Here is a 219,808-nt window from a genome sequence, read left to right on the forward strand (position 1 = left end):
CTGCAGTGGTTTCCAAAGCAGTGTAGGTACCTGTTACCGTTTTGCCATCTTTACCGATTGTTTCAGCAGAGACATCTCCTATAGTTAATGAGATAGTCTCATTAGCATTCGCCCCCACTTGGAACGATTGGGTACCATAATTTCCATTAAGCAGCTTCTGACCACCAAAAGAGGTCGTATCAGCGATCCGGGTCAGCTCTGTTTGCAATGCTGATAGTTCTTTCTGCATTGCCAAGCGATCTTCAATAGAGTTTGAACCGTTGGCCGATTGCAGCGATAGGTCTCGCATACGCTGTAAAATATTAGTCGATTCCTGCATCGCTCCCTCGGCGGTCTGTGCAATCGAAATACCATCGTTAGCATTACGCGCGGCAACGCCCAATCCATTTATTTGACTTGACAAACGATTAGCAATTTGCAAGCCTGCGGCGTCATCTTTTGCACTATTAATACGCATCCCTGATGACAAACGCTCCATGGATGTTTGCAGGTTACTATTAGCACTATTTAACTTATTTTGTGCCTTCATTGACGTAACGTTAGTGTTAACTGTAATAGCCATATTGCTTTCCTCTTAGTAGTAGCATTGCCAAGACTAGGAGCTTGGCTAAACGTGTTAATCAGGTTAATCAACCAAACTGCTCATTTACTCTCTAGATCTCTAGAACAGTAACTTCAGGTCGATAACCCTTGAACATTGCTGATATAAAATATCGTGGTAATCGATGCATCCAATCTGCTTGCTAATTAGTCGCCTTGCAGATCATTCGATTCAAATTTTTCTATATATAGTCAAACAAGGTTGTTGATCCGACTTTAGTAAATACGCTAGACACCGCATTTAGTGCCACCTGCTGCTTTTCAAGCTCAGTAATGGCTTCGGCAAAATCGAGATCTTCTAACAGCGACAGTGCAGAGGTATTCACCAGTTTTTCCTCAGTGTGGGTTGATAGATAACTTTCAGCCCTTTTAAGGTCATTACCCGCTATGCCTCTGTCAAAATCTATCTGTTGCATACCGCCACTCATTTGATTCAATAACTGTGCCAATTCGGAATCACCTTGCGGGGTATTGGCTTTTGATGGGTCTTCAAGAAGCGCTATCGCTTGGTTAATGGTATCGAAAATACTGACTTCGGTTTGCGGTGACAGCGTAAAGGAATCTCCCGCAGCGGGCGCCCCGTCAATTGTCACTTCTATACCGTTAAAGCTAACTGGGTTACTGGCATCAAAATTAGCAAACGTCCAGGTGGTCGCAGGCGTAGCAGAGTCTGTTACCGTTAAATCAAGACCACCCGCGCCATTATCGGCAAAGTCAAAGGTGTACTGCTCGGGAGCTACAGGCACGTGACCTGCTGGATCGACTATTTTTGCACTTTCAATATAGATATCGCCTGTTTGCCCCGGCAAATAATTGACACTAAAGTCACCCAATGGATTGGCTGCTTTCATAAAGGCACTATCACCCGGCAAATTGGTGCCTATGGTAACGCCCGATGCCACGATTGCTTGCCGTATGCCGCTATCGCCGCTGTAAACAACTTGCCCAGTAGCATCGAACGAAAACGGTTTAGTCGACGTCTTGTTGCCCGAAAAAAGATAATTGCCTGATTCATCTTTACTATTGGCGATACTGAGTAGCTCTTCGAGGCTCGATTTCATCTCATTGGCAATAGTTTGCCGGTCTGTTCCGCTAAGGGCACCATTGATCGTCCTTAATATTTGATCCTTTACTGAGCTAGCCAGCGTCTCGGCACTGCCTAGCTTGCTCTCGGTCAAGGCCAGTCGATTGGTGGCATAGTCGATATTCTTCATAAACTGATCGACCAAGGCATTTTGCTGATTGAGGTTATCGATACCAATCGCCGCCACAGGATCGTCCCCCGCGGTATTGACTCGCTTGCCGCTGGCGATCTGATCGATGATCTTGCTGGTTGCCGATTGCTTGTTAAGCACGCTATTAATGTTTTGATTAAACATCTGCGCCGTTGAGATCCGCATAATAAAAGCTCCTATCTCACCGAACTAAATAAGGTGTCGAAAATTTCAGTGGCCGTGGTCATGATACGAGCCGATGCCTGATATGACTGTTGAAAACGCATCAAGTTGGCAGCTTCTTCATCCAGGTTGACCCCTGATTCACTCTGCACTCGGGTATAAGCTTGGGAGTAAACCGCTTCGGCTGACCCCAGAGCGACCTCGGCAGCTTTTGCCTTGCCGCCAACTTGCAACTTGGTGCCTTCATAAACATCGGCAAGGGTCGAACCGCCATTGTTCATCAGCTTGGTTTCCGCAAGCTTAGCCATGGCGACCACATTGGTGTTATCCCCTTCGGCAAAGCTGAGATCGAAGGTAAATCTATCTGTGGCTGGCGCACTGGCATCCACCTCAAAGGTGAAGCCATAAGCGCTGATAGACGGCGGAGTAAATGCTGCTGGCGCACCAAGAGAATTTCCCGCTGCATCAAACACTTCAAAGGTATTTGCCGTAGTATCTATCGCAAAGGTCAGCTCACTGCCGGTTAACGGAAAATTAGCCGCATTGCGATTATCGATACTCACCAGTTTCACCTGAGTATTACCAGAGTTACTGGTATCTTCTGTTATCTTGGGTGCGGCAGCGGCGATCCCCTTAGGATCTGTCATCACCACCTTGATACCGGCTGCGGCTCCTGATGTTGGACGTATCTCAAATCTATCGCCCGACGCCATGACACCAGAATCGATATTAATGCTAAAGCCATCGCCGCCGGTCAACTGAGTGCCATTTAAGGTCAATGGCGTCACAGTGCCGGTTTCTTGATCCCTGAGTTCATAGGTAGCTGGCGCAGTAAAGCTCAGCTCATAGCTGCCGCCAGACAGGGCATTGACATCATCAATGTTGACCCTAAGTGCTGCATTGCCTGTGTTATTCTCATAAGCCCCGACACGGCCAACGGACATGGCGGGATCATTGATATCCAAGAAGAGATCGCTACCCACCTCACCATTAAGATCGAAGCCTTGAGACTGGGCTTGATTAAAACTGTCGGCGATCCCTAAGGCTAACTGACCCATCTCCAGCTGAGACGGAATTAAAGTGTCATCACGAAATTGAAACAAGGCCCCCAGGCTGCCACCCATCTTGCTGGGGTCGACAACTAACGTCTGGCTGCCTGCGGTGCTGGTGATGCGCAACTCGCCAGGATAAGGATCGCCAGTGGTTGAGCCCATCTGCATCGAAACCTCACCAGACACCAGCATCACAGCGCCACCCAGCATGATGCTCTTAGCGCCAGATTCGAGTGGGATCACGTTAACCTGAGCGTATTCGCTGAGCTCCTGGATCAAGGAATCTTGCTTGTCGAGCAACTGCATATCAGCACCCTGGGACTTCATCAACTCTTGGTTGATATGACCAAGCTCAGTGCTGATCTCGTTAATCCTATCTGTCATCGCCGAGATCTGGTCGTTGGTCTGTTTCATCTGACCATCGAGATGCGACTGCATCTGGTTTAGCGCCTTGGCGATCTGATCGGCATTGCCCAGCAAACTGCCACGAATACCCATGTCGTCAGGTAAATCCGCCAAACTATTCAGCCCGGCAAAGAGATCGTTAAGGCTCTGAGGCACAGCCTTGCCTATCTGAGAAAACAGCTGGTCAAGCTCGCTCATCTTGGTCTGTGTCGTCTGCGCCTGACTCATCGCCGTCTGACCGATGCGCAGCTCACGCGCAGCATATTCGTTATAGATACGTTTCACGTCGGTAATATAGGTACCGGCACCATAAAAACTATTGCCCAGACGTTGAGATTCCAGGCTAGATTGCTCTGCCACCTGACGATGATAACCATGCGTATTGGCGTTAGTGATATTGTTACTGGTCACCGCCAGCTGTGACTGTGAGGCAAGCACGCCGGTACGGGCGATATTAAGCAGATCCATCGACATTATGCTTTACCCCTTGTTTCACCTGTTGTTAATTGAGAATTCATCACCTATCACTCTCCGCTCATTACTCGCCAAGCATGGCTGCACCGAGTTCTTTGGTTACGGCCTGCATCACCTTGATCACCTTATCGGCGTAATCTGGATCTGTGGCATAACCGGCGTCTTGCAGGCCACGGATAAAGGCAGCGGGATTAGCGGCCTGCTCCATCGCCTCTTGATAACGAGCGCCCTCGGAAATGAATGAGACGAAATCGTCAAAACTTTGTTTAATATCCTGGTACACCCTAAAGTCGGCGCGCTGTTTCACCGCAACCCCATGTTCAAACTCCAGGGTACTCACGCCGGCGCGTTCGCCATCCCAGCGGCGATCGGCCTTAATATTGAATAGATTATTGCTGGGCTGACCATCGGCGCGGCGCACCATTTTCTGTCCCCAACCGGTTTCGAGTGCCGACTGGGCAATCAATACCTCAGGGCTGGTACCCAGCGCTTTCGCAGCCTGCTCGGCATGGGGATAAATCGCCTTCACAAACGCCTCGCGGCTCTCAAATCCCTTATTTGCCAAAGCAGTCGATGCCTGCGACGGCAATACTTTGCCGCTCACCAGTTCATCAAATATGTGAGGCAGAGGCTTGTCGGCGCTCGATTCCTTACTTTGAAGCTCAGTCTGAGGCACTGCTTGTTGAGTACTATTGGCAATCGGACTCACCATGCCACCACGCAGCACAGAAGCAGGCGTCAGCTGACTGGTCTGCGGCGAAAGTTGCTGCACCATTAGATCAGCAAGGCCCAGCATCCCCTTGTCCGACAGATTGACCGACATCTGCTGGTCGTGCATCTGCTCGTAAAACTTGGTGTATTGGCTATTCATGGGGCTGTCGGACTCAAACACGGCATTGGCGTCACGCATGCTTTTCATCAGCATCTGCACAAAGATACCTTCGAACTGCTGCGCCACCTCTTTAAGCGCTGCCTTGTCATCTTTTTGCGCCTTGGCACGTAGGGAGTCCAGGCCCCCTATGTCCAAGAAATGCGATGAGTTTGACAGCTTATCCATGTTGAGTCCCGATGCCTTTGCGACGACTAAATCGTCTGTGACAAAATTTAGATGATGATAAGTTCACCATGCAAAGCACCTGCCACCTTTAACGCCTCAAGTATCGCCAACACATCTGAAGGCGCGGCGCCAACCAGATTCACCGCACGAACCAACTCATCCAGCGTAGTGCCGGGATTGAACAGGAACATACGGTTATCCTCTTGAGAGACATCTATGGTGCTGTCAGTGGTCACGACTGTATTGCCGCCCGCCAGCGGATTAGGCTGAGATACCTGAGTCGCCTCAGCAATGGTTACGGTCAGGCCGCCATGGGTCACAGCCGCTGGGAGTAGACGTACATCTTTACCCACCACTATGGTGCCGGTGCGGGAATTCACAATCACCTTGGCCGACTCAGAGGCAGGCTCTACTTCGATATTTTCCAGTGTCGCCAAAAATGCCACACGCTGAGAGACATCACGCGGTGCGCTCACCTGCACAGAGGCGGCATCTAACGGACGGGCCATGCCTGGACCTAACAGCTCGTTGATAGAGTCGGCCAGACGTTTTGCGGTCGAAAAATCGGCGCGGCGTAGGTTAAAGGTCAGATGATCCCCGGTCGAAAATGGGGTCGCAACAGTGCGCTCTACAATGGCGCCATTAGGAATTCGGCCGACAGTGGGGGTATTTTGAATCACCTTTGAGCCATCGAGCCCTTCGGCGCTAAAGCCACTAACCACCATACTGCCCTGTGCTATGGCATAGACATTACCATCGACCCCTTTTAAGAAAGTCTGCAGCAAGGTGCCACCGCGCAGGCTCTTGGCTTCACCAAGACTTGAGACGGTCACATCCAAGGTCTGACCCGGCTTGATAAACGCCGGCATATTAGCGTGCACCGCGACAACGGCGACGTTTTTAATCTTAGGGCGGAAGTTATCGGGCAAATTGATGCCGAAGTTCTTCAGCATAGTCTTAAAGGTCTGCTCGGTATAACGCGTCTTCTCACCCGTACCAGGCAAACCCACCACTAAGCCGTAGCCAATCAGCTGATTGCTACGCACCCCTTGTACATTAGCAATATCTTTAATGCGCTGGGCCGAACTGACGCTTGAAAACACCATCAGGGCACAGGCCAAAATTATTTTGATCTTCATGGCATCGCTCCTTAGAAGGGCCACCAGTCACTCATAAAGAACTGGCTTAGCCAGCCCACTTTCTGAGCATCGGCAAAGGTGCCTGTACCACTGTATTGAATACGGGCATTGGCCACGCGTTGAGAATCAATAGTGTTATCGGGGCGAATATCTTGTGAGCGCACTATCCCGGTTACCCTGACAAACTCATCGCCATTATTGATGGTGATCCACTTTTCGCCGCGGATCACTAAGTTACCGTTGTTAAGCACCTGCATCACATTGGCGGAGATACTGCCAGACAGGCTGTTGCTCTGATCCGCATCTGACTCACGCTTGGTATTCATGCTGTCTTTGTAGCGCAGATCGATAGGCGTACCGCCTATGGTCACATTGCCGCCACCGGCATAGATGGGATCTAAACTCAGATCCGAGCCCTTCTTGATCTCATTATTGGCGCTCTTTTTCGCCTGAGTCGACTCTTGCAATATCACGGTAATGATATCGCCAACCTTAAGCGCCTTGATGTCTGAATAGAGGCTAGATGCTTGGCTGTCTTGATACATGGAGCCAGTTGCCGCAATTTTTGTCGGCGGCGCCTCGGGATACACTGGCGCATAATAAGGGTCATCGGCAATCGGCTTCTGAATGGTTGAGCTACAACCCACCAACGCCATGGCGACCACTAAAATAAGCGACTTAGTCATCTCAAACCTCTACAAATTCTGATTGACGTAAGAGAGCATCTGGTCGACGGCCGAGATCACCTTAGAGTTCATCTCATAGATTCGCTGACTCTCAATCAGATTGACCAGCTCTTCGGTCACGTTAACGTTAGAGGTTTCCAGCGCCCCCTGACGTATTGCGCCCATACCATCCAGTGATGCTGTCCCCTGAATAGGTGTGCCACTGGCGCCCGTTTCTAAGTAGAGGTTCTGCCCCATAGGATCCAGGCCACTCGGATTGATGAAATCAGACATACTCAGTTGACCCACCACTTGGTTTTCAGCCGCGCCGGGTGTCTTCACCGAGACTTCCCCTTCGGCGGACACCGTAATGCTCGTCGCATCATCGGGAATAGTGATAGCCGGTTGCAGTACATAGCCTGACCCTGGAGTCACGATTTGCCCGGTATCATCTAAGGTAAACTGACCATTTCGGGTATAGGCCGTAGTGCCGTCTGGCAACTGCACCTCGAAGAAGCCTGGGCCCTCAATCATCAGATCCAGTGAGTTATCTGTGGTCAGCATATTACCCTGGGTAAACATCTTCTGAGTCGCGACCACCTTAGTACCTGCGCCTATGTTTAAACCATTGGGCAACTTGGTATTGGAGGCACTGATCCCGCCCGCCTGATTCACAGTTTGATAGAGCAGGTCTTCGAAAACGGCTCGGCTTTTTTTGTAACCAACAGTGCTGGCATTGGCAACATTGTTGGAGATCACCGAGATATCTGTTTGCTGGGCATCTAAGCCAGTCTTACTAATCCATAACGCCGGATGCATAATCTATCTCCTAACTAATGCGCATTAATGACGAAGAGGCACGATCCATCTCTTCGGCGGTTTTCATCATCTTGACCTGCATCTCAAACTGTCGTTGCAGATCGATTAAAGAGACCATCTCATCGACGGCATTAACATTACTGCCTTCGATAGCGCCGCTCTCCACACTGACATTGGGATCGGCTGCGGCGACAACGCCAGACATTTGACGGAACAAGCCATCCTCGCCGCGCATCAGGTTTTGATTACCAGGGTTAACTAATTTGATACGACCGACCTCTTCGATCACCTCGGCCGTTGAGCCAAGCGGTCTCACCGAAATAGTGCCGTCTTGGGCAATCTCGATTTTTTCGATAGGAAGCGGTAATACGATAGGACCTGCGTCACCCATAATAGGGTTGCCTCTGTCATTACGCAGCAGGCCTGTTGTATCGAAACTCAAGCTACCTGAACGGGTATAGGCCTCGCTGCCATCGACAGCCTGCACGGCTATCCAGCCATCACCTTTTACCGCGATATCCAAGTCACGCCCCGTGGTCTTTATCGGTCCGGCGGCATAGTTGGCCGACGGATTCTCTGTCATGGAAAACACCCGCGTTGGCAACCCTTCACCAAAGGCCTGCATGGATCTGGCTTGCTCCATATCTGACTTAAAGCCATCTGTGTTGGCGTTAGCAAGGTTGTTGGCACGCACCGCCAGCGAATGCATATTCTGCTTGGCACCACTCATGGCGACGTAGAGTAATTTATCCACTTGCTGCTCCGTCAATGTTTCAACTAAAACTGTCTAATAACAGAACAAAGCAAACATCATGCCAAGCAATAGGATTCGTTGTAGGGGGAAGATCAAGCAGTTAAAAGCAAAGAAAGGACAAATAAGAGAAAGCGGCAAAAGAGGCGGAAATGTGTTGCCGCTTGGCAACACATCTCTCGGGGTAAGATTAACGGATTTGCAGTACCGTCTGCTGTAGCGTGTTGTTTACTTCCAGCGTCCGTGAGTTCGCCTGGAAATTACGCTGAGCCGAAATAAGGTCCACCAGCTCTGTCGTCAGATCGACGTTTGACTGCTCTAGCGCCGATGAGCGTATGCTACCAAAGGTACCGCTGTTGGCTTCACCCGCCAGTGCTGGGCCAGAGTCCAGACTCTCCTTCCAAGAAGTATTGCCGACTTGGGTCAGTCCCTGCTCATTTGAGAATCTTGCTAATGCAACGCGTGCTAAAGGAACAGTAGAACCATTGCTATAGCTGGCGTTGATCAAACCATCCGCGCCGACTTCCACGTTAGTCAAACGACCTACTGTGGTGCCGTCTTGGCTCAACTCAGTGACCTCAAATGGCGAGGCGTACTGAGTCGGGCTGTTAAAGTTCAGAGTGAGTGTCTGGGTGCCGTCAGTGCCTGGACCCAAGACGTTGGCGCCGCTCACGCCCAGCTGCTCAGTGGTAATGACGGCCGGATCGCTACCTGTATAGGCGCCCGTATCATTGAACGAGAGCACAGAGCCTTTCCAACCACCGGCATTAACGGCTGTACCACTTGAATCAGCTACGCCGTCACCTGTGGTATCACGACCATATGTACCCGCAGCGCCTGCCAAGTCAACCTGCTTGCCGTCTACCGCGTAGAAGGCCACCCAGTTACTGGTGCCGGTATAAGCGGCTTGCGGTGGACGTACGAAATAAGTCGTCAGAATATGTGGCTCACCCAATGAGTCATACATGGTCACCGAAGTCGAGTTATTGTAGGTGTCGGGATCGTTTGGATCAAAGGCCGCAGGATCTAAGGTTGACTCACCCGCATTAAGGTTCATCTGAATGCCAATGTTGTCAGTTTTCTGCGGACTGCCGGCAGTGTCGGGGATCTTAACCGGCTGAGTGGTGGTTAAACTCACCGACGTCGAGTTACCATCTTTATCCACCGGGAAGGTTTGCAGATAATTACCGGCCGAGTTAACCAGATAGCTGTCTGCATCGACCTTAAAGGCCCCTGCACGTGTGTATGAGAGATCTTGTGAACCCACTTCAGAGGAGGTCACAAAAAAACCGCCGCCATTGATCGCCATATCCAGCGCGTTACTGGTAAATTGCAGACTCCCCTGCTGGAATTGCTGCGCCACCTGCGCCGTAGTAACACCGCCACCGACTGTCGTTTTGCTGTTGGCAAAAATTGAGCTGGCATAGACGTCGGCAAACTCTGCGCGCGACTCTTTAAAACCTGTGGTGTTGACGTTGGCTATGTTATTCGCCGTGGTATTGAGATCTTTTTGCGCCGCCGCGATACCACTCAATGCAATGTTAAATGACATAAATCACCTCACTAAAAATTTGTAATCTGTTCTGGACCGAATGCCCTAACGCTCTGCTTTGTCTAGGTTTCAGACACGGCCAGAACATCACCGAGTTTGATACCGCCTATGCCTCTGAGATTCAGAATCGCCCCGGTACTTGCCGTTCCTAGGGAAACACTCGTCACGTGAGCGTAAGTCGATACGGCTAAATCTTCACTCTTACCATCTACCTTGCCCGATGCCTTGATGGCGTAATTGCCGCTAGCAACAGGTTCGCCATTCTTATCAAGACCATCCCAGGCCACATCGATATTGCCGCCATCACTTCCATCGACGGTAAAGGTCTTAATCAGTTGCCCCTTTTCATCTTCGATGCGTACCGTGATTGACTCGATCGGCTCTGGGGTACTGATCACCCCTTTCAATACCGGGTCTTCGGCTGAGATATGCCCGGTATCAGAGGGGATCAACACCTTCTGCCCGACCAACCCAGATGCCTGCAGTGCCTGACTCGAGGTCATCACAGTATTGAGGTTAACAATCTCTTCATTAAGCTTGCTGATGCCATCTACGGTCGAGAACGAGGCCATCTGCGCGATCATCTGGTCGTTATCCACCGGCTTGAAAGGATCTTGCATCGATAGCTGCTGACTGAGTAAGGAGAAGAAATCCTCTTGAGTCAGCTCCTGGCTCTTAGCTTCAGGAATTGATGACTTCTCTTGCAGACGCATACTGTCAAGAAACGGATTACCCGTGGTCTGAGTAGCCTGTTGACTACTCGACGCCTGGGGCGACACAGATTTACTGCTCTGCGTAGCTGAGCTCTGAGAAACCTGGCTATTTAATGGATTAACTAGGCTCACAACCTACCCCCTAGGATTTGCCAATGCGTAAGGTCTGTTGCAGCATAGATTTTGCCGCTTCAGCCACCTGTACGTTCATCTGATAGGAACGTGAGGCTGAGATCATGTTGGCCATCTCCTCCATCACATTGACGTTAGGCTTATAAATAAAACCGTCAGCATCGGCTAATGGATGATCGGGTGAATACTCTTTCTGTAACGGTTTATCGCTCTCCACTATGCCGGCGACTTTAACGGACTGACTGGTTTGCTGCTCATGACTTGCCTTGGCCAACTCAGCCTCAAACACAGGGTGACGAGCACGATAGGTCTTATCTATGCTACTGGAGACTGAATCGGCGTTGGCAATGTTGCTGGCAGTGGTATTTAGTCTTACCGACTGCGCTGACATGCCTGAGCCCGCCACATTGAATATATTAAAGAGGCTCATGATTAGGTTCCTTTAAGTGCTTTTTTCAAGCCGGAAAACTTACCGTCAAGAAAACCCAACGACATTTGATACTCGAGGGCATTCTGCATAAACTCAGACTGCTCCTGCTGGATATCAACGGTATTGCCGTCGCCTGTGTCGGGTTGGTTAGGCACCCGATAACTAATGTGTTGCTTTGATAAGGCCGCCAAGTCGAAATGCTTTACGTCGCTGCGACTCATCTCCAGCCCACCTTGAGCCGTGCGAGCCGCTTGAAGTGCCTTATCAAAATCCAGATCTTTAGCTTTGTAATGAGGGGTATCGGCATTTGCTATGTTAGATGAGATCACCTCGGCACGCGCCGAGCGTATACCCAGCGTATACTGATGTACCCCCAATGCCTTATCGAAACTAATCGCCATAAAATTGCCTCCTCACACGAATGCCATAAACAAAGCAATACTTGTGCCAATAAAAACCATTCAAACGAAAAGCAGAGATAAAGGCGAAGCATAAAAAATGCCAGCAGAGGCTGGCATTAGAGAGGTTTATTGCTAACTCAGGTAATTAGCGTCTTAAGTACGCTTTTGATAGTAGATCCCGGGATTACATCGCACCATATCAAATTCATCGGTCAAACCGGCAATCGACTCAGATGCCCCCAAAAACAGTATCCCTTTAGGATTAAGGGCGGCAGCAAATTGCCGCAATATCTTGGCCTTTGCCTCTGGGGCAAAATAGATAAGCACATTACGGCAAAAAATAATGTCGAACTTACCGAGCAGAGTGTAGCTTTCCAGCAGGTTGTGAGCTCTAAAATTCACCAAACGCTTAACATTAGCCTTCACCACCATAGAGCCGTTGGCTCCTGGTTCAAAAAACTGACGCTTGCGCTCATCAGATAATCCTCGTCCCAAGGCCAGGTTATCGTATTCCGCGGCTTTACAACGCTCTAGCATGGAGGGGGACAAGTCTGTCGCTAATATGGTCGCACTGCCAGGTAAGGCTCCTGGCTTACGCTGCTGATATTCCAAGATAGTCATCGCCAATGAATAAGGCTCTTGTCCAGATGAACAGGCGGCAGACCAGATCTTAAGCGGCCGCCCTAAACGGGCATATTCAGGGAGTAAACTATTGCCTAACAGCTCAAAAGGATAACGATCGCGAAACCACAAGGTTTCGTTGGTGGTCATAGCATCGATCACTTCAGCCCTAAGCTGACGCTCGGTGGGCTTCATGGAATGCTTAACCACCTCAGACAAGGAAGGAAGGTTGTACTTACCCATCAAAGGTGCGAGTCGGCTACGAACCAAATATTGCTTATTGTCACCCAACACGATGCCGCTGTGTTGCTCCAGAAACAATTTAAATTGGTTGTACTCAGCTTCGGCAAGTGATTTATTCGGCACCTTGATATCCCAATATCAAAAAATAAAACAGGCTACAACATACACTATAGCAAGCATGACAGAGCTCAGCGTTATACATTAGCTAAGTCACTGATACAAGTTTAAACTTATCAAACTTAGGCTTAGGACCGACTTAGGTCAAATTACAAACTAAGATGCTTGTTAACCGCAGCCGCTAACTCATCAGGATTAAATTTCGCAATAAAATCATTAGCGCCCACCTTCTCCACCATCGCCTGATTGAATACACCGCTGAGCGAGGTGTGCAGTACAACCTTAATATCTTTCAATTTAGGGTTATCACGAATCTCCGCCGTCAGGGTATAACCATCCATCTCTGGCATCTCAATATCTGAGATGATTAGCGGAATTTCGGTTGCGACATTGTCCATCTCCGCCGCGACACTCACCAATTTTTCTAAAGCCTCACGCCCATCTTTTGCGGTATCTATCTGCAGGCTCAAGGACTCGAGGGCGCGAATAATCTGCTTACGCGCTACCGCCGAATCATCAATCACCATGATGTGATAATGGCGATCTCTGTCGATAGTAAGCTGCGCATCCACTTCCTGACTGATCTGGGTTTTCACTGGCGAAATCTCATCAAGGATCTTCTCGACATCTAAAATTTCCACCAGCTCACCTTCTATCTCGGTAACCGCCGTGAGATAAGAATAACGCCCCGCACCTTGTGGCGGCGGCATGATAGCTTCCCAGTTCATATTAATGATACGCTCGACCGACTTGACCAAGAATCCCTGCACGCTACGGTTGTACTCAGAGATAATAATGAAACAACCTTCGGTATTCTCTAGCGGCTTGCCGCCTGTTGCCGCGCTAAGATCAATCACAGAAATGGTTTGCCCACGTATATGGGCCACGCCTCTCACAAAAGGATTCAACTTAGGTAGTGCGGTTAACGGCGGGCACTGCAGTACTTCTTTCACCTTAAATACGTTAATGCCAAACCTTTGCCGCCCATTTAACTTAAACAGCAGCAGCTCTAAGCGATTTTGTCCTACAAGTTGGGTGCGTTTATTAACTGATTCAAGAATACTCGACATAATGCCTTTGCCCTGTTGTCGGGTGAATGCGAAGCCGTTCCCATGATAAGTATGAGTATAGGCATAGTAATTGCTTTATCTAGTTATATGACAACCAGACCTCTACTTTGTCAAATTTATGACTCTAATTTCTCACAAAAAATGGCAAAGTCTGAGCCTTCAAACGAAGTATAGGTGTAATCTGGCTAATCAAGCTAGTCAATTCAATATGAAAGTAAATTTTGCATATTTTCTGTTTTTGTTACTCACCTCTCTGCCGACAATGGCAGCGGAGCCAGCCAGCGTACCCTCCGTCTCGACCATAGCAAGATTAGCAACAGAAGTGGTGCAAGAAAAAATCACCTTACCCAAGGATGCCAAGCTGATCATCACGCCACAAAGCTTGGACACCAGGCTATCACCGCCAGCCTGCCTGGGTATGCCTAAGGCCGAGATTGCCAGCGATCGCGCCATCAGTAAAAACAACACTGTCAAGATCAGTTGCAGCAGCCCGGAGCTCGATTATCCCTGGCAGATATTCATTTCGGTTCGGGTCGAAATTCTTTTTCCCGTGGTTGTCGCCAACCAGACATTGGGACCGGGCGAGCTCATCGAAGCCGATCAGATCCGCCTCGACTATGTTGAGCAGAGCCAACTCAGAGGCCAACAATTTGATGATCCAGCAAGCGTTGCCGGGACCCGAGTTAAACGCAGAATCCCCATCAACCAGCCTCTTTTTAGCAGTAATCTCTGTTTCGTCTGCAAAGGCGATAGCGTGGCAATTTTTGCGCGTTCAGAAAATTTCGAGATAAAAACCAACGGCGAAGCGCTAAATGATGGTAACCTTGGTGACAGGATTCAAGTACGCAACAGCCGCTCACACAAGAGCGTTGATGCACACGTTATAGGCATTGGTGAAGTGGAAGTCAGGATGTGATCTTGATGACCTTTAACACGCAAAAATTTATACTGTTTTTTGAAACTTATTGCTAAAGCTTTGACCATGAGTGCCGATAGACAAGTATGTTGATCTCATTTATGTAAGTTGGACCCCAAAATGCCTATAGATATAAAACACGTAAATACAAATACTAACAGTCGAATTGGCAGCGCCAATTCAAGCAAAGCGTCACTGGGCAAAGACTCAGCAACGACTGCTAGCACTCAATCAAATACAATAAAGGGTGACTCTGTCTCTATCACCTCTCAGGCGCAGCAGCTCCAGAGTGCACAGGCCAAATTAAACGATATTCCTGAAATCGATATCAAAAAGGTTGAGCAGATCAAAGCCGCCATCGCTGAGGGGCGCTATAAAATAGATGCCGATAAACTGGCCAGCAATATTGCCCAGTTTGAAAAGGAACTCCAGGATCTTAACTAAGACGTTATGACGCAGATAACCGATATCATCGCCAATCAACACAAATTGCTAGACAACTTGAAGCAAACCATTGAGTCAGAGAAAGCTGCCTTGATCGCGCAAGATGCCGATCAACTGTTGCGTCTGGCTAATGAAAAAGCCGAGTTGTTAAATGAGATCAAACTAGGTGATATCGAATTAGCTGCGCATCCTGAACTAGGCAGGCTCACTCAAGAGCCTGCGCTTATTGCGTTAGTTGACGACGCCAAGCAGGCATTGGCCGAATGTAAACAGCTTAATGAGCAAAATGCCGCGCTTATCGAACACAGCATGGCCAGTGTCAACCGATTCTCACAGGCCCTACAGGCAAGTCGCAACGCCAACAGCCTGACCTATGATGGTAAGGGAAAGACCTCGACCATCTCGACGCTTGGCAATAACCTGAAAGCCTAGTTATTGCTCTGAAGCCAGGTTTCCAAAAAGTCACGGCTCATAGTAAATCTGAAGACATAAAAAAGCCTCTTTAAAGAGGCTTTTTTATTTGGCTGATGTAGTTGACTAATTCAGTTCCCTATCGCACTTAAAAATAGGTCACTTCCTTCACTGTTTGCGGCCGATTCTGCTGTTGGTATAAGGCCCAAACCTGCTGAAAATCAAGCTCAAGCTCAGTGACATAATGATCGCCGGCCGGATAACTCTTCACTACCTTCGCGCCGCGAATGACGCCGCTCACCGAGGCCTGAATATTGTCATCGGATAACATCCAATCTTTTACATTGCTCGAGGCTGACAACTGCTGGCCATACACCTGCTCGGCCAGCTCTCGGTAGGCAGCTATCTTAGACGCCTGCATTGCCATCAATACCCGTTGAGAGGCCTCTTTTGCTGGCTGGGTCGCCAGCGGCGCATAACCAATAGCGGTTAATTTAGGAAAACTCTCCGGCGCCTGGGTTTCCCATTGGATATATCTATCTTGAGAGGCACATCCACCTAGCATAAGCAGCAATGCCACTATCATGATTCTCATTGGTTAACCCCCTTAATCTGCACATCAGCCTGCCCTTCGGCGCTGTAACGAAAAAGCACACCACCTTGGGAAGTCACCTTTTCTGACAGGCTAAGATAATCTGCCAGCTCTGACTGACCCACACTCGCCCCTGCCACAGAAACAACGCGATTATTGGTCACATTCACTATGCGACTATTAATCACCACCCCATTGGGGTTAAGGCTCATGGTCGAGGCCAATACATGCTCTACGGGCAGATCCGTCGGCAGCTGACGCCAATCACGGGTCAAGATAAGCTCTCCCTGCTCAGTCACCCGCAGGTTCTCACCTACGTTAATATCCACCAGATTAAACTGATGGTCGTGCATGGCCGCAATCAATCCCTGCTGTATCTGTAACCCCAGTGCATTGGTTGTCTTGAGGTTGTCCAATAATACAGGTGTCGCAACCAACAGGGGCTGCTTAGGCGTCAGCTGATCGTTTTGACGCACTAGCTCATTAGCCAGCTGCTGGGTCAAATGAATCACTGCCGAACTGGCAGGCAAACTATTGCCGCTCTGCAAAGTCGGCGTATCACTCTCATTTGCCGCACAGGCTGCTACCAGCATGAGGGAAGATATTATCAAAGCGTTTCGCATCTTGATGTCCCATGGTTTCTCGATATTGGCGTGAACCAATATACCAACTTGGCGGCGTCATATATTCGGCCAGCCAAACCTATTGGCAATTATGCAGCAATATATATGCCATAACCTATGGATGTTCTCCTTACGCGCAAAGACTTGCTCGACTTTGGCTCATTACAGGATTAACCCATAATGAAGTAGTCATAAGCCTAGGTACTATCGAATGCCATAGCCTCTCCGACAGAGAGGTTAAACTCAGGCACGGATATTGCTTTGAGCTTATTCAATCAATCAGGAACATGAAAAAGGGTGCGAAACTGTCAGCATTTTGGCACCCCGTACTGGATTAATCTGCTCAATTGAGACGATACAATGAAACGACTCCACTTAATATTGCTGTTACTTGCCAGCTTTCACACTCATGTGATGGCGCAATGGCTAGAGGCTGAGGGCGAAGCCAAAATCATCAACGGCAATATTACCAAGGCCCGCGAAGATGCCATTGCACAGGCTCTAAGCTATGTCACATTACGCTCTGGCGGCCAGTTTACCAGCGTGCAGCGCACCCAAAATGGTCAACTCACTCAAGCCGAGCTTTCCCTGAGCCAACAGGGTCAGGTCGAACTGATCAGCGAGCAGATCCAAGGCGACAAACTGACCCTGAAGCTGCGCGTCGACGTGATGCAAAACAATGACCTCCCCAGCTGTCAACCACAGCTTAAAGCCGCCATTTTAGTGCCTCAGGCACAAATCGCCGATCGAACCCAATTAAGGTATGGCAATTTGGGAAACTTTGAAAAGGCGCTGTCTGAAAAACTTGGCACCATTATAGATCGTCAAGGTAAAGCAAGCTTTGCCCATGTTCATGCCAATGAGCGACTCGATATTGAGCAGTCTTTGATCGACATTCGTGGCTACCGACTCCCCAGCTGGCTCAGCGAGATCACCGACAGCCAATATATATTGCTACCCGAAATTCTTGATATATCAACAGAGCCTGAAGAAAGCGGTCTTTTTGGAATGTGGAACAACTACCCTCAGCGTCAATTTCAGCTAAGGCTATCTCTTTACCATGGTATCAGCGGCGAACAAATCTGGAGTGAGTACTATGACGCTCCAGCGCCATGGGAATTTGAGCGCCAGGCCACAGTACCGGCCCAAAGCAATCGTTTCTGGGCCTCTAGCTATGGCAAGAATATCGAAACCCTATTGAGCCAAGCCGGTGAGGATATCGACAAGGTGCTCAACTGCCGTCCCTTATTGGGTCAAGTGGTCTCACGCGTCGATAACCGGGTGATCATCAATCTGGGCCGTAACCATGGCGTTAAAGTCGGTGATCAGTTCCAATTGGTACTTCAGCAAAATCTACCAGACCGCCTGGATAATATGCGCGCCGTTGCCAGCGAATCTCGCGCAAAAATAACCATAGAACAGGTCACCCAAGAAAGCGCTACCGCATTGTTGCAAGGTGCCAATGGGGCCATCAACATACAAATTAACGACATCGCGATTAAAATCTAGCTTGGTTTAGCGCACTAATTAAGCAACTAAATCTAAAGCCTTTTCATCGTGATGAAAAACAGTATAATCACTTGCGTCTCCCTATAGCTCAACAGGATAGAGCAGTCGCCTCCTAAGCGATCGATCGGGGTTCGAGTCCCTGTGGGGAGACCATTAGGTGTGATTTATCATTTTATAACAATAGCTTACACGAACATTGATCATCAAAAACCACCTATAAACCACCCGTGAAACATAAGTTTTATTCGTGTGAAAAGTAAGCCCAGTCTTAGCTCTGGGCTTTTTTGTGTCTGATTGCGGATAAGTTAGTAAATAGCTATTGGGTGAACGGGTTCCTGATATTGACTGCAAAATCTGGCTTTAACCCAATGTCTGACTTATGGGCTTTAACCTTGCTCTGCATTTCGCGCAAAACCTCTTTGTAATCGCTATAAAGGTGGGCGTGTTGTGCTGGTAAATAACCACAATGCAATAGTCCGCCGTATTTAGCCAGCCACCACCTAGGGCGTATGTAATAGCTGTCAGCAATCGCGCGAGCCAGAAAATCAATCACGCAATCAAGTTCCTCACTTTGTTGTTGTCGCCTGATCTCACATGTTTTCATAAGCTCCCCTACTCGTAAAAACTATCTAACGGTCGATAATGCTCGCGCCAATCTAAATTGGGGTTGTGAGAGTCCATAAACGCTATGTAATCGGCCTCGTCAGTGAACTGGCATTGATACGGATAAACCAATTTACTCTCGCCCTGAATGGCTTCTAATCGCTTAACTAGACTGGCTTTCATGCTTCACCATCCGTTTTCTAACAAGTCTTTGCGGTAATCTGCATAGGTTTCAAACTCGGTATGTAATCCGTGTTTTTTGCCAAGCTCCCAGTATTCTTGCCAGCTCATTTGCCCAGTGTGCACCAGATGATAAAACTTCTCGTTAAACTCATCTTCTGGTGTCCGTGGGAACTCCCAATCATCAGTCATACCGATAACTAGCGAGCCGATACGATTCTCCAGGCTCTCTATTCGATGGATTAGGTTATTTCTTGGCATCTTCCAAAGCCCTCAGACGTTCCTCAAACTCCGCCGTCTCCTTGATCCGCGCCTCGATTAATTTGTGGTCGATACTGTCATCTGGTGTTATTGGTTTCAGCGCCGGATAAACCCGATCAAGCACAAACTTAATAGCTACCATGTCACCTTCTAAAACGCGGCTTTTAAGCTGTTTGATAGCCTCCTTGCTCAGTGCCTTGGGTAACAGTGAACGCTTGTTTAAAGCGCCCTTGGGGCGACCTCGCCGCCCTTTCTGATTGCCTTCTTGAAACTCAGCCATAGAATAAAACCCCCGTTAAATTATTCGGCTTGCTCTGCTGCTTCTGCTGGCTCTTCTCCTTCCTGCTCTGGCTCATCATCAAGAATGCCTGCCAGCTTGCGATCATTGTCGCTAACTGAAAACGCCATTTCATTGGCAAGGTGAGCGCCGTCAAGTGTCTCTTTCAAACGAATCAAGGTATTAATCGACTCTTCAGTAGCTTGGATTTCTGCAAAGTCATCAGGGGCTGCATGCTTCGCCAATGTTTGAATTTGCTCTTTACTCAAGCCGCCAAACACACCCGCATCAGTTCCAAACAGTAACCGCGCCGCGCTTCGTGAACTGCACCCTATCTCAAACAGTTCATTTGGTGCTTTACCTGCCAGCATGCCTGCAAGTGCTAAATCGCTGTGTGTCGGCTTGGCATTCTGCTCGAATTTGTCTTGCTGGTTGGCAAGCTTGCTGAGTAGCTTATTGCTCGCAGACTTCATTTCACGCAAAACATTTTCATTGGCGTTTTGAATCTTCTTCTGAACAGCTTTTTTGTCCTGCACGGAAGCTTTTGCCCAGTCGACAGTTCCAACTCGACTCATCACGCTTTCATAGTTCGATGCCGCTAGCTCGATGTTTTTAAATGCCAGTGTGTTGTTTAATCGCTGAGCGATTTTTACCTGACCAACTAAATCAGAAATGCTTTTCATAAAAATAACCCCATTGATAATGAATATTCACTCATTAAATTATAGCATTTCTGGGTATTTATTCACTTTATTTGTGTAATTTATACATATGTATGCAAGTAACCCAATGACATGACTCTGGCAATTTTGCTTAATGCGTCCGAAAAGTGTTTGCGGTTTCTTAATGCGTTATGTGACACACAGGCGCTTCTATACTCGCGCCTTTATGCTTGGCGGATGTTAATGCTGATTGGGAAAATCTTAGTGATTTCTTAGTGTAGGCTTGGGGTAGGCTTGGGGTAGGCTTCGCCCATTTCTGGGCATTTAAAGAGGGCGTTTCTGTGCATTTAAGCCTTACAAAATCGCCCTGAGGTGGTCTACGGGTGGTCTATAAATTCAACTAAAACATAAATCAAATAAAAACAGACTGTTAAAACGCTGGTTTTATCCCTGAGTCGACTAAAACCTAGAATCGTTAGCAGCCTTCATCTTAAACCTACTTGTTCCATAATCTTTGGTTTGGTCAGGTCTGTAACCTTTCCCCCTAGACTTTGCCAAGTAGCTAATGCGCCCCGCCGCCTCTATAAAGCTCTGCTCATCTCCCCTCTTAACAATGTAATACGGGTGCTTAGGTACGTGTGGGTGAATACCTGTCAGCCTTTCCCATGCCTTTATCGCTGCATCAAGTACCACACTTGCAGAAGGAACCCTTTCAGCGTCGACAATGAATGCAAAATGGTAATGCTGCTGCTTGGCTTTTTCCTGCTCTCTTACCCAGATGTAACCGAAAAGCAAATCAGGATAACGCCTTCTCAAAGACTTTATTAACCTCCTTCTGAATATTGAGATCTGCGCGTTGTCTTGCGAGTAACCAGATACATGACTATCGAATCGAATTATGAACACTCGACTTGTAACCGATAGCAACGCCTCAATTTGATTAAGCGCCGAAAACATAATATCCCTACACCAACCTAATGAGCCATTTGGGATCTCAATAATGCAATCGCCATATTTAAATGATGATTTCTTACAAACATACTTCATTGATGCCCCATAGATAATATTTAAACGGGTCACAAACCAGTGATTTGATAATCGCCAGATACCAGCCACTTTGAACCTTCTTATTTTTCGAGGGGTCACAAACCAGTGAATTTCTAAACGCCGCATTTACGCTTGAATGATTGAGCATGTCTAGGCTATCCTTGAGGCATGGCTAGCGGTCGCTCCGCCAAGATTGATCCGCTAACCATTATCTTATGAAAGGGGTTTAAGCTTACAGCTTAGGCTCCTTTTGCTTTTCTGGGTCATAGACTGGATCATTTGCCGCTTGCTCATTGATTCGCTTGATTAGCCAATTAGCGCCGCGCCACTGGATAGCTTCCCTCAATATCCGATCAAGCCTTAGTGTTTTCTTGGCGTAATAATGCGACCTCTCGTCTGCTATCTGCTCATCTCTGCAATTGTGATAACGCTCAATTTCAGAAGGTGGAATAAACCACACCGTATCGTTTGCCGATTGGTCACACTCCCATGGGATAAACGCTTTTCTTAGCTCATCCATCACCCTGCTTTGTTGCTCCCCGTTAGTTAAAAAAGTGATTTGCGCTGCTGTTAGTCGTTCCCCGTTAAGAAGGCGATCTAACACCATCGATGCACCATAAGATCGTTTACTCATCGTCATTCCTCTTTGGTTTATTTGCCGTCAAAAGGTGGTCGACAGGTGGTGTTTTTTAGAACCAACCAAACTAACCACTTTTAAATCAGGCGGTTAATCACCTAGTTTTCTCCCTGCAAGGGATAAACCTAAGCGGTTTTGGTTTGGGTTCTGGATTCAATAAAGGCGTCTAAATCAGACTTGCGATAAAAAACTTTTCTACCGATTTTGCAAAATGGAATCGAGTAACGTGAGGTTGAGCGCCAAACATCCATAGTTTCAGGCTTTACACCTAAATAATTGGCGGCTTCTTTGTTTGATAGTCGATCATTCAGAAATGAAATTAATTGCGTCATGTATAGCTCCACTTAGTTATTTACCCAACTTGATAGAGCTAATAATACCTACTTTGTAAAAACTAAAAACTGCAACAAAACTATTACTAATTATGTTGCATGCAATAAAAATTAACTAACTTAAAATGCCTTCTTTCCTTTAAAATAAAGCATATTACAAGTAACTGTTATGTCTTGTTCTTTGAGCTCTGTGTAAGTTACCCCTAACGTCTCAGCAAACCGCTTAAGACGGCTCTGTACCACTTGGCGACCAATGCCATGCTTTCTTGCTACTTCTGAAACGCTCGTTTCTTTTACTTGCTTTAGCAAAGTTAAATTCTCAGTATTATTTATTACTGTTGGTCTATGGTTGGCTTTATGATTTCTTAAGCTTGGGAATGCATTTCCTTCAAGAAAAGCCCCTTTTAGCAATACTGCTATGAACTCGTTACCATCAAGATCATCTGGATATTTGTAGTTTTTAGGTTGATTGCTATCTATCCAACTTTTTATTTTGAGAAACGCAGGGGAAGGGTCTATTCCCATCATTACGATATGGCGGTTGCAGAACTTTAATTCGTCATCAGTGCAATTTTCAAGAAGATCAATTTCAGCATTTAATTGTGCCTTACCCGCATCTGAAGCTTGGTACTCAGCAAGCCTTTCTTCTTCGGTGATTTCTTTTGTGTTGCAAATACCCTCTTTAATAAGTTTGATGATTTTATTAAGCTCACTCATCCCGTCTACATTTTCCATCCTAAAGCCCTCCTAGCAGTTCTTTTCGTTGTTCTGGTGTTAGTGCCTTCAACTGCTCTTTAAGTGCGTCTAAGGCTGATTGTGGCTCATTCCTGATATGCTCAAGACCTGCTCGAACCTGACTTAAATCATGGTGTGCGTAGGTGCGCTGTGTTATCGCTATTGAAGAATGACCAAGGGCTTTCTGAATGATTGCCAATTCAATGCCCGCCCTAGCCATTCTGGTGGCTGTAGAACGCCTTAAATCATGAAAGGTTAGTCTTTGCGCTTTGTCGTCTGAATAAAGACCTGCACGCTTTGTTACGCGCCTCCAGAATGAACCTTGCCCCGTTTTCTCGACCACATGACCTAGTTTGCTGCGCTTGTTAGGGAAAACAAAAACCTCGCCTTGCTCAGCCTCTTGGCTTCTTCGATTTAAGATTTCCATTGCTGAGGGAATAAGTGGCACAACTAAGCCTTTTTTAGATTTAGCCTTGCTTGCTGGTATCGTCCAAATTCTTTGCTGCGGGTCTATTTCTTCCCACCGCAAAGATAATACGCAGCTTTTACGCTGCCCTGTCATCAGAGCGATTAATACAATGTCTTTATAGATCTGCGGTTCTTCATCAAGCGCCGACAACAATCTACCTTCCTCTTCTTCGGTTAATACTCGCTCTCGCGGCTGCTCTGCAAACTTCTTAGCAACTGCAAAATGATTATCAGAAATTAGACCTTCTCTTTTTGCGTAGCTAAAAACTGATTTGATTTGAGTAAGGCACTTATTGCTAACTGCTGCACTCTTGGCTGTTTTAAGGTCAGCAATAATTTTCCGAGCATCATCATTAGTGAGATCGCGAACGTCTTTGCTTTTGAATAATGGCTGCGCGTGAAGCTTAAACATTGATTCAGCATCTTCTAGTGATTTAGGTCTGCGCTCGCCAGCCTTGATCCTGATTTGAAAGTCAGCCTTATAGACGGCAAACAGATCTGCATAAGTGAAGCTGTTCAACCTGCGGGCTTTCTTCGCTGCCTTTTCTGCGTTGGGGTTTATGCCTTGCCTTAATTGCTCAAGGTTATCTAATGCGGCTTTACGGGCTTGCTCAATGGTCATCGAGTTGAAATTGCCAAGGCTGATAGTAAGTTTCTTTCCCTCAAACTTCTTAATCAACTTGAAAAATAAACCACCTTTTGAAGTCGTTTGAAAGCATAATCCTTTAACCTCTGAATCGGCATACCAAGCCGAAATCCCTTTTCCAGCAAGGGTTTGAAGCTTTGACTTCGTAAATTTAAACCGTTCCATTTAAGCCACCCATAAACCACCTATAAACCACCAGAGAGGTAAATTTATAGCTATATTCGTATAGATTTGTTAAGGTCAGCTTATCATCAAAACCCGCTTAAAGTCTTGCTGTATATGGGTTTATTAAGATTCGTTAAGGTAGGTCTATTAGATTGGCTTATCCCCTGTGGGGAGACCAGTTAGTGAACTTACCTATAATATGAAGCATGACTTCAAGGGACAGTGTCAATGACTGAGCTTTTTAATGCCAATCTCAACATCATCAGCCAGCGTTGGCCCGACATCAAAAGCCTCCAACAAGTTTCTATAACAGCTCTCGATGCCGCTTTCGTAGCCGGCCAAAATCAAACTATTAGCGTTAATAGCACTTACCTCGGTTGTCGTCTTAATCGAATGTATCCTTCCCCAACGAGTATCTGTATATCAATTGGATGCCTTGCCTAGCCTTTGAGCGAGAATCACAATCGGTTTCAATCTTGATTCGCCCATTAGAAACGTACTGATGTTGGATGAGAATAATCAAGCAGCGCTCAATTATCTCAAACAAATAAAGCCCTAAGGAATATTTAGGCGCCTCGGGTAAATTTATCCTAGGCGCCGTTTCCCTTGTCCCCGGCAAACCGTATAATAGCGCCCGTTAACCAATTTTATTGCCGATAGCGAGGTCCTGTGGCGCACACCTATATCCCACTCGAACAATACAAACGTAAATGGATCTTTAACCATAAAGATCTGCCTGTCACTGATGAAGATAAGGCGCATATCAAGCCACTTGATCAAAAATCATCGATGACGGTCTGGAATCAGTGGGTGAGCAATAAGAGCAGCCGAAGCGATCAATTTACCAAAGGCGAGTGGCCCGCAAAAGGCGATGCTTGGCTAGAAACCGACCACTGGCAAAGCGCCTGGGACAGCGAATCTCCGGCATTACCTGAACTGTTTCAAGGCCATTTCGATTGGAGTGATGATACTCAGGTTTATTTCTGCTACGACAAATATCAGATAATAGAAACTCGCTGGGACGTGTTCGTACGCAACTGGAAATGTTTTCTCTTCTTCGATGACGGCCCACTGCTGATCTCCCCTAAGAAAAAACAAGCGGCTTTCTTTCATCAAAGTGGTCAATATCAAGTCGGCCAACGCGGCTAATCATCTTTTTCAAAATTTCGAGGTTTTATGAAGTCACTCATCCGCAGTCTGCTATTCGTTTCACTTTGCTTTAGCATGCCGCTGGCCGCCAAGACGGTCGCCGATGTCTCACTTGACGAGCAGCTCACCCTCAGCGACCAGAGTCTGCAACTAAATGGCGCAGGGGTTCGTAGCAAGTTTTTTATGGATCTCTATGTCGGGAGCCTCTACACCCCGAGTCCTAGCACCTCGCTGCAAAGTGTCCTAGAAGCTCCTAAGGTGGCCATTCGCTTAAACATCATCTCAGGCATGATCACTTCAGAGAAGATGCAAGATGCCATTATCGAGGGATTCGATGATGCTACAAATGGTAATCCCCAAGGCATTCAAGCTGAGATCGATGCCTTTATGGCCCTCTTTTCGGCGCCTATCGTAAAAGGCGATCAATTTACTCTGGAAGCAAACAAAGATCTTGGTGTCACCGCCTACAAGAATGGCGTAAAACAAGCCACGGTTGAAGGCGAAGCCTTTCGCCAAGCACTGCTGAAGATCTGGCTGGGCGACAAGCCGGCCCAAAAAAGCCTAAAGAAAGCTATGCTAGGTAAGTAAAAAGTTAAGTAAAAAAGTTTGAGATACCAAAATGGCCTGCAACGACTGTTCAGGCCATTTTTATATTAAATATCAGCATACTAGAATCGGTACTGGGCAGAAAAAGCCAGTGCAACTTGGTTATCAAGCGACTCTTGGGTCTGGGGCGCCGAGAGCTCTATCTCGCTGTTAAAGTAATAACCTAAGTAGGCATTAAAACTCAGCGGCTTACTGGCTTGCCAACCGGCCCTGACAAAACCAACCCACTCGTCAATCTCTATAGTGACATCGTCATCTTCTACCAAAAAGCGCTGAGTGCGCTTCGAACTGCCAATACCGATATCGATAGACTCATACCACTGATAACTTAACTCCAAGCCCGCTGGGCCGCTAAAGCCAGCAGAGAAAGGGTTAGCCAATTTCAGTTTGTCGGTTATCTGCCAATTCACCGCCAGGTAAGGAATGGTTCTCACCTCTGAGATATCGTTTAGATAGGCAACCCCTAACCCCAACATGCTACCGCCGTCAAAGCGGTACATACCCGAAGCAACCAGACCATAGCTCTGGGCATTAGAGCCTGACGCACCATCGGCGTAGGCATATTGAAGCTTAGGGGCAAAGAGTAACAGCCAACGATCGGTAGGACGGTAGCTAAGCCCTATTCCGACGCCATATCTGTCCACACTTGACCAAGGCTGGAAACCATCGAGTAGGGTCGCGCCCCGTCCGCCCCAGTCAAAGTCTAACCTGTCGTAATTCAGACTGGCACTGACAGACAACTTACGGCTCAAGGGGTAACTTGTCTGCGCGCTGAACAGCCAGGTATCACGCTGCAGATCCAGTCCGCTATCACCCACATCGGCCGCACCGACCCCAATCCCCGATACCGACAGAGTCAGCGGCGAATAGCGGCGCTCTGCCGCCTCGGCAGATACACTCGCCATCAGGGCAAAACTGACTAACAAGGTGTTAATCTTAATGATAGAGCTAATACTATGCTTCATACCCTCTCCCTGGGGATACTTAGATGGGATTAAATTTTGGCTAACATCTATTTGATATCGTTACGCCAATTTACTCTCTATAGCTTAGTACGAACAAAGCGTTTAAAAGATCACTTAGTCTGCCATTTATAACTGAGCATCAGACTTGGCAACTATCGTTTGTCTGCAAAAGGTTGGCAGCGATAGGCACGCAAAAACATAGTCACAGTCTCTTGAATATAGCTGGACCGATTCGCAATTAAATCATCCACAGGTAAGCCTAACTCAAGCTTAAGACGCATCTCGCCAAACAACATCATACACAGCCTTACCGCAGCACTGCGCAGATCGCCAAAATGATATTGACCTAGCTTCTCAACCTGTTCGAAATACGCTTCGAGCAGTTTCAATAAAAATTCGGGACCGGCATTAAAAAACAGCTCCGAAATTTCCGGGTGGGTGTCGGCCTGAGCCACGCAGGTCTTAAATACTTCAATCGCCTCGGGTGAAACAATCATCTCGCCAAAGTAGTTGCCGAAATTCAACAGCGCCTGCTCGGGCTGTTCTGGGCTGGTAAACAACTCTGCCGTTACCTGATGTACAACACACTTAGATTCGATTGAGGCGACGAACAGATCATCCTTGCTACCAAAATGTGAATAGACGGTCTGCTTAGAGACGCCCGCCAGTTTTGCGACCTCATCCATGCTGGTATTGGGAAAACCTTGCCCACAGAAGAGATCTATCGCGGCGTTTAAGATCTGCGCCTTCTTTTGTTCGCTGCGGCTAAGGGGGGCTTGTGCCATTGAAACTCCGTATAAGGTTTCTTTTTTATTACAAGATAATTTATACACAAACTAGACTAGACAGTCCAGTTTTATCAAATTAGACTAACAAGTCTAGTTTAACGTTTTATTCACTAACTGTTAACCACGGAAGCGTATCAGTATGACTTTGTTTTCTGCTAAATCCCTCACGGGCATCTTGCTATGGAGCAGCCTCACCGCCATCATCACAGGTTGTCAGCAGGCGCCGACGCCTGACAGTGACCCCAGTGCCAGCAGCGAACATTTTCCCAAAGTCTCCAGCCAGCGCCTGATCCCCTCCGATGGATACGACACCACTCAGGTCTTTACCGGTAGCATACGCGCGGGCAACACGACCGCCATCGGCTTCGAGCTGGCGGGCAAGATCAAACAACTGGCGGTCGACAGTGGTAACCATGTTAAGCAGGGAGAGCTGCTGGCCAAACTCGACACCTCACTACTTGAGGCCGAAAAGCGTGAGTTAATGGCGAACCTGGCCCAAAACAAGGCCGATAGAGAACTGGCACAGAGTACACTTAAGCGGACTCAAGCCCTGAAGCAACAAGGCTACGCCTCGGATCAACAAATTGACGAGCTCAAAGGACAGCTAAGCAGCCTGCAAGCCGCCGAGCAGCGGCTAAGAGCGGCTATCGAGGCCAACGCGCTGCGCATCGAAAAATCGACATTGGTGGCGCCCTTCGATGGCGTTATCGCTAAACGCAACAACAATTTAGGCGAAGTGGTTGCCTTAGGCGCGCCGCTGTTTACCCTGATCCAGCATAACAATCCTCAAGCGATTGTCGGCGTGCCTGTGAGTCTTGCACAAAGCCTGCAAGATCGGCAGGAGCTGCAGCTTACGGTCAATGACAGCCCATATCTCGCCACCGTTGCCGGTATCGGCGCCGAGGTTAACCCTATAACCCGCACCGTGCCTGTGCGCCTCACCCTGCCCCCCGATGCCAAGGTGATCAATGGTGAGCTGGCCTATCTGCACCACAACAAAACCGTTACCGCCCAAGGCTTTTGGGTACCCATCTCGTCACTCACCGACGGACTGCGCGGCCTATGGAACCTCTATGTGCTGGTCGAGCAAGGCCCAAATCAATACCTTATCGAGCGGCGCGACATAGAGATCCTCTACGCCCATGGTGACCAAGCCTATATCAGGGGCGCACTTAACGCCCAGGAGCGCTTTGTCACCCAAGGCTTGCACAAGGTAGTGGTCGGCGAGCTGGTCACCCTCAACACGCAAGTCGCGACGAGGTAAGTGATGATTAAAGCTCTAGTGGAAAATGGCCGCCTGGCTAGCCTAGTCATCGCCCTACTGATTGTCGCTGGCCTTGGCGCCATTAATAATTTGCCACGTATGGAAGACCCCAGCATCACCAACCGATTCGCCTCTGTGGTTACCCATTACCCTGGCGCTTCGGCAGAGCGGGTCGAGGCCTTGGTTACCGAGGTACTGGAAAATCAGCTCAGACGCCTAGAAGAACTTAAACTGGTGCAATCCACCTCGCGCCCCGGGATCTCAGTCATCCAGCTTGAGCTAAAAGATAGGATAACCGACACAGACCCCGTCTGGTCTCGGGCCAGGGATCTGATTAACGATGCCAAAAATATGCTTCCCCCCGGCGCCCAAGATGCCCTCCTTGATGATCAGCTCGGCTACGCCAATACCGCCATCTTAGGCTTAGTCTGGCAAGGCCCGGGCGAGCCGCGCCAGGATATCCTCAACCGCTATGCTAAAGAGCTTCAAAGCCAGCTCAGGCTGATCCCTGGCACAGACTTTGTGAAACTCTACGGCGCGCCCACCGAAGAGATCTTGGTGCAGATAGATAGCATGAAGGTCAATCGCATTGGCCTGAGCGCTGCGGCCATCGCCCAGATCTTGGCCAGTGCCGACACTAAAGTCTCTGCGGGCGAGATCACCAACGACAGCTTTCGCGCCCTGGTCGAAGTGTCCGGCGAGTTAGACTCGGTCACCCGTATCAAACAGGTGCCGCTCAAGGTCGACGCCAATGGCCAAATTATTCGCCTTAGCGAGGTAGCCAGTGTACTCAGGCAGCCCAAGACACCGGCGACCAGCATTGCCCTTATTGAGCAGGCGCAAGGGATCATGGTGGCAGCGCGCATGCTCAATAACACTAGGGTCGATCTCTGGCTGCAAAAAGTCCATCAGGTGGTCGAGCAGGTACAGGGAGAGCTTTCGGCAAATGTGGAGATCCAGTGGCTGTTCGATCAAGAAGGCTACACCACCACCCGCCTTAGCGATCTTATCGCCAGCCTGTTAATGGGCTTTGTGATCATTCTCGTCGTACTTATGCTAACCCTGGGACTGCGCAACGCGGTGATCGTCTCGTTATCACTGCCACTGACCGCCCTCTTTACCTTAGCCTGCATGAAATATGTCGGGCTGCCGATACATCAGATGTCGGTGACAGGCTTAGTGGTGGCTCTTGGGATCATGGTCGATAACGCCATCGTCATCGTCGACGCCATCGCCCAGCGCCGTCGCCAAGGACTCGATCGCCTCAGCGCCGTTGGTGAAACCCTTAAACATCTCTGGCTGCCGCTGGCAGGCTCAACTATCACCACCATGCTAGCCTTTACCCCCATCATCCTTATGCCCGGAGCCGCCGGGGAGTTTGTCAGTGGCATCGCCATTTCGGTGATCTTCGCCCTGCTGGGTTCTTATCTCATCTCCCATACGCTGATCGCCGGATTTGCCGGCCGCTTTGGCGCCAAAGGAGATGCCAGCCATTGGTATCAGCGCGGGATCAATTTTCCCATTATCGCCAGCGCGTTTAGCAAGACCCTGGATATCGCCCTAAAGCGCCCTCTGCTGGCCGGTGTGATTATCGGCATCCTACCGGTAAGCGGGTTTATCGCCTCGGGGCAGATGACTGAGCAGTTTTTTCCGCCTTCCGACAGAGATATGTTTCAGATAGAGGTGCATCTAGCGCCGCACTCCAGCATAGACAATACCCGCGCCCTGGTGGAGCGTATCGATGCCAAACTCAGAGCCACAGGGCAGATGCAAAGGCTTGACTGGGTGATAGGCGGTAATGCGCCCTCTTTTTACTATAACTTGCTACAGCGTCAACAAGGCGCTGCTAATTACGCCCAGGCCATGATTAAAGTGGCCAATTTTGAGCGCGCCAACCAGCTGATCCCCAGGCTTCAGATTGAGCTCGATGCCGAGTTTCCCGAGGCGCAGATCCTGGTACGTAAACTCGAGCAAGGGCCTCCCTTTAATGCCCCCGTTGAGCTGCGCATCTATGGCCACAACTTAGATACCTTGAGAGAAATTGGCGATGAAGTGAGGCGCATACTGATCACCACAGAACATGTGATCCACACCCGCGCCACCCTGAGCGCCGGCGCCCCTAAGGTATGGTTTCAAATCGACGAAGACGCCAGCAAGATGAGTGGTCTGAGCCTCACCGATATCGCCAGCCAGATCCAGATGGCCACCACAGGGATCAATGGCGGCAGCATCTTGGAGCAAACCGAATCACTGCCGATACGGGTGCGCACCCAAGATCTGATGCGCGAGCAGCAAACCCAGCTATCGCAGCTCAATCTGCTGTCCACCAGTGGTGTCGGTATTCCACTATCGGCGCTGTCCACCAGCCGCATCGATGTTAGCCTGGGCGCTATTCCGAGGCGTGACGGTCAGCGTGTTAACACAGTAGAAGCTTACCTTGAAAGTGATGTATTGCCGCAGCAAGTGCTGGATCAGGCCAAGACTAGAATCGATGCCCTATCGCTTCCACCGGGCTATCGTATCGAAGTGGGCGGCGAGAGCGCCAAACGCAACGAGGCCGTGGGCAACCTGCTATCAAACATTGTCTTGGTGATCACCTTGCTACTTGCCACCGTGGTGCTATCGTTTAACTCCTTCCGTCTCACCGGCATCATACTGCTTAGCGCGGTGCAGTCGGCAGGCCTCGGGCTGCTGGCCGTCTACCTGTTTAACTATCCTTTTGGCTTTACCGTGATCATCGGTCTATTAGGCCTTATGGGACTGGCGATTAATGCCGCCATCGTTATCTTGGCCGAACTGGAAGATATGCCCAATAAACGTGAGGCGCCTATCGATGCCATAGTAACAGTCGTGAGCAGCTGCGGCCGACATATAGGTTCCACCACCATCACGACCATAGGCGGCTTCCTGCCACTGATCATCGCAGGCGGCGGATTTTGGCCACCATTTGCCATCGCCATCGCAGGCGGCACCGCACTAACTACCCTGCTCTCGTTGGTCTGGGTACCTACTATGTATCAGCTGCTGATGACCAAACGCCATACCACGCCAGCCGCCGCTTTTCAGCCAAGCTAAGCCGTGAACACTAAGATGCGCAGGCTCGCCCAGCTATGGGTGATCCAGCGCATATTTAGACTAATTGCTGACATCGACCTCATATTTTCCTTTACTTAAATAGACCTACGTCAAAACAATCTTACATCGCCTTGGTTACATTTAGCGACAGTATAACCACAAGGTGGATTAACAAGATGAATTATAAAAATTGGCCTATAGCCAAGCAGATAGGCACCCTCGCCCTGATCCTAACCATAATCGTATTCGCCATCATCAGCAGCGTATCCTACTTCACTGCGGCCAAGGTGTTGGAAGAAAAAGCCATGACCGCCGTTAAGGCGCAGATGCACAGTACAGCCGACCTCATTGAGCTGGAATATAACAGCCTGTTATCTCTAGCCAGACGCAACGCTGACGTACTTAGAGCCATGTATCCAGGGCAGTTTTTTAAGCCCGATAAAACCGTGATGGTATTGGGTAATCCAACACCCGCTCTGGCTCATGAACGCGAGCAGATCAACGCTTCCAAGAGTAAAGTCGATCGCTACTCTAACCTCACCGGCGGCAATGCCACCGTCTTCGTCCGTGATGGCGATGACTTTATCCGTATCTCTACTTCTCTAAAAAAAGCCGATGGTAAGCGAGCCCTGGGCACCTACCTGGGCAAGAAACACCCTGGCTATGCCGCGTTAATTGCAGGCAAAGAATATGAAGGATATGCCAGATTATTTGGCAAAGACTATATGACAGTCTACCGCCCCATTACCGGACCTCAGGGCGATATCATAGGCATACTCTATATCGGCTTCGATATCTCTGAAGCCTTAACCGAGCTGCAAAGCTCGATGAACCAACTGCAACTGGAAGAAACCGGTTTCTTTACCCTTATCCACACTGCCTCCAACTCAATCATCGCACGCCCTAATCAAGCGTCAGGCACCCAACTGACCGAGGCTCTACTCGATGGTTTACCTTTAGAGCAAGCCAAGCGCAACGACCAGGAAAGCGAATACTTAAACAGTAACAACGAACCCATGTATAGCTACGCCGTCAGCATCCCGGGTTGGCAATGGACCTTGCTTGGCCAAGTGAAAAAGAGCGAACTTAACGAAGAGAGCCTGAAACTCTTGACCATCAACGTGGGTGTCGCGGCCATGGGAGTGTTACTCATTACCACACTCCTCTCTATGGTGCTGATCAAAACCCTGCGACCGCTGCGTCAGCTACAGCATCAGCTCACCGAGCTGGGCCAAGGCAACCTGACCCAAGAATTTGACGAAGTCAGCGTCGACTCCAACAATGAAGTCGATAAGATCACCCTAGGTGCCCGCCAGATGGCCATCAGCCTAAGAGAGCTGGTCAATGCGCTGCGCACCTCGGTAGATACCCTGGAAGAGCAAGCCCAAAATGCCCAGGAAGTGGCGCGCCTCAACGGCGAAGAGGCTCAATCGCTGATGGCACAAACAGATCAAATCGCCACCGCCATCGAAGAGATGTCTGCCTCGGTGCGTGATGTGGCCAACCATGCCAGCGAAGGTGCGACCCAGAGCCAACAGGTCGACAATGCCTCCCGCGAAGGTCATCAACAACTGGATCAACTGGTCCAGGGACTTGGCAGACTTAGCGAGCAACTCGATGCCAGCCACCTGAGTGTTGAAAACGTCAGCAAAGAGAGCGAGGCGATCAGCCAGGTTACCGAAGTGATCAACAGCATTGCCGAGCAGACCAACCTGCTAGCGCTCAACGCCGCCATCGAAGCCGCCCGCGCCGGCGAACAAGGCCGCGGCTTCGCCGTGGTTGCCGACGAGGTGAGAACCCTGGCCCAGCGTACCCAAACCTCGATTGCAGAGATCAGCCAGACCATCACTCAGCTGCAGCAGCAGATCAAGGTCACCGCCGAGCAGATGGGGCAAAGTCATCAGCTAGGTACAGCCTCGGCCACCCAAGGCCAGGAGGCTGCAACCAAGCTCAACCAGATCACCATCAGCATAGGTGAACTGGCTGTCGCCTCAACCAGCATCGCCAGTGCCACCGAGCAACAGAGCGCCGTGGCCGATGAGATCACCCGCAACCTTCACGAGATAACAGAGCTCGCCCGCGAGGGTGATCAGCGCGCCAGCGACACCGTCGACGCCGCCCAGAGCCTCTCGCTCATCGCCTCCGACATCAAACAGAAGATCAGCGTGTTTAAGTCATAGCTTTTGGCTAACGCTCATCTCAACGAAAAAAGCCGCTTCAAAGCGGCTTTTTTATGTCTGGCTGACATAGCAGTAGCTGAGTTTGCGTAGCGAGGTGTCGACTCTTGGAAGTTTAATGCCTAGGTAGTTTAACGATTGAAGCGCTGTGGCTTAGAATGGATGTTTAACGTTTGCCGGCATAGCCATCGGCAAGGAAGCCTTAACCATGGCTTCATGGTGTATCAATTGCCTGCCGCAGGCCTTATGTGCAAACACATTTGTGACACGCTACGAGCACCTCCCTGTGAGCTCTACCTCGGCATCCATGCCTCGGAAGGTCACAAATGTGTTTACACCAGTATCTATCGTCTCTTCGATTTGGCGCCTTTTGGTACCCTAAGACTGCCCAAGCATACAATCTAATGCGTTTGTTAGCCGTATTGCAGCTTACTCGAATTATCGAAGTAAGACAGTTTGTTAGAAGATTCGGTCAAACTCTTGATTTCACTTAAAGGGACGTCGGTAACATAATGCGCGCGAGTGCTCATGATTTGAGCTTGCCAAATTTGTTTGGCGCTTCGTAGCTCCCATTCCAGCTTAAAATGGTCATTTTCAAAGACAACATCAAGGTATTTAAGGCGTTCAACGCCGTGACTAACACCATCAATCTCAACGCTATTCGCATCAAGCTTCAAAACGACAAGGCTTGGATCGCTATAGATCCTGTAAATTCTGTAACATAGCCAAATAAACATAATCGGAAGCCAGAGAGTGATAACAATAACTTTACCTATGAGATTCGGTGGAATGTTTTCATGAAAAAAATAAAAAGGTAAGCAACACAATAAACACAGCAAAAATACAATATATTGACCCACTGAATTTACTTTTTTGAACGAGACATCAGTCAAAATTCGACCTCATAAAAGAGCATAGGTATACAACACCTTTGTTTAGGGTGATCGAAAAAGAACGGAGCAGCGTGTAAGTTGCCACAGCTGCGCGCATTATGCGCGGCGAACGGCTCAACCCTATAATGTGAAATGCAAGTTATTGGCACTTAAACTCAATCTCTGCTTGCGCATCCGACCTGAAAGGAACCATATCTTTAGGAACAGCTTTAATGAATTGAAGTTCTTTCCCTTGAGCTTGGCAATAGGAATTTGCTTCTTTTAAAGCATCAGCTTTAACCGTAGAACCAGTGACATCGAATCCCTTTTCAGATCTAGAGATCATATAGCTATCACCGCCTAATGGGACGACTCCAGATGATTGCGCGCAGGCGGTTAATATTAAAATAAAGCCAATTACTATAACTCGATTAATTTTCATTTTTCTCTCGATACATATAACCCCACATTTGCAGCTAGTTTGGATCGCAGCTGAAAACCAGTCCCGCAGCATACGCTTGTTAGGTGTTTTCTTCACTAGGAATATGCGCTTTCCACTGATCTTTTACGTAGTCATAAAAACCATCAACTCCAGGAACTCGCACGACCTGTGCTAGCTCTCGCCCTGCTTGCGAAAGCAGTACTTGGCCTATGGACAGCTGATTTTGCCCATTTTTCATTTCTAAAGTTAACAAACGGCCACAATAAGTTAACGTGAATTTTTCTGGCAATCCTTGTCTGGTAAACCCTGAAAGTGAATTAAATTGAATTAGCCCTAAGCTATCTAAATGAGACAAGGTGCTGAAATTAATCCCCAGGTCATTGTAAATCGGTGCTTGGCTATTAAAGACTAATGGAGTGAAGTTTCCTATATTCCACCCAAACTTGCATAAAGTCTGGAATAGCTCCGCATCTCTTTTATCAAGATCGCTCAGCAAGTTCACTGTACGCCTGGAAAATGAGCCAGGTGTATTTGCCTCGCCAGCAAGAACGTTAGCCCATATAGTTTGCATTTCTTCATCTGAAACAATCCGCGACTTATCGAAGAAATTTGTAAGCCAATCATCTTCCATATCTTCAGGATTAGATGTGTCGTCAAGATGGGGAATAGACTTTTTGGTAATCTCCTCCATGTTTTCTTGACGATTAGCTTCTTCTTCGACAAAACGGTGCATTGCTCTGCGATGTAAGTCAGTAATTTTTATCTCTGACTCTGCTTTAATCAAACTTGCTTCAGCTTCAGCTTCCGCTTTTGCAACACGCTTTATTTGCCATGGTTCAAATACCCCACCGATTGCAGATGAAACCTTTTCGATTAGCGTATTAGCGGGCTTAGAAAGCTCACCGAGATTAACTAGTGATGTTGAATTATCGTCTGACATTATTTATACCTAACGCTTTTAGCGAGAATGCCGCCTAAAATAAATGGGATCAGAGTTAACTTTTTGAGGGAGTTGATTGGTGCGTTTTGATTGGCTTTTCATTCCCTGAATGGCGTCGTCGATGTTTGATTCGAGTTGGCCTAACTATGTCCTTGATTGGTGATACTTTAATCTATCTTATGGTTGGCATTCAACATGTCACTTCACATTTTAATGCGCTTTTTTCTCTAAAAATAATAACTTGTATCAGTAAGCAACAAATGCCGCCAAATCGAAGAGACGTTTAGACACCAGTGTAAACAGGTTTTTGGCCCTCGGCGGCATGGACGCCGCCGTGGAGCGTATAGGGATATATTCACAGCGTGCCAAAAACGTGTTTACACATTCCCCCGCCGGGGAGGCGATAAATAACAGTGAAGGTACGACCTTCAATCCCCTACTAAATCCCCATGCAGCCAAAAGCTCAACGCCTATTCCCCAACCGCTTGCCCGTGCGCCCCAAACACGGGCAATAAAAAACCCCGTATTCTCATACGGGGTTTTTCCACTGCGAATTCAAAGCTTAATCTTTATGCTCTGGATCCCTATCCATGTTCTCAGTATTCTCTAACCACAAGGCGTTAATAATACCGAAAGAACACGCCAGCAAAATGCCTAATATCCAAGCAAAATACCACATAATGTCGGCTCCTATTAGTAAAGTGACGTCTTGTTGTCTTCGATGTAGCTACGGCTTAAGCGACCAAACATCTTGAAGTAAGTCCAGATGGTGTAGCTTAGCACGATAGGTACGAAAATAGCGGCCGCCCAAGTCATGACCGTTAGGGTCATGTGACTGGCTGTCGCATCCCACATAGTCAGGCTCACGTTAGGCTCAAGTGAAGATGGCATCACGAATGGGAACATTGCTGCACCACAAGTTAGAATCACCATAGCCACTGCCAGCGAGCTGAACAGGAAGGCAAAGCCAGAGCGGTTAAAGCGGCTCGCCAGTAGCGCCAGTATCGGCATAGCAACACCCAAGATAGGGAACAGCATAGTCACTGGATACTTGTCGTAGTTAGCCAGCCATGCGCCCGCCTCTACGGCAACCGTCTTAAGAGCTGGGTTAGATGCACCGTGGGTGTCGATAGTCGAGGTAATCACATAACCGTCGATACCATTGGCTAACCAAACGCCCGCCAGGGTAAAGAGCACAGCGACTAAAGCCGCAGCCACTTGGGTAGCTGTCGCCGCACGAACGCGCAGCTCGCCTTCTGTCTTCATCTGTAACCAAGAGGCGCCTTGCATGATGATCATAGATACGCTCACCAGGCCGGCCAGCAGACCGAATGGATTGAGCAGACCAAGCAGACCACCGTGGTAAGTTGCACGCAGGTACTCGTCAAAGTTAAACGGTACACCTTGTAGCAGGTTACCAAAGGCAACACCTATGATGAGTGGGGGTACGAAGCCACCCACAAACAGCGCCCAATCCCAGGTCTTACGCCATCTTGGATCCTCGATTTTAGAACGGTAGTCGAAACCCACAGGACGCAGGAACAAGGCAAACAGCACCAACATCATGGCGACATAGAAGCCAGAGAAGGATACCGCATACACCATAGGCCAGGCAGCGAACAGGGCGCCACCTGCGGTGATCAACCATACTTGGTTGCCATCCCAATGGGGGGCAATAGAGTTAATCATAATACGGCGTTCGGTATCGTCCTTACCTATGATAGGTAGCAAGGCACCTACGCCCATGTCAAAACCGTCGGTAACGGCGAATCCGATGAACAGCACACCAATCAGCGCCCACCAGATAAATCTTAATATTTCATAATCAAACATAATGAGATCTCCGGCTTAAGCTTCTAGATTTTCAAAGTGATAGCGGCCCGTCTTAAGACTACTCGGTCCCTTACGTGCAAACTTGATCATCAGGTAAAGCTCAATCACCAACAGGACTGTGTAGAACAGCGTGATAGAGATGATACTGAACCATAGATCCGCCACCGTTAGGCTAGAAGCTGACATGAAGGTTGGCAGCACCTCAGAGATGGTCCAAGGCTGACGACCGTATTCGGCGACGAACCAACCACACTCGATGGCAATCCAAGGCAGTGGTAGGCTGTATAGCGCGGCCTTAAGTACCCATGGCTTCTCTTCGATCTGATGACGTGTACTCTGCCAGAAGGCAGCAGCAAACACGAACAGCATGACAACCCCCAGGCCAACCATCACACGGAAGCTCCAGAACATAGGCGCAACCGATGGAATAGAATCTTTAGCCGCGGCCTTGATCTGCTCTTCGGTAGCATCAACTACATTGTCTGTGTAACGCTTAAGCAGCAAACCATAACCCAGGTCGACTTTCGCCTCTTCAAACGCTGCACGAAGCTCTGGCGTTTCGTTGCCGGCACGTAGCTCGGTCAACATGGCGTACGCCTTCATGCCTTTACGGATACGCTCTTCGTGTTCAACGATTAGGTCACGAATACCGGTAACCTCTTCATCGAGAGAACGAGTCGCGATGATACCCATAGCATATGGGATCTTAATGGCATAATCTGTGTGCATGGTTTCCTGATTTGGGAAACCAACGGCAGTAAAGGCCGCAGGAGCAGGTTCAGTGTGCCATTCGGCTTCGATAGCCGCGAGCTTAACGCGCTGCGCCTCACCCACCTTATAGCCAGACTCATCACCCAGTACGATAACCGACAGGATAGACGCCATACCGAAACTTGCTGCGATAGCAAAAGAGCGACGGGCAAATGGCAGGTCACGCTTTTTGAGGATGTAGTATGAGCTGATGGCCAGTACAAACATGGCGCCAGCCACATAACCAGAAGCCACAGTGTGAACAAACTTCACCTGAGCAACAGGGTTAAACAAGACTTCTGCGAAGCTTGTCATCTCCATACGCATGGTTTCGTAATTGAACACGCTACCCACAGGGTGTTGCATCCAACCGTTAGCGACCAGGATCCACAGCGCAGACATGTTAGAGCCCAGCGCCACCAGCCAGGTAACCGCCAAGTGTTGACGCTTACTGAATCTGTCCCAACCGAAGAAGAACATACCCACTAGGGTCGATTCCAGGAAGAAGGCCATCAAACCTTCAATAGCCAGCGGTGCTCCGAAGATGTCACCAACATAGTGCGAATAGTATGACCAGTTAGTACCAAACTGGAACTCCATCGCCAAACCTGTGGTAACACCCAGGGCAAAGTTAATACCAAATAGCTTACCCCAGAACTTGGTCATATCTTTGTAGATCTGCTTATTGGTCATCACATAGAGTGATTCCATAATGGCCAGCAAGAACGCCAGCCCCAAGGTCAAAGGTACAAACAAGAAGTGATACATAGCCGTCAGCGCAAACTGCAAGCGCGAGAGCTCTACAACCTCTTCAACAATCATCAGTGACTCCTTAGGTGGTGCGATCATTCTTCAAGGTAAGATCCCCATCAACCCTGAAAAATGCCTAATTAGGAATTTTATCATTCAAGTAATTTGTCAGACCTGAATCTCACAAACCGCCAAAATTAAACTTTTTGCCTTTCTCAAACGTCTCTGACGCTCAAAAAAGCACGCTTACCAACAATTTCGAGACAGGGCTCACAAAACCCAACACTTTTTGAACACGCATCTCAAAAATCAGCCAGCACAATCAATTTAAATTATTTTTTTCAGAAACTTACATTAAGGCGTACCAAACGTACCCTGGCCATTTTATACCATTCAAATTTGATTCAAATCAATCAATCCCGGCGGGGATAGTGGGTTTTGCGGACAGCGCCACACTTCACCCCGCAACACGCTTGCCTAAATACCAAAAACGTGATAGGGGAAAATATAACCAAGATAAAACCAATAGTTTCTACACATTTAAACCAAATTCACATCAAACCCAACATTTAACAAGTTTTAACAAATCCTGAGTTAATATATCTCAACACAAAAAGAAGGAAAGCAAAATAAAATAACATTAAAAACATATAGTTAAAAAATCAAAGCAGCTAAAACCACAACCAAACCAAGCTTTATTAATTAGAATAACTAATGATTAGCTCTAATTTTAATCGTTTGTCGACAAGAGCACATTTGCTTACTATATCCCTGTGTTAAGGAGACGCCTCAATCAACCCGGTGACGTAGCCCGGTAGGCCAAGACTCCGCTCACATCATTAATCACTGTGTGGAGAATCCAATATGAAAAACCTATTTGAACGTCTAGTTAACTGCTACAAGCGCACTTTTGTTGAACTCTATACTGCAAGAGAGTTGTAAATAGCGCTTCTGCCCTAATTACTTGAAGTTTTGTTAGCGCAAAACGGCCACCGTTTTCTCCTCGAAAGCGGTGGCTTTTTACTATCTAACGCATCATTACTGTTGGTTTGAATTTAGTTTAGCAGAAGCTAAATAAATGAAGAGCTAAATTCCTCCTTTTCACCTTTAGTTAGCTAATGCCCTACTTTGCTGGCACTTAAGGTAAAAACTCTAATAAAGTCGTTTTTATTGCTATTTAGTAGTTCAAGATGTAGTGATATACAAATAAGTGCATGTATATAAGACGGTTTAATCTACCACTTTATGGCTATAAAAAAAGGGCCTCGAAATTTCGAGGCCCTTTTTGTGTCACTATACTGAGCTGACTTAGGTTAGCCTAATTTAGCTCTGACGTTTCTGAACATTCTCATCCATGGGCTATCTTCGCCCCACTCGTCAGGATGCCATGAGTTAGCAACGGTTCTAAATACGCGCTCTGGGTGTGGCATCATAATAGTCACACGACCATCAGTGCTACAGATCCCTGTCAGTGCATTCGGTGAACCGTTAGGGTTCTCTGGGTACTGAGTCGCTATTTGGCCATGGCCATCGACGAAACGCAGTGCGATAGTACCAGAGGCTTCTGCGGCGGCTAGCGCCTCAGGCGATGCGAACTCGGCGCGACCTTCACCGTGAGACACAGCGATCGGCATACGTGAGCCTTCCATGCCTTCAAAGAAAAGTGACGGACTCTTCTGCACTTCAACCAGGCTGAAACGTGCCTCGAAGCGCTCAGAGCGATTACGCACGAAGTGTGGCCAATGCTCAGTACCTGGAATGATATCTTTCAGGTTAGAGAGCATCTGACAACCGTTACACACACCAAGGGCAAAACTGTCGCTGCGCTCAAAGAACTGACTAAACTGTTCACGGGCACGGGCATTAAACAGAATCGACTTAGCCCAACCTTCACCGGCGCCTAGTACGTCACCGTAAGAGAAGCCACCACAGGCCGCCAGGCCCTGGAACTCTTCTAGGCTGATACGGCCAGAGAGGATATCAGACATGTGAACGTCGCGGCTCTCGAAACCTGCGCGATCGAAGGCCGCAGCCATCTCAAGGTGTGAGTTAACCCCTTGCTCGCGCAGAATCGCCACCTTAGGTGCAGCACCCTTGAGAATGTAAGGCGCGGCAATGTCTTCACTTGGATCGAACTTGAGATCCACCGTCAGACCTGGCGCGTCGGCCACCTGCTTAAGCTTAAACTCTTCCTCTGCACACTCTGGGTTATCACGCATCGCCTGCATGCGGTAAGTGGTTTCGGCCCAGATGGTACGCAGCTCGGTACGAGACTCGGCCAATACCTCATTCGATGCGTCGCGAATGATAATGCTGTCACCGGCTACCGGCTTAGCAACGACGTGACAAGTCACACCGGCCGCTTGATATTGCGCCTTGATCGCTTCGCTATCGGCGGCACGTACCTGAATGACGGCGCCCAGCTCTTCGTTAAACAGACGCTCTAGGTGAGTGCCCGTAAGCGCGCTGAGATCCACATCTAAACCTGTGTTGCCGGCAAAGGCCATCTCAACCAGAGTCGTGAACAAACCACCGTCACTACGGTCGTGATAAGCCAGTAGCGCCTTATCGGCCACCAGCGACTGAGTCACCTCGAAGAAGCCACGCAGCAGCGCCGCATCGGCTAAATCTGGCGCCTTGTCGCCGAGCTGACCATAAACCTGCGCCAGACATGAGCCACCCAGACGCTGTTCACCCTGACTTAAGTCAACCAGTAACAGCTCGGTGTCACCCTTATCGCTTCTCAGCTCAGGGGTTACCGTCTTACGAATATCTTGCACCGCACCAAAGGCTGTGATCACCAGCGACATTGGCGAGGTTACCGCCTTCTCTTCGCTACCATCTTGCCAGGCGGTCTTCATCGACATCGAGTCTTTACCCACTGGGATGGTGAGATCCAGCTCAGGACATAACTCTTCACCCACGGCCTTGACCGCTTCATACAGACCGGCATCTTCACCAGGGTGACCTGCCGCTGACATCCAGTTGGCCGACAGCTTGATGCGCTTAAGCGAACCAATATCACTGCCCGCGATGTTCATAATAGACTCGGCCACCGCCATGCGCGCCGAGGCGCCAAAGTCTAGCAGTGCCAATGGCGTACGCTCACCCATAGACATAGCTTCACCCGTGTATGAGTCAAAGCTTGATGCGGTCACGGCGCAATCGGCGACTGGCACCTGCCAAGGGCCGACCATCTGGTCGCGATTCACCAAACCGGTAACCGTGCGGTCACCGATAGTGATCAGGAAGGTCTTCTCGGCGACAGTTGGCAGACGCAGTACGCGGCGCACCGCTTCTTTTAGCTCAATGGTCTCTTGTGCCAGGGCTGGCGAATCAGCCTTTTGTGACACGACGTCACGGCTCATCTTAGGCGCCTTGCCTAATAGCACTTCCAGCGGCAGGTCGATCGGCTTGTTGTCGAAGTGCTCGTCTGACAGAGTCAGATGACGCTCTTCGGTCGCCTCACCAACAACGGCAAATGGCGCGCGCTCACGCTCACAGATGGCAGTAAATAACTCAAGATTTTCCGGCGCAACAGACAAGACATAACGCTCTTGCGACTCGTTACACCAGATCTCCAGCGGGCTCATGCCTGGCTCGTCTGACGGTACGTTACGCAGCTCGAAACGGCCACCACGTCCACCATCGTCAACCAGTTCAGGGAAGGCGTTCGACAGACCACCTGCGCCCACATCGTGAATAAATTGGATCGGGTTATCTTCACCCATCTGCCAGCAGCGATCGATCACTTCCTGACAGCGACGCTCCATCTCTGGGTTGTCACGTTGTACCGAGGCAAAGTCGAGATCTTCACTTGATTGGCCTGAAGCCATTGAAGATGCCGCGCCGCCGCCCAGGCCGATATTCATCGCAGGGCCACCAAGTACGATAAGCTTGGCACCAACGGTGATCTCACCTTTTTGGACATGCTCTTCGCGGATATTCCCCAGGCCACCAGCCAGCATAATGGGCTTATGGTAACCACGTACTTCGACACCGTTGTGGCTCGACACTTCCTGCTCGTAGGTACGGAAGTAACCCAAAAGAGCCGGACGACCAAATTCGTTGTTAAATGCCGCGCCGCCCAGTGGGCCTTCGGTCATGATGTCCAGCGCTGTAACGATACGATCTGGCTTACCGTAATCTCCTTCCCATGGCTGAACAAAACCAGGGATCTTAAGGTTAGATACGCTAAAGCCTGTCAGACCCGCCTTTGGCTTAGAACCACGACCGGTTGCGCCTTCATCACGGATCTCACCACCTGAACCTGTGGCCGCACCTGGGTATGGGCTAATCGCTGTCGGGTGGTTGTGTGTCTCCACCTTCATCAGGATATGCATCGGCTCGGTGTGATAAGCATAAACACCATTTGGCTCTGGGAAGAAACGACCGGCAACAGAACCTTCCATTACGGCAGCGTTATCTTTATAGGCAGATAGCACGTGGTCCGGGGTCTTTTCAAAGGTGTTTTTAATCATCTTGAACAATGATTTAGGCTGCACTTCGCCATCGATGGTCCAGTCGGCATTGAAGATTTTGTGACGACAGTGCTCTGAGTTTGCCTGGGCAAACATCATCAATTCAACATCGTTAGGGTTACGGCCCAAACGAGTAAAGTTTTCAACCAGATAGTCAATTTCATCCGGCGCCAGGGCTAAGCCTAACTTTAGGTTAGCGGCCTCGAGCGCTGCCTTGCCTTCACCCAGCACATCGACGCTGGTGAAGACCGCAGGCTCGGTGCGGGCAAACAGACTGGCAGCCTGTTCGAAATCAGACAGGATCACTTCGACCATACGGTCGTGTAGTAAACCGACTAACTGTTTTTGTTGAGACTCATCCAGATTATCGGCCTGAACATAGTAGGCAATGCCGCGCTCCAGGCGCTTAACCTTATTCAAACCACAGTTATGTGCGATATCGGTCGCTTTCGACGACCATGGAGAGATGGTGCCCGGACGTGGCGTCACGAAATACAAAGTGCCTTGAGGCGCATGTGCTTCGATTGCAGGTCCATAGGTTAACAACTTGGCTAGCTGCTGGGTTTCACCAGCATCCAACGCCTCTGTCAAATCGGCTAAATGAATGAACTCAGCATAGATGTCCTGTACAGGAAGCGCCGCACTCTTACAGGCTTCCATTAACTTTTGAACTCTAAACGCTGATAATGCAGGGGCTCCGCGGATGATCTCCATCACGTCTATTCACCTTATTAATTATAATTGCAGGGTCAGATCTGGCGCTATTATAGGGAAATGTGGGGCACAAATCATCCGTAGAGTCGCTTCAAAACCGAGTTTCCCTCGATTTATTATCACCATAGCGCGAAAACAGCTTTACGTAACAAAGAAACTGGCGCGGCCCTAATTTCATGCCCCATAATTAAGCTGCCAGAAAGCAAAAATCATCCAACAAATATAAGCCATTCACGGCCGAAAAAATCGTCATTATTGCGTTTGTTCACCTTGTGATATAATCGTCGGCCGCGTTTTATAAAACGGATTAAAAAATAGTAACTTAATGAGAGTTTTCCTGCTGATTCTATTCTGTGTTTCGCTACTGACTGGCTGTCAGGGCGAGCGCGTGGACGCAGCAAAAGTCTCTACGCCTGCACCGAAAACGCAACTTAATGTCGGCACCCTCTATGGCGCGCAGATCTATGTCACCACGGGTCAGGGCGTAGCCGGCTTCGACTATGAGATGGCTGAGCGATTTGCCAACCATCAGGGGCTAGAGCTCAATATGCAGCCCTACTCCACCATAGGCGAGCTCTACCGCGCCATGCAAGCAGGTGAGATAGATCTTATCGCCGCGGGGCTGGGCGATACCCAAAGCCGACGCGAACAGTTTAGACTCGGCCCACCGCTCTATTATGTTAATCAGGTATTGGTCTACAAGCAGGGGGTAAAATACCCTACAGATATCAGCCAGCTTGATGACAACATTACGGTGATCTCTGACTCCTCCTTTATCGAGACGCTGGCGGATCTGCAAAAGCTCTACCCTGAGCTGGTGTGGGATCAGCATGGCGACAAAGACAGCGAAGAGCTGCTGGCGATGATCGCCCGTGATGAGATCAGCTATACCATCGCCGACTCAACCACCTTTGAGATCAATCGCCGCTACATGCCTGAGCTTAGAGCCGGCCCTGTGCTAAGAGAGGAACAAGCGGTAGTCTGGCTGTTACCGCCCACAGGTAGCGATCAACTGATGAGCGATCTGCTGAGCTTCTGGCATCAAGAAAAACGCGCCGGCACTCTGGCTCACCTCAATGAGAAATATTTCGCCCATGTGAAGCGCTTCGATTATGTCGATACCCGCGCCTTCCTGCGCGCCATAGATACTAAGCTGCCCAAATATCGCGACGACTTTGTCCATTATGCTGGCGATCTCGACTGGCGCAAGCTGGCAGCGACCGCCTATCAGGAATCCCACTGGAATCCCAATGCCCGCTCGCCGACCGGGGTACGCGGCCTGATGATGCTCACCCTGCCGACAGCAAAACAGATGGGGATCGATAACCGTCTCGACCCTGAGCAGAGCATACGCGGCGGCGCTAAATACTTAAGCGACATCCTCAATCGCCTGCCGGAATCAATCCCGGAAAATCAGCGGATGTGGTTTGCCCTGGCGTCATATAACATAGGCTATGGTCATGTGGAAGATGCCCGCAAGCTGGCACAGTCTATGGGACTTAACCCCAGTGCCTGGCGGGACCTAAAAAAAGTTCTGCCCCTGCTACAGAAGCGTAAATATTACAAACATACCCGCTATGGCTATGCCAGAGGTAGCGAGGCAGTGCATTATGTGGATAACATCAGACGTTATTACGACACCCTAGTGTGGATTGACAACCAGCATCAGGAATTACAAGATGACATAATGGAAGCGCAACAACAAACGGCCGAAAAGCAATCACAAAGCGAGATTTCCGGAGCACAGCCCGAGTAAAAGTCACAGGCTTGTGGTATAGAAGAGTGATAGGCCTAGAGGAGGTTCAAAATGAGAAAAAAATCCTTAAACAATCTGTCTTCACGGCGACGCACGCTACTTAAGATACGCCATCAACACACGATAAACCGACAGAAGCAGTTCTTCACCTTTATCAAGCAGCCCAGCAGCGATAATTCACTGGACTAGGCTAATTTAAGCAAACGTTAGCTAAACAACAAAAACAAGGGCTTATTGCCCTTGTTGCTTTTCTGCCTGCTTCAAGGCCTTCTTCTCTTTACGTCGGCGGCGAAAAAAAGCACTAAGCTGCTCACCGCACTCTGTTGCGAGTACCCCTGAGGTGACACTCAGCTGATGATTAAAGGCGCTGTTTCGCACCAGATCCAACACACTTCCGGCAGCGCCAGTTTTAAGATCATCGGCGCCATACACCAGACGGCCGATTCTGGCGTGCACCATAGCGCCGGCGCACATGGCGCAAGGCTCTAGGGTGACATACAAGGTGGTATCGAGCAGACGATAATTCTCCACCATCTGCCCCGCGGCGCGAATACACTCCATCTCGGCGTGAGCACTGGCATCATGACGACAGATGCTGAGGTTATAGCCAGTTGCTATCACCTTATCATCCTTAACCAGCAGGGCGCCGACCGGCACCTCGCCTTGCAGCTCAGCCTCGGCCGCCAGCGCCATGGCTTGACGCATATAGTCTTCATCTTTTAGCGCCTGTTCATCCAGGCTGACTGGGGTTTCCAATGGGTTACTCATCTTTGTCGATCTTTGGTCACTGACGCTATTAGGATAATGGCCTGTGTCAGAAATGTCTCTTAGATAAAAAAGGGGCATATCACTATGCCCCTTCCATTATTGCTTACAAGCTATCGCAGGATTATTCCCACTCGATAGTTGCCGGTGGCTTACCTGAGATATCGTAAACCACACGAGAGATACCGTCGATCTCATTGATGATGCGGTTTGACACTCTGCCAAGGAAATCATATGGCAGGTGCGCCCAATGCGCCGTCATAAAGTCGATGGTCTCTACCGCACGTAGCGATACAACCCAGTCGTACTTACGGCCATCACCCATTACACCTACGCTGCGCACAGGCAAGAAGACGGTAAAGGCTTGACTCACCTTGTTGTACAGATCGGCTTTATGCAGCTCTTCGATGAAGATGGCATCGGCACGGCGCAGTAGATCGCAGTACTCTTTCTTCACTTCACCCAGTACACGTACCCCCAGACCTGGTCCAGGGAATGGGTGACGGTAAAGCATGTTATAAGGCAGGCCAAGTTCCAGACCTATCTTACGTACTTCATCTTTAAACAGCTCACGCAGCGGCTCAACCAGACCCAGCTCCATATCATCTGGCAAACCGCCGACGTTATGGTGTGACTTGATCACATGGGCCTTACCTGTGGCACTGCCTGCCGATTCGATAACATCTGGGTAGATGGTGCCTTGGGCCAGCCACTTGGCGTTCACACACTTACGTGACTCTTCATCGAAGATATCGACAAATACCTTGCCGATGATCTTACGCTTGGCTTCTGGCTCGGCTTCACCGGCCAGGGCGTCGAGGAAACGGTTCTCGGCGTCCACATGAACGATGTTGAGACCGAAATGGTCGCCAAACATCTCAAGTACCTGGTCGGCTTCGTTTAGGCGCAGCAGACCGTTATCAACAAACACACAGGTCAGTTTGCTGCCAATAGCACGGTGCAGCAGCATGGCCACCACCGATGAGTCAACACCACCAGATAGACCTAGGATAACCTCGTCATCCCCAACCTGCTCCTTGATACGGGCAACCGCGTCTTCGATGATAGAAGAAGGTTTCCAGTTGGCTTCACATTGGCAGATATCCAGGGCGAAATGCTCAAGCATACGCTTACCCTGACGGGTGTGAGTCACTTCTGGGTGGAACTGAACACCGTAGAAACGCTTCTCTTCGTTGGCCATTGCCGCGTAAGGACAAGTATCTGTCTTAGCCACAGTCACGAAACCTTCAGGGATCTCAGAAACCTTATCGCCATGACTCATCCAGACGTCAAGCAGCGCCTTGCCGCTATCGCTGACCGCATCTTCGATGCTCTTGAACAGCTCTGAAGGAGACTGTATTTCAATCTGGGCATAACCGAATTCGCCTTCGCCAATCCCCTGGATCACCTTGCCGCCCAGCTGCTCTGACATGGTCTGCATACCGTAGCAGATCCCCAGTACAGGCACGCCTGCATTAAAGACATATTCAGGAGCACGAGGTGAGTTGTCGGCAGTGACACTCTCTGGGCCACCGGCCAGAATAATACCGTTAGGCGCAAAGCCCTTGATCTGCTCTTCAGACACATCCCAGGCCCAAAGCTCACAGTAAACACCGATCTCACGGATACGGCGGGCAATCAATTGCGTGTACTGAGATCCAAAATCGAGAATGAGGATCTTATGATCATGAATGTTGCTCATGCTTTACCTTTTATCTTTCAGATTTTTCGCCAATGTTCGACATTTATCGATACCTGGCTTAAGAAAAGGCAGTGTATTTTTCAATGACACTGCCTGATTTCAATAATTAAGAACGGCTACGATAGTTAGGCGCTTCTTTGCTGATGGTCACATCATGGACGTGGGATTCACCCATACCCGCCGAGGTCACCTTCACAAACTCCGCCTTCTCGTTAAGATCTTTAATAGTAGGACAACCTGTGAGGCCCATGCATGAACGCAGGCCACCCATGTACTGGTGGATGATCTCTTTTAGCTTACCCTTGTATGGTACGCGACCTTCAATACCCTCAGGTACCAGTTTGTCGGCGGCGTTATCGCTTTGGAAGTAACGGTCAGAAGAACCTTGCGTCATGGCGCCCAGTGAGCCCATGCCACGATAAGACTTATAAGCACGACCATTGTATAGCTCAGTTTCACCTGGCGCCTCGTCGGTACCGGCAAACATTGAACCTGCCATGATGCATGATGCTCCTGCGGCCAGCGCTTTAGCTAAGTCGCCTGAGAAGCGGATACCGCCATCGGCGATAACAGGAATATCCAGATGCTTAACCGCTGCGGCGGCATCTGATACTGCGGTGATTTGCGGCACGCCCACACCAGTGACGATACGAGTGGTACAGATAGAGCCTGGGCCAATACCCACCTTAACGGCGTTCACACCGGCTTCAACCAGTGCCAGCGCACCTTCCGCTGTCGCCACGTTACCGCCAACAATCTGTAGTTCTGGGTACTTAGCGCGGGTGTCACGAATACGCTGCAGTACACCTTCAGAGTGGCCGTGAGAAGAATCGATAAGCAACACGTCGATACCGGCTTTTACCAGTGCATCGACACGCGCTTCGTTACCGGCACCAGCACCGACAGCGGCACCAACACGCAAGCGACCAAACTCGTCTTTACAAGCGTTTGGCTTCTCTTCTGCTTTTTGGAAATCTTTTACGGTAATAAGACCTTTGAGTCTAAAGTCAGCGTCAACCACCAGGACTTTCTCGACGCGGTGAGCATGCATCAACTTCTGCACTTCATCCAGCGGAGTGCCTTCTGGTACGGTTACTAGGCGCTCTTTAGGCGTCATCACCTGGTCAACGGTACGAGACCAATCGGTAATGAAGCGCACATCACGACCTGTGATGATACCCACCAACTCATTGGCTTCATCGACTACAGGATAACCGGCAAAGCCGTTTTTCTCCGTCAACACTTTCAGTTGCTCAAGTGTGGTATTTGGCGTGACCGTTACAGGTTGCTGAACGATACCGGCTTCATAGATCTTCACTTGGCGAACTTGCTCGGCCTGCTGCTCTATGCTCATATTTTTATGGATAAAACCAATACCACCTTCCTGTGCCATCGCAATGGCAAGGCGCGCTTCAGTCACGGTATCCATGGCTGCAGACACAATTGGCATATTGAGTTCTATCTTTTGGGTTAAACGAGTCTTGAGAACGGCAGTGTTAGGGAGTACGGTCGAGTGTGCAGGAACAAGCAACACATCATCAAAGGTTAGTGCTTCTTTTTTTAAACGTAGCATGGCAACATCTCCCCATGTAGGTGATATAAGAGGTAAAATATTGCGGCGGGATTATACCTTGCATATTGGGCTTGGTAAATGGAAAATAGTAAAAAAGTCGCTTTAGTTGCAAAATATCTATGAAAATGCCGAAAAATAATGTTTACACCGTCTCGCGCCTCAATGGCGAAGTCAGGCAATTGCTCGAAGGTGAACTGGGTAAAGTCTGGCTTGAAGCAGAAATATCCAATTTTTCGGCCCCTAGTTCAGGCCATTGGTATCTCACCTTAAAAGATAATTATGCCCAAATCCGCGCCGCCATGTTTAAGGGACGCAACCGCGCTGTCACCTTTCGTCCGGCCAATGGTCAACAGGTATTAGTTAAGGGCGCCATCAGCGTCTACGAGCCCAGAGGCGATTATCAACTGATTATCGACTCCATGTTACCCGCAGGTGATGGCCTACTCGCCCAGCAATATGAAGCCCTTAAACTGAAGCTGGCCGCTGAAGGACTTTTTTCTGCCGACACTAAGCGACCATTACCAAGCAATATTCAGCGTATCGGCGTGGTTACCTCGGCTACAGGTGCCGCCATCAGAGATGTTCTCCATGTGCTTAAACGGCGTGATCCCTCCATTGAGGTGATTATCTATCCAAGCCAGGTACAGGGGGAACATGCCGACAAATCGTTATGTCACGCCATCATGCAGGCTAACGACAGGATGGAAGTCGATGTATTGCTGCTCACCCGAGGGGGCGGATCCCTGGAAGATCTCTGGAGCTTTAACAGCGAGGCCTTGGCTCATACCATCTACAACAGCGCACTACCTGTGGTCTCGGCGGTGGGTCATGAAGTGGATACCACCATCAGCGATTATGTGGCCGACCTACGTGCCCCAACCCCTTCGGCGGCGGCTGAGCTGCTGTCCCAAGATGCCTTAAGTAAGGCTGATAAGCTCAAGATGGCCATGACCCGCCTCAGGCAGGGCTGGCAGCATTACGGCCTCAAAAAGGCGCAGCGCTTTTCGCAACTCGAACATAGACTACAACGACAAGATCCCAAGCGCCGCTTACAAGTGTATGAGCAACGCTTCGATGAGATGCAGCTTAAGCTTTGCGCCGCGCTAAATTCAAAATTACATAAACTAGAGCGTAACCAACAACAGCTACACGCTAGATTACATCGGGTCTCACCCAGCCATCAGCTCGCCTTGGCCAGCAACCGCCTAACCAACCAGGAGCAAAGACTGCATAGCGCCATGCAAGCAAGGCTTAACGATGCCCAGCGCTCCCTAGAATATGCTTCCCATCAGCTAGAAACCGTCAGCCCCTTAGCGACCCTAAGCCGTGGCTACAGCATCACCTTAGATGCCAAGGGCAAGGTACTACAGCGCTGCTCAGATGTTAGAGCGGGCGATCGCCTCACCACTAAGCTGCTCGATGGCGAAGTGTACTCTACGGTCAATTGAGTCAGGTTAAGATCAAAAAACGCCCTTGCGGGCGTTTGAGTCAGACAGTGAAACTTTTACTTTCTCGGGCCAACCGGCACCATGATATGAGCATAGGGCGTGCCCTTCCACATCACATAGGGACCTCCCGCATAGGGATCGGTTGGAAGACTGTCGAGTAATGCCTGATCAGGCATGATGATCATCAGGTGCGGGCCTTCAACAATCCATTGATTATCTTGGGTTTCGCCTTCGGCGTAGGGATCTGTGTTGCTCGCTCCACCATCACCAGCCAGCATGTAGGAGATACCTACCGCCTTGGCTTGAAACGGCTTCTTGTTACTCCAGGCATCGGCCCACTCCATCCAGGGGCCATCCATACACATAGGCGCCGTACCTTTTAAGCTTGGTGGCGTTGGAAAGCAGGTATAGTTGCTGCTGCCTTGTTGCAGGACATTCTTGTCCCAATCCATCACTGTGACCTTATCCCTCAGGGTCGGCGGAGCGGCGCTGAGAGCATCCGCCAATAAGGCCTGTTTATCTGCTGCTTGAGCGGCGCTAGCCAAAAATGCCAGAAAAATAGCAAGCAACAGGGGTTGTTGGTGTTTCATAACATATCCTTAGGTGAGTTTAACTACCTTAAATACTGCACTTTAAGTATAGTCGCCATCAACACAAAGACTCACCAAAACCAACTATTACAGCATGTAAAACCAGGAATCAATCGCAAAGTAGCAAAATGCACCAAAAAACTCTACCAACGATTTTAAACAATCAGGCATGACCAATAAAAAAGGCCAGCACAATGGCTGACCTTAGATAACGACAAGGAAGATTACTTCTTCTTGTCTTTGATGTGGCTCATCATACGCTTACGACGACGCTCCTGACTCACAGTCAACTTCTTAGTGTTGAGGCCATCGAACGGGTTGCCCCCTTCCTGGAAGCGCACCTGAATTGGCGTCCCCATCACCTTGAGCGAGCGGCGATAGTAGTTCATCATGAAGCGCTTGTAAGAGTCCGGCAGCTTCTTCACCTGATTACCATGGATCACCACGATAGGCGGGTTATATCCGCCAGCATGAGCGTACTTAAGCTTCACTCGGCGACCGTTAACCAATGGCGGCTGATGATCTTCCTGCGCCATCTGCATGATGCGGGTCAGCATTGAAGTGCTGACGCGGCGAGTCGCACTCTCGTACGCTTCCTGCACAGATTCAAACAGATGCCCCACCCCAGTGCCATGTAACGCCGAGATGAAGTGAATACGGGCAAAATCGATAAAGCCCAAACGACGGTCGAGCTCGCTCTTCACCCGCTCTTTAATTTCTTGATCGATACCGTCCCACTTGTTGACGGCGATCACCAGCGCGCGACCTGCGTTCAGGGCAAAGCCCAGCAGGCCAAGATCTTGCTCGGCGATCCCTTCACGGGCATCGACCACCAAGAGCACCACGTTGGCATCTTCCACCGCTTTAAGGGTCTTGATCACCGAAAACTTCTCAACGGTTTCATGTACCTTGCTACGACGACGCACACCGGCAGTGTCGATAATCACATATTCCTGGCCATCGCGTTCCAGTGGAATATAGATGCTGTCACGCGTCGTACCTGGCTCGTCATACACGACAACGCGCTCTTCGCCCAGGATACGGTTAGTCAGCGTCGACTTACCTACGTTTGGCTTACCGATAATCGCCAGTTTGATCGGCAGATCCTGCAGACGCTTCTGTTCGGCTTCGGCTTCTTCCTCTGTGTACTCACGCTCGTCGCTTTCCTCATCGCCCTCATCGTCGCGGGTGAGTCCTAAAGCTTCGGCATAAGGGGTCAGAGCATATTCGATCATATTAGTCACGCCGCGCCCTTGGGCGGCGGCCATCTGGTAGACCTCACCCAATCCCAGCGCCCAAAACTCGGCGCAAGACGAATCGGCGTCGATACCATCGACCTTGTTAGCGACGACGAAGGTGGTTTTTTCACGGCGGCGCAGATGCTCGGCAATCGCCTCATCGGCAGCGGTCAAACCGGCGCGGGCGTCGGTTAAAAACAGCACCACATCGGCCTCTTCGATCGCCGCCAGCGACTGCTCAGCCATGCGGGTTTCGATACCCTCTTCGGTGCCATCGATACCACCGGTATCTACTACGATGAATTCATAACCAGATAGATGTGCACGACCATACTTACGATCCCGAGTCAGACCTGGGTAGTCAGCTACCAAGGCGTCTCTGGTGCGCGTAAGACGATTAAACAGGGTCGACTTACCTACGTTTGGTCGGCCAACCAAGGCCACAACTGGAATCATTTTCTTGCCTCTAATTTACAAATCTATCTGAATATCTTAAATAAAAAGCCCCCAGCACAAGGTCCAGGGGCTTTAAAAACTGTTAAAGCTCGCCTTAGGGAAGCGTAATTCTTGCTACCTTGCCATCGCGACTCTGGACGTAGATCTTATCATCTATTACCAGTGGCTGGCTAAACAAACCTGAATTATCCACTTCAACCCGCCCCACAAGCTTACCTGAGGCGCGATCGATGAAATGCAGATAACCTTCAAAATCTCCCACAACTAAATAGTCTTTATAGACCATAGGTGAGGTCAATTCACGGTTAGTCAGCTCGCTGTTGCTCCAGCTTTCCAGACCGTTGCGCTTGTCAACCGCGTAGATACGGCTGTGATCATCCACCAGATAAAGGTTCAGACCAGCAGAGTCCAACTCGTTGAAGCTTGAATACTTACGGCTCCAGACAATACGTCCGGTGCGTAGTTCCATCGACACCAGGTTACCATTGTAACTCACGGCATAGATGTTATCGCCCACGATCAGCGGCTTCATATCCACATCAGCCATGCGAGTAAACTCGTTACCGCCTTTGGGCGTATAGATAGGCTGTTCCCATGCGGCCTGACCATTGGCTTTCACTATCACAGCAACTTTGCCATCGGCAGTACCAACGAAGAAACCACCAGCTTCATAAGCCGCGGCGCCAGTGCCTCTAAGGGTCAGTGTCGGTAGCTTATTCTCATAGACCCAGAGCTTCTCGCCATTGTCGACATTGTAGGCTTCTAGGCTACCTGTACTGGTGTGAACCACGACCACATCTTCACCGACGGTCGGTGCCGATAACAGCTCACCGCCAGCAATAACATGCCAAATCATCTCGCCAGTTTCAGCATCGGCAGCAGCGAGCAAACCACTCTCACCGCCAAAAAACACCTTGTTACGAGCGGCGGTGATGCCAGAAGAGAGACGTGCGCCTTTATTTTTGGCCAGCGCCCGCTCTTTAAACCAGGAGCTGATATCAATAGACCACACCTGCTCGCCAGAGGCCTCATCATAGGCGGCCACTTCACCATGACGATCCATCACGAACAGCTTGTCGTATCGCACCGCCGGACGGATATTGGAGTAGTAATCTCCCACTCCCTTACCGACAGAGGTACTCCAGCTTACCTCAGGAAAGACACTTGCTTCGATCTCCGGCAGCGGACTGACCGGCTCTTCTTCGACATCATTGGAAGAACAGGCCGACAGCAAACCCAGGCTCAGGCTACACGCCAGTAATGTTTTGCACCAAGACTTCATGGGCAGCTTCCTTATGCCTTGTTCAGGTTATCTAGCTTCATCTGTAATGCTGGGCTTGAAGTCGCACCGCCATTATCTAGGGCTGATTGATAAGCGCTCTTGGCCTTGTCGGCTTCGCCTTGACGTACCAGGAAATCACCTTTTAACTCGTCGCGTTGTACGCTAAAGGCTGGGGTATTGATCTGCTCAAGGGTTGCCAGCGCAGTGGCCAACTGACCTTGCTCAGCTTGTACACGAGCAAGACGCAAAGCCGCCAGTGCCACAAGCCCCTCTTCTGGCTTGTCGGCCAGGATCTGCTTAAGCGCCTGCTCAGCCTTCTCCAGCTCACCGGCTTCTACAGCCGCTTTCGCTACGATCAGTTGTAACAAAGCTTGATAGCCTTGCTGGCTACCATGATCTTTAGCAAAGCTCTCGGCCGCAGCCAACATGCTTGAATCGGCCTTCACCGAATTGCTAATAGTTTGGAAAGCTTCAGAGGCTTGTTCCGCCTGAGCCATTTTATAATCTGAATAGTAGTTCCAGCTATACAGGCCACCCAGGCCCACTACTGCACCTATGACAATCGAGCTGCCATAGTCTTTCCAGAACTGTTTGATAGCATCGACTTGTTGTTCTTCTGTGCTATAAATTTCCACGTTTCTCTTCCTCTTTAAATCAGTTCTGCAACGTAAGCTGCTAACGAATCCTGTGCAACTAATTCTTGTTCTTTATCTTCGCGCAGATATTTCAGCGCCACCTGGCCATTAGCCAGTTCGGTTTCACCGATCACTATCGCGAGCTTAGCGCCACTCTTGTCGGCACGCTTCATCTGCTTCTTAAAGTTTCCGCCGCCACAATGGCTCATCACCTTGAGGCCGTCAACTTCTCTTAACTGCTGCGCCACCTTAATGGCAGCAACGCGGCAATCATCACCCATGGCGGTAACATAAACGTCAACCGGTCCAGATACGTCATCGGTCAGGCTGAGTGTTTCCAGCATCAGCACGATGCGCTCAAGTCCCATGGCAAACCCCACAGCTGGGGTATCTTTGCCACCAAGTTGACCAACCAGGCCGTCATAACGACCACCCGCCAAAACGGTCCCCTGAGCCCCTAAGCTATCGGTGACCCACTCGAATACTGTGCGGTTATAGTAATCTAAACCGCGCACCAGGCGAGGGTTAATTTCGTATTTGATGCCAACGGCATCAAGTAGTTCACATAAATGTGAAAAATGGCCGCGACTTTCTTCGCCCAGATAGTCCATCAGCGCTGGAGCATCTCCCAGAAGCGCCTGCACATCCGGGTTCTTGCTATCTAATACGCGCAGCGGATTAGAGTACATACGGCGCTGGCTGTCTTCATCAAGCTTCTCTTTATGCTGCTCGAGGAAAGCGACCAGGGCATCTCGGTAGGCGGCCCGCTCATCGGCATCACCTAAGGTATTCAGCTCGAGTTTGACATGCTCGCTGATCCCCAGTTTCTGCCACAGGCGAGCTGACATCATCAAGACTTCGGCATCGATATCGGCCGAGGCGATACCATAAACCTCAACACCAAACTGGTTAAATTGGCGGTAACGGCCCTTCTGAGGACGCTCATGACGGAACATAGGGCCCATATACCAGAGGCGCTGCTCTTGGTTGTACAGTAAACCATGCTCGTTACCCGCGCGTACGGTCGAGGCGGTGCCTTCAGGACGCAGAGTTAAGAGGTCGCCATTGCGGTCGGCAAAGGTATACATCTCTTTCTCGACAATGTCTGTCACTTCACCGATAGAACGTTTGAACAGGTCGGTACTCTCGACGATGGGGGTACGGATCTCGCTGTAACCATAGGCGGCTACGGTATCACGCAGCACGGCTTCTAATTTTTGCCATAGAGGGCTCTGGGTCGGCAGAATATCGTTCATTCCGCGAATCGCTTGAATCTGTTTTGCCACTGTATCAACTCGTCCGAATTTAGCTGTAAAAAATAAAAAAGCGCCTCGCATTATAGGCGCATCATCAATAAACGCAAAACCGGCGCTATGCGCCAGTGAGCTGCGCCACAAATGAAGTTATTCACCTCATCTTGTGCGCAGCAACTTACCCTTTATTCAGTGATATCTTTGGCGGCAATACGTGCGTCAACACTGGCCACCTTGGCGCGGATCTTTGCCTCAAGCTGATCGACAATATGTTCGTTGTCGAAACGCTCTTTTTGACGAACGCCATCGTCGTAGTAGCCACTCTTACGGTTGCCACCTGTCAGACCGATATCTGACACTAAGGCTTCGCCGGGACCATTGACCACACAGCCAATGATAGAGACGTCCATAGGGGTCACGACATCTTCTAAACGACGCTCTAGCTCGTTGACCGTGGCAATCACATCAAACTCCTGACGAGAACATGATGGACAGGCGATGAAGTTGATACCGCGTGAGCGAATTCGCAGCGATTTTAGGATATCGAAGCCAACTTTGATCTCCTCGACCGGGTCAGCCGCCAACGAGACTCGCAGGGTATCGCCTATCCCTTCGGCCAGCAACATGCCTAAGCCAACCGCGGATTTCACCGCGCCCGCGCGGGCACCACCAGCCTCAGTGATCCCAAGGTGCAGTGGCTGTTTAATCTGTTTGGCCAGCAAACGATAAGACTCTACCGCCAGGAAAACATCTGACGCCTTCACACTCACCTTAAACTGGTCGAAATTGAGTCTGTCGAGAATATCCACGTGACGCATAGCGGACTCTAGCAGCGCTTCGGGGGTTGGCTCCTTATACTTGTCCATCAGATCTTTCTCTAATGAACCACCGTTCACCCCGATGCGGATAGGAATATTCTTATCACGGGCGCATTCCACCACGTTGCGGATGCGCTCTTCGTTGCCTATGTTACCTGGGTTGATACGCAAGCAATCCACGCCATATTCAGCCACCTTTAATGCAATACGGTAATCGAAGTGAATATCGGCGATCAGCGGGATCTTAGTCTGTTGCTTGATGAGCTTAAACGCCTCGGCGGCGTCCATGGTAGGCACAGAGACACGTACAATATCGGCGCCAACATTTTCCAGCGCGCGGATCTGCGCGACTGTCGCCTCCACATCCGTGGTGCGAGTATTGGTCATAGATTGCACAGCGATGGGGGCACCATCACCAATAGGAACATCACCCACATAGATACGTGTCGAAGGGCGGCGGATGATTGGAGACTCGTTGTACATCTTTAATTCACTCTTTTACTTCAAAGATTGGCGGAACTTACCGTCAGCCTGGCAACACGGCCACTGGGGTACTTGGCCAGATCGATATCTTCACCGTTAAGTCGCATGGTCAGCGACTGGGGAGCGCCCAATATAACCTTAAACGGCTCCTGACCAAAGAGATTCATCTCCTTGCCAGCCTGCTTAAGTCCGTTAACCAATACTTTGCCCTCGGCATCGGTAATTTTTATCCAGCAATCACCGCTGAGGCTCAAGGCTAACTCAGCCTCTGCGCTTACCTGCTCGGTCTGCACCGCTTGGGCAGGTTTAACTTGTTCGTCAGATACTTGCGGCAATGACTCGCTCACCGTTGGCTCTGAAGTCATAGCGCTCTGTGTCGATACTTGTGACGCCAGAGCTATATCACCTTGTGGCTCTCGGACTATCGGCTCGCGATCTTCTTCTATGCCTGTCATGGCTTGAGGATCCTCACCCAAAGGCAAATCACTGCTCAGCATCGATAACTCGGCAGCCTCTTCAACCGATGGCTGAGAGAGATCCACATCGGCCACCAAGGCCGATTTCTGCACCCACCAAAGTACGAGCAGGGCAAGCAACACAAAGACGATTAGATAGGTCACTAACATCAGGCGACCATCTCTGGCCTGACGAGTGGTCTTACGCGAGAAGCTCTGCATGGTCGGCGCGGCGACCACAGGAAAGCTCTCTGCAAGATAGGTATCGACCTTGGCCTTATCCAAGCCAAGAATACGGGCGTAATTTTTCACATAGCCTTTGACATAGGTGACAGAGGCGATGTTGTCATAATTATCAGCTTCGATATCGCTGACAATGGAGGGACGTAGATTTAACTGCTCAGCAACGCTGGTCAGCGTCATCTGACGCGCTTCGCGCTCAGCCTTTAGCCACTGGCCCAATGTTTCACTGGTTTCCTTTGGTTTTTCTGCATCATCCTTGAGCATATCAATTTGATTTTCAGTCATTAGTGCAAACTTGCTCTATACTGCTTAGCCTCATTGGAAGCGGGAAACTTAGCCAGGAGAAGAATACCAAACTTTCTCACCGCTTCTGGGTCATTTAGGCCTTGCTCAATTTTAATTCCCAACGCCAGACTCTGAGCCGATTCGGGCACCACTCTATGGTAACGCGCCAAGCCTTTCTTAGCGGCGGAGTAGTTCCCCAGATCCAGTTCGATCTCAGACAGTTCTATTAGGGAGTTGGCACGACGGGGGTCATAATTAAGTGCCATCTCGAAGTAGCGTTGTGCTTTTTGAAGATCACCCGACTTGCGGCTACAGATCCCTAGGTTCTCGTAGCTAGAGGCAGAGCGGGTATATTTGGGCATCTTTACTGCCCGAAGAAACATCTTTTCGGACTCATCGTATTTCCCCTGCTGGCAGAGAAACACACCGAAATTGTTCATTGAATCACCGGTGGCGTCGTTGACACTAATGGCATTACGATATGCCTTTTCTGTCAATTCGAACTCACCAACCGATTGATAATAATAGGCTAATGCCACATGTACATCTTCGATGTTGGGCGCAAACTCAAGCGCCTTATCCAGATTGTATTTGGCTTGTTCACTATTGCCTTTTTGCAGATAGGTCAAGCCGAGCTGCACCCGTTGACGCGCAGCGGCCACGTTATCAAAAGTGCGCTCGGTAACAGGCACATCTGTGCCGCTATAGGTTCTTTCGGTTACACATCCCGACATCAGCGCAGAAGTCAGAATGACTAACAGGGTCAATGTGGGCTTTTTGCTTAACATACGCAAGCCTATCTAGTAGCAGATACAATAAGTTAGTTTATTGTGACTGAAATCTGACTATCTTGCATGCGTTTTTTCGCTAAACGTTTGGTTCTGTCGCGAATATCTCCGGCTAACTGGCCACAGGCCGCGTCAATATCGTCTCCGCGGGTCTTACGCACTATCACGGTCAAGCCATATTCCATCAAGACTTTAGAGAATCTGTCGATACGAGAGTTCGACGAGCGCCCATAGGGAGAACCCGGATAGGGGTTGAAAGGAATCAAGTTGATCTTACAAGGAGTATCCTTCATCAACTTTGCCAGCTCGTGGGCCTGATCTGTGCTGTCGTTAATATGATCTAACATCACATACTCCAGCGTCACACGGCCGCGGTTAGCATTAGACTTAGCTAAGTAACGACGAATCGCCGCCAGGAAATCCTGCAGCGGATACTTCTTGTTCACCGGCACCAGCACATCACGTAGCTCATCATTAGGCGCGTGAATACTCACAGCCAAGGCCACATCCAAGTTATCACCCAAGATATCCAAGGCAGGCACAACACCCGAAGTCGATACCGTCACGCGGCGCTTAGAGAGGCTAAAGCCAAAATCGTCCAGCATGATATCGATAGCAGGCATGACGTTTTTGAGGTTAAGCAGCGGCTCACCCATGCCCATCATCACGACATTAGAGATAGGTCGCTCACCGGTTTCTTTCTGAAAACCGAGAAAATGCGACACGCGCCAGATTTGACCGACAATTTCAGACACTGTGAGGTTACGGTTAAAGCCCTGCTGGGCGGTGGAGCAGAAAGTACATTCCAGCGCACAGCCCACCTGAGATGACACACACAAGGTGGCGCGGTCTTCTTCTGGAATATAAACCGTTTCAACTTCCTGACCATTGCCTACGTTGATAGCAAACTTAATGGTACCGTCGGCAGACTTCTGATAGCTAGAGATCTCAGGCGCCACCACCTCACAACGCGCGGCCAACTTTGCCCGCAGCACTTTATTGATGTTGGTCATCTGTTCGAAGTCGCTTACGCCAAAATGATATAGCCACTTCATCAATTGATCGGCACGAAATGGCTTTTCACCCATCTCGGTAAACAATGCTCTCAATCCTTTACGATCGAGATCCAATAAATTGATCTTTTTTTCACTCATTTTGACTAACCTCAACACCAAAACCTGCCACAGGGCGGCGAATTATACAGATATCAATAAATTTTAGCCAGTAACGAAATAGACTATGCTAGAATCGCCCTCAAGCTAATATTGGCTTGCTACTCGGAGTTGTTTTACCTCCCTCATGATAACCCTTATTGTTATTGTCTTTGTCGCTATTGGGATCTCTTTCCTATGTAGTGTGTTTGAAGCTGTGCTTCTGTCTGTTACACCTAGCTTTATTGCGAACCTAAAAGAATCTCACCCCGTTGCGGCCGAGCGTTTAAGCCGTCAAAAAGAGAATGTGGAATCGCCACTGGTCTCTATTTTGACCCTAAACACGATTGCTCATACCGTCGGCGCCGCCGTTGCCGGTGCGCAAGCTGCGAAAGTATTCGGTGATGAGATGCTAGGTGTTTTCTCGGGTGTGCTCACCTTCTTGATTCTCTTCTTCTCAGAGATCATCCCTAAGACCCTAGGCGCTAACTATTGGCGTAGCCTGGCACCAAGCGTGTCCTTAGCACTGCTATGGATGGAGCGCATCACTAGGCCGCTAATTTGGATGTCTCAGCAGGTCACCCATAAATTGGGTAAAGGCGATGAGGGACAATATATTCGTCAAGAGATGAGCGCCATGGCAAAGATTGGCCATGAATCAGGCGAGCTGGACGAGCAGGAATCTATGATTCTGACCCAGATGTTGTCGGTAAAAGAGATGCCGGTAACTGCCATCATGACCCCAAGAACCGTGATGTTTAGCGTACCGGCAAGCATGACCCAGTCGGCATTTGCCAAAGCGCACAAGAAGAGCCCCTTCACCCGCATTCCAGTTTTCGATGGTGATCGCGACAATATAGTCGGTTATGTCAACCGTAATACTATCTTGTTATCTGAGCGTGAAACGCCCCAGGCACCTATCTCGGCGGTGAAACGCAATCTGGTCATAGTGCCAGAAACAGCCAAAATCTTACCCCTATTTCAGCTGATGATTAAGCGCAATACTAAGATTGCCATGGTGGTAGATGAATACGGTAGTGGTCTGGGCATAGTCACTCTAGAAGACATTATTGAGTCACTATTGGGACTTGAAATTGTCGACAGCAACGATCCTGTGACTGACATGCAGCAGTTAGCTCGACGTTTGTGGAAGCGCCGCATGACCCATAAGGGTATACGCATCTCTGATGAGGGCTCGGCAGAAGAGGATGATCTCCCAAGAAGTGACCCACAGGAAAGCAGCATCACAGAGGCTCAACCTCTGGGTAAAATAAGTAAATAACTTAAGATGAGTTTATAAAGGGAAGCAAATGCTTCCCTTTTTCATTTAGTGCCGCTGAGGTATACTAGCCCGCTTCACAATATGAGGCCTACATGACCAACAGATACTCGCTCAAGCTTGCACATATCAACGACACCCACTCCCACTTCGATCCCTCACGCGTTCAATTTCTGCTGACTCACCAGCATCAAAGCTATGAGGTCTACAGCCATAGTGGTGGCTATGCCAGGATCGGCTATCAGGTGGCCAAGGCGCGTCAGCAAGCGGCAGATGCCGAGCAAGATTTTCTGTTTCTGCATGGCGGCGACAGCTTTCAAGGCACCCTCTACTTTAACCAGTTTAAAGGCGTGGCCAACGCCGATCTGCTCAACCGCCTCGCGCCAGATGCCATGGTGCTCGGTAACCATGAGATAGATGCGGGCAATCAACCAGTTAAGCAGTTTCTCGATAACATCAATTTCCCTCTGCTGGCGGGTAACATGGATCTCAGCCAGGAAGATCTTCATAAACAAGCCAGACTTGCGGGGCACCCGAGGCTCTTAGACTACTGCTCCCAAAGCCAGACGGCCAAAGTGCTGTTTAAACCCCTTGGCGACAAACAATTGGCTATCGTAGGCATCACCTTAGATCAGATGAAGGAGATTGCACGGCCCGATGAAGATACCCACTTTGTCAACGCAATAGAAACCACGGCCAATACTGTGGCTAAGCTCAAAGCTGAGGGGATAGATCATATCCTGGTGTTGAGTCACCTAGGTTGGGATAAAGATAAGGTGTTAGCCCGTGAGGTCTCAGGGATCAGCCTTATCGTCGGCGGTCACTCTCACACCTTGCAGGGAGAATTTAGCCAGCTTGGCCACAGCGCCCTGCCCTATGGTGAAAGCGTCAATCACACGCCCATACTGCATGCGGGAAAATATGCCGAAACCTTAGGCTTGTGCGATATCGAATTTGACCAGCAAGGCCGAGTCACTCACTTAGCCGGACACAACTACTTCATGCTCGATAAGCATCTAATTATCGAAGGCGAGCAACAGATCTCCAGCGCGACCTACGCAGCACTAAAGCAGCAACTAAGTGAACACCCTGGGGTCTTGTGGGACGAAGAGCTGACAGAGATCAACCAAGTGATCAGAGAGCAATACCAGCCCGCTATCAGTGCGCTGGTACACCAGGTACTGGGCTTTGTCCCAAGAAACCTGATTCATACACGTCTGCCCAGCAAGGCACTTCCCCATGGCAGTGAAATTGCGCCCTGGGTGTGTAAGAGCATCTACCACGAGACGCGCCAGCTGGATCTTCAGGTCGATTTTGCCCTGCACAATGCCGGCGGCGTGAGACAATCACTGAATAAAGGCGCGGTCACCATGGCCGACGTGCTTGGCCGTCTGCTTCCTTTTGCCCTGCCTTTGGTCAGATATAAGATTTTAGGTCGTTTCCTCTATCAAACCCTGGAGTCGGCCATTAACTCTGCCACCAACAACAGCATCACAGGGACTGGCGCAGGCAGTTTTCCCTATACTTATGGTCTTAAATATTGCTATGACGGCAGGCAACCTCAGGGCTCAAGGATCCTACAGCTGGAGGTATTGACCGAAATCGCCGGTGAGATGCAATGGCACAGCGTAGTGCCCAGCAGACTGTACTGCGGCGTCTCATCGGCCTACACGGCATCTGGCAAGGAAGGTTATCAAGATCTGCTTAGCGCCGAAGAGCAGCAGTCGATAGCCTCGCTGACCCTACCAGAGGCTTTTATTCGCTTCATGCAGCGAGAACAGGGATTGCACGGCGCCATGCCGCCCCATATCCAATACACGAGTCACCTAGAGTTCTTATAATACCTAAACTCCATGACTCATGGATTTCACCAGGTAATAGGCCATAAACACCTGGCCCAATTTCTCCTGATAACATTTATGGCGCAGGGTAAAACCTCGGGCGATAAATAGCGGGCGTGACAGGCAGGAAGCGTCCACACTCAAGGTTTCTATCGCCTGCGAGCTGGCCCAGTCTTCAAGATGACGCACTAACTCGGTGCCCACTCCCAGTCCCTGATAGTCAGGATGCACATAAAGACTGTCGATATAACCTCGTGAGCGATAGTGAGTCTCAACATTCACAAAACCCACACAGAGCGGCAGCCCTCCCAGCAATCGCTGTGTATCCACAGCCAGCCAGGCTTGCGAACGCGTCAGGCGTTTATGCCAATGATAGCCAGAGCGCGGGGCCTGTGACCAAGCATGTTTCTGCGCCTTTGAATAATGGGTCTCATCTATAGCCTGTACCGCCTGATGGTACAGGTGACTCACTGCAGTCGCATAACCCTTGTAATAGGGAATTATTTTAATCATCGCTAAATGCATGAAAATGTTATGAGCCAGCGTAAAAATGCGGCCCGCCAATAGCTGCTTATATTAGTGGCTGATTAGGCAAAAAAATAGTGCCGATAATTACTTAGCGGCACTATATCTTTATTCGTCAACTAGGCTGAACGATCAGCACTATGTTTATTTCTTGTCGATGCGACCCACAAACAACAGCTCATCGAAGGTACGATTAAGCGTCTTGCTGGTAAAATCATTCATCCACATCTGCTCTTGTACCACAACAACGTCGCCTTTTTTGACCTCAACCTGAGGACCAGCAGCCCAGAAAGTCTTATCGGCCTCTTTGATCTGAACATAGGTATAACCGCCACCGTTCATGGTATCGACCACAGTGCCCTGATGCACAACACCAGCAGCCCAGGCACTTGAAATTCCCAGTGCCAATGTAGCCGCAGCGGCTAAACGAACTAATTTAGTTATCATTGTCATTCCTTAAGTGTTTGCCTTTAACCCCTGCATTAAAACATGGCGTTAACCATAAATCTCTACCAAGACCCTCTAAAACAGCAATCAATGAATCAGTTTTAGATCAAGCTCTCATTACCGACTTTTATCCCTGAGTCCGCGGAACTAATAACGGCTTTAACATGCCTTCTAATCCATTAAGCTTCACTTCATAGATCAGCGCCAGTTGTTGGCCCAACTTACCTTCGGGAAATCCCTTCCCATGAAACCAGACTAAATAGGGCTCAGGCAGCTCTAATAGTCGCAATCCGGCATATTTACCAAATGGCATTTTTTGATTAATTGCCTCAATTAAGGCCTGTTGATCCATCTGCTCATCCTAAATGGCTGCGAGTTACTCTGTTAGCCCAAGCTTACGTGACAGCGTCCACCAGGCCAAGCCCTGACAGCGGACATTGCCTAATACTTGTTATTTTTTAATAAGCGCCTTTGAAACATAAGACAATTTTCTGTTGCGGTAGGCCAACCAAGTTCAAAGTTTTAGTTATTACACATATAACATTTTTAACTATACAACATGATTTTAATCAATAAATGAAATAACGATAAGATAAAAGTCTTACGCTTTTAAGGTCATGGAACGTAAAACCCCTCCAAAAAACTCACAAAGCAACAATAAATAATTGTTTTTATTAAACTTAAAATCTTTTTGTCTAATTAAAAGCCAACAGCGTCAAATATCTGCCAAAACACCAAAAACGTCAAGTTAATGACAAGCGCCATAATCAAAAAAAACGTCAAATTTCATGTAGTTGACCAACAATTAATTAACACCTAAATTGAACACATACCCAGACAGGTGAAGTCACAAGACTGAAGTACATCACTTGGGAACCTAATAACAAACATCGGCAATCATTGGCAGTCGAGAGGAAATAGAATGATCATTTTAGTTGGCGGTGAAAAAGGCGGCAGCGGTAAAAGCTGTCTAGCCCAAAACATAGCGGTATTTCTCACAGTAGAATGCGGCGCCTCAGTCATCATGGTCGATTGCGATCCCCAGCGGACCACCTCAGATTGGATTCAAGCCCGCAACAACAACGGCACCCTGGCCAGCATCAACTGTGTTCAGCTTTACGGTAAGATCCGCAACGATCTACTCAGCCTAGAGCAACACTATGACTATGTACTGGTCGATTGTGGTGGTCAGGATAACCTGGCACTACGTGCAACCATGTCTGTTGCCTCTCACGTCTTGATGCCACTGCGTCCTAAGCGCAGAGATTTAAAGACTGTTAGCCACATGGATGACATCGTCGCCACCTGTATGATGATTAACCCTAAGATGCGCGCCTCTTTCGTTATCACTCAATGCCCAAGCTTGCCAAACCAGGCCAACCGCATTTTCGAAGCGAAAGAAGTCTGTAAAACTTATGATATCAACGTACTCGACGCTATCACCTATAGCCGTAACATTTATGACGACAGCGAAGAGTCGGGTTTATCTGTGATGGAAACTCAGCCTAAAGGAAAGGCGGCCGATGAAATCCGAGCAATCGCCTGCGAAATGCTTCAGGCAGCCAATGCCACTGAGATTCGTAATCGTCTCGCTGAAAAACAGATGGATAAGTTAAGGGGTAATTATGGGTCTGGCCGATCTCAAGAAAAACTCTACGCAGTCTAGCGCAGCAAGGCAGAATCGAAAGCTGCTGAACATTTCGCTCGACACCTTAATCGATGACTTCATCGACGATGCGACCCACTATGCGGCCGGGCAACCTGCGCAAGTTCAGCAGATGGCCGAGATTATTGCTCTAGAAACCGGATTTGATGGCGAGTTTAAAGCTCGTCATCAAATAAAGGCGGCTCCTAAGGTAGTGCCAAAAGGTACTGGGCCCTATCGCAAGGCCACTTTTACCTTGAGCGAGTCAGCCATTGCGCACCTCGCTGAGTTGGCAAGTGGCTGTGATGTGGCCAAATCTAAGCTGATCAGGTTTCTGATTGAGCACCATTATTCCTTGTCGGAAGGTGAGCGACAACAGAAGGAGCAATCCATCATAGTCGACTGATCTCGCTTCCCCCTCGCACTGGGCTACGCATCACCCAGTGCGACCTAAGTTTCATTCCAATCTCCCAACCCTTTTCTGGCAGCGACAGATTTCATTTGTCCAAATTTACTGGCTGCCAGCTTTTTTTCTTACGGCTTTACGATTGAATTCCTGCCACACGGCCACATATCTTGCTATATCATTAGGAGATTTTTATGTTGGCGCTCTTTATTATTGCCTTGGTGAGTTGTGCGGCCATCGGCTACATACTGTTTAAACCAAGTTATATCAGGCACAGACGCGCCCAGATCGCCAAGCGGCCGTTTCCCACCAGTTGGCGAGCAATATTAAAGCACCGCATGCCCTACTTTCGCGCCTTGCCAAGTGATCTACAATTGCAGCTCAAGCGCCATATTCAAATCTTTATCGCCGAAAAGGAGTTTGTCGGCTGTCAGGGGATAGAGATAGATGATGAGATTCGAGTGACCATTGCCGCTCAGGCGTGCTTGCTGCTGCTTAACCGCGATACAGACTACTATCCAAAGTTAAGGCAGATCCTTGTCTATCCCAGCCTGTTTATTGTCACTCACCATCAACAAAACAGTGATGGCGTGCTTTGGGAGCGGCAAAACATTCTCTCGGGGGAGTCTTGGGAGTATGGCAAGGTGATCCTCTCTTGGCATAATACTAAGGAAGATGCCGCCCAACCCTATGATGGCCATAATGTGGTGATCCACGAGTTCGCTCACCAGTTAGACCAGGAGGACGGTCATTCCAACGGTGCACCTATCCTGGCAAGCCCCCATGATTATCAAAGCTGGTCTGCCGTCATGACCCAGGAATTTGAGCAACTTTGCCACGATGCAAAATGGCAGCTCCCCAGCTTATTCAACTACTATGGTGCCACCAATGAGGCCGAGTTTTTTGCGGTGATCACAGAAACCTTCTTCGAGCGTCCCCATGAGTTTTACCAGCAACATCAAGCGCTTTATCAACAGATGAGTCATTTTTTCAAATTAGATCCGGTAAACTGGCATTAATATTCGCAAAAAGGAGTTGCACCATGACCGCAAGGCTACCCCATTTTTCTCTGCTCTTAGCAAGCTGTGCCCTACTATTGTCCAGCCTGTGCCGGGCCGAAATTCCAGCGGCGGCAACCGAAACCCTAGATAATTTACATCGCTACGCGGCGAGCGCCGACTGGGACAGGTATTTTGATCTCTACACGGAAGACGCCCACTTCATCGGCACTGACGCCAGTGAAAATTGGACCATGACACAATTTGCCGAGTACGCCCGTCCCACCAAGGGCTGGCGCTATAGCTTAATCTCTAGGAGTCTTCAACAGCACGGTGATGTGATTGTGTTTGATGAGCATCTGAGCAGCAATTCCTACGGTAACTGCCGGGGTACAGGCACCTTAGTGCTTACCGATACTGGCTGGAAGGTACTGCAATACCACCTGAGCTTTCCTATCCCCAACGCCATGGCCAAACGGATCACGGCGCAGATTAAGGCGACTCAGGGTAAATAACCTTAGTGTACCGACACCGACAGGCAGAGATTCGTCAGCTGGGCAAAGTGAGTAAAACGCTCGAAATCTTCATCGGCTAGCTTACGCTCAGAACTGTGTCTGTCGGCATATAACAAGCCAATCACCTTGTTATCAACCAATATGGGCGCCAACATAAAGCCCTGGGATGAGGTGTGTTTCTTTAACTCATCATCCAGGTACAAGCGCCATTTTTCAGATTGTGGATTGTCGATAAACAGCGGTTTCTTAAGATCTATACTTTCGGCAAACACATTCTTGCCCTGATACAACTCGACAATAAATTCATTTTTCATTTTGTCGACATTATCACCAAGGACGACTCTTGGTTGTATGCGTTTCCGATTAGGCGACAGCAACATTACGGCGCAGCGATCCATGCCGATACCATCGAGTAGACCACTTAGGGTAATAGTGATCACTTCATTGAAGTTCGCCTTGTTGATGGCGCAATCGGTCAATTCACGCAGTTTTTTAAGCTGCAGACTCACATTGAACTCGCGTACCTTTATCGGCTCATCTTGTTGCGATGGTGCCAAGGTAAGTTGATGAGTATCGGGCAAAAATGCCACCAACACTTTTGCGCCATAGGTATCGGCCAGCTTTCTGGTGGCGTGACTGCACTGGATCATACGCCCCTTGAATTCATCCACTTCAAGTTCCAGCATATCGGCCGCTTGCTTAATTCTGCGGTGTAGCTCTTCGATATCATCCTTAGCGTCACTAGCCATTAACTCGCTGATCTTATTAGCAAGGAATATAGAGCGGATCTCAGGGGTTCGTTCATTAGGATTAGACAGTGACTTGACCAGCACCTCACCTAAGCCCCAGTTTTTGGCGATCCCCATCGAAAGTTGAGTAAAGGAGGTTCCCAGCACCTCTCTGACCACGGCGCTGGCTTCTTTAGCATCTACCTGATTCAGGCGGGCATCGAGCCTCTCAGTGGTCTCGCCCCCCATGCTCCAAAAAGCGCTCTCACCCAGGTGATACAGAAGCGCGGCAATAAACACCTCCTCCTGCAACTCCTCGTCGTGATCCCTTAGCATCATCTTAGCGAGCATGGCTGCCTGAAATGCTCTAGCCATCAGGGTCAGTAGCCTATGATAGACAGGTTCAGACAAACCTTTGTTTTCCAGAAGGCTACTAAGCAGCTTTGCCGTAATACAGATGTTGCGAATGGTATCGAAACCCAAGACTACCGCCGCGCGGCTCACCGTAGTGACATGGGAGATCCCCTTGTTATAGATGGCGCTGTTAGCCACCTTAAGAATACGCGAGGTCAAGGCATTATCATGCATTACACTGCGGCCTAATATCGCCAAAGATGACACATCATCTTTAGCCAACTGCTCCAGGGTCTTAACCGTCGAGCTCAGCGCCGGCATCTCCTGTTCGCTGATACGTTTAGTCCAGTATTCGGCACCTTTTCCTGACGTTGCACTATTCAATGCGTTTTTACTCTTAATGAAGGGTTTGCAAATACGCCAACGAAAAACGGCGCGATTGATGAATTATAGGCAGAAAAACTTATAACATAACAATTACATCAGTCGCCAGTCGCAAATCGTGTTTAGTCTACATTGCTCTGTTACTTGGCGAGGATTTCACCTTTATATCGACACTGCAGGTAATTTGATGAGCACAAAATAAAAAAGGCGGCTCAAGAGGGACCGCCAAGGCAAGCAAAATAAAAAAGTATTGAAAGGAAAGAAAAACCTCGCACTGCACGTAGGAACACAGTGCGAGGAACAACCGCTGCTAAAGGACAGCAAGTCGAAACTTTAGAACTGATCCTCTTCGGTCGAGCCCGTCAGTGCTGTCACCGATGACTGACCACCTTGAATCACGTTGGTGACCTTGTCGAAGTAGCCTGTACCCACCTCTTGTTGGTGCGCCACAAAGGTATACCCCTTCTTAGCCGCCGCAAACTCAACTTCCTGCACCTTCTCAACATAATGCTTCATACCTTCACCACGAGCATAGTCATAGGCTAGGTCGAACATGTTGTACCACATGTTATGGATACCGGCTAAGGTGATGAACTGGTACTTATAGCCCATGTCCGACAGCTCCTGTTGGAAGCGAGCGATAGTGGCATCATCCAGATTCTTCTTCCAGTTGAAAGAAGGTGAGCAGTTATAAGCCAGCAACTGATCTGGGTACTGGGCATGAATCGCCTCGGCGAAACGACGTGCCTCTTCAAGATCTGGCTTGGCAGTTTCACACCAAATGAGGTCGGCGTAAGGAGCATAAGCCAAGCCGCGAGAGATTGCTTGATCTAAGCCAGCGTTTACGCGGTAGAAACCTTCAGAAGTGCGCTCTCCAGTGATGAAGTCACGATCATATGGGTCGCAGTCTGAGGTCAGCAGATCCGCCGCGTTTGCATCGGTACGGGCGATAACCAGAGTCTCTACGCCACTTACATCGGCTGCCAAACGTGCGGATACCAGCTTTTGCACAGCTTCTTGTGTCGGCACTAACACCTTACCGCCCATGTGACCACACTTTTTCACCGAAGCTAGCTGATCTTCAAAATGCACACCTGCGGCGCCTGCATCGATCATATTCTTCATCAGTTCATAGGCGTTAAGTACACCACCAAAGCCCGCTTCGGCATCGGCAACAATTGGCAAGAAGTAGTCGGTGTAACCTTCATCTTGCGGATCTACCTGGTTGCTCCACTGGATCTGGTCTGCACGGCGAAACGAGTTATTGATGCGCTGTACAACAGCTGGCACTGAGTTCGCCGGATAGAGAGACTGATCGGGATACATGGTACCGGCTAGGTTAGCGTCTGCGGCAACCTGCCAGCCCGACAGATAGATAGCTTCGATACCTGCCTTAGCTTGCTGCACCGCCTGGCCACCCGTCAGGGCGCCCAGCGAGTTGACATAGCCCTTCTTGGCACCGCCATTAACCAGTTGCCATAATTTCTCAGCGCCGCGAGTCGCTATGGTGTTTTCCGGGACAATTGAACCGCGTAAGGCCACTACGTCCTCTGCTGAATAGGGACGGCGAACGCCTGCCCAACGTGGATTTTCAGCCCAATCCTTTTTTAACGCATCAATCTGTGCTTGACGTGAATTTTGTGTAGTTGCCTTAGTCATAATCTTCTCCATCTCAGGTGTTTACATCCAGCTCCCTTAATACCACTCACATTCAAAGGCGCTAAATAAGTAGGGGTCAAAGACCCATTTCAATTGTGTAATCAATCAGGTGTTAAGCCTCTTCGGCCTGGGTCAAAATCTCGTAGCCTGGTAGGGTGAGAAAATCCACCAACTCATCGGCCGTTGTTATCTCTTCTAGCAACACTGCCGCTTGGGTATATCTACCGTGGGTAAAGCGATCTGGGCCAACTTCTAACTTCACATTGGCTAACTCTTCTACCAGCATCTCTTTAAACAATTCCTTGGTCACCAACTTGCCGTTTGACAGCTTCTGCTCATGTTGGATCCATTGCCAGATAGAGGTTCGGGAGATCTCTGCAGTCGCCGCATCTTCCATTAATCCATAGATGGGCACACAGCCATTGCCGCGAATCCACGCCTCGACATATTGCAGCGCGATACGAATATTCAGACGCATGCCTGATTCGGTACGCTCACCATCACAAGGCATCAGCAAGTCCCTGGCCAGAATCGGTGCATCCACATCACGGGTTATATGCAGCTGATTAACGTGCTCTTCACCTATATATTCGTTGAAGATTCCCATGGCAGTGTCGGCCAGCCCAGGATGTGCTACCCAGGTGCCGTCATGACCATTTCGCGCCTCAAGCTCTTTATCGCCACGCACCTTGACCAATACAGCTTCGTTTTGCGCCTCATCTTTGGCGGGAATAAAGGCCGCCATGCCGCCCATCGCCAAGGCTCCACGCTTGTGGCAGGTCTTAATAAGTAGACGCGAGTAAGCACTTAAAAACGGCTTGTCCATGGTCACCGCCTGACGGTCTGGCAAGATACGGTCACTATGTTTTTTCAACGTTTTGATATAGCTAAAAATGTAATCCCAACGACCACAGTTGAGTGCGACAATATTAGAGCGCAGCTCATAGAGGATCTCCTCCATCTCAAACACCGCAGGTAATGTCTCAATCAAACAAGTACATTTAATGGTGCCAGGTGCAAGGCAGAAGCGTTCTTCAACAAAGGCAAATACCTTGGCCCACCAACGCGCCTCAACATGGCTCTCTAACTTAGGAATATAGAAGTATGGGCCGCTACCCTTCTCCAATAACTGACGGTAGTTGTGGTAAAAGTAGAGACAGAAGTCGAACAGTGACCCTGGAATCGCTTCACCATTGAAGGTCACATGCTTTTCTTTAAGGTGCAGACCACGAACACGCGCAATAAGCACTGCGGGATCGTCATTCAAGGCGTAGTGCTTACCTGTGTCAGGCGCTGTGTATTCGATATCGCCACGTACAGCATCACGCAAGTTGATCTGCCCCTGAATCACCTTAGGCCAGCTAGGTGCAAGAGAATCCTCAAAATCGGCCATAAAGACCTTTACGTTGGCATTGAGCGCGTTGATGATCATCTTGCGGTCAACAGGTCCGGTGATCTCTACCCGTCTGTCCTGTAGATCCTCTGGGATGCTACGGATCTGCCATTCACCGTCTCTGATAGCACGGGTTTCTGGTAAAAAGTCAGGCAAGGCGCCTGCATCGATCAGTGCTTGCTTTTGCTTACGCATCTCAAGCAGTTTCGGAACCTCTGCCGCAAACTGGCTACACAAGACGTCGAGCAGACTCAGTGCACCTTCATTAAGCACAAGCTCTTGACCCTCGACAGGCGCCCCTAGGATAGATAATCCCGTATCTTGCTGATGTTCATTCATTACTTGTTCAGTCATCCCGATATCTCCCAAGCGCTTATTTACCGCATAAAGCCAATTAATCTGCTGTGAACCATACCCTTGTGGGTCATACACCTTGAAACACTGTGTTAAAAGTTCCAAATGTACGTTTTGAACAAAACCTACTAACAAACAGTTGTGATTGCAACAATACCAACGTCTATAAAAGCAGCAAAAAATGACAATAAACAAGATAAAAAACTGGTAATACCAAGCCAAGAATAACAACTTAAAGCATTGATTTACAACACATTAAAATATCAAAAACTTTATAAACACCACCTAACAATTAAAGTTGTCTGACAAATTAACCAATCACCCGCCACTGAAAGTTATTACGTAATTTAAATACGTATTGTAAATTTAAAATTACACAAATAATGCTTTAATCCCTAAGAAATTAAACTCTACAGCGTTTTGCTTTCCCCGCCAGTCAACACCACAAAAGGCATTAAAAACAATACTTTGACAAAAAATGCACAAACACGAAAATCAAACAAGCGTTTTAATTTTACGTTTACGTTAACGACACCCAAAGCCATTCCAATTGCCTGTCACAAATTGGTAACGTTTGTCGATCAACATCACGATTTTTTTTGGTTAGCTGCGAAAATAATTAGAAAAAACCGTCGTTTTTGCATATTTATCCGAGTGATGAGCTTAATCTCTTATCGAGACGCTCTCCCCGGTTGCTATTTAGAGGCTCGATATAGATAGCATCAAAGGTAATCGCCGCTGTTCAGCGACAAACTCCATCCAAGCTGTCCCGCAGGTAGGGAGCAATGAACCAAGGTAAACAAGAGATCATGCCAGGGATATAACGGCCTGAAGCATAAAGGGCAGAGCAAATCCGTGATTTAAAAAGAAGGGTAAGTGATAAGGTCAGCACAAAGGTCCTCACCTCAATAGCCAATAACCAATAGCCAATAGCCAATAGCCAAAAATGGTGACGGTAAACGCAATCAACCTGAGACGGTTTAATAAGATTAGACTCGTAAGTCACCAATCTGACTTAACTCAACTAAAACACCTTAATTTACCCTTTCCACCTAATCAGAATCACTGAGGCGCAGTAAAAGTAAGGTGAATAAAGATAAAGTGAATAGATGTAAGCCTTGAGCAAACTCTAGGCTTACAACAGAAGGCGAAGGTTAGGACTTATATTTCGGCTGCAAGACAGAGTGATAGTTTGACTTTGTTTATTACGCTTCACCTGACAAAGGTTAAGCGTTGGCAGCCTGCTCTAGCACCCTGTCCATGCTAGGACGATAGGTCACCACACAATTTCGACCATTTCGCTTAGCCTGATACATAGCCAGATCCACTCGTTTCATCAGGGGATCCAAACTGAGATCAGCTTCGAGACTGCTACAAACACCGAAACTGGCCGTGATACTTAAATCATTATAATGAGGACGGGTTTGAATAGCCTCTATTGCATTGCAGCACTGCTTGGCGATCTTTAAAGCCTCCTGCTCCCCCACATAAGGTAAGAAAATGGCAAACTCTTCGCCCCCCATTCGAACAAAAAGATCTTTGCTCTTCAAATGGGGCGACACAGCTTCAACGACACGTCTTAGCGCCCAATCTCCAGCGCTATGACCGTAGTTATCATTGATGCTCTTAAAATGGTCTAGATCGAACATAATCACACTAAACACACTTCGGTGGGCTAGCACATCAATAAACAGATTCTCAGCAAAATCTTGCCCTGTGCCACGATTTAACACCCCGGTTAACGGATCAAGCTGAGAGATACGCTTATATTTACGCCTTTGCACAAACATGGTGGCGCCAAAGATGATAAGCCCCACGGAACAGCCCAAAGCGATCGTTAAGGCCATACTTTCATTGTATCTTTCGAGTTCGACCACCTTTTGTTGTGCGGTGTAGAGTGCCCGATCCTGATTTAGCATCTTAATTTCACGAGTCTTCTCGGCATTTTCAAATTTAGCCATCTGGTAAGCATAAGCTTTGGCCTTAGTCTCATCTATGCTCGCCTCACTCAGCTTCATATATTGATCGAGATATTGATAGGCTTGCTGATAGCTCCCCTCCATTGCCAATGCATCGGCCATGACCTTTATGGCGCGTTTTCTCTCTTCAAGTACGCTAGGCTCATCTGGCTCGTCAATCACTCGCTGGGCATATTGTTTGGCGCTATCAATCTCTTTCTGGCTTAAATATGTTTCCGCCAATAAGGCATTAACATCGATGATCTCTAGCTTAAATTTAAATTTTTCATATTCAGAGAGTGCAGACAACAACAGGGTCTGTGCCTGTTTAAGCTCGCCGAGTCTAAGGTGTGAAGTGCCTTTGCCTTTATCTGCCATGGCAACAATTAATGGAATATTATGCTCTTCACAAAAAATATGAGTGTCAGTAAACTGCTGTTTTGCAAGTTCATAATTTAAAAGTTTTAATTCGGCCGCTGCCAACAGTAATTGGGCATAACACTGCTCTTTGGGCGATGTTCCCTGGCTAAGTCCAAAAGCCATTAACCCATAGCGTTTGGATTCATCATAGACTTCAAGATCCAGGTACAGATTGGCCAATCTTAAATAGGAGGTCATCTTGATGGTGACATCATCTATCTGTTCTATCCTATCCAGATTTTTTGCCATCGCATCCAACGCACCTTGATACTCTTTCATGGCGATCAGTGAGGTGGCTTGGTAAAGGTAGATAGAATTGAGGGTCTCAGGGGATTGGCTAAGTTGTTCGGCCTGTTTAAGCAACTCAAATGCACGCTGATAGTTGCCGTTATAAACTTCTTTATTACTTTCTAGGGTCAAGACCCTAGCTCGCTGCTCTCTAGTCAAGTGCTGACTATTTTCATTAAGGTAGGCAATGACCTCAGACGATTTGGTTGGTTCGGCAATCAGCGAGGCTTTTAGCTCATCAATAACCGCATCATAATCTACATCGTCCGCCACTGCTTGATAGCTGGCAAACAGAGCGAAAAGAGAAACCAATATGAGTCTGAGGTAATACATGGCCGTTAACTACAGCTTAGTTGCTGTCATCTGGATTAGTGACAATCAAGTAAGCTTGCGTGTCACTGCTGTCACCTGATAGCGAATCTATCTGTTCTTTATCACCAGACATAACAGCTGCAATCTCTTCATCCGACAATCCATTGTCCTGCATCACACCTTCAGGATCGGCCTTATAAGCCTCTAATAGCGCGGCATCCGATCCTAATTTTTGAAAAAAATCACTTAGCTTCGACATATCATTCTCCATTGTTATGTAATAACACTAGTTGCTAGAAAAATGTTTGACCACTTGCAGCTAATCAAACTTAATTTGCTTTTTAACCCAGTAAGTCTTCAGAAATTCCCAGTTTTGCCAAAATCTTATGATTCACTTTTAACGACTGCGACGGCGGAATCAGCAGTGTTGTTATCGACGTCAACTTCGCATGAGGCAGATCTTTGAGTAGTAGCCTATCGATTCTCGGCGACTGCACCGGCAAATTCGGCGCCTCATACAGAATGACCTCATGCTCTAAGGGATACCACTCATTAAGCTGCTCGACTAACACCTGCAAGCAATCGGCGTTAGTATGAAACTTAGTTAAGGTGTGCTCACCGGCAATGCTAATCTGCCATAGTAATAAGTGGGTGGAGGGATCTGGTGTGTGACAATAAAACATGAACTGACTGGCTTCGAAACTTTGATGGCCCGATTGACCGGGATCTATTCCAACATCGGCCCACAAACAGGCTTCTGCCGAGATCCCAGGCTCCATTTTAGCATCAAAGCCCTCTTGCCGAGCCCGTTTAATAGCAAGATGTGAAACACAGGCAAACACACCAGGATGGCCATACAAGGCGCACACCACTCGCTTTCCCGCTCGCACCTGAGTGAGTATTGCCTCAACCATCTGCTGATAGGTATCTCGCCGACTCTTAACCTCATCGCCTTGAGCATAGTAACCATGCAATGAACGGACGTCGCTATTCAGGGTTGTTAACCACTGCAGCGCGAAGGCATCGGGTACCAAGGAAAACACGACATCGGCTAGTTCGATATAACTCTTACTAAGCACAGTTATCTGACCGCCTAGGTTTAATCCAGTGCCGACACAAACTAAACTACCTTTTTTACAGGCTTCATTCATTTATGTATTTCCAACTTGTGCCATACGCTGTGACAACCACCCATTGATATCAGACTTGCTGTTCCTTTTTTAACCACGGCGTCGACTGGCAATACCGTAGAGGGGTAAACCAAATTAACTTACCACAATTCGGGATAAAACAAACACTAACAGTTAATATCCCAATCAATTTTCAACACTAAATTGATCTTCTCGCCCTTTTCTACATATCAATTTATCCGCTAGACAAGAAACTTAATGCCAAACCATCTGTCTGACCTATTCACACAAGCTGCCTTAGTCAATTAGCAAGGCTAACACCAGGCTGGCATTGACAGCGCAAGGAGACGTATAAAAAGTCGATAGCGCTTGTCAGCATAGGGAATGCTTGGGTATCATGGCCGACAGATTTTTAGGGAAGTAGCGCATTTCAATGACCATAAAAAAACATAGTATGACTCTATTAGGCGCTGCGGCGCTGTCTCTTTCATTAAGCGGATGTGGCGCTTTTGACTGGCTGGTTTACAAACCTGACGTGCCGCAAGGCAACTATATGGAAACCCAGCAAGTAGAAAAGCTCAGAATCCAGATGACCAAAGAGCAGGTCGAATATATCTTGGGGCGTCCGGTTCTTAGAGACAGCTTCTCAGATGATACCTGGTACTATGTCTACCACTACAAAAATGGACGTGATGCCAGCATTACCCACAAAGAACTCGTGCTGCACTTCACTGGCGACAAATTGACTCAAGTCGATGGCGACTATGAACTGGCCGCCGACTTTAATACGCCGCTTGATCAAAGTGAATTACCTGAACTTAGCGCCCCCAAAGGTGACCTAGTGCCGCTTAACCCTGAGCAGCGTCCAGATACCAAGCCGCTCGTAGAAGAGAAAAAGACGCAGGAACTCAACGAAGTCAAAGAGTTTGAATAACATTGCTTAAAGCGTAAAAAAGGGTCTAAAGCTTAGCCTTAGACCCTTTTTTAATGATAACTCACTCGGCTAGCTCACCTTAGCCCCTGTGGTTTTATTGGCTCGCCCCTCATTTTTAGCCTTTTCAGCACGTTGTCGGCGTACATCCTTAGGATCGGCAATCAAGGGACGATAAATCTCTACCCGCTGTCCAGGGTGCAACACCTCATCATGCTTAACTGCGCGGCTAAATATTCCCAATTTAACCGTCTCCAGATCTATCTCAGGGAAAAAACGACACATACCGCTCTGTCTAACGGCCTCGATACAACTGGTGCCAGGCTCCACCATCACATTGATACGCTTTTGCTGCGAGGGCAAAGCGTAAATAATCTCAACGGCAAACTTATCTTGATCGCTCATCTTACTTCCTAGGAATCTTAAAAATCGCTATTGGCTGTATACCACTTTGGCACGACTGGTAAACGCAGTAACCATAGATGACATCAATTCTTTAAACACCTTACCAAATGCCATATCTGCAATCGGGCTGGAGAATTCAAAGCTAAGCTCAAAGTCCACCTTACAGGCATCTTCGGTTAATTCAGTAAACTCCCACCGGCCATGTAGGTGTTTAAAAGGCCCATTTTCAAGCTCCAACTCAATTCGCTTACCAGGGATCACTTGATTGCGCGTAGTAAATGTCTTACTAATCCCCGCCTTAGACACATCGACCGAAGCCAACATGGTTTTGCCATCAAACTCGATCACCTTACCACCGACACAGCCAGGCAAAAACTCCTTGTAGGATTCAACATCATTGACTAACTCGTACATCTGCATGGCACTAAAGCGGACTAACACACTGCGGGAAATCTTGGGCATATGACTGTTTAACCTGAAACCTTGGCCTTTACACCATAAAGCAAAAAAATGATTTTAACATGCTAGCCATGGCGGGTCACCTCAACCATTAAGCTTGCCTCGAACAAAAAAACGCCATCTCGACCACTTAAAGTGGGCAAATTAAACAAATAATCGCGGTAGCCAATTCCAAATTGATCAAGCGCGCGTATAATAGCCCACCTATGGCAAAGAAAAACGCAAAAAAATCAAAGAACCCACCGGCAACGATTGCTCGTAATAAACGTGCAAACTTCGACTATAAATTTGAAGAAAAGTTTGAAGCCGGCTTGTCCCTGATGGGATGGGAAGTGAAATCGATCCGAGTCGGTAAGGTCAACCTATCTGAAAGCTATGTGTTTCTCAGAGACGGTGAAGCCTACCTATTTGGCTGCACTATCACACCTCTAAACACCGCATCGACCCATGTGGTGTGCGACCCTATGCGCGATCGCAAGCTACTGCTTAACCGCAGAGAGCTGGATAAGTTGCAAGGTCTGGTAGACCGTCAAGGCTACTCAATTGTGCCGATCTCAATGTACTGGCGCAAAGGCGCTTGGGTTAAAATTGAGATAGGTTTGGGTAAAGGTAAGAAAGAACACGATAAGCGCGACGATACCAAAGAGCGCGAGTGGAAGATTGAAAAATCTCGTACCATGAAAAAAGCCGTTCAACAGTAATTAGCGTAAGCTTACTGTTTAAACAGGTAAAATGGTCGGATAACGAACAATCAATTGTAACAACATGATTTATCCTTGGTGTTAGAGGATTTAGCAGGTTACAATCAACATTGTACTGGGGGCGATTCTGGATTCGACAAGATTCACGAAACCCTAGGAGCATGCCGAGGGGCGGTTGGCCTCGTAAAAAGCCGCACAGTTATAGTTGCAAACGACGATAACTACGCTCTAGCAGCTTAGGCTAGCTAGCCATCTTGCTCACGTTTCTCAAATGGGCAGAGTATTAAGATGGTCACCTTTACATTTGATAGCGAGGGAACCACGTTCAGGGGTGAACCGCGAAACAGTACTGAACTCGCCAATTGCAATCCTGTCTTTCGGAGTGTACTTGGTTAACCAAAAGAGAGACTAAGCATGTAGCGCCGAGGATGTAGGCTTTTTGGACGCGGGTTCGAGCCCCGCCGCCTCCACCAACATAAGGATTAAAGACGTCTCAGGACGTCTTTTTTTCTACCCACAGCAATCAAAAATCAATAACTTAGCGTCTATTAACGTCTTATAACGTCTCAGGAAAGCTTGAGGTTTTTGTAACACCTAATGTAACATCAGACCAAAATACGAATCCGGGTGTTACAATTATGGGCAATACCACTAAACAGCTCAGCGCAACTCAAGTCGCCAACGCAAAGCCAAAGGACAAAGAATACAATCTCTCCGATGGCAGAGGATTATCACTCAGAGTTAAAACCAGTGGCTCCAGATTCTGGCTATTAAACTACACTCGGCCCATAACCAAAAAGCGAGCCAACCTAGGCTTAGGTACCTACCCTGACGTATCGCTGGCGGAAGCGAGAAAACGAAGAGAAGCCGCACGTGAATTACTTGCTCAAGGTATTGATCCCCAGCACCACCAGCAACAACAAAAAGAAGCTATAAATATCGATGCCAAGAACACACTGAGATCGGTAACTGACAGTTGGTTTGAGATAAAAAAGCAGAAGGTCTCTGAAAACCATGGTCAGAAGCTATATCGACGTCTTGAGATGTACCTGTTCCCAGCACTGGGCGATACGCCGATCAGATTGCTAACTGCTCCCCAAGTCATTCAAGTGCTAAAACCCGCCGAAGCAAAGGGCAATGTCGAAACCTGCAAACGCGTGATTAGCTGGTTAAACGAAGTAATGACCTTTGCAGTCAATACTGGCCTAATACACTCAAATCCATTGATTGGTATAGCTGCTGCCTTCGGTATTCCAGAGAAACGGCAAATGCCTACGCTCAAACCAGCTGAGCTGCCTGAACTAATGGAGGCTTTGTCATATGCCAGCATAAAACTGACAACTCGCTGCTTAATTGAATTTCAGCTTCACACAATGACGCGACCTGCAGAGGCGGCAGAAGCGAAGTGGCAGGAGATAAGCCTAGATAAAGCGCTTTGGGTGATACCGGCTAAGCGCATGAAGATGAAGCGTGAGCATGTCATCCCACTAACGCCTCAAGTCATAGCACTATTGAAGCGCATGCAACCGATTAGCGGCCATCTAGAATACATGTTCCCAGCAGATCGTAACCCTAAAAACCATACCAATACACAAACAGCCAATATGGCTCTCAAGCGAATGGGTTTCAAAGGCCGCCTAGTTGCTCACGGCCTGCGAGCACTAGCCAGCACAACGCTCAATGAGCAAGGCTTTGATGCCGAGCTGATAGAAGTATCACTGGCTCACGTGGATAAGAACACCGTTAGAGCAGCCTATAACCGCGCTGATTACATTGAGCGACGCAGAGAACTTATGTGTTGGTGGAGTGAGCATATCGAAGAGGCCGCCAAAGGCAACCTGTCGGTGACCGGAACCAAGCAGTTGAAAGTGATTTAAAATTAGCAGCAGTACCTTAGATGCATGTTCATAGCAAGGCTACTGCTGTTGAACCCAACTAACTACCAAAATTTCCAAAATTCGGTCACAAAGCATCCATCAAAGCCATACACATCACTCTTTCCCAATGATTAATAAAAGGCGATGCATCTATGACAGTTTGAAAAATAATGCTTTTGCTTGTCTCCTTATCAACCGGAGCAACTAGTAGTGCATTGTATTGAGCCATCAAGGAGACAAGCCTTGGACCAGCTTCCTTTGAAAACCTTAAAGCTAAATCAAAATCTTCAAAGTGTTTTTCAACTCGATTTTTCTGGGCACCCTCCCAATAATCAGGAGGAGAAACAAAGTACTCTATAACACCAGGTTCACCCCCCTCACTAGGCTGATAACGGGCAAACAGCCATTGTTCGTTAAAAAACCTATCCTCGTCTAAATATGGCTGTATTACCTGCTCGGATGCTGAAGTAGCAAACAAGTCGCTCTTACCATCCATATTGCAGTCTCGACACGAAGGAACTAGGTTTACGGGTACTATCGAAAACTGAGGGAAATGTGCTTTGGGTAAGTAATGGTCAAGATTTCTAGGGCGCCCAATTCCACCGCAAAAAGGGCACTTTTCGTTTGCTGCAATCATTAGAGCATCATAGATAGCCCTGGCAGGCTTGCTTTTACCAACAACATAGTTATCGTACATTTTTACCAAGTCTGACTTTTTTAATCGCCCAATGACTACGGGGTCACTTTCAGGGTCCTGCAGCGGAACAATCGTAAACAACTCACCAGTTGCGCCTGATGCCTCATATAGCTGGGCCTGTCTCTGTAATTCTGCTGCCCCACTGTTCACTTTTCGCAACAAACCAGGATTGCCGGTAATTCCATTCCGACAATTTGTTAGCATTTCTGAATAGGAGCTGGCTGGTCGTGCAAGTTTTAGCATTCCCCCATACTCCTATCACGATTTACAACGAGGGCTTTGAGTAACGCTCTGGCTTCAATACCAAGTTGACCACGATAATCTTCCACTATCTCGTCATAAGTGCCACCCGCGTCAACGGTTCGAACCAACAAGTCATGGAAACCAGACTTAACAACCTCAAGACCAAATACTTCTCTGGTTAAAACACCAACGTTTTCTCCAAATGTTTCCATGTCTGGTCTACGAGGTTCAGTAACCAACCCCGAACGATTGATTTTCCAGACGCAATTGCGTGGCACCTCTTGTAAAACAACGGGTGAATGAGTTGCAATAATTGACAGGCCATTCCGATCAAGCAACAAATCAGAAAGAGCTCTCAAAAATGCAGATAGCAGTGGAGGATGAAGGTGGCTTTCTGGCTCATCAATAAGCACTAAGGTTTTTTCTTCAACTGTAGCCACTAACCTAGTAATTGTTAGTAGTACCACAGCATGTCCCGAACTCATTTTTTTTATCCATTTACGAGCATTTCTGGCGAGACGTACACCAGAATAACGAGGAAGTGCTTTGAGATTCATACTTTCGAAGTTCTCATCAGACTCCAGTGTATCGATTGCTCTCAACCACCTAGCTCGTTTCGATTCTTGACTTAAGCAAGCCTTTAGAGCCTGAATAAAATCTTCGTGAACATCAACCACCTCCTTAAGTTTGTCAGTTCCATTTTGCTTTAAGCCGATGTAGAAATAACATGTGCCTTTGGAGGGATCTGGCTGCTCATCTGGTGGATTAAACGGATCAAAAGCACTAAACGATACTGAAACTAAGCTGCTAAAATAGTCCGGTTCAATTGGACTATCTTCCCTGTTTTCCAAGTCGTAAAATTTACCAGTTGAATCAGTCGCGTTGGTTATAGCCTCGATCATTCCATTGAGTATTGTCGTTTTCCCAACCCCATTTCTGCCAATGATTGCATGGATATTGGTGCTCGGTTTATCACCCACATTGACTTTAAATGTCAAATCAATCGCTGACATTTTATCTGTTGCAGGCCTAGAAAACTTAAACTCAAAGTTAGTTAGCTCGTTCCGCCCCTCCAGTACCGCAGAAAATTGGCCCTTAATGACGGATAGACTGACCCACCGCAATAGAGATGTGCGAAAAACATCTTCATCTTGTACCGAATCAATCAAGTTTGGGGTATGGACGATATCTCTTAACCCTTCGAGAAGCGCAATTCTTACCTGTTCAGGAAGTAGATGCATTTTTTTATAATATTCAACATCTTGACCAACCGAAAAGTATTCTTGAGGAAGCGATTTAAGGGGGCTTTTTAAAGTTCTGTAAGTCGACTTTTCAGTTGTTTGTCCCTTGAAGCCAATTTTTACCTGCCCTATGTCATGACTGGTACCGTCTTCATCAAATACAGACAAAAAGAACATCGTCACAAATGAATAGTCATTCCAATAGTCGACATGCAAATAAGCAGTATTTGTTGAGGAAGACGGGATTTTCTGCTCCTTCGGTACAATAACAATATTCATTCTATTCACCTGCGACCTGCTCTTTCAGGCTCTGTTTCATCATGTCAAAAATAATTTCTACGTAACTAGTCATCACCTGCGAGTCTTTCAGCAGCGTTCTTGCGATATCGCCTTCTTTCAGCAGAGCTTGTACAACGGCTTGCTTCACCGCTTGTGGCAAGTCGCCTTTGAGGGCTATCGACTTGTCGTGCTTTTCTACCTGCTCAACCACAATTGGGTTTTGGGTGACACGAGTAATGGTGCCGTTGGCAAAGTTTCGGCGGCCTGGTTCATCGCCGACATCGCCAAACAGTTCATTGAGACGGCGGATGATGTCGGCAAGAAACGCCTGTTCGCGATCCGTTGGGTCATTGTAGTTGGGTCGGATAGGTTCAAGTACCTGATTAACCGCTTCTGGAAGCGGCTCTTTGTCGTACTTGATTTTGAACTTTTCCAGCACCAGGGCACTGAGGTCGATATTTTCTGGTGTCACGCCTTTTAATCGACGAGCAAGCAAATGGGCAAACGCGGCAAAGTTTTCCAGTTCAGGATCACCAAACTCAATCAATTGCGCCATATAGCTGTAGTGCTTCACAAATCGAGCTAAATCCGATTTAAAACGCATCAGAGCTTCGCGCTGCTTGGTGAACTCGCTGCGTTGCGATTCTGCGTAGTTCGCCGCTTTCTCATCACCCGCAAGATGCGCTTTGTTGTATTGCTGATCCCAATGGTTTGCAGCATCAACCAGCTCTTTAAGCTTAACGTTGAACACATCGGTAGGGCGTTGCGTGGCAGCAAGCAGCTTTTTGTGCGCGTGTGACTTTTTATCGGGTGCTTGGCCGAGAATCGATTTACCACGCGCTTGCTTAAACAACTCTAAATCTTGATGGTTGTAGATGCTTTGCTCATCCAGAATCTCTTTGATGTCATAGATGACGTTTACATCTTGCACTTCGTTGAGCTGCGCGCCTTTATCGTACTTTTTAAACGCATTGAGAATAGTCTGCGGCTCATTGGCAAAATCAATCACATAAGTGGTGTCTTTGCCTGGGTAGGTGCGGTTTAAGCGGGACAGGGTTTGTACCGCTTCTACATCTGAGATCTTCTTATCCAAATACATGGCAACCAGTTTGGGTTGGTTAAAGCCTGTTTGGAACTTGTTGGCGACTAGCATGACGCGATATTCGGTTTTCTCGAACTCGTGGCGCAAATCAGCCCCATGTGTGTCGGGGTTTAAGTTGTACTCGGTGTACTCTTTGTCGTAATCAATCTCCAGTGGGTCTTGGCTGTCTTCATCACCCAAATCTTTACCGGGTACTTTGCCTGAGAAGGCAACCAAAGCTTGGATACCTTCGATGCCATGCTTTTTGATGTACTTATCAAAGGCAAGCTTGTATTTCACCGCCTGCGGCCTGCCAGATGTGACCACCATGGCTTTGGCTTCACCTTCCAGAAGATGAGCGATATTGGCTTTGAAGTGCTCAATAATGAATTCGACTTTTTGGCTGACAGTGGTTGGGTGCAGTGACATCCAACGCGCCAAAGCGCGACGGGCTTGTTTGCTGTCTACGCGCTTCTCATCCAGATTGTTCTCACCGATTTTGTAAGCCGTATCGTAGTGGGTGTAATTCTCCAGCACATCGAGAATAAAGCCCTCATCAATGGCCTGACGTTGGGTGTAGAGGTGGAACGATTCTGGTTTGTTTTCATCAGACATAGGAAGGTTTTGGTCTTTCGGGCGACCAAACAGCATCTTGGTGCTGTGCTTGGGTGTTGCCGTAAAAGCAAAGTGCGAGACATTCTTGGGCATGGCACGCGCTTCTTGCACCTTAGTGAGGATCTCCTCAATGCTCATTTGCTCCAACTCTTGAGGGCTCAGGTTTAGTGTAAGCGCTGCGCGTAAACCTTTGGCGGTAGAGCCAGTTTGTGAGGTGTGCGCTTCATCAATGATCACCGCAAAGTTACTTTGTGCCAAAGATTGATTGGTCAGAATCGCCTCTAACGCATATGGGAAGGTTTGAATCGTCACCACAATGATCGGCGTGCCTGTTAGCAGCGCTTCAGTCAGTTGCTTTGATTTCGACTCGCTGCTCTTTTCGCGGTCAATTGCCTTGATCACCCCATATTGATGATCGAGCTGCTGCACCGCATCTTGCAACTGCGAATCCAGCACGGTGCGATCGGTCACAATGATCACGGATTTAAAGACCGCTTTACCATCGGTGCTGCGTAAACGAATCAAATCATGGGCTGTCCACGCAATGGTCGAGGTTTTGCCTGAGCCAGCGCTGTGCTCGCAAAGATACTGCATGCCTGCACCGTTCTGGCGGGCATCGTCAATCATCTTGTTTACCGCATCAAGCTGATGGTAACGGGGGAAAATCTGCGTCTCTTTACGCGCAGCCTTGCCATTGCTATCGGCGACTTCTTTGGTTTCGACATACACGAAGCTGAAGAAGATACGCAACCAATTATCTTTTTGGGCGATCTCTTGCCAGAAATAGCTGACTGGATACTCTCCATCTTTACCCGGCAAGTTGATATGCACGGGCAAATCAGAGCTAGAACCGTCATGACCTTTATTGAAGGGCAGAAAATAGGTGTTTTCTCCCGCTAGTTTGGTCGCCATGGCAATTTCAGTATCTGACATGGCAAAGTGCACTACTGCGCCGCGTTTAAAGGTTAACAGCGGTTCTTTGCGCTTGGTTTTTGGGTCAACGGGCAAACGGTCTTGCTTGTACTGCGCTATGGCTGATTCTATCGACTGAGTGAAATCGGTTTTTAGCTCGGCAGTGGCAACGGGTAGGCCGTTGATAAAGAACACCAAGTCAATTTCCCACTCGCGAGTCGGGCAATATTTCAGTTGGCGCACCACGCGCAAAATGTTGTGCTCATAACGGGCAATACGCTCTTCATTACGCGCATCTTCGGGTTTGCGTTGGCCCATGGCAATGGTGCCGCAGCCTGCAATGGTAAAGCCTTTACGCAATACATTAATGGTGCCACCTGTTTTACTGGCAAGGGCTTTTTCTAAACGCTCCAGTAGCACCTGCTCGGCATTCGCACCATGCAGTTTATTCAGTTTGTGCCAGGCATCTGGCTGGGTGGCCTTTACCCAATCCATAACATCTTGCGGGTAAATAGCGCGTTGTTGGTCATAGTGGCTGGAATGGCCTTCTTTCCAGCCATTGTTCACCAACTGCTCGGTAATATATTGTTCAAAATGCACTTCATGATGTGCTGCCATTACACCGCCTCCCTGACGTCAATTTTCCCTGTGACAGCCGCGCTGATCAGCGATGTGCGGTGTTCTTTGAGTAAAGTTATGGATTCTTCTACGTCCTGAACCAACAACTTCAGCTTACTGGTTTGCTTTTCCAAGTATTCCATGATGATCTTTCGTTCATCAGCAGGTGGAATCAATAAATGTACTTCTTTCACATTGGTCGATGAAATCGACGCTAAATTAGTGCTCTGTTTTGATACACGGAAAAAGTAAAACTTTGCATATGATGACTGAGTTAGCCAACCTAACCACTCTGGCTCTATATCAGTAACACGAATAACAAAAACATGGTTTTGATGGATGCAAGGCTTTATCTGTTCTTTCCATACAGTACCTCTACCCAGCTTGTCGTTATCTCCTCCCTCATTCATTAAAACGTCACCACCTTTTAGGGCGTATCGTTCCACTTCATGGGGAAGCACATTTATTTCATGAACATCATCTAGCTTGACGTAACCATCTTGGACGTTGGCAACGCGAAGCATCGGAATAGATAATGTTTCTTTTCCTGCGTTATCTTTTCCTTTTGCTATGCCAGATTGGAGCGTTGAAGTGTGTTTAAGTCTTCTAACTATCCAATGCTTCGGCACTTGCCCAATCCACTCGATGCCAGAGTCCTGCATCTCCACATTGGGGTTAAGCCCCTTAGTGACCACATGGCTGATCAGCGCTTGGCGTTTTTCTTTCAGTAGCTTAATAAAGGTCTGTTTTTCCTCGATCAGACTATCGATACGCTGGGTTTCGCGATCAAGGAATGTCGCAATGGCTTTTTGTTCAGCTATTGGCATTAAGGGAACGAAGATATTTTTCATGTCTGAATATCTCGTACTCCATAAGTCCGCTACTATTCCTTTTCCATACTTGTAGAACTCTTCCTGAAAGTTGTATGAGCGCAAAAGATGATGAGCAAATCTTGGTTCATATAAACGTGGCTCTAAGATGATCGAAATTAGCGACACGGAGCCATCATAGTCAGAAGTTCCTGATGAGCCTTTTCTGTCTGAACGGCTATTTATTACAAAGTCGCCAATACAAACTTTTTTTCGATTATCCCCAGCGTCAGTTTTTGCAACGTGTTCCATTTGAGGAAGGATGCCGTTTTTGGTAACGGATAACGCTGCAAAGTCTTTGTCACTGACTTTTTCGTTTCTTTCTTTGAAGCAAGCCCCTAACTTGACCAAATCCCAATGAGATGGGATTTTGCCAAGCCAGTCTAATTTTGAATCTTTGTATGCGCTATAGGGCATCATCATTCCGCCACCTCATTGAGTAGTGCCTGAATGCGCGCTTCACATGCTTTTAGCTCACCGTCAATTACACTCAGCTCGCGTGGCGGCACATACTGGTAGAAATAGCGGTTAAAGTTAATTTCATAACCGACAATGCCCACTTCGCCGTCTTTTTCATCACGCACCGAATGATCAATAAAGGCATCTGGCACATGTGGCAGTACTTCTTGCGCAAAGTAATCCTCAACATCACGATCAAAGGGAATGCTTTCGGTGTCTTTGAGTTTCGGGTCGGCGATCACTTGGCCTTTTTCATCCATTACTGGCTCGAATTGCGGATCTATCAACATAAAGTGCGAAGTTAAGGCCGTAGCCAGTGCTTTCGGGCACTTACCAAAGTCATTCTTATTGTTATTTTTCTTCACGGCCAAACGCGCCCACTCATAAGGCTGAAGGCCAAGGTTATCAGTGAGGTGTTGTACCCACGCCGCTTGCTGTTCTGGTTTGAGCTTTTGGAACGCCATTAAGTCATTCAACTGAACAATACCACCCTCAGTGATATTGAGTTTGGCGCGCAGCGGTCGCTGGATGGTGACTTTGCGGTAGGCAAAATCGGTGGTGTGGAAGAGCTTGCAGTTGTCACTGGCTTCAAAGCCATCGTAGGCTCGGACAATATCGTCGATCTGCACATCGCTGAGGTACTTACGCTTACTGCCTTGCGACTTACGCATTGGCGTCCAGATGTCTGCCAAGTTAATTAGTTGCACCTGATCCTTACGTCTTGGCTCTTTATGGTTAGACAAAATCCAAATGTAGGTACCAATTCCGGTGTTGAAGAACATATCGGTTGGCAGAGCAACAATCGCTTCTACCAAGTCTTGTTCGAGCAGCCAGCGGCGGATTTCGGATGGGCCGGAGCCTGCGTCACCGTTAAACAGTGGCGATCCTGAGAGCACGATGCCGACGCGGCCACCACCATTTTCCGGCGTTTCCATTTTCGATACCAAGTGCAACAAGAACAGCATGGAGCCATCAGAGATACTGGGTAGACCAGGGCCAAAGCGACCTGCGTATTTGAGCTGTTTGTGCTCACGTTCCACTTCTTTTTTAGCTTTTTCCCACTTAATGCCAAATGGCGGGTTGGCAAGGCCATAGTGGAACTTGTCGGTACGTAACTGATCGTCGGATAGGGTGTTGCCTTGTTTGATGTTGTTGGCATCAAAGCCACGGATCATCATATTGGTCAGCGCCATGGCATGGGTCGCTGGGTCGAGCTCTTGACCAAAAGGCACCACTTTGGCGCTGCTGCCCATCTCTTCAATTTGGCTGATAGCATCGGAAAGGAAGCCGCCCGTACCACAGGTTGGGTCATAGATGGTGCGGATCACGCCCTTTTCACTAAAGATATCTTCATCTGCTGCCAGCACCAGTTTGGTGGCAAGACGCACGGCATCGCGCGGAGTCATAAATTCCCCCGCCTTTTCATTAACCGAGCTGGCGAACTTGAAAATCAGCTCTTCATAGGCATCAGACAATACGCGATCAGACACCACATCAGGATGTAGGTCGAGATTGGCAAAGTAGCTCACCATGCGGTAGAGCAGCTTGGCTTTTTCCAAATCTTCTATGGTTTGACCAAATTTGAACTCATCAAAGATGGTACGAACGTTTTTGCTGAACTGGCTGATGTAGTGTTCTAGGTTGTCGCCTGTATCTGAAGCGCCTAAGGTTTCTAGGCTGTATTCACTGGTGTTGTAAAAGGCGAATCCCGCAACTTCTGGCAACACTAAACCAAGGTCAATGCCCGATTGTTTCTCGGCCAGATAGAACTTGCGCACTTCCTCACGGGTGGGTTCCAACACGCATTCAATACGACGCAGTAGCAAAAAGGGCAGGATGATTCGTGCAAAGTCGGTGTGTTTGAAATCACCCCATAGGTCATCTGCCATACGCCAAATAGCACTGGAGAGTTTGGCGCTTTGTTCTTTGTCTTGTAAGTTCATTGTGGTACCTGAAAATTTTTGATTCGACTCACCGCTATGCGGTGAAATATATTAATTTGTGTGTAGTCTGCAATGAATTGATTCGCTGGAAAATAAACATCATCTGACACAGCATTTGTAGAGCACACTAGTTAGTTTTTAGGCTTTTGACTTTCGATCCACGCTTCAAGGTCTTCACGTTTGAAACGCCACGAACCGCCAACTTTGAAACCTGAAAGCTTTCCTTCGCTTGCTAATCTATATGCTGTTTTTTCGGCCAACTTTAGGTAAGCAGCAACCTCTTTCAAGGTTAAAATTTTTCCAGCCATTCAGAGTGTTATGTCATGTTAGTTTCATTACTTAACATTGATAATTAGAGAATATGGGAAAATAGGTGGATGAACAATGAGCATGCTCTAGAATTCATACCATTAATCATAGATTTCTTTACTCCAATGCCTTTTCACCGTAGCAATACCAATACCTAATGCTTCAGCCGTTTTAGATTGAGATAAGCCCTCCGCCTTTTTAGCCTGAACCAAAGCTGTAGTGTTATGCGCTGCTGGCCGACCGAGTTTTTTGCCTTCGGCTTTAGCTCGTACAAGGCCTTCTTTTGTACGCTCTCTTATCCGATTTCGCTCAAACTCTGCAAAGGCTGAAAACATTTGTAGCATCAACTTGCCTTCAGCACTAGAAAGGTCTGCCACGGGTAAATCCAGGCAAACAACCTTGATGCCTTTATCTGTAAGCAAGTTAATGGTGTTTTGTACGTCAATGTTGTCTCGTCCTAGCCTGTCTAGCTTCAGGACCACCAGCATATCACCATGCTCCATCTGATGGTTGATGAGCATTTTAAACTTTTCACGCTTCATCGCTTCAACAGATCCAGAGACCGTTTCGCTGATAACCCTGGAATCGTTTACCTCATAGCCTTTCTGCCGAATAGCTATAATTTGATTCTCTGTAGTTTGCTCAGTCGTCGAAACACGGCAGTAAGAAAAGATACGCATTGTTCACCTACCTTTACTGAAGGTATCAAATATAGGGGTATCATATAGATTTGGAATCATAAAGGCCACACCCTATTTTTTTGATACCAATATTTAAGAGAGAAAGCTGGTATCAATATACGAATGTTTATTGATACCAGCTGTTTAGGTCGATTTGCTAGCTTTTAGTTTGCCGCCATCATTTTTTGAAACTCCATGAACTGCTTAAATTGGTCTTCCATTTCCGGCGTAGTCTTCTCAGCAGGCTTTGACAACTTACGCAACAACTCGGCTTGTTTGTAGTCAGGCACATCCCCGTAGCTATAAAAGCTGGTCAACACGCTTTCATGCCCCAGGTTTTGACTCCACGCTTTAAACTCTTCAGGTGTTCGGCACAGATTTTCACCAAGCCTGACCAACGTGTTACGAAAGCTATGGGGGTTGAAATATGGCAGACCAACAGCCTCAAAGGCTTGTTTGAAAACTTTACGTATAGGGGTAGCATTACTCCAACTCTCTTTAAGCAAGCCAACCGCTGTAAACTGTTGATTGTCGTTGTGTGCCAACTTAGTCTTGGGAAACAACGGATCATTTGGCTTATACCCGAGGTCTTTAGTCAAACACTCAAGCCACTCTGCCAGAATTTGTGACGGCAACTCTCCCACGGGGAAAAAGTAAGTGACAAACGTTTTACTGAACTTGGTCTTAACCTCCCTAGCATCCTGATAGAAGCTTTGTTCAGCAAGATCAACATGCTTGATCTTAACCGAAGCAACCGCCCCATCTCTGGCGCCAGTCAAGAGAACGAATGCAAGTAACGCTCTATCACGCTTTTCTAATACAGTCTCACTAGGCATCGCTTCCAAGGTCTGCAGAATTTGTTCAATCGTTGCCACGTTTCTTTTCCGCTTGGCATTGGCAATACGGGTATCTTTTTCAGACAGGTTGAAGTACTCAATATCGCTGTAGCTGATTTTCGATCTATAGCCTTTCTGGGTAACCAAATACTGGAAAAACATCTTCAAGTGACGAGTTGCCGTAAGCACCGTAGCCTTACTTAGTTGATCCCCTGTTACGCATGATTTTTGGCCGAGAAGATGCTTCTTAAACCCTATGGCATGCTTCGCCCTAAACCTATTGAAATCTAGATAGCCCGTATACTCTTCAAACCGGTTAATTGACTTCAACGCACCATCAATTGTTGAGTCATCTTGGCGTCTTGCATCCCTCAAATACTTGATGTAATCATGCAAAATTCGAACATTATTCGTACTACTCTTTTTCATGATCAAATCCCCCCTTTAAAGGACAATTTAAGAGAGCTTTTCCTCTCAGGTTTAAGTGTTTTTCAGCTATCGGTAGTTTCCCCCCGAGATCACTCCAAATTGCGTTTATATTGCGCCATGAAACATACTTATTTGCTTTGCTTCCACACACACTACAACGCCCAGCCATTTGAGCCATGCCAGCTGGTTTACCTATAAAACTGACGGACTCAATGTTTGGCTTATTTGATTGTTTGCACATGAAACAATACACCTCATTGGCGGCACATTGGTGCATGTAAGCTTTGCGCTTCCGCTTCAAAAAGATCTTTAGGTCAGCACCCTGTATGAGTAAAGGGCGGGTTTCATCGAAAACTGGCAAACCAGCACGAATCCAGTTACGCACCGTCCTGGGGTGAACTCCCAGTAGTTCGCTAACTTCAATGACCGTATAGCAACGATGAATTTTGATACGGTTAGGGTTGCAACGACTAGTCATTGTCGGCCCCCTTAGATACTGCGATACGCTTATCTAGCCACAGTTCAATATCTGACTGAAGCCAGCCTACAGCTCTGCCGCCAAGTGATATTGCTGGGGGAAAATCCCCAATAGCCATGCGTTTATAGATACTTGGTCGGGATAAACCGACCATCTCTTTAACTTCAGGTAGTCGTATAATCTTATGAGACATTATAAGTCCTCTTAAGTGGTTAATAGTTCACTTAAGAGGTTATTGACTTTGGACAGGGTAAAAACCGAATTCGGTTTTAGGATTCCGAATTCGGTTTTTATTAGGCAGGGCTATTTGCTTCTAGACTCTATTGCTTGAGGGATTTGCTTTAATATTTTACGTACAGTGTCGTCTGTTATAGGCGCGCCAATCAACTCAGTCATAGCGACTAAGGATGTTGCGATCCCTCTTTGGCTATAATCTACATTTGCCTCTTTACATAACGCGGCGACTAAAACTAATAAAGAATATTTTTCATTGGTAGTAAGAGCTTTTTCGTGCGCAGCATCTTCTAACGACTGAGCAAAGCGTGTTATTTCGCTGGTTCTAATAACAAATTGATAACCAACATCTTCAAGGGCTAGGTAATCATCATTTTTAATATAATTACCATCTTCACCTTGCATAAGTGCTTCATTAATTGACATAAACTCATCAAGCTCAATAGAGCTAAAGCAATCGAATACTAAACCATTGCAACTTTCACCAAGATCATCAATATTTAGACCCTTTGATTTCAATAGGTTGTCCCGCCTAGATTCTAACGCATTAAAATTATATCTATTACCCTCTAGATGAAGGCTTTTTTGCAGCTTGTAAATAACTTCAGCACGTTTTAAGCAAAAGCCGTTCACCTCTGGATACATTGGACCGGGACCACCAACTTCCTCTTGATATAAAGTCTCAATCTCCTGAGACTCTGTGCCAATCATCGCCAAGTCCCAAACTCCATCAAGTACATGAACCAATTTGTCAAAGACAAGAGCGTTACTGTGATCATCTTGATTGCATACATAGTGACCCGCTTGGGCATAGACCTGATTATTGAATCTAACTGACATAATTAGATGCTTATCAAGCACTAATCTGTATAGGTCAGCTAGCAACACAGTCTCCTCAATTAAGTTGGACAGGTGTTTCGCAGCTTCTTCAACCGTAAAATAATTCTTTAATTTAAATAACTTGCTCATTTTCGACTTTCCCCTTTTACTTGTTCAACAGGTAAGTCATGTACTCTGTCGCTCAAAAGCATAAGAATCGACCGCTTATAAAATCCGTTCGGGCAGTAGTCATGGCACACGTTATGGTTACATAGAAGGCACTTTAGGAGTATGAAGAAGTCATTGATTTGGGAGGAAGAGCAGACAAATTAAAGCCCGTTGACTTGGGCTTAAAACTAAGATCAGAAAAGGAGAATAGGTATATCGACGACTCAATCTATCAGTAAGATGCCTGCATGCATTTAGCTGAATTTATGGTCAACGCTGGCCTTATATACTCACTTTCTGCAAATATTTTGAATTAACTCCACTATAGAGCCTGTTTTTATTGTAACACCCAATGTAACACCCTAAACAAACCAACACACACAAGCCAATAAAAAACAAACAATTAAAAACTTTACCTGAGCCCCGCCGCCCCACCAACACAAAGGTTAGCAATGACCTTCAAAAGCCGCTAAACCCTTACCAGACGGGTTTAGCGGCTTTTTTGTATCTGTCGACTGTCACATTACCCACTAAAGCCAAATAAAGTATTTAAATTCAGATGTTAAGACACAAAAAAGCCCCGACATATTTTGTCGGGGCTTTCATCAACGGTTCGGGATTTAACTAGCCGCTAATTTAGAGCACTAGACACAGTCACTTAACTTAGCACTTCACCAGCGACTGTTCGACGCTTTGCATCTGGCTAGCGAGTTGGCCGTAATCATCCATCATGAAATTGATGTGTCCTAGCTTGCGGTTAGGCTTGGCGGCCTTGTTGTACCAGTGCAGACTAGCGTTGGCACTCAGGGCGTCCATAGGTGGTGCAGCAACACCTAGCAGGTTCAGCATGCCCGTCTTACCTATAGCCGAAGTGGCCCCTAGGGCGAGTCCGGCGACGGCGCGTATATGGTTCTCAAACTGGCAAGTCTGAGCGCCGAGCTGGGTCCAGTGACCGCTATTGTGCACCCTTGGCGCCAACTCGTTAACCAGCAGCTTATCACCCACCACAAACAGCTCCATGACAAGTACGCCTACATACTGCTGTGCTTCCAGCAGCTTGGTCATATAAGTTTGCGCTTGCTGCATCATCTCGGCACTTAACCCTCTAGCCGGTGCCATTGAGCGCACCAGAATACCGTTCTGATGTTGGTTCTCGGTTAGGGGGTAACAGCTCACCTCACCACTTGCACTACGCACACCGATAATAGACACTTCGGCGTCAAAGGGGATCCATTGCTCGGCCAAATAATGACCTGCTTTCAGCTCAGGCGACACCTTGGCAAGATCCTCATCGCTACGCACTACCCACTGATTTTTGCCGTCATAACCTTCATCGAGCGACTTGATCACCATGGGATAACCTAATGTCTTGGCACTCTCTTCGAGGCTGACGTCATAGGTAAAAGGCGCGCAAGGAATATCAAGCTGGGCTAACAGCTGCTTTTCATGAATACGACTCTTGCACTTGGCAATACTGTCAACATTGGGCCTAATAGTGCAATGTGCTTCGAGTGCTCGCACTAAATCCAGATCCACCTGCTCCTTCTCGACCGTGATAACGTCCGGTTGTCCCAAGGCCTTATAGAGTTCGCTTACACTCTGCCCTGGCTGCCAGGGAACCACAGGGCCCAGGCCTTCGACACAACTGAGATCCGTATCAGGGCCACCATCGGCCACAAAGCTAAATTTTAGGCCTAAGGGAATGCCCGCTAGTGCCATCATACGCGCCAGCTGACCACAACCTATGATGCCAATGCGCATTATTCTACCTCCAGCGGCACACCTGAGGTTTTGCTAGCGCGCCAGTCACATAGACGCTTGGTCAGTTCTGCATCGCCCAGCGCCAAGATTTGCGCTGCCATTAGGCCTGCGTTAAAGGCGCCTGAATCGCCAATTGCCTGAGTGGCTACCGCGACTCCTTTTGGCATCTGCACGATAGACAGCAGGCTATCCATTCCTTTTAGGGCCTTACTCATTACAGGTACAGCGATCACCGGGAGATGTGTCATGGCCGCCGTCATGCCCGGCAGATGCGCCGCGCCGCCGGCACCAGCGATGATCACCTCAATCCCCTCGTCTGCTGCGCCATGGCTAAAGCTCACCAGACGCTCAGGCGTGCGATGGGCCGAAACCACCTGTTTACTGTAAGCGATACCTAGGGCATCCAGGACTGTGGTGGCATTTTTCATGGTCGGCCAATCGCTCTGTGAACCCATGATGATTGCTACTCTTGCTTTACTCATACGTGCCTCTTAATTTGATAACCAATTTGTGAACAGCGCATAGGTAGGTATGCCCACCAATACGTTGAACGGAAATGTAATTGCTAATGAATAGGTGATCGACAGACTCTGGTTGGCTTCGGGAATAGCGACCCGCATGGCTGCCGGCACCGCGATATAAGACGCGCTAGCCCCCAGTACAGCCAGTAAAGTTGCGCCGCCGTTCGACAGCCCCATCTGTAAACCTAAAATACAGCCCAATAAACCGCCTAGCAGCGGCATAAATACGCCGAACGCCAGCATAAAGTTGCCCATATGCTTGAGATCTTTAAGCCTGCTGGCCGCGAGCATGCCCATCTCAAGTAAAAAGAGTGCCAATATGCCATGAAACAGGTTGAAGAAGAGCGGCGTGATCCCTTCAATACGCTCAGCCCACAAGTAGCCAATGATTAGGGCACCGACGAGCAACACTAAGCTTTGATTGCAAAACACTTCATGAATCAGCTCTCGCCACTTAACATTAGTACCCGAACGTCTAGCAAGGGCGATACCTACTGCAATGGCAGGGACCTCCAGCAACACCACAAACAGCGGGAAATAGGCTTCATAACTGATGTTTTGCGTCTCGAGAAAGGCCACGGCCACCGCATAGGTGCCTATACTGACAGAGCCGTAGTGAGCGGCGATAGAGGCCGCATCTTCAAGCTTAAGCTGGCCGATAAAACGCAGAATGGGAAAGGCGATCAGAGGAAGAACCAAACCAAGCCCAATCACCAAAAGTGACTGAGGCAAAAGGGCTATCGAGCCGTATTTAGACAACGCCACGCCACCTTTAAGACCGATGGCCAACATAAGAAATAGGGTCAGACTCTGATACAGCGCCTTTGGAAACTGGATGTCAGATCTCAATAACGTTGCCAAGGCGCCGAGGATAAAAAAGGCTATCGTGATATCGAGCTGCATCTTATGCGCCCTTGACTTGCAGGCTACGCGCAGGTTTTACGGCACGACGCTTAGATGACATCTTGATGGCGATTGACACTAGACTCAGTGAAATCAAACTGATGCCAACAATAAGCAGTCCCATACCGTTGTGACCTTCATTCATGGTGGCAAAGGCGAGTGCCGCAACCATTAAGCCAACAAAGATACTGAAAAGTGATTGTTTCTCTGCCAAAACAAATTGAAATAGGTGTTTCATAAGATCCCCCGTTTACGACTGATACCGCAATGTTTTCGGTGTTCTTTCAATAGAGACGATCTTGCCAAAAATAATTTATATATAAAAATAGATATTTTTATGTTTTTATATAGATAAAAATCTATACATGGAGTGACGACTATGTCTCTTAGGCTACAGGCACACTTAGGCACCCTCAGACAGATGGAGATCTTATTGGCTGTCTATGACTGTGGCAGTGTCAGTGGCGCGGCCGAAACGCTACACCTCACTCAGCCCACCATCTCTATGCAGCTAAAAAAACTGGCCGATGTGATAGGTTTTCCGCTGTATAACATTGTCGGGCGTAAGGTGGTATTTACCGAAGCGGGATTGGAGGTCGTTAAGGCAGCGACCGAAATCCTCGACAGTTTTGCGCGGCTAGAAATGTCCCTGTCTGATATGGGAGAGTTAAAGTCGGGCACCCTGCGTCTGGCCGTGGTGACCACCTCAAAGTACTTTATTCCCCATCTACTGGGCCCCTTTTGCGAGCGTTACCCCAATGTCGCCGTTCAGCTAAATGTGGGTAACCGAAAACAGATCATCGAGCGACTCAAACAAGGGATTGATGACTTTTATGTGTTCAGTCACCCGCCAGGAGAGCTCAATACCGAGAGCATAGAATTTTTCAACAATCCCCTGGTGGCCATAGCCCCCGAGAATCATCCCTTCGTCAGTCAGGAAGGCGTCTCTCTGGCAGAGCTCTGCGAGGCGCCCTTCTTGATGCGTGAAAATGGCTCGGGCACTCGCTTGGCCATCGAGCGTTTTATGGCTAAACAGGGCGTTAAACTCAACGTCAAGATGACCATAGAGAGCAACGAAGCGATCAAGCACTCTGTAATGTCAGGGCTAGGCGTCAGCATACTCTCGGCCCATACCCTCGCCTTTGGTGGTAATACCGGATTGGCTCAGCTAAATGTTAAGGAACTGCCGATCAACTCCAACTGGTATTTTCTCTGGCTAAAATCTAAACGTCCCTCGGCGATCGCCCAGGCCTTTTTGACCCATGTGGAAAGCGAGGGACGCGAAATGTTGCTGACCGAGCTCGCCAAGCACAAGCTATAAAAAAGCCCCATAGGATGGGGCCTTTTATTGTGTCCTGGTGAAGATCTAGCTTATCTATGCGCCATTTTGCAGATATTTATACAAGCTAGGTCATTAGGGGACGCCACTATAACTGACGCCCATAGGCAATGGCTGACAAATTCAGGCTTACGGATTATCTAAACTAGACCTAGCGAAACCCATTGTTACCAAGGTGCTTGAGGTGACTGTGGCCAGCCAACACCAGTAAACCTGCGAATATACCTAGATTCTTAATGAAATTTTGCATCTCATGTGCCGCTTCAAGCCCTTCGAAATGCCAAAAATCATGCAGTGTAACGTTAATCAGTAACACCATCATAGCTAACAGCGAAGCAATCACTGACGTATAACGGTTTAATATTAAACAAATGCCCGCCACAATCTGGCTAACGCCGGCACTGGCAAGCAGCAGCGGAATTAGCACCATCTGATGTCGCTCCATTAAGGCTACATGCATATCCCAACTGACAAACTTCATGATCCCAGGGACAAGAAAATAGAGCGCAAGCATGATACGCCCAACTATGATACCCGCAGAAGCGAATCGTTCATCTATCGAATGGCTATTCATAATTTGCACTTACAAAGACTCACCATTAACCATTACTCCTACGTCAATGTTGTTGCGTACGGCGTTAGAGTAAGGACAAATCTGGTGAGCCGTTTTAACCAATTCAGAAGCTTGCTCCTGTGGCAAATCCAGCTCGACACTTAGGGCCACAGTCAAGGCAAAACCGCCTTCGGCGCGAGGCCCTATACCCACCTTGGCGGTGACTGGCGCCTGAGACAATTTGACTTTTGCTTCTTTGGCAACATGCAAAATGGCATTTGAGAAACAAGCGCTGTAGCCCGCCGCAAATAACTGTTCCGGGTTGCTCGCCTCGCCAGTTCCGCCCATCTCTTTAGGGTAGCTAAGAGCAATAGATAGCTTGCCATCATCGGTTGCTACCAGGCCATTACGCCCTGCACTGGCTGTTGCTTGGGTTTCATATAAGGTTTTCATGTTAACTCCTAAGATCACTTCAAAAGACAAATTTAAATTGCGCGCAACTCATTTACCCAAAGTTATACCCCTAAATTAAATTGTGTGCAACTTAAATTTTAATTCCTGCGACAAAGCGCTTGCACAACGCCAAGTTGAAAGACCCAGTCGATGCCCTGAATGAGATGAATATGAAAACCTAAAATCCGTACTGTGAGAGAAAACGATAACAGGCACTAATGACCACTGGCCTCACCTTCATAACCCACCGCAAACCATCCCATACCTCTACAAGTTAGCTGACTTCAAACTGAATATCTCCCCACCCCAAGAGATAAAGACCAATACTCTACCCAATTGGTGTTATACAAAATAAAGCACCAACAAATGCTTGCTATTCAAACCTTAATAAGATTAAACTCCGAAATTGTAACAACTGAGTAACATTTGTTAACACCAATAAAAATAACCTCAATCAAAAGGAAAAATTGATGAGCAAACTATTCACATTATCAACACTCGCCATCGCTACCACCTTACTAAGTCAATCGGCTCTTGCCGATGGGATCGCCGCTAAACTTCAAATGAGCCAAGACAGCTTTAGTAGCGATCAAGACGTCATGGTAACCCTGACGTTAACCAACGAAGAGAATGTACCGGTAAAACTACTTAAGTGGTTTACGGCGGCAGAGGGTGTTGAAGAGTCGCTCTTTAAAGTCACAGCAGATGGTCAAGCTCGTCCTTATTTAGGCGCTCACTACAAGCGCCCAGCACCAAGCCATAAGGACTACATCAAGCTAAAAGCGGGTGAGAGTATCTCTTACCAAGTAGAACTGTCTTCACTATATGACATGTCGGCAACCGCCAACTATGAGATCAGCTATGATGTCAGCTCTATGCAACTGTTTTCTCCTAACCCGGGTCAGGCGAAAAAGCTAGCTCGTCTCGGTATCGAAGGGATACAGTCTGAATCAGCCAGTTTCTATTTGGAAGGTCGTGAGTTTAAGGGCGGTGCCAATAAAGGTAAACCCGGCACTGGTGATGGCGGTGGTACGACGCCAGACGGTATCTCTTTCACTGGACGCTGCAGCAACTCACAACAAAGCGATATTCTGGCGGGTCTAGCCGCGGCGAAAAACATGTCAGCCGATGCGAACCAGCACCTAGCCACTGCCAGCAGCAATTCACAGCGTTACAGCACCTGGTTTGGCGCATACAGCTCATCTCGCTGGAACACGGTGAGCAACAATTTCAGCAAAATTGATAACGCGTTAAACAACGAGCCCCTCACCTTCGACTGCAGCTGTAAGAAGCAATACTTTGCTTATGTTTACCCAACGCAGCCATATAAGATCTACATGTGTAATGCCTTCTGGTCTGCCCCGACAACAGGTACCGACTCTAAAGGCGGTACTATTATCCATGAAACCAGCCATTTTAATGTCGTGGCCGGTACCGACGATATTGTCTATGGCCAAAGTGGTGCAAAATCATTGGCGATCAGCGATCCAGCTAAAGCAATACAAAATGCTGACAGCCATGAATATTTTGCTGAAAACACACCTAACTTGAACTAATCTAGTTGTACTCTTTCTTGTCATTATGGGCGGAAGTTTCCGCCCTTTTTTGTTCTCACCTGTTCCTATAAATGCCTATTCGATAAATGCTTATGTCAAATCCCTTAGGATACTTATCAGTTAGCCTCTTGATGCTTTGGATGGTCAGTATGAATAGTCTTGCTCAGCAAGCCATGCCCAGCTGTCGCCTGTATAAGGCGGACCTGGCAAACAGCCTCACCTTTGAGATCAGCGCGCCGCCAAATAGCCAATGGTACCTGCTTAGCCGTGCCACACCTTTCGATGCCTGGTTTAGTGAATTTTTGACCCTAACCAATACTCAGCGCCAGACAGTTCTCGAGTATCAAGGCGCACTGGCCAAGCGCGGCCAGCCCAGTGACGATGAATACCTGCTGTTACCAACGGATAAACCGTTAACCGCATCGCTGCAGCTTTCTCAGGCCTACGTTATCGCACCTGGCGAGTATCGGGTATCGCTCAAGACTTTGCATCTAATCCAAAGTTTGGCCCACAAAGAAGATGCGACTTACCTTGAATGCCCCAGCTTATTAATAAGTCTGCCCTGATCTTCAGACATAAAAAAACCACCCAGAGGGTGGTTTTTTATCAATGAAACTCGACACCGATTAGACCAATTTCATCTCTTGGATGATCTCATGGGCTATCTCTGGTGTCGTACTTACTGGCTTTTGATGTAAATCTGCCTTCAACTGACCTTTTCTATGCTTTAGCGCCGCATCAAGTTTTTTGGCTGCAGCCGCTATAGCCGGATACATAACATCGTCACTCCCAGAGGCTGATATCCGACTACCTTCATAATTCGTACTCAGTTCGACCTGATACTCTCCATGCTCTTTGGCAATGATGACATCGAGTGAGATTAACGTGGGGAAATGGGTCGCGATTTTGGAAAACTTTTGATTCACATGCTCTTTTATTGAATCGGTAATGTCTACGTGGTGACCAGAAAGATTTATTTTCATAGGTTTTCCTTTTTAGGATGACTTCAATAATGAACTTGGGATGAGTGAAAGAAAAAACAAGGGGTGAAACGCTTTTTTTTCATTTAACGCCTATTTAAGCATGGGCGAAATCCAAGTAAATATCCATTCAGTGTCTACTAATGTGTACTCCCCATAGAAGTTAAAAGCAAGCAGGCAAAACAGAATATCAGGCACAAATAGGGTATATCGAGCATAAATCCCACAAAGTAAACAAAATTTAATCAATTTGTCTTTTATCTACCACACTCATGATGATCTGTTAGCTTTACATGTAAATGCGAATGAGAATTTATGTCAACAAGGGTAATATACCGAATACCTAACACACCATGACATAACCGATAGTGAATAGCACCATAGCCAAGTATCAGTCGCTGTTTGAGCGAGACCTCTCTCCCACAGCTTCCGTCATTATACGTTTACTCTGCTCTCTTCTCGGCGGTTACGGCATTGCAGCACTCGCCTGCGTCTTACTAACAGAGTTATTACCCCTTAGCCGAATCGATGCGGTACTGATTGCAACCATGAGCTCTTTTAGCCTGTTTGCTGCCATGATCATTCGACTTTTTAGCCTGAGATCCCACAAACGCGTGGTACTGGAACCCCTGACAGTTTGCTTAGCGCTCTATTGCCTCACCTTAGCTTTGGGTTGATACCATGAAAGAAACCTTTTTCCGCTCTATGACCTGGCTGCATACTTGGGCGGGTTTAGCAGTCTGCTGGCTACTCTTGCTTATCTTCTTTGCGGGTAGCTTGAGCTACTTTCGCCATGAGATCACCCTTTGGAGCAAACCTGAGCTACACAAGGAAGTATTTCAAAGCTACTCTCAAAAGCTACTAGACAAACAGATCGCACAAGGCCAGAGCTACTTGGCCGAAATCGCACCCGATGCTAATAGCTGGATCATCAGCCTGCCTACCGAGCGTAAACCTTACCTAAGCTTTGCCTGGCAAGATGCCCCGATTAAAGGCGAGCGCCGCGGTAAATATCACGAACATGTGGTCAGTCAGAATAGTCAGCAGATGATCACCGAAATACGCGATTCGAAAGGGGGCAACTTCTTCTATCGCTTACACTTTGATCTTCATTACCTTCCGGTAGCGACTGCGCGCTGGATTGTTGGCCTGGCCACTATGGCGATGCTTATCGCCCTGATTAGCGGCGTGGTGATCCATAAACGCATCTTTAAAGACTTCTTCAGTTTCAGACGTGCCAAGGGAAGCCGCTCCTGGCTCGACGCCCACAATGTGAGTGCCGTCATGGCGCTGCCCTACCACCTGATCATCACCTATACAGGCCTGATCACCCTGATGTTTATGTTCATGCCTTGGGGCGCCTTAACTCAATATGATGGCGATGTACGCGCCTTTCGCGCCGACCTCAATCCCGCCCGCATGCAGATTAAACCAAGCCAAGTATCCGCAGAGTTGGTTCAAGCAAAGCAGCTATTACCACAAGTAGAGCAGCAGTGGGGTTTGGCGCCATTAAAGCAGGTGACCATAAACGCGCCAGGACGTGATAACAGCCGCATCAGCTTCACCCTCAATAGCGCCCATAAGGTGACAGACAGCCGCACTATGCTAAGTTTCGATGGCGTCACCGGCCAGCCGCTCTTTAAAGAAGATCTCAAAACCGTGACCTATCAGACCTATGATACCCTGATGGCCTTGCATACCGCGCGCTTTGCCGACTGGGCACTAAGGGGGCTGTTCTTCCTCTGCGGACTGATGGGCTGCGCCATGATCGCCACAGGCACACTGCTTTGGGCAGTAAAGATTGCTCAGAAACAGCAAAAAGCGATACAGGCAGGCGCCAAGCCTTCGGTGGGCCTTAAGCTAGTCAATGTCCTTAATATCAGCGTGATCTGCGGGCTGCCGCTGGCTAGTGCTGTGTTTCTCTACGCTAATCGCTTGTTACCCGTCGACCTGAGCGACAGAGCTCAGCGCGAAGTCGATAGCTTCTTTATCACCATAGCGGTTATCGCCTGTATCGCCATCTGGGACGCAATACGAAACCAACAATCCTTGGCACGCTGGCGACAATGGCTAATGCTGACCGCCTTTGCGTTTGGCGCAGTGCCGCTACTCAACGCGATGACCTCAGGACAACACCTTGTCGGCAACATAGTCGCCAGTCAATGGACCTTGGCCGGAGTAGACATCGCTTGTTTGCTGTTTGCCTTAATCGCTGGCTTTGCCGCCAAGCGAGTATCTCAAGCTCCAGGTCTGATTGAGCGCTCTATGCCTGCTAAGCACACTGGCAAAATGAAGGAAGTACGCCCATGATCGCAGCACTGTCACTGACTTTTACCGCCTTTGGCGCGCTGGCGCTAGCCATGTTCACTCATTTTAAGAGCTGTTTTAATAAGGCCCCCAGCAGTAAACAGCAAAGGATATTCACCTTGCTGGGCTGGGGCTTATTAGCACTCAGCTTTAGCCTATTGATTCAAGAGTATGATATCGCTTATGCCAGTATCACCTTCGTTGGTGTCATGAGCGGCGCAGCGCTTACCGTTATCTTGCTACTCAGCTATCAAGCCAAAACCCTGCCCACCGCCATGATAACCGCGACTGTTATTGCGTTAGGCAACCTCGTCATATGAGATAACAAGCTAGGTTAAAAAGGAGCTAGGGGATTAGTTTACAAAGCTGAGTTTACAAAGCTGAGTGCACAAAGCTAAATAGACAAAGCTGAGTGCAGAGAATCAGTTTCGATTGATAGACACTTCAACTAGAGCTATTAACTTAAGCCGGTTAACTTAAGCGACTAAACTTAAGCCTCTAAACATAAATCGCCTGTTTGCACAAATTTCATTCAGCCTGGATTCAGTCACTGTTATTTATCATCTGCTTATACTCAGGCAGATATTAACAGGCATCTAGGTGCGAATTTCAAAAACGACGGCTTACCAAAAGTGGATGCGTCACGATTCCAGCACAAATGGAAAAGCTAAATCCAAGGCTCAAGTAGGGCTTTATCGGCAATTGGCTAACGCCGCAGACCATACCCAAGACAAAGTCACACTGTCGCCATTGGCGCTGCAGTTAAGTGCTCAGGCACAGCAAAAAACCTGAGACCCCAAGAGAGCTCTGGCAGCGCAAAAGCACCATGCAAATCTAACCTTTTAGATTCAATAGATTTTGCTGAGGGCAAAGCCAGCAATCTTTGCTATATTGGCCATCTCAGTCACTAACTCCCAAGCCAGATGTCTTTTTCAGTCACCATCTCTTGGCCGCAAACCAGAGATCAAGATCAACGCAGCAAAGATCATCAACTCGATTTTGCCAGTGGCCAAACACTTGAAGGTTCTGCGGCTCCTGAGTATCAAGGCAGCCAGGATAAGGTCAATCCAGAGGAGAGCCTGCTTAGCGCACTCGCTGCCTGTCATATGTTGAGCTTTCTAACCATAGCGCAGAAGAAACGCCTTGAGGTAATTAGCTACCAAGACTGTGCCAGCGCCGAGCTTGGCCGCAATAGCCAGGGGCGCACGGCAATCACGCAAATCACGCTAAATCCTAAAGTGATATTTAACACAGAGCAGAGCGAAGAGACGTTAGCCAAGCTGCATGCTTTGGCTCATAAACATTGTTTTATTGCCAACTCCTTAACCAAAGAGCTGACGATAAAGATAACACCTAGCTAGAATCGACAGCTCGAGCATTGCAGTCCGGATTGAGTTCCATCCCCCGAGACATCGAGTCAAGACAGGCAGATAAGCGAGGCTATGGCAATCCATTAGCCATTCATTTGGCTATCACTCTTTTCGATTGATATCTGCTACGCGACAACCAATCGTTTCAAATCAAGCCATCTTTCAATAAAAATGGAGGTTACCGACCTGGGAACTGCTTGGTCGGTAACCCCCTAAAACTTACTTAGTTAACACAAGGCGTTAATGCACAGTTTATTTAATGTCTTGGGCCATCCCTTTTGCAGGCATAGGCTGTGCCTTGATCGGCAACACAGGTTCAACTTCCAACTTCTGCTTAAGGTAGTTGATTGCCTTAGTCAGCTGGGCATCTTGTCCCTTGAAGGTGGCATGGGGCAGATTATCCACCTCGATATCCGGACTGATACCACGCCCCTCGACAATCCAGCGACCATCCATCGCATATTGCGGATACTCGGCAACTCGCGCCATCCCCTTATCGGTCAGAGCGTTACGTCCAGATAACCAAACGCCTGCGCCTGCGGTTTGCTTACCGATAAGCGGCGCCAAGCCTAAGGCCTTGATGCCAGCAGAGAAGGTCTCACCGTCTGAATAGGTTAGCTGATCTGTAAGCACCACAAGATGACCACGGAAGGTCTGCTGCATATTGGTGTTTGGCGTGCCTTGAGTCGGCTGCCAGAACATCCAGGCACGGCGAAGCAGTTTTTCGATCACCCAGCTATCAATATTGCCGCCGCGATTACGGCGCACATCTATAATTAGGCCTTTCTTATCAATATTGGCGTAGAACTCGCGGGCAAAACTTGCGATATCACCCGAGCCCATGGCATAGAGATGCAGGTAACCTATCTCGCCGTCGCCCGCCTTAGTCACCTTCTGGTTATTGTTACTGACCCAATCCAGGTATCTCAGCTTGGCATCGTTGCGATTCGATACAGGCAACACTATGGTCTTGATCTCACTGCGTCCACGCTTGAGCGTCAGCAACACCTGCTTACTAGCCTGATTGCGCAGATAACGCGCCACATCGGCAACGCTAGTCACCGGCTTACCATTAATCGCAAGGATGAGATCGCCCACCTTGGCATTCACATCCACCTTTGCCAGCGGCGCAGCCAACTCAGGCAGCTCACTATCGTTTTGATAGATATGTGCAATCTTGACCCCATTTTCTGTCTGCAACAGACGAGCCCCTAGATTGGCCCCCTGAGGAAGGTTAGGGTTTTGCGGCAGATCGCCGCCACGCACCTGCGAGTGTAAGGCGTCCAACTCACCCATCATCTGTTTGAAGATATCATTAAGCTCATGACGATCTGTCAGCCTGGCCAACAGCGGCTGATACTTGGCCTTGGTCGCCTGCCAGTCGAGACCGCGCATCTGCTTATCGAAGAAGGAGTCTCTGTGCATCAGCCAGGCATCTTCAAACATCTGTTGCCACTCTAACTGAGGCGAAATGGCCAGTTGCCACTGCTCGGTCTGCACTCTGGCATGGGCCAGATCTTTCGGCAAGGCATCACCCGCATCGACAATCAGCATCTCTTCGCCGCCTTTACTGTGACGACGCAAAAATAACTTACTGTCGTCGGCCGAAAGCGCAAAGCTGGCGACATCTTCGCTGAAGGTCTCCACCTTAGGCGCCAGTGGATCAAATTTAATCCAATCGAGCTTAGGAGCCTGGTTAGCATCCACCGACCGCGAGATGAGATAAAGGCCTTTGTCTGTCACCTGTAGCTTACTGTAATTGCCCGAAGCGACAGGCACCTGCCACAGACGCTCGCTGAGCCCCTGCCACTGCACCTGTATCTTTGCGTCATCCGCTTCGTCCTTTTTCTCAGCTGTCACACTGAGTTCATTCGGCTTACTGAAGGGAAAGCGCGCCTCAGGTGTAAGCGCCAGGGCAAAGATCTGCCCACGCTTGTCAAATACCGGGCCCATGTTGCGATCGCCCCAAGGCGATGTCGGCGTGGCGTTAAAGGCACGGTTTGAAATGAAATAGAGCCATTGGCCATCAGTGCTGAAGGCTGGCGAGAAAGATTCATACTTGTCGCTGGTCAGCGCCTGGGCTTTATCTTCCTCCAGCGAATAGAGCACAATTTGTGGTCTGAGCTGGCCACGTTCATCCTTGGTTACGGCGATAAAACGGCTATCGTTAGACCAGACGACGTCGCCATAAGGGCCAAGTCCCTGACCATTGGTCATGATCTTAGTGTTGCGACCCTTCTTGAGATCCAATAACCAGAGATCGCCGTTGTAATCATCATGGGCAATATAGCGGCCATCGGGTGACAGGCTCAACCCCATGCGCAGGGCGCTGGCATCCTGAGTCAACTGCTTAGCCGACGCACTGCCATCGGCCGCGTAGCGCCAGATCTCCTGCTCGCCAGAGGCGTCGCTGATACCATAGACCCACTTACCATCTGGGCTCATCACGGCGCCGCGCACCCGGTAATCCCCTGGCAAGGCCAGCTCCACCAGCCGCGACCCATCTGTGCCCGCCACAGCAACATGACTGCGAGCTGTGATCACCACCTTGTCACCCTTAGGAGCCAAGTGCGTAGAGGTGGCGAACTTCATGGGTTGGTTGACCCAGTGCTCGCGACGCTCGGCAAAATCTGAGGTTAAGTGGATCTCCTCTGTGGTGAGGCGATTGCTGGCAATATCAAAAAGCTTGATGTCGGCGCCTTGCTGAAACACGATACGGCCATTATCCAATCGGGCACCGCGCACCTGCCAGGCATCAAATTGTGTGTGTTGACGCAAATCTTTGCCATCGAGCGTCATCGACCAGATGTTATCGTTGCCACTGCTATCACTGACAAAATAAAGACGCTCTTGCCACAGCATAGGCTGACGAACAGAGCCGTCATGACCCGCGGTTAACGGCTCCGCTTCCTGCTCGCTACCCAACTTAAAGCGCCACAACTCTCCTTTGGCGCCGCCGCGATAAACCTTAGCGTTATCGCCCGTAGCCTGCAGACCAAAGCGGGTAAAGTAGACATATTGCCCTGCACTATCAATCACGCCCTCGATGGCATCCGCCAATGGTAAATCTTGCGTCTTAAGTGTCTGAGGATCGACGCTGCGTAGCACCCAGTAGTTCGCCGGACCAAAGGCATTATCGGTGGCATACAGCACCTGGCCATCATGGGTCCAGCCTTGAACCCGCACTCGGCTATTTTCGAAACTGACTCGTTTGGCCACGCCGCCCTTAAGCGGCATCACATAGACCTCACTCGCTCCCTCATAGTTGGCGACAAAAGCCAGCTGGCGACCGTCGTTTGAAATGGCAGCCCCGAGCTCCTCTGCCGGAAGACTGGTTAAACGCCTGGCCTGGGGATCACCCAGTTGCTGCAGCCAAAGATCGCCTTCAGCGGTAAAGACCAAGGTATCGCCATGTAGGGCTGGAGAGCGGTAATAGCCAATATTCTCTGACGCGGTTGAATTGACAGTCTGAATATTGTTGGTCTGAGAAGCAAAAAGCGGAGAGGATGAAGCCGTGCCCAATGCCAAGACGCAACAGGCAAAAAGATGAGAAAGTTTCATAATACGCTCAAAATAAGATCAAATTTATTCTTATGGGGCAACAATGTAGCAAACTTTCCTTAAATCTACAGTAATTTATAACCAAAGAAGTATTAGCAAATGTGTACAAGTTTACTGAGGCGTAACAACTCCTCACCTGAGGTCGCTAGAGGACAAGATATGGATAATAAGGTAACGGCTAAGGTTTCAGCTTCTGCGGACAGAGTAAGCGCATTGGGTAGTTTTTCTCGAGCCAGCCTGAGGCGCTGGCGGCAAGCGATAGTCAGGCACAACTTTGATAGATAAGGCCTGGCAGCGACACGCCATAGACAGCCTAGGCACCTTTTTCATCCCTTTTATCCCTTCGACCTCTTTTATCCCCTGGCATTTTGACTAGATATTGCCCCTTATGATCAATCTATTCGGGGCTCAGGGGATTTTGGATGCGGTATCATCCTCGATTTTATAAGCAAAACGGGGCGCTAAGGCCCCGTTTATCATGCTAATGCTTCAGCTTAGGTCACTCTTTCCCCTGCCGATGGGCCTTAATTTTATCTACAAGCACTAACCACTGAGCATGCTGAGGATGGCTGCTGTCTTGCAATCTTGGACGCTCCTTCAACAGTCGCTGGTACAGGGTATCGGCATCGCGCCACAGCTCACTATCGACCAGCTGCTGTAGATGATTTACCGCCTGAATATCTGAAATATTCGCCTTAGCTTGGCCATCCGCGTTTATCGGTGCTGCCAGCTTATGACTCTTTTCGCTTTGCGCAACAGGTCCCTGCTGCTCACTAGATTCTGGTGCTTGCTGCGACATTGTCCGCGGCTGCATCTGACTCGCACCGTCTGACGGCTTGACGGCTCTCATCGACTCGACGGCTTGATCGCTGACCATCATAGGCATCATCTGCTCAGTAATGGGTGGCTGTGGCTGATTAAAATTAAGCAGTAACAAGCTTGAGAGCAATAAGACAGAGGCGGCCGATGATAATGGCCAGCGATATTGACGCCAAAAACTGACGACCTTAACATCCCCCTTGCCCGCCGACTCATTAAGCTTGCTTTGATGTTGGCTCGCCATGGCCAATATTCGCGCGTCGAGTTCGGCCGAAGGCTCTTCGTTAGCCTTAGCCTGATACAGGGCTTTTAGCTGAAGATCCGAGATCTCCTGTTCGCTTCTATCTGACATTCGCGTGCTCCTGCCATTTCTGTTGCACACAGGCTTTGAGCGCCTGACTGGCATAACGAATACGGCTCTTGGTCGCCTCCATGCCCGCACCGGCTATTTCGCCGATCACTGCCGCCGTAAATCCCATCTCCACATTGAGCAAGAAAGCCTCCTTCTGCACATGGGGAAGCTGGCTAATGCAATGCTTTAAAATTATCGCCTTCTGTTCTTCTTCAAGCTGACTATCGGGCACCGCCACATCACCTGTTAACAGTGACTCTAATGTCTGCTCTTCCCCTATAGGCTCACTTAAGCTATCTACCGGTTTAAGGGCTCTGACGTGATCGATCAGCAAATTATGAGCGATTCGATAGAGCCAGGTGGTGAACTTGGCTCTTTGCTGATAACCACTGGCCGCCTTTATCACTCGGCTCCAGGTCTCTTGATAAAGATCCTCAGCCAGGGCTCTGTCACCTATCTGACGCATGAAATAACGATACAGGCCGCCCTTATGCTTATGGTAAAGCAGCTCAAAGGCCGTCTGATCTCCTTGGGCATACTGCGCCATTAAAGCCTGATCACTATCTGTCTCGATTTCAGATACTTGTTCCACGCTGGGACTCCCTCATGTCAGCTCCTTCAGCGGAGAGAAACGGATGCAATAGTGAGTCTGCATCGCCCGACGTGGTTTGTCCATGCTTAGCCAATAACTTGCGAGTTAATTCAACTATATGGCTAACTAACGCACCAAATTTTCAGTGCTTCGCGTACTGAGTTTTAGGTAAGCCTTTAGTGATGTAAACGTATCAGCTAGCAAAAGGGGTTATTGCTGCCCATAAAAAAACCGCGAACCTAAGGCTCGCGGTTTATTGTCGATAAGTGACGCTATTATGCGTTAGCTAGCTTCTCTTGCAGCTTGGCATCTTTAGCTTGTACGGCTTCTGCCGATTTGGCACGTTCTTCTTTTACTGCTAGCGCCAAGGCATCGTCACCAACTGCAAGCATTTGCGCTGCCAGGTAACCTGCGTTCTTCGCACCTGCGCTACCAATCGCCACAGTAGCAACAGGTACACCGCCAGGCATCATAACTGTTGATAGTAGGGCATCGTGTCCCTGCAGTGGACCACAATCAACCGGCACACCAATCACTGGACGAGTAGTGATACCCGCTACAGCACCTGCCAGGTGAGCAGCCAGACCCGCTGCGCAGATAAAGACTTTACAACCACGCGCTTCGGCATCGGTAACGTAAGCGTGAGTTGCCGCTGGCGTGCGGTGCGCCGAGGTAACTTTAGCTTCAAATTGAATACCGAAGGTTTTTAACACATCTAAGGTGGCTTGCATTGTTGGGAGATCAGAATCTGATCCCATTAATACGGCAACAAATGGCTTAGTCATCTTTTATCCTTTTTGTAGGTAAGGCTATTGTTTTGCGCGCATTATAGTCATTTTTAAATGCAGATAACAGGGGCCGAGCGGATTAACTCAACCAAAGAAAAAAAGCATAAGCAGCAAAAGCTTAGCTTAAATTCACCTTAAAAATATTGTACCGCTGATAAAACAGTGAGTTCTGACCTGTTGCTTACCCAAAAAACAACCGCCACAACCAGGAAGAATCTAAGTTTTCCTGACAAGTGCGATACTGAGCCGCATAGCGCTTAGCACGCTTATCCACCTTGTCGGCCACCTTAATCAGCCAGGGCTTTTGCCTATAAGTACCACGCTTATAGCCTCCCCAACCTTCGTGATAGTTAAGATATTGATTGCGAGCATCCCACTTAGACACGCCGTTGATCTTCTGGGTCTTATAGATGAACCACCCCATGAAATCCATCGCATTATCGAAGTTGCTGCGACTGGACCAGGAGTTACCTGTCTCACGAACATAATCATCCCAGGTCATGGTTTTGGCTTGTGCATAGCCATAGGCGTCACTGGCTCGCCCAATAGGGATAAAGCCGAGGAAATATTCCATCGGCGGAGCAGCGTTATGTTTGAATGAGCTTTCCTGGTACATCATGGCTAAGGGCACATGCACGGGCACGCCCCACTTTTCACGGGTATCGACCGCGGCCTCATACCAGTCACGGTTCTCCTGGTAGATGGCGCAAAGATTTTCTGGATCCTTAGGCGGTGAGGTGGCGCAGCCTCCAAGGGAGAGCAATAACATGGCGGTAACTAGGGCGGAAATTCTTGTCATCAAAAGACCCAAAACAATAAGCGATTCAAAATAGGGGCTATTAATCTTTGTCGTCAGTTTCTGCGTCCGTTTATCGGCGATTGCTTGATTGTTGCCATTGACATCGCGAAACAGTACTTCAAGGGTCGCGCTTGGCTCAAAATGCGTTTAAATCAAACAGAAGTAAACTTCAAAGCTCAACAGAGGTTAGTTTCACATCCTTACCCACGAGAAGCAATCGGCAGTGGTCAAATTTAACGCCAAGAGGCTGTTTACTAATTGGTTTCGCTAATAAACTCACATTCATGGGGTTCCTGCGCCCAAACGACAGGCTGCCAATAATCGGTATCTAAACCTCGATAGATCTTATCCTGATTAAATTGGGCCGCCAGATGATAGCGTTGGTTGGCTTCAAGGTGCAGGGTCAAAGTCTTGGTTTGGCGCGCCGCGAGTTTCACTTTCAATCGCGGCGAGTCGATAAGCTCGGCCAAGGTAAATTGATACTCCCCTGGCGCCAGGCGATAATTTGGCCTTGAGATCACCGGCTTACCATTAAGGTGTGTCACCACGGCGCGATAGAGCCCCTGGGATTCATCCGGCATCTGATAGCCGGACACAGTTGCACATAAGGCGTCCTCGTCAGGCCCAGAGGCGCAGCCTGACAAGATAGCGAGCGCCGCAAGATAACAACTGACTTTCCTACAAGCTGAACCGACTCTCATGTCACTCGCCTTAACCTTATACCACTTGTTCTATTGGCTGCGGCGCCTCGGCAAAGTAATCGGCTAGATACTGTTCAAAGTCCTGCACCGACTCGGCTTCAAGCTGAGCCTGGTCCTGCAGTGACTGCTCGGCCGCCGCCTCATAATCCGATGCTACCTTAGGGCTCAAGGGGTAATCCAACAAGGCGTGATAATACTCTTTAGCCAGTTCCTTAACCCATAGACTGTGATCGACGCCTTTAGCCATCAAGGCCGACATCACTCTGCCTGACAGTGTCTTAGCAGGGTCTTGAACCGCCTCATACCAATGAGCCAAACTCTGTTGATACGCATCTTCCTCGCCATCGAGCAGCTTAGCTAAGGTTTCTAGCTCGCCAAATAGCGATTCGAGCCAGTCTTTCAACCCAATTTCATCTCCTGCCTTACACAAGGTGAGCCCAGGTTGACGCCCATGGGTGATGACTCGATTCAGGTTCTCGCTAATCGCCGCCTCATCTTGAGCATCGCTCTTAGGCGATGGCGTGAGCAGGCAGTAGAGCAAGAAGAGATCGAGAAAACGCACCTGGTAGGCCTCGATACCTACCGGGCTAAATGGATTGACATCCAGCGCTCGCACCTCGATATATTCAACCCCAGCACGGGCGAGCGCCTGTGAGGGTTTCTCTCCCGCCTGAGTCACGCGCTTTGCACGAATAGGCGAGTAAAACTCATTCTCTATCTGCAATACATTAGAATTTAACTGGCGAAACTCACCATCAACCTTAACGCCTATTTCCTCAAAATGGGCTGACGGCATCTTAATGGCAGCATTGATCCCCGACAGATATTCGCCGAGGGAGTTGTAGCTGATATTAAGCCGTTCCTGCTCCTTGTTGGTGTAACCAAGATCACTCATGCGCAGCGAGGTGGCATAAGGTAGATAAAGCGTGCCCTTGCCTAGCTTTTCGAAAGCCAGATCGGTTTTCTGATCCTTGATAAAGGAGCTACACAATGCCGGAGAGGCGCCAAATAGATAAGGGAGTACCCACACCAGTCGGCGGTAATTTCGAATCAATCCGAAATAGGACTCTGAAATGAAATCGCCAAGGCTCAGACGCTTGTCTGACACTTGATAAAGCTTTTGCCACAGGTCATCTGATACGGAAAAATTAAAATGCACCCCAGAGATGATCTGCATCTGCGCACCATATCTGTAGGTTAACCCTTTACGATACAAACGCTTAAGTTTGCCAGTGTTAGAGCTGCCATAATCGGCAATGGGGATATCGGCCACATCACCGACATAACAGGGCATGCTAACCGGCCAGAGCTGTTGCTCTCCCAGATAACGAACAGTGAAGGCGTGGGTTTGAGTAAGATCCGTCAGCAGTGCGTCAATGTCTTGATACACGGGTGTAATGAACTCGAGTAACGACTCGCTATAATCAGTGGTGATCCGCGAATTCGTTAGCGCTGCTCCTAATGCCTTTGGGTGCTTATCTGTTGCCAGATGACCAGATGGTTCGATACGTAATGCCTCGCGCTCTATGCCCCGTATCATCCCCGCCAGTGCGGCTCGTCCCTGCTCATTATCGAGTAGGCCAATCACTTCATTGAAAGAGTTCAATATCTTTGTCTCTCATTGCTTCAACCGTTTGCCTTGCAAGTCAGACCTGCAATAAGCGCGTTTGCTTTCGCCATCACCACAAAATAGCCGCTGTGCTAGATCCTTGGCAAGGGAAAAAAAATAAAGCGGTGAGCAGAGTTAATGCTCACCGCTGATGCCTTATATATGGGCGTAATATCGAAATTACAACTCCAAATGACTCACCTTGTAGCCTAAGGCTTTAATCTCGGTCTCGATTTTAGCGCTATCACCGACGATTAACACTATCATATTGTCCATTTCGAGTTTTTCCTTTGCCAGGCGATTAAGTTCATCTTTTCCTATTTGCTTGATGATCTTTGCCTGCTGCTCGGTATAGTCGGGTGACAGATTATAGCGCTGGATCTTACGCATGAAACCCGCCTTTTGATAGGGGGTTTCATAATCTAGCGCCTGTCCCTGTGAGATAGAGCTGCGCATAAAGGCCAGTTCTTTGTCCGTCATGCCTTTGGCCTGATAGCCCTCAATCTCTTTGGCAAATTCAACTAGTGCCTTAGCCGTCACATCACTGCGTACACTGGCTGAAGCCTCGAACAAGCCTTGCTCGCTGCCGCCACTAAAGTAGCTACGTGCACCATAGGTATAGCCCTTATCTTCACGCAGATTAAGGTTAATTCGGCTGTTAAAGGCACCGCCTAAGGGATAGTTCATCAAATAGGACTTAAAGAACTCGCCGGTGGCGTCAAATGCCATGGCGCGCTTACCGATTTTAATCACAGATTGCGCCGCGCCCGGCTTATCGAGAATGTAGACAGTACCGGCATCGAGTTTAGGCAGCTCCGCCAGAGCTGGCAGTTTGCTCGCCTCTCCAGTCCACTTTGATAAGCCTGTTAACTTAGGCATCAGCTCCGACTGTGACAAGTTAGTCACGGCCACTATCTGGGCGTTACCGGCGCGATATTGCTTGGCGTAGAAAGCCTTAACATCATCGAGTGTCAGCTGAGACACTGTATCCGGGGTGCCCATGGCGCTTACACCCAGTGCAGTGTCACCACCATAGAGTATGGCGTCAAACCGAGTATCGGCCAGATAGTTAGGGTCTGACTGCATATGCTGCAGGCTCTGCATGTGTTGCCCAATCACACGGGTAAAGTCTTGCTCTTTAAACCCTGGGTGAAAGAGTTTCTCCTCCACTATGGCCAAGGTCTCATCAAGGTGCGAGGTTAGCGCTGAGACTTTGATATAGCTTTGATAAACACTGCTACCAAAGCTGACGCTACTGCCTATCATCTCCAGTGCCTGTGCTAATTCCTCGGTGCTGCGCTGCTCGCTCGACTCATTGAGCATGGCAGCCGTCAGGCTGGCAAGTCCCGCCTGTTTAACGTCGGCAAGACGATGCCCGCCATTGAGGTAGATAAGCAGCTCGACCGTGGGGGTCTCATCGCTTTCTGTTCCCATTACTGCGATACCGTTACTCAATGTATCTGTCCACAGACTCGGCGCAGTGATCACCGGCGCCTGTTGAGCGCTTGGCATTTGACTACGATCGAAACTGCTGTGGGCCTCAGCCACCTCTGTTACGCCTGTTACCGCCTCAGCAGCCACTCGCGGCGCAGGCGGCACAAAGTTATCCTCATGGGCGATCAGCTGCTTCTGCCCCTGGGGCACTACACTCATCACAACCATAGGTTTGTCCTTGATATAGGTGTTAAACACCCGCATCACATCTTCTTTGGTCACGCTGGCATAGCGCTTAAGATCGTGCGCTATCATATCGGGATTACCAAAGAAGGTTTGATTCAGCGCAAGTGTCGATACCTTACCCTTGACGCTTTGCAGGCCAAAGATAGTGCTGGCCTCGAACTGAACCTTTACTTTTTGCAGATCATCGTCTGTTACGCCCCGCTGTTCAAACTCGGCGATAGACTCCTTGATACGCTGCTCAACATCAGACAGCTGACCGCCTCGTGCTGGATTGGCCAAGGCATAGATAGAGAACTGACACGCCAGCTCTTGGCAAGGATGGCTAACACCAGCCTGCACAGCATAACCATCTTTCACTAAGTTTTTATAAACCAGTGATGTGGGGCCGCCGCCGATAATGTTGGCTAATAGGTCCAGCGCCGCTTCATCTTCATGGCTGGCATAGACGGTTGGAAAAGCCATGCGCAGCAGCGGCAAATGTACCCTGTCTTCCATCGAGATATAACGTGTCTTGTCCAAGGTCACCAGTTGCTTGGGCTCAGGTTTCACCTCTGGGCCTCTTGGGATCTCACCAAAATACTTGTTCACCCAAGCAAGGGCCTGCATCTCGTCAAAATCACCACCTATGGTCAAGGTGGCATTGTTAGGTCCATACCAACGCTGGAAGAAATGTTTCACATCATCGAGCTCGGCGCGGTCAAGATCTTCTGGCCAGCCAATCACCGGCCAAGAGTATTGATGACCCGATGGATAGAAAGCCTGATTGAAGCGCTCGTTCATCCGACCATAGGGCTGGTTATCGATACGTTGTGCCCGCTCGTTCTTCACGGTTTCACGCTGCACCTCAAACTTGTTCTCGGTCAAGGCTGGCAAGAAATAGCCCATGCGATCCGACTCTAACCAGAGCATCTTTTCCAGCTGATTGCTGGGTACAGTCTCAAAATAGTTGGTTCGATCTGTGTTGGTGGTACCGTTAAGGGTGCCTCCGGCTTCCGTCACCGTCTTAAAATGCTGCTCATCGCCTACATGTTTAGAGCCCTGGAACATCATATGTTCAAAGAGATGTGCAAAACCTGAACGTCCAGGCAACTCCCTTGCCGACCCCACATGGTAGGTCACATCGACGTGAACCAATGGATCGGAACGATCTTGATGCAAGATAACCGTCAGGCCGTTGGCCAGTTGATATTTTTTATAGGGGATGCCGACACCTGATTCGGCTAAGGCCACATTCTCAATCAGGGAGACGCCCTGAGGGAGCGCCGTTTGCACAGGCGCAGTCGCGCAGGCGCTCAATGCCGCTGAGATAGCCGCGACCAATATCCATTTTTTCATTTATTACTCCTACAAGAAACAACCAAGGTTTACTGCCGAGGTTTACGACCCAGGGTAGCAGCCAAATAGCTTACAACCAATGTAACGCTAATGCCGCAACTAGCAGATAACGCAACCCTTTCCCTATCAAAATCATCAGACTGGATTTAAGCAAAGGCATCTTCATCCAGCCCGCAAGTAGACACAAGATATCGCCGATAAGCGGCGTCCAGGCGAGCAACAGACTCCAATAGCCATAACGCTCAATCAATTTAACGCTATGACGATACCGACCACTGGCCAGCTCCTCAGGCGTCTTGGCCACACGGCCCAGAGCCCCCAGATAATAACTGGTCAAGGAACCTAATGTGTTCCCTAGGGTAGCCGCGATTACCAGAGCAAGCCAGGTCTCAGGCGCCTGATCGATCAGCGCCACCAACAAAACCTCAGAACCTCCGGGTAGCAAGGTTGCGGCGAAAAAGGCGCCACTAAAGATCAACCATAACGCGGTCATAATTCGCTACCTAATGAAAAAAAGTAAATTTTTATGTGCAATCTATTCAAAATAATAATGTTACCTAAAAGTTAAAATTTAATCTTATTAAAACAAACTCTTATATCACAATAAGTTATAACAAAATCGCTTTGGTAAGCAAAGTAAAGCCCAGATACAATGTCAGGCTCTCTCGTTAAGGTTGAAATACCTGGATGGCTCATGCTAGAACAAGCAATTCACGATTGATAAAAAACGCCATCCACAATAACAACTTAAAAAATTTGGAACAAACCCATGTGGCAAACAATTAAACAGATCCCCTTTTGGCAAAAAGTTCTCGCCGGTTTTATTTTAGGGGTGAGTCTGGGCATTATTCTGGGCGAACAAGCAACACACCTTAAGCCTTTGGGCGATCTTTTCATCGCAGCCATCAAGATGTTGGTTGCCCCGCTCATCTTCTGCGCTATTGTCGTCAGTATCACCTCACTGGGTAATGATGTCAGCCTTAAACGCCTAAGCTTTAAGACACTGGCAATGTTTATGCTAACCGGCACTATCGCCTCGCTCATTGGCCTCACCGTGGGTAGTCTGATCGACATGGGCGGCTCAATGGAGCTAGCCACCACAGAGGTGCGTGAACGCAACGTGCCAGGCTTTGCCCAGGTGCTACTGGATATGATCCCCGTTAACCCTTTTGCTTCTCTTGCCGAAGGTAAAGTACTACAGATCATCGTCTTTGCTGCCTTAGTCGGTATTGCCATCAACAAGATTGGCGAGAAAGCCGAGCCTTTGAAACGTACGATTGAAGCCGGTGCAGAGGTGATGTTCCAACTTACCCGTATGGTGCTGCAACTAACGCCTATCGGCGTATTTGGTCTTATGGCCTGGGTGGTTGGCGAATATGGTTTATCGACCCTGCTGCCGCTAGGTAAGTTTATTGGCGCCATCTACATTGCCGCCTTGATCCACATACTGTTCGTTTATGGCGGCCTGGTTAAATTCGCGGCGGGGCTAAGCCCAGTCCAATTTTTCAGAAAGGCGATGCCAGCTCAGTTGGTGGCCTTTACCACGGCCTCTAGCTTCGGCACTCTGCCAGCCAGTACCCGCGCCACAGAAACCATGGGCGTATCCAAAAAATATGGCGCCTTTGTACTGCCGTTAGGTGCCACCATGAACATGGATGGTTGTGGCGGTATCTACCCGGCAATCGCGGCTATTTTCATCGCACAAATCTACGGTATTCCACTAGAGATGACCGACTACATGCTGATTGCGGTCACCGCAACGGTTGCTTCAGTGGGCACAGCCGGTGTACCTGGTAGTGCCATGGTCATGCTCTCGGTAACCTTAGGCGTAGTTGGTCTGCCACTTGAGGGAATCGCCTTTATCGCCGCCATCGACCGAGTGATCGATATGATGCGCACAGCGACCAATGTGACGGGCGACATGATGACTGCCGTGGTGGTTGGTAAGTCTGAAGGTCAGCTAGATGAAGAGCAGTTCTACCGCAATGATGAAGTTGAAACTTCAAAGGCCACAGGCTAAGCCTTACCAGCTCCCCAGAAAACAATAAGCCGCTTAATGCGGCTTTTTTATTGCTAATTGCTTGTTAAAACAGAAATACTGGGTTTAAATCATATAAGACTCGCCTCTAGCAATAAGGTACTGATAAACCATTATGGCTCGCATGTTTTTACTGCCGATCATCTTAAGTCTATTCTGGGCACTCTTTCTCTATCTTAACGGCGTGCCGTTACGACAAGGCAAGAAAGGCTTCATCTATATCATAGCAATCAGTGCAACCCTGATGCTGTCACTCGGCTTCCTGCTCTGGCTCACCGCCGAACAAAATCTACGGGGCTAAAACAGCAATGCCGAGTACAGACACAAATTTTTTAACAACACTTACTTCTGATCAGTGAATGCCGCTAAGTGCGCTTCCAACTCTGCTTCTGTGGTGGGCAGTTCGCTTAACTCAAAGGTCAATGGATGGCCGCCATTCAACATAAACACTGAATGCTCACCGTGATCATAATGAAACCATTTACCGTTAACACAGATATCGGTATAGCAATTAGGTCGTAACTCCATCATTCGATCCTCTCTCAAAATGGGCTTAGGCTCACTAAAACACAGCGAATGCGAACCAGATCACACTTATAAAACACTAAAACGACACACTAGGCGTTGATCTGCATCAATTGCTTTAGCATTAGCTTGATTAAGTTATATCGCATAGACCAAACGTAAAACGGCCAGCACGCAGGCTGACCGTTCAAGACCGAGTAAAACTTTAGCGATTAGCCACCCAATACCGCTAAGAGAACCCCGGCGGCAACGGCGGAGCCCAGGACACCCGCTACATTGGGTCCCATGGCGTGCATCAAGAGGAAGTTCTGCTGATTAGCCTGCAGCCCTACTTTATTGACCACCCTAGCCGCCATAGGCACAGCCGATACACCGGCCGCACCAATCAGAGGATTGATGGTTCCTCCAGACAACTTGCTCATCAGTTTGGCCATCAACACTCCGGTCGCCGTACCAATACCAAAAGCCACGGCGCCCAAGACTAAAATACCTAAGGTTTCCACCTGGAGAAATTTATCAGCCGATAGCTTAGAGCCGACCGCCAAACCCAGAAAGATAGTGACTAAGTTAATCAGCTCATTCTGCGCCGTACTAGATAACCTGTCGACCACACCAGACTCGCGCATTAGGTTACCCAGACAGAACATGCCCACCAAAGGTGTTGCTGCCGGCAAGAAGAGTATGGTCAACCCTAGTACCGACAAAGGAAAGATGATTTTCTCTTTCTTACTCACCTCACGCAGCTGCTCCATCTTGATCTGACGCTCGGCCTCTGTCGTCAGCAGCTTCATGATAGGCGGCTGGATGATAGGTACCAGAGCCATATAAGAGTATGCCGCTACCGCAATTGCACCAAGCAGATCTGGCGCCAGCTTAGAGGCTAAGAAAATAGCCGTTGGCCCATCAGCGCCGCCGATGATGGCAATTGCCGCCGCATCTTGCATCGAGAACTCAAAACCAGGTACGGCATTGAGAGCGATAGCACCAATTAAGGTGGCAAAGATGCCAAACTGCGCAGCCGCCCCCAGAAGCAACATCTTAGGGTTAGCGATAAGGGCACCGAAATCGGTCAAGGCGCCGACCCCCATGAAGATCAATAGCGGAAAGACGCCGGTTTCAATCCCCACATGATAGGCGTAGTAAAGCATGCCGCCCTCTTCGGTGAAGCCCCCGTTAGGGATGTTAGCCAAGATGGCACCAAAGCCTATCGGCAACAGCAGCAGCGGCTCAAATCCTCTGGCGATAGCCAGATAGAGTAACACCACGCCAACCGCCATCATAAATAGCTGGCCAGAAGTGAAATTGGCGATCCCCGATTCCGCCCAAAAGGCAATTAATCCGTCCATTGTGGCTCCTAAGCTATGGCAAGCAGTTGATTGCCAACGGCAACAGAGTCACCTTCCTTAACGCAAACCTTGGCAACCACGCCATCTGATTCGGCGCGGATTTCGGTTTCCATCTTCATGGCTTCAAGAATGATCACCACATCCCCTGCCTTAACGGCATCGCCAGGCTGCACATTCACCTTGAAAATATTGCCCGACAACGGCGCATTCATGGGCGAACCCTCACCAACACTGGTTGCAGCAGGTTCTGGCGCAGCAAAAGGCACGACATTCTCGCTAGGCACTATTTGACTGATATCGCCACCCGGTGAGACCTCAACCACAAAGCTCTGACCTTGTACATTGACCGTATAGGTCTCTTTACCTTTCGATGGAGCTGCCTGCTGTACATCGTTGCTAATCGACGGCTGAAGCGCTTCTGGCTTAGGCTCAAAGGCATCTGGGTTATTGCGGTTTTTAAGGAACTTAAGACCGATTTGTGGAAAGAGTGCATAAGTCAGCACATCATCGTCCAATTCTGCAGCCAAGCTTATCTGCTCGCTACTGGCTTTGTCCCTCAATTCAGCTCTAAGGCTGTCTAGCTCGGCTGGCAGCAGGTCGGCAGGACGACAAGTGATCGCCTCACCACCGGCCAATACTTTAGCCTGCAGCTCACTATTCACTGGCGCCGGCGTAGCGCCGTATTCACCCTTGAGTACACCTTCTGTCTCTTTAGTCAGTGATTTATAACGCTCACCTGTGAGTACGTTAATCACTGCCTGTGTGCCGACAATCTGTGAGGTAGGGGTCACCAACGGAATAAAGCCAAGGTCTTCACGAACCTTAGGGATCTCCTCCAGCACGAGATCTAACTTGTCTGTAGCCCCCTGCTCTCTCAGCTGATTTTCCATATTAGTGAGCATGCCACCAGGCACTTGGGCACGTAAAATGCGCGAATCGATCCCCTTTAGTTCCCCTTCAAAGGCAGCGTATTTCTTGCGTACCTCTCTGAAATAGGCAGCGATCTCTTCGAGCAGCGCCATGTCATAACCTGTGGCTCTGTCTGTGTCTTCCACCATGGCCACTAAGGTCTCAGTAGCGCTGTGACCATAGGTTTGGCTCATAGAGGAGATAGCGGTATCTAGTACGTCAATACCGGCCTCAATAGCCTTCTGATAGGTCGCGGTGCTTAACCCTGTGGTCGCATGACACTGCATGGAAACGATCAGATTGGTCTGCGCTTTTAGCTGGCTAATCAACTCATAGGCATCAAATGGCTTCAGCAGACCTGCCATATCTTTGATACAGAGTGAATGGCAGCCCATATCCTCTAAGCGTTTCGCCATATCGACCCAGGTCTTTAAGGTGTGAACCGGGCTAGTGGTGTAAGAGATAGTCCCCTGAGCGTGCGCGCCAACATCGACCACAGATTTAACTGCAGCCTCAAGATTGCGCACATCATTCATGGCATCGAAGATACGGAAGACATCTACACCATTGTCATGGGCTCGCTCAACGAAACGATGTACTAGATCATCACCATAGTGGCGGTAGCCTAAAAGGTTCTGGCCTCGAAGCAGCATCTGCTGCGGCGTGTTAGGCATAGCTTTCTTTAATTCACGAATACGCTCCCAAGGATCCTCTCCCAGATAACGAATACAGGCATCAAAAGTCGCGCCCCCCCAAGACTCCAATGACCAAAACCCAACTTTGTCTAATTGGGCGGCGATAGGAAGCATATCTTCGATACGAAGACGTGTGGCAAGAATCGATTGGTGTGCATCTCTTAGAACAACATCGGTTAATGCAAGTGGCTTGCTCATAAAAACTCCCTACTCTTTATTATGCTTTGGCGCGGTATTGATGTATGGCTGCAGAAATTACGGCGACCATTTTAGGGTCTACACCAGTAAAATTGGGTACACCTTCGTCAGAAGCGTCTGATACAGGCGGTACATGGGCCTCTGGTGCAAATTTCCAAGCAACCAATTTCACAACCCCAATGAGTATAGTGAGGAATATAAACACCAATCCCATACCTAGCCCCATGATCATCAACGCTTCCATTATCTGTTGAGCCATTGAATCCATACAGTCCTCTCAGGTTAATCGCGCTCTTAGATTGACGATTCAGCCATCTACAAGCTATTTATTCACAATATGCGCATTTAAATAAACACAAGTCGCTACAGGTGTCGACCGGTTAAGCGCAAAAAGCTCTCCTGCGACCAGGAAACCTTAACCAATCTATAACAAAAAGGCGAGCACATTGTAAATTGGTCTTACCACAATAAGACTAATTGATGATAGACCGTCTTACATTCCATAATAAATTAACTGTAATTTTAGCGATTCATCAGAAATTCAGGCGCCAAGGCTAGATTTACGTTAAAAACCTAGAAATGAGTTAAAAATTGAATTCACAAAAAAGAACAAGGCATAGTTGAATATGCAAGTTTATGCATAAAAAACAGTAAACAAAGGACTATCTAGACAAGACTGGATAAATGAGCAGGGGAAATCAAGACATAAAAAAACCCGCAACCTAAGTTGCGGGTTTTAATAATGGCGGAGAAGGAGGGATTCGAACCCTCGATGGGAGTTAAAGCCCATACTCCCTTAGCAGGGGAGCGCCTTCGGCCACTCGGCCACCTCTCCGTCTAAAATGGTACGCGTGAGAGGATTCGAACCTCTGACCGCCTGGTTCGTAGCCAGGTACTCTATCCAGCTGAGCTACACGCGCAAATTCTAGTCTTACAAACAAAACGACGGTAAAAACCGTCGATTTTTTAAATATGGTACGCGTGAGAGGATTCGAACCTCTGACCGCCTGGTTCGTAGCCAGGTACTCTATCCAGCTGAGCTACACGCGCACAGAATAAAACAGTAGAAGAAATAGATGGTACGCGTGAGAGGATTCGAACCTCTGACCGCCTGGTTCGTAGCCAGGTACTCTATCCAGCTGAGCTACACGCGCATCTTATATCTATAAACCTACTTTCACTGAAAAACAAATGGTACGCGTGAGAGGATTCGAACCTCTGACCGCCTGGTTCGTAGCCAGGTACTCTATCCAGCTGAGCTACACGCGCAAATTCTAGTCTTACAAACAAAACGACGGTAAAAACCGTCGATTTTTTAAATATGGTACGCGTGAGAGGATTCGAACCTCTGACCGCCTGGTTCGTAGCCAGGTACTCTATCCAGCTGAGCTACACGCGCACAGAATAAAACAGTAGAAGAAATAGATGGTACGCGTGAGAGGATTCGAACCTCTGACCGCCTGGTTCGTAGCCAGGTACTCTATCCAGCTGAGCTACACGCGCATCTTATATCTATAAACCTACTTTCACTGAAAAACAAATGGTACGCGTGAGAGGATTCGAACCTCTGACCGCCTGGTTCGTAGCCAGGTACTCTATCCAGCTGAGCTACACGCGCCCTGTTTTGTCAGTTAAGAAATGGCGGAGAAGGAGGGATTCGAACCCTCGATGGGAGTTAAAGCCCATACTCCCTTAGCAGGGGAGCGCCTTCGGCCACTCGGCCACCTCTCCGTTTTCTTGGCGCACATATTACTGTTTGAAGAAAATAAGTCAAACCATTTCTCCTAAACAAATACTGTTTGAGCTGTTTTTAAGCAGTTACCCCTGATTATCCTACAGCCCTGTATGCTATGTCGCCGTAATGGTTAAAAAGCTTACAATAAAAAACAAAAAAGCCAGCAAAATTGCTGACTCTTATCATGTTACACTGGTTAAATCTTTCGCTTAAAAATTGCCGCCTTCAGAAGAGCCACCTGACTTTTCAGACTGGATACGCTGATAAATCTCTTCACGATGAACCGAAACTTCTTTTGGTGCATTGACACCAATACGAACTTGATTGCCCTTTACGCCTAAAACGGTGACAGTAACTTCATCACCAATCATCAGTGTTTCACCAACACGACGAGTCAATATCAGCATTTTTTTGCTCCTTTAGTTCCTAATTCTGCTTTTACGGCACTATTCCATTATAACCTTATTATACGGTCAGCTTAGTACAAATTAATAGTGTTCTGACAAAAAACACCCATTTATTGCATGTTAATTCGTTTAAATGTGCCACACATCGCTGATTTATCAGATATGAGCATAAGAGATAAATGGGATAGTAAGGACGATCAATTAAACCAGCATTAAATTTAGCACTTTAAACTGTACCTTAGCTTAAGAGAGCATCAATTTGACACAAAAAAAGCGCTCAAAGAGCGCTTTTTTTCATTAGACAACTTATGCCAAACGTTCTGATAACCAAGGGATAACAGAATCAAGCGCTGAACTTAAGTTTTCAGGTTCGCTACCGCCAGCCTGTGCCATATCAGGGCGTCCACCGCCCTTACCACCCACCTGAGCGGCAACCATGGCCACCAGTTCACCGGCCTTCACCTTAGCGGTCAGATCTTTGGTCACACCGACAATTAGGTTCACCTTAGCATCACCTGCAATACCCAATACGACTATGCCTGACTGCAGCTTCTGCTTAAGTTCATCCTGTAGCCCACGCAGCGCTCCAGCTTCAACGCCTTCAAGCTGCTTCACCAGTACCTTTACACCACCAAGCTCTTGCGCTTCACCAGCCAGATCGGCACTGGTCGCCGCAGCAAGCTTATCTTTAAGTTGTGACAACTCTTTCTCTAACTGCTTGGTCTTATCTAGCTGCGCCTTCAGCTTGGTTACCACTGAGGCACTGTCGCCTTTAAGTAGCGCGGCAGCTTGTTCAAGCTGTGCCTGCTGCTCAGCCACATAGGCCATTGCTGCAGCACCTGTCACCGCTTCAATACGGCGAATCCCTGCTGCGATCCCCCCTTCTGAGGTGATCTTAAACAGACCTATGTCACCAGTACGACCCACGTGAGTACCACCACAGAGTTCGATAGAGAAATCACCCATAGTGACAACGCGCACCTGAGAGTCATATTTCTCTCCAAACAGGGCCATGGCACCTTTTTCTTTAGCCTGGTCGATATCCATCACCTCAGCCTTAAGCTCATGGTTACGACGGATCTGAGTGTTCACCAGATCTTCAACCTGTTTTAGCTCTTCACGCTTCACGGCTTCGAAATGAGAAAAGTCGAAACGTAAACGATCAGGTTCAACCAAAGAACCTTTTTGACTGACATGACTACCAAGAACCTGACGCAAGGCGGCGTGAAGCAAGTGTGTCACAGAATGGTTAAGCTCAGTGCGATGTCTCAGCTTCTTATCAACTGCTGCGTAAAGGGACTGACCTAAGGTGATGCGACCACTCTTCACCTGACCAATATGGCCAACGGCCTGGCCATACTTTTGCGTGTCTGTAACGGTAAACTCAATGCCGTCGGCGTTAAGAAGCCCTTTATCACCACACTGACCACCAGACTCACCATAGAAAGGCGTACTTTCAAGTACGATAACGCCTTGTTCACCTTCAGCTAAGGCATCGACTGCCTGACCATCGGCGTAGAGGGCGACGACCTTAGCTTCACCGTTCAGATTGTTGTAGCCACAAAACTCTGTCTCGGCATCGATCTTAAGGCTGTCGTTATAGTCAGTATCAAACTGACCTGCTGCCTGAGCACGACTGCGCTGCTCGGCCATCGCGGCTTCAAAACCGGCTTCATCTACCGTGATATCACGCTCGCGGCACACGTCTGCAGTGAGATCAACAGGGAAACCATAGGTGTCATAAAGTTTAAACGCGGTTTCACCATCGAGTACCTTACCTTCAAGCTGGCTAAGGGCATTGTCCAGAATACCAAGACCGCGCTCTAGGGTACGCGCAAACTGCTCCTCTTCGGCCTTAAGTGCCTTCTCGACAATCGCTTGGGTGGCCACCAACTCTTTGGCGGCGTCGCCCATCACTTCAATCAGGGTTGGTACCAGTTTATAGAAGAAAGACTCAGTAGCCCCTAACTTGTTACCATGACGCACGGCGCGGCGAATAATACGGCGTAACACATAGCCACGGCCTTCATTAGATGGCATCACGCCATCGGCCACTAAAAAGGCACAAGAACGGATATGGTCAGCAATTACGCGCAGTGACTTGTTTTCCAAGTCAGTCACGCCGAGGATCTCAGCCGTCTTCTTGATGAGCGACTGGAAGATATCGATCTCATAGTTAGAGTGCACACCCTGCATGATCGCAGCAATACGCTCTATGCCCATACCTGTATCAACAGAGGGCTTTGGAAGCGGTTCCATGGTACCGTCGGCTTGACGGTTATATTGCATGAAAACGATGTTCCAGATCTCGATGAATCTGTCACCGTCCTCCTCTGGCGTGCCAGGGCGACCACCCCAGATATGTTCGCCGTGATCATAAAAGATCTCAGTACAGGGGCCACAAGGACCTGTATCACCCATCTGCCAGAAGTTATCTGAGGCGAAGGCGGCCCCTTTATTATCACCGATACGTATGATGTTTTCAGCGGCTACACCAATCTCTTTGTTCCAGATCTCAAAGGCTTCGTCGTCAGTCTCATAAATCGTGACACACAGGCGCTCTTTGGGCAGCTTGAGTTCTTCGGTAAGGAAGGTCCAAGCGAAACGAATCGCGTCGTGCTTAAAATAGTCACCAAAGCTGAAGTTACCCAGCATCTCGAAAAAAGTATGGTGACGGGCAGTATAACCAACATTATCCAGGTCATTATGTTTACCACCGGCGCGCACACAGCGCTGGGCAGTCGTGGCACGGCTGTAATCGCGCTTGTCTTCGCCCAGGAAAACATCTTTAAACTGGTTCATACCAGCATTGGTAAATAGCAAGGTGGGATCATTACCAGGTACCAGTGAACTGCTGTCCACAACCTGGTGACTGTTTCTGCGGAAAAACTCCAAGAAAGCACTTCTCAGCGCTGCAGTGGTTTGATACATGAAATCATCCTGAATTAGATTATTTTCGCGGTGAAGGCTCGAGCTCCACCGACAGCTCTAGTTAGCCAAGCATTATAAGCAGTCTATTAGTGAACAACCAGAGGTTTAACTGAGGATAACTAAAGAAACCCTAAAAAGCGTGCGTTTGCCCCAAGGGCATAGCTAAAAAAGGTCTAGTCATTAAGAGCGAATTATAGGTCGGGTTCGACCTCTAACGCATAGGCCACCTGGTCAAAGGCGAAACCTTGGGAAAGTAGATAACGAACGCGTTTAGCGCGCTCTTTTTGATCTTCTATCGGGCCGCTGGCAGCATATTTCTTGGCCGCTTTCTGTTTCGCCAACTCGAACCAGTCGCAGTCACTTGCATTAAGCGTATCTTGAATAATCTCTTTAGCCAGCCCCTTCTGCGCCATCGATTGGCGTATCTTGTTCTGACCATGGCCCTTAGCAATATGAGAACGTAATAGTAATGCAGCAAATCTGGCGTCATCCAGATACCCCTGACTTTCGCACTGGGTCAAAACCGCCTCTATCTCACTATCGATAAAGCCTTTTTGCGCTAACTTACTCTTAATCTGGTAGCGAGAATAATCGCGGCGGGCCAAAAGACCCACCGCAACTTGCATTGCCGACATGCTCATAAGGAAACGTGTAGCTTATGACTAAGGCTTAAAATACTTCGCCAGTTTCCAGGTCGATATTTTCATCGCCCGTCGCCGATTTTGCGACCACTTCACCACCGCCAAGTAACATGGCACGCAGCGCATGATCGATCTCTGCGGCCACCTCTGGGTTTTCAACCAGATACTTACCTGCGTTGGCACGGCCTTGACCAATCTTGTCACCTTTGTAGCTATACCAAGCACCTGACTTCTCAATCAGCTTATGGGTAACCCCCAGATCCACCAGCTCGCCAGTACGGTTAATGCCTTCACCATATAGAATCTGGAACTCAGCCTGTTTAAATGGCGCAGCAATCTTGTTCTTAACCACTTTCACCCGGGTTTCGTTACCTATGACTTCTTCACGATCTTTGATGGCGCCGGTACGACGGATATCCAGACGAACAGATGCGTAGAACTTAAGTGCATTACCACCCGTAGTCGTTTCTGGGTTACCAAACATTACACCAATCTTCATACGAATTTGGTTAATGAAGATCAGCAAGGTATTCGATTGCTTGAGGTTACCCGCGAGCTTACGCATCGCCTGACTCATCATACGCGCCGCAAGACCCATGTGAGAATCACCAATTTCACCTTCAATCTCAGCCTTAGGCGTCAGAGCCGCTACCGAGTCAACGATGATCACATCAACCGCACCAGAGCGAGTCAGGGCGTCACAGATCTCAAGGGCCTGCTCACCGGTATCAGGCTGTGAACACAAGAGGTTATCAATATCTACACCGAGTTTCTGAGCATAGATAGGATCCAGTGCATGCTCGGCGTCGATAAAGGCACAAACCTTACCCTCGCGCTGTGCCGCAGCAATCACTTCCAGTGTCAGTGTCGTTTTACCAGAAGATTCAGGGCCATAGATCTCAACGATACGACCAAGAGGCAAACCGCCGGCACCCAATGCAACGTCCAGCGACAGAGAACCTGTTGAAATGGTTTCAACATCCATAGAGCGGTTTTCACCTAACTTCATGATGGAACCTTTACCGAACTGCTTTTCAATCTGGCCAAGGACCGCGCTCAGGGCTTTCTCTTTATTCGCATCAATCTTCATTCTGCTTTCCTCTCAATCACAGACGCTGCGCTGTGGGGTATCCGTTATGGTTAAGCCTGGGAAACGGCAACTGCATCGTTTTAGGCTATCTGAATATGCAACCTAGTATACTGTACAATCATACAGTATCAAGTACTGTATGCGATTATTTTTGCCTAAATCGGTTTAGGCCCGCTAGAGACATTACTGGTTTATTCGCGCTAAATTTACCCAAACGAGCGGGATAAATGCGCAACCAGTCTAAATTTATTGTTAGTATTGACGCCATTCATTCTGTAATAATCTGCACGCTATTACAGACTCTTTTCGTAGCAGGAAACCTTGGTTAATTCATGAACGCCGTCGATACTCAACACCTTGAAAAGCACACCCCTATGATGCGTCAATACCTGACGTTGAAAGCCGAAACGCCTGATATGCTGCTTTTTTATCGTATGGGAGATTTTTACGAGCTATTTTATGACGATGCAAAGCGTGCATCTGAGCTGTTAGGGATCTCCCTCACAGCCCGGGGCAAGAGCGGCGGCGATCCCATCCCTATGGCGGGCATTCCCTACCACGCAGTGGAGGGCTATCTGGCTAAGCTGGTGCAATTAAGAGTCTCTGTGGCTATCTGCGAACAGATAGGCGATCCGGCAACCACCAAGGGGCCGGTGGAGCGAAAAATTGTTCGCATCGTCACTCCCGGCACTTTGACCGATGAAGCCCTACTTCAGGAACGGCAAGATAACCTGTTAGCGGCCGTTTACCACGGGAAAGTGGGCTTTGGCTACGCGACGCTAGACCTCTCCTCGGGTAGATTCGTCGTGACAGAACTCGCTAGTCGCGAGGCACTGGAAGCGGAGTTGCAGCGTACTAATCCCGCCGAGCTCCTCTATAGCGAAGATTTTAACGAACTGAGCCTGATTAACTCCCTGTCCGGCAAACGCCGCCGTCCAGAGTGGGAGTTCGATTATGACACCAGCTACAAGTTACTGCTCGAACAGTTCGGTACCAAAGATCTGTACGGTTTTGGCCTGGGAGAAGTGCGCCTGTCGCTGCAGGCGGCGGGCTGCCTTATCCAATATGTCAAAGATACCCAGCGCACCGCCCTGCCCCATATCAATGCGATCACCCGTTTTAACCAGTGTGACAGCATAGTACTCGACGCCGCGACTCGTAAGAATCTCGAGCTTACTCGTAACCTTCAAGGGGGCAGTGAAAACACACTCGCTTCGGTACTTGATAACACGGCGACACCTATGGGAAGTCGCATGTTACAAAGGTGGATCCATGAACCACTGCGTAATCACAACATCATCAATGCCCGCCACGATGCTATCGACGAGCTGTTAAACAATGGCTTTCATGAGCCGCTACACGAACAGTTAAAAGCTCTTGGCGACATTGAACGCATTACGGCACGTCTGGCAATACGCAGTGCTCGGCCAAGAGATTTCGCCCGTCTGCGCCAGGCATTAACCCTATTGCCTGACATTCAACAGACACTGAGCCAATGTCACAGCGCTCACCTAAGCACGCTATCGCAGTCAATGGGTGAGTTCCCACAGGAACATGCCCTGCTCAGCCGCGCTATCGTCGACAATCCCCCAATGCTGATCCGCGATGGCGGCGTGATCAAAGAGGGCTACCATGCCGAGCTGGATGAGTGGCGCAAACTCAGCCAAGGGGCGACCGATTACCTTGCCGAACTCGAAGCCCGTGAGAAAGCCGCCACCGGCGCCTCCACCTTAAAAGTGGGCTATAACCGGGTGCACGGTTACTATATCGAGGTGAGTCGGCGCGAGTCAGATCTCGTCCCCATGAGTTATCAACGCAGACAAACTCTTAAAAATACCGAGCGTTATATCGTTGCCGAGCTTAAAGAGCATGAAGAAAAAGTGCTCTCCAGCCAAGGTAAGGCGCTGGCGCTCGAGAAACAGCTGTGGGAAGAACTGTTCGACCTGCTGATGCCTCGCCTGCATGAGTTGCAAGAGTTTGCTCGGGCGGCGGCAGAACTGGATGTGATCACTAACTTTGCCGAGCGCGCAGAGCAGCTTGACTATCACAGGCCCGAACTGACGGCCCAGAGCGGCATTCATATCGAGGCAGGGAGGCACCCTGTGGTCGAGCGCGTCAGTCAAAGCCCGTTTATCGCTAACCCAGTGTCACTTAATCCCGCAAGACGCATGCTAATTGTCACAGGCCCCAACATGGGTGGTAAATCAACCTATATGCGCCAGGTCGCCCTGATCACCTTAATGGCGCACATCGGCAGCTTTGTGCCGGCACAAAAGGCCGCGATAGGGCCGGTCGATCGCATCTTTACCCGTATTGGCGCTGCAGACGATCTCGCCTCGGGGCGCTCAACCTTCATGGTGGAGATGACTGAAACCGCCAACATACTCCACAATGCCACGCCAGAAAGCTTAGTGCTCATGGATGAAATTGGCCGCGGCACCTCAACCTATGATGGCTTATCGCTCGCTTGGTCGGCTGCCGAGCATCTGGCGCAAAGCCTCAGGTCGATGACATTGTTCGCCACCCACTATTTCGAGCTAACTCAGCTACCCGAACAAATCGAGAATGTGGCCAACGTACATCTAGATGCCATAGAACATGACGATACCATCGCCTTTATGCATGCAGTACAAGAGGGAGCGGCAAGCAAAAGCTATGGCCTACAGGTCGCCGCGCTGGCTGGCGTGCCCGCCAAGGTCGTGCAAGCAGCCAAGCATAAGCTACATCACTTGGAAAGCCGAGACAGAGAAGAGGGATTGCCCGAGCTAAGACAAGCACAGCTAAGCCTCGCCATGCCTGAATCTTCAAAAGCACTGGACAGATTAGACACTATCGACCCTGATAGTCTCACCCCCAGACAGGCGCTTGATCTCCTTTATGAGCTAAAACAACTTCGTTAAACAGCAAAAAGCGCACCTTAAGGTGCGCTTTTTTAAATAAGGTATGGGGTCGACTCTCAAAACAAAGAATATCTTCCTTGGGCTTCAAATTACCATAACACACTAGCATGGCTCTTCCAGGCTCAACACCTTTGAAGAGGCATCAACTTTGAACCACTAAGCCTACACCCCACTTGCTTTTGTTAAACTCGGAATATCGCTTCTACCGATAGTCCTTGTGCGCTGAGGAGATCCTTCAGACGCTTCAGGGCTTCAACCTGAATTTGGCGAACTCTTTCACGAGTGAGTCCTATCTCTTTACCCACATTTTCCAGGGTCGAAGGCTCATAACCCAGCAGACCAAAACGACGGGCAAGCACTTCTCTTTGTTTGCTGTTTAGCTCATCTAACCAACGCACTACAGACTTAGACATATCATCGTCTTGTACCTTGTAATCTGGCCCTACGCTATCATCATCGGCCAGCACATCGAGCAAGGCTTTGTCGTTGTCGCCACCAAGTGGAGTATCGACTGAGGTGATACGCTCATTAAGCTTTAGCATCTTGCTCACGTCACTACTTGGCAAGTCTAGTTGCTCGGCAATCTCTTCTGCCGTTGGCTCATGATCTAATTTGTGCGCAAGCTCCCTGGCAGTACGAAGGTAGACATTAAGCTCCTTGACCACATGAATAGGTAGGCGAATGGTGCGAGTTTGATTCATGATCGCACGTTCTATTGTCTGGCGGATCCACCAGGTGGCATAGGTTGAAAATCTGAAGCCGCGTTCGGGATCGAACTTTTCGACCGCACGGATCAAACCTAAATTACCTTCTTCAATCAAATCCAGTAATGCCAAACCACGATTATTATAACGACGTGCAATTTTTACGACGAGTCTGAGATTACTCTCAATCATACGGTTGCGAGATTTATCACAGCCTTTTAGGGCTTTACGTGAGAAATATACCTCTTCTTCCGCACTCAATAGGGGGGAAAATCCGATTTCACTTAAATACAGCTGTGTCGCATCTAAGTTCTTTTGTAAGTCATCTTGTACTTGCTGTTCTAGTTCTGCGTCTTTGATCACCTTCTTGCTGTTAGTCACTGATAGATCAGACTCGTTCTTAGACAAGTCAACCAAGGGCTCCGCGACGGCGGTAGATTGTTTACGACCCATAATATACTCTCCCAAATTTTACATGCTAATTTACTGCACTTTGCTATCCTCCAATTGCCAAAATGGCGCCTATAAAAATTATGATTTAGGCAAAAATTTAAGTGGGTCAACGGATTTTCCATGATACCGAATTTCAAAATGCAGCATCACCTGGTTGGTGCCCGTCTGTCCCATACTCGCTACCGTTTGTCCTGCAGTAACGAATTGCTTCTCTTTAACTAAGATCTTATCGGCATGGGCGTAAGCACTGAGATAGTCATCGCTATGCTTAATAATCACCAAATTGCCATATCCCCTCAGCGCACTACCTGCATACACTACCCGCCCATCAGCCGCAGCCTGTATGCGATCGCCCCGAGATCCTGCGATCTTAATTCCTTTATTACCTTGTTCCTTGGTAGAGAATTTTCCGATCAACTTGCCCTTAACAGGCCAATGCCACCGCTGCACCTTCTTAGGTAGAGTACTACTCGGCTTGTGGATAACAACGTTAACATCTTGTTGGTCAGTTGTAACAGCGTATGCTGATTTATCGCCCCGATCAAGTGATTTTTTCACCGGTGCCATTTTACTGACGGTCGGCGCCTGACTTTGCTTAACTGGTTGTTTATTAATATTTTTGTGAGTGTCATGCTGCCTATTACTCGCTAATACTTGACTGCTTTGCTTTGTTTTGGCATTTGTAACATTCTTTGTCGATTTTAGCTTTAAAACCTGTCCGGGATAGATGGTATATGGCTTGCGAAGCCCGTTATATCGGGCGATTTCGGCAAAATCTTTATTGGCAGCCCAGGAGATCGAATACAGGGTATCTCCACGCTTGACCTTATAGTGGTCGGATGTGAGGCCACCTCTTTTATAGGCAGTCTTCACCGGAGTGTTTACGTTAACGACAGGTGCTGGTGTATGGGCCTGAAAGCTACAACCCGTCATCCAGATCGACAAGAATAATATAACAAAATGAACGACGCTCTTTGACAAGACTCTCATCATAGCGCCAGCCCTCTGCTCCAAGGCAAAGGCCTTTCTATACGTGTCACAACCACTAAGCCAATTCACCATTAACCAGAGGGACAAATTTGACCATTTCTATGGTTTTCGAGAAAAATTGATTGCCCTGGCGACTGACTCGCATCAACTGCTGAGTCTCTTCCCCTACGGGGATCACCAGCACACCACCATCTACCAGCTGCTCCAGCAGTGCTTCGGGAACACTACTTGCCGCGGCTGTCACCATGATGGCATCGAAAGGCCCCTTATTGGCCCAGCCTTTCCAGCCATCACCATATTTGAAGGAAACATTATGAAGATCGAGTCGCTTTAAACGTTGACGCGCCTGGATCTGTAAACTCTTAATCCGCTCAACGGTACACAACTCGTCAACCAACTGGGCGAGAATGGCCGCCTGGTAACCCGAGCCTGTGCCTATCTCCAATACCCGCTTGGGCTTGGTTTCCAATAACAACTCTGTCATCCGCGCGACAATATAGGGCTGAGAGATCGTCTGACCCTGGCCGATAGGCAAGGCAGTATTTTCATAAGCCTTGTGCCCCAGAGCCGCATCAAGAAAAAGTTCTCTTGGCGTGTTAGCCACCACAGATAATACATCAGTATTGTTAATACCAGCTCGCTGAAGGCTATGTGCCAGATTCAGTGCCGCCGTGGTGGTTACCCCATTCATAATTGCTCTACCCATTGCTTTATTTTTGGAACTTGTTCAAAGGCCGTCAGATCGACAGTTAAAGGCGTCACAGATACATAGCCATTAGCAACCGCGTGAAAGTCTGTCCCTTCACTAGCATCTTGCTCTTCACCCGGAGGGCCGAGCCAAAATATTTCACGTCCGGCAGGATCTTGCATGCGCACCATCCCCTCTGCCCTGTGCCGCGCCCCAAGGCGTGTCACCCTTATTCCTTTAATTTCATCTAGCGGCAGATCCGGCACATTCACATTTAAAATTTGGTCCGATGCAATAGGGCTTTCAATAAGCCCTGCCACTATCTTACAGGCATAGTAGGCGGCGCTATCATAATGTTTCAACTCTCGGCCTACCAAAGAGATAGCAATGGCGGGTAAGCCTAAAAAGCGCCCTTCCATCGCGGCGGCAACCGTTCCTGAATAAAGGGTATCGTCACCCATATTGGCACCGGCATTGATGCCAGAAACCACTATGTCTGGCTCCTCAACATAAAACTCTCGAATCGCAAGATGGACACAGTCGGTTGGCGTGCCACTGACTGAAATATAACCATTGTCTAACTTATTAATTCGCAAAGGGTTAGTCAAGGTTAATGAGTTACTGGCACCAGAGCAGTTACGATCTGGCCCTACCGTCATCACCTCATATTGTTTTGCCAAGGCATTAGACAGTGCGGCAATTCCAGGTGCCGCTATACCATCGTCATTGCTGACTAATATTTTAATCATGGGCTTGTTCACTCGCTGCGGCTCGACGAGCCTGAAACTCTCGCTCTTTGACATCCTGATAATCCACCAGTTCCCGCAGTACAGAAGTGGCAAAGCTGCCCGCTGGTAGTGCAAACTTGAGGACCAAGGTATCGTCGTTAATCTCGTAACTGAGTTGCTGGGGTAGCAAGATAAGCGGGCGACGTTCTTGATTCAATCCCGCCTGCTCAAGGCCTGCACAATCTACAGCAAAGGGCTCACACACACTCTGCTCAAACGTCAGAGCCTCGGCTTCACACAGCGCCTGACCACGCCCCCATAAGGGCGCCGAGAGCAAAATATCTTGCTCATCCAATCGCTTGTTTAGCGCCTCATCCCAAGGGTTGGCGACAAAGTAACTCTTACTGCCCGCCAGCATCACGCAATCCCCCTCGAGCACCTTAAGCTCGAACTGACGTAAACGCTCGCTGACCACTTGATTAAAGAGATGTGAGCGCACAGCTGACAGATAGATACTGCGCTTATTTCTATCCTTCACCTTCTTGCTGCCGTTGAGCATCTGACGGCCAAAAATCAAATTTTTACCGTCATGACCAAATCGCTGCTCACCAAAGTAGTTGGGCACACCTGTGTGTTTAATCAGCTCAAGACGCCTGACCACTTCATCCATATCGGAGACGGCTCTGAGCGTCAGGGTAAAACGATTGCCTGCAAGTGCGCCGGTGCGCAGCTTCTTACCGTGACGGGCACTGGAAAGCACGGTTAGCTGATCACTGTTTAGCGATTGCCAGTCGGGCATGCTCTTACCCGGGATCCTGACCCCAAACCATTGCTCTGTGATAGCGTGTCTGTCTTTCTGCCCCGCAAAGGTCACTTCTTTCGGGTGCACACCGGCAAAGCTAGAGAGCATACGTGCCACATCGGCGGTATTAAGCCCCGACTTGCGAATATGCAGCATATGATGCTCCCCCTCACCAGTGGGTAGAAAGGGCAGGATCTCCTGCACGATAAAATCACTGTTGTGGGTTCTCAAATCGGCACTCGCCTGAGGCTGGCCAAACAAATAATGCAATGGGGTCATAACTCTCTCTTATCTTTGCTCAGCGCACATGAGCACCACGGCTTCTACGGCGATGCCCTCTTTTCGGCCAGTAAAACCAAGTTTCTCGGTTGTGGTAGCCTTAACATTAATCGCCTCAATCTCGCTGGCTAAGTCTTCACTCAAGCACTGACGTATGGCATCAATATGCGGCAGCATCTTAGGCGCCTGGGCAATAATGGTCACATCAAGGTTGCCCAGCTGGTAGCCTTTATCCCGCGCGAGCTGATAACAGTGGCGCAGTAACACTCGGCTGTCAGCACCTTTGAACTCAGGGTCGGTATCGGGAAAATGTTTGCCGATATCCCCCAGCGCCATGGCGCCAAGAATGGCATCTGAGATGGCATGCAGCACCACATCCCCATCGGAATGGGCAACCAAACCAGTATCATAAGGCACTTCAACACCGCCTAAAATCAGCGGCAACTCACCACCAAACTTGTGTACGTCGAAACCGTGGCCGATACGTATATTCATCTTTCAGTCACCTTTAGTTGAATCTGGGTCATCTGCCTGGGCCGCCTGTAAAAACAGTGCAGCCAATTGCAGATCGTCTGGATGGGTTACCTTAATGTTGTCAAAGCGGCCACTTACCAGTAGTGGCTGGCCACCAGCCCACTCCATTGCTGAGGCCTCATCGGTAATAGCCACTCCCGACGCCAGTGCCTGGGCGAGGTTTTGTCGCAAAGACACCACAGGAAACAACTGCGGGGTCAGAGCATGCCAAAGGTTTTCTCGGCAAACCGTATTCGCTATCTTGCCATCGGCCGTTGAGCGCTTCATGGTGTCTCGTACTGGCATGGCTAAGATGGCTCCCTGGTGCTTACCAGCTTCGGTTTCACAGGCGGCGATCAGCTTATCGATATCTGCATGACTTAGACAGGGACGAGCCGCGTCGTGAACGAGCGCCCAGGCAGAATCTGGCGCCACATTGAGCGCGCTCAGCACAGAATCGGCGCGCTCTTTACCGCCCACGACAGTCATGAGTTTGGGATGTGTTGCCTGAGTCAGTTTGGCAAAATGAGTATCTTCTGGGCTCAGGGCTAGGATCACCTGCGTTATGCGCGGATGTTCCAATAGGCGATCTAGGGTATGCGCCAGAATAGCTTGATGATTTAACATCAGATACTGCTTAGGGATCTCAGCGCCCATGCGCGCACCAATACCGGCGGCGGGAACGATGGCAACGAGATCTTTGATGGAACTTGTCATTGATTTGAACTCATGTCAGGTTTCAAGGCCATGGCGGGAGCCATTACCTACTGCTCGCCTATCTCGGCTTTACGCTGAGGCTCGCCCACTACACGAAAGAAAGTTTCGCCCTGTTTAACCATACCCAGCTCATTACGAGCCCGCTCTTCAAGGGCCTCAGTGCCGCGACGAAGATCGAGGATCTCTTCTTTGAGTACCTGATTGCGTTCGATTAATTTGGCGTTGCTCTCACGCTGCAACTGGATCTGTTCTTGCAGCTGAAAAGATTCGGGTAAACTATTTTGCCCCCACCAGAGTCGATACTGGAGCAGGCCAAGCAGCGCAAACATGGCGATAAGAAGTCGCTTCATCCTTAATGGGCTTTATCTCTGTTAAAAGGCTGAACTGATATTACAACAAAAAAGGCCACCAAGTGGTGGCCTTTTACCAATTTAACCGCAAAAAACTCGGTTATGCTTGGCCTTTAATCTCGCTACGGCCCTTATATGGCGCTTTTTCACCTAACTGCTCTTCGATACGTAGCAGCTGGTTGTACTTAGCCACACGGTCACTACGACACAGTGAACCAGTCTTGATTTGACCCGCTGCAGTCGCTACCGCAAGATCCGCGATAGTCGCATCTTCGGTTTCACCACTACGGTGAGAGATAACAACCGTGTAACCTGCGTCTTTCGCCATGCGAATTGCCGCTAAGGTTTCAGTCAGTGAACCGATTTGGTTGAACTTGATCAGAATAGAGTTAGCGATCTTGTTCTCGATACCACGGCTTAGGATCTTAGTGTTGGTAACAAACAGGTCATCACCGACCAGCTGGATCTTGTCGCCAAGGATTTGTGTCTGGTATGCCCAGCCATCCCAATCTGACTCGTCCAAACCATCTTCGATAGACACGATAGGGTACTCTTCGGTCAGTGACTTAAGGAAGTCAGAGAAGCCGTTTGAGTCAAATACCTTACCCTCGCCAGATAGGTCATACTGACCATCTTTGTAGAACTCAGATGCTGCACAGTCAAGAGCCAGAGTTACATCTTCACCCAGCTTGTAACCTGCTTTTTCTACCGCAATCTTAATCACTGCCAAAGCATCGGCGTTAGACGCTAAGTTAGGCGCAAAACCACCTTCATCACCCACAGCAGTGTTAAGACCCTTCTCTTGCAGAACCTTCTTCAGGTTGTGGAAGATTTCGGCGCCCATGCGCAGTGCTTCACGGAAGCTCTTAGCACCAACAGGCTGAACCATGAACTCTTGGATATCAACGTTGTTGTCGGCGTGCTCACCACCGTTAAGGATGTTCATCATAGGCACAGGCATAGAGTACTGGCCAGGAGTACCGTTTAGCTCGGCGATGTGTGCATACAATGGCATACCTTTAAAAGCAGCAGCGGCTTTAGCAGCAGCCAGAGACACGGCCAGGATAGCGTTAGCGCCTAGCTTGTCTTTGTTCTCAGTGCCATCTAGGTCGATCATGATCTGATCCAGCTCGGCCTGCGCCGTTGCATCTTTACCCATTAGGGCGTCACGGATCTGGCCGTTGATGTTAGCGACAGCAGTCAATACACCTTTACCCATGTAACGGCTCTTGTCACCGTCACGCAGTTCTAGTGCTTCACGGCTACCGGTAGAGGCACCCGATGGCGCAGCAGCCATACCAACAAAACCACCATCTAGATGTACTTCCGCTTCAACCGTTGGGTTACCACGTGAATCCATGATCTCGCGACCAATGACATTGATAATTTTAGCCATAATTTCCTCGACTTTAAGTTTAAGATTTAAGTTTAAAAAGTTAATGCAAAACTAAAATTCTTATCGCTAAATTTACATCATCTGAAACAAAAAAGCCGCCTCCGAGAGTCGGAAGCGGCCCTTGTATATAGATTAGCCTAAATCGCGTTTTTGGTACGCTACGGCTGCAGCAACAAAACCTTGGAACAATGGCTGACCATCGCGAGGTGTTGATGTAAATTCAGGGTGGAACTGACCCGCCACAAACCAAGGGTGGTTAGGGAGTTCAATCATTTCAACCAGCTGACGATCTGTTGACAGACCGCTAAATACCAAGCCAGCTTTCTCTAAACGTTCTCTGTATGTGTTGTTCACTTCGTAACGGTGACGGTGACGCTCTACACAGGTTAGACCCTTATAGGCTTCTGCCGCCTTAGTACCTTCGATCAGATGACACAGCTGTGCGCCTAGACGCATGGTGCCACCGAGATCTGATTCTTCATGACGTTGCTCGATATTACCTTGTTCGTCAATCCATTCTGTGATCAAGCCCACAACTGGATACGGCGTGTCTTTGTTGAACTCGGTTGAATGCGCATTTTCTAAACCGGCCACGTGGCGAGCGAATTCAATCAGTGCCACTTGCATACCTAGACAGATACCGAAATAAGGTAGGTTATTTTCACGGGCATACTGAGCTGCCATGATCTTACCTTCGACACCGCGCTCACCAAAGCCGCCCGGTACCAGGATACCGTCAAGGCCTTCCAGCACTTCTGTGCCTTTGGCTTCGATATTTTGTGAATCGATATACTTAATGTTCACCGATACGCGGTTGAATAGGCCGGCATGTTTTAATGCTTCGTTAACCGACTTATAGGCATCTGGTAATTCAGTGTACTTACCTACCATACCAATAGTGACTTCGCCTGTTGGGTTGGCTTCTTGGTAGATAACGTTTTCCCACTCAGACAGATCGGCTTCTTTACAGTCAAGACCGAAACGCTTGGTGACCAGATCATCCAAACCTTGCGCCTTCAGCAGTGCAGGGATCTTGTAGATACTATCGACATCTTTCAGTGAAATCACCGCACGCTCTTCAACGTTACAGAAAAGCGAAATCTTCGCCTTCTCGTTAGATGGGATAGCGCGATCACCACGGCAAACCAATACATCTGGTGCGATACCGATAGAACGCAGCTCCTTCACAGAGTGCTGTGTCGGCTTAGTTTTAACTTCGCCCGCCGCGCCAAGGAAAGGCACCAGGGTCAAATGCATAAATAGGGTACGATCACGGCCTAGTTCTACACCCAACTGACGAATTGACTCAAGGAAAGGCAATGACTCGATATCACCAACGGTACCGCCGATCTCAACGATCGCCACGTCGTGCCCTTCTCCGCCCTCAAGCACTTTCTCTTTAATTGCATTGGTAATATGTGGGATCACCTGAATGGTGGCGCCCAGATAGTCGCCACGACGCTCTTTGCGCAGCACTTCTTCGTAGATACGACCCGTGGTGAAGTTGTTACGACGATTCATCTTAGTACGGATGAAACGCTCGTAATGACCCAAGTCGAGGTCAGTTTCAGCCCCATCTTCAGTCACGAATACTTCACCGTGCTGAGTTGGGCTCATGGTACCTGGATCCAAGTTAATATAAGGATCCAACTTCATAATGGTTACATTAAGGCCTCTAGCCTCTAAAATTGCCGCCAATGATGCTGCTGCAATGCCTTTACCTAGTGATGAAACCACGCCACCAGTAACGAAGATATACCTTGTAGTCATGCTGAACCTGAGAAAATGAGTTGGAAATATGTGCTTGTATGAAAGCACTAGGACGGGGCGTTATTATACCAAAGCCCATCGGTTTCGACAAATAGGTAACGGCAACTATTTTAGTCTTTTAGGGGATCATTTCGCTTGACTTGCTCCCAATAAGCGTCCAGTTCAGCGAGCGTATGCTCCTGCATCGATCTATCCGACTGGGCAGCCAAGGCCTCGACGCCGCGAAAGCGATGCTCAAATTTATGGGTTGCCCGGCGCAGCGCCTGCTCAGGATCCAGCTTAAGATGCCTTGCCAGATTCACTACGGCAAACAGCAGATCCCCGAGCTCATCTTCCATCTTGTCTCTATCCTGGGCAGCAACCTCGACCATTACTTCGTCGATCTCCTCATGGATCTTGGCCACCACAGGCGCTAAATCATTCCAATCGAACCCGACCGTCGCTACTCTTCGCTGCACCTTGGCCGCGCGGGAAAGGGCCGGCAGGGCTTTGGGAATATCATCGAGCACCGAATGCAGTGAGCGACCGGCGCGTTCTTGGGCTTTGATGCTCTCCCAGGTTTCACGTACCGCCTCACTAGAGGCCTGGTTCATCTCGCCAAACACATGGGGATGACGCTCGGTGAGCTTAGTGCAGATCTTTTCCACCACCAGCTCAAAATCGAACCGCCCCTGCTCCTTACCCAGCTGACAATAGAAGATCACCTGAAACAGTAGATCCCCAAGCTCCCCCGGCAGCTCATCGAGAGCGCCGCGTTCTATGGTATCGGCCACCTCGAAGGCTTCCTCCAAGGTAAAAGGCACTATGGTCTGATAGCTCTGCGCCTTATCCCAGGGGCAACCAGTCTCTGGGTCTCGAAGCCGCTCCATGATGGTCAGCAGCTTCTGGATATCGGATTTACTCTGCATCATCTTCCCTATCAAAAAGGCGACCTAGGCCGCCTCTTAGTTTATCGTTTCAGCGATTAGCGCATGACTTAAAGACGTCTCGCCTCGATAACGCCGCTCACCTGAGACAGCTTGGCGATAACTCGCGACAAGCCCTCGAGATTATACAGCTCAAGCTCCAGCTCGATGGCGGCGGTCTGTGTCTTTACATCGGAAGATGAACTCATGGCCAGCACGTTCGATTTCTCCGCAGCCAACACAGAAGTGAGGTCCCTGAGCAGACCGCTGCGATCATTGGCCAATACCTTAAGCTTTAACTTATAACCACCAGAATAGTTCTCACCCCAGACCACATCGACGCTGCGCTCTGGATGCACCCGCATCAGCTCTTTGACCTGCTCACAATCGGCCCGATGCACAGAGATCCCTCTGCCCTTAGTGATGAACCCAAAGATCTCATCCCCAGGCACAGGCTGACAACATTTTGCGATATGACTAAGCAGGTTACCGACACCATTGACCTCAACCTGGCCTTTGCCTTTTCCGGTTGAGCGCGCCTGATTCTTCTTCAGCAGATCTTCAAGGGCTTCCTCTTCAGACACCTCATTGATGCGCATCCGGCTCTGAACATGGTTAACCACCTGATTAAGCCTGACATCACCACCGCCGATTCCGGCCAGCAGATCATCCATGCCCACCATGTTGAAACGTTCCACCGCGCTTTGGGCATCTTTAAGAGTCAGGCCTGAGCGCGCCAGCTCGGTCTCGAGCATCTCGCGGCCAGCGACAATATTCTTGTCTCTGTCTTGCTGCTTAAACCAATGCTGGATCTTTGAGCGGGTGCGCGAGGTCTTGATATAGCCTAGGTTAGGGTTCAGCCAATCCCGCTTAGGGTTGGGATGCTTAGAGGTAATGATCTCCACCCGCTCACCGGTTTCCACCTGATAGGTAAAGGGGACGATACGACCATCGACCTTGGCACCAATACACTTATGCCCCACCTGAGAGTGAATATAGTAGGCAAAATCGAGCACGGTTGAGCCCATAGGCAGATCCACTACGTCACCGTTAGGGGTGAAGACATAGACCCTGTCCTCAAACACCTGGCTGCGGACTTCATCTACCAAATTGCCACTCTCGGCCACATCTTCCTGCCACTGCAGGATCTTACGCAGCCAATTGATCTTCTCTTCGTAGCCGCTCTGCTTACCCGTGGTGCCCTCTTTATATTTCCAGTGAGCGGCGACCCCAAGCTCGGCATCTTCATGCATCTGCTCGGTACGGATCTGTATCTCTACCGTCTTGCCCTCTGGGCCCACCACTATGGTATGAATAGATTGATAACCGTTAGGCTTAGGGTTAGCAACATAATCATCGAATTCGCGCGGGATATGATGCCAAAGGGTGTGCACCACACCTAAAGCGCCATAGCAATCTTGTAAGCGCTCGGTGACGATACGCACGGCGCGCACATCAAACAGCTCATCAAAGGTGAGATCTTTGCCGCGCATCTTCTTCCAGATACTATAGATATGCTTAGGTCTGCCATAGACCTTGGCGCGGATCTGCTCCTCATCCAGCCGCTGCTGCAGCTGGTTAACGAAATTCTCGATATAGATCTCACGATCCACCCGCTTGCCATCGAGCTGCTTGGCAATATCCTTGTAGACCTCAGGGTGCAGATAGCGAAACGAGATATCTTCCAGTTCCCATTTGAGCTGACCTATCCCCAGACGGTTGGCTAGCGGCGCATAGATATCGGCGATCTCACGAGCCAACAGCACCCGAGTCTCCTCGTCGGCATTTTTCACTTCCCGCAGCAAACAGATACGTTCGGCCAGCTTGATCACCACGGCGCGGACATCTTCCACCATGGCCAGCAGCATCTTCCGAATGTTATCGATTTGAGGTTCGGCGTTGCGGCTCTGCTCATTGACCTTTAGCGCACCAATGGCATCCATGGTCACTACGCTGTTCACTAAGGTAGTTAATTTGTCGCCAAACAGCTCAAGCATCTGCTCCTCAGTCAACAGGCCGGCATCAAACACCACGAAGATCACTGCCGCTTGTAGGGTTTCGATATCCATGTTGAGTGGGGCTAAGATCTCGATCAACTCGCGGGCACGACCGATCAGCAGGGTATCGTTAGCATCATGTTTCGCCACCAAATCCTCGACCTGTTTGATCAGAGCGAGTAAGGTGCTGGCCTCTTCGGCGTCACTCAGATAACGATTAACCCATTCGGTTAATTGAAAATCTGTGTCTTTAAAATGTGCTTCTCTAACAGATACCATCTACTGCATGTCCTTTATAACTTAAGTTATTGCCCCTAAATTGCTCGACCTGTTCTGTCATCCTGAAAGTGTCACATGACATAGCCAATACCGACCCCACTATCTTGGGGATTCCCCCGCCAATGTCAATTGATATGCGTCGACTATTTGGCCGCTTAATCGACTTATTTATCCAACTCAAACAAGGCCATGGCCTCGATATGATGAGTCTGGGGAAACATATCGATAAGCCCGAGACAGCTCAGTACATATCCCTGTGCCAGTAGCGGCTCACAATCTCTGGCCAGACTCACTGGGTTACAGGAGATATAGACAATCGCCTTTGGCTTCATCTTCTTTAACCATTGTAGACTCTCAAAGGCGCCGGCTCTGGCGGGATCCAGCAATAACTTATCAATCCGCCCAAGCCAGGGTGCATTAGAGAGATCGGCACTCAAGTCGGCATGGTAAAACTCGGTGCCTTCGACACCGCTCGCCTCAGCATTGCGTTTAGCCTGGGTAACCATGGCCTCGACTCCTTCGACCCCTACTAGCTTAGCGCCGGCCTTGGCCAGCGGCAGGGTAAAATTCCCCACGCCGCAGAAAAGGTCGAGCACCCGCTCGCCCGGCTCGACTTGGAGCCAGTCGATCGCCTGAGTAATCATCTGCTGATTGATCTCGCCATTGACCTGAATAAAGTTACCCGGCGAGAAGCCAAGCTGACTTCCATCTTTCAGGCGGTAATAAGGCAAACCCGATTCACCCGTTACTGTCTCTAACTGACCATCGTCGTCCAGCAGGGTGACGCTGACCTGATGGGCCTGTCCAAAGGCGATTAGCAGCGCCTTATCCTTATCATTTAGCGCAGTAGTGATACGCACCACCACACCATCGCCCGAGTCCACCGACAAGAGCTCCACATGACCCAGTGTGCGTTTGCCACTGAGTTGATTCAGACAAAGGTTTAAAGGATGCAGCAGATCCGATAGCGACTTAGCCAGCACAGGGCAAGCATCGATATTGACCACATCGCTACTGGCCAAGGCGCGAAAGCCTAAATTGAGCTGCTTGCTATCTCGCTGATATTGAGTTGCCATACGAGCGCGGCGGCGATAATGCCAGCCCTCACCCGACAACGGCGCACTGATATGCTGGACTTGGGTACGCCCCATCTTCTCAATAAGATTCACCAGGGCAGCTTGCTTGGCATCACGCTGTGAATCCAGTGCCAGATGCTGCAGGTCGCAGCCGCCGCAGCGACCATAATAGGGGCAGTTGGGCTCGATACGCGCAGTGCTTGCGCTCTCAACCTTAATGAGCTTGGCTTTGGCGTGACGCTTCTTCTGTTCTGTTATCTGCGCCGTCACTCTCTCACCGGGTAAGGCGCCAGGAATAAAGACAATTTTTCCCTCGCCATCTGCTATCCCTGCCCCCAGATGGTCGAGCTGGGTAACATCGAAACTTTGCTTGGCGAGAGTTCGCTGAGTTTTTCGGGGTTTAGCTTTATAAAATTGTGCCATCTAGGCCTCTAAAACAATAAAAATACTAGTAAAGACTGCACAAAGTCTGGCAGTCTAATGTAACCTATAACCAACGCAGACGAATAAAACCAACTCCATGAATAGTGCAGATAATATGACTAAATACAGCCTGAGAGCCTGGGTTCTCGTGCTGGCATTAGCGCCCACTATTTTGGTTGGTATTTTGCTTGGCAGCTATTTTACCATAAATCGTTTCTATGAACTGGAAGAAAGCTTAATCGAAAGGGGCAGCAATATCATCGAGCCCTTGGCCATTTCCGCTGAAATTGGCCTGGAAACCAAAAATTTCGAAACCACCAAACGCCTGATCACCTCGGTGCAACTCAACAAGTCTAATCTGGTGCAGTTTATCGCCATTTTCGACACCAACAACCGGGTAATAGTGACCTCGCATCACTATAAAAATCATGAATTTATGCGCTATAACGAGCCCATAGATTCGTTGCAGATCACAGCAATTGAACCCTTTGGCGACAGCATTATTATGCGCAGTCCCATCTTCTCCAGCCAGCGCGAGCTCTTGGTCAGCCCCTACGACAGCAACACCATGGCCCAGCAAGTTAACTCTGCCAAGCTTGGCTATATTGCCGTGTTGCTCAACAAAGAAAACGCTCTGCTGGAACAGCACAGAGCAGCAGTAGCCGCCTTCATCATAGTGCTGATCGGCGTACAGCTGAACCTACTTTTTACCTTCCGCCTGGTAAAAAACGTCACTCACCCCATCACTGAAATGGTGCGCGTAGTGGCCAAGATCCGTGAGGGTAAGCTAGACACAAGGGTCGATGGCAACCTGATCGGTGAGTTGGACCTGCTCAAACGTGGTATCAATGCCATGGCAAGCTCCCTGTCGGAATACCATGAGGAGATGCAGCAGAATATTGACCAGGCGACCTCAGATCTGCGGGAAACCCTAGAGCAGATTGAGATCCAAAACGTCGAGCTGGATCTGGCCAAAAAGCGCGCCCTCGAGGCCAGCCGCATCAAGTCTGAGTTCTTAGCCAACATGTCCCACGAACTGCGTACACCGCTCAACGGGGTGATAGGTTTTGCCAAACAGCTGCTCAAAACGCCACTGCATGCCAGTCAGCAGGACTACATCAAGACCATAGAAAAGAGCGCGACTAACCTGCTGGGGATCATCAACGACATTCTCGACTTCTCCAAGTTGGAAGCGGGCAAGATGGAACTGGAGAACATGCCTTTTGCCCTGCGCGAGGTGATTGACGATACCATCTCTCTGCTGGCCAATAGCGCCAAGGACAAAGACCTCGAGCTCGTGGTCGACATAGAACCTAGCATCAACGATAACGTCTCGGGTGACGCCCTGCGGGTTAGCCAGGTGATCACTAATCTGGTGGGTAATGCCATCAAGTTCACCGACAGCGGCAGCGTTCACCTTAAGATACGCCTCACCAGTGAGGAGCCGGAAAAGATCAATATTCGCTGTGAAGTGACAGATACAGGTATAGGCATAGACAAACAGCATCAGGCCCAGCTATTCCAGGCATTTGGTCAGGCTGACTCCTCTATCTCGCGCCGTTTTGGCGGCACAGGTCTTGGTCTCATCATCACCAAGCGACTGATCAATCGTATGGGCGGACAGATTGGTTGTATCTCGGCACCGGATAAAGGCTCCACCTTCTGGTTCACACTGCCACTTAAGTTAAGCCAATACCCTATCAGTCAGGCGCTGGAAACCGACAAGCTTATCGATAAGACAGTATTGTTATTCGAGCCACGCAAGCTTTCACGCAAGGTACACGAAAACTTAATGCAGCATTGGGGGATGCAGAGTGTCAGCATCACCACACCCGAGGACTTGGCCCGTATTGCCGGTGAAGAGGAACGTCACTTCGACTACGCCATCATCAGCTGCAACGATCTGGCCAGCAGCCCAGAACTGCTAGAGGTACTCAACAAGATTGCCCAAATCAGCGACTACACCCTCTATATATGTAGTAGCAGCGATAGCGCCGCCAAGATGAACCTTATCCAGCCAAACGTCGACAAGGTGATGCAGGCGCCTGTAGGCGAGCGCGCCCTGGCCGTTACCCTAATTAATCCCCACCGCGCTCAATATGAAGCCATGCCCTTTAAAGAAGCGGTGAAGGCAACTCAGATTCGTGAGCCCATGAGCGTGTTGGCGGTGGATGATAATCCGGCCAACCTGAAACTCATTGATACCCTGCTCAAGGAGCTAGTCACCAAAGTGACTGTGGCCAACAACGGCCAGGCGGCGGTAGAGCTTGCTAAGGCAAAGAGCTTCGACCTTATCTTCATGGATATTCAGATGCCCGGCACAGACGGATTTAGCGCCACCAAGCAGATACGCGAGTATTCGCTCAACCGCAATACTCCCATAGTGGCGGTGACTGCCCACGCGATTGCCGAAGAACGAGAACGTATCGACCAGAGCGGCATGGACGGCTACCTACCAAAGCCTATCGATGAGGCAGCGCTTAAGAGCGTGATCAGCCGCTGGAAGACAAGGCCTCAGTTTACCCACTTCGATCAGCACACCCTTAATTGGGAACTCTGCCTGACCCAGGCCAACCAGAAAACCAGTCTGGCACTAGAGATGTTGCAGATGCTGCTCGATTCGCTGCCCGAAACCAGAGAGAATATCTCAACCGCCTTGGAACATCAGGACAGTGAGGCGATGATAGCCCATGTTCATAAGCTCCACGGCGCCAGCTGCTATTGCGGCGTACCTACCACTCAGCGGCTCTGTCGAGAGATTGAACAGTCACTCAAGCAAAATGCCGGTGTCGATCTGGTCGAGCCGGAAATACTTGAGTTACTTGACGAGCTTTCTAAGGTAGAATCTGCCGCAAATCAAGTAATAGCCCAGTTATCTATGGATGTGATCGATGAGTAATAAACCCGGTTTTTTTAAACGCCTTAAGGCCCTCGAACTGGAGCAGAAGAAGCTCTTCGCCATCGCCCTGTGTCAGCGCATGTATCCCAACTATCAGTTGTTTAGCGAAGTGTGCGAATTTGGCGATCCTCAAGTGCTAGACACCCTGCTTAACCTGCTGTGGCAATCTATGTACGATCAAAAGCTTAAGCTCAATATTGAACTCTACCTGGAGCGTCTGGATCTCAACACGCCTGAGCCTGCCGATTTCGATGTTTATGGCGTCTACCCGGCCATGGATGCCGCCGTTGCCCTAACCTCCTTGCTAAGCGCCATTCAAAGCAAGGTAGAAGACGATATCACCAATATCAGCAAACTCTCCTCAAGTACCGTAGCCAACTACATCGAGGCAACAGTCGATGAGGAGATGGATGAAGAAGCGCTGGATGAGTTCATCTTCAATCATGAGGTGATGCAGGAAGAGAAAACCCTGCAGGCATCATTACTGGAAATCATCGAAGAAAATCCTAAAATCACTGCCGACTTCGTCAAGGCACTGCGCAAAGAGATAGTGCAGTCAGGCGTTTCCAACATAGGGATCTCCGTGGGTGCGTGATGCGCAAACTTATCTACCAAGGATTTGTGCTCACTAACCCGGATGGGTTAACTAATACCTGGTGTCTGACTATCGGGGAGCAGCGACGCGTCGGCTCCCTATTTGAACTCAGACGCCAGATCCATTTCTATCAGGAACTTGGCATCTTACCGCCACCCAAGCCTCTACAAAGGCGACCAGGCCCCCAGCATTAGACTTTCGCGTTATAGGGACTCGCCAGGCTAAGTGTTAACCTTAAGGTCAGTATTAAGCTAAAGCGGATATTCCCCCCGCTAGACTCACGCCAAGGAAGCAGCCTGTCTATGTTACCCACTCTCTCGCCACTGATAGTGGTGTTCGGCATCATGATCACCGGCTTTATAGTACAGAAAGCCCGGCTACTGCCCGAGGGCAGCGACAATGTGCTCAACCAATATGTGTACTACATCGCCTTTCCCGCGATCATGATGATAGTGCTGGCCGAAACCCCAATTGAAGCGATCACTAACTGGGGCTTTATCGGCGGCTACAGTCTGGCGATGGCCGTTATCTATCTGATCACAGGCTTATTTTCCCTCTGGATGCAGCCCAAAGACAAACCCTTAGCCGCCATCCGCGCCCTCAACACTACCTTTGGCAACACCTCGTTTATCGGTATACCGCTGATGATGATGCTATTTCCCGGCGACCAACTGGCCCTGGCCGCCGCTGCGCTGGCCAGCCTATTGTCGGTTACGGTATTTGCCATTGTACTGGCCCAGCTGGCGCTGTTTCAGGGACAAACCGACAGTGCGCTGAAGACAGTGTTCTTCGCCCTAATCCAAAACCCCATCATATTGGGTAGCTTAGCGGGGGTTGCTTTATCGGCGGCCCACATAGAGCTGTATCGCCCCATCGCCGATATCATCAGGCAGTTTGGCATGACTTCTAGCCCCTGCGCTCTGTTTGCCATCGGCATGGTGCTGTGTAAAGCCAATCAAGGAAGCCGCAACGCAGCAGGAAGCCAGTCGCGCATTGTCGAACTGACTATGCTTAACCTAAGCAAACTCCTACTGCAGCCCCTGTTGGCCTATCTACTGCTCAGCACCCTTGGCATCTCAGGGCCACTACTACAGATGGGAGTGCTCTTGGCGGCGCTGCCCACCGCCGCCAGCGTCTATCTGCTGGCACACAGGTTTAACGTGGGCGCCACCAGTAGCGCACAAACCATCAGTCTGGGGATAGTCATTAGCTTTGTCACCATTCCCTTACTGCACCACTGGTTACTCTCTGGCGGTGAAAATCTATTTTAACGGGTAAAAAGCACACAGGTATTTACTGTATAAAAAATCAGTATATACTGTGCATGAATACAGTACTTTGTAAAAGGATGTCATCATGCTTTGTCAGCTCAGCATCAATAACTTTGCCATTGTCCGCTTTTTAGAACTCGACTTTAAGTCCGGAATGACCAGCATTACCGGTGAAACTGGCGCAGGTAAATCGATCGCCATCGATGCCTTAGGGCTTTGCCTGGGTAACCGCGCCGATGCCAACACGGTCAGACCGGGCGCCACCAAGGCAGAAGTCAGTGCTCGCTTCGCCCTCAACGATATCCCATTGGCCAGACGTTGGTTAGAAGACAATGATCTTGAGCTTGACGACGAATGCATACTGCGCCGCACCATTGGCAGCGATGGACGCTCACGCGCCTACATCAATGGTAATCCAGTGCCTCTTAATCAGATGCGCGCCTTAGGCCAGCTACTTATCGGCATCCACGGCCAACATGCTCATCACGCTATGTTAAAGAGTGAGCATCAACTTACCCTGCTCGACAGTTACGCCAACCATAAGATGCTGCTCGAAGCCTGCAGCGCCAGCTACCAGCGCTTTAAGCTGATCCAAAAGGAGCTGAGCCAACTGCAGCAGTCGCAACATGAGCGCATCGCCCGCAAACAACTACTGCAATATCAGGTTGAAGAGCTGGACGAATTCGCCCTGGGCGAAGAAGAGTTTGACGAAATAGAGGCCGAGCATAAGAAACTCGCCAACGGCACAGCGCTGATCCAGGCCTGTCAGCGCACCCTTTACCTCTTGCAGGATAGCGAAGAGGGCGCTATCGAATCTTTGCTCAACATGAGCCTAGATCAAGCCCAGGAGCTCGAAGGTTACGATCCTGAGCTTAAAGGGGTGGGTAACATGCTCAATGACGCCTTGATCCAGGTTCAGGAGAGCAGCAGCGAACTACAACGTTACTTAGATAGATTGGAGCTGGACCCAGATCATTTTGCCGCCCTGGAGCAGCGCCTATCGAAAATCATGATGCTGGCACGTAAGCACCATGTAAGCCCCAAAGATCTCTATCAGCACCATCAGGCACTGAGCCAGGAGCTGAGCGAACTGGACTCAGATGAAGAGAAACTCGATGAGATCGCTCAGCAGCTTGAAAGTTGCCGCGAGAGCTTTATCGCTCATGCCCAAAAACTCAGCCAGAGCCGCCAACGTTACGCCAAGGAGCTAGACAAGCAGGTAACCCGCTCGATTCACGAACTCAGCATGCCCAAGGGCAAGTTTGTCATCGACGTGCAGTTTAACCCCGAAATGATGTCGCCCAACGGCTGCGACACGGTGGAGTTTCAGGTAACCACTAACCCTGGGCAGCCGCTGCAGCCCATCGCCAAAGTGGCCTCGGGCGGCGAGTTGTCTCGTATCGGTCTGGGTATTCAGGTGATCACAGCCAAGAAGGTAGCGACGCCTACACTTATATTTGATGAGGTCGATGTGGGGATCTCAGGTCCTACCGCCGCCGTGGTCGGCAAGATGCTGCGCAGCTTGGGCGAATCGACTCAGGTGCTCTGTGTGACTCACCTGCCCCAAGTCGCTGGTAATGGTCACCAACATATGTTCGTCAACAAACAGAGCAAGGCCGGTCAAACCGAGACCTCTATGGTGCCACTGGACAAGCACCAACGTATCGAAGAGTTGGCTCGCCTGCTGGGCGGCGATGTCATCACCAACAACACCCTGGCCAATGCCAAAGAGTTACTACAGGGCTAAGCCAGTAAGATCAAAAAATTGGCCATCATTAGGCTAGTTAGCAAGCAAAGCGCGGCAATATTCTAGCCGTGCTTTTTTATTTGTGTCCGATAGCAGGTCTCGCCAACGCACAGCTATTTGCACAAAAAAAGCTGACTCTGATAGACTGAGTGCTCTACTGTCGATACGGCATCGAACACCACAAGGATTTGAAATGCGTCATTTTTTACATGCTTTGAAATGGATCTTATTCACCCTGCTACTCATTCCCGTCGGCGGCTATCTCATCTTACTCTTGGTCAATCTGCAAGATAGCGAGCCATCAGCGCAGGCGAGCGCCTATCTTGAGCAGGTAAACGCCGAAGAGGCCGCCTTGAGTCAGCATCTTGAACACAACCCTTATCTTTACGCCTTTGGCTTTGATGCGCCGAAAGATGATGACCCGATGGCTCTCGGGCTTAAACGCTATCAAGCGCTCAAACAGTTGGATGTGATGCAGCAGCCCGAAAAGGCCTTTCCCCATCCCTTTGAGCTGCCTAAGTCAACACTTCCGACTTGTCGCAGTCAAGAAGGTTATCTGAGCGAATGTATAAACTTACTCACCGAATCAAACGAACTACAACTCACTATTAAAGACTATGCCTGGTTGATTGAGCGTTACCGTACTCTAATCTCCCTTAGGCACTGGCAAGATGACACGCACTTTAATCTGTTTATCAATCCAATCCCCGGAGCCCGCCTTATAGCAGCGCAGCATCTATATATCCTCAATAGCTTTCTGAAAAACCGCCACAAACCTAGCATGTTTCTGGCGGATATAGATCAGGATATGCGATTCTGGCTGCAGGCATCTACACAAATAAACTTGCTCCACAACAAACTCATGGCCATCTCGATACTCCAACAAAACATGAAGCTGGGTGAAGCGCTCATCGAACAGATGAATAGAGAGAGCGAAGACTATTTGTTGCCCAGCCTTTGGCAACGGCCTATGCCCAAGGGCGTCTTATCCCTTGAACGCGTCAAGAGAGGTGAATGGCATTACTTTACCAAAATATCTAAGGCTGTCTCTGGCGTTGACGACAAGGCAGACATCACCACTCAAATAGTCGAGGCACTCCTGATGCCACTGATGCAGCCACAGGATACCGCCAACCGCTACGCGGATATCTTAATTGGCAAGACAAGCATCAAGCAGTGCCCCAATGAACTCTCGCTATCGACTCTAATTGGGTACGCTTACAATCCCATGGGGAAATTTATCCTCTGCTCCAGCGTGCCACCATTTGAGGGTTACCAGGCCCGCACTAATAACCTGGAATCACAGCGCCAGGAGCTTATTAGACGCTTAACCGCTAACCCTGCCAATTCAGCTGAGATGGAAACTGAGGTTAGTGAAGACGCTAGGCAGAACTCGCCAGAAGAATAAGCCTTCTGATTCGATCTTCGTCTTACTCTCATCCCCTGACATATATCAGGGGATCTTTAACGCATAAGTTTATTCCGGTATGCGATCGAAACCGGGCACAGCTAATAGATCCTGACCCCAGGTTGCTCGCTCGGCCATAAAAAGCTTTGCTGTCGGCGCAATAGGCACCTCGACATCCAGACAACCAGCTGGGACCACAATCAGATTTAACGCCTCCAGCCGGTAAGGCATAGGCGAGCCACACACCTTACAGAAACAACGGCTATGCCGACTGTTCGCCAGTTGAAAATGTTGAACTAACGCCTCCCCTCGCCGCCAGCTGAGGGCTAAATGATTGGAAAACAGATTGGCTCCATGAAGCGAGCCTGTGCCCTTCTGACAGCGGCTACAGTGACACAAATAAAATGCATCGAAACGACCCACTAAGGCAAAGGCCACGCCGCCACAAAGGCAACTGCCACTGAACTCAAAGTCCGACTTGTTTTGATTAGGGCTCTCATCATCCATAACCTGTCTCCTCTTGCCTGACAGCAACTAAAACTGAGCATATATTTATGCCCCACAACAAATCAAATTTTCCCTGCTGTGCTAAAAAACAAAAATCCCGATTGTCTTGACACTCTGGTCTTCGACACTCGGGATTTAATTTGAACTTAATTTGAACTCAATGACAATTGGGCAAGCCAATCTCTATGCAACCAGATAGACAATCCCCTGCAAGCACAAAAACGCAAACACCCCAGCAAGCACATCGTCTATCATAATGCCGATACCCCCATGGACCTTGGCATCCAATACCTTGATAGGCCAAGGCTTGAGGATATCGAAGAAGCGAAATAGCACAAAACCAACCGCCAACCAGGTCCAGCCTGCTGGCGCGGCGATGAGGGTGATAAGCAGCCCTGCCACCTCATCCCAGACAATAGCGCCGTGATCATGCACTCCCATATCTTTAGACGCCCTTTCACAGATGTAGAAACCGGCGAGTACGCTAAGCAGGGTCAGTCCCAGATACCAACTGAGCGGCAGTCCTACCATCAAGAAGTAGAGGGGGAAAGCCGCCAAGGTACCAAAGGTCCCTGGCGCCTTGGCCGCAAGACCTGAGCCAAATCCCAGTGCCAAAAAATGAATAGGATTTGCTAACGAAAGTTTTTTAAGAACCGGATCGGTTGACCATAACTGCATGCTTAAAAGTGCTCAAAACCAAAATTTGTCGGTGCGTAAGGCTCGCCATCTTTGATAAGGCGCAGCTTATCACCTGTAGCTATCTGGCCAACTTGGCTAAAGCTCACGCCAGCGTGAGCCAGCGCCGTTTCCAATGCGCCGCGCTGGGCCTCGGGAACGGTAAACAGTAGCTCGTAGTCTTCACCACCGGTCAGGGCATAACCCAATGCTTCGGCCTCATCGAGAGACTCGCGCATCTGGGCAGATAAAGGCAAACGATTCACATCCACCACGGCGCCCACCGCCGAACGCTTAAGAATATGACCTATGTCTGAAACAAAGCCATCTGACAGGTCGATGGCGCTTGAGGCCAAGCCCCGTAGCGACTGCCCCGCCAATACCCTAGGGGTGGGGAAATAGTGACGCTGAATAAAGTGCTCCCGCGCCGCGCCCGAAATGGCCAGCTTATTGCCTAAAATAGCCAGTCCGACGGCCGAATCACCCAGCGAACCGGTAACATAGATCCAATCACCATTCTTGGCACCGCCTCGGGTTAATGCCTTGCCCTCTGGCACCTGACCATTAATCGTGATAGTGATCGACTTAGGACCGCGCGTGGTATCACCACCCACTAACGCAACGCCATAATACTCCGCCGCCTCATTAAGCCCCTGGCTAAACTCCTCGAGCCAGCTCTCATCTACCTCGGGCAAGGTAAGCGCGAGCGTCATCCAGGCGGGCTCAGCCCCCATAGAAGCTAAGTCTGACAGGTTAACCGCCAGCGCCTTATAACCCAATGCCTTGGCAGGCATGTCTGCATAAAAGTGCACATTTTCAACCAAGGTATCACAAGAGATGGCTATCGCCTTGTTCTCGGCAGGCTGGACGAGGGCGCAGTCATCACCAATACCAAGATGAACGTCCCGGCGGGTCTGACCAAGGTTGGCAAAGAAATGATCTATTAGTTTAAACTCTTTCACAGTCTTAAGAACCATAGTAAGGGTTAATCAGCTAGCACACTTTTTGACGAGGGAGGTGTCGAGGCTAAACCTGTACATAAAAAACGGCATCCTGGGACGCCGTTTACTGTATCACTTTTTAGCGACTATCTTGTCGAGAATGCCGTTAACGAACTTGTGACCATCTTCAGCCCCGAAGGCCTTAGCTAGTTCAATCGCCTCGTTAATCGCCACCTTGTAAGGTACATCCTTACGGAAAGTCAGCTCATAGGCAGCAATGCGCAGCACTGCTTTCTCGATAGGCGAAACCTCATCGAATGGGCGCTCGAGGTGAGGGATAATCAACTCATCCAACTGAGCCGATTTAGTCGTGGTGCCTGATAGCAATTCACGGAAATAGCTAACGTCGACACCATCGATCTTCTGCTCGGTGAGAAATTCATGCTCCACATCGGCAACATTATTACCGCTTAGCTGCCATGAATAGATAGCTTGTACCGCTAAACGACGGGCTTTACGGCGCTCTGAAGGTTTCATTTTGGTTCCTAATCTTACAACTGCTGTTCTAGTTCTTGCAGAACATTGACCATCTCTAACAGACCAAGTGCCGCTTCGCCGCCCTTGTTACCTGCTTTAGTACCAGAACGCTCGATAGCTTGTTCAATGGTATCTGTGGTCAAAACACCGAATGACACAGGAAGATCGAACTCAAGCGCTACCTGAGCCAATCCCTTGTTACATTCGCCTGCAACAAAATCAAAGTGTGGCGTGCCACCACGGATCACGGCGCCCAGCGCTATGATGCCGTCAAATTTACCGCTTGCTGCAACACGACGTGCCGCAAGTGGCAGCTCTACGGCACCAGGTACACGAACAACAGTAATGTTGTCATCGGCAACCTGACCGAAGCGCTTCAATGTATCCACCGCGCCTTCTAGCAGACTCTCAACCACGAAGCTGTTAAAACGTGATACCACGATTGCCACTTTGGCATTTTTCGACTCGATATTACCTTGAACTACGTTCATTTATCTTACCTAAATTAGCTTAACAAACCCGGCACGGGAAAAAAGAGGCGGTATAATACCACAGCCTACGGCGTTGATCCCCATGCAATTTATATCAAATAGGTGAAATCCTATCCGAGTGAATTATTCTGCAATATATTCAGTAACTTCTAAACCGAAGCCCGATAGTGAATGATAACGCTTAGGCGAGCTGAGCAGACGCATACTGGTGACACCAACATCGGCCAGGATCTGCGATCCCACACCCACTTGGCGTGAAGTGCCCTGCCACTGAGCTGGCGCTGCCGCCTCGCCCTTATCTTCAGCTTCAAAGGCTTTTACCTTAGCAACCAACTCTTCGTTACTCTGCTGATGACCAAGTACTACTAGCACGCCGCCTTCTTCGGCAATACGCGCCATGGCTTTTTCCAGCGGCCAGCTGCGCTTCTCATCACGCTCTGAATGCAACAAATCATTAAAAGTGTTTTGCAGATGCACACGCACCAAGGCATTAGGCTGTACTTCGCCCTTCACCAACACATAGTGCAACTGGTTATCTATGGTGTCGCGGTAAGTGATCATATCAAACTCACCGAAACGAGTCGGTAGCTTGCACTTGGCCTCACGCACCACTGTGGTTTCTTTGGTGTTACGGTATTCAATCAGGTCCGCAATGGTGCCTATCTTAAGGCCATGCTTCTCGGCAAACACCTCAAGATCTGGGCGACGGGCCATGGTGCCATCTTCATTAAGGATCTCAACGATCACGGCCGACGGCTCATGACCAGCCAAACGAGCCAGGTCGCAACCGGCCTCGGTATGACCAGCGCGGATCAGTACTCCGCCCTCTTGGGCCATCAGTGGGAAAATATGCCCTGGCTGCACGATATCAGATGGCTTAGCATCACGGGCGACCGCCGCCTGAACGGTGACGGCTCTGTCATGGGCAGAGATACCCGTGGTCACACCTTCAGCCGCCTCGATAGACACGGTGAAGTTAGTGGAGAACTGAGCATTGTTGTTAGTTACCATCAGCGGCAGGTTAAGCTGCTCGCAGCGGGCCTTGGTCATGGTCTGACAGATGAGGCCGCGGCCATAGGTGGCCATAAAATTGATCGCCTCGGGCGTCACCAGGTTGGCGGCCATGATCAAATCGCCTTCGTTCTCTCTATCTTCGTCATCCATCAAGATAACCATCTTACCCAGACGGATATCTTCGATAATCGCTTCTATACTGTGTAGTGCCATTGTTAGACCTTGAATTGTTAGACCTTGAAATATTTTTATAGTAGGAGTTATTTAATCTGCTATTGGCTGGGATTGCCAGCGTCTATCTTAAAAAGCCGGAGCGAGCTAACAGATCCATAGTGACTGCTGAGCTTTTGGCTGGATTTTCCTCTGCCGACTGAAAACTTAGTAAGCGCTCCAAATGCCGGGCGATCAGATCCACCTCGATATTGACCCTGTCACCCGCCTTAAGATCGATGAGTGTCGTTTCGCTGGCGGTATGGGGCACTATGGTCAAACGAAAACGCTCACCATCAACCTCGTTTACTGTCAGGCTGACGCCATCTATGGTGATAGAACCTTTATGGGCGATATAGCGCGCCAATCCCTTAGGCGGGGTCAACCAGAATTCGATCGCCTTGCCGCGATACTGTCTGTCATCCACGTTGGCCACACCATCGACATGACCACTCACCATATGGCCACCAAGACGCGTTGTGGGGGTAACCGCCTTTTCCAGATTAACCTTTTGTCCCACCTGATAGTGAGCAAAGCCGGTAAGCGCAACGGTTTCGGCAGAAATATCCGCCACATAGCCATCGGCCATCTGCTCAACCACGGTCAGACACACGCCGTTGGTCGCTATGCTGTCGCCCAGCTTAACGTCACTTAAGTCCAGCTTGCCGCTAGCCACCGTCAGGCGAATATCATCGCCGCGACGTTCAATTTTTCTCAGGCTGCCTACAGCCTCAATTATCCCAGTAAACATGACTAACTACTCTTATCGCTAGGTAAATGATTGTGACTCAATTGAAAGGTAAAACGTCTATCGGCTCCAACGCGCCTTTCATCGCAAAGCTTTAGGGCAGGCAACTGCGCCATCTCAGTATAGTCTGGCAATGCCAATAGATTTCGCCCATGGCCACCTAAGATTTTCGGTGCCTGATACAACACCAACTCATCGGCAAGCCCTTGTGCCATAAAGGCGCCGGCCAGGGTCGCCCCGGCCTCGACCATCACACTGTTGACCTGAGTGCCCAGATGTTCAAGCAGCGCCTTTAACGGCACCTGTCCATTATCGCTCGGCAGTTGCAACTGACTCACCTGCTCAGGCCAGGCGCTCACCACGGCGTCAGGATAGGGCTGGCAGCTCACCAGTAGCACGGGCGAATCTGTGTCAAACAGCTTAGGCTTAGCCCCGAGGCGCGCGCGAGAATCGAGCACGACTCTCAGTGGCTGACGAATGTCGGCATCGGTTAGTTGCTCACCCAAGCCGCCCAGCTCCTGATGGCGAACATTAAGACTTGGGTCATCGGCCAGTACCGTCTCTATGCCGGTCACGACGGCATCAAAACGGGCGCGCATACGCTGCACATCACGGCGCGCCTCTGAACCTGTTATCCATTTAGAGACGCCGTTAGAGAGCGCCGTCTTGCCATCGAGACTCGCCGCCAGCTTGATGCTGACCCAAGGGAGGCCGGTACGCATACGTTTCATGAAACCTGGGTTGAGGGCGGCGGCATCTTCTTGTTGCAAGCCAACCTCGACCTGAATGCCAGCCTCTTCAAGCATCTTGATGCCACGGCCAGAAACTTGGGGGTTGGGATCGGTTACCGCCACCACGACGCGGGCCACTTGAGCCTTTATCAGCGCCTCGGCGCAGGGCGGTGTTCGCCCATAATGGCTGCAAGGCTCTAGGGTCACATAGGCGGTGGCACCTTTAGCTTTTTCACCTGCCATGCGCAGGGCATGCACCTCGGCGTGGGGACCACCAGCGGCGATATGAAAACCTTCACCCACCAGGGTTTCCCCTTGTACGATCACACAGCCGACATTGGGATTGGGGCTTGTGGTGTATTGCCCCTTGCGGGCCAATTGGATGGCGCGCGCCATCATCTGGGAATCAAATTTGGACCAAGCCATGTGTCGCTCGCCATCTCGTCAGAAAAAGGGGGAAGCCCCAGATACGCATTTGTCCTACTTGGCCGGTTTGGCCTTATCGTTTTGCAACTTGGCAATCGCCTCGCCAAATTCGGACACATCTTCGAAAGCGCGGTATACAGAGGCAAAGCGGATATAAGCCACCTTATCGAGATTCACCAGATGATCCATCATCAGGTTACCTATCATCTTAGAGGTCACCTCACGCTCGCCTGTGGCTCTCAGGGTCGATTTAATCTTGCTCAGCGCCTGCTCTATCTCATCCATGGACACTGGGCGCTTCTCTACCGCCCTCAGCATACCTCCGCGTAACTTATCTTCATCGAAGGGTTGGCGACTACCGTCTTGTTTAATCACTCTGGGCATCACCAGTTCGGCGCCTTCGAAGGTGGTAAATCTTTCATGGCAAAGCAGACACTCGCGGCGACGACGTACTTGATGACCATCGGCCACCAGACGAGAATCGATCACCTTAGTGTCGGTTGCGCTGCAAAACGGACAATGCATTGAGCCTCCAGCAAATGCTAATCAGTATCTCAGAGAGTTTTCCCTTGCAATAGATACAAAAATGGCCGCTACTAATATTAACATCAGTAGCGGCCATCGAAGTTTACCCGATTTAACCCTTAAGGTTAACCGTAAACAGGGTACTTAGCGCACAATTCAAGCACCTGGTTCTTCACGCGCTCGATAGTGGCTTCATTGCTGATGTCATCGAGAATGTCACAGATCCAGTTAGTCAGCTCAACCGCTTCAGCTTCTTTGAAGCCGCGACGAGTGATGGCTGGAGAACCGATACGCAGACCTGAAGTCACGAAAGGTGAGCGTGGGTCATTAGGTACTGAGTTCTTGTTTACCGTGATGTTGGCACGGCCCAGCGCCGCATCAGCATCTTTACCTGTGATATCTTTAGCGATCAGATCCAGCAGGAACAAGTGGTTTTCTGTGCCGCCAGATACTACATCGAAACCACGCTCGATGAAGGTATTAGCCATCGCCTTAGCGTTCACAACGACTTGCTGTTGATATTCCTTGAACTCAGGAGACAGCGCTTCTTTAAAGGCTACCGCCTTACCGGCGATAACGTGCATCAATGGACCACCCTGACCACCAGGGAATACCGCAGAGTTCAGCTTCTTGTACAGGTCTTCGTCATTCGCCGCAGACAAAATGATACCGCCGCGAGGACCGGCTAGGGTCTTATGGGTAGTAGAAGTTACCACGTGTGCATGTGGCACAGGGTTTGGATAAACACCGGCGGCGATCAGGCCAGCAACGTGTGCCATATCGACAAACAGGTAAGCACCAATCTTGTCGGCGATTTCACGCATACGTGCCCAATCGACGATGCCAGAATAGGCAGAGAAACCACCAATCATCATCTTAGGCTTGTGCTCAAGGGCCAGACGCTCCATCTCGTCGTAGTCTATCTTGCCAGACTCGTCGATACCGTAAGGAACAATGTTGTATAGCTTACCAGAGAAGTTAACCGGAGAGCCGTGAGTCAGGTGACCGCCGTGAGCCAGGTTCATACCCAGTACGGTATCGCCTGGTTGCAGTAGTGCCATGTAAACTGCGCTGTTGGCTTGTGAGCCGGAGTGAGGCTGAACGTTGGCGTATGTCGCGCCAAACAGTTCCTTGGCACGTTCGATGGCCAGGTTTTCAACGATGTCAACATGCTCACAACCGCCATAGTAACGCTTGCCAGGATAGCCTTCGGCGTACTTGTTGGTCAGCTGAGAACCTTGAGCCTCCATCACGCGAGGAGAAGTATAGTTCTCCGAAGCGATAAGCTCGATGTGCTCTTCTTGACGACGAGTCTCTTCCTGGATCGCTTGAAACAGTTGCGGATCAAAGTCAGCGATGTTCATCTCTTTTTTCAGCATTGGTCACTCCAGCTGTGAAAGTCTTATAAGGTAGGGTTGCGCGGTATTCTACAGTGCATTCGATCACAATCCCAGCATTTGCGACATGAAAATAGTTGCGATTAAGACTGAGAAATGCTCATCAAATTGGCCCTTAAGGCAAAATAACGCCACTGACGCCTTGTTTTGCAACAATTACTCTTTGATGCGGGATAAAAAGGCGCGATTACAGCCTTTTGTACGAAAACACTGTTTTGAAAACTTAACAACAAAGCTGGTCACTAACGGCCATTTCGTCTGCGTAATGGTCAACAAGTTGCAGCCAACAGCCTTGCTCGCGGCCATCGACCTCTCTTAAGCGATATGCGTATCTATGCAGCAGCTTGCTCAGCTGCAATGGTTTCATTCACCACGCAGTTTCAGGCCCAAGTTGTGGTGAATAGTCAACGCCAATTAAACGCGAACTCATTTCATTAATCGCCGTGTTATTACGTCCTGATGAACAAATGCGGCATTGAGGCTCGAAACAAAAGTTTGCCGCCATCGAATCAGGCACTAAAGCCGTCAAAAATCCGATTTAAGTTCAAACTCGATTGCAGTAGAATTGCCCCCATTGTTTCGTCAGTGAGTAAATTTTATGGCTCAGTTTGTATACAGCATGCTACGCGTGGGCAAGATAGTCCCGCCCAAGAAGCAGATCCTCAAAGATATTTCCTTAAGCTTTTTCCCCGGCGCTAAGATTGGTGTCTTGGGCCTCAACGGCTCGGGTAAATCCACCTTACTGCGCATCATGGCCGGTATCGATACCGAAATTGAGGGTGAAGCGCGTCCGATGCAAGATCTTAAGATAGGTTACCTGCCTCAGGAGCCTAAGCTAGATCCGAATCAAACCGTACGTGAAGCCATCGAAGAGGCCGTCAGCGAGGCCAAAAACGCCCTGACCCGTCTCGATGAAGTCTACGCCCTGTACGCCGAGCCTGATGCTGACTTCGATGCACTGGCCAAAGAGCAGGGAGAACTGGAAGCCATCATTCAGGCACAGGATGCCCATAACCTTGACAACATTCTTGAGCGCGCCGCCAACGCCCTGCGTCTGCCAGACTGGGACGAGAAGATTGAGGTACTCTCAGGGGGTGAACGTCGCCGTGTCGCCATCTGCCGTCTGCTGCTAGAAAAGCCAGACATGCTGCTACTGGACGAGCCGACCAACCACTTGGATGCAGAGTCTGTGGCCTGGCTTGAACGCTTCCTGCAGGAATACACAGGCACCGTTGTGGCCATTACCCACGATAGATACTTCCTCGACAACGCCGCAGGTTGGATCTTAGAACTCGACCGTGGTGAGGGTATCCCATGGGAAGGCAACTACTCTTCTTGGCTGGAACAGAAGGATGCGCGTCTGCAACAGGAATCAGCTGCCGAAAGCGCTCGTCAAAAGACAATTGCTAAGGAGCTTGAGTGGGTTCGCCAAGGTGCTAAGGGCCGTCAGTCTAAGGGCAAGGCCCGTATGGCGCGCTTCGAAGAGCTCAACACCAACGACTACCAGAAGCGTAACGAAACCAACGAGCTGTTTATTCCGCCAGGACCACGCTTGGGCGATAAGGTGATCGAGGTAAACAACCTCACTAAGTCATATGGCGATCGTGTGCTGATCGACAATCTGAGTTTCAGCGTTCCTAAGGGCGCTATCGTCGGCATTATCGGGGCTAACGGTGCCGGTAAATCGACCCTGTTCAAGATGATATCCGGTACAGAGCAACCCGATAGCGGTAGCATCGAGATAGGTGATTCGGTGCAGATCGCCTCTGTGGATCAGTTCCGCGACTCGATGAATGACAAGCACACAGTGTGGGAAGAGATCTCAGGCGGTCAGGATATCATGCGTATCAACAACACAGAGATCCCAAGCCGCGCCTATGTGGGTCGTTTCAACTTCCGCGGCGGCGATCAGCAGAAGATCATCGGCACCCTATCGGGTGGTGAGCGCAACCGTGTGCATCTGGCCAAACTGCTCCAGGCGGGCGGCAACGTGCTACTTCTCGATGAGCCAACCAACGATCTCGACGTCGAAACACTACGCGCCCTGGAAGAAGCCCTGCTGGAATTCCCAGGCTGTGCCATGGTGATCTCGCACGACCGTTGGTTCCTCGACAGAATCGCTACCCACATCCTGGATTACCGCGATGAGGGTCAGGTGAACTTCTACGAAGGTAACTACACCGAATACTCGACTTGGCTGAAAGAGACCCTGGGCACGGATGTGATTGAGCCGCACCGTCTTAAGTACAAGCGCATCAGCTAATTCGCAAAGTCTTACAAAAGTAAGCCAAGCGAATTAAGTCGAGCAAAAACCCAGACAAACGGAGGCAGAAGCCTCCGTTTTTTTATCGCATTTGACTAGATCTTCCCTCCCCCGACAGGCCATTCAAAACTCTCTGGCACCTAGGTAAAAGCGTGGTAGGATTGAACGCTTATCCGCCCACAAGATCAGAATAATAAAAGGATTTGTCTTGAAAAGATCACTCTGGCTAATGCCTGTAAACTCAGCGCTAAAGACTGCTATCTGGTGCCTGACCAGTTTGCTGCCCCTACAGACCGCATACGCCCAGACTCAAGTTGCGCAAGATACAAACGCAGTGACTCAAACGATTACTAATTCAAGCATTAGTGACGGCCCCTACCTATTTCTCAACCCCAAGGCCGAGATGGCCGATTGGATCTGTAAAGGCGAGCACAAGCAGACCCGCGTCAACCAAGGTAAATTACACCGCCCCGACCATTGTGGCCAGCTACCCGAGCCCGAGCTAAATCCACATGCCACTGAGATACTGGCCGACAGCTACCAAGGCGTCGATAAGATAGCGGCGCTCAGCGATGTTCATGGTCAATATGAGGTGCTCATTCAGCTGCTGCAACAACACAAAATCATAGATAAAAATAACGACTGGTCCTTTGGTAAGGGCCATATGGTGATGACAGGGGATATGTTCGACCGTGGCCCTCAGGTCAACGAAGTGCTCTGGCTGATGTATAAGCTCGACAAACAGGCCAAGGCCGCAGGTGGTCAACTGCACCTCTTGATGGGTAACCACGAGCAGATGGTGATGCGCGGCGATCTGCGCTATATCAACGAGAAATACCAAACAGCCAGCTCGCTGCTTAATCGCAGCTATGATGCTCTCTACGGCCAAGACAGCGAACTCGGCCAATGGCTGAGGAGTAAGCACACTATCGTGAAAATAAACGATACCCTGTTTCTACACGGTGGCATCAGCAAGGAGTGGGTCGACCGCGGGTTAACACTCGCCAGGGCCAATCGACTCTACCGGGACAACGTCGACAAATCTAAGCCTGAGTTGAAACAAGATGATCTGCTGAACTTTCTCTTCTTTGGCAATGGCCCCACCTGGTATCGCGGCTACTTTAAGCCAAATTTCGATACCCAGGAACTGGCCAGCATCCTAGACTACTTTAAGGTCAAACGGATTGTAGTGGGCCACACCTCACAAACACGCGTGCTTGGTCTGTTCGACAACCGGGTTATCGCCATCGACAGTAGCATCAAACTGGGGCAGTCCGGTGAGCTGCTGCTCATGGAAGAAGACACGCTCATTCGCGGTCACTATGACGGGACACAAACGCCGCTGTAAAAAAACTAGCATGCTTAAACTGACAAGCCGCTAACTATCGCCGCAGTCCTCGGGCTAAACGCCTAGCCTGAGGACGAGATGCTTTCCCACTAATGCTCCAGTGATCCAGTGAAACATGTACGCCAGAACGATAACCCTAAGCTATCCTTGTACTTTGTTGATTCGAACTAAAGCCCCTCCTGAAACGCCGACCTCCTCTCACCTAAAACGCTGACCTCACCTCTCCCAAGTCTGACGGCAAGCCTTTGCTAAGCCCTTTTGCCATAAATGTGACCCGTTTTACATTACACAAGTTGATAATGAAATTGATTCTCATTAAGATTGATGACTGATTTTATTTGTTAGCCAAGCTTGTCCCCTCCGAGGGAGAAGACTAAGGCGCCAGATCACTAAAGGCATTAAATCCTATGCGTCGTCTCCTATGGAAATGGCATGGCTGGCTCGGACTTGTCGCCGCCCTGCCACTGTTTATTATCGCTCTGACCGGCAGTGTGCTGGTGTTTAAAAATGAACTTGAACATCTGTTGATGCCTGAAAAGGTGCTCGCCGCCAACGAGACTCGCCTGAGTTTCACCCAGCTCCTCAGAACAGCTGATGAGGCGTTACCACAGCATGAGATCCTTGGTTGGCAGTTTGCGGCTCACGCCGGCGAGGCAGACAAGCTCTATGTGGCCAAACAGGGCACCTACGACTGGCAGATACTGTTTGTCGACCCAAGCCGAGGCGAACTACTGAGCCAACCCGTCGGCTTGAGTCACTACTTGCTGGATTGGCTGCTGGAGCTACATTACACCCTGCTGGCGGATCATCTGGGGCTTGTCCTCACGACGATAGTGTCTATCTTGCTGATCTTACTGTCACTTTCTGGGTTTATTCTACATCGTCAGTTCTGGAGAACCTTCTTTACCCTGAGATGGGGCAAGAGTCTGCGACTCTTTCTCAGCGATAGCCACAAGATGCTGGGGATCGTCGGCGCGCCGCTGTTTCTTATCTTAGGCTTCACCGGCGCCTGGTGGAACATAGCGCATCTGATAGAGGAGTGGCACGAGCCGGATCCTAAGACCCTCACCATCACCCAGAGCTACTACAACAAGCAGCTGGATGTCGATGGACTATTGACCCAGGCTAGCCAGGTGATCCCAGGTTTCGAGACTCACTATGTTCGCTTCCCCGACAAGAGCTATGCTGGCATCCATCTATTTGGCGCCGCTAGCGATCGCGGCGCGTTTCGCAGCGACTATGGCTCTATCGTCAGTTTTGATGATAAAACCGGTCAGCTCACAGCCAGCGTCGATGCCACCCAGGCGGGCGCACTTTATCAGTTTGTCGACAGCTTCCGCCCACTGCATTACGGTCACTTTGGCGGGCTTATCAGCAAAATTATCTGGTGTGTGGTGGGCTTTTTCCCAAGCCTGATGGCCCTTTCCGGTTATCTGATGTGGCGGGCGCGGCGCAAACCGCAAAAACGGCGCCATGGGAAGCAAGCCAAAGACACCCCAGGCAAACAAGGCACTAAAGAAAGCTTGGCCAAGGCCTGATAAGATAAAAAAGCCGGGTGATAACCCGGCTTTTTCGATGACGACTCGATAGCGCTCTCGATGGTACTCTTGATGGCAATTAGCCCTCCATGGGCTCACTATGCTCTAGTATACGCCCCTGACTGGTGCTGAACGCCTCCTCTTTTTTGACACACTCATAGACACGCTTCACCATCATGGGTTTACCATCTGTGTGCGGCAATGCGGGCAGCTGACGACCGATAAGCTGCTTTTTATATTGTGGCGCCTTGCTGGGCTGCCAAGAGAAACGCACCAAAGTCTGCCCCTTATTGGTTTCGATAAAACACTTATAGTCTTCGCGAGGTTCGGCCCTCAGCGGCCCAGCCATCACACTGCATGCCAGTAACACCAACCTAGCCAAGTATGAGTCTTGCCGGCCCCAGGTAATGCCACAACAAGATTGTGATCTTCGGTACTACCCGCCGCGCCAGCTTGTTCTTCACTCAGGCTCATTTGTAGTTACTTCTCATATTTGTAATTTTGCTATTAACCGTCAGTGGCAGGAATGTTGCCTAGTGGTATTCTGGCTACATCGAAACCGAAAGGAACCTGACAACTATGAACCACTTATCATTAAAAAAGTTTCTACCGTTGCTTGCCGCCACAGCCCTCTTTACTGGTTGCGCTTCAACATCTGAGCCATATCAACCCCAAAGCAAAAAAGACTTCGTTTATAATGATGATATGAGTTTCGCCATGAATGTCATTGACGGCTCTCTAGGCTTTCACAATGGCCTGCGTGATGCCACACGGCCAGAGAACAGTGACACCTCTCCCACATCATTAGATTATGCCGCTGACGGCATCATCGGTGCTGCATTTGGTGGTGGTCTTGGCGGTGCTTTTTTAAGTATGCTTGGCACTAACCAAGGAAATAAGCCTCTCCATACCTATTACGGCATCGTTTATTACCCTATTTCTCAAGGTGCAGATGTGCAGGGTGTTTTTGATGCCATCGAGAAAGAGCTAATCACAGCAGCAGTAACGACTCGCGATTTAACTTTCATCGGTAAATCCTTTGAAGAAGGCAAAACAACGCTAACTTTTAATGGCCATCAGTGTGAACTCGATCGAACAATTGTTGGACTGTCTAAAAATAAAACATGTAATTTCATTCATTATGTGCCACCGAAACTACTTCGTTATGCAACAGTAACCCCTCATGGAGAGACAGGACATTTTGCTGTCATTGGTTACGAAAGATTTTATACTGGCACTTCTCTGTCTCTTGATTTAGACAAGAAATACTATGTTTTTGGACCTGCATTTAGAGCTAGAACAAAGTTCCCGTATGTATCTAACAGCCAAAAAATTTACCCTTTCATCAAGCCTTCGTCTAAATCAGGTCAAGTGACTTCATTCTCCATTGAGCAAATAATGAATATCGACCCATGGATAAATAAAAGTTACGGTGCATCTAAATAAATACAGAGCAATTGGAGGTTTGCTCATAAGCGAACCTCCTTACTTGTTCTAATTACTCAACTCGCAAATCATTGGTCTTGGGTACACAGAGCAATCTATTTGATCTGGCTCGAAATTATCTTTTAGCTGATTAGAGATTCCGCTAGCATCTCCGCTAAATTGCTCAGCCGCTCTATCGTCTGCGTTTTTTCGATTCATTTCTTGGCACTCAGGATCGACAGACACATATAATTAACGACCTAACTTAAGCATTTCTCCATGCGCAAATTGCTCTTTGCTTAGCTAATGACTCTTCACTTAGCTAATGGCTCTTTGCTTCGCTAATGGCTTTCTGATTAGCTAATGGCTCTTCACTGAGCTAAGGGCTTCTTGCTTAGCAATGGCCTCATCGAGCTGCTGGGCCACAAAGCCTGGTGAGCGGGTGCGCCCCGAGATCAGACGATACATGGCTGGGATCACCAACAGAGTAACCAAGGTCGCAAACGCCATCCCGAAGAAGACGACTGTACCGACGGCGACACGGCTCTCTGCGCCAGCGCCAGTGGATAAGATCAAGGGAACAGCGCCAATAAGCGTGGTAACGGCTGTCATTAAAATTGGTCGCAGTCGCCGCGCCGAGGCATCGATAATCGCCTGATCCAGCGACACTCCTCGATCCCGCAACTGATTAGCAAACTCGACGATTAATATGCCGTTCTTGGTCACCATGCCGATCAACATGATCATGCCAATCTGACTATAGATGTTAAGCCCAAGCCCCATCATATAGAGGCCGATAAAGCCGCCCAAGATCCCCATAGGTACAGTTAACATTACCACTAAGGGATTGATAAAACTTTCAAATTGCGCCGCAAGCACCAGATAAGCCACCAGCAGAGCTAATGCAAAGACCAGCATGACGCTACTTTGATTTTCCTTAAACTCTTTGGATTCACCCGTATAGCTGATACTGATATCACCAGGCAGCAGGTCGATCGCCTTGGCATCGAGAAAATCCAATGCCTGACCTAAGGTATAACCCTCACCTAGATTGGCCTTAAGGGTGATCGACTTCTGTTTATTGGTATGGCTGAGCTTATGGGCCGAGGCGACCTCCTCCACATGGGTGATGGCATCTAGGGTCACTAACTTACCGTTGGCGGCGCGCATATAGATCTGACTCAGATCTGCCATGCTGTTAAAGCTCTCCTCCCGGCCCCGCAGATAGACATCATACTCTTCTCCACGCTCAATGAAGCTGGTCTCGCTGCGCCCACCCAGCATCACCTCCAGGGTCTGAGACACCTGAGAGACACTGATCCCAAGCTCGGCGGCGCGCTGCCTGTCCACACTCACCACCAGCTCGGGTGTGGTTTCGGCATAATCGAGATCGGCGCCGGTCAGCACAGGCGATGCATCAGCGATGGCCTTAAGCTCACTGGCCCACTGAAACAGCTCATCATAATCTGTGCCCCCCAGAACAAACTGCACCGGCTCACTGGACTGCCCTCTAAAGCCTGGCAACATGGGTCTGACCATCACATCCGGTATGCCTTTTAAGGCCTTAGCAACGATACCTAGCGCCTGCTGCGCATTAATATCACGCATCTTCCAATCTTCGAGCTGCATGATCACAAAACCGGTTTGATCCCCGGCTCGGCCACCAAAAGCTGGCGCCTGGATGCTAAAAGATTTGATCACCCCCTGACTGAGCAAGGGCATCAGACGCTGCTCGACGATATCCATATTGGCGGTCATTCGGTTGTAACTGGTCCCCTCTGCCCCTTTAACAAAGGCGAAGATAACTCCCCTGTCTTCCTGCGGTGCCAGCTGCGCGGGTACTTGGCGCATCAAGAGAGCGCTACCAACCACGCATACGATAATGACCACAGGCGCCGCCAGTCGATAGCGCACCGCCCAGGCTACGCAGCGACGATAAACCGCTTCCAGGCGGGAAAATCCCTTGTCCATGAGCCGATTGAGGCCATTGGGCTGGTGCTTATGCTTGAGCAGCTTACTGCCCAGTACCGGGGTCAGGGTTAGCGCGATAATGGATGAGAAGATCACTGCGACGGCAAGCATCACGGCAAACTCGGTAAAGAGACGGCCCACCATGCCATCCATAAATGAGATGGGTAGAAACACCATCACAAGTACTGCCGTCGTTGCCACCACCGCAAAACCGACCTCTCTCGCGCCTTTATAGGCTGCCAAGATAGCAGGCTCACCACGCTCGATATGGTGAAAGATATTCTCCACCACCACGATGGCGTCATCCACGACCAGGCCGATGGCTAAAATGAGCGCCATCAAGGTCAACAGATTGATGGAATAACCCAAATAGTTGGCGGCGATAAAGGCAGAGATCAGGGAGACAGGCACAGTGACCGCCGGGATCAGGGTCGCCCGCGCCTGACCGATAAACAGGTAGAGCACCAGAACCACTAAGGCACCTGTGATATAGAGGGTGTTATAGACTTCGCCAATAGATTGGTCGATAAACACGGTCGAGTCATAATCGACCGACAACTGAGTTCCTTCTGGCAGGAATTTCTGCAGCTTGTCCACTTCCTGATGTACCCGCTGTGCCACCAGCAGTGGGTTAGCATCTGACTGAGCCACGATTCCTAAGCTCAGGTTGGGCACACCATCGCTCTTAAAGGTCGAGTTTTCATTCTCGGCGCCAATAAACACCGAGGCTACATCTTTAAGATAGATGGGGCTGCCATCGCTGGCGCTACGCACCACTAGGTAATCGAAATCTTCAGGATGCAGATAGAGTCTGGCGGTGCGCACCGTCATCACTGTCGTGTCGTTACGCACCTCGCCGCCAGGGCTCTCCAGGTTCTCGCTGCGCAGCGCGTTGATAATATCTGTAGTAGTCACCCCGCGCCCGGCCATCAACTCAGGATCCAGCTGCACATACATCACCTTGTACAGGCCGCCGGAGAGGTTGACCGAACTCACCCCGGTGATCAGGCTAAACCTGTCCTCCAACACCCGCTGGGCATAATCGGTCAGCTGGGTTCTGTCCATTGTGCTGGAACTTAAATTGATATAGACCGAGGGCTCGCCGGAACCATTATCCTTAGAGACGATAGGCTCATCGGCCTCATCTGGCAGACGTCGCTGCGCCCGAGCGACCGCATCGCGCACATCGCTCACCCCTTCGGTCAGATCCCAATCTAAATCGAAGCTAATGGTAATACGGGACATGCCATTGCGAGTCACAGATGTGATCTCATCTATACCACTGATACCTGTCAGCTCATCTTCTAACGCTGTGGTGATCTGACTCTCCATGATGCTGGCGGAGGCGCCGCTATAGGTGGTCATCACTGTCACCACAGGGCTCTCAACATCCGGCATCTCTCGCACCGCCAGTTTAGAGAAACTCACCAAGCCGAAAACAGACAGCAGCAGACTGAGCACAATCGCCACAACCGGACGTTTAACCGATATATCCGACAGCAACATTAGCCTTGCTCCCCAGCCGATTCACTCATTGAGCTACCGTCGGCGAGCTGCGCGCCCTCAACATCTTCAACCTTGATGCCATCACGCATATTGACCAATCCCTTAACCACAATTCTCTGCCCTAACTCAAGGCCACTGGCGATCAGCACCTGATCATCGATACGCGCTCCCAGCGTTACCTGAGTGCGGCGGGCAATCTGGTTATCGTCAACCACATAGACAAAACGCTTAGTGCCCGAATATTCCAGCGCCTGCACCGGCACGACGGCCTGGGTAACAGGGGCAAAGTTTAACCTGGCCGATACCAGCATCCCCGGCCTGAGCTGGCGACTGGGATTGTCGAAATTCACCCGCACCTTAAGATTGAGTGTTTCGGGATTAATCCTGGGGGCCATGGCGACCACCTTGCCGTGAAATAGCTCCCCCGGCCAGGCGCTGCTGCTCGCCGCAACTGGCATACCAAGATAGATCTGCGACAGATAGCGCTCTGGGATCTGCAGATCCAAACGCATGGTGGAGAGATCATCCAGACTCACCAGTTCACTGCCGGCGCTAACCATCTTACCCAGACTAAAATCCACCAGCCCCACGACTCCGGCAAACGGCGCCCTCAGAGTGTGATAATCCAGATCCGCCTGCGCAGCCGCCAGACGCGCCTTGGCAATATCGACACTGGCCAGCTGAGCATCTATCTCCGTCTGGGTGATGGCGTGCTGGCCGATAAGACGGTTAAACTCGCTCAACTTTCGCTGCTCATCTTTCAGATAGGCTTTCGCCTCTGCCAGATTGGCCTTAACCTTGGCATCGGCCAGACGCACGAGTATCTGCCCCTGGGCGACCTCTTGGTTGTCAGTCAAATCGATCTGCTGAATTTTACTCGGCACCTCAGAGGCGATCTGCACCGAGCGATTCGCCGCCAATTTCCCAATCAAGGAGAGATGCTGAGAAACCTGATGCTCTGCCACTAAAGCACTGGCAACAGGCACAGTCCGCTGCGCCGCACTGGGGGCACGCTTTGCCGAGGCATGGTCACTTTTTCCGCTATTAGCAAGGGCAACGCCTAAGGTGAGTAGCAAAGCCAGCGCGGTAAAAATGAGAGGCAAATATTTCTTGTCCATGAAGGCGGTATCTTATTCTATGGGATTATTGAGAGGCGCTATTGTAAAATGACGCCTTCACTTAAAGGGTAAAGCAATGTAAAGCTGAGCAAAGCGGCGCAAGGTTTTAATCGAAAGAGTGCAAGCAGATATGTCGGCCAAGCTTGGCAAGGGAGGTTAAGCGCCAAAATGCGAGATAGTGAGCAGATGAGGATACAACTCGACTGGCTTGAGCCGGAGCATCGCAGGGCAGCCTTTAGCTTTTACAAAGCATTCATGCCCCACGCCAGGATCAGCAAAAAAGAGGCGCTATGCGTCGCCTATCTTGATGCAAATGCTGGGCAGCTTATGGCCGGCGAGGTCATCGCTGCGGCGCGCCTGCGCCCCATAGGTCCCTATCGCCTGCTCACCGGCGTGTTGATTCACCCCAAGCTTCAAGAGCAGGGGCTTGGGTCTCAACTGATGCAAGCGCTAAAACCAGAACTTGGTCGCGCCCCCAGCTTTCTGCTATGTGAAGCCGCGCTTTGCAAATTTTATCAAAGACATGGATTCGCGCCGCCTCAACACCCACCAGCCGAATTGTCACAGCTTCAGCGACGCTATCAAGAACAAGGTAAACCACTGCAGCTGATGCAATACCTTGATAAGACCCCAAGCTAACTTGAGTTTTTCTGCAATAACATTAAAGTAAAGCCACTATAACAATACCTAAACACCCGACAGAAGGTGGCCTTGTTGCATCAATCTTGTTTCGATAGACCTATTATCATCATCTCAGCACCGAGATCCGGCAGCACCCTGCTCTTTGAACTCCTCAGCCATAGCGAGTCGCTTTGGACCATTGGCGGCGAAAGCCATGGCGTGATTGAGAAGCATAGACAGCTCAACATTACCGCCAAGGGGTTTGCTTCAAATGCCCTGGATGAATCTGACTGGGATCTTGAGATCAACCGCCAATTGAAAAATGACTTTAAAGCGGCATTGATCGATAACCTGGGCCAGCCCTATCATGACGATATGGGCCCCGTGCGTTTTCTGGAGAAAACCCCAAAAAACAGCCTGCGGATCGATTTTCTCAACAAGGTATTTCCCGACGCGCGCTTTATCTATCTGGTGCGGGATCCCAAAGAAAATGTCGCCAGCATAATGCAGGCCTGGCGCAGCGGCCGTTTTCGTACCTATCCCGGACTCCCGGGCTGGAATGGTGACTGGTCTCTCCTGCTGCCACCTAATTGGCAAGCGCTCAGGGGCGCGCCATTAGAAAAGGTCGCCAACTTTCAATGGCGGCAGGCCAACGACCACATCATGACCTCGTTAAGCAAGTTACCCGACGAGCGCTGGCACCTGGTGAGCTACCATGATCTGGTCAGCGATCCTCAAGGCACCACCCAAAAGATTGTCGACTTTTGTCAGATCCCCATGGATGACTCGCTGAGCAAGTGCAGTAGTGGCAAGCTGCCCCATTCGCGCTATACCGTCTCGGCGCCCAAGGCAGATAAATGGCTGGCCAACTACCCGGCTATCGCCGCCATCTGGCCAGAGGCACAAGCATGCCTTAACAAGATAAATCACCTGCTCACCGCTCGTGGCATGCGCCCATTTGATACCGAGTTGCCCACGCCGCCAAAGGATATTGAAACGCCATTAGCGCCAAGGACTGCAGATTCAGCGCAGCAAGGCTACCCCAACACACCGCGCAACGCCCCCTGCCCCTGCGGCGCAGCGAAACGTTATAAAGAATGCCACGGCAAATTGGCCTAGGGATTAACAGATTATGAAGTTAGCAAAAGAGTTCTATCGTCTTCCCCTCAGCTTCGATGTCGAGCGCCTCCAGCAAGAGTTAGCGGCATTTAGTGAAGCCGATTGGCGAGCTCATCACGAGAGCTTTAAGGGCAATTCGGCTATCGCCCTTATCTCGGTAGGCGGCAGCTTTAACAACGAATTTAAAGGCCCCATGAGTCCAACCCCAGCGCTGCAACAAAGCCCTTATCTGCAACAGGTGATCGCCTCTTTCGGTGAGGTGATTGGCCGCTCGCGCCTAATGCGTCTGGCCCCAGGCTGCGAAGTGCCCCTGCATAGTGACATCAACTATCATTGGCACAACCGGGTGCGTATTCATATCCCCATAGTCACAGACGAGGCGGTGCAGTTTCACTGCGACGATAAGCAAGTGCATATGGGCGAGGGAAAATGCTGGATATTCGATTCCTGGAAGTATCACAAGGTGGTAAACAACAGCGATAAGATGCGGGTGCACCTGGTAATAGACACCATGGGCTCGAGTCGCTTCTGGCAGATGATCAATGACGCCTCACTGGCCTACGGCGATTTAGATAATCCAAGCTTTACGCCTGAGCACCTGAGTTTCATCCCAAATAAACAGGTTGATATCATCACAGAGAAAGTGAACTTCCCCTTGGTGATGCCTCCGAGCGAAGTGCGCCTGCTGACTCAGGAGCTCAGCGATCAGATCCAAAGCGCAACACATAATGACCTCGAGGCGAGCCAGCGCTTTATCAAGTTACTCAATGATTTCGCCTTAGACTGGCAGGCACTTTGGTCACAATTTGGTGACGATAAAGCCGGGTGGGACGCCTTCCATCGCTTAAGACAACAGACGCTGGCACAGGCAGCGCCGCTAGAGGATCGGGTGATGGTGGACAGCCAGACATCGGCGATGAAGGTGCTGGTACACCTCATCATGGGGCCAGCCATGAGCCCAGAATTGGCCCAGGCAAACACGCCCGCGCCTCAATCAAGGTCGCAATCGACGCCGCCAGAAGCTTCACCACAGCCTCTAGCGACAAGACAGCCAAGCGATTCTCGATTAGAGCAGTCAAGCGGCCCGATAAAAGCGCCACATACAGAAGCGGGACTGACTCGCAACAGCCCCTGTCCCTGCGGCTCAGGCAAAAAATATAAACAGTGCCATGGACAGCTTAACTAGCTAATAATGGGCTGGGACGCCAAGTTTGGACTCAAAAAAGGGCGACATGAAAGTCGCCTTTTTTATATTAGAGTGATTAACTCAAGAAGGTATCGCGGGCGTTATCGGCAATCTCAGTCAAGGTGCGATAAGCATTAGGGATAAAGCTTGCGTACACCTCGCTCTGACCTATCGCCTTAACATTCATCGGTCGTCTTACCTGGCTGGCGCTGGGCGTTAACACGCTGCGCTTTGACTCATAAAACTTAAGACAAGCTGGCTCAAACCCTAAACCGGCATAATCTAGCATGGCCGGGATCTGCAGATCAGGCTGCTTCACCAACGCCTCGAAACACAGATGGTAGAGACTGTCGCCATAAACTTGTTGCCAGTGCTGCATCAACTCCAGGTATTGCTGCCAGTAATGACAGATATCGTCCAGATGGTAAGAGTAATCGTGACCATGGCTAAAGTGCTGCTTATAGACCCCCATGGCATTATCTCTGGCATCGCGGATCACATTGATAACCTTGGCCTCGGGGAACAAGGTTTTAATCAGCCCGATATGAAGAAAATTATTGGGGTTCTTGTCTATCACCAGAGTCGGTGACTCGACGCCTTGCGCCTCAAGATATTGATTCACCTGCTCGATATAGTGTTGGCGCATCTCGGCAATCATCTCACCTGAGAGCTGAGGTAACATGGCGCCATAGCCCCCCTTCATCTCAAGACTCAGCGCCAAGCGCTCTATGAAGGGCAGCTCGTCGGTGGCCGCCACCTGAGTGTGACTCGCCAGGATCTGCTCACACAGGGTTGTGCCCGAGCGCGGCATACCGACGATAAAGATTGGCGTCCAAGGTCCGCTAGTCTCCTCTAAGCGCGGCGTCACCTTGGCCGACTTCAGGCTGGCGACCAGCTGAGTAAAGGCCTCCTTTTTGAAAGGACGCTGAGGTCGCATCAGTTGATTAGCGACTCGCACCGCTTCAAAGGCCTGCTCGGTTGCTTGTTGCTGCTCATAAACGCGATTGAGGGCAAAGTGAAACAGTGACTGACTGGCTTGAGAAAATGCCTCTGAGGCGATATTGGCCTTGAGCGCGGCTTCATCCAGCTCGGTAAAACGATAGTTTTTCAGATCCGCCAGACTCCAGTAGGCTGTGGCCTGCTGGCTCGGCGCGAGACGAATGTAGTCATGATAATAAGCCGCGGCCTTGTCTGTATCACCCTTGGCCTTGTAGACATGCCCCAGGTTGAGACTGGCCTGCGCCGCATGCTCAGTGCTGGATAACGCCGCGAGCAACGCCGACTCAGCCAGGGCCATGTCACCGGTTTTGCTAGCATTCATCCCTAATCTAAACTGCAGGCTCAGGGCCTCGGGGGCCTTTTCTACCAATGGTTTAAGCAGCTTCACCGCATCGAAGAAGGCCTCCTGGCGTTCATACAGGCTCACCAGATTGAGCGTCGTCGACTCATCAGCCTGATAACCCAGCTGCAGCGCCTTAAGGTAGGCACTCATCGCCTGGGAAAACTCGCCATTTCGAAAGGCGAGGTGCCCCGATAGCACCTGGGCCTCAACATTATCAGGATCTCGTCTCAGCACCTTACGAACATAGATACCGGCAGAGGAAAATTTTCCGCTCTGATAGAAATCTTTGGCTTCCTCTAAATATCGCGCTTCTCGGCTCAACTCAAACTCCTGTTGTTATTGTTATTCTAACTACTGATGTTGGCAGGCCTATTCTAAACACCGCCCAGATGCAAAAGCAACGAAGTGATAACAATCTCATCTTTTGCCGTAAAAGCCTTTGTCTCTTTGCACTGCTGAGTTATGGTCAGTACATCATCTCTTTGCCAGTGAGTCTGCGTGAAACGTATCGCCCTGTTCGTCGATGTGCAAAACATCTATTACACCTGTAAGCAAGCCTATGGCCGCCAGTTCAATTACCGTGAGCTGTGGCAGCGGCTGAGTCAGGAGGGCGAGATAGTGCAGGCAAACGCCTATGCCATTCACAGAGGCGATGACGGCCAGCTAAAGTTTCAGGATGCGCTCAAACATATTGGCTTCGAGGTCAAGTTAAAGCCCTTTATTCAGCGCAGTGACGGCAGCGCTAAGGGGGACTGGGATGTGGGGATCACCATAGATATCATGGAATCTGCCGCCAAGGTCGACACAGTGATCTTACTCTCTGGGGATGGCGACTTCGCTATGCTGCTTGAACATGTCGCTCGCAAACATCCGGTAGAGACTCAAGTCTACGGCGTGCCAGAGCTGACAGCCAAGGCGCTGATGGAAGCTGCGACAAAGTTCCATCCCATAGCCTCCCCGCTACTTTGCTAAGACCAAGCCGCTATTGCGCAAAGGCCAAGCCGCTATTTTACTAAGCCTTAGTCGCTATTTTTCTAAGGCTTAGTTGCTATCAAGAGAGGCGATAGAGCTGTTGGCAATAAGCCTTGGCAGAGTCCGCCCAGCTAAAACGTTTTTGACTGGCCCGCTTACAGATCGCTTGCCAAGGTTCGGTGCCTATCATAGGCAGCACCTCTTCAAGCGTACTCAAAAGCGATTTAGCCTGCTCCGCCAGATTATCACCATAGAAGACAAAACCATCCTCGCCGTGAGTAACTGTATCCTTAAGCCCGCCAACCCCATGCACCAAACAGGGCTGGGCGGCGCGCATCGCCAACATCTGACTGATCCCGCAGGGCTCAAAGGAGCTCGGCATAACAAACAGGTTCCCCTTCTCGTAGAGGGTTTCCGATAACGGCAAGTCAAAACCATTGATAAACAAAAGATTTGAATATCGCCCCGCCAGCTCAGCCAGTTGCCGCTCGAGCGCCTCATCGCCGCTGCCCAGGATGGCCACTAAGCCGTTAGGCGAATGCTGGGCCAACATCTTAAGCAGATGTTCCAGGGTGCTAATCCCCTGAGCATCACGGTAGCAGAGGATAGCCATCTTCTGATCCGTCAGTCGCCCCACAGAGGTCAGCAATAAGCAGGGAAGATCTTGCCCTTCGGCTTGGCGTCTTAACCTTGCCAAGGTAAGCAGCGCCAATTGATCCACGCTGCGCACCCAAGGCGTGGCGCTCAGCCAACCTTGAATGGCGCGCTCGGCGCTGTCGATGAGGGGTAACAAGGTATCTATGCTGCCCTTAAGCAGTGCCTGACGCTTGGTGAGCTGACCTGCTCGTCTGGGCTGGCTCGGGTATTCGCAGCCATTTAGGATGCCAAACAAGGCGCCCTCCTGCTGCTTGTGCTGGAGATCGTCCTCCAGCCCTTCGCCGCCAACAAAGCCATCAGGTGCAGATGAGGGGCGCAGCACCTCCTGGGCATAACTGGGTGAGACCAGATGCACCCGATCGCAAAGCACAATTGCCGCGCGTAGCGGGTTAAAACATTGGGGGTATCTGGGATCTGTCACCTTAGCCAGCGCCTCAGCACCAAGGCCGTCAAACAGCTGCGGCAACCAGGCCTGCAAAGAGGAGTGCTCCTGACACAAAGGCCGGGTCCCTTGTATGGCCAGGTTATGAATAGACAAGATAGCCGGAATGGCCCGCAGCGCCTCATAGTCGGGGGCAAAGGCGCGCAGCAGCGCCAGCACGCCGCAGTGCCAGTCATGCAGGTGCAGATAATCGGGCCGAGGGAGAAGCGCTGAGACTATTGCCTTTCCAACCCCTAATCCAAACAGGGCAAACTTATTGGCATCCTCGGCAAAGGGGCGCTCACTGCTGCCTGGGGTATAGATCTTCCCCCCCTGATCAAACAGGGGGTGATCCAGCAGATACAGATTCACTTCAGGCAGACTCGGATGAACGGCCCGGTAAAGCCCCAGCCAGTGAGGCTCACCGTAGAAGTTCACCACCAGCTCCCCCAAAAACTCGGCTCCCTGCTGACGATGCAAGAAACCATAACTTGGCATGATCACGTCGCTGCAGACCCCGAGTGGATAGAGCGCCGCCGGCAGGTCACGGATCACATCGGCCATGCCCCCCACCTTGGCGCCCTTTAGCGCACCATTTTCGGCGGCAACCATCAACACGCGCTTCAAGGCGCCTTCTTCATGCGTTTTATTCATAGCCCACCGGTAGCCCCAACATGTCGCGGGTCACTAAGGTGATCCCCCCTTCCGAGACCCTAAAGCCGCGCGCCCTGTCATGGTCGTGGCAATGACCGATAACAGTCCCCTCTGGAATGATGCAACCGCGATCTAAGATAGCATTCTTAATCTGACAGTTACGCAGCACCACCACATCGGGCAGCACCACAGAGTTTTCCACCGTAGAGTAGGAGCAGACCTGCACCTCGTTAAACAGCACGCTGCGCCGCACGGTTGAGCCTGAGATGATACAGCCACCTGAAACGATAGAGTCCACCGCCATGCCGCGGCGGTCGTCATCGTCAAACACAAACTTGGCTGGCGGCATCTGCTCCTGGAAGGTCCAGATGGGCCACTTGGCATCATAGAGGTTAAGCGCCGGAGTGGGTGACAGCAGCTCCATGTTGGCCTGCCAGAAAGAGTCCAAGGTTCCCACATCGCGCCAGTAAGCCTCCTCGTCGGTGAAGCCGCTTCTGAAGGGGTGGGCGTAGACCTCATGCTCCTCGATGATAGAGGGGATGATATCCTTGCCAAAGTCGCGATCTGAGTTCTCGTTCATGGCATCTTTCTTAAGCTGCTCAAACAGAAACTCAGTGTTAAACACATAATTACCCATTGAGGCCAGGCACATCTCGGGCTGTTCTGGCAGATGTTTAGGCACCTCCGGCTTCTCTTCGAACCCCAAGATCTTATTCCGCTGATCCACCTCTACCACCCCAAAGGCACCGGCGGCCTCGGCCACAGGCACCTCGAGACAAGAGACCGTCATGTCGGCGCCCGACTCGGCATGGGCTGCCAGCAAACCGGCATAGTCCATGCGGTACACATGATCCCCCGAGAGGATCATCACATACTTGGGCAGCTCGTGGCGTATGATGTCGATATTCTGGAACACGGCATCGGCGGTGCCCTTATACCAGCTTTCAGAGTAGCGCTGAGAGGCAGGCAAGATCTCCACCGACTCCCCCAGCTCCTTCTTAAAATGCCCCCAGCCGCGCATCACGTGGCGGATCAAGGAATGGGATTTATACTGCGTCACCACACCGATACGACGGATGCCCGAGTTGATACAGTTCGACAGCGGAAAATCGATGATACGGAACTTGCCGCCGAAATAGAGCGAAGGCTTAGCGCGCCAGTCGGTCAATTCATGTAAACGTGAACCTCGCCCTCCCGCCAAGATTAATGCATAGGTTTCCCGGGTTAAATTACTGATATATCGTGGGCTAGGATTCATGTTAGGCATAAGTACTCACTCCTTGAGATAAAAAACACACCAATTGTTTGACCGCCATAGCGGCGCGATTGACCCTATAAGATTTCATTAGGCTATCCCCCAAATCTCGTCTCGGTATTGACCAATGGTGACATCGCTGGAAAAGCGACCACTGGCGGCGGTATTGCGTATGCTCATCTGTGTCCAATGATGGGGATCCCGATAGGACTTGGCTGCCTGCACTTGGGCGAGCCGGTAGGACTCAAAATCGGCGGCGATCATCCAGGGATCCTTGGGACAACGAATGCTGTCGATGATGGGGTCGAAGATCCCCGGCTCAAGCAGATTAAAGTGGCCGCTTTCCAGCAGGCTCATCACCTCACTTAGCGCCTGAGACTTGGCGATAAAGTGCTGAGGATCATAGTGAGGTTTCAACGCCTCCACCTCGTCGGCGGTGAGGCCAAAAAGGAAGAAGTTATCTTCGCCAACCTCTTCGAGCATCTCGATATTGGCGCCATCTAAGGTGCCTATGGTGAGGGCGCCATTCATCATAAACTTCATGTTGCCCGTGCCCGAGGCCTCCTTGCCGGCGGTGGAGATCTGCTCGGAGAGATCCGTCGCCGGGCAGATACGCTCCATGGCGCTGACGTTATAGTTGGGATAGAAAGCAAAGCGCAGGTAAGGGGTCACAAGAGGGTCTGAGTTGACCATATGAGCCACATTATTAGCGAGCTTGATCAGCAGCTTGGCCATGGCATAGCCCGGAGCCGCCTTGCCACCAATCAACACACATCTTGGGGTAATATCGGTAAGCTTGCCCTGCTGGATCAGGTGATACAGATGGATCACATGCAAAATATTGAGCAGCTGGCGCTTATATTCATGAATGCGTTTCACCTGCACATCAAACATCATTTTAGGGTCAAAGCTCACGCCGCATTCTTGTTTCACCAGAGCCGCCAACTGGCGCTTGTTACTCTGTTTCGCCGCCTGCCAGGCCTTGATAAGCTCCTTATCATCGGTAAAGGCATTGAGGGCGCTGAGCCGACTAAGATCTTTCACCCAGCCCTCCCCTAATCGCTTATTGAGCAGCTGCGCCAATGCAGGGTTGCTCTGGGCCAGCCAGCGCCTTGGGGTCACGCCATTAGTCTTGTTGTTAAACTTCTCGGGCCACAGGGCGTAGAAGTCCTTAAACAGGCCAGAGGTCAACAACTGGGTATGCAAGCCAGCGACGCCGTTCACCGAGAAGCTGGCCACAATCGCCAGATAAGCCATGCGAATATGAGGCTCATCTCCCTCTTCGATAATGGACATGGCGCGCAGCTTGTCGCCGTCACCTGGCCAGTGATGAGCCACCATATCCAGGTAACGGGCGTTGATCTCATAGATGATATCCAGCAGCCTGGGCAACATGTGAGCAAACATGCGCACCGGCCAACGCTCCAGCGCCTCGGGCAGCAATGTATGGTTGGTGTAGGCCATAGTCTGGCTGGTGATTGTCCAGGCCTGATCCCATCCCAGGCCATACTTGTCCATCAAGAGGCGCATCAGCTCAGGGATCGCCACACTGGGATGAGTGTCGTTAAGCTGCATCACATGCTGACGGGCAAAATCGGTGAAATCTGCACCATGCTGACTCACCCAGGTATTGAGCAGATCCTGCAGGCTGGCAGAGGAGAGAAAGTACTGCTGACGCAGCCTCAGCTCTTTGCCGTTCTCGCTGGCATCATTGGGATAAAGCACCATAGTGATCTGCTCGGCTAGGTTCTTGCGGGCAACCGCCTCGGTATAATCCCCTTGGTTAAACTCTTCGAGATCGAAGTCGTCCGTGGCCTCCGACTTCCACAACCTAAGGGTATTGATCCGCTCGTTACGGTAGCCGGGCACAGGCATATCATAGGCCACCGCCAGCACATCCTGAGTCTCCACCCAGGTGTATTGGCGCTTACCATCGCGGTCGATATAGGACTCGGTATGACCGAAGAAAGGCACGGTCACATTATGGCTGGGCACACGCACCTCCCAGGGATTACCATCGCGCAGCCAGCGATCGGGACGCTCTACCTGATAGCCATCCCACAGCTTCTGGGCGAACATGCCGTACTCATACCTGATGCCATAGCCGGTGACATTGAGATCCTGGCTGGCACAACTATCGAGAAAACACGCCGCCAAGCGCCCAAGACCACCGTTGCCCAAGCCAGCATCATGCTCCTGCTCCTCCAATTGTTCGAGCGCCACGGCATAGTCCTTCAGTACCTGCTCCGTTTCCTGATTCATGTCCAGATTCAGCAAGGCATTGCTCAGGGCTCGTCCCATAAGAAACTCAAGCGACAGATAAGCCACCCGCTTATTGCCCGCCTCACGATCCTGCTGGCGGGTGGCGCGCCACTTGGGCAGCATCTGATCTTTTACGCTCAACGCAAACGCATAAAACAGCTCCTGATCGTCCCGCTCCTTGGGGGCCAGACTCTTATCGATATGGCGCTCAAAGCAGGCTCCTAAGGTCTCACAGGGATCGCAGATGAGACTGGCGGGCGACACCGGCTCATCACTGGTGCTTGTCACTTTCACCTTACGTTCACTGGCCTTGTTCGTGGTCGCTGGTTTACTGGTCCTAACTGACTTATTGGTCCTAACTGACTTAGTCGTCTTAGTTGAACTCATCTAGACTCTCCTGTCGCTTGGGGCGCTGAAGTAAATTGCGCGTAATAGATCATCAGGCTTCTGTCTTGCAGGACCAGGCTGGCCCCCTGCAACAAGCCCTGCCTGTTAGTGGCCTTGCCATCTTGAGAACTGTCCTGAGTACTGAGCAGGCACTGCCACTGCACTATCCCCTCAAGACTTGGCAGGGTGAACTGCTGTGGCCTGTCGTCGGCATTGAACATCAAGAGTAACGCCTGACGGCAACCGGCCTGCGCCTCCAACTCGCCGCTGATCACCAGGCTCAGGGTACGGGTCTGTGCCTCCCCCCAGTGCGCCTTAGTCATGGGCTCTCCCTGACGGCAGAACCAATCGAGACCCGGTGAGGCAAAATTGGCGCTCTCGTGGATATAGTCTCTGTGGCAGAGCATGGGGAAACGGCGGCGCAACTTGATCAGATTCATGGTGAAGCTCAGCAGTTCATCGCTGGCGATATCCTTGCGCCAGTCGAGCCAACTACTGGGGTTATCCTGACAATAGGCATTGTTGTTGCCGTGCTGACTATGGCCCACCTCGTCACCGGCCAGCAGCATGGGCACCCCTTGAGACATAAAGAGTGTGGTGAGCATGTTGCGACACTGACGGGCCCTCAGTGACTTAAGCTCCACCTCATCGCTCTGCCCTTCATGGCCATAGTTGTGGCTATAGTTTTCGTTGTGCCCGTCACGATTCTGCTCGCCATTGGCCTGGTTATGCTTATGGCGATAGCTCACCAGATCCATCAGGGTAAATCCGTCGTGGCTGGTGATAAAATTGATGCTGGCAGCGGGCTTGCGCCCCGCATGTTCAAACAGGTCACTGGAGCCGTGAAAGCGAGTCGCAAACTCAGGCAACATGCCGGCATCGCCCCGCCAGAAACGACGCACCGTATCGCGATACCTGTCATTCCACTCGCTCCAGCCAATGGGGAACTGCCCCAGCTGATAGCCTCCGGGGCCGATATCCCAGGGCTCGGCGATGAGACGCACCTGGCTGAGCACTGGGTCTTGACCTATGGCATCGAAAAAGCCAGAGCCGACATCGAACCCATGTTCTTCACGGCCTAAGGTGGTGGCCAGATCGAACCTAAAGCCGTCGACCCCCATCACCTCAACCCAATAACGCAGCGAGTCCATCACCAGCTGCAATACTCTGGGATGGGACAGATTCAGGGTGTTACCACAACCGGTATCATTGATGTAGTAGCGTGGCTCGCTCGGATGCAAACGGTAATAGCTGAGGTTATCGATCCCCTTAAAGCTATAGGTTGGCCCCAGGCGGTTGCCCTCGGCGCTATGGTTGTAGACCACATCCAGTATCACCTCGATACCGGCGCGGTGCAGGGCGCTGACCATGTCACGAAACTCATTGATCCCTGCAAGGCCGTGTTGGCCACCCGCTGCTGCGGTGCTACTGAGATAGCCATGATGGGGCGCGAAGAAACCTATGCTGTTATAGCCCCAGTAGTTAGTCAGTCCCTTCTGCTGCAAGAAGGCCTCAGAGACAAACTGCTGCACAGGTAACAGCTCCACCGCCGTGATCCCAAGGTGATTGAGATAGCCAATACTGGCCGGATCCCCAAGGCCGGCAAAACGGCCTCTGTTTTCCTCTGGCACCTCTGGGTTTTGCTGACTAAAACCTTTGACATGCAACTCATAGATCACGCCGCGTCTAAGCGACAGCGGGCTCTCTCGCTGCTCACCTGGATTCATTAGCGGCGCAATAGGCGCTAAGCCCTCAAGGTCAACCACCACACATTTGGGCATCTCAGCGGCGTTATCCAGCTCGCAGAAGCTTAAATCCTCAAGCTCATGACCAAACTGATAACCATAGTGAGATTTGTGGTCAATGATCGGCCCCGACAACTGCCTGGCATAGGGGTCGAGCAGCAGCTTGTTGACGTTAAATCTATGACCAATAAGCGGCTGATAGGGACCATCGACCCGATAGCCATAACGGCAGCCCGCCTTCAGCTCAGACACATGGCCATGCCAGATCTGCTGAGTCTGACGCTCCAGACGAAAACGGGCTATCTCAGCCTCTGTCTCATCAAACAGACAAAGATAGACGGCGCTGGCATAGGCCGAAAACAGCGCGAAGTTAACCCCGTCACTGTCCAGGGTGGCTCCTAAGGGATAGGGCTTGCCTTGGGTCAGTCGCATGACACACTCTCATCAAGCTCCAGCACCAGACAGGCCAATGGCGGCACGCTGATACAAGCGCTTTGGGCTTGGCCCTGATAGGCAAGTGGCTCACTGTGGATCATCCCCTGATTGCCCACATCGCTACCACCGTAATAGTGACTGTCACTGTTAAGCCGCTCGCGGTAATCGCCAGGTCGAGGCAGGCCGATACGAAACTCGCGGTAAACCTCAGGGGTCATATTAACGATGAACACCAATTGCTTATTTCCGCTTTGACGGATAAAGCTAAGCACCCCGGCGCTGGCGTTATCGCAATCGAGCCAGCGAAAGCCCTCACCATGATGATCATCGCCATAGAGGGCAACACTCTGCCGGTAAAGGTTATTGAGATCTTTCACCCAATGCTGCATCCCCTGGTGCGGGGCATAGGCTAACAGATGCCAATCCAGGCTGCGTTGATGATCCCACTCATCTCGCTGGGCAAAATCGTCCCCCATAAAGAGCAGCTTCTTACCTGGATGACCCCACATAAAACCCAGGTAGGCTCTTAGGGTGGCAAACTTCTGCCAGTCATCGCCTGGGATCTTATGCAGCAAAGAGCCCTTACCATGAACCACCTCGTCATGACTGAGCGCCAAAATAAACTGCTCGGTGAAGCAATACATGAGACTGAAGGTCAACTCATTATGATGATGACTGCGGTAAATGGGGTCACGGCTAAGATAGCTCAGGCTGTCATTCATCCAGCCCATGTTCCATTTAAAACCAAAGCCCAGGCCGCCCTCTTCCACCCGCTTAGTAACTCCGGGCCAGGCGGTCGACTCCTCAGCAATCATCATGATGCCGGGAAATCCTTGGTAAAGACGGGTGTTGAGATCTTGCAAGAAGGCGATGGCATCGAGATTTTCGCGACCGCCATGGACATTGGGCAGCCACTGATGGGGCTCGCGACTATAATCGAGGTAGAGCATAGATGAGACAGCATCCAGCCTCAGACCATCGAGATGAAACTCCTGCAGCCAGTAGTGGGCATTGCTAAGCAGATAGCTCTGCACCTCGCCGCGGCCATAGTTGTAGATCAGAGTATCCCAGTCGGGATGCTCCCCCTGACGGGGATCTTGGTGTTCATACAGGCAAGAGCCGTCGAAACGCATCAGGCCGTGAGGATCCTTGGGAAAATGCGCCGCCACCCAATCGAGGATCACTCCAATGCCGGCCTGATGACAGGCATCGACAAAGGCCTTAAGCTCATGGGGCTGACCAAACCTGTGAGTCGGTGCATACAGTCCCACGGGTTGGTATCCCCAGGAACCATCGAAGGGGTATTCACTCAGTGGCATAAGTTGCACATGGGTATAGCCCATCTCGACGACATAAGGGATCAGCTCATCAATCAGCTGGATATAGCTGAGATAGTGCTCGCCACTCTCCCCCTGACGGCGCCAAGAGCCTAGGTGCACCTCATAGATGGAGACGGGCTCAGCATGCCACGCCTGCTTGACGCGTTTGGCCAACCAGGACTTGTCCTGCCAGGCATAATCGAGCTGCGGTGGCACGATAGAGGCATTACCCGGCGCCCCCTGCATGGCGCGGCCAAAGGGATCGGCCTTAAGGACCCGCTCACCCTCTTGAGTCACAATCTCATATTTATAGTGGGTCAGCGCCTTCATCTCTGGGATAAAGATCTCCCACACACCATTGGCGGGATGATGGCGCATCACCTGACGCCTGCCGTCCCAATCAATTCCATCGTGCACCAGCGACACCCGCTTGGCATTGGGCGCCCAGACACAAAACTGTACGCCATTGACACCATCGACCTCACGCCAGTTAGCCCCCATGAAACGATAGGCCTGCTCCTGACGCCCTTCGCTGAACAGGTACAAGGCCTCCTCACTGAGCTGGCTGGCATATTGATAAGGGTCGCTGCGCTCCTCGACGCTAAAGGGATAATGCACTCTGAAGCGATACGCAAACGGATTCACTCGCCGTCCTGCCAGCCCGGCAAAGACGCCCTGGTCACCATATGGGGTCAACTCGGCTACTTTGCGACCATCCTGGGCAGCAATCAGCTCGACTCGCTGCGCGCCGGGCAAGAAACAGCGCACCACCAGACGTTTGACCATGCTTGCCCCTGGGGTTTTAGGTGTCTTGCTGCCCTTAGCCATAGAAGCCACCTCAATGGGATGCATGCCCAACAAGGCAAAGATATCGACATAGTTGGCAGCCAGCAGAGCTTCAATGTCACTTGGCGCAATCAGTGGTATTGGCATAATCGGCATAATCGGCATAGTCATCTGTTATCCCTTTGCTTGTTTGTATCATCGGCTGAAATTAGACTGACGCAGCTGCTCGTCCGCCTGGCGAAATGTGGCCTTAGCCTGCTCTGCGGTGCGCCCCTGAACGATCAATCCCAGTAACCGTTTAATCGAGGGCGACTGTCTCAAGCTGTTCAGGCTGTAGGGCAGACGACGCTGCCAGTTGGCATATTCCTGCCAGGTACCGGGAATATTGACCCCATGGCTTTCACAGCAGAGATCCGCCAGCTGCACGCTAAAGAGGCTGGAAGCAGACTGTGCCGCCACCTCAACCCAGGCGGCCAATAGCTGCAGATAATCTTCCTCTAGCTGCCCCTTGGCGCCATTGACGGTTAGCCAACTGAGCAGCTGCTGACGCTCTTCGTCTCGCAAACCAATTGCCTGCGCTAACGCCTGGTCACTGTCGATGAGTCCCAGCTGGCGTTTTAGTTGCAGGTCGCTCTTGGCCCACCAGGCCTGCAGATTGGGCACATCATGATTGGCCAGCATCATTAAACTGGCCGCCTTGTGTTCACCGGGCGGCTTAAAGCTTTCCCCATGACGGCAAAAATAGAAGAGCTCGTTGGCATAGATCCCCGCCTCGCCGAGTTTGGCGCGCACCTCATCGGGCACTATGCCTAAGTCTTCACCTATCACCACACAGTTGCGGCGCATGCTCTCAAGGCGCACAATCGCCAGCAAGGTATCCAGCGGATAGAACACATAGGCGCCAGCGCCATCGGATTGCTGACTCGGCCACCACCAGAGTCGCAAAAGCCCCATCACATGATCTAATCTGAGTGCGCCGTAATAACGCATGTTGCTGCGGATCAGCGCAATAAACTGACTAAAGCCGGACTGAGCCATGGCGATAGGATCGGGCGGTGTCAGCCCCCAATTTTGCCCTTTGGGCGCAAAATCATCTGGCGGTGCGCCTATGCTGGCCTGCTGGCAATAGAGTGAAGCTTTATGATTCACCTCGGCGCCATCGCCGCGCACACCTACCGCCATATCGCCTATCAGCCCTATGCTCATGCCTACGGCAATGGCATGGCGCTGGCAATCGATAAGCTGGCCGTGAGCAACAAACTGCAAATACTGATGAAAACCTACCTTTGCCGCCTCACTTGCTCCATGGGACTCTGCCTTAATCGCCTCTAGCTCGCAGAAACTCAAAAGCGCCTCTCCCTCCTGCGCAATAAACTGCTTAAAGGCCTTTTCACGCGCTCCGCCACTGCCGAGCACATCGCGGCAAAACACCCGATACAGGGCGTTAAACAAACGGTATTTCAGCTGAGTTAATTTGGGGTAATCGAGCCAGTCATCGCGGTTAAGCCGCTCTCTATCTAAGGCACAGGTTTGTAATAAGGCTGTGATCTCGTCCGCCTCACTCACCGATTCAATATGAATATAGAGCGGATTTAGCCTGCGTCTGTCACTGGGGCTATAAGGGCTGATATAGGCCTCCTCCTTATTAAAGGAATCGCCTAAGGCGTGTAGCGGATTGAGTTGAATAAAGTCACAGCCATAATCACTCAACCAGGCGATCAGACTGTTAAGATCGCCAAAATCGCCTATCCCCCACTGGCTCTCACTGCGCAGGCTATATAGGGCAATGCTGATCCCCCAAGGCTTACTCCCCTCGCTAAGCTGCTTGGCCTTAGGCGGTGCCAGCAGCAAGGTGCCATGGTGTGCTTCGCTATCCCAATCTACGGGCTGTGACCCTGGCTCGGTGCAGCAAGATAATCTGTGATAGCCCATGGGAAGCGGCCGCTCAGCATTGATAAAGGGGGCTAGCGAGACACGATAGCGATAATAGGCATGTGAGTCGTAAAAATAATCACCGACCAGCTCAAGATCTCCGAAGGGAATAGTCAGTTCGATAGGCGTACCCGCCTCAGTGATGATACGCACCCTAAGCTCCCGCGACCAATGACTTGGCAGGGAGATAATAAAACTTGGCGCCGACAGGCTGGCATATTGAAACGGCGCCAGCGGCCGCTGCCATGGCGCGACATCCAAGTCATAATTACGCTGATTGATGGCGTCCTGGTTGGCACGAACAAACGCCTCTGGACTGAGTTCTTCACAGTTAAACTTAGGCTGCTGGCACGTACTCAACATGCAGGCCAGTATACCGATACGATCGGTCAAACTATGCTGCACTGTCCGTCCAGAGTAGTCGGTATAGCCTGCGCCCACGCCCTGCAAATAGAGTAACTTATCTAAGCTCATCGCCGATTTCCCTGCACGTCATCAAACCGCCCTAATATCCTGAGCAGTAAACATGCCAAACACAGGTAACAAGTTGACGACAGATTTATGTCAATCAGGTGAAGCGTTTTAAGCGATAAAAATCATAAAGTTAATAGAATACACTCCACACATTCGCGCAAAGTAACCTGGAAGTGATGAATGAATCGACAGGAATGCTTGCACAAATATTGTGCAAGCGAACTAATTCGATGCAGCAAATCTTGGTCAATCCGGTTTAACCCAAAATAACGCTGAACAGGTAAATTGACCTTATTTCAACCTTTGAAAGTCACAGTTATAGATTTTCAAAACTGAAAATCCATCAAATTTCGTATTTGTCATAAATTTACAATTTTAGTTGTACAGATCTAAGTTCTCGCCATCCTTTAGGCTATCCAACCCCTTTTTACGAGATAGATCACACCTTTGGAGCAACCTGATTGGTACTTTAGTTACCAGAAAAAGATAACAACTTTTAACTTTAAGCATAAAAAGGTGATTTTATGGCTGCTAAATTTTTTATCCCATCCGTTAACGTATTAGGACAAAATGCAGTTGACGACGCCATTGGTGATATAAAAACCCTAGGCTTTCAGCGTGCGCTGATCGTCACCGACAAGCCACTGGTAGAGATAGGCCTGGTTGGCCAGATCGTCGAGAAATTCGGCGCGGCGGGTATCACATCGACTATCTTCGATGGCGTGCAACCTAACCCGACCGTAGGTAATGTCGAGGCGGGTCTGGCGCTACTTAAGGCAAACGACTGTGACTTCGTGGTATCTCTGGGCGGCGGCTCACCACATGACTGCGCCAAGGGTATCGCCCTGGTGGCGACGAATGGCGGCAATATCAAAGACTATGAGGGTCTGGATATGTCGGCAAAACCTCAACTGCCGCTGGTTGCCATCAATACCACGGCAGGTACCGCCAGTGAGATGACACGTTTTTGCATCATCACCGACGAATCGCGTCACATTAAGATGGCCATCGTCGACAAGCACACCACACCTATCCTATCGGTCAATGATCCTGAACTTATGCTGCTCAAGCCTGCTGGCCTGACCGCCGCAACAGGTATGGACGCCCTGACCCACGCCATCGAGGCCTATGTGTCTATCGCGGCCAACCCTATCACAGATGCGTGTGCCATTAAGGCGATTGAGCTGATTAAAGCTAACCTGGTGGAAGCGGTAGAAAATGGTCAGAGCCTTGAAGCCCGTGATCAGATGGCCTACGCCCAATTCCTCGCGGGTATGGCCTTTAACAACGCCAGTTTAGGTTATGTTCATGCTATGGCCCACCAGTTAGGCGGCTTCTATGACCTGCCACACGGTGTCTGTAATGCCCTGCTGCTGCCACACGTTCAGACCTACAACGCGCAAGTGGCCGCGCCACGTCTAAAGGATGTTGCCAAAGCCATGGGGGTCGATGTTGCCGGTATGACTGATGAGCAAGGCGCAGCTGCCGCTATCGAAGCAATCAAGGCGCTGTCTGTCGCGGTGAAGATCCCTGAAAACCTAACCATGCTGGGCGTTAAAGCCGAAGATATTCCAACATTAGCCGACAACGCATTGAAAGATGCCTGCGGCCTGACGAATCCAAAACAGGCAACCCACGAAGAGATCTGCCAGATCTTTACTAACGCACTATAGATAGTCCAACGGTTTAGAATTTCTCCCTGCAAACTGAAATTCTGCCAAGGCCCACCATTGGTGGGCCTTTTTAATGGCGATGGCAAATGAAGACTTTAAGCGGAATAAAGCGTGCCGATACAGCTAAGTTTACTAATAGACGCAAAAAGTCAGCTTTTTCGATGTTTTAAATATAAAAAACCAGCACTAATAGCTAAATGCTCTTTTTACGTCACACTTTCGGACTAGTCCATTTGGATACATCTGTTATAAACTGATGTCAGCTCGCTTTTTCCCTGCAAAGATTCAGCTAGCTAAAAGGCTCGCTGCCCAGATTGGGCGACGAGCCTTTGTCTTATGGCGAACTATTACGAATCTTGGCACTAAGCTCCCCCATCAATACCAACAAGGACGTAACTTTTTTATTACCATAAGCCAATGAAAGCATTGCGATATAAGTTTAACGTAGCAAATAACCACTCTGATAATGAAAATAAACCCTAGGCAAATGGCTAAAGTGTGTTATCGTAGCCGGGCTCTGTTGTTCAGGGTTATTAGTTAAAAGTATCAAGTAAAAGTCAAAACCTTAGTCAAATCTGCTACATTTTTGTCCTCAGTTTTCCCTTAGCTTCATCGTAATACTTAATAATTCAACGGCTCGGCATACCGCAACGTCGCGGTTTTTAAATGAATTAAATAAGGGACAAATATGTCTAATACAACTGGTACAGTTAAGTGGTTTAACGAAGATAAAGGTTTTGGTTTCATCGAGCAGGCAAATGGCGGCGCAGACGTGTTCGTACATTTCCGTGCTATCGTATCTGAAGGATACAAAACCTTAGCCGAAGGCCAAAAGGTTTCTTTCGATGTTGAACAGGGTCAAAAAGGCTTGCAAGCGACGAACGTAGTTCCAGCTTAATTGACTGCTTGATGAAAAAAGGCGACCTTAGGTCGCCTTTTTTGTGCCCAGATTTTAGCATTTAGCTATTGGCTCGCCTGATGTTCCCCTTTCAAGCGTTCACGCAATCTCTGCATAATCACATAAAACACAGGTACTAACAGGGTACCTACCAATGTTGCCGCCATCATGCCACCAAAGACAGAGTAGCCCAACGCCCGGCGACTCCCTGCTCCGGCGCCAGTGGCAATCACCAAAGGCAATACCCCCAGCAAGAAAGAGAAGGCCGTCATCAGCACCGCGCGAAAACGCAATCTGGCCGCAGTTTCTGCCGCATCCAAAATACTCTTGCCCTCTTCCCTGAGTTGCTTGGCAAACTCGACGATCAAGATGGCATTTTTACAGGCCAGGCCGATCAAGAGTACTAAGCCTATCTGAGCATAGAGGTTAAGCTCACTTCCCACTAACAAGATATTGAGGAAAGCCCCTAAGATGGCAATAGGCACCGCCAACATCACCGCAAAGGGAATACTCCAACTCTCATATTGCGCCACCAAGAACAGGTAGGTAAACACCAGCGCTAAGGCGAAGATCACGGGCGCCAGGTTACCCGCCTTGATCTCCTGATAAGTCTGCCCTGTCCACTCAAACTTATAGCCCGAGGGCAGAGATTGCTGCGCCGCTCGTTCCATCGCAGCAATGGCGTCACCCGAGCTATAACCGGGCGCAGGGAAACCGTTGATGGTGGTCGAACTAAACATATTGTAGGCGTTCATCACATCCGGCCCCAAGATAGGCGTCACCTTCACCAGGGTACTGAGGGGCACCATCTCACCAGTGGCGGAGCGCACATAAAAATTAGCGATATCCTTGTCAGAATTTCGAAACTCCCCTTCAGCTTGCAATATCACCCTAAATACCTTACCAAACCGATTGAAATCGTTGACATACATAGAGCCCAGCATGGTCTGCATGGTCGCGAAGATCTCGTTTAATGAGATCCCCAGCGCCTTTGCCTTGTCGCGATCCACATCCACAAACATCTGCGGTACATCGGCACGGAAATTACTGAATGCCATGGCGATTTCGCTCTGCTCGTTGGCCTTCATGATCAAGGCCCGCATCACGGCAGCCAGCTCCTGTGGTGAGCGTCCTTGGGTATCTTGCAGCACAAACTCAAAGCCACCTACGCTACCCACCCCGGGAATAGGTGGCAGAGAGAAGGCCATCGCCTTCACCGAAGGATTGGCGGCATATTTTGCCTGTAGTCTGGCCACAATAGCAGCCTCGACCATATCAGGCGAGCTGCGCTCCTCCCAGGTGGACAGGGTCACAATCATCAAACCACCATTGGAAGAGACTGAACCGGTTAAGATACTAAAGCCACTGGCATGAATCACATTTTCAACCCCGGGCTCAGCAAACGTCTGTGTTACCAGCTCACGCATCACCTCCTCGGTACGGTTGAGCGATGCCCCATCGGGTAGTTGAATGTCCACCATAAAGGCTTTCTTATCTTCCATGGGCACAAAGCCTGAAGGCAACACCTTGGCAATCCCCCCCGTCAGGCCAATAAGACAAACATAGGCTACGCCGACCAACACCAATTTACGCACCAGAGAGGAAACCAGCTTCATATAGCTGCCGGTAAAACGCTCGAAATAGCGGTTAAACAGATAGTGAAAACCTTGTGTATGCGTCTTGGGCGGCTTCAACAAGGAGGCACACAGTGCCGGACTCAGGGTAAGCGCATTGACCGATGAGATCAGCACAGAAATACAGATGGTCACCGAAAACTGGGCATACATCTGCCCCGTGATCCCCGGCATCACAGCCGTGGGCGCAAACACCGCCAGCAGCACTAAGGTGGTGGCGATAATCGGTCCTGTCACCTCTTTCATCGCCTTGGAGGTCGCTTCTGCTGGCGAGAGTCCCTCATCTTGCATCAGACGGGTCACGTTCTCCACCACCACAATGGCGTCATCCACCACGATACCAATGGCCAAGATCAACGCGAACAAAGAGACGGTATTGATACTCATGCCAAAGAGCAGAAGAAACGCAAAGGTACCCACCAAGGAGACGGGAATCGCGATGCCTGGCACTAAGGTTGAACGCCCATCTTGCAGGAAGATAAACACCACAAAGACAACCAGAGCGATGGAGATAAAGAGCGTCTGAATCACCTCTGTAATTGAAGTCTGAACAAATTCAGTGGTGTCATATAGCACCTTGTATTCCAAATCGTCCGGGAAACGGCTAGCCAGGTTCTCCATCTCGTCCTTGATCGCCGCGGCCACATCCAGCGCATTAGCGTCAGGAGCCTGATAGATGGCGATAATGGCCGACGGTTTATTGTTCAGCTTGCCCTGTGCGTCATAGGTTTGCGAACCCAGCTCGACCCGAGCGACGTCGGAAACGATCACCTTAGAGCCATCGGGGTTAGCACGAATCATCACCCGGCCAAACTCCTTGGGATCCTTAAGGCGTCCCTTAGTCTGCAGGGTATATTGAAACTGCTGATCGGGATCCACAGGCGCGGCACCGATACGACCGGCCGCAACCTGAATATTTTGCTCTTTCAGGGCGGCAATCACATCGCTGGCAGTCACGCCAAAACTGGCCATATTGTTAGGATCCAGCCAGATACGCATGGCGTAATCCAGCGCACCAATCACCTGTACCTTAGAGACACCATTTTGCCTCGCCAGCGCATCTTTAACGTTCAGGCCGGCATAGTTAGTAATAAAAAGGGAATCAAAGGTCTCATTGGGTGATACCAGGTTTACCACCATTAAAATGTTGGGACTTTGCTTTTCGACTTTAACGCCCTGGCGCTTAACCTCCTCGGGCAGTCTGGGCATGGCCTGCTGCACCCGGTTTTGCACTTTCACCTGCGCCATATCGGCATCGGTGCCCACATCGAAGGTGACATTAAGTGAATAGCTACCGTCGTTGGCGCTCTTGGACTGCATATAGAGCATGCCTTCGACGCCGTTGACCTCTGCCTCAATAGGCTGAGCTATGGTGTCTTTGACAATATCGGCGCTGGCCCCCGAATAGCTAGTGCTCACATTAACCTGAGGCGGCGCTATCTCGGGAAATTCGGCGACCGACAAGATAGGAATAGAGATTAAACCTACTAAGGTCAGCACGGTCGAGATCACGAAGGCAAATTTTGGCCTATGAATAAAAAACTCACTGATCATAATGACTCCCGATTAGCCATTGTTGACATCTTGAAAAGGCACAACCTCTTGTTCAACGGCATTGACCTCAATCCCGGGGCGGATCTTCTGTAGACCATCCACCACGATACGCTCTCCCTCATTGAGACCACTCAGGACACGCCAATCGACACCGAAACGATTACCCAGTTCAACGACCCGCTTCTGCACCTTATTTTCATCATCCAGTACCATCACGAATCGGCCTTGCTGATCTTCCTGCACTGCTGCCTGAGGGATCAAAATGGCCTGCTCACTGATGGGCGACTCTATCACTAAGGTGACAAATAGACCTGGCAGCAACAATGTGCTGTCATTCTTAAAGGTGGCTCTGAGTTCTAGCGTGCCGGTCGCTGCGTCGACTCGGTTACTGACAAAATCGATATAACCTGTCTCCTCAAACATGGTGCCATTGGGCAAACGTAACCTTATGACAATATCCGACAACTCAACCTCATGCTTAGCCGCCTTGGCAAAATTCTGTTTAGCGGAAATGATGGTTTTTTCGGCGACCTGAAAATTAACCCACATGGGTTATAACTGCACCAGACTGGCCAGCTCGGATTGTGGCGTAATGATATCGCCCTGACTCACTTTGGCACCACTGATGCGACCAGAGATTGGCGCATACACCTTGGTATAGCTTAGCTGTAACTCGGCGGCTTTCACTGCGGCCTCAGCCTGAACGACGCCCGCTGCTGTGGTCAATTTTCGGCTGGTGAGCTCATCCATATCCTGGGCGCTGATCATGCCATCGGGCAACAGGCGACTTCCTCGCTCCCAATTCATCACCGCCACATCTCGCGAGGCAACCGCCTGTTTAAGTAGCGCCTTTTTCTGCGCCAGCTCAGCTTCAAAAGTAGAGGGGTCTATCTCAAACAAAAGATCCCCCGCCTGCACATCATCCCCTTCGACAAAGCTCCGCTTTAACAACTGCCCCTGGATCTGGGATTTGATCACCACATCTTCCGAGGCGCGCGTGCGCCCCACGATCTCTGTCTTAGCCCTGATCTCCTTCAGCTCTGCAGTATTCACCACCACACTGGGCAATACCGCGGGACCGGGAGCTGGCGCCTTGCCGCAACCGGTCAGCAACAGTGCCCCCGTCACCAGAGCAAACCAAGAAAAAGATGATACATTTCTAGCAAACATTAGGGCCTCCAGAGCACCAAGCGACAAACCACGGATAATATCTATCAGACGGCAGACAGGTTAGATTGCCAAATTAAAGTCTTACAACTGCTTATCATATTAGTAACAAGCTAATGCTTTAACCAGGAATAGCAAGTGCAATTAGCTGACCTAGTTAGCATTTTCATCAAGTTTTCGACTGGGTATGACTAGCCATCATGGGTGATTGAAACAGCAACTGGCATAGCAGGGAAAGAGGAGCAGCCTCCATTAGCTGATGCTTTATTAAGCAAATGGCAAAACGCGCTTAAAAGTGAGACACAGCACAAGGTTATGCCTTAGCCCATCGTGCTACAACAGGTTAAGGGTCTCTCCACTAGACAAAGTGTATCCGGACAGGCCTGGCGAATAAATCTTGACCCTAAAGAAATGCAGTGCCTATGATGGCCCTTGTATCCATAATCAGGAAGGTAATTTATGACAGCCATTTCCCATGTCTATAACTACACAGTTAGATGCCCGCACGTTAAGGATCCCGCCCACCCAACTACCTGGCAAAACCATATTGAATTCAATCAGTCATGCGAAATAGGCCTCAATCGCATCACCAAGTGGCACGATAGATCTGGCCACCGAATCTTCGAACAAGATGGCTTTATCGTGAGAGAAGCCGATGGTGAAAGCGCCTACTTCTCCATGCAGAGCGACCGACTGAAAAATGATGGCCACATTTTGGTGACCTTTAAGATCTTCATGGACGATGCGACCAAGGACAGCTCGGTGCAGGAGATCATGGTGCATCTGATCAAAGACTATCATCAGAGGTTATCTAAGCTAAACTCCATCGCTTAGCCATCCCTCCAGAGCCAGACCGCACAAGATCTGGCTCACATTTTTCTGGTTACAAAACAATCCAGATCACATTTATCGTGCGCCAGAATGTGATGCACACCGACATAAAACGAAAAAACTAAAATTACAAAACATTAAAATACAACAGCATATCTAACAAAAGATTTGTTTTCGGTCCGTTATCCCCACCATCCCTGGCTAATTGCCAAAATATCACCACAAGCTTACACTTTTCTAAAATTGAAACAGTTCTTTCTGGCGTATTACGTCAACCTAGCCTCAACTTAAGTTTAAAATAGGAGCAACAACCTCATGGGTGCAGTGGCCAATATCGTCATCGTCGGCGGTGGTGCAGGTGGAATGGAGATCGCAACCAAACTGGGTCGGAAACTCGGTCGTAAGGGCAAGGCAAAGATCACCCTTATCGATTGCGCCGACAGTCACATCTGGAAACCCCTGCTCCACGAGGTCGCCACAGGCGCATTGGATATCGGCATAGACGCCATCAGCTATCGCAGCCACGCTGCCGCCCATGGCTACCACTTTCAACAAGGTGCCATGACAGATATCGACCGCGAGCACAAACAGGTGATCCTGGCGCCGATTAGCGATGACAAGGGCAACGAACTCCTACCGGCAAGACGCATCGACTACGATTACCTGGTGCTGGCCATCGGCAGTATCGCCAACGACTTTAATATCCCCGGCGTAAGGGAACACTGCGTCTTTCTCGACAACACCGAACAGGCGATGCAGATACGCACCATGTTGCTTAACAAGTTCATGCGCTATGCCAGCCATCATCAGCTGGACGATAAGATCAAGATTGCCGTAGTTGGTGCTGGCGCAACCGGAGTCGAGATGTCGGCCGAGATGCACCACGCCGTGGAACAGCTTAGCGGCTTCGGCTACAAGATAGATACCAGCCTATTAGAGGTCACGCTGATCGAGGCGGACTCGCGCATTCTGCCCAAGGTGGAGAAACAGGAGATCTCACTGGCGGTGACCAAGCAGCTCAACCAGATAGGTGTTCGGGTCATGACAGGTACGCGCATAGACAGGGTCGAAGAAAATCAACTGCATACCTGCGATGGCCAGACCATTGCCAGCGACATGACTATCTGGTCTACCGGGGTCAAGGCTCCGGACTTTATGCGCGACATCGGCGGTCTGGAAAGCAACCAGATTAACCAGGTGATGGTGAAGCCCAATATGCAAACTACCCGAGATCCCTATATCTTCGCCATCGGCGATTGCGCCGCCTGCCCACAACCAGACGGCTCCTGGGTACCACCAAGAGGCCAGTCGGCGCGCCAGATGGCGCTAATGACCGCCGATAATATCTGTTTGATGTTAGCCGGAAAAACGCCTAGCAAGGAGTATCTCTACAAAGATCTCGGCTCTCTGGTCAACCTGTCTAAGTTTCATACCGTTGGGAATTTAATGTCCTTTATCGGTGGCGGTGTTCTGGTTGAAGGTAAGATAGCCCGCTTCGTCTACACCTCGCTCTACAGACGTCACCTGATTGAGCTGCATGGGATTTTTAAAGGCACTCTGCTGATGTTCGCCAAGGGGATCAGCCGCATCATTCACCCCCACCTCAAGCTGCACTAAGTATCAAACAGCAAGGTATCAAGCACTATGCACCAATGACCACCAATGGCCTCCCTCATGGGAGGCTGTTACTCTTAGCGCTTACAGGTTAAAATAGGGTTGCATTTGTAACTAAGAGATCATTATGAAAAAAATTATTAGCGCTATTATGATCCTTGGCGCCCTCTCGGCTTGTGCCGAACTTAAAGACGCCGGTCGTACCATAGGCCAGACGACCAAAGAAGTCACCACAGATATCGGCCACGCCACCCGCGACACCACTAAGGCTATTGGTCACGCCTCACGCGATGCGGTTAAATCGGTAAAAGAAGATCTCAGCAAAGAAAACTAGCGCCGACATAAGTACCAGCGCTAGCAAAAGAAAAAGATAACAAAGGGCAGTTAATGCCCTTTTTTATTAGGCGGCGTTAGCACGTATACCGTGGGGCTTAGGCAAGCCGCTCTCATCCACATTGACAAATATCATCTTGTTTATAGTCACCACAGGCAGTCGTGTCACCTTGTTGCGCACCTCACAACAGACGGTAATAGAGCTCACCCCTGCGCTAATCAACTCTAAGCCAAACTCAATCACATCACCCTGACGGGCCGGGGTCATAAAGTTTATCTCAGAGATCAATTTGGTCACTATGCTTTGACTGTTCATCTGACAGGCAGCAAAGATAGCCGCCTCCTCGTCGATCCAACTTAATAGCTGTCCGCCGAACAATGCATTGGCGGGGTTTAAATGTTCAGGTTTAATAAACCGACGGCTGTAATATTTCATTTCAGGCTCTCCCTTCTGAATTCACCCTTTAGCCGTACAAGAAACAGACCAACAAATAAAAATAAATACAAACAACAACTTAGAAAACAACACTGAATAATCAACTCACTATTTTAGTGCTTGGTGCACCAAGTTAATTCAAAGGTAGCGCCTTGGCTTACATCTTAGCTTCATATAATTGCAATCAAAATTCATCAATTCTGTCATCTGCATCCCTGACAATCAGGCCGCTTTATCTCAAATAGCGAACAATTTACTTCAACCCAATACGGATGATGAAAGTGATGATGATAAAAAGATTAGCTGCGTTGATCTCTTGCAGCCTAGTAACCATGGCCGCCAATAGCGCCGTGTTACCCAGCGTTCAAACTGATAGCCATTGGTATAAAGAAAGTGCCGAGCGGGTGTCAGACAAGGCCACACTAGAAACCAAAGCTAAGGCCAAAAACGTCATTCTGTTTGTGGGCGATGGCATGGGGATCTCTACCCTGACCGCCGCGCGTATCTACCAAGGCCAGCAGCAGGCGGGTAACCAGGGCGGCGAAGAGAACTTCTTAAGCTTCGAGAAGTTCGACCATACCGCCCTGATAAAGACTTACAACACCAACCAACAGACCCCAGACAGCGCCGGCACCATGACAGCCATCGCCACAGGCGTTAAGTCTAAGGCGGGCGTACTCTCGGTATCTGATCAAGCGCTACGTGGTAACTGCCTGTCATCTAAGGGCAACGAGTTAGTCACCCTGGTGGATCTCGCTAATGCCAAAGGCCTATCTACCGGTGTGGTAAGTACCGCACGTATCACCCACGCAACGCCAGCTGCTACCTATGCCAACAGCCCTGAGCGTAACTGGGAAGCCGACAGTAACCTACCAGCCGAGGCCGTTGCCAACGAATGTAAAGATATCGCCTATCAGATGGTGATGCGTGATAAGGACAATGCCCTGTCTGTCGCCCTGGGTGGCGGTCGCCGCGCCTTTATTCCTGAAACCGTTACTGATGGTGAAAACAAAACAGGTAAGCGCAAGGATGGCTTGGATCTCACTAAGGCCTGGGTCGAGAACTTCGACAACGCCGCCTATGTGTGGAACAGCGAAGCATTTGACGCCATCGATGCCAGCACCACAGATCACCTGCTAGGCCTGTTCAACTCCTCTCACATGGAATATGAAGCCGATCGCGCCGACGATGTGGGCGGCGAACCTTCACTGACCGAGATGACAGAGAAATCGCTGGAGATTTTGAAGAAGAACGACAACGGCTACCTGCTGATTGTCGAGTCGGGTCGTATCGACCACGCTCACCATGCGGGTAACGCCAAGCGCGCGTTGGCCGATGCCGTCGAACTCTCTAACGCCGTTAAGGCCGCAGTAGAAAATACCGACCCTGAAGAAACACTGATCCTGGTGACCGCCGACCACAGCCATGTGTTCACCATCGCAGGTTATCCAAAGCGTGGTAACCCTATCCTTGGCTTAGTACACGGCGTTGACGGCACTGTTTCGACCGCCCTGGATGGCAAACCATACACCACCTTGGGCTATACCAATGGCCCAGGCGCCGTTGTGGGTAACCGTGACGATCTCTCCTCTGTCGATACCCAAGACAAAGACTTCATGCAACAGGCACTTGTCCCTATGGGCAGCGAAACCCACGCTGGTGAAGATATCAGCCTGCATGCCACAGGCCCAGGCGCAAATCTGGTTCAAGGCGTGATGGAACAGAACGTCATTTTCCACATTATCAACCAAGCCCAAGCGCTTGGCGGTACTAAGTATTAATTGGGAGCAATAAAATGAATAAGAAATTACTTGTACTGTCTTTAGCCGCCATTCTCGGCCTAGGGGCTTGTGGTAGCGACGGTGACAACGGCAAAGACGGCGTAGCCGGAACACCAGGCACAGACGGTGGCAACGGCGCAGATGGTAAAGATTGGACCGGCGTGAATCAATGGTATGTCGATGGTCAAAACCGCGTCACCAAGGCGGCAGACATGGCCAAGAACAACCAAGCGGGCGCAGCCAAGAACATCATTCTTTTCGTGGGTGACGGCATGGGCGTATCGACCGTGACGGCGGCACGTATCTTAGATGGTCAGCTTAAGGGGCAAACCGGTGAAGAGAACTCGCTCTCTTTCGAAACCCTGCCTCATCTGGGTCTGGCCAAAACCTATAACGTCGACGGTCAGACACCTGACTCTGCCGGCACCATGACTGCTATGGTCACAGGTGTGAAGACTGACGTAGGGGTGATCTCCCAGGCCGAAGGCGTCGAGCGCGGTGTCTGTTCAACGACCTCAGGGCAAGACCTGGTCACCTCACTGGAACTGGCCGCCATGGCGGGCATGTCTACTGGTGTGGTATCAACCGCTCGCGTTACTCATGCGACACCGGCAGCAACCTATGCCCACGTACCAGAGCGTAACTGGGAAGCCGACAGCAATCTACCGGCCGAAGCTGTGACCAACGGCTGTAAAGATATTGCCGCCCAGATGCTGGACTTTAACAACGGCAAAGGGATCAACGTAGTCATGGGCGGCGGTCGCCGTGCCTTTATCCCCAATACTGTGGTGGATCCAGAAGGTAAGTCGGGTAAGCGTAATGATGGTCGCGATCTAACGGCTGAGTGGCTAGCGCAGTATCCTAACGCCAGCTATGTTACCGACCGTGACAGCTTCCTGGCGATGGATACAAGCACCACAGAGCACGCCTTAGGTCTGTTTAACTCATCTCACATGGAATATGACTACGACAGAGTCGAAGCTGGCGTTAATGGCGAACCTTCACTGGCAGAGATGACGGCCAAGAGTATCGACATTCTGAGCAAGAACGACAAAGGTTTCGTGCTGATCGTCGAAGCGGGTCGTATCGACCATGCTCACCACGCAGGTAACGCGGCTAGAGCCCTGTACGACACCATAGCGCTCTCTGAAGCGGTACGTGTCGCCATGGAAAAGACTTCGGCTAAAGACACTCTGCTGATGGTTACCGCTGACCACAGCCATGTGTTCACCATCGCAGGTTATCCAACCCGAGGTAACCCAATCCTTGGCTTAGTGAAGAGTAACGATGCCAACGGTCAACCCTCGGTCACTAACTCTACCGATGCCAACGGTCTGCCCTACACCACAGTGGGCTATGCCAACGGTCTGCCCTACACCACAGTGGGCTATGCCAACGGTCTGGGCTTTGGCTCACTGGCAACCGGTGGTGACGAGCGATACAACTACGCCGCAGCGCCTGGTCGTGTGGATCTGAACTATGTCGATACCCAGAGTGTAGGTTTCCATCAGGAAGCTTTGGTACCACTGGGAAGTGAAACCCACGCCGGTGAAGATGTGGCCATCTTCGCTCGTGGCCCTGGCGCCAGCTTAGTGGAAGGCACAGTCGAGCAGAATCACATCTTCCATGTGATGAACTTCGCCGGTGACCTGGTCAACAAGGCAGAAACCGCCGCAGCGCAATAAGGCGCTACGCCCCGCAGCCTGATGCCCCTTTTAGACACTAAGGTATCAGGCTGCTTATTTGATTTTAGAGAAACATCAGTAGGTCTAATATGTCTCGCACAACACTCAAGTCTGTCTCACTCTTCCTAGGCGTTGCCTGCACTTTGGCCTTCAGCCTACCCACTTTGGCACACAGTCAGGGGCATGCTCATGCCCAAAGCGGCGCTTTTATCTGTGACAGCGCCACTCAGGCCACACGCTTTCAGGCCAACTATCAAATCACTATTGGCACAGGCGACAAGGCTCAGCAGCATCAGCTAACCCTGACACGCTTCGATGACACCATCATCTACCAACGCGGCCCCATCAGCTATGAAGCCTGGCAGAAGAACGGCGAGTATGTGCGCTACTTTCCCGAGCATAAGCGCTCTATCAGCTATCGCCGTAGCGATCTGCTAGCACTCAATATCCACACGGATCTCGACAAACAGTTTCACCTGCTCTCACCTGCCGCAGTGAACCAATTCGATAAAGGCGAGCAACATCAAGATGCCTGCTTCTCGCGCCAAGCCTACCAGCATCAAGGTGAGCAACAATCCTTGGCTCTCGACTGGATAAGCGATCTCGAACTACCCGCCAGCCTAACCATCACTCAAGGCGAGCAAGTGGTTCACTACCGGCTGACCAAGCTGACTCAGGTTAGCCAGGAACATTTTGCCAGCTTAACCTCGGGGTATCAGGATCTCGACTTTGCCGATGTGGGCGACAGCGAAGCCGACCCTTTCATCGCCAAGATGATCACCCAGGGCTTTATTCAGCATGGCAGCTCAGGCTTCTACTCAGCAGACGGCCAGCAGCTTGAAGACGGCCACGGCCATCAGCATTAATCATGCCTAACAGCAAGTCGACCCATGCTTGAGAATAGAGTTGCTAGGTAAGAGCGCTTAAGTAAAGAGCGCTTCCGTAAAAAGTAATTAGGTAAAAAGTGCTTAGGTAAAAAAGTGCATAAGTAAAAAAGCCATCTCAAGGATGGCTTTTTGCATTGAGGTACACGCACAAAATCTGACTTAGAGCAGCGCCTTGAGCTTATCGATAAAGAAGTCGATATCTTCGCGGCGGATATCGGCGTGGGTGACCAACCGCAGCGTCTTACCAGGACTAATCAAGATGCCATGTTGCTTCAACGACTTAGCCAAGCTGTCGATAGCGACCCCGTCGGCCACCCGGGCAAACAACATATTGGTCTGCACTTCATTAAGGTCCACCTCAAACTCATCTAGGGTGCTTAGCCGTTCAGCCAGATAACGGGCGTTTTCATGATCGATTGCCAGGCGTGATACCTGATCGTTCAGGGCAATCTCACCGGCAACCGCCAGAATTCCCGCCTGACGCATCCCGCCGCCGAGCATCTTACGCCAGCGACGGGCCTTGTTGATCAGTCGTTCATCGCCAAGTAGCAGCGAGCCTACCGGGGCGCACAACCCTTTTGATAGGCAGATCGAAACTGAGTCGAAGTGTTGGGTAATGTCGGCAATATCCAGATTCTGCGCCACTGCCGCATTGGCAACACGGGCTCCATCTAAATGGATCTTGAGTCGCTTATTAAAGGCCAGTGCCTGGGCATCGGCCAGATAAGACTGGGGCAACACCTTGCCACCTATGGTGTTTTCCAGGCTCAACAAACGAGTGCGGGCAAAGTGGAAATCGTCCGGCTTAATGGCCGCCTCGATATCTGACAGCAAGATGCTGCCATCGGCCTGATTAGTAAGTGGCTGAGGTTGAATACTGCCCAGCACGGCGGCGCCACCACCTTCAAACTTATAGTTATGCGCCTGCTGACCACAGAGATACTCGTCGCCTCGATCACAATGGGACATCAACGCCAGCAGGTTAGCTTGGGTGCCCGACGAGGTAAACAGGGCACTTTCGAAACCAAAACGCTCGGCGGCCATCGCCTCGAGACGATTTACACTGGGGTCGTCACCATATACATCATCGCCCACTTGGGCATCAGCCATCGCACGGCGCATTGCGGCCGTTGGCTGGGTTACCGTATCACTTCGAAAATCGATCATTTTCCCCCGTCCTACTCATCTTAAACTGCTACACAGAGCTGAAATAGTACTCTTCACCGACGGGGCTCGCTAGCACCAACAACAAAAATTCTTATCTAAAGCCTAAAGACGGGCCAGTTAACCTGAATAAACTAATCCGGCTACTTTCTCCAGCAAGTGCCAAAACGGCAAAAAAATCGGCAACCAAGAGTTCTAAGCAACAGGTAAAAGATTAAAAAATCTAATCCTAAATCCTCAAAAAATCTCGCTGTTCTTTGTCATTGCTCACTGGCAATATGCGCTCTCTTTTTTTCCGACTGAATCGACAATGCAAGAAGCTGAATTTATCACCCTACTCTGGCTCATCGGCATACTGGCCGAGGCCATGACAGGCGCCCTATGCGCCGGCAGAAAACAGATGGATCTGTTTGGTGTGGTCATCATAGGCTGCGCCACAGCCATAGGTGGCGGAACCCTGCGGGACATTCTCCTGGGCAATTATCCCCTTATCTGGGTAGAGAATATTCACTACCTGCTGGCCATCGCCTTCGCTTCACTGCTGACTGTGATTATCTCGCCCGTGATGCGCTACCTCTCCAAGCTATTTCTTACCATAGATGCGCTGGGGCTAGCGGTGTTTTCCATTATCGGCGCCCAGAAGACCTTGATGTTAGGCTATAGTCCGACGCTGGCCATCATCATGGGCGTCGTAACGGGCGTCTTCGGTGGCGTGATCCGCGACATTCTCTGTAATCAGGTGCCACTGATCTTTAAAAAGGAGCTCTACGCCTTGGTCGCGCTGACCACGGCTAGCCTCTATATCTTACTGCGCAGCTATGAGGTCGCCGAGTGGATTAACCTGGCCATCAGCCTGAGTGTCGGCTTTAGCTTCCGCATGCTGGCCATTCGCTACCACTGGGGTATGCCTAAGTTCGACTATCAGCATGGCAACCAGGACAGTCAGGCCCACTAAATGGGGTAGTGCTCAGCCTGGAGCGCCTACATTCAGGCACAAAAAAGGTCGGCAATTGCCGACCTTTCTCATATCAAATCACCAGGCTTATGCCGCTGGCGTCTCTTTGACATAGATATCCATCTGTGGATAAGGAATACCTATGTTGTTCTCGTCCAGTGCCATCTTGATCTGCTCTAAGATCTCAAAACGGGCTGGCCAGTAGTCGCTGCCTTTCACCCAAGGACGCACCACGAAGTTAACCGAAGAGTCGGCCAGCTCGGTCAGTGCCACAGTGTAAGCGGGATCTTTAAGGATGTAAGCGTTGTTATCGAGTACATGCTTAAGCACTTCTTTGGTCTGCTTAAGATCGGCATCGTAAGACACACCAATCACTAAATCGATGCGGCGCGTCTCCATAGCTGAGTAGTTGGTGATGGTGCCATTCATGATTGATGAGTTAGGCGCCACAATCACCTTATTATCTGGGGTGCGCAGCTTAGTTGAGAAGATAGTGATCTCGTCAACCGTACCGGCAATACCTGCAGCCTCGATGTAGTCGCCTACGCGGCAAGGACGGAACAGAACCATGAGCACGCCTGAGGCGAAGTTAGATAGCGAGCCTTGCAGCGCCAAGCCAACAGCCAAGCCGGCGGCACCGATAACGGCAACCAAAGAAGCCGTTTGCACGCCAATCTGACCCAGTGTGGCGATCACGGTAAACACAAACACCAAGGCCCAGGCCATGTTGGCCACGAAAGAGACCACGGTTTTGTCAATCTTACGCTTATTCATCAACTTAGTGGTAAGCTTCTTAGCCACATTGGCCAGATACTTACCGATGATAAAGATGATAATGGCGAAGACCACCTTAAGACCATAGGTCACGATCAGATCAGGCGCCTGCTCGATATACTTATCCAAATTTTCCATGTAACGCTCCCTAATTAAACGGGCCAGTCATTATCTGGCCTCAACCATAAACTCAACGCGGCGGTTCAAGGCTCTCCCGCTCTCCCCTTCATTATTACTGATGGGCTCGCTGGCGCCTTTGGCGACGATTGAAAATCGCTCCGCCTGAAATCCATAATCTTCTACTAAAATCTGTTTTACCCGCTCGGCTCTCTGACGCGATAGTGCAAGATTGAAGGCTTCTGAGCCTATATTATCCGTATGCCCCACCAAGATAAGCCGTGCATTCTTGTGCTGCAAAAAAGTTTTCACCCGGGCCAGCTGCGACCACTGGGATATTGCTATCTCGGCACTGGCAAAGGCGAAATAGATGCTCACAGTCCCCTTATCACAGTCGGTAAGTAACTGTCCCTTAGCCATAAGGCACTGGCTATCGGCCTCTTGTATCTCACAGCCTCTGGCATCGACCGCCACATTAGCGCGCGTCTTAGGGCAAGCATCTTTACCGTCGGGCACGCCATCAAGGTCACTGTCAATGCCCCCTTGAGCGGCGATGGCGCCAGTGAACCACAAGCTGCCAAGCAGACTTAGCATCAAGCGTTTTAGCTTACGGGTAGAAGTCTTGCTCATTTCAAGCCTAGCCACTTTTAAGTTACTCATGCCGAAGGTACCTCAAAAGGCATGAAAAACAATCAAATATAAAGATGCAGACAGGAATACATTTTATATCCTTCTGCCTGCATCTCCAATATAAGAATATCTATCTAATGAAATTAATTCTCATTTTAGCCATTACTTAGCCAGTTAATGCCAGCTTATGCTTTCGAGTTAAGGCGTTGCCCATAAAACTTAGATCTTGCCCAATCAAAAAGCCAGTTAAAAATAATGGCATAGAAGAAAAACACCACGAGGAATACCGCTTCCAGCATCAGTGCCTGCCAAATAGCAATGCCCAGAAACCAGGCCACCGCAGGTACAGACACAAATACCAGGCCGCCTTCGAAACCCAGGGCGTGAACCACACGCAGCTTAAGCGAGCGCTTGGTGCGCTCATCCCCCAAATACCGATCAAACCAAAGGTTATAGCCATAGTTCCATATCATGGTATATAGGCTAAGACCTACACCGACCGCCGCCATCTCACCCAAGCTGTGACCAGTAAACCAGATAGCAATAGGCACCACAAATGCCAAGGCAAAGAGCTCAAACAGCGCAGCATGTAGGATTCTTTCTGTAGTAGACATTATCTGACCTCCAACATATTAACTTGCACCTATTTTCATCCCTAAATAAGATAGGTAAAAGTTAGATACCATCTGGTTTTACGATATGCCGACACTGGAACAACTGCAGCTCTTCTTAGCGACGGTGGAGACAGGCTCCTTCTCGGCCGCCGCCAGGCACCTTAACAAGGTGCAATCTGCCGTGAGCCAGCAGATCATCAACATGGAGATAGACTGTGGCCATGAGCTGTTCGATCGCTCTGGCCGCTATCCAATACTCACTGCGGTTGGAGAGGCCCTGCTGCCTCAGGCCAAGGCAGTGATCGCCCAGCACCTTAGGCTGCAATCACTTATCACCTCGCTTGACGCTGGCTTGCCACAGCAGTTCCGTCTGGCGATCGATGAAGGGGTGCCCTTCTCTGAGCTTAGCCAGCACCTGAATCTATTTGCCGATAAATATCCCTTGATCCAGCTTGAGCTTCGCACCCTGCCCAGTCGGGAGATCATCGAGCAGGTGAGGCAGCAAAGTGTCGATATGGGGGTGATTTTTAGTGAAGAGATTTATCCACAGCGGATAGATTTTGAATCTCTGGGGTCGGTGAAATTTGAACCTGTGGTCAGCCCACATCATCCGCTGGCCCAGGAGAAAATGAATAATCTCGACAGCTTAAAGCTCTACCGTCAGCTCACCATTGGCAGCAAGCAGGGTCAAGAGTGGAGTTTTCAGGCGGAGCACTCGCCGCAGCTCTGGCTGGCAGACAATTATTATGCCCTGCTCGATTTGGCAAAGTCGGGTTTCGGTTGGGCGCTACTGCCAGAGCATCTGGCGCAGGAAGCGTTAGCCAAAGGGCAATTGCGCCATATTCCGCTCGACATGGAACAGATGGGCTGGATAGCCAACGTGGATTTGATTCAGCATAGCAGTGTCAACCAAGAGGTGAGTCAGGTGTTTCGTCAAATCTTGCGGGCGGCCATCGCCTAACGCCTATTAAGTAGATAAGCCGAATCCGCTTACCCTGTCAGGTAGATCATTTGCGGTTCATCGAGTGATAATAAGTGAGCTGAATGAGGCGAGCCTATCGCCCGCCTATTGTATCTTTTTAGTGGCTCAGTGACGCCTGTTGATACCAGTGGCTCCAGGCAGGCCTTGATGAAGTGGCCAGCTGAGATTGCAAGCCTTCAAGCAGACGGATCAATAATGCCCTGTCTTCACTCTTAGCTGAATAAAACAGGGGATCATAGAAGCAGCGACGTTGCAGCGGCTCTAACTGAGTATCGAAGCCGCGATCCACACCTGAGACGCAAAGGTCGCGCGCCTTAAGTTGCAGTGACAGCGCCGCTTCGTCTTCCAGCAAGTGAGCGACCGGTCCCATGAGAAGAATTAACGCTAGGCGTCCTGGCGGATTCTTCTGCCAATGCTCAAGCTCGCCCGACTTGGCACCGCTCAATAGCTGTTGCCAATGAGTGAGTGTCTCCTGACTTAGCTCTTTCGCCTCGACACCCTCGCCCTTCTCATAGTGCTGAAACCACTGCTGTAAAAACTGTTCCACGCTGCCCCCTAGATACGATTAAATCATGAGTTTAAAAAGTCCTGGCCGAGGCAGCATAACACCTGGGCTGTACTCGAATAACTTGGACTTTGGTCGAATCCTCGAGGGCGCTACACTTTTATCGAAAAAAAAGAGATAAAAAAAGCGACCTACAGGCCGCTTTAATCGCAAGATGATGGGCTATTTAGCCTCTTTCTGTGGTGGATAGTTGAGCATCATAGCCGCTACCGCCTTGTTAACCACTTCGACACGCTCTTCTGGCGTGCTCTTATCCCGTATGGTATCGGCTACCGAGCCACGCCAAATCAACTTTCCTGATTCTCTATTGATCATATCCAGCACTAGGGTACCCACCTCGTACTCTCGTACCGTGGTCTGGGTACGTACACTGCTGCCCCAGCCCCAACCCGGGCCATAGTAATAGGGGTCATAACCAAAGTTGGTATTAAAGGTATCGATATTAATCTTCTTATCCACCTTAGTGAAGTAGTTCACCAGTATATCGGCGCTATCGGCTTCAACCTGACTTAGGCCCTTCATCTGCAGCTCACGATTAACCGCCTCACGGACACGCTGATCCATCAAGCCATCTAAGTTATAGGTGGTGTCATCAGTCTTCTTAACCACCCATGCATAGCTCTTTACCTCATCGAAATTGACTTTGGGATCGTAATCAGAGCTAGTTTTTAGTGTGCTACACCCAGATAAGGCCAGTGCGGCAGCTAAGATAATCGCCTTTTTCATAAACTCTCCAGCATGTTTTAGACATGACTAATATCAGGATTTATCCTAAAGCTTACATAGCAAACCTCTGTTCTACAACTCTTCTTTATTGTAAATAACGATTCATTCAGCTTGACTTCAACAAACACCCAAATGATAATGATTATCAATTAGGGTTATAGAGGTTTTAGCCATGACTTGGTTTATCACTGCATTTATTATCGCCAGCGCCATTTTTATGTTTGCCCCAAAAACGTTGGCAGCTCCCATGGCCGACAATGCCAAAATTCAGCCGTCACAGTGGCTGCTTTTTACTCTGCCCTTGCTGGCACTCATCATATTGATGATAGCCCTGACATTAGGCTATACCTCAAGCCATGCCAGCATCGCCATAGGCTTCGCCCTAACTGGCTGCAGCGTAGCCATCAGCCGTTTTCACCGCTTTATTCTGCCCTGCGCCGCCTATACCGGCCTGTCGCTAGTGATGTTAGCGCTGCAATATCTCTAATTTTTGCATGAACAGTTTTGCTCACTAATTGCGTCAGCACGCCTGTCGCCTTGGGATACCTCCCTGCATTTGGTATCTGTTTCTATCCATGACCACCTTAGGGTGGTCTTTTTTTTGTATCTAACGATTACTCCTCCCACAAGGGAGTTTCAATTTGGTAAACTCAGGGTATCTTAGTTAAGCGTGTGATAGATGATGAGAATCGATCCCAATATCGCCCTGGTGTACAGCACAGATGGCGGCAAAATCGACCAACCCAAAGAAACCAAAGCCGTGCCCCAGGGCGACGGCATAGTCAGAATCCATAAAGACAGTAAGGGCCGTAAAGGCAAAGGCGTCTCTGTCATCAAGGGCCTGGGCCTGGATGAGAAAGAGCTTAAAGCGTTAGCACAGAAACTCAAAAAACAGTGTGGCTGCGGCGGCACAGTAAAAGAGTTCAACATAGAGGTGCAGACAGATAACAGAGAGCTGCTGAAAACCCTACTGGAAAAACTCAATTATCAGGTCAAACTGGCGGGTGGATAACCCATTGGAGTGCTAGATGGATAGTTTGCAAAATCATTTACTCATTGCCATGCCATCGCTCAAAGATACTTTCTTCGAGCGTAGCGTGATCTACCTGTGCGAACACAATGAGCAAGGTGCGATGGGGCTGATGATCAATCGCCCTATAGGGGTCGATGTCAATGAGCTGCTCAGACAGATGGAGCTGGATGATTTTCACACCATAGACAGCATTAACAGTAAGGTGGTGGTGGGCGGCCCCGTGGGGCAAGAGAAAGGCTTCGTCCTGCACACGCCGCAAAATCAATGGAGCAACAGCCAGCAGATCAGCGACGATCTTATGCTTACTACCTCAAGAGACGTGCTCACCTCATTGGGCAGCAAAGAGGCGCCGGAGCAGTTTATCGTCGCCCTGGGCTACGCGGGTTGGGGACGCCACCAGCTTGAACAGGAACTGGCCGACAACTCCTGGCTCTCCATCCCCGCCAATACGGACCTTATGTTCAACACTGAGCACGATCAGCGCTGGCAAAAGGCCACCGAATCATTGGGTTTTGATATCTGGCAACTCTCATCCCAGACAGGTCACGCCTAACAGCAAAGGATAAAATTCGTTATGAGTTCAGCAAGTGTCTTGGGCTTCGACTTCGGCACCAAGAGCATAGGCGTCGCCATCGGCCAGCAGATCACCGGCAGCGCCACGCCCCTCGCCTCTCTCAAGGCCAACGACGGCATTCCCAGATGGGAAGAGATAGAGGCACTGATTAACGAGTGGAAACCCGACCTTATCGTCGTCGGCCTGCCCCTCAATATGGATGGTACAGAACAGGAGATGACCCAAAGGGCCCGCAAGTTTGCCAACCGCATCAACGGCCGTTTCGGCGTCAAGACCGCCACCCAGGATGAACGCCTCACCACCGCCGACGCCAAGGCCAGGCTGTTTGAAATGGGAGGCTACAAGGCCCTGTCGAAGGGCCAGATCGACTCCATGTCGGCGGTGCTCATCATCGAGAGTTATTTCGAAAATCTCTACTAAATTTGATGTTTAATGGCAGCCAAACAAGGCCGCTTTTTGCTGCCCGACTTTTATTGCCTAGAGTTAGACTTTCCCTTTTTAACCTATTCCCAAAGGTTGCTGGCTTTTATCTAGCTACCGCTAGCGTTAACCGTCACTGTTTTGAATTGCTTGGCAGCAGGTGCAGTGCATGGATGCACCAATGTCGCGAACACAGGGATGTGTAAGAGCTACTTTGTCGTGCAGATACTCCTGTGTGAATAGCCACTGATTTCCTAGACACCTTTTAGTTAGATATGAAGCTGGCCCATGTGGCTACTGGATATATCGCTTACTCACCAGTCTTGAGCATTGTTGTTATGTTATCGCACCCTCACTCATCCCTAAAAAGCCTGGCGAGAAAGTGAAAACAGATAAGCGTGATGCGCTCAAGCTAGCCAAGTTATTAAAGTCTGAAGACCTTACGCCTATCTATGTGCCTGAGCCTGAAGATGAAGCGATGCGAGATTTATCTCGTGCACGTGAAACGGCCATGAAAGATTTAAAAGATGCCAAGTATCAACTTAAAGCTTTGCTGCTGCGGAACAACATCAACTATCACGGCAACGCAAATTGGTCGCTACAGCATTTGCGCTGGTTAACCGAATTGATTTTGCCACACCCTAGCCAACAGATAGTCTTGCAAGAGTATCTACAAACCATCAATGAGCGAATTGCACGTTTAAAGCGATTAGATAATGAACTAGAACACCATGTGAAAAACTGGCGCTATTACCCCGTCGTCAAAGCCATTCAAGCATTAAGAGGTGTCAGGTTGCTCGTAGCCACAGGTGTGGTGGCAGAACTTGGAGATCTAACACGTTTCGATCATCCCAGAAAACTCATGAGCTATTTAGGACTCGTGCCTTCAGAACATTCCAGTGGCGGAAAACGTCATATAGGAGCGATCACCAAATGCGGTAATACCAGAGCTAGGCGATTACTGGTGGAAGGAGCCCATACCTATCGTTACCCAGCGAATATCTCGACCGATTTACAACTGCGCCAAGAAGGTTTACCAAAACAGATAGTGGATATCGCTTGGCAGGCACAGCTAAGACTATGTCGCCGTTATCAACGGCTGATGCATAAAGGTAAGCATTACAATGTGGTTGTCACTGCAATTGCGAGAGAAATGATCGCCTACATTTGGGCAATATCCAGAGAAGTGGTACTCGCGCCAGTTAATCCGAAATTACGACTTGCGAGAGTGCCTGCATGAAAATAGATTTTGAGTTAATGCAGCTGATGAAGCATCGGGTGTGGCACAACCACCGACGGCGTTAGGATGGCAATGGGATAAATATCCCATTGAACCACGTGCATAGACTGAAGACAGGTGCCACGACGGAAAAGTAAGGTAGGCGCTGCTTATTGAAAAATAAGTAATCCACGGATACCAGCATGACAACCGACGAACTTACTGGCTTCATCGACTGCGTTAACTCAACTTAGTTTGAGAAAGGCAAAAGGCTTAATAATTTAGGCCGATATTTGTGCGCTCGACTTGACAGTGGGAGTCATACCAACGCCTTGCGAAGGGGCGAAGTGCGCAGCACTTTGTCCCGCTTGCGCAACTTGTTACATGCCGTTGTGCGATGCTCATTGTGCCGCCTTTGCCTTAGCAAGGGTTTCGGCGATGGCCGTGTTGGCAATATACCTGCCGCCAGAAAATTCACAGCAGTAGAAAATGCTATTACCCTGAGTTTTATCGGATACGTACTTTGCTAACTGGAGTGCCTTTTCTGGATTTGGTTCGACGCCTTCGCCACGAAGATAGATATTGGCTAGTTGAAACTTGGCGATTAGCGCATCGCTGTTTTGATTAAAATAACCTGACTTGCCGGTCGCACCAACAAGCTGCCCGTTAGCCCAGTTGCCATCAGATTCTTGGGCCGCAGCTTTTTCGTACCACATTATCGCTTTGGGTATGTCCCTGGTGACGCCAGAACCCAGCTCATATGCGACACCTAACCGAAGTTGTGCCCACGGCTCGCCACGCTCAGCGGCAGGCATTAAAACTTCAAAGGCCGTGTCGTAATCATACTTTTCCCATGCCATGTCTACGGTGCGCTCACCGGGGTTTGGATTAGGCCCTGCGCAAGCAGTAAGACCAAGCATGATTAAAAAAATGTATATGATTCTCATGAGGTTCCTTCAAGCATGTAACATTTTATTAGTGCGCATGCGCGTTTATCATGTTAGACCAGTGAAAACGCGCATTGTTAACTGGTTGTATTGCAAAGAAGTTATCACCTTTACTTCAAATAAACCATCCGGAAAAACGCGCATGCGCGTTTTCCAAACCTATTATCTACTTCACGAATTTCGTAAGTGATAGATTTTAAAGATATTTATTTAAAGGGAAATGGGGAAAACGCGCACAAATACCGGATAAAAATCGTTCAAAATCCTTATGGTTGTAATATGACTGTATACTGATCCAGTTTTTTGATGGGGAGAAGTGTAGCGATAAAAACTTCTAGGCTAGAAAGTTGGTTCGTTACTGGCCCACCGACAACTTGTTAACTCATTTTGGGGCAAAAAACTGTTAGCTTTTGACTCTAAACAAGGTCAAATCGAAGAGATAATTAACCCGGTGTAGATGCATCTGCGGACGTCGATGGCA

General features: G+C 49.7%; 197 protein-coding genes, 10 tRNA genes, 1 other RNA gene and 2 pseudogenes. 63 read left to right on the forward strand and 147 right to left on the reverse strand.

Translation table 11 applies throughout. From position 1 onward, the window contains the following. From NY07_RS06075 to NY07_RS06140, 14 genes are all read right to left on the reverse strand, one after another. Positions 1-562, reverse strand: a 562-nt coding sequence (locus NY07_RS06075; RefSeq protein ID WP_033538630.1) for a flagellin N-terminal helical domain-containing protein, incomplete at its 3' end; no start/stop codon positions are given. 220 nt (positions 563-782) lie between these two features. Next, on the reverse strand, positions 783-2,000 hold the full coding sequence (flgL, locus tag NY07_RS06080) for a flagellar hook-associated protein FlgL (protein ID WP_033538466.1): 1,218 nt from the start codon (positions 1,998-2,000) through the stop codon (positions 783-785). Positions 2,001-2,011: 11 nt separating this feature from the next. Next, on the reverse strand, positions 2,012-3,928 hold the full coding sequence (gene flgK / locus NY07_RS06085; RefSeq protein WP_033538467.1) for a flagellar hook-associated protein FlgK: 1,917 nt from the start codon (positions 3,926-3,928) through the stop codon (positions 2,012-2,014). Between the two features lie 64 nt (positions 3,929-3,992). After that, positions 3,993-4,985 (reverse strand): flagellar assembly peptidoglycan hydrolase FlgJ, encoded by a 993-nt coding sequence (flgJ, locus tag NY07_RS06090; protein WP_033538468.1) that lies wholly within the window; start codon positions 4,983-4,985, stop codon positions 3,993-3,995. A gap of 47 nt (positions 4,986-5,032) precedes the next feature. Then, positions 5,033-6,124 (reverse strand): flagellar basal body P-ring protein FlgI, encoded by a 1,092-nt coding sequence (locus NY07_RS06095; protein WP_033538469.1) that lies wholly within the window; start codon positions 6,122-6,124, stop codon positions 5,033-5,035. A gap of 11 nt (positions 6,125-6,135) precedes the next feature. Next, complete coding sequence (gene flgH / locus NY07_RS06100) at positions 6,136-6,810, reverse strand: flagellar basal body L-ring protein FlgH (RefSeq protein WP_033538470.1); 675 nt, start codon at positions 6,808-6,810, stop codon at positions 6,136-6,138. Between the two features lie 9 nt (positions 6,811-6,819). Then, a complete protein-coding gene (flgG, locus tag NY07_RS06105) occupies positions 6,820-7,608 on the reverse strand; it encodes a flagellar basal-body rod protein FlgG (RefSeq protein WP_011865151.1) in 789 nt (262 codons plus the stop codon). 10 nt (positions 7,609-7,618) lie between these two features. After that, a complete protein-coding gene (gene flgF / locus NY07_RS06110; protein WP_033538471.1) occupies positions 7,619-8,362 on the reverse strand; it encodes a flagellar basal-body rod protein FlgF in 744 nt (247 codons plus the stop codon). Positions 8,363-8,549: 187 nt separating this feature from the next. After that, entirely contained in the window at positions 8,550-9,911 is a 1,362-nt protein-coding gene (flgE, locus tag NY07_RS06115) for a flagellar hook protein FlgE (protein WP_033538472.1), read from the reverse strand. 62 nt (positions 9,912-9,973) lie between these two features. After that, a complete protein-coding gene (gene flgD, locus NY07_RS06120; protein WP_283104755.1) occupies positions 9,974-10,624 on the reverse strand; it encodes a flagellar hook assembly protein FlgD in 651 nt (216 codons plus the stop codon). A 142-nt stretch (positions 10,625-10,766) separates the two neighbouring features. Continuing rightward, positions 10,767-11,186 carry a flagellar basal body rod protein FlgC gene (flgC, locus tag NY07_RS06125; protein WP_033538474.1) on the reverse strand — a complete coding sequence of 140 codons (420 nt, stop codon included), beginning with the start codon at positions 11,184-11,186 and terminating at the stop codon, positions 10,767-10,769. Between the two features lie 2 nt (positions 11,187-11,188). Next, complete coding sequence (flgB, locus tag NY07_RS06130; protein ID WP_033538475.1) at positions 11,189-11,587, reverse strand: flagellar basal body rod protein FlgB; 399 nt, start codon at positions 11,585-11,587, stop codon at positions 11,189-11,191. 153 nt (positions 11,588-11,740) lie between these two features. Then, complete coding sequence (locus NY07_RS06135) at positions 11,741-12,580, reverse strand: CheR family methyltransferase (RefSeq protein ID WP_033538476.1); 840 nt, start codon at positions 12,578-12,580, stop codon at positions 11,741-11,743. 137 nt (positions 12,581-12,717) lie between these two features. Next, positions 12,718-13,638, reverse strand: coding sequence for a chemotaxis protein CheV (locus NY07_RS06140; RefSeq protein ID WP_033538477.1), 921 nt, complete (start codon positions 13,636-13,638; stop codon positions 12,718-12,720). A gap of 208 nt (positions 13,639-13,846) precedes the next feature. On the opposite strand from NY07_RS06140, the gene flgA reads away from it, so the two are divergent. The 3 genes from flgA to NY07_RS06155 all read left to right on the forward strand — a co-directional run bounded on the left by flgA (position 13,847) and on the right by NY07_RS06155 (position 15,430). Beyond that, on the forward strand, positions 13,847-14,554 hold the full coding sequence (flgA, locus tag NY07_RS06145) for a flagellar basal body P-ring formation chaperone FlgA (protein WP_033538478.1): 708 nt from the start codon (positions 13,847-13,849) through the stop codon (positions 14,552-14,554). Between the two features lie 120 nt (positions 14,555-14,674). After that, complete coding sequence (flgM, locus tag NY07_RS06150) at positions 14,675-14,998, forward strand: flagellar biosynthesis anti-sigma factor FlgM (RefSeq protein WP_033538479.1); 324 nt, start codon at positions 14,675-14,677, stop codon at positions 14,996-14,998. Positions 14,999-15,004: 6 nt separating this feature from the next. Continuing rightward, positions 15,005-15,430, forward strand: a complete 426-nt coding sequence (locus NY07_RS06155) for a flagella synthesis protein FlgN (RefSeq protein ID WP_033538480.1) — start codon at positions 15,005-15,007, stop codon at positions 15,428-15,430. A gap of 127 nt (positions 15,431-15,557) precedes the next feature. Here NY07_RS06155 and NY07_RS06160 read toward each other — a convergent pair whose 3' ends face one another. After that, positions 15,558-16,004 carry an LPP20 family lipoprotein gene (locus NY07_RS06160; RefSeq protein WP_033538481.1) on the reverse strand — a complete coding sequence of 149 codons (447 nt, stop codon included), beginning with the start codon at positions 16,002-16,004 and terminating at the stop codon, positions 15,558-15,560. Continuing rightward, positions 16,001-16,624, reverse strand: coding sequence for a FlgO family outer membrane protein (locus tag NY07_RS06165; protein WP_033538482.1), 624 nt, complete (start codon positions 16,622-16,624; stop codon positions 16,001-16,003). Before NY07_RS06165 ends, NY07_RS06160 begins: the two co-directional genes overlap by 4 nt. Before the next feature lie 360 nt (positions 16,625-16,984). Here NY07_RS06165 and NY07_RS06170 point away from each other — a divergent pair, with 360 nt between their 5' ends. Further along, entirely contained in the window at positions 16,985-18,133 is a 1,149-nt protein-coding gene (locus NY07_RS06170) for a flagellar assembly protein FlgT (RefSeq protein WP_033538483.1), read from the forward strand. 77 nt (positions 18,134-18,210) lie between these two features. Next, positions 18,211-18,286 (forward strand) — tRNA-Arg (locus NY07_RS06175). Between the two features lie 163 nt (positions 18,287-18,449). Here the strand turns inward: NY07_RS06175 and NY07_RS06180 are convergent. From NY07_RS06180 to NY07_RS06220, 10 genes are all read right to left on the reverse strand, one after another. Continuing rightward, the gene (locus NY07_RS06180) at positions 18,450-18,737 is read right to left on the reverse strand and encodes a hypothetical protein (RefSeq protein ID WP_033538484.1); all 288 of its coding nucleotides are present in this window, start codon (positions 18,735-18,737) and stop codon (positions 18,450-18,452) included. An 8-nt stretch (positions 18,738-18,745) separates the two neighbouring features. After that, positions 18,746-18,919, reverse strand: a complete 174-nt coding sequence (locus tag NY07_RS19515; protein WP_161783153.1) for a hypothetical protein — start codon at positions 18,917-18,919, stop codon at positions 18,746-18,748. A gap of 3 nt (positions 18,920-18,922) precedes the next feature. Then, positions 18,923-19,177 carry a hypothetical protein gene (locus NY07_RS06185; RefSeq protein ID WP_033538485.1) on the reverse strand — a complete coding sequence of 85 codons (255 nt, stop codon included), beginning with the start codon at positions 19,175-19,177 and terminating at the stop codon, positions 18,923-18,925. After that, the gene (locus NY07_RS06190; RefSeq protein WP_033538486.1) at positions 19,164-19,457 is read right to left on the reverse strand and encodes a hypothetical protein; all 294 of its coding nucleotides are present in this window, start codon (positions 19,455-19,457) and stop codon (positions 19,164-19,166) included. Before NY07_RS06190 ends, NY07_RS06185 begins: the two co-directional genes overlap by 14 nt. Before the next feature lie 20 nt (positions 19,458-19,477). Then, entirely contained in the window at positions 19,478-20,137 is a 660-nt protein-coding gene (locus NY07_RS06195; protein ID WP_033538487.1) for a hypothetical protein, read from the reverse strand. 438 nt (positions 20,138-20,575) lie between these two features. Beyond that, entirely contained in the window at positions 20,576-21,232 is a 657-nt protein-coding gene (locus NY07_RS06200; RefSeq protein ID WP_161783154.1) for a YagK/YfjJ domain-containing protein, read from the reverse strand. Positions 21,233-21,395: 163 nt separating this feature from the next. Continuing rightward, entirely contained in the window at positions 21,396-21,797 is a 402-nt protein-coding gene (locus tag NY07_RS06205) for a hypothetical protein (RefSeq protein WP_033538488.1), read from the reverse strand. A 128-nt stretch (positions 21,798-21,925) separates the two neighbouring features. Further along, on the reverse strand, positions 21,926-22,132 hold the full coding sequence (locus tag NY07_RS06210; protein ID WP_033538489.1) for a helix-turn-helix domain-containing protein: 207 nt from the start codon (positions 22,130-22,132) through the stop codon (positions 21,926-21,928). A gap of 120 nt (positions 22,133-22,252) precedes the next feature. Further along, positions 22,253-22,867, reverse strand: coding sequence for a hypothetical protein (locus tag NY07_RS06215; protein WP_033538490.1), 615 nt, complete (start codon positions 22,865-22,867; stop codon positions 22,253-22,255). A 1-nt stretch (position 22,868) separates the two neighbouring features. Further along, positions 22,869-24,146 (reverse strand): tyrosine-type recombinase/integrase, encoded by a 1,278-nt coding sequence (locus tag NY07_RS06220; protein ID WP_052125524.1) that lies wholly within the window; start codon positions 24,144-24,146, stop codon positions 22,869-22,871. A gap of 669 nt (positions 24,147-24,815) precedes the next feature. On the opposite strand from NY07_RS06220, the gene NY07_RS06225 reads away from it, so the two are divergent. Continuing rightward, positions 24,816-25,295, forward strand: a complete 480-nt coding sequence (locus NY07_RS06225) for a DUF2947 domain-containing protein (protein ID WP_033538491.1) — start codon at positions 24,816-24,818, stop codon at positions 25,293-25,295. A gap of 27 nt (positions 25,296-25,322) precedes the next feature. Continuing rightward, entirely contained in the window at positions 25,323-25,883 is a 561-nt protein-coding gene (locus tag NY07_RS06230) for a chalcone isomerase family protein (protein ID WP_033538492.1), read from the forward strand. Between the two features lie 80 nt (positions 25,884-25,963). Here the strand turns inward: NY07_RS06230 and NY07_RS06235 are convergent, their stop codons facing one another. Next, positions 25,964-26,866: a DUF6268 family outer membrane beta-barrel protein gene (locus NY07_RS06235; RefSeq protein ID WP_033538493.1), complete on the reverse strand. Its 903-nt coding sequence runs from the start codon at positions 26,864-26,866 to the stop codon at positions 25,964-25,966. Positions 26,867-27,018: 152 nt separating this feature from the next. Then, complete coding sequence (locus tag NY07_RS06240) at positions 27,019-27,651, reverse strand: TetR/AcrR family transcriptional regulator (protein ID WP_033538494.1); 633 nt, start codon at positions 27,649-27,651, stop codon at positions 27,019-27,021. Between the two features lie 142 nt (positions 27,652-27,793). Here NY07_RS06240 and NY07_RS06245 point away from each other — a divergent pair, with 142 nt between their 5' ends. From NY07_RS06245 to NY07_RS06255, 3 genes are all read left to right on the forward strand, one after another. Further along, positions 27,794-28,918 (forward strand): efflux RND transporter periplasmic adaptor subunit, encoded by a 1,125-nt coding sequence (locus NY07_RS06245; RefSeq protein ID WP_052125525.1) that lies wholly within the window; start codon positions 27,794-27,796, stop codon positions 28,916-28,918. 3 nt (positions 28,919-28,921) lie between these two features. Next, positions 28,922-31,993, forward strand: coding sequence for an efflux RND transporter permease subunit (locus NY07_RS06250; protein WP_033538495.1), 3,072 nt, complete (start codon positions 28,922-28,924; stop codon positions 31,991-31,993). A gap of 176 nt (positions 31,994-32,169) precedes the next feature. After that, positions 32,170-34,173, forward strand: a complete 2,004-nt coding sequence (locus NY07_RS06255; protein ID WP_033538496.1) for a methyl-accepting chemotaxis protein — start codon at positions 32,170-32,172, stop codon at positions 34,171-34,173. 410 nt (positions 34,174-34,583) lie between these two features. Here NY07_RS06255 and NY07_RS06260 read toward each other — a convergent pair whose 3' ends face one another. The 7 genes from NY07_RS06260 to purL all read right to left on the reverse strand — a co-directional run bounded on the left by NY07_RS06260 (position 34,584) and on the right by purL (position 44,952). After that, the gene (locus NY07_RS06260; protein ID WP_140946920.1) at positions 34,584-35,030 is read right to left on the reverse strand and encodes a hypothetical protein; all 447 of its coding nucleotides are present in this window, start codon (positions 35,028-35,030) and stop codon (positions 34,584-34,586) included. Positions 35,031-35,202: 172 nt separating this feature from the next. Further along, on the reverse strand, positions 35,203-35,484 hold the full coding sequence (locus NY07_RS06265) for a hypothetical protein (RefSeq protein ID WP_140946921.1): 282 nt from the start codon (positions 35,482-35,484) through the stop codon (positions 35,203-35,205). Positions 35,485-35,563: 79 nt separating this feature from the next. Then, entirely contained in the window at positions 35,564-36,424 is an 861-nt protein-coding gene (locus tag NY07_RS06270) for a DUF2806 domain-containing protein (protein WP_033538499.1), read from the reverse strand. 562 nt (positions 36,425-36,986) lie between these two features. After that, positions 36,987-37,103: a cytochrome bd-I oxidase subunit CydX gene (gene cydX / locus NY07_RS19150; protein WP_033538500.1), complete on the reverse strand. Its 117-nt coding sequence runs from the start codon at positions 37,101-37,103 to the stop codon at positions 36,987-36,989. Between the two features lie 14 nt (positions 37,104-37,117). Next, the gene (gene cydB, locus NY07_RS06280) at positions 37,118-38,257 is read right to left on the reverse strand and encodes a cytochrome d ubiquinol oxidase subunit II (RefSeq protein ID WP_033538501.1); all 1,140 of its coding nucleotides are present in this window, start codon (positions 38,255-38,257) and stop codon (positions 37,118-37,120) included. A 15-nt stretch (positions 38,258-38,272) separates the two neighbouring features. Next, positions 38,273-39,829 carry a cytochrome ubiquinol oxidase subunit I gene (locus tag NY07_RS06285; RefSeq protein WP_033538502.1) on the reverse strand — a complete coding sequence of 519 codons (1,557 nt, stop codon included), beginning with the start codon at positions 39,827-39,829 and terminating at the stop codon, positions 38,273-38,275. Positions 39,830-41,070: 1,241 nt separating this feature from the next. Next, positions 41,071-44,952, reverse strand: coding sequence for a phosphoribosylformylglycinamidine synthase (gene purL, locus NY07_RS06290; protein ID WP_033538503.1), 3,882 nt, complete (start codon positions 44,950-44,952; stop codon positions 41,071-41,073). 325 nt (positions 44,953-45,277) lie between these two features. Between purL and mltF the strand changes: the two genes are divergently transcribed. Continuing rightward, positions 45,278-46,708, forward strand: coding sequence for a membrane-bound lytic murein transglycosylase MltF (gene mltF / locus NY07_RS06295; protein ID WP_033538504.1), 1,431 nt, complete (start codon positions 45,278-45,280; stop codon positions 46,706-46,708). A 51-nt stretch (positions 46,709-46,759) separates the two neighbouring features. Next, entirely contained in the window at positions 46,760-46,897 is a 138-nt protein-coding gene (locus tag NY07_RS19520; protein WP_157705001.1) for a hypothetical protein, read from the forward strand. A gap of 42 nt (positions 46,898-46,939) precedes the next feature. Here the strand turns inward: NY07_RS19520 and tadA are convergent, their stop codons facing one another. The 3 genes from tadA to guaB all read right to left on the reverse strand — a co-directional run bounded on the left by tadA (position 46,940) and on the right by guaB (position 50,748). Then, a complete protein-coding gene (tadA, locus tag NY07_RS06300) occupies positions 46,940-47,476 on the reverse strand; it encodes a tRNA adenosine(34) deaminase TadA (RefSeq protein WP_052125526.1) in 537 nt (178 codons plus the stop codon). Between the two features lie 121 nt (positions 47,477-47,597). Beyond that, positions 47,598-49,175 carry a glutamine-hydrolyzing GMP synthase gene (gene guaA / locus NY07_RS06305; protein WP_033538505.1) on the reverse strand — a complete coding sequence of 526 codons (1,578 nt, stop codon included), beginning with the start codon at positions 49,173-49,175 and terminating at the stop codon, positions 47,598-47,600. A gap of 106 nt (positions 49,176-49,281) precedes the next feature. Beyond that, entirely contained in the window at positions 49,282-50,748 is a 1,467-nt protein-coding gene (guaB, locus tag NY07_RS06310) for an IMP dehydrogenase (protein ID WP_033538506.1), read from the reverse strand. A 119-nt stretch (positions 50,749-50,867) separates the two neighbouring features. Here guaB and xseA point away from each other — a divergent pair, with 119 nt between their 5' ends. Next, entirely contained in the window at positions 50,868-52,196 is a 1,329-nt protein-coding gene (gene xseA, locus NY07_RS06315) for an exodeoxyribonuclease VII large subunit (RefSeq protein WP_033538507.1), read from the forward strand. Positions 52,197-52,252: 56 nt separating this feature from the next. Here xseA and NY07_RS06320 read toward each other — a convergent pair whose 3' ends face one another. The 9 genes from NY07_RS06320 to NY07_RS06360 all read right to left on the reverse strand — a co-directional run bounded on the left by NY07_RS06320 (position 52,253) and on the right by NY07_RS06360 (position 61,876). Continuing rightward, entirely contained in the window at positions 52,253-52,786 is a 534-nt protein-coding gene (locus NY07_RS06320; protein WP_033538508.1) for a hypothetical protein, read from the reverse strand. A 224-nt stretch (positions 52,787-53,010) separates the two neighbouring features. Further along, positions 53,011-54,480 carry a ribosome biogenesis GTPase Der gene (der, locus tag NY07_RS06325; RefSeq protein ID WP_033538509.1) on the reverse strand — a complete coding sequence of 490 codons (1,470 nt, stop codon included), beginning with the start codon at positions 54,478-54,480 and terminating at the stop codon, positions 53,011-53,013. A gap of 94 nt (positions 54,481-54,574) precedes the next feature. After that, entirely contained in the window at positions 54,575-55,762 is a 1,188-nt protein-coding gene (bamB, locus tag NY07_RS06330; RefSeq protein WP_033538510.1) for an outer membrane protein assembly factor BamB, read from the reverse strand. A gap of 11 nt (positions 55,763-55,773) precedes the next feature. Continuing rightward, complete coding sequence (locus NY07_RS06335; protein WP_033538511.1) at positions 55,774-56,397, reverse strand: tetratricopeptide repeat protein; 624 nt, start codon at positions 56,395-56,397, stop codon at positions 55,774-55,776. A gap of 14 nt (positions 56,398-56,411) precedes the next feature. Continuing rightward, a complete protein-coding gene (gene hisS / locus NY07_RS06340) occupies positions 56,412-57,683 on the reverse strand; it encodes a histidine--tRNA ligase (protein ID WP_033538635.1) in 1,272 nt (423 codons plus the stop codon). Positions 57,684-57,835: 152 nt separating this feature from the next. Beyond that, positions 57,836-58,951: a flavodoxin-dependent (E)-4-hydroxy-3-methylbut-2-enyl-diphosphate synthase gene (ispG, locus tag NY07_RS06345; protein WP_033538512.1), complete on the reverse strand. Its 1,116-nt coding sequence runs from the start codon at positions 58,949-58,951 to the stop codon at positions 57,836-57,838. Between the two features lie 20 nt (positions 58,952-58,971). After that, the gene (locus tag NY07_RS06350; RefSeq protein ID WP_033538513.1) at positions 58,972-59,934 is read right to left on the reverse strand and encodes a RodZ domain-containing protein; all 963 of its coding nucleotides are present in this window, start codon (positions 59,932-59,934) and stop codon (positions 58,972-58,974) included. Continuing rightward, complete coding sequence (gene pilW / locus NY07_RS06355) at positions 59,934-60,722, reverse strand: type IV pilus biogenesis/stability protein PilW (RefSeq protein WP_033538514.1); 789 nt, start codon at positions 60,720-60,722, stop codon at positions 59,934-59,936. The genes NY07_RS06350 and pilW overlap by 1 nt, the downstream gene beginning before the upstream one ends. 32 nt (positions 60,723-60,754) lie before the next feature. Then, the gene (locus NY07_RS06360) at positions 60,755-61,876 is read right to left on the reverse strand and encodes a bifunctional tRNA (adenosine(37)-C2)-methyltransferase TrmG/ribosomal RNA large subunit methyltransferase RlmN (RefSeq protein ID WP_033538515.1); all 1,122 of its coding nucleotides are present in this window, start codon (positions 61,874-61,876) and stop codon (positions 60,755-60,757) included. Positions 61,877-62,021: 145 nt separating this feature from the next. Here NY07_RS06360 and NY07_RS06365 point away from each other — a divergent pair, with 145 nt between their 5' ends. Both NY07_RS06365 and NY07_RS06370 read left to right on the forward strand, forming a co-directional pair. Beyond that, the gene (locus NY07_RS06365) at positions 62,022-63,155 is read left to right on the forward strand and encodes a CNNM domain-containing protein (RefSeq protein WP_033538516.1); all 1,134 of its coding nucleotides are present in this window, start codon (positions 62,022-62,024) and stop codon (positions 63,153-63,155) included. A gap of 92 nt (positions 63,156-63,247) precedes the next feature. Next, positions 63,248-64,993, forward strand: a complete 1,746-nt coding sequence (locus NY07_RS06370) for a bifunctional metallophosphatase/5'-nucleotidase (RefSeq protein WP_033538517.1) — start codon at positions 63,248-63,250, stop codon at positions 64,991-64,993. 3 nt (positions 64,994-64,996) lie between these two features. On the opposite strand, the gene NY07_RS06375 is transcribed toward NY07_RS06370, so the two are convergent. From NY07_RS06375 to NY07_RS06385, 3 genes are all read right to left on the reverse strand, one after another. After that, complete coding sequence (locus tag NY07_RS06375; RefSeq protein ID WP_052125537.1) at positions 64,997-65,506, reverse strand: GNAT family N-acetyltransferase; 510 nt, start codon at positions 65,504-65,506, stop codon at positions 64,997-64,999. Positions 65,507-65,662: 156 nt separating this feature from the next. Beyond that, on the reverse strand, positions 65,663-65,965 hold the full coding sequence (locus tag NY07_RS06380; RefSeq protein ID WP_033538518.1) for a hypothetical protein: 303 nt from the start codon (positions 65,963-65,965) through the stop codon (positions 65,663-65,665). A gap of 127 nt (positions 65,966-66,092) precedes the next feature. Beyond that, entirely contained in the window at positions 66,093-66,317 is a 225-nt protein-coding gene (locus NY07_RS06385; RefSeq protein WP_033538519.1) for a DUF3820 family protein, read from the reverse strand. 570 nt (positions 66,318-66,887) lie between these two features. On the opposite strand from NY07_RS06385, the gene NY07_RS06390 reads away from it, so the two are divergent. From NY07_RS06390 to NY07_RS06405, 4 genes are all read left to right on the forward strand, one after another. Further along, a complete protein-coding gene (locus NY07_RS06390) occupies positions 66,888-67,631 on the forward strand; it encodes an AAA family ATPase (RefSeq protein ID WP_033538520.1) in 744 nt (247 codons plus the stop codon). Further along, the gene (locus NY07_RS06395; protein WP_033538521.1) at positions 67,591-68,016 is read left to right on the forward strand and encodes a hypothetical protein; all 426 of its coding nucleotides are present in this window, start codon (positions 67,591-67,593) and stop codon (positions 68,014-68,016) included. Before NY07_RS06390 ends, NY07_RS06395 begins: the two co-directional genes overlap by 41 nt. A gap of 194 nt (positions 68,017-68,210) precedes the next feature. Next, positions 68,211-69,035: a M90 family metallopeptidase gene (locus NY07_RS06400; RefSeq protein ID WP_033538522.1), complete on the forward strand. Its 825-nt coding sequence runs from the start codon at positions 68,211-68,213 to the stop codon at positions 69,033-69,035. Between the two features lie 23 nt (positions 69,036-69,058). Further along, positions 69,059-69,529 (forward strand): nuclear transport factor 2 family protein, encoded by a 471-nt coding sequence (locus NY07_RS06405; protein WP_033538523.1) that lies wholly within the window; start codon positions 69,059-69,061, stop codon positions 69,527-69,529. 2 nt (positions 69,530-69,531) lie between these two features. On the opposite strand, the gene NY07_RS06410 is transcribed toward NY07_RS06405, so the two are convergent. The 6 genes from NY07_RS06410 to NY07_RS06435 all read right to left on the reverse strand — a co-directional run bounded on the left by NY07_RS06410 (position 69,532) and on the right by NY07_RS06435 (position 78,530). Next, positions 69,532-70,932: an HDOD domain-containing protein gene (locus NY07_RS06410; protein ID WP_081953788.1), complete on the reverse strand. Its 1,401-nt coding sequence runs from the start codon at positions 70,930-70,932 to the stop codon at positions 69,532-69,534. A gap of 396 nt (positions 70,933-71,328) precedes the next feature. Beyond that, positions 71,329-72,654 (reverse strand): isocitrate lyase, encoded by a 1,326-nt coding sequence (gene aceA, locus NY07_RS06415; protein WP_033538525.1) that lies wholly within the window; start codon positions 72,652-72,654, stop codon positions 71,329-71,331. Between the two features lie 112 nt (positions 72,655-72,766). Beyond that, positions 72,767-74,401, reverse strand: a complete 1,635-nt coding sequence (aceB, locus tag NY07_RS06420) for a malate synthase A (RefSeq protein WP_033538637.1) — start codon at positions 74,399-74,401, stop codon at positions 72,767-72,769. A 1,226-nt stretch (positions 74,402-75,627) separates the two neighbouring features. Beyond that, entirely contained in the window at positions 75,628-77,400 is a 1,773-nt protein-coding gene (locus NY07_RS06425) for a GGDEF domain-containing protein (RefSeq protein ID WP_052125528.1), read from the reverse strand. Positions 77,401-77,416: 16 nt separating this feature from the next. Then, positions 77,417-77,638, reverse strand: coding sequence for a hypothetical protein (locus NY07_RS06430; protein WP_033538526.1), 222 nt, complete (start codon positions 77,636-77,638; stop codon positions 77,417-77,419). An 82-nt stretch (positions 77,639-77,720) separates the two neighbouring features. Further along, complete coding sequence (locus NY07_RS06435) at positions 77,721-78,530, reverse strand: SAM-dependent methyltransferase (RefSeq protein WP_033538527.1); 810 nt, start codon at positions 78,528-78,530, stop codon at positions 77,721-77,723. A 412-nt stretch (positions 78,531-78,942) separates the two neighbouring features. On the opposite strand from NY07_RS06435, the gene NY07_RS06440 reads away from it, so the two are divergent. Then, positions 78,943-79,443, forward strand: coding sequence for an outer membrane protein assembly factor BamE (locus tag NY07_RS06440; protein WP_033538528.1), 501 nt, complete (start codon positions 78,943-78,945; stop codon positions 79,441-79,443). 69 nt (positions 79,444-79,512) lie between these two features. Here NY07_RS06440 and NY07_RS06445 read toward each other — a convergent pair whose 3' ends face one another. Both NY07_RS06445 and NY07_RS06450 read right to left on the reverse strand, forming a co-directional pair. Continuing rightward, positions 79,513-79,845, reverse strand: coding sequence for an RnfH family protein (locus NY07_RS06445; protein WP_033538529.1), 333 nt, complete (start codon positions 79,843-79,845; stop codon positions 79,513-79,515). A 27-nt stretch (positions 79,846-79,872) separates the two neighbouring features. Then, a complete protein-coding gene (locus NY07_RS06450) occupies positions 79,873-80,307 on the reverse strand; it encodes a type II toxin-antitoxin system RatA family toxin (protein WP_033538530.1) in 435 nt (144 codons plus the stop codon). 203 nt (positions 80,308-80,510) lie between these two features. Between NY07_RS06450 and smpB the strand changes: the two genes are divergently transcribed. The 3 genes from smpB (at position 80,511) to NY07_RS06460 (ending at position 82,882) form a co-directional block, all read left to right on the forward strand. After that, on the forward strand, positions 80,511-81,005 hold the full coding sequence (gene smpB / locus NY07_RS06455) for an SsrA-binding protein SmpB (RefSeq protein WP_033538531.1): 495 nt from the start codon (positions 80,511-80,513) through the stop codon (positions 81,003-81,005). A gap of 117 nt (positions 81,006-81,122) precedes the next feature. Further along, positions 81,123-81,478: a transfer-messenger RNA gene (gene ssrA, locus NY07_RS19155) on the forward strand. Between the two features lie 165 nt (positions 81,479-81,643). Beyond that, complete coding sequence (locus NY07_RS06460) at positions 81,644-82,882, forward strand: integrase domain-containing protein (protein ID WP_033538532.1); 1,239 nt, start codon at positions 81,644-81,646, stop codon at positions 82,880-82,882. 85 nt (positions 82,883-82,967) lie between these two features. Here the strand turns inward: NY07_RS06460 and NY07_RS06465 are convergent, their stop codons facing one another. The 15 genes from NY07_RS06465 to NY07_RS06535 form a co-directional block, all read right to left on the reverse strand. After that, positions 82,968-83,822, reverse strand: a complete 855-nt coding sequence (locus NY07_RS06465) for an HNH endonuclease (RefSeq protein ID WP_033538533.1) — start codon at positions 83,820-83,822, stop codon at positions 82,968-82,970. Then, entirely contained in the window at positions 83,816-85,342 is a 1,527-nt protein-coding gene (locus tag NY07_RS06470) for an AAA family ATPase (RefSeq protein WP_033538534.1), read from the reverse strand. Before NY07_RS06470 ends, NY07_RS06465 begins: the two co-directional genes overlap by 7 nt. 1 nt (position 85,343) lies before the next feature. Continuing rightward, positions 85,344-88,568: a type I restriction endonuclease subunit R gene (locus tag NY07_RS06475; protein ID WP_033538535.1), complete on the reverse strand. Its 3,225-nt coding sequence runs from the start codon at positions 88,566-88,568 to the stop codon at positions 85,344-85,346. Beyond that, positions 88,568-89,860 (reverse strand): restriction endonuclease subunit S, encoded by a 1,293-nt coding sequence (locus tag NY07_RS06480; protein ID WP_033538536.1) that lies wholly within the window; start codon positions 89,858-89,860, stop codon positions 88,568-88,570. Before NY07_RS06480 ends, NY07_RS06475 begins: the two co-directional genes overlap by 1 nt. Next, on the reverse strand, positions 89,857-91,839 hold the full coding sequence (locus NY07_RS06485) for a type I restriction-modification system subunit M (protein ID WP_033538537.1): 1,983 nt from the start codon (positions 91,837-91,839) through the stop codon (positions 89,857-89,859). Before NY07_RS06485 ends, NY07_RS06480 begins: the two co-directional genes overlap by 4 nt. A gap of 131 nt (positions 91,840-91,970) precedes the next feature. Beyond that, positions 91,971-92,147 (reverse strand): helix-turn-helix domain-containing protein, encoded by a 177-nt coding sequence (locus tag NY07_RS06490; RefSeq protein WP_033538538.1) that lies wholly within the window; start codon positions 92,145-92,147, stop codon positions 91,971-91,973. Positions 92,148-92,249: 102 nt separating this feature from the next. Beyond that, complete coding sequence (locus tag NY07_RS06495) at positions 92,250-92,828, reverse strand: recombinase family protein (protein WP_033538539.1); 579 nt, start codon at positions 92,826-92,828, stop codon at positions 92,250-92,252. A gap of 164 nt (positions 92,829-92,992) precedes the next feature. Further along, complete coding sequence (locus NY07_RS06500) at positions 92,993-94,093, reverse strand: tyrosine-type recombinase/integrase (protein WP_033538540.1); 1,101 nt, start codon at positions 94,091-94,093, stop codon at positions 92,993-92,995. After that, complete coding sequence (locus NY07_RS06505) at positions 94,080-94,571, reverse strand: helix-turn-helix domain-containing protein (RefSeq protein WP_033538541.1); 492 nt, start codon at positions 94,569-94,571, stop codon at positions 94,080-94,082. The genes NY07_RS06500 and NY07_RS06505 overlap by 14 nt, the downstream gene beginning before the upstream one ends. Continuing rightward, positions 94,564-94,764, reverse strand: coding sequence for a helix-turn-helix transcriptional regulator (locus NY07_RS06510; protein ID WP_033538542.1), 201 nt, complete (start codon positions 94,762-94,764; stop codon positions 94,564-94,566). The genes NY07_RS06505 and NY07_RS06510 overlap by 8 nt, the downstream gene beginning before the upstream one ends. A gap of 110 nt (positions 94,765-94,874) precedes the next feature. Then, on the reverse strand, positions 94,875-95,774 hold the full coding sequence (locus NY07_RS06515; protein WP_033538543.1) for a hypothetical protein: 900 nt from the start codon (positions 95,772-95,774) through the stop codon (positions 94,875-94,877). 681 nt (positions 95,775-96,455) lie between these two features. Further along, complete coding sequence (locus tag NY07_RS06520; protein ID WP_033538544.1) at positions 96,456-97,553, reverse strand: 5-(carboxyamino)imidazole ribonucleotide synthase; 1,098 nt, start codon at positions 97,551-97,553, stop codon at positions 96,456-96,458. Beyond that, positions 97,553-98,035 (reverse strand): 5-(carboxyamino)imidazole ribonucleotide mutase, encoded by a 483-nt coding sequence (gene purE, locus NY07_RS06525; protein ID WP_033538545.1) that lies wholly within the window; start codon positions 98,033-98,035, stop codon positions 97,553-97,555. Before purE (NY07_RS06525) ends, NY07_RS06520 begins: the two co-directional genes overlap by 1 nt. A gap of 9 nt (positions 98,036-98,044) precedes the next feature. Beyond that, the gene (locus NY07_RS06530) at positions 98,045-98,977 is read right to left on the reverse strand and encodes a sodium-dependent bicarbonate transport family permease (RefSeq protein ID WP_033538546.1); all 933 of its coding nucleotides are present in this window, start codon (positions 98,975-98,977) and stop codon (positions 98,045-98,047) included. A gap of 1 nt (position 98,978) precedes the next feature. After that, a complete protein-coding gene (locus tag NY07_RS06535) occupies positions 98,979-99,215 on the reverse strand; it encodes a hypothetical protein (RefSeq protein WP_033538547.1) in 237 nt (78 codons plus the stop codon). 141 nt (positions 99,216-99,356) lie between these two features. Here NY07_RS06535 and NY07_RS06540 point away from each other — a divergent pair, with 141 nt between their 5' ends. Next, positions 99,357-100,298: a LysR family transcriptional regulator gene (locus NY07_RS06540; protein WP_033538548.1), complete on the forward strand. Its 942-nt coding sequence runs from the start codon at positions 99,357-99,359 to the stop codon at positions 100,296-100,298. Between the two features lie 169 nt (positions 100,299-100,467). Here NY07_RS06540 and NY07_RS06545 read toward each other — a convergent pair whose 3' ends face one another. Together NY07_RS06545 and NY07_RS06550 are read right to left on the reverse strand one after the other, a co-directional pair. Next, complete coding sequence (locus NY07_RS06545; protein ID WP_140946922.1) at positions 100,468-100,890, reverse strand: DoxX family protein; 423 nt, start codon at positions 100,888-100,890, stop codon at positions 100,468-100,470. 9 nt (positions 100,891-100,899) lie between these two features. Beyond that, on the reverse strand, positions 100,900-101,322 hold the full coding sequence (locus NY07_RS06550; protein ID WP_033538549.1) for an organic hydroperoxide resistance protein: 423 nt from the start codon (positions 101,320-101,322) through the stop codon (positions 100,900-100,902). A 470-nt stretch (positions 101,323-101,792) separates the two neighbouring features. Here NY07_RS06550 and NY07_RS06555 point away from each other — a divergent pair, with 470 nt between their 5' ends. Together NY07_RS06555 and NY07_RS18995 are read left to right on the forward strand one after the other, a co-directional pair. Then, positions 101,793-102,878, forward strand: a complete 1,086-nt coding sequence (locus tag NY07_RS06555) for a M35 family metallo-endopeptidase (RefSeq protein WP_033538550.1) — start codon at positions 101,793-101,795, stop codon at positions 102,876-102,878. 149 nt (positions 102,879-103,027) lie between these two features. Beyond that, on the forward strand, positions 103,028-103,444 hold the full coding sequence (locus tag NY07_RS18995) for a hypothetical protein (RefSeq protein ID WP_052125529.1): 417 nt from the start codon (positions 103,028-103,030) through the stop codon (positions 103,442-103,444). A gap of 60 nt (positions 103,445-103,504) precedes the next feature. On the opposite strand, the gene hpf is transcribed toward NY07_RS18995, so the two are convergent. Next, a complete protein-coding gene (hpf, locus tag NY07_RS06565; RefSeq protein ID WP_033538551.1) occupies positions 103,505-103,861 on the reverse strand; it encodes a ribosome hibernation-promoting factor, HPF/YfiA family in 357 nt (118 codons plus the stop codon). 365 nt (positions 103,862-104,226) lie between these two features. Here hpf and NY07_RS19405 point away from each other — a divergent pair, with 365 nt between their 5' ends. From NY07_RS19405 to NY07_RS06580, 5 genes are all read left to right on the forward strand, one after another. After that, complete coding sequence (locus tag NY07_RS19405) at positions 104,227-104,535, forward strand: hypothetical protein (RefSeq protein WP_140946923.1); 309 nt, start codon at positions 104,227-104,229, stop codon at positions 104,533-104,535. A 4-nt stretch (positions 104,536-104,539) separates the two neighbouring features. Continuing rightward, positions 104,540-106,168, forward strand: a complete 1,629-nt coding sequence (locus NY07_RS06570) for a PepSY-associated TM helix domain-containing protein (protein ID WP_033538552.1) — start codon at positions 104,540-104,542, stop codon at positions 106,166-106,168. Beyond that, complete coding sequence (locus NY07_RS06575) at positions 106,165-106,485, forward strand: DUF3325 domain-containing protein (RefSeq protein WP_033538553.1); 321 nt, start codon at positions 106,165-106,167, stop codon at positions 106,483-106,485. The genes NY07_RS06570 and NY07_RS06575 overlap by 4 nt, the downstream gene beginning before the upstream one ends. Before the next feature lie 280 nt (positions 106,486-106,765). Further along, the gene (locus NY07_RS19410) at positions 106,766-106,957 is read left to right on the forward strand and encodes a hypothetical protein (RefSeq protein ID WP_140946924.1); all 192 of its coding nucleotides are present in this window, start codon (positions 106,766-106,768) and stop codon (positions 106,955-106,957) included. Positions 106,958-107,088: 131 nt separating this feature from the next. Then, entirely contained in the window at positions 107,089-107,526 is a 438-nt protein-coding gene (locus NY07_RS06580; protein WP_033538554.1) for an OsmC family protein, read from the forward strand. 261 nt (positions 107,527-107,787) lie between these two features. Here NY07_RS06580 and NY07_RS06585 read toward each other — a convergent pair whose 3' ends face one another. From NY07_RS06585 to NY07_RS06625, 9 genes are all read right to left on the reverse strand, one after another. Continuing rightward, on the reverse strand, positions 107,788-111,096 hold the full coding sequence (locus NY07_RS06585; protein ID WP_033538555.1) for a S41 family peptidase: 3,309 nt from the start codon (positions 111,094-111,096) through the stop codon (positions 107,788-107,790). Positions 111,097-111,595: 499 nt separating this feature from the next. Then, on the reverse strand, positions 111,596-112,267 hold the full coding sequence (locus NY07_RS19000; RefSeq protein WP_052125530.1) for a hypothetical protein: 672 nt from the start codon (positions 112,265-112,267) through the stop codon (positions 111,596-111,598). Beyond that, entirely contained in the window at positions 112,257-112,814 is a 558-nt protein-coding gene (locus NY07_RS06595) for a sigma-70 family RNA polymerase sigma factor (RefSeq protein WP_052125539.1), read from the reverse strand. The genes NY07_RS19000 and NY07_RS06595 overlap by 11 nt, the downstream gene beginning before the upstream one ends. Positions 112,815-113,134: 320 nt before the next feature. Next, a complete protein-coding gene (gene purE / locus NY07_RS06600) occupies positions 113,135-113,644 on the reverse strand; it encodes a 5-(carboxyamino)imidazole ribonucleotide mutase (RefSeq protein ID WP_033538557.1) in 510 nt (169 codons plus the stop codon). 184 nt (positions 113,645-113,828) lie between these two features. Then, entirely contained in the window at positions 113,829-114,446 is a 618-nt protein-coding gene (locus NY07_RS06605; RefSeq protein WP_033538558.1) for a transglycosylase SLT domain-containing protein, read from the reverse strand. A gap of 254 nt (positions 114,447-114,700) precedes the next feature. After that, on the reverse strand, positions 114,701-115,147 hold the full coding sequence (locus NY07_RS06610; protein WP_033538559.1) for a hypothetical protein: 447 nt from the start codon (positions 115,145-115,147) through the stop codon (positions 114,701-114,703). Positions 115,148-115,163: 16 nt separating this feature from the next. Continuing rightward, positions 115,164-116,756: a glutamate--cysteine ligase gene (gene gshA, locus NY07_RS06615; RefSeq protein ID WP_235363903.1), complete on the reverse strand. Its 1,593-nt coding sequence runs from the start codon at positions 116,754-116,756 to the stop codon at positions 115,164-115,166. A gap of 180 nt (positions 116,757-116,936) precedes the next feature. After that, a complete protein-coding gene (locus NY07_RS06620) occupies positions 116,937-119,771 on the reverse strand; it encodes a M16 family metallopeptidase (RefSeq protein WP_033538561.1) in 2,835 nt (944 codons plus the stop codon). A 70-nt stretch (positions 119,772-119,841) separates the two neighbouring features. Then, complete coding sequence (locus NY07_RS06625) at positions 119,842-120,264, reverse strand: YqaA family protein (protein ID WP_033538562.1); 423 nt, start codon at positions 120,262-120,264, stop codon at positions 119,842-119,844. A gap of 276 nt (positions 120,265-120,540) precedes the next feature. Here NY07_RS06625 and NY07_RS06630 point away from each other — a divergent pair, with 276 nt between their 5' ends. Together NY07_RS06630 and NY07_RS06635 are read left to right on the forward strand one after the other, a co-directional pair. Then, entirely contained in the window at positions 120,541-121,791 is a 1,251-nt protein-coding gene (locus NY07_RS06630; RefSeq protein WP_033538563.1) for a dicarboxylate/amino acid:cation symporter, read from the forward strand. Between the two features lie 133 nt (positions 121,792-121,924). Continuing rightward, entirely contained in the window at positions 121,925-122,110 is a 186-nt protein-coding gene (locus NY07_RS06635) for a hypothetical protein (protein WP_033538564.1), read from the forward strand. A gap of 41 nt (positions 122,111-122,151) precedes the next feature. On the opposite strand, the gene NY07_RS06640 is transcribed toward NY07_RS06635, so the two are convergent. The 17 genes from NY07_RS06640 to recA all read right to left on the reverse strand — a co-directional run bounded on the left by NY07_RS06640 (position 122,152) and on the right by recA (position 132,286). Continuing rightward, positions 122,152-122,337, reverse strand: a complete 186-nt coding sequence (locus tag NY07_RS06640) for a hypothetical protein (protein ID WP_033538642.1) — start codon at positions 122,335-122,337, stop codon at positions 122,152-122,154. A gap of 209 nt (positions 122,338-122,546) precedes the next feature. Next, positions 122,547-123,680 carry a sodium ion-translocating decarboxylase subunit beta gene (locus NY07_RS06645; RefSeq protein ID WP_033538565.1) on the reverse strand — a complete coding sequence of 378 codons (1,134 nt, stop codon included), beginning with the start codon at positions 123,678-123,680 and terminating at the stop codon, positions 122,547-122,549. 8 nt (positions 123,681-123,688) lie between these two features. Beyond that, entirely contained in the window at positions 123,689-125,482 is a 1,794-nt protein-coding gene (gene oadA, locus NY07_RS06650; RefSeq protein WP_033538566.1) for a sodium-extruding oxaloacetate decarboxylase subunit alpha, read from the reverse strand. 19 nt (positions 125,483-125,501) lie between these two features. Then, positions 125,502-125,750 carry an OadG family protein gene (locus tag NY07_RS06655; protein ID WP_033538567.1) on the reverse strand — a complete coding sequence of 83 codons (249 nt, stop codon included), beginning with the start codon at positions 125,748-125,750 and terminating at the stop codon, positions 125,502-125,504. Between the two features lie 475 nt (positions 125,751-126,225). After that, positions 126,226-126,317: transfer RNA gene (locus NY07_RS06660), tRNA-Ser, on the reverse strand. Positions 126,318-126,325: 8 nt separating this feature from the next. After that, positions 126,326-126,402 (reverse strand) — tRNA-Arg (locus NY07_RS06665). 53 nt (positions 126,403-126,455) lie between these two features. Further along, positions 126,456-126,532: transfer RNA gene (locus NY07_RS06670), tRNA-Arg, on the reverse strand. Positions 126,533-126,559: 27 nt separating this feature from the next. Beyond that, positions 126,560-126,636 (reverse strand) — tRNA-Arg (locus NY07_RS06675). A 38-nt stretch (positions 126,637-126,674) separates the two neighbouring features. Continuing rightward, positions 126,675-126,751, reverse strand: a tRNA-Arg gene (locus tag NY07_RS06680). 53 nt (positions 126,752-126,804) lie between these two features. Next, positions 126,805-126,881: transfer RNA gene (locus NY07_RS06685), tRNA-Arg, on the reverse strand. 27 nt (positions 126,882-126,908) lie between these two features. Further along, positions 126,909-126,985: transfer RNA gene (locus NY07_RS06690), tRNA-Arg, on the reverse strand. Positions 126,986-127,023: 38 nt separating this feature from the next. Then, positions 127,024-127,100 (reverse strand) — tRNA-Arg (locus NY07_RS06695). 21 nt (positions 127,101-127,121) lie between these two features. Continuing rightward, positions 127,122-127,213, reverse strand: a tRNA-Ser gene (locus NY07_RS06700). Between the two features lie 213 nt (positions 127,214-127,426). Continuing rightward, positions 127,427-127,624 (reverse strand): carbon storage regulator CsrA, encoded by a 198-nt coding sequence (csrA, locus tag NY07_RS06705; protein WP_033538568.1) that lies wholly within the window; start codon positions 127,622-127,624, stop codon positions 127,427-127,429. A 306-nt stretch (positions 127,625-127,930) separates the two neighbouring features. Then, on the reverse strand, positions 127,931-130,555 hold the full coding sequence (gene alaS / locus NY07_RS06710) for an alanine--tRNA ligase (RefSeq protein WP_033538569.1): 2,625 nt from the start codon (positions 130,553-130,555) through the stop codon (positions 127,931-127,933). A 191-nt stretch (positions 130,556-130,746) separates the two neighbouring features. After that, positions 130,747-131,196 (reverse strand): recombination regulator RecX, encoded by a 450-nt coding sequence (recX, locus tag NY07_RS06715; RefSeq protein ID WP_081953784.1) that lies wholly within the window; start codon positions 131,194-131,196, stop codon positions 130,747-130,749. Between the two features lie 28 nt (positions 131,197-131,224). After that, positions 131,225-132,286 (reverse strand): recombinase RecA, encoded by a 1,062-nt coding sequence (recA, locus tag NY07_RS06720; RefSeq protein ID WP_033538570.1) that lies wholly within the window; start codon positions 132,284-132,286, stop codon positions 131,225-131,227. Between the two features lie 332 nt (positions 132,287-132,618). On the opposite strand from recA, the gene mutS reads away from it, so the two are divergent. After that, on the forward strand, positions 132,619-135,186 hold the full coding sequence (mutS, locus tag NY07_RS06725) for a DNA mismatch repair protein MutS (RefSeq protein ID WP_033538571.1): 2,568 nt from the start codon (positions 132,619-132,621) through the stop codon (positions 135,184-135,186). Between the two features lie 182 nt (positions 135,187-135,368). Here mutS and rpoS read toward each other — a convergent pair whose 3' ends face one another. From rpoS to rlmD, 13 genes are all read right to left on the reverse strand, one after another. Next, complete coding sequence (gene rpoS, locus NY07_RS06730) at positions 135,369-136,343, reverse strand: RNA polymerase sigma factor RpoS (protein WP_033538572.1); 975 nt, start codon at positions 136,341-136,343, stop codon at positions 135,369-135,371. Between the two features lie 78 nt (positions 136,344-136,421). Next, a complete protein-coding gene (locus NY07_RS06735; RefSeq protein WP_033538644.1) occupies positions 136,422-137,333 on the reverse strand; it encodes a peptidoglycan DD-metalloendopeptidase family protein in 912 nt (303 codons plus the stop codon). A 55-nt stretch (positions 137,334-137,388) separates the two neighbouring features. After that, positions 137,389-138,024 carry a protein-L-isoaspartate(D-aspartate) O-methyltransferase gene (locus tag NY07_RS06740; protein WP_033538573.1) on the reverse strand — a complete coding sequence of 212 codons (636 nt, stop codon included), beginning with the start codon at positions 138,022-138,024 and terminating at the stop codon, positions 137,389-137,391. Then, positions 138,021-138,770: a 5'/3'-nucleotidase SurE gene (surE, locus tag NY07_RS06745; RefSeq protein WP_033538645.1), complete on the reverse strand. Its 750-nt coding sequence runs from the start codon at positions 138,768-138,770 to the stop codon at positions 138,021-138,023. Before surE ends, NY07_RS06740 begins: the two co-directional genes overlap by 4 nt. Then, the gene (gene truD, locus NY07_RS06750; RefSeq protein ID WP_033538574.1) at positions 138,763-139,830 is read right to left on the reverse strand and encodes a tRNA pseudouridine(13) synthase TruD; all 1,068 of its coding nucleotides are present in this window, start codon (positions 139,828-139,830) and stop codon (positions 138,763-138,765) included. Before truD ends, surE begins: the two co-directional genes overlap by 8 nt. 9 nt (positions 139,831-139,839) lie before the next feature. Continuing rightward, positions 139,840-140,325, reverse strand: a complete 486-nt coding sequence (ispF, locus tag NY07_RS06755) for a 2-C-methyl-D-erythritol 2,4-cyclodiphosphate synthase (RefSeq protein ID WP_033538575.1) — start codon at positions 140,323-140,325, stop codon at positions 139,840-139,842. A gap of 3 nt (positions 140,326-140,328) precedes the next feature. Beyond that, positions 140,329-141,060, reverse strand: a complete 732-nt coding sequence (ispD, locus tag NY07_RS06760; protein WP_033538576.1) for a 2-C-methyl-D-erythritol 4-phosphate cytidylyltransferase — start codon at positions 141,058-141,060, stop codon at positions 140,329-140,331. A 47-nt stretch (positions 141,061-141,107) separates the two neighbouring features. Next, on the reverse strand, positions 141,108-141,410 hold the full coding sequence (ftsB, locus tag NY07_RS06765) for a cell division protein FtsB (RefSeq protein ID WP_033538577.1): 303 nt from the start codon (positions 141,408-141,410) through the stop codon (positions 141,108-141,110). Positions 141,411-141,510: 100 nt separating this feature from the next. Continuing rightward, on the reverse strand, positions 141,511-142,806 hold the full coding sequence (eno, locus tag NY07_RS06770) for a phosphopyruvate hydratase (RefSeq protein WP_033538578.1): 1,296 nt from the start codon (positions 142,804-142,806) through the stop codon (positions 141,511-141,513). Positions 142,807-142,938: 132 nt separating this feature from the next. Beyond that, positions 142,939-144,576 (reverse strand): CTP synthase, encoded by a 1,638-nt coding sequence (locus NY07_RS06775; protein WP_033538579.1) that lies wholly within the window; start codon positions 144,574-144,576, stop codon positions 142,939-142,941. 110 nt (positions 144,577-144,686) lie between these two features. Beyond that, positions 144,687-145,484 (reverse strand): nucleoside triphosphate pyrophosphohydrolase, encoded by a 798-nt coding sequence (mazG, locus tag NY07_RS06780; RefSeq protein WP_033538580.1) that lies wholly within the window; start codon positions 145,482-145,484, stop codon positions 144,687-144,689. A 68-nt stretch (positions 145,485-145,552) separates the two neighbouring features. Next, complete coding sequence (gene relA, locus NY07_RS06785; RefSeq protein WP_033538581.1) at positions 145,553-147,757, reverse strand: GTP diphosphokinase; 2,205 nt, start codon at positions 147,755-147,757, stop codon at positions 145,553-145,555. A 164-nt stretch (positions 147,758-147,921) separates the two neighbouring features. After that, positions 147,922-149,256: a 23S rRNA (uracil(1939)-C(5))-methyltransferase RlmD gene (gene rlmD, locus NY07_RS06790; RefSeq protein WP_033538582.1), complete on the reverse strand. Its 1,335-nt coding sequence runs from the start codon at positions 149,254-149,256 to the stop codon at positions 147,922-147,924. A gap of 115 nt (positions 149,257-149,371) precedes the next feature. Here rlmD and barA point away from each other — a divergent pair, with 115 nt between their 5' ends. From barA to NY07_RS06815, 6 genes are all read left to right on the forward strand, one after another. Beyond that, positions 149,372-152,155, forward strand: a complete 2,784-nt coding sequence (gene barA / locus NY07_RS06795; protein ID WP_441347683.1) for a two-component sensor histidine kinase BarA — start codon at positions 149,372-149,374, stop codon at positions 152,153-152,155. Then, positions 152,148-152,750: a YjaG family protein gene (locus NY07_RS06800; RefSeq protein WP_033538584.1), complete on the forward strand. Its 603-nt coding sequence runs from the start codon at positions 152,148-152,150 to the stop codon at positions 152,748-152,750. The genes barA and NY07_RS06800 overlap by 8 nt, the downstream gene beginning before the upstream one ends. Then, positions 152,750-152,944 (forward strand): hypothetical protein, encoded by a 195-nt coding sequence (locus NY07_RS19160; protein ID WP_081953785.1) that lies wholly within the window; start codon positions 152,750-152,752, stop codon positions 152,942-152,944. The genes NY07_RS06800 and NY07_RS19160 overlap by 1 nt, the downstream gene beginning before the upstream one ends. Positions 152,945-153,052: 108 nt before the next feature. Beyond that, entirely contained in the window at positions 153,053-154,021 is a 969-nt protein-coding gene (locus tag NY07_RS06805) for an AEC family transporter (protein ID WP_033538585.1), read from the forward strand. Between the two features lie 85 nt (positions 154,022-154,106). Then, complete coding sequence (recN, locus tag NY07_RS06810) at positions 154,107-155,768, forward strand: DNA repair protein RecN (protein ID WP_033538586.1); 1,662 nt, start codon at positions 154,107-154,109, stop codon at positions 155,766-155,768. Positions 155,769-155,961: 193 nt separating this feature from the next. Beyond that, the gene (locus NY07_RS06815; RefSeq protein ID WP_033538587.1) at positions 155,962-157,176 is read left to right on the forward strand and encodes a hypothetical protein; all 1,215 of its coding nucleotides are present in this window, start codon (positions 155,962-155,964) and stop codon (positions 157,174-157,176) included. A gap of 69 nt (positions 157,177-157,245) precedes the next feature. Here NY07_RS06815 and NY07_RS06820 read toward each other — a convergent pair whose 3' ends face one another. The 11 genes from NY07_RS06820 to NY07_RS19525 form a co-directional block, all read right to left on the reverse strand. Then, positions 157,246-157,683, reverse strand: coding sequence for a GFA family protein (locus NY07_RS06820; protein WP_052125531.1), 438 nt, complete (start codon positions 157,681-157,683; stop codon positions 157,246-157,248). A gap of 183 nt (positions 157,684-157,866) precedes the next feature. Further along, a complete protein-coding gene (locus NY07_RS06825) occupies positions 157,867-158,361 on the reverse strand; it encodes a phosphatidylglycerophosphatase A family protein (protein WP_033538588.1) in 495 nt (164 codons plus the stop codon). A 2-nt stretch (positions 158,362-158,363) separates the two neighbouring features. Beyond that, on the reverse strand, positions 158,364-159,320 hold the full coding sequence (gene thiL, locus NY07_RS06830) for a thiamine-phosphate kinase (protein ID WP_200884296.1): 957 nt from the start codon (positions 159,318-159,320) through the stop codon (positions 158,364-158,366). 111 nt (positions 159,321-159,431) lie between these two features. Beyond that, positions 159,432-159,836: a transcription antitermination factor NusB gene (nusB, locus tag NY07_RS06835; protein ID WP_033538590.1), complete on the reverse strand. Its 405-nt coding sequence runs from the start codon at positions 159,834-159,836 to the stop codon at positions 159,432-159,434. A gap of 14 nt (positions 159,837-159,850) precedes the next feature. Next, positions 159,851-160,327: a 6,7-dimethyl-8-ribityllumazine synthase gene (gene ribH, locus NY07_RS06840; protein ID WP_033538591.1), complete on the reverse strand. Its 477-nt coding sequence runs from the start codon at positions 160,325-160,327 to the stop codon at positions 159,851-159,853. A 123-nt stretch (positions 160,328-160,450) separates the two neighbouring features. Then, on the reverse strand, positions 160,451-161,554 hold the full coding sequence (gene ribBA / locus NY07_RS06845; RefSeq protein ID WP_033538592.1) for a bifunctional 3,4-dihydroxy-2-butanone-4-phosphate synthase/GTP cyclohydrolase II: 1,104 nt from the start codon (positions 161,552-161,554) through the stop codon (positions 160,451-160,453). 82 nt (positions 161,555-161,636) lie between these two features. After that, positions 161,637-162,302 (reverse strand): riboflavin synthase, encoded by a 666-nt coding sequence (locus tag NY07_RS06850; RefSeq protein WP_033538593.1) that lies wholly within the window; start codon positions 162,300-162,302, stop codon positions 161,637-161,639. Between the two features lie 2 nt (positions 162,303-162,304). Next, the gene (gene ribD / locus NY07_RS06855) at positions 162,305-163,456 is read right to left on the reverse strand and encodes a bifunctional diaminohydroxyphosphoribosylaminopyrimidine deaminase/5-amino-6-(5-phosphoribosylamino)uracil reductase RibD (protein WP_033538594.1); all 1,152 of its coding nucleotides are present in this window, start codon (positions 163,454-163,456) and stop codon (positions 162,305-162,307) included. Positions 163,457-163,510: 54 nt separating this feature from the next. Next, positions 163,511-163,981, reverse strand: a complete 471-nt coding sequence (gene nrdR, locus NY07_RS06860; RefSeq protein WP_033538595.1) for a transcriptional regulator NrdR — start codon at positions 163,979-163,981, stop codon at positions 163,511-163,513. 125 nt (positions 163,982-164,106) lie between these two features. Beyond that, positions 164,107-165,360 carry a serine hydroxymethyltransferase gene (gene glyA, locus NY07_RS06865; protein WP_033538596.1) on the reverse strand — a complete coding sequence of 418 codons (1,254 nt, stop codon included), beginning with the start codon at positions 165,358-165,360 and terminating at the stop codon, positions 164,107-164,109. A 241-nt stretch (positions 165,361-165,601) separates the two neighbouring features. Next, positions 165,602-165,745: a hypothetical protein gene (locus NY07_RS19525; RefSeq protein ID WP_161783155.1), complete on the reverse strand. Its 144-nt coding sequence runs from the start codon at positions 165,743-165,745 to the stop codon at positions 165,602-165,604. Positions 165,746-165,976: 231 nt separating this feature from the next. On the opposite strand from NY07_RS19525, the gene ettA reads away from it, so the two are divergent. The 3 genes from ettA (at position 165,977) to NY07_RS06880 (ending at position 170,527) form a co-directional block, all read left to right on the forward strand. After that, on the forward strand, positions 165,977-167,641 hold the full coding sequence (gene ettA / locus NY07_RS06870; RefSeq protein ID WP_033538597.1) for an energy-dependent translational throttle protein EttA: 1,665 nt from the start codon (positions 165,977-165,979) through the stop codon (positions 167,639-167,641). A gap of 229 nt (positions 167,642-167,870) precedes the next feature. After that, positions 167,871-168,989: a metallophosphoesterase gene (locus NY07_RS06875; protein ID WP_081953786.1), complete on the forward strand. Its 1,119-nt coding sequence runs from the start codon at positions 167,871-167,873 to the stop codon at positions 168,987-168,989. A gap of 407 nt (positions 168,990-169,396) precedes the next feature. Further along, positions 169,397-170,527: a PepSY-associated TM helix domain-containing protein gene (locus NY07_RS06880; RefSeq protein WP_033538599.1), complete on the forward strand. Its 1,131-nt coding sequence runs from the start codon at positions 169,397-169,399 to the stop codon at positions 170,525-170,527. Between the two features lie 79 nt (positions 170,528-170,606). Here NY07_RS06880 and NY07_RS06885 read toward each other — a convergent pair whose 3' ends face one another. Together NY07_RS06885 and NY07_RS19805 are read right to left on the reverse strand one after the other, a co-directional pair. Continuing rightward, positions 170,607-170,876 carry a TapY2 family type IVa secretion system protein gene (locus NY07_RS06885; protein WP_052125532.1) on the reverse strand — a complete coding sequence of 90 codons (270 nt, stop codon included), beginning with the start codon at positions 170,874-170,876 and terminating at the stop codon, positions 170,607-170,609. Next, positions 170,876-171,001, reverse strand: coding sequence for a hypothetical protein (locus NY07_RS19805; RefSeq protein ID WP_258311728.1), 126 nt, complete (start codon positions 170,999-171,001; stop codon positions 170,876-170,878). The genes NY07_RS06885 and NY07_RS19805 overlap by 1 nt, the downstream gene beginning before the upstream one ends. A gap of 105 nt (positions 171,002-171,106) precedes the next feature. Between NY07_RS19805 and NY07_RS06890 the strand changes: the two genes are divergently transcribed. Then, a complete protein-coding gene (locus tag NY07_RS06890) occupies positions 171,107-171,973 on the forward strand; it encodes a hypothetical protein (RefSeq protein ID WP_033538600.1) in 867 nt (288 codons plus the stop codon). A 339-nt stretch (positions 171,974-172,312) separates the two neighbouring features. On the opposite strand, the gene NY07_RS06895 is transcribed toward NY07_RS06890, so the two are convergent. Both NY07_RS06895 and NY07_RS06900 read right to left on the reverse strand, forming a co-directional pair. Continuing rightward, positions 172,313-175,429 carry a multidrug efflux RND transporter permease subunit gene (locus NY07_RS06895; RefSeq protein WP_033538601.1) on the reverse strand — a complete coding sequence of 1,039 codons (3,117 nt, stop codon included), beginning with the start codon at positions 175,427-175,429 and terminating at the stop codon, positions 172,313-172,315. After that, complete coding sequence (locus NY07_RS06900; RefSeq protein WP_052125533.1) at positions 175,429-176,547, reverse strand: efflux RND transporter periplasmic adaptor subunit; 1,119 nt, start codon at positions 176,545-176,547, stop codon at positions 175,429-175,431. Before NY07_RS06900 ends, NY07_RS06895 begins: the two co-directional genes overlap by 1 nt. Positions 176,548-176,733: 186 nt before the next feature. On the opposite strand from NY07_RS06900, the gene NY07_RS06905 reads away from it, so the two are divergent. From NY07_RS06905 to NY07_RS06915, 3 genes are all read left to right on the forward strand, one after another. Beyond that, positions 176,734-177,186, forward strand: coding sequence for a GNAT family N-acetyltransferase (locus NY07_RS06905; RefSeq protein WP_161783156.1), 453 nt, complete (start codon positions 176,734-176,736; stop codon positions 177,184-177,186). A gap of 75 nt (positions 177,187-177,261) precedes the next feature. After that, complete coding sequence (locus NY07_RS06910) at positions 177,262-178,287, forward strand: sulfotransferase family protein (protein ID WP_033538603.1); 1,026 nt, start codon at positions 177,262-177,264, stop codon at positions 178,285-178,287. A gap of 13 nt (positions 178,288-178,300) precedes the next feature. Beyond that, the gene (locus NY07_RS06915; protein WP_033538604.1) at positions 178,301-179,473 is read left to right on the forward strand and encodes an aspartyl/asparaginyl beta-hydroxylase domain-containing protein; all 1,173 of its coding nucleotides are present in this window, start codon (positions 178,301-178,303) and stop codon (positions 179,471-179,473) included. Positions 179,474-179,549: 76 nt separating this feature from the next. Here the strand turns inward: NY07_RS06915 and NY07_RS06920 are convergent, their stop codons facing one another. Continuing rightward, the gene (locus NY07_RS06920) at positions 179,550-181,136 is read right to left on the reverse strand and encodes a tetratricopeptide repeat-containing sulfotransferase family protein (protein ID WP_033538605.1); all 1,587 of its coding nucleotides are present in this window, start codon (positions 181,134-181,136) and stop codon (positions 179,550-179,552) included. A gap of 177 nt (positions 181,137-181,313) precedes the next feature. Here NY07_RS06920 and NY07_RS06925 point away from each other — a divergent pair, with 177 nt between their 5' ends. Further along, positions 181,314-181,787, forward strand: a complete 474-nt coding sequence (locus tag NY07_RS06925) for a LabA-like NYN domain-containing protein (RefSeq protein ID WP_033538606.1) — start codon at positions 181,314-181,316, stop codon at positions 181,785-181,787. A 79-nt stretch (positions 181,788-181,866) separates the two neighbouring features. On the opposite strand, the gene NY07_RS06930 is transcribed toward NY07_RS06925, so the two are convergent. The 6 genes from NY07_RS06930 to malQ form a co-directional block, all read right to left on the reverse strand. Continuing rightward, positions 181,867-183,519 (reverse strand): glycogen synthase, encoded by a 1,653-nt coding sequence (locus NY07_RS06930; protein ID WP_052125534.1) that lies wholly within the window; start codon positions 183,517-183,519, stop codon positions 181,867-181,869. Beyond that, positions 183,512-184,786 (reverse strand): glucose-1-phosphate adenylyltransferase, encoded by a 1,275-nt coding sequence (gene glgC / locus NY07_RS06935; RefSeq protein ID WP_033538607.1) that lies wholly within the window; start codon positions 184,784-184,786, stop codon positions 183,512-183,514. The genes NY07_RS06930 and glgC overlap by 8 nt, the downstream gene beginning before the upstream one ends. A 78-nt stretch (positions 184,787-184,864) precedes the next feature. Continuing rightward, positions 184,865-187,423, reverse strand: coding sequence for a glycogen/starch/alpha-glucan phosphorylase (locus NY07_RS06940; RefSeq protein WP_033538608.1), 2,559 nt, complete (start codon positions 187,421-187,423; stop codon positions 184,865-184,867). Then, entirely contained in the window at positions 187,420-189,600 is a 2,181-nt protein-coding gene (glgX, locus tag NY07_RS06945) for a glycogen debranching protein GlgX (protein WP_033538609.1), read from the reverse strand. The genes NY07_RS06940 and glgX overlap by 4 nt, the downstream gene beginning before the upstream one ends. Continuing rightward, on the reverse strand, positions 189,591-191,879 hold the full coding sequence (gene glgB, locus NY07_RS06950) for a 1,4-alpha-glucan branching protein GlgB (RefSeq protein WP_081953787.1): 2,289 nt from the start codon (positions 191,877-191,879) through the stop codon (positions 189,591-189,593). Before glgB ends, glgX begins: the two co-directional genes overlap by 10 nt. A 24-nt stretch (positions 191,880-191,903) precedes the next feature. Continuing rightward, entirely contained in the window at positions 191,904-194,114 is a 2,211-nt protein-coding gene (malQ, locus tag NY07_RS06955; protein WP_052125535.1) for a 4-alpha-glucanotransferase, read from the reverse strand. A gap of 524 nt (positions 194,115-194,638) precedes the next feature. On the opposite strand from malQ, the gene yiaY reads away from it, so the two are divergent. Both yiaY and cspE read left to right on the forward strand, forming a co-directional pair. Next, a complete protein-coding gene (gene yiaY, locus NY07_RS06960; RefSeq protein WP_033538610.1) occupies positions 194,639-195,787 on the forward strand; it encodes an L-threonine dehydrogenase in 1,149 nt (382 codons plus the stop codon). 688 nt (positions 195,788-196,475) lie between these two features. Beyond that, a complete protein-coding gene (cspE, locus tag NY07_RS06965) occupies positions 196,476-196,685 on the forward strand; it encodes a transcription antiterminator/RNA stability regulator CspE (protein WP_033538611.1) in 210 nt (69 codons plus the stop codon). Between the two features lie 65 nt (positions 196,686-196,750). On the opposite strand, the gene NY07_RS06970 is transcribed toward cspE, so the two are convergent. Continuing rightward, on the reverse strand, positions 196,751-199,873 hold the full coding sequence (locus NY07_RS06970) for an efflux RND transporter permease subunit (protein WP_033538612.1): 3,123 nt from the start codon (positions 199,871-199,873) through the stop codon (positions 196,751-196,753). 12 nt (positions 199,874-199,885) lie between these two features. Then, positions 199,886-201,043 (reverse strand): annotated as a pseudogene (locus NY07_RS18870) (efflux RND transporter periplasmic adaptor subunit). A gap of 456 nt (positions 201,044-201,499) precedes the next feature. Here NY07_RS18870 and NY07_RS06980 point away from each other — a divergent pair. From NY07_RS06980 to NY07_RS06990, 3 genes are all read left to right on the forward strand, one after another. After that, complete coding sequence (locus NY07_RS06980; protein WP_033538613.1) at positions 201,500-201,874, forward strand: hypothetical protein; 375 nt, start codon at positions 201,500-201,502, stop codon at positions 201,872-201,874. A 312-nt stretch (positions 201,875-202,186) separates the two neighbouring features. Continuing rightward, positions 202,187-203,488 (forward strand): NAD(P)/FAD-dependent oxidoreductase, encoded by a 1,302-nt coding sequence (locus tag NY07_RS06985; protein ID WP_033538614.1) that lies wholly within the window; start codon positions 202,187-202,189, stop codon positions 203,486-203,488. Between the two features lie 124 nt (positions 203,489-203,612). Continuing rightward, positions 203,613-203,819, forward strand: a complete 207-nt coding sequence (locus NY07_RS06990) for a hypothetical protein (RefSeq protein ID WP_033538615.1) — start codon at positions 203,613-203,615, stop codon at positions 203,817-203,819. Between the two features lie 66 nt (positions 203,820-203,885). Here NY07_RS06990 and NY07_RS06995 read toward each other — a convergent pair whose 3' ends face one another. Then, positions 203,886-204,254 (reverse strand): acyl-CoA thioesterase, encoded by a 369-nt coding sequence (locus NY07_RS06995; RefSeq protein WP_033538616.1) that lies wholly within the window; start codon positions 204,252-204,254, stop codon positions 203,886-203,888. Positions 204,255-204,538: 284 nt separating this feature from the next. Between NY07_RS06995 and NY07_RS07000 the strand changes: the two genes are divergently transcribed. From NY07_RS07000 to NY07_RS07010, 3 genes are all read left to right on the forward strand, one after another. Next, positions 204,539-206,035, forward strand: coding sequence for an alkaline phosphatase (locus NY07_RS07000; protein WP_033538652.1), 1,497 nt, complete (start codon positions 204,539-204,541; stop codon positions 206,033-206,035). A 14-nt stretch (positions 206,036-206,049) separates the two neighbouring features. Next, positions 206,050-207,720 (forward strand): alkaline phosphatase, encoded by a 1,671-nt coding sequence (locus NY07_RS07005; RefSeq protein ID WP_033538617.1) that lies wholly within the window; start codon positions 206,050-206,052, stop codon positions 207,718-207,720. Between the two features lie 89 nt (positions 207,721-207,809). Beyond that, on the forward strand, positions 207,810-208,586 hold the full coding sequence (locus tag NY07_RS07010) for a hypothetical protein (RefSeq protein ID WP_033538618.1): 777 nt from the start codon (positions 207,810-207,812) through the stop codon (positions 208,584-208,586). A 180-nt stretch (positions 208,587-208,766) separates the two neighbouring features. On the opposite strand, the gene ltaE is transcribed toward NY07_RS07010, so the two are convergent. Further along, positions 208,767-209,774 (reverse strand): low-specificity L-threonine aldolase, encoded by a 1,008-nt coding sequence (ltaE, locus tag NY07_RS07015; RefSeq protein ID WP_033538619.1) that lies wholly within the window; start codon positions 209,772-209,774, stop codon positions 208,767-208,769. 307 nt (positions 209,775-210,081) lie between these two features. Between ltaE and NY07_RS07020 the strand changes: the two genes are divergently transcribed. Beyond that, the gene (locus tag NY07_RS07020) at positions 210,082-210,726 is read left to right on the forward strand and encodes a trimeric intracellular cation channel family protein (RefSeq protein ID WP_033538620.1); all 645 of its coding nucleotides are present in this window, start codon (positions 210,082-210,084) and stop codon (positions 210,724-210,726) included. 87 nt (positions 210,727-210,813) lie between these two features. Here NY07_RS07020 and NY07_RS07025 read toward each other — a convergent pair whose 3' ends face one another. From NY07_RS07025 to NY07_RS07035, 3 genes are all read right to left on the reverse strand, one after another. Continuing rightward, a complete protein-coding gene (locus NY07_RS07025; protein ID WP_033538621.1) occupies positions 210,814-211,638 on the reverse strand; it encodes a mechanosensitive ion channel family protein in 825 nt (274 codons plus the stop codon). Between the two features lie 30 nt (positions 211,639-211,668). After that, complete coding sequence (locus NY07_RS07030; RefSeq protein ID WP_088905152.1) at positions 211,669-212,277, reverse strand: OmpA family protein; 609 nt, start codon at positions 212,275-212,277, stop codon at positions 211,669-211,671. A 155-nt stretch (positions 212,278-212,432) separates the two neighbouring features. Next, a complete protein-coding gene (locus tag NY07_RS07035) occupies positions 212,433-212,861 on the reverse strand; it encodes a PACE efflux transporter (protein WP_033538623.1) in 429 nt (142 codons plus the stop codon). Positions 212,862-212,946: 85 nt separating this feature from the next. Here NY07_RS07035 and NY07_RS07040 point away from each other — a divergent pair, with 85 nt between their 5' ends. Beyond that, positions 212,947-213,822 carry a LysR family transcriptional regulator gene (locus tag NY07_RS07040; RefSeq protein ID WP_033538624.1) on the forward strand — a complete coding sequence of 292 codons (876 nt, stop codon included), beginning with the start codon at positions 212,947-212,949 and terminating at the stop codon, positions 213,820-213,822. A 118-nt stretch (positions 213,823-213,940) separates the two neighbouring features. Here NY07_RS07040 and NY07_RS07045 read toward each other — a convergent pair whose 3' ends face one another. Both NY07_RS07045 and NY07_RS07050 read right to left on the reverse strand, forming a co-directional pair. Next, positions 213,941-214,390: a DUF924 family protein gene (locus NY07_RS07045; protein ID WP_033538625.1), complete on the reverse strand. Its 450-nt coding sequence runs from the start codon at positions 214,388-214,390 to the stop codon at positions 213,941-213,943. Between the two features lie 180 nt (positions 214,391-214,570). Further along, positions 214,571-215,134: a DUF4136 domain-containing protein gene (locus NY07_RS07050; RefSeq protein ID WP_033538626.1), complete on the reverse strand. Its 564-nt coding sequence runs from the start codon at positions 215,132-215,134 to the stop codon at positions 214,571-214,573. Positions 215,135-215,306: 172 nt separating this feature from the next. Here NY07_RS07050 and NY07_RS07055 point away from each other — a divergent pair, with 172 nt between their 5' ends. The 5 genes and pseudogenes from NY07_RS07055 to NY07_RS07075 all read left to right on the forward strand — a co-directional run. Then, positions 215,307-215,621 carry a hypothetical protein gene (locus tag NY07_RS07055; protein WP_033538627.1) on the forward strand — a complete coding sequence of 105 codons (315 nt, stop codon included), beginning with the start codon at positions 215,307-215,309 and terminating at the stop codon, positions 215,619-215,621. Positions 215,622-215,816: 195 nt separating this feature from the next. Then, positions 215,817-216,146, forward strand: coding sequence for a stress response translation initiation inhibitor YciH (gene yciH, locus NY07_RS07060; RefSeq protein WP_033538653.1), 330 nt, complete (start codon positions 215,817-215,819; stop codon positions 216,144-216,146). A gap of 16 nt (positions 216,147-216,162) precedes the next feature. Further along, positions 216,163-216,720, forward strand: a complete 558-nt coding sequence (locus tag NY07_RS07065) for a YqgE/AlgH family protein (protein WP_033538628.1) — start codon at positions 216,163-216,165, stop codon at positions 216,718-216,720. A 21-nt stretch (positions 216,721-216,741) separates the two neighbouring features. Then, positions 216,742-217,161 carry a Holliday junction resolvase RuvX gene (ruvX, locus tag NY07_RS07070; RefSeq protein WP_033538629.1) on the forward strand — a complete coding sequence of 140 codons (420 nt, stop codon included), beginning with the start codon at positions 216,742-216,744 and terminating at the stop codon, positions 217,159-217,161. 274 nt (positions 217,162-217,435) lie between these two features. Beyond that, positions 217,436-218,401, forward strand: a pseudogene (locus tag NY07_RS07075) (IS110 family transposase); the annotation flags it as partial. A 380-nt stretch (positions 218,402-218,781) separates the two neighbouring features. On the opposite strand, the gene NY07_RS07080 reads toward NY07_RS07075, so the two are convergent. After that, entirely contained in the window at positions 218,782-219,327 is a 546-nt protein-coding gene (locus tag NY07_RS07080; RefSeq protein ID WP_200884297.1) for a tetratricopeptide repeat protein, read from the reverse strand. Positions 219,328-219,808: the final 481 nt, after the last annotated feature.

This window comes from Shewanella sp. ECSMB14101, from assembly GCF_000773485.1.
Taxonomy (GTDB): Bacteria; Pseudomonadota; Gammaproteobacteria; order Enterobacterales; family Shewanellaceae; genus Shewanella; species Shewanella marisflavi.

Excerpts from the sequence above, each read along its gene's own strand:
- NY07_RS06395 (WP_033538521.1), top strand. The coding sequence starts at position 67,591 with ATGGGTCTGGCCGATCTCAAGAAAAACTCTACGCAGTCTAGCGCAGCA.
- NY07_RS06180 (WP_033538484.1), bottom strand. The coding sequence starts at position 18,737 with ATGAAAACATGTGAGATCAGGCGACAACAACAAAGTGAGGAACTTGAT.
- rpoS (WP_033538572.1), bottom strand. The coding sequence starts at position 136,343 with ATGGGTCGTAAACAATCTACCGCCGTCGCGGAGCCCTTGGTTGACTTG.
- NY07_RS06230 (WP_033538492.1), top strand. The coding sequence starts at position 25,323 with ATGAAGTCACTCATCCGCAGTCTGCTATTCGTTTCACTTTGCTTTAGC.
- NY07_RS06425 (WP_052125528.1), bottom strand. The coding sequence starts at position 77,400 with ATGTATTACCTCAGACTCATATTGGTTTCTCTTTTCGCTCTGTTTGCC.
- NY07_RS06990 (WP_033538615.1), top strand. The coding sequence starts at position 203,613 with ATGAAAAAAATTATTAGCGCTATTATGATCCTTGGCGCCCTCTCGGCT.
- NY07_RS06740 (WP_033538573.1), bottom strand. The coding sequence starts at position 138,024 with ATGAATGGGGTAACCACCACGGCGGCACTGAATCTGGCACATAGCCTT.
- NY07_RS06365 (WP_033538516.1), top strand. The coding sequence starts at position 62,022 with ATGATAACCCTTATTGTTATTGTCTTTGTCGCTATTGGGATCTCTTTC.
- NY07_RS06640 (WP_033538642.1), bottom strand. The coding sequence starts at position 122,337 with ATGGAGTTACGACCTAATTGCTATACCGATATCTGTGTTAACGGTAAA.
- NY07_RS06515 (WP_033538543.1), bottom strand. The coding sequence starts at position 95,774 with ATGAGCAAGTTATTTAAATTAAAGAATTATTTTACGGTTGAAGAAGCT.
- NY07_RS06245 (WP_052125525.1), top strand. The coding sequence starts at position 27,794 with ATGACTTTGTTTTCTGCTAAATCCCTCACGGGCATCTTGCTATGGAGC.
- flgK (WP_033538467.1), bottom strand. The coding sequence starts at position 3,928 with ATGTCGATGGATCTGCTTAATATCGCCCGTACCGGCGTGCTTGCCTCA.
- purE (WP_033538545.1), bottom strand. The coding sequence starts at position 98,035 with ATGAGTAAAGCAAGAGTAGCAATCATCATGGGTTCACAGAGCGATTGG.
- NY07_RS06610 (WP_033538559.1), bottom strand. The coding sequence starts at position 115,147 with ATGAGAGTCGGTTCAGCTTGTAGGAAAGTCAGTTGTTATCTTGCGGCG.
- recA (WP_033538570.1), bottom strand. The coding sequence starts at position 132,286 with ATGAAGATTGATGCGAATAAAGAGAAAGCCCTGAGCGCGGTCCTTGGC.
- NY07_RS19515 (WP_161783153.1), bottom strand. The coding sequence starts at position 18,919 with ATGAAAGCCAGTCTAGTTAAGCGATTAGAAGCCATTCAGGGCGAGAGT.
- NY07_RS06450 (WP_033538530.1), bottom strand. The coding sequence starts at position 80,307 with ATGCCCAAGATTTCCCGCAGTGTGTTAGTCCGCTTTAGTGCCATGCAG.
- hpf (WP_033538551.1), bottom strand. The coding sequence starts at position 103,861 with ATGAAAATAAATCTTTCTGGTCACCACGTAGACATTACCGATTCAATA.
- flgB (WP_033538475.1), bottom strand. The coding sequence starts at position 11,587 with ATGGCGATTAGTTTCGATAAGGCATTGGGGGTACATCAGTATACGCTG.
- NY07_RS06550 (WP_033538549.1), bottom strand. The coding sequence starts at position 101,322 with ATGAAAACCTTATATGAAACCCAAGCAACAGCCAGTGCAGGGCGTAAT.
- NY07_RS06385 (WP_033538519.1), bottom strand. The coding sequence starts at position 66,317 with ATGGATCAACAGGCCTTAATTGAGGCAATTAATCAAAAAATGCCATTT.
- NY07_RS06255 (WP_033538496.1), top strand. The coding sequence starts at position 32,170 with ATGAATTATAAAAATTGGCCTATAGCCAAGCAGATAGGCACCCTCGCC.
- NY07_RS06545 (WP_140946922.1), bottom strand. The coding sequence starts at position 100,890 with ATGAATAGCCATTCGATAGATGAACGATTCGCTTCTGCGGGTATCATA.
- NY07_RS06155 (WP_033538480.1), top strand. The coding sequence starts at position 15,005 with ATGACGCAGATAACCGATATCATCGCCAATCAACACAAATTGCTAGAC.
- bamB (WP_033538510.1), bottom strand. The coding sequence starts at position 55,762 with ATGAAGTCTTGGTGCAAAACATTACTGGCGTGTAGCCTGAGCCTGGGT.
- NY07_RS06285 (WP_033538502.1), bottom strand. The coding sequence starts at position 39,829 with ATGATTGTTGAAGAGGTTGTAGAGCTCTCGCGCTTGCAGTTTGCGCTG.
- ribBA (WP_033538592.1), bottom strand. The coding sequence starts at position 161,554 with ATGGCACTACACAGTATAGAAGCGATTATCGAAGATATCCGTCTGGGT.
- pilW (WP_033538514.1), bottom strand. The coding sequence starts at position 60,722 with ATGTTAAGCAAAAAGCCCACATTGACCCTGTTAGTCATTCTGACTTCT.
- eno (WP_033538578.1), bottom strand. The coding sequence starts at position 142,806 with ATGGCTAAAATTATCAATGTCATTGGTCGCGAGATCATGGATTCACGT.
- NY07_RS06350 (WP_033538513.1), bottom strand. The coding sequence starts at position 59,934 with ATGACTGAAAATCAAATTGATATGCTCAAGGATGATGCAGAAAAACCA.
- NY07_RS06470 (WP_033538534.1), bottom strand. The coding sequence starts at position 85,342 with ATGAATATTGTTATTGTACCGAAGGAGCAGAAAATCCCGTCTTCCTCA.
- NY07_RS19520 (WP_157705001.1), top strand. The coding sequence starts at position 46,760 with ATGAGAAAAAAATCCTTAAACAATCTGTCTTCACGGCGACGCACGCTA.
- der (WP_033538509.1), bottom strand. The coding sequence starts at position 54,480 with ATGATTCCAGTTGTGGCCTTGGTTGGCCGACCAAACGTAGGTAAGTCG.
- NY07_RS19000 (WP_052125530.1), bottom strand. The coding sequence starts at position 112,267 with ATGTCAGATAGAAGCGAACAGGAGATCTCGGATCTTCAGCTAAAAGCC.
- NY07_RS07035 (WP_033538623.1), bottom strand. The coding sequence starts at position 212,861 with ATGTCTACTACAGAAAGAATCCTACATGCTGCGCTGTTTGAGCTCTTT.
- NY07_RS06495 (WP_033538539.1), bottom strand. The coding sequence starts at position 92,828 with ATGCGTATCTTTTCTTACTGCCGTGTTTCGACGACTGAGCAAACTACA.
- NY07_RS06440 (WP_033538528.1), top strand. The coding sequence starts at position 78,943 with ATGACCATAAAAAAACATAGTATGACTCTATTAGGCGCTGCGGCGCTG.
- NY07_RS06215 (WP_033538490.1), bottom strand. The coding sequence starts at position 22,867 with ATGGAAAATGTAGACGGGATGAGTGAGCTTAATAAAATCATCAAACTT.
- flgC (WP_033538474.1), bottom strand. The coding sequence starts at position 11,186 with ATGAGCCTCTTTAATATATTCAATGTGGCGGGCTCAGGCATGTCAGCG.
- mutS (WP_033538571.1), top strand. The coding sequence starts at position 132,619 with ATGAACGCCGTCGATACTCAACACCTTGAAAAGCACACCCCTATGATG.
- nrdR (WP_033538595.1), bottom strand. The coding sequence starts at position 163,981 with ATGCATTGTCCGTTTTGCAGCGCAACCGACACTAAGGTGATCGATTCT.
- NY07_RS06880 (WP_033538599.1), top strand. The coding sequence starts at position 169,397 with ATGCGTCGTCTCCTATGGAAATGGCATGGCTGGCTCGGACTTGTCGCC.
- ltaE (WP_033538619.1), bottom strand. The coding sequence starts at position 209,774 with ATGATCGATTTTCGAAGTGATACGGTAACCCAGCCAACGGCCGCAATG.
- NY07_RS07010 (WP_033538618.1), top strand. The coding sequence starts at position 207,810 with ATGTCTCGCACAACACTCAAGTCTGTCTCACTCTTCCTAGGCGTTGCC.
- NY07_RS06360 (WP_033538515.1), bottom strand. The coding sequence starts at position 61,876 with ATGAGTGAAAAAAAGATCAATTTATTGGATCTCGATCGTAAAGGATTG.
- purL (WP_033538503.1), bottom strand. The coding sequence starts at position 44,952 with ATGGAGATCATCCGCGGAGCCCCTGCATTATCAGCGTTTAGAGTTCAA.
- ispG (WP_033538512.1), bottom strand. The coding sequence starts at position 58,951 with ATGTACAACGAGTCTCCAATCATCCGCCGCCCTTCGACACGTATCTAT.
- cspE (WP_033538611.1), top strand. The coding sequence starts at position 196,476 with ATGTCTAATACAACTGGTACAGTTAAGTGGTTTAACGAAGATAAAGGT.
- NY07_RS06890 (WP_033538600.1), top strand. The coding sequence starts at position 171,107 with ATGAACCACTTATCATTAAAAAAGTTTCTACCGTTGCTTGCCGCCACA.
- NY07_RS06195 (WP_033538487.1), bottom strand. The coding sequence starts at position 20,137 with ATGAAAAGCATTTCTGATTTAGTTGGTCAGGTAAAAATCGCTCAGCGA.
- flgM (WP_033538479.1), top strand. The coding sequence starts at position 14,675 with ATGCCTATAGATATAAAACACGTAAATACAAATACTAACAGTCGAATT.
- NY07_RS06850 (WP_033538593.1), bottom strand. The coding sequence starts at position 162,302 with ATGTTTACTGGGATAATTGAGGCTGTAGGCAGCCTGAGAAAAATTGAA.
- rlmD (WP_033538582.1), bottom strand. The coding sequence starts at position 149,256 with ATGGCACAATTTTATAAAGCTAAACCCCGAAAAACTCAGCGAACTCTC.
- NY07_RS06535 (WP_033538547.1), bottom strand. The coding sequence starts at position 99,215 with ATGAAACACCTATTTCAATTTGTTTTGGCAGAGAAACAATCACTTTTC.
- guaA (WP_033538505.1), bottom strand. The coding sequence starts at position 49,175 with ATGAGCAACATTCATGATCATAAGATCCTCATTCTCGATTTTGGATCT.
- NY07_RS06595 (WP_052125539.1), bottom strand. The coding sequence starts at position 112,814 with ATGGCGCAGTATGCCCAAGGAGATCAGACGGCCTTTGAGCTGCTTTAC.
- NY07_RS06575 (WP_033538553.1), top strand. The coding sequence starts at position 106,165 with ATGATCGCAGCACTGTCACTGACTTTTACCGCCTTTGGCGCGCTGGCG.
- glgX (WP_033538609.1), bottom strand. The coding sequence starts at position 189,600 with ATGCGACTGACCCAAGGCAAGCCCTATCCCTTAGGAGCCACCCTGGAC.
- aceA (WP_033538525.1), bottom strand. The coding sequence starts at position 72,654 with ATGACTAAGGCAACTACACAAAATTCACGTCAAGCACAGATTGATGCG.
- NY07_RS06095 (WP_033538469.1), bottom strand. The coding sequence starts at position 6,124 with ATGAAGATCAAAATAATTTTGGCCTGTGCCCTGATGGTGTTTTCAAGC.
- NY07_RS06875 (WP_081953786.1), top strand. The coding sequence starts at position 167,871 with ATGCCTGTAAACTCAGCGCTAAAGACTGCTATCTGGTGCCTGACCAGT.
- NY07_RS07005 (WP_033538617.1), top strand. The coding sequence starts at position 206,050 with ATGAATAAGAAATTACTTGTACTGTCTTTAGCCGCCATTCTCGGCCTA.
- NY07_RS06820 (WP_052125531.1), bottom strand. The coding sequence starts at position 157,683 with ATGGATGATGAGAGCCCTAATCAAAACAAGTCGGACTTTGAGTTCAGT.
- NY07_RS19160 (WP_081953785.1), top strand. The coding sequence starts at position 152,750 with ATGCGCAAACTTATCTACCAAGGATTTGTGCTCACTAACCCGGATGGG.
- NY07_RS06210 (WP_033538489.1), bottom strand. The coding sequence starts at position 22,132 with ATGACGCAATTAATTTCATTTCTGAATGATCGACTATCAAACAAAGAA.
- NY07_RS06540 (WP_033538548.1), top strand. The coding sequence starts at position 99,357 with ATGTCTCTTAGGCTACAGGCACACTTAGGCACCCTCAGACAGATGGAG.
- barA (WP_441347683.1), top strand. The coding sequence starts at position 149,372 with ATGACTAAATACAGCCTGAGAGCCTGGGTTCTCGTGCTGGCATTAGCG.
- NY07_RS06800 (WP_033538584.1), top strand. The coding sequence starts at position 152,148 with ATGAGTAATAAACCCGGTTTTTTTAAACGCCTTAAGGCCCTCGAACTG.
- NY07_RS07000 (WP_033538652.1), top strand. The coding sequence starts at position 204,539 with ATGATGATAAAAAGATTAGCTGCGTTGATCTCTTGCAGCCTAGTAACC.
- NY07_RS06490 (WP_033538538.1), bottom strand. The coding sequence starts at position 92,147 with ATGGCTGGAAAAATTTTAACCTTGAAAGAGGTTGCTGCTTACCTAAAG.
- truD (WP_033538574.1), bottom strand. The coding sequence starts at position 139,830 with ATGACCCCATTGCATTATTTGTTTGGCCAGCCTCAGGCGAGTGCCGAT.
- oadA (WP_033538566.1), bottom strand. The coding sequence starts at position 125,482 with ATGAGCAAGCCACTTGCATTAACCGATGTTGTTCTAAGAGATGCACAC.
- ettA (WP_033538597.1), top strand. The coding sequence starts at position 165,977 with ATGGCTCAGTTTGTATACAGCATGCTACGCGTGGGCAAGATAGTCCCG.
- NY07_RS06620 (WP_033538561.1), bottom strand. The coding sequence starts at position 119,771 with ATGAAAAAATGGATATTGGTCGCGGCTATCTCAGCGGCATTGAGCGCC.
- NY07_RS06775 (WP_033538579.1), bottom strand. The coding sequence starts at position 144,576 with ATGACTACAAGGTATATCTTCGTTACTGGTGGCGTGGTTTCATCACTA.
- NY07_RS06505 (WP_033538541.1), bottom strand. The coding sequence starts at position 94,571 with ATGACTAGTCGTTGCAACCCTAACCGTATCAAAATTCATCGTTGCTAT.
- NY07_RS06815 (WP_033538587.1), top strand. The coding sequence starts at position 155,962 with ATGCGTCATTTTTTACATGCTTTGAAATGGATCTTATTCACCCTGCTA.
- yiaY (WP_033538610.1), top strand. The coding sequence starts at position 194,639 with ATGGCTGCTAAATTTTTTATCCCATCCGTTAACGTATTAGGACAAAAT.
- NY07_RS06630 (WP_033538563.1), top strand. The coding sequence starts at position 120,541 with ATGTGGCAAACAATTAAACAGATCCCCTTTTGGCAAAAAGTTCTCGCC.
- NY07_RS06170 (WP_033538483.1), top strand. The coding sequence starts at position 16,985 with ATGAAACGACTCCACTTAATATTGCTGTTACTTGCCAGCTTTCACACT.
- nusB (WP_033538590.1), bottom strand. The coding sequence starts at position 159,836 with ATGAAACCTTCAGAGCGCCGTAAAGCCCGTCGTTTAGCGGTACAAGCT.
- ispF (WP_033538575.1), bottom strand. The coding sequence starts at position 140,325 with ATGAATATACGTATCGGCCACGGTTTCGACGTACACAAGTTTGGTGGT.
- glgC (WP_033538607.1), bottom strand. The coding sequence starts at position 184,786 with ATGCCTAACATGAATCCTAGCCCACGATATATCAGTAATTTAACCCGG.
- flgA (WP_033538478.1), top strand. The coding sequence starts at position 13,847 with ATGAAAGTAAATTTTGCATATTTTCTGTTTTTGTTACTCACCTCTCTG.
- NY07_RS06430 (WP_033538526.1), bottom strand. The coding sequence starts at position 77,638 with ATGTCGAAGCTAAGTGATTTTTTTCAAAAATTAGGATCGGATGCCGCG.
- NY07_RS06625 (WP_033538562.1), bottom strand. The coding sequence starts at position 120,264 with ATGACCGCGTTATGGTTGATCTTTAGTGGCGCCTTTTTCGCCGCAACC.
- NY07_RS06400 (WP_033538522.1), top strand. The coding sequence starts at position 68,211 with ATGTTGGCGCTCTTTATTATTGCCTTGGTGAGTTGTGCGGCCATCGGC.
- ruvX (WP_033538629.1), top strand. The coding sequence starts at position 216,742 with ATGAGTTCAGCAAGTGTCTTGGGCTTCGACTTCGGCACCAAGAGCATA.
- NY07_RS06410 (WP_081953788.1), bottom strand. The coding sequence starts at position 70,932 with ATGCCGGCGCTGAGCTCGACGGTTAAGACCCTGGAGCAGTTGGCTAAA.
- flgD (WP_283104755.1), bottom strand. The coding sequence starts at position 10,624 with ATGCGTCTGCAAGAGAAGTCATCAATTCCTGAAGCTAAGAGCCAGGAG.
- NY07_RS06995 (WP_033538616.1), bottom strand. The coding sequence starts at position 204,254 with ATGAAATATTACAGCCGTCGGTTTATTAAACCTGAACATTTAAACCCC.
- NY07_RS06520 (WP_033538544.1), bottom strand. The coding sequence starts at position 97,553 with ATGCGCATTGGCATCATAGGTTGTGGTCAGCTGGCGCGTATGATGGCA.
- NY07_RS07065 (WP_033538628.1), top strand. The coding sequence starts at position 216,163 with ATGGATAGTTTGCAAAATCATTTACTCATTGCCATGCCATCGCTCAAA.
- NY07_RS06370 (WP_033538517.1), top strand. The coding sequence starts at position 63,248 with ATGACCAACAGATACTCGCTCAAGCTTGCACATATCAACGACACCCAC.
- recX (WP_081953784.1), bottom strand. The coding sequence starts at position 131,196 with ATGAGCATGTCGGCAATGCAAGTTGCGGTGGGTCTTTTGGCCCGCCGC.
- NY07_RS06460 (WP_033538532.1), top strand. The coding sequence starts at position 81,644 with ATGGGCAATACCACTAAACAGCTCAGCGCAACTCAAGTCGCCAACGCA.
- mazG (WP_033538580.1), bottom strand. The coding sequence starts at position 145,484 with ATGCAGAGTAAATCCGATATCCAGAAGCTGCTGACCATCATGGAGCGG.
- NY07_RS06805 (WP_033538585.1), top strand. The coding sequence starts at position 153,053 with ATGTTACCCACTCTCTCGCCACTGATAGTGGTGTTCGGCATCATGATC.
- NY07_RS06555 (WP_033538550.1), top strand. The coding sequence starts at position 101,793 with ATGAGCAAACTATTCACATTATCAACACTCGCCATCGCTACCACCTTA.
- glgB (WP_081953787.1), bottom strand. The coding sequence starts at position 191,879 with ATGACTATGCCGATTATGCCGATTATGCCAATACCACTGATTGCGCCA.
- NY07_RS07080 (WP_200884297.1), bottom strand. The coding sequence starts at position 219,327 with ATGAGAATCATATACATTTTTTTAATCATGCTTGGTCTTACTGCTTGC.
- NY07_RS06885 (WP_052125532.1), bottom strand. The coding sequence starts at position 170,876 with ATGGCTGGGCCGCTGAGGGCCGAACCTCGCGAAGACTATAAGTGTTTT.
- NY07_RS07020 (WP_033538620.1), top strand. The coding sequence starts at position 210,082 with ATGCAAGAAGCTGAATTTATCACCCTACTCTGGCTCATCGGCATACTG.
- NY07_RS19525 (WP_161783155.1), bottom strand. The coding sequence starts at position 165,745 with ATGAAACCATTGCAGCTGAGCAAGCTGCTGCATAGATACGCATATCGC.
- NY07_RS06635 (WP_033538564.1), top strand. The coding sequence starts at position 121,925 with ATGGCTCGCATGTTTTTACTGCCGATCATCTTAAGTCTATTCTGGGCA.
- ribH (WP_033538591.1), bottom strand. The coding sequence starts at position 160,327 with ATGAACGTAGTTCAAGGTAATATCGAGTCGAAAAATGCCAAAGTGGCA.
- NY07_RS06220 (WP_052125524.1), bottom strand. The coding sequence starts at position 24,146 with ATGGAACGGTTTAAATTTACGAAGTCAAAGCTTCAAACCCTTGCTGGA.
- NY07_RS06580 (WP_033538554.1), top strand. The coding sequence starts at position 107,089 with ATGTCTTTTTCAGTCACCATCTCTTGGCCGCAAACCAGAGATCAAGAT.
- csrA (WP_033538568.1), bottom strand. The coding sequence starts at position 127,624 with ATGCTGATATTGACTCGTCGTGTTGGTGAAACACTGATGATTGGTGAT.
- NY07_RS06205 (WP_033538488.1), bottom strand. The coding sequence starts at position 21,797 with ATGAGTAAACGATCTTATGGTGCATCGATGGTGTTAGATCGCCTTCTT.
- tadA (WP_052125526.1), bottom strand. The coding sequence starts at position 47,476 with ATGAGTAACCCATTGGAAACCCCAGTCAGCCTGGATGAACAGGCGCTA.
- NY07_RS06140 (WP_033538477.1), bottom strand. The coding sequence starts at position 13,638 with ATGTCGAGTATTCTTGAATCAGTTAATAAACGCACCCAACTTGTAGGA.
- NY07_RS07055 (WP_033538627.1), top strand. The coding sequence starts at position 215,307 with ATGACTTGGTTTATCACTGCATTTATTATCGCCAGCGCCATTTTTATG.
- NY07_RS06930 (WP_052125534.1), bottom strand. The coding sequence starts at position 183,519 with ATGAATAAAACGCATGAAGAAGGCGCCTTGAAGCGCGTGTTGATGGTT.
- surE (WP_033538645.1), bottom strand. The coding sequence starts at position 138,770 with ATGATTAAAATATTAGTCAGCAATGACGATGGTATAGCGGCACCTGGA.
- recN (WP_033538586.1), top strand. The coding sequence starts at position 154,107 with ATGCTTTGTCAGCTCAGCATCAATAACTTTGCCATTGTCCGCTTTTTA.
- NY07_RS06480 (WP_033538536.1), bottom strand. The coding sequence starts at position 89,860 with ATGATGATGCCCTATAGCGCATACAAAGATTCAAAATTAGACTGGCTT.
- ftsB (WP_033538577.1), bottom strand. The coding sequence starts at position 141,410 with ATGAAGCGACTTCTTATCGCCATGTTTGCGCTGCTTGGCCTGCTCCAG.
- relA (WP_033538581.1), bottom strand. The coding sequence starts at position 147,757 with ATGGTATCTGTTAGAGAAGCACATTTTAAAGACACAGATTTTCAATTA.
- NY07_RS06570 (WP_033538552.1), top strand. The coding sequence starts at position 104,540 with ATGAAAGAAACCTTTTTCCGCTCTATGACCTGGCTGCATACTTGGGCG.
- mltF (WP_033538504.1), top strand. The coding sequence starts at position 45,278 with ATGAGAGTTTTCCTGCTGATTCTATTCTGTGTTTCGCTACTGACTGGC.
- NY07_RS06895 (WP_033538601.1), bottom strand. The coding sequence starts at position 175,429 with ATGTTGCTGTCGGATATATCGGTTAAACGTCCGGTTGTGGCGATTGTG.
- NY07_RS07040 (WP_033538624.1), top strand. The coding sequence starts at position 212,947 with ATGCCGACACTGGAACAACTGCAGCTCTTCTTAGCGACGGTGGAGACA.
- ispD (WP_033538576.1), bottom strand. The coding sequence starts at position 141,060 with ATGACAAGTTCCATCAAAGATCTCGTTGCCATCGTTCCCGCCGCCGGT.
- NY07_RS06905 (WP_161783156.1), top strand. The coding sequence starts at position 176,734 with ATGAGGATACAACTCGACTGGCTTGAGCCGGAGCATCGCAGGGCAGCC.
- flgL (WP_033538466.1), bottom strand. The coding sequence starts at position 2,000 with ATGCGGATCTCAACGGCGCAGATGTTTAATCAAAACATTAATAGCGTG.
- smpB (WP_033538531.1), top strand. The coding sequence starts at position 80,511 with ATGGCAAAGAAAAACGCAAAAAAATCAAAGAACCCACCGGCAACGATT.
- malQ (WP_052125535.1), bottom strand. The coding sequence starts at position 194,114 with ATGAGCTTAGATAAGTTACTCTATTTGCAGGGCGTGGGCGCAGGCTAT.
- NY07_RS06940 (WP_033538608.1), bottom strand. The coding sequence starts at position 187,423 with ATGAGTTCAACTAAGACGACTAAGTCAGTTAGGACCAATAAGTCAGTT.
- NY07_RS06475 (WP_033538535.1), bottom strand. The coding sequence starts at position 88,568 with ATGGCAGCACATCATGAAGTGCATTTTGAACAATATATTACCGAGCAG.
- xseA (WP_033538507.1), top strand. The coding sequence starts at position 50,868 with ATGAAAATGCCGAAAAATAATGTTTACACCGTCTCGCGCCTCAATGGC.
- aceB (WP_033538637.1), bottom strand. The coding sequence starts at position 74,401 with ATGACTGAACAAGTAATGAATGAACATCAGCAAGATACGGGATTATCT.
- NY07_RS06915 (WP_033538604.1), top strand. The coding sequence starts at position 178,301 with ATGAAGTTAGCAAAAGAGTTCTATCGTCTTCCCCTCAGCTTCGATGTC.
- purE (WP_033538557.1), bottom strand. The coding sequence starts at position 113,644 with ATGACTAAGCCATTTGTTGCCGTATTAATGGGATCAGATTCTGATCTC.
- NY07_RS06390 (WP_033538520.1), top strand. The coding sequence starts at position 66,888 with ATGATCATTTTAGTTGGCGGTGAAAAAGGCGGCAGCGGTAAAAGCTGT.
- NY07_RS07030 (WP_088905152.1), bottom strand. The coding sequence starts at position 212,277 with ATGAGTAACTTAAAAGTGGCTAGGCTTGAAATGAGCAAGACTTCTACC.
- cydB (WP_033538501.1), bottom strand. The coding sequence starts at position 38,257 with ATGTTTGATTATGAAATATTAAGATTTATCTGGTGGGCGCTGATTGGT.
- NY07_RS06435 (WP_033538527.1), bottom strand. The coding sequence starts at position 78,530 with ATGAATGAAGCCTGTAAAAAAGGTAGTTTAGTTTGTGTCGGCACTGGA.
- NY07_RS06985 (WP_033538614.1), top strand. The coding sequence starts at position 202,187 with ATGGGTGCAGTGGCCAATATCGTCATCGTCGGCGGTGGTGCAGGTGGA.
- NY07_RS06185 (WP_033538485.1), bottom strand. The coding sequence starts at position 19,177 with ATGCCAAGAAATAACCTAATCCATCGAATAGAGAGCCTGGAGAATCGT.
- NY07_RS06645 (WP_033538565.1), bottom strand. The coding sequence starts at position 123,680 with ATGGACGGATTAATTGCCTTTTGGGCGGAATCGGGGATCGCCAATTTC.
- flgE (WP_033538472.1), bottom strand. The coding sequence starts at position 9,911 with ATGTCATTTAACATTGCATTGAGTGGTATCGCGGCGGCGCAAAAAGAT.
- guaB (WP_033538506.1), bottom strand. The coding sequence starts at position 50,748 with ATGCTACGTTTAAAAAAAGAAGCACTAACCTTTGATGATGTGTTGCTT.
- NY07_RS06375 (WP_052125537.1), bottom strand. The coding sequence starts at position 65,506 with ATGATTAAAATAATTCCCTATTACAAGGGTTATGCGACTGCAGTGAGT.
- NY07_RS19805 (WP_258311728.1), bottom strand. The coding sequence starts at position 171,001 with ATGAGCCTGAGTGAAGAACAAGCTGGCGCGGCGGGTAGTACCGAAGAT.
- flgG (WP_011865151.1), bottom strand. The coding sequence starts at position 7,608 with ATGCATCCGGCGTTATGGATTAGTAAGACTGGCTTAGATGCCCAGCAA.
- NY07_RS06265 (WP_140946921.1), bottom strand. The coding sequence starts at position 35,484 with ATGAAAATTAATCGAGTTATAGTAATTGGCTTTATTTTAATATTAACC.
- NY07_RS06465 (WP_033538533.1), bottom strand. The coding sequence starts at position 83,822 with ATGCTAAAACTTGCACGACCAGCCAGCTCCTATTCAGAAATGCTAACA.
- glyA (WP_033538596.1), bottom strand. The coding sequence starts at position 165,360 with ATGCTGAAAAAAGAGATGAACATCGCTGACTTTGATCCGCAACTGTTT.
- NY07_RS06510 (WP_033538542.1), bottom strand. The coding sequence starts at position 94,764 with ATGTCTCATAAGATTATACGACTACCTGAAGTTAAAGAGATGGTCGGT.
- flgJ (WP_033538468.1), bottom strand. The coding sequence starts at position 4,985 with ATGGATAAGCTGTCAAACTCATCGCATTTCTTGGACATAGGGGGCCTG.
- NY07_RS06655 (WP_033538567.1), bottom strand. The coding sequence starts at position 125,750 with ATGGATTCAATGGCTCAACAGATAATGGAAGCGTTGATGATCATGGGG.
- NY07_RS06980 (WP_033538613.1), top strand. The coding sequence starts at position 201,500 with ATGACAGCCATTTCCCATGTCTATAACTACACAGTTAGATGCCCGCAC.
- NY07_RS06585 (WP_033538555.1), bottom strand. The coding sequence starts at position 111,096 with ATGAAACTTTCTCATCTTTTTGCCTGTTGCGTCTTGGCATTGGGCACG.
- cydX (WP_033538500.1), bottom strand. The coding sequence starts at position 37,103 with ATGTGGTATTTTGCTTGGATATTAGGCATTTTGCTGGCGTGTTCTTTC.
- NY07_RS06250 (WP_033538495.1), top strand. The coding sequence starts at position 28,922 with ATGATTAAAGCTCTAGTGGAAAATGGCCGCCTGGCTAGCCTAGTCATC.
- alaS (WP_033538569.1), bottom strand. The coding sequence starts at position 130,555 with ATGTATCAAACCACTGCAGCGCTGAGAAGTGCTTTCTTGGAGTTTTTC.
- ribD (WP_033538594.1), bottom strand. The coding sequence starts at position 163,456 with ATGGCTTGGTCCAAATTTGATTCCCAGATGATGGCGCGCGCCATCCAA.
- NY07_RS06165 (WP_033538482.1), bottom strand. The coding sequence starts at position 16,624 with ATGCGAAACGCTTTGATAATATCTTCCCTCATGCTGGTAGCAGCCTGT.
- NY07_RS06270 (WP_033538499.1), bottom strand. The coding sequence starts at position 36,424 with ATGTCAGACGATAATTCAACATCACTAGTTAATCTCGGTGAGCTTTCT.
- NY07_RS06320 (WP_033538508.1), bottom strand. The coding sequence starts at position 52,786 with ATGAAACACCAACAACCCCTGTTGCTTGCTATTTTTCTGGCATTTTTG.
- NY07_RS06240 (WP_033538494.1), bottom strand. The coding sequence starts at position 27,651 with ATGGCACAAGCCCCCCTTAGCCGCAGCGAACAAAAGAAGGCGCAGATC.
- NY07_RS06380 (WP_033538518.1), bottom strand. The coding sequence starts at position 65,965 with ATGATAACTAAATTAGTTCGTTTAGCCGCTGCGGCTACATTGGCACTG.
- NY07_RS06500 (WP_033538540.1), bottom strand. The coding sequence starts at position 94,093 with ATGAAAAAGAGTAGTACGAATAATGTTCGAATTTTGCATGATTACATC.
- NY07_RS06190 (WP_033538486.1), bottom strand. The coding sequence starts at position 19,457 with ATGGCTGAGTTTCAAGAAGGCAATCAGAAAGGGCGGCGAGGTCGCCCC.
- NY07_RS06970 (WP_033538612.1), bottom strand. The coding sequence starts at position 199,873 with ATGATCAGTGAGTTTTTTATTCATAGGCCAAAATTTGCCTTCGTGATC.
- NY07_RS06445 (WP_033538529.1), bottom strand. The coding sequence starts at position 79,845 with ATGAGCGATCAAGATAAGTTTGCCGTTGAGATTATTTACGCTTTGCCC.
- NY07_RS06530 (WP_033538546.1), bottom strand. The coding sequence starts at position 98,977 with ATGCAGCTCGATATCACGATAGCCTTTTTTATCCTCGGCGCCTTGGCA.
- NY07_RS06735 (WP_033538644.1), bottom strand. The coding sequence starts at position 137,333 with ATGAGAGTCTTGTCAAAGAGCGTCGTTCATTTTGTTATATTATTCTTG.
- NY07_RS06825 (WP_033538588.1), bottom strand. The coding sequence starts at position 158,361 with ATGCAGTTATGGTCAACCGATCCGGTTCTTAAAAAACTTTCGTTAGCA.
- NY07_RS07025 (WP_033538621.1), bottom strand. The coding sequence starts at position 211,638 with ATGGAAAATTTGGATAAGTATATCGAGCAGGCGCCTGATCTGATCGTG.
- NY07_RS06900 (WP_052125533.1), bottom strand. The coding sequence starts at position 176,547 with ATGGACAAGAAATATTTGCCTCTCATTTTTACCGCGCTGGCTTTGCTA.
- NY07_RS06160 (WP_033538481.1), bottom strand. The coding sequence starts at position 16,004 with ATGAGAATCATGATAGTGGCATTGCTGCTTATGCTAGGTGGATGTGCC.
- NY07_RS07050 (WP_033538626.1), bottom strand. The coding sequence starts at position 215,134 with ATGAAAAAGGCGATTATCTTAGCTGCCGCACTGGCCTTATCTGGGTGT.
- yciH (WP_033538653.1), top strand. The coding sequence starts at position 215,817 with ATGAGAATCGATCCCAATATCGCCCTGGTGTACAGCACAGATGGCGGC.
- NY07_RS06405 (WP_033538523.1), top strand. The coding sequence starts at position 69,059 with ATGACCGCAAGGCTACCCCATTTTTCTCTGCTCTTAGCAAGCTGTGCC.
- NY07_RS18995 (WP_052125529.1), top strand. The coding sequence starts at position 103,028 with ATGAATAGTCTTGCTCAGCAAGCCATGCCCAGCTGTCGCCTGTATAAG.
- NY07_RS06605 (WP_033538558.1), bottom strand. The coding sequence starts at position 114,446 with ATGACAAGAATTTCCGCCCTAGTTACCGCCATGTTATTGCTCTCCCTT.
- NY07_RS06485 (WP_033538537.1), bottom strand. The coding sequence starts at position 91,839 with ATGAACTTACAAGACAAAGAACAAAGCGCCAAACTCTCCAGTGCTATT.
- NY07_RS06235 (WP_033538493.1), bottom strand. The coding sequence starts at position 26,866 with ATGAAGCATAGTATTAGCTCTATCATTAAGATTAACACCTTGTTAGTC.
- flgH (WP_033538470.1), bottom strand. The coding sequence starts at position 6,810 with ATGACTAAGTCGCTTATTTTAGTGGTCGCCATGGCGTTGGTGGGTTGT.